Origin of the sequence: Dolomitihabitans soli (genome assembly GCF_022213955.1) — a bacterium.
GTDB classification, from domain to species: Bacteria; Actinomycetota; Actinomycetes; order Streptosporangiales; family Streptosporangiaceae; genus Streptosporangium_A; species Streptosporangium_A soli.
Genome location: NZ_JAKNTW010000003.1, coordinates 1 through 222,505 on the forward strand (window position 1 = coordinate 1; position 222,505 = coordinate 222,505).

233 protein-coding genes and 5 pseudogenes (1 of these 238 cut by a window edge) are annotated in these 222,505 nt (G+C 69.0%); 120 read left to right on the forward strand and 118 right to left on the reverse strand.

Annotation, left to right across the window (positions count from 1 at the left end):
• The first annotated feature begins 418 nt into the window (after positions 1–418).
• Positions 419–790, forward strand: a complete 372-nt coding sequence (locus MBA17_RS07945; protein ID WP_238495640.1) for a hypothetical protein — start codon at positions 419–421, stop codon at positions 788–790.
• A gap of 81 nt (positions 791–871) precedes the next feature.
• Entirely contained in the window at positions 872–1,480 is a 609-nt protein-coding gene (locus MBA17_RS07950; protein WP_238495641.1) for a DUF305 domain-containing protein, read from the forward strand.
• A 45-nt stretch (positions 1,481–1,525) separates the two neighbouring features.
• On the opposite strand, the gene MBA17_RS07955 is transcribed toward MBA17_RS07950, so the two are convergent.
• On the reverse strand, positions 1,526–2,125 hold the full coding sequence (locus MBA17_RS07955) for a helix-turn-helix domain-containing protein (protein ID WP_238495642.1): 600 nt from the start codon (positions 2,123–2,125) through the stop codon (positions 1,526–1,528).
• 92 nt (positions 2,126–2,217) lie between these two features.
• Between MBA17_RS07955 and MBA17_RS07960 the strand changes: the two genes are divergently transcribed.
• From MBA17_RS07960 to MBA17_RS07975, 4 genes are all read left to right on the forward strand, one after another.
• Positions 2,218–2,850: a class I SAM-dependent methyltransferase gene (locus MBA17_RS07960; RefSeq protein ID WP_238495643.1), complete on the forward strand. Its 633-nt coding sequence runs from the start codon at positions 2,218–2,220 to the stop codon at positions 2,848–2,850.
• Positions 2,847–3,338: a DinB family protein gene (locus tag MBA17_RS07965; protein ID WP_238495644.1), complete on the forward strand. Its 492-nt coding sequence runs from the start codon at positions 2,847–2,849 to the stop codon at positions 3,336–3,338. The genes MBA17_RS07960 and MBA17_RS07965 overlap by 4 nt, the downstream gene beginning before the upstream one ends.
• Before the next feature lie 126 nt (positions 3,339–3,464).
• Positions 3,465–4,574: a C40 family peptidase gene (locus MBA17_RS07970; RefSeq protein WP_238495645.1), complete on the forward strand. Its 1,110-nt coding sequence runs from the start codon at positions 3,465–3,467 to the stop codon at positions 4,572–4,574.
• Positions 4,575–4,730: 156 nt separating this feature from the next.
• The gene (locus MBA17_RS07975; protein WP_238495646.1) at positions 4,731–5,165 is read left to right on the forward strand and encodes a DUF4396 domain-containing protein; all 435 of its coding nucleotides are present in this window, start codon (positions 4,731–4,733) and stop codon (positions 5,163–5,165) included.
• A gap of 174 nt (positions 5,166–5,339) precedes the next feature.
• On the opposite strand, the gene MBA17_RS07980 is transcribed toward MBA17_RS07975, so the two are convergent.
• The 5 genes from MBA17_RS07980 to MBA17_RS08000 all read right to left on the reverse strand — a co-directional run bounded on the left by MBA17_RS07980 (position 5,340) and on the right by MBA17_RS08000 (position 9,488).
• On the reverse strand, positions 5,340–5,876 hold the full coding sequence (locus tag MBA17_RS07980; RefSeq protein ID WP_238495647.1) for a hypothetical protein: 537 nt from the start codon (positions 5,874–5,876) through the stop codon (positions 5,340–5,342).
• A 291-nt stretch (positions 5,877–6,167) separates the two neighbouring features.
• Positions 6,168–7,187 carry a proline racemase family protein gene (locus tag MBA17_RS07985; RefSeq protein ID WP_238495648.1) on the reverse strand — a complete coding sequence of 340 codons (1,020 nt, stop codon included), beginning with the start codon at positions 7,185–7,187 and terminating at the stop codon, positions 6,168–6,170.
• Between the two features lie 201 nt (positions 7,188–7,388).
• On the reverse strand, positions 7,389–8,111 hold the full coding sequence (locus MBA17_RS07990) for a VOC family protein (protein WP_238495649.1): 723 nt from the start codon (positions 8,109–8,111) through the stop codon (positions 7,389–7,391).
• A gap of 105 nt (positions 8,112–8,216) precedes the next feature.
• The gene (locus tag MBA17_RS07995; protein ID WP_238495650.1) at positions 8,217–8,396 is read right to left on the reverse strand and encodes a hypothetical protein; all 180 of its coding nucleotides are present in this window, start codon (positions 8,394–8,396) and stop codon (positions 8,217–8,219) included.
• A gap of 102 nt (positions 8,397–8,498) precedes the next feature.
• Complete coding sequence (locus tag MBA17_RS08000) at positions 8,499–9,488, reverse strand: helix-turn-helix domain-containing protein (RefSeq protein ID WP_238495651.1); 990 nt, start codon at positions 9,486–9,488, stop codon at positions 8,499–8,501.
• A 107-nt stretch (positions 9,489–9,595) separates the two neighbouring features.
• On the opposite strand from MBA17_RS08000, the gene MBA17_RS08005 reads away from it, so the two are divergent.
• The 8 genes from MBA17_RS08005 to MBA17_RS08040 all read left to right on the forward strand — a co-directional run bounded on the left by MBA17_RS08005 (position 9,596) and on the right by MBA17_RS08040 (position 14,364).
• The gene (locus MBA17_RS08005; RefSeq protein WP_238495652.1) at positions 9,596–10,627 is read left to right on the forward strand and encodes a saccharopine dehydrogenase family protein; all 1,032 of its coding nucleotides are present in this window, start codon (positions 9,596–9,598) and stop codon (positions 10,625–10,627) included.
• Positions 10,628–10,748: 121 nt separating this feature from the next.
• On the forward strand, positions 10,749–11,075 hold the full coding sequence (locus MBA17_RS08010; RefSeq protein WP_238495653.1) for a PadR family transcriptional regulator: 327 nt from the start codon (positions 10,749–10,751) through the stop codon (positions 11,073–11,075).
• Positions 11,072–11,428 carry a DUF1048 domain-containing protein gene (locus MBA17_RS08015; RefSeq protein ID WP_238495654.1) on the forward strand — a complete coding sequence of 119 codons (357 nt, stop codon included), beginning with the start codon at positions 11,072–11,074 and terminating at the stop codon, positions 11,426–11,428. The genes MBA17_RS08010 and MBA17_RS08015 overlap by 4 nt, the downstream gene beginning before the upstream one ends.
• A gap of 1 nt (position 11,429) precedes the next feature.
• Entirely contained in the window at positions 11,430–11,756 is a 327-nt protein-coding gene (locus MBA17_RS08020; protein ID WP_238495655.1) for a DUF1048 domain-containing protein, read from the forward strand.
• Positions 11,757–11,939: 183 nt separating this feature from the next.
• A complete protein-coding gene (locus MBA17_RS08025; RefSeq protein WP_238495656.1) occupies positions 11,940–12,095 on the forward strand; it encodes a hypothetical protein in 156 nt (51 codons plus the stop codon).
• Between the two features lie 313 nt (positions 12,096–12,408).
• Complete coding sequence (locus MBA17_RS08030) at positions 12,409–12,777, forward strand: YciI family protein (RefSeq protein ID WP_238495657.1); 369 nt, start codon at positions 12,409–12,411, stop codon at positions 12,775–12,777.
• A gap of 7 nt (positions 12,778–12,784) precedes the next feature.
• Positions 12,785–13,123 carry a YciI family protein gene (locus MBA17_RS08035; RefSeq protein ID WP_238495658.1) on the forward strand — a complete coding sequence of 113 codons (339 nt, stop codon included), beginning with the start codon at positions 12,785–12,787 and terminating at the stop codon, positions 13,121–13,123.
• Positions 13,120–14,364 (forward strand): RNA polymerase sigma factor, encoded by a 1,245-nt coding sequence (locus MBA17_RS08040; protein ID WP_238495659.1) that lies wholly within the window; start codon positions 13,120–13,122, stop codon positions 14,362–14,364. Before MBA17_RS08035 ends, MBA17_RS08040 begins: the two co-directional genes overlap by 4 nt.
• Positions 14,365–14,427: 63 nt before the next feature.
• Here the strand turns inward: MBA17_RS08040 and MBA17_RS08045 are convergent, their stop codons facing one another.
• The gene (locus tag MBA17_RS08045; RefSeq protein ID WP_238495660.1) at positions 14,428–15,681 is read right to left on the reverse strand and encodes an MFS transporter; all 1,254 of its coding nucleotides are present in this window, start codon (positions 15,679–15,681) and stop codon (positions 14,428–14,430) included.
• A gap of 132 nt (positions 15,682–15,813) precedes the next feature.
• On the reverse strand, positions 15,814–16,902 hold the full coding sequence (locus tag MBA17_RS08050; RefSeq protein ID WP_238495661.1) for a mandelate racemase/muconate lactonizing enzyme family protein: 1,089 nt from the start codon (positions 16,900–16,902) through the stop codon (positions 15,814–15,816).
• Between the two features lie 87 nt (positions 16,903–16,989).
• On the opposite strand from MBA17_RS08050, the gene MBA17_RS08055 reads away from it, so the two are divergent.
• A complete protein-coding gene (locus MBA17_RS08055) occupies positions 16,990–17,676 on the forward strand; it encodes a GntR family transcriptional regulator (RefSeq protein WP_238495662.1) in 687 nt (228 codons plus the stop codon).
• Positions 17,677–18,031: 355 nt separating this feature from the next.
• A complete protein-coding gene (locus MBA17_RS08060) occupies positions 18,032–19,660 on the forward strand; it encodes an FG-GAP-like repeat-containing protein (RefSeq protein ID WP_238495663.1) in 1,629 nt (542 codons plus the stop codon).
• 312 nt (positions 19,661–19,972) lie between these two features.
• Here MBA17_RS08060 and MBA17_RS08065 read toward each other — a convergent pair whose 3' ends face one another.
• Entirely contained in the window at positions 19,973–20,455 is a 483-nt protein-coding gene (locus tag MBA17_RS08065; protein ID WP_238495664.1) for an Lrp/AsnC family transcriptional regulator, read from the reverse strand.
• A 34-nt stretch (positions 20,456–20,489) separates the two neighbouring features.
• On the opposite strand from MBA17_RS08065, the gene MBA17_RS08070 reads away from it, so the two are divergent.
• Positions 20,490–21,416: an EamA family transporter gene (locus tag MBA17_RS08070; RefSeq protein ID WP_238495665.1), complete on the forward strand. Its 927-nt coding sequence runs from the start codon at positions 20,490–20,492 to the stop codon at positions 21,414–21,416.
• Entirely contained in the window at positions 21,404–22,384 is a 981-nt protein-coding gene (locus MBA17_RS08075) for an aldo/keto reductase (protein WP_238495666.1), read from the forward strand. Before MBA17_RS08070 ends, MBA17_RS08075 begins: the two co-directional genes overlap by 13 nt.
• A gap of 127 nt (positions 22,385–22,511) precedes the next feature.
• Here the strand turns inward: MBA17_RS08075 and MBA17_RS08080 are convergent, their stop codons facing one another.
• The gene (locus tag MBA17_RS08080) at positions 22,512–23,657 is read right to left on the reverse strand and encodes a serine hydrolase domain-containing protein (RefSeq protein ID WP_238495667.1); all 1,146 of its coding nucleotides are present in this window, start codon (positions 23,655–23,657) and stop codon (positions 22,512–22,514) included.
• 221 nt (positions 23,658–23,878) lie between these two features.
• On the opposite strand from MBA17_RS08080, the gene MBA17_RS08085 reads away from it, so the two are divergent.
• From MBA17_RS08085 to MBA17_RS08095, 3 genes are all read left to right on the forward strand, one after another.
• Complete coding sequence (locus tag MBA17_RS08085; protein WP_238495668.1) at positions 23,879–27,025, forward strand: ATP-binding protein; 3,147 nt, start codon at positions 23,879–23,881, stop codon at positions 27,023–27,025.
• A gap of 194 nt (positions 27,026–27,219) precedes the next feature.
• Entirely contained in the window at positions 27,220–28,434 is a 1,215-nt protein-coding gene (locus MBA17_RS08090) for a serine hydrolase domain-containing protein (RefSeq protein WP_238495669.1), read from the forward strand.
• A 164-nt stretch (positions 28,435–28,598) separates the two neighbouring features.
• Positions 28,599–29,384 (forward strand): MerR family transcriptional regulator, encoded by a 786-nt coding sequence (locus tag MBA17_RS08095; protein ID WP_238495670.1) that lies wholly within the window; start codon positions 28,599–28,601, stop codon positions 29,382–29,384.
• A gap of 493 nt (positions 29,385–29,877) precedes the next feature.
• On the opposite strand, the gene MBA17_RS08100 is transcribed toward MBA17_RS08095, so the two are convergent.
• Entirely contained in the window at positions 29,878–30,297 is a 420-nt protein-coding gene (locus MBA17_RS08100) for an SRPBCC family protein (protein WP_238495671.1), read from the reverse strand.
• Positions 30,298–30,350: 53 nt separating this feature from the next.
• The gene (locus MBA17_RS08105; RefSeq protein WP_238495672.1) at positions 30,351–30,692 is read right to left on the reverse strand and encodes a VOC family protein; all 342 of its coding nucleotides are present in this window, start codon (positions 30,690–30,692) and stop codon (positions 30,351–30,353) included.
• 84 nt (positions 30,693–30,776) lie between these two features.
• Between MBA17_RS08105 and MBA17_RS08110 the strand changes: the two genes are divergently transcribed.
• Positions 30,777–31,379: a CGNR zinc finger domain-containing protein gene (locus tag MBA17_RS08110; protein WP_238495673.1), complete on the forward strand. Its 603-nt coding sequence runs from the start codon at positions 30,777–30,779 to the stop codon at positions 31,377–31,379.
• Positions 31,304–31,651 carry a M55 family metallopeptidase gene (locus tag MBA17_RS49255; protein WP_455432720.1) on the forward strand — a complete coding sequence of 116 codons (348 nt, stop codon included), beginning with the start codon at positions 31,304–31,306 and terminating at the stop codon, positions 31,649–31,651. Before MBA17_RS08110 ends, MBA17_RS49255 begins: the two co-directional genes overlap by 76 nt.
• Before the next feature lie 69 nt (positions 31,652–31,720).
• Here MBA17_RS49255 and MBA17_RS08120 read toward each other — a convergent pair whose 3' ends face one another.
• The gene (locus MBA17_RS08120) at positions 31,721–32,179 is read right to left on the reverse strand and encodes an SgcJ/EcaC family oxidoreductase (RefSeq protein WP_238495675.1); all 459 of its coding nucleotides are present in this window, start codon (positions 32,177–32,179) and stop codon (positions 31,721–31,723) included.
• 262 nt (positions 32,180–32,441) lie between these two features.
• Here MBA17_RS08120 and MBA17_RS08125 point away from each other — a divergent pair, with 262 nt between their 5' ends.
• From MBA17_RS08125 to MBA17_RS08140, 4 genes are all read left to right on the forward strand, one after another.
• Positions 32,442–32,681 carry a hypothetical protein gene (locus MBA17_RS08125; protein WP_238495676.1) on the forward strand — a complete coding sequence of 80 codons (240 nt, stop codon included), beginning with the start codon at positions 32,442–32,444 and terminating at the stop codon, positions 32,679–32,681.
• A 5-nt stretch (positions 32,682–32,686) separates the two neighbouring features.
• Positions 32,687–33,385: a hypothetical protein gene (locus MBA17_RS08130; protein WP_238495677.1), complete on the forward strand. Its 699-nt coding sequence runs from the start codon at positions 32,687–32,689 to the stop codon at positions 33,383–33,385.
• 65 nt (positions 33,386–33,450) lie between these two features.
• A complete protein-coding gene (locus MBA17_RS08135; RefSeq protein ID WP_238495678.1) occupies positions 33,451–34,392 on the forward strand; it encodes a DUF6895 family protein in 942 nt (313 codons plus the stop codon).
• Entirely contained in the window at positions 34,389–35,483 is a 1,095-nt protein-coding gene (locus MBA17_RS08140) for a serine hydrolase domain-containing protein (protein ID WP_238495679.1), read from the forward strand. Before MBA17_RS08135 ends, MBA17_RS08140 begins: the two co-directional genes overlap by 4 nt.
• An 88-nt stretch (positions 35,484–35,571) precedes the next feature.
• On the opposite strand, the gene MBA17_RS08145 is transcribed toward MBA17_RS08140, so the two are convergent.
• The 3 genes from MBA17_RS08145 to MBA17_RS08155 form a co-directional block, all read right to left on the reverse strand.
• Positions 35,572–35,790, reverse strand: coding sequence for a hypothetical protein (locus MBA17_RS08145; RefSeq protein WP_238495680.1), 219 nt, complete (start codon positions 35,788–35,790; stop codon positions 35,572–35,574).
• Between the two features lie 475 nt (positions 35,791–36,265).
• The gene (locus MBA17_RS08150) at positions 36,266–36,613 is read right to left on the reverse strand and encodes a DUF6355 family natural product biosynthesis protein (protein ID WP_238495681.1); all 348 of its coding nucleotides are present in this window, start codon (positions 36,611–36,613) and stop codon (positions 36,266–36,268) included.
• 115 nt (positions 36,614–36,728) lie between these two features.
• Positions 36,729–36,974, reverse strand: coding sequence for a hypothetical protein (locus MBA17_RS08155; protein WP_238495682.1), 246 nt, complete (start codon positions 36,972–36,974; stop codon positions 36,729–36,731).
• A 145-nt stretch (positions 36,975–37,119) separates the two neighbouring features.
• Here MBA17_RS08155 and MBA17_RS08160 point away from each other — a divergent pair, with 145 nt between their 5' ends.
• Complete coding sequence (locus tag MBA17_RS08160) at positions 37,120–37,419, forward strand: GntR family transcriptional regulator (protein ID WP_238495683.1); 300 nt, start codon at positions 37,120–37,122, stop codon at positions 37,417–37,419.
• A gap of 184 nt (positions 37,420–37,603) precedes the next feature.
• On the opposite strand, the gene MBA17_RS08165 is transcribed toward MBA17_RS08160, so the two are convergent.
• From MBA17_RS08165 to MBA17_RS08175, 3 genes are all read right to left on the reverse strand, one after another.
• Complete coding sequence (locus MBA17_RS08165) at positions 37,604–38,602, reverse strand: NsdA family TPR-like regulatory protein (protein WP_238495684.1); 999 nt, start codon at positions 38,600–38,602, stop codon at positions 37,604–37,606.
• Positions 38,603–39,298: 696 nt separating this feature from the next.
• On the reverse strand, positions 39,299–40,576 hold the full coding sequence (locus tag MBA17_RS08170; protein ID WP_238495685.1) for an epoxide hydrolase family protein: 1,278 nt from the start codon (positions 40,574–40,576) through the stop codon (positions 39,299–39,301).
• Between the two features lie 11 nt (positions 40,577–40,587).
• The gene (locus tag MBA17_RS08175; RefSeq protein WP_238495686.1) at positions 40,588–41,100 is read right to left on the reverse strand and encodes a hypothetical protein; all 513 of its coding nucleotides are present in this window, start codon (positions 41,098–41,100) and stop codon (positions 40,588–40,590) included.
• Positions 41,101–41,195: 95 nt separating this feature from the next.
• Between MBA17_RS08175 and MBA17_RS08180 the strand changes: the two genes are divergently transcribed.
• From MBA17_RS08180 to MBA17_RS08190, 3 genes are read left to right on the forward strand one after another with little or no spacing between them, the layout of a single operon-like run.
• Positions 41,196–41,627: a hypothetical protein gene (locus MBA17_RS08180; protein WP_238495687.1), complete on the forward strand. Its 432-nt coding sequence runs from the start codon at positions 41,196–41,198 to the stop codon at positions 41,625–41,627.
• A complete protein-coding gene (locus tag MBA17_RS08185) occupies positions 41,621–41,854 on the forward strand; it encodes a helix-turn-helix transcriptional regulator (RefSeq protein ID WP_455432721.1) in 234 nt (77 codons plus the stop codon). Before MBA17_RS08180 ends, MBA17_RS08185 begins: the two co-directional genes overlap by 7 nt.
• Positions 41,851–42,804: an NAD(P)-dependent alcohol dehydrogenase gene (locus MBA17_RS08190; protein WP_238495688.1), complete on the forward strand. Its 954-nt coding sequence runs from the start codon at positions 41,851–41,853 to the stop codon at positions 42,802–42,804. Before MBA17_RS08185 ends, MBA17_RS08190 begins: the two co-directional genes overlap by 4 nt.
• A gap of 261 nt (positions 42,805–43,065) precedes the next feature.
• Here MBA17_RS08190 and MBA17_RS08195 read toward each other — a convergent pair whose 3' ends face one another.
• The 4 genes from MBA17_RS08195 to MBA17_RS08205 form a co-directional block, all read right to left on the reverse strand.
• Positions 43,066–44,388 carry a tetratricopeptide repeat protein gene (locus tag MBA17_RS08195; protein ID WP_238495689.1) on the reverse strand — a complete coding sequence of 441 codons (1,323 nt, stop codon included), beginning with the start codon at positions 44,386–44,388 and terminating at the stop codon, positions 43,066–43,068.
• Positions 44,389–44,441: 53 nt separating this feature from the next.
• Entirely contained in the window at positions 44,442–44,570 is a 129-nt protein-coding gene (locus MBA17_RS49260) for a hypothetical protein (RefSeq protein WP_274385129.1), read from the reverse strand.
• A 412-nt stretch (positions 44,571–44,982) separates the two neighbouring features.
• Positions 44,983–45,801, reverse strand: a complete 819-nt coding sequence (locus tag MBA17_RS08200; protein ID WP_238495690.1) for an ABC transporter permease — start codon at positions 45,799–45,801, stop codon at positions 44,983–44,985.
• A complete protein-coding gene (locus MBA17_RS08205; RefSeq protein ID WP_238495691.1) occupies positions 45,798–46,742 on the reverse strand; it encodes an ATP-binding cassette domain-containing protein in 945 nt (314 codons plus the stop codon). The genes MBA17_RS08200 and MBA17_RS08205 overlap by 4 nt, the downstream gene beginning before the upstream one ends.
• Before the next feature lie 85 nt (positions 46,743–46,827).
• Here MBA17_RS08205 and MBA17_RS08210 point away from each other — a divergent pair, with 85 nt between their 5' ends.
• Positions 46,828–47,616 carry a TetR/AcrR family transcriptional regulator gene (locus MBA17_RS08210; RefSeq protein ID WP_238495692.1) on the forward strand — a complete coding sequence of 263 codons (789 nt, stop codon included), beginning with the start codon at positions 46,828–46,830 and terminating at the stop codon, positions 47,614–47,616.
• A 206-nt stretch (positions 47,617–47,822) separates the two neighbouring features.
• Here the strand turns inward: MBA17_RS08210 and rox are convergent, their stop codons facing one another.
• Positions 47,823–49,247, reverse strand: a complete 1,425-nt coding sequence (rox, locus tag MBA17_RS08215) for a rifampin monooxygenase (protein WP_455432725.1) — start codon at positions 49,245–49,247, stop codon at positions 47,823–47,825.
• A gap of 400 nt (positions 49,248–49,647) precedes the next feature.
• Between rox and MBA17_RS08220 the strand changes: the two genes are divergently transcribed.
• On the forward strand, positions 49,648–49,791 hold the full coding sequence (locus MBA17_RS08220) for a hypothetical protein (protein ID WP_238495693.1): 144 nt from the start codon (positions 49,648–49,650) through the stop codon (positions 49,789–49,791).
• 212 nt (positions 49,792–50,003) lie between these two features.
• Here MBA17_RS08220 and MBA17_RS08225 read toward each other — a convergent pair whose 3' ends face one another.
• The 11 genes from MBA17_RS08225 to MBA17_RS08275 all read right to left on the reverse strand — a co-directional run bounded on the left by MBA17_RS08225 (position 50,004) and on the right by MBA17_RS08275 (position 61,055).
• Complete coding sequence (locus MBA17_RS08225) at positions 50,004–51,485, reverse strand: sulfatase family protein (RefSeq protein ID WP_238495694.1); 1,482 nt, start codon at positions 51,483–51,485, stop codon at positions 50,004–50,006.
• 25 nt (positions 51,486–51,510) lie between these two features.
• Entirely contained in the window at positions 51,511–52,869 is a 1,359-nt protein-coding gene (locus tag MBA17_RS08230) for a sulfatase-like hydrolase/transferase (RefSeq protein WP_238495695.1), read from the reverse strand.
• The gene (locus MBA17_RS08235) at positions 52,866–54,227 is read right to left on the reverse strand and encodes an ABC transporter substrate-binding protein (protein WP_238495696.1); all 1,362 of its coding nucleotides are present in this window, start codon (positions 54,225–54,227) and stop codon (positions 52,866–52,868) included. The genes MBA17_RS08230 and MBA17_RS08235 overlap by 4 nt, the downstream gene beginning before the upstream one ends.
• 13 nt (positions 54,228–54,240) lie before the next feature.
• Positions 54,241–54,897: a hypothetical protein gene (locus tag MBA17_RS08240; RefSeq protein WP_238495697.1), complete on the reverse strand. Its 657-nt coding sequence runs from the start codon at positions 54,895–54,897 to the stop codon at positions 54,241–54,243.
• Positions 54,894–55,802: a carbohydrate ABC transporter permease gene (locus tag MBA17_RS08245; RefSeq protein WP_238495698.1), complete on the reverse strand. Its 909-nt coding sequence runs from the start codon at positions 55,800–55,802 to the stop codon at positions 54,894–54,896. The genes MBA17_RS08240 and MBA17_RS08245 overlap by 4 nt, the downstream gene beginning before the upstream one ends.
• Positions 55,799–56,734: a carbohydrate ABC transporter permease gene (locus MBA17_RS08250; protein WP_238495699.1), complete on the reverse strand. Its 936-nt coding sequence runs from the start codon at positions 56,732–56,734 to the stop codon at positions 55,799–55,801. The genes MBA17_RS08245 and MBA17_RS08250 overlap by 4 nt, the downstream gene beginning before the upstream one ends.
• Before the next feature lie 170 nt (positions 56,735–56,904).
• Positions 56,905–57,945 (reverse strand): LacI family DNA-binding transcriptional regulator, encoded by a 1,041-nt coding sequence (locus MBA17_RS08255; protein ID WP_238495700.1) that lies wholly within the window; start codon positions 57,943–57,945, stop codon positions 56,905–56,907.
• Between the two features lie 314 nt (positions 57,946–58,259).
• Complete coding sequence (locus tag MBA17_RS08260) at positions 58,260–59,570, reverse strand: FAD-binding oxidoreductase (protein WP_238495701.1); 1,311 nt, start codon at positions 59,568–59,570, stop codon at positions 58,260–58,262.
• Between the two features lie 156 nt (positions 59,571–59,726).
• A complete protein-coding gene (locus MBA17_RS08265) occupies positions 59,727–59,906 on the reverse strand; it encodes a DUF4267 domain-containing protein (protein WP_238495702.1) in 180 nt (59 codons plus the stop codon).
• Between the two features lie 28 nt (positions 59,907–59,934).
• Positions 59,935–60,360 carry a DUF4267 domain-containing protein gene (locus tag MBA17_RS08270; protein WP_238495703.1) on the reverse strand — a complete coding sequence of 142 codons (426 nt, stop codon included), beginning with the start codon at positions 60,358–60,360 and terminating at the stop codon, positions 59,935–59,937.
• Positions 60,361–60,413: 53 nt separating this feature from the next.
• The gene (locus tag MBA17_RS08275; RefSeq protein ID WP_238495704.1) at positions 60,414–61,055 is read right to left on the reverse strand and encodes a hemerythrin domain-containing protein; all 642 of its coding nucleotides are present in this window, start codon (positions 61,053–61,055) and stop codon (positions 60,414–60,416) included.
• An 87-nt stretch (positions 61,056–61,142) separates the two neighbouring features.
• On the opposite strand from MBA17_RS08275, the gene MBA17_RS08280 reads away from it, so the two are divergent.
• Positions 61,143–64,385 (forward strand): ATP-binding protein, encoded by a 3,243-nt coding sequence (locus tag MBA17_RS08280; protein WP_238495705.1) that lies wholly within the window; start codon positions 61,143–61,145, stop codon positions 64,383–64,385.
• Positions 64,386–64,535: 150 nt separating this feature from the next.
• On the opposite strand, the gene MBA17_RS08285 is transcribed toward MBA17_RS08280, so the two are convergent.
• Positions 64,536–65,144: a TetR/AcrR family transcriptional regulator gene (locus MBA17_RS08285; protein WP_238495706.1), complete on the reverse strand. Its 609-nt coding sequence runs from the start codon at positions 65,142–65,144 to the stop codon at positions 64,536–64,538.
• Positions 65,145–65,239: 95 nt separating this feature from the next.
• On the opposite strand from MBA17_RS08285, the gene MBA17_RS08290 reads away from it, so the two are divergent.
• A complete protein-coding gene (locus MBA17_RS08290; RefSeq protein WP_238495707.1) occupies positions 65,240–65,989 on the forward strand; it encodes an SDR family oxidoreductase in 750 nt (249 codons plus the stop codon).
• Positions 65,990–66,096: 107 nt separating this feature from the next.
• On the opposite strand, the gene MBA17_RS08295 is transcribed toward MBA17_RS08290, so the two are convergent.
• Complete coding sequence (locus MBA17_RS08295) at positions 66,097–66,273, reverse strand: hypothetical protein (RefSeq protein ID WP_238495708.1); 177 nt, start codon at positions 66,271–66,273, stop codon at positions 66,097–66,099.
• 127 nt (positions 66,274–66,400) lie between these two features.
• Here MBA17_RS08295 and MBA17_RS08300 point away from each other — a divergent pair, with 127 nt between their 5' ends.
• Positions 66,401–67,054 (forward strand): NADPH-dependent F420 reductase, encoded by a 654-nt coding sequence (locus MBA17_RS08300; protein WP_238495709.1) that lies wholly within the window; start codon positions 66,401–66,403, stop codon positions 67,052–67,054.
• A 210-nt stretch (positions 67,055–67,264) separates the two neighbouring features.
• Here the strand turns inward: MBA17_RS08300 and MBA17_RS08305 are convergent, their stop codons facing one another.
• On the reverse strand, positions 67,265–68,092 hold the full coding sequence (locus tag MBA17_RS08305) for an enoyl-CoA hydratase/isomerase family protein (protein WP_238495710.1): 828 nt from the start codon (positions 68,090–68,092) through the stop codon (positions 67,265–67,267).
• Positions 68,093–68,211: 119 nt separating this feature from the next.
• Here MBA17_RS08305 and MBA17_RS08310 point away from each other — a divergent pair, with 119 nt between their 5' ends.
• From MBA17_RS08310 to MBA17_RS50310, 3 genes are all read left to right on the forward strand, one after another.
• Positions 68,212–68,607: a winged helix-turn-helix transcriptional regulator gene (locus MBA17_RS08310; RefSeq protein ID WP_238495711.1), complete on the forward strand. Its 396-nt coding sequence runs from the start codon at positions 68,212–68,214 to the stop codon at positions 68,605–68,607.
• A gap of 102 nt (positions 68,608–68,709) precedes the next feature.
• Entirely contained in the window at positions 68,710–68,859 is a 150-nt protein-coding gene (locus MBA17_RS08315; protein WP_238495712.1) for a hypothetical protein, read from the forward strand.
• Between the two features lie 115 nt (positions 68,860–68,974).
• Positions 68,975–69,178, forward strand: coding sequence for a Tn3 family transposase (locus MBA17_RS50310; protein ID WP_455432722.1), 204 nt, complete (start codon positions 68,975–68,977; stop codon positions 69,176–69,178).
• A gap of 140 nt (positions 69,179–69,318) precedes the next feature.
• Here the strand turns inward: MBA17_RS50310 and MBA17_RS08325 are convergent, their stop codons facing one another.
• From MBA17_RS08325 to MBA17_RS08345, 5 genes are all read right to left on the reverse strand, one after another.
• On the reverse strand, positions 69,319–69,594 hold the full coding sequence (locus tag MBA17_RS08325) for a hypothetical protein (RefSeq protein WP_238495714.1): 276 nt from the start codon (positions 69,592–69,594) through the stop codon (positions 69,319–69,321).
• A 1,596-nt stretch (positions 69,595–71,190) separates the two neighbouring features.
• Positions 71,191–71,739, reverse strand: a complete 549-nt coding sequence (locus MBA17_RS08330; RefSeq protein ID WP_238495715.1) for a nucleoside triphosphate pyrophosphohydrolase family protein — start codon at positions 71,737–71,739, stop codon at positions 71,191–71,193.
• A 107-nt stretch (positions 71,740–71,846) separates the two neighbouring features.
• Positions 71,847–73,028, reverse strand: coding sequence for a DNA glycosylase AlkZ-like family protein (locus tag MBA17_RS08335; protein ID WP_238495716.1), 1,182 nt, complete (start codon positions 73,026–73,028; stop codon positions 71,847–71,849).
• Positions 73,029–73,366: 338 nt separating this feature from the next.
• Positions 73,367–74,680 carry a B12-binding domain-containing radical SAM protein gene (locus tag MBA17_RS08340; protein WP_238495717.1) on the reverse strand — a complete coding sequence of 438 codons (1,314 nt, stop codon included), beginning with the start codon at positions 74,678–74,680 and terminating at the stop codon, positions 73,367–73,369.
• Positions 74,681–74,696: 16 nt separating this feature from the next.
• Entirely contained in the window at positions 74,697–75,296 is a 600-nt protein-coding gene (locus tag MBA17_RS08345; protein WP_238495718.1) for a dTMP kinase, read from the reverse strand.
• 293 nt (positions 75,297–75,589) lie between these two features.
• On the opposite strand from MBA17_RS08345, the gene MBA17_RS08350 reads away from it, so the two are divergent.
• From MBA17_RS08350 to MBA17_RS08365, 4 genes are all read left to right on the forward strand, one after another.
• Entirely contained in the window at positions 75,590–76,408 is an 819-nt protein-coding gene (locus MBA17_RS08350; RefSeq protein WP_238495719.1) for a GntR family transcriptional regulator, read from the forward strand.
• Positions 76,405–77,145 carry a PP2C family protein-serine/threonine phosphatase gene (locus MBA17_RS08355; protein WP_238495720.1) on the forward strand — a complete coding sequence of 247 codons (741 nt, stop codon included), beginning with the start codon at positions 76,405–76,407 and terminating at the stop codon, positions 77,143–77,145. The genes MBA17_RS08350 and MBA17_RS08355 overlap by 4 nt, the downstream gene beginning before the upstream one ends.
• Positions 77,146–77,295: 150 nt before the next feature.
• Positions 77,296–77,967: a 3'-5' exonuclease gene (locus MBA17_RS08360; protein ID WP_238495721.1), complete on the forward strand. Its 672-nt coding sequence runs from the start codon at positions 77,296–77,298 to the stop codon at positions 77,965–77,967.
• Positions 77,968–78,889: 922 nt separating this feature from the next.
• Complete coding sequence (locus MBA17_RS08365; protein ID WP_238495722.1) at positions 78,890–80,104, forward strand: cytochrome P450; 1,215 nt, start codon at positions 78,890–78,892, stop codon at positions 80,102–80,104.
• A gap of 176 nt (positions 80,105–80,280) precedes the next feature.
• Here MBA17_RS08365 and MBA17_RS08370 read toward each other — a convergent pair.
• Both MBA17_RS08370 and MBA17_RS08375 read right to left on the reverse strand, forming a co-directional pair.
• Positions 80,281–80,471: pseudogene (locus MBA17_RS08370) on the reverse strand (FAD-dependent thymidylate synthase); the annotation flags it as partial.
• 34 nt (positions 80,472–80,505) lie between these two features.
• Positions 80,506–81,261, reverse strand: coding sequence for a hypothetical protein (locus MBA17_RS08375; RefSeq protein WP_238495723.1), 756 nt, complete (start codon positions 81,259–81,261; stop codon positions 80,506–80,508).
• Positions 81,262–81,337: 76 nt separating this feature from the next.
• Here MBA17_RS08375 and MBA17_RS08380 point away from each other — a divergent pair, with 76 nt between their 5' ends.
• Complete coding sequence (locus tag MBA17_RS08380) at positions 81,338–82,009, forward strand: class I SAM-dependent methyltransferase (protein WP_238495724.1); 672 nt, start codon at positions 81,338–81,340, stop codon at positions 82,007–82,009.
• Positions 82,010–82,264: 255 nt separating this feature from the next.
• On the opposite strand, the gene MBA17_RS08385 is transcribed toward MBA17_RS08380, so the two are convergent.
• Positions 82,265–83,296 carry a TerC family protein gene (locus tag MBA17_RS08385; protein WP_238495725.1) on the reverse strand — a complete coding sequence of 344 codons (1,032 nt, stop codon included), beginning with the start codon at positions 83,294–83,296 and terminating at the stop codon, positions 82,265–82,267.
• 399 nt (positions 83,297–83,695) lie between these two features.
• On the opposite strand from MBA17_RS08385, the gene MBA17_RS08390 reads away from it, so the two are divergent.
• The 3 genes and pseudogenes from MBA17_RS08390 to MBA17_RS08400 all read left to right on the forward strand — a co-directional run.
• A complete protein-coding gene (locus MBA17_RS08390; RefSeq protein WP_238495726.1) occupies positions 83,696–83,863 on the forward strand; it encodes a hypothetical protein in 168 nt (55 codons plus the stop codon).
• Positions 83,864–84,181: 318 nt separating this feature from the next.
• Positions 84,182–84,751 (forward strand): DUF4158 domain-containing protein, encoded by a 570-nt coding sequence (locus MBA17_RS08395; protein WP_238495727.1) that lies wholly within the window; start codon positions 84,182–84,184, stop codon positions 84,749–84,751.
• Positions 84,752–84,833: 82 nt separating this feature from the next.
• Positions 84,834–85,169: pseudogene (locus MBA17_RS08400) on the forward strand (Tn3 family transposase); the annotation flags it as partial.
• Between the two features lie 53 nt (positions 85,170–85,222).
• Here the strand turns inward: MBA17_RS08400 and MBA17_RS08405 are convergent.
• Complete coding sequence (locus MBA17_RS08405; RefSeq protein WP_238495729.1) at positions 85,223–85,735, reverse strand: imine reductase family protein; 513 nt, start codon at positions 85,733–85,735, stop codon at positions 85,223–85,225.
• 27 nt (positions 85,736–85,762) lie between these two features.
• On the opposite strand from MBA17_RS08405, the gene MBA17_RS08410 reads away from it, so the two are divergent.
• Positions 85,763–85,921 carry a winged helix-turn-helix transcriptional regulator gene (locus tag MBA17_RS08410; protein WP_455432723.1) on the forward strand — a complete coding sequence of 53 codons (159 nt, stop codon included), beginning with the start codon at positions 85,763–85,765 and terminating at the stop codon, positions 85,919–85,921.
• A 28-nt stretch (positions 85,922–85,949) separates the two neighbouring features.
• On the opposite strand, the gene MBA17_RS08415 is transcribed toward MBA17_RS08410, so the two are convergent.
• From MBA17_RS08415 to MBA17_RS08450, 8 genes are all read right to left on the reverse strand, one after another.
• Entirely contained in the window at positions 85,950–86,102 is a 153-nt protein-coding gene (locus MBA17_RS08415) for a hypothetical protein (protein WP_238495730.1), read from the reverse strand.
• A gap of 90 nt (positions 86,103–86,192) precedes the next feature.
• Positions 86,193–86,336: a LuxR C-terminal-related transcriptional regulator gene (locus MBA17_RS08420; RefSeq protein WP_455432724.1), complete on the reverse strand. Its 144-nt coding sequence runs from the start codon at positions 86,334–86,336 to the stop codon at positions 86,193–86,195.
• A gap of 287 nt (positions 86,337–86,623) precedes the next feature.
• Positions 86,624–88,339: a GMC oxidoreductase gene (locus tag MBA17_RS08425; protein ID WP_238495731.1), complete on the reverse strand. Its 1,716-nt coding sequence runs from the start codon at positions 88,337–88,339 to the stop codon at positions 86,624–86,626.
• Positions 88,336–89,358, reverse strand: a complete 1,023-nt coding sequence (locus MBA17_RS08430) for a Gfo/Idh/MocA family protein (protein ID WP_238495732.1) — start codon at positions 89,356–89,358, stop codon at positions 88,336–88,338. Before MBA17_RS08430 ends, MBA17_RS08425 begins: the two co-directional genes overlap by 4 nt.
• A 79-nt stretch (positions 89,359–89,437) precedes the next feature.
• Positions 89,438–91,501: a hypothetical protein gene (locus MBA17_RS08435; protein ID WP_238495733.1), complete on the reverse strand. Its 2,064-nt coding sequence runs from the start codon at positions 91,499–91,501 to the stop codon at positions 89,438–89,440.
• The gene (locus MBA17_RS08440) at positions 91,498–93,894 is read right to left on the reverse strand and encodes a glycoside hydrolase family 2 TIM barrel-domain containing protein (protein WP_238495734.1); all 2,397 of its coding nucleotides are present in this window, start codon (positions 93,892–93,894) and stop codon (positions 91,498–91,500) included. Before MBA17_RS08440 ends, MBA17_RS08435 begins: the two co-directional genes overlap by 4 nt.
• Positions 93,895–93,910: 16 nt before the next feature.
• Positions 93,911–95,263 (reverse strand): MFS transporter, encoded by a 1,353-nt coding sequence (locus MBA17_RS08445; protein WP_238495735.1) that lies wholly within the window; start codon positions 95,261–95,263, stop codon positions 93,911–93,913.
• Between the two features lie 105 nt (positions 95,264–95,368).
• Positions 95,369–96,427: a family 43 glycosylhydrolase gene (locus tag MBA17_RS08450; RefSeq protein WP_238495736.1), complete on the reverse strand. Its 1,059-nt coding sequence runs from the start codon at positions 96,425–96,427 to the stop codon at positions 95,369–95,371.
• Positions 96,428–96,723: 296 nt separating this feature from the next.
• Between MBA17_RS08450 and MBA17_RS08455 the strand changes: the two genes are divergently transcribed.
• Positions 96,724–97,701, forward strand: a complete 978-nt coding sequence (locus MBA17_RS08455) for a LacI family DNA-binding transcriptional regulator (RefSeq protein ID WP_238495737.1) — start codon at positions 96,724–96,726, stop codon at positions 97,699–97,701.
• Positions 97,702–97,878: 177 nt separating this feature from the next.
• On the forward strand, positions 97,879–98,025 hold the full coding sequence (locus MBA17_RS08460) for a hypothetical protein (protein WP_238495738.1): 147 nt from the start codon (positions 97,879–97,881) through the stop codon (positions 98,023–98,025).
• 7 nt (positions 98,026–98,032) lie between these two features.
• Here MBA17_RS08460 and MBA17_RS08465 read toward each other — a convergent pair whose 3' ends face one another.
• The gene (locus MBA17_RS08465) at positions 98,033–98,923 is read right to left on the reverse strand and encodes a helix-turn-helix domain-containing protein (RefSeq protein ID WP_238495739.1); all 891 of its coding nucleotides are present in this window, start codon (positions 98,921–98,923) and stop codon (positions 98,033–98,035) included.
• 143 nt (positions 98,924–99,066) lie between these two features.
• On the opposite strand from MBA17_RS08465, the gene MBA17_RS08470 reads away from it, so the two are divergent.
• Positions 99,067–99,936 (forward strand): oxidoreductase, encoded by an 870-nt coding sequence (locus MBA17_RS08470; RefSeq protein WP_238495740.1) that lies wholly within the window; start codon positions 99,067–99,069, stop codon positions 99,934–99,936.
• A gap of 1,274 nt (positions 99,937–101,210) precedes the next feature.
• Here MBA17_RS08470 and MBA17_RS08475 read toward each other — a convergent pair.
• Positions 101,211–102,446 carry an amidohydrolase family protein gene (locus MBA17_RS08475; RefSeq protein WP_238495741.1) on the reverse strand — a complete coding sequence of 412 codons (1,236 nt, stop codon included), beginning with the start codon at positions 102,444–102,446 and terminating at the stop codon, positions 101,211–101,213.
• A 57-nt stretch (positions 102,447–102,503) separates the two neighbouring features.
• On the opposite strand from MBA17_RS08475, the gene MBA17_RS08480 reads away from it, so the two are divergent.
• From MBA17_RS08480 to MBA17_RS08490, 3 genes are all read left to right on the forward strand, one after another.
• Positions 102,504–103,118: a TetR family transcriptional regulator gene (locus MBA17_RS08480; protein ID WP_238495742.1), complete on the forward strand. Its 615-nt coding sequence runs from the start codon at positions 102,504–102,506 to the stop codon at positions 103,116–103,118.
• Positions 103,119–103,390: 272 nt separating this feature from the next.
• Complete coding sequence (locus MBA17_RS08485) at positions 103,391–103,969, forward strand: TetR/AcrR family transcriptional regulator (protein WP_238495743.1); 579 nt, start codon at positions 103,391–103,393, stop codon at positions 103,967–103,969.
• A complete protein-coding gene (locus tag MBA17_RS08490) occupies positions 103,960–104,349 on the forward strand; it encodes a nuclear transport factor 2 family protein (RefSeq protein WP_238495744.1) in 390 nt (129 codons plus the stop codon). Before MBA17_RS08485 ends, MBA17_RS08490 begins: the two co-directional genes overlap by 10 nt.
• An 82-nt stretch (positions 104,350–104,431) precedes the next feature.
• On the opposite strand, the gene MBA17_RS08495 is transcribed toward MBA17_RS08490, so the two are convergent.
• The 4 genes from MBA17_RS08495 to MBA17_RS08505 form a co-directional block, all read right to left on the reverse strand.
• Positions 104,432–104,584 carry a hypothetical protein gene (locus MBA17_RS08495; RefSeq protein WP_238495745.1) on the reverse strand — a complete coding sequence of 51 codons (153 nt, stop codon included), beginning with the start codon at positions 104,582–104,584 and terminating at the stop codon, positions 104,432–104,434.
• Between the two features lie 136 nt (positions 104,585–104,720).
• Positions 104,721–105,521: a GNAT family N-acetyltransferase gene (locus tag MBA17_RS08500; RefSeq protein WP_238495746.1), complete on the reverse strand. Its 801-nt coding sequence runs from the start codon at positions 105,519–105,521 to the stop codon at positions 104,721–104,723.
• A gap of 322 nt (positions 105,522–105,843) precedes the next feature.
• Entirely contained in the window at positions 105,844–105,972 is a 129-nt protein-coding gene (locus tag MBA17_RS49265) for an alkaline phosphatase family protein (protein WP_274385133.1), read from the reverse strand.
• Positions 105,973–105,988: 16 nt separating this feature from the next.
• Positions 105,989–106,747: a FadR/GntR family transcriptional regulator gene (locus MBA17_RS08505; RefSeq protein WP_238495747.1), complete on the reverse strand. Its 759-nt coding sequence runs from the start codon at positions 106,745–106,747 to the stop codon at positions 105,989–105,991.
• A gap of 142 nt (positions 106,748–106,889) precedes the next feature.
• On the opposite strand from MBA17_RS08505, the gene MBA17_RS08510 reads away from it, so the two are divergent.
• From MBA17_RS08510 to MBA17_RS08555, 10 genes are all read left to right on the forward strand, one after another.
• Positions 106,890–109,055 (forward strand): dipeptide ABC transporter ATP-binding protein, encoded by a 2,166-nt coding sequence (locus MBA17_RS08510; RefSeq protein WP_238495748.1) that lies wholly within the window; start codon positions 106,890–106,892, stop codon positions 109,053–109,055.
• Positions 109,052–109,960 carry an ABC transporter permease gene (locus MBA17_RS08515; protein WP_238495749.1) on the forward strand — a complete coding sequence of 303 codons (909 nt, stop codon included), beginning with the start codon at positions 109,052–109,054 and terminating at the stop codon, positions 109,958–109,960. The genes MBA17_RS08510 and MBA17_RS08515 overlap by 4 nt, the downstream gene beginning before the upstream one ends.
• Entirely contained in the window at positions 109,961–110,908 is a 948-nt protein-coding gene (locus MBA17_RS08520; RefSeq protein WP_238495750.1) for an ABC transporter permease, read from the forward strand. It abuts the gene before it with no gap.
• 34 nt (positions 110,909–110,942) lie between these two features.
• On the forward strand, positions 110,943–112,493 hold the full coding sequence (locus MBA17_RS08525) for an ABC transporter substrate-binding protein (protein ID WP_238495751.1): 1,551 nt from the start codon (positions 110,943–110,945) through the stop codon (positions 112,491–112,493).
• A gap of 30 nt (positions 112,494–112,523) precedes the next feature.
• Positions 112,524–113,456 carry a dihydrodipicolinate synthase family protein gene (locus tag MBA17_RS08530; protein WP_238495752.1) on the forward strand — a complete coding sequence of 311 codons (933 nt, stop codon included), beginning with the start codon at positions 112,524–112,526 and terminating at the stop codon, positions 113,454–113,456.
• Positions 113,456–114,913 (forward strand): sulfatase-like hydrolase/transferase, encoded by a 1,458-nt coding sequence (locus tag MBA17_RS08535; RefSeq protein WP_238495753.1) that lies wholly within the window; start codon positions 113,456–113,458, stop codon positions 114,911–114,913. The genes MBA17_RS08530 and MBA17_RS08535 overlap by 1 nt, the downstream gene beginning before the upstream one ends.
• Positions 114,914–115,018: 105 nt before the next feature.
• Entirely contained in the window at positions 115,019–116,992 is a 1,974-nt protein-coding gene (locus MBA17_RS08540) for a LamG-like jellyroll fold domain-containing protein (RefSeq protein ID WP_238495754.1), read from the forward strand.
• Positions 116,982–120,725 (forward strand): glycosyl hydrolase, encoded by a 3,744-nt coding sequence (locus MBA17_RS08545; protein ID WP_238495755.1) that lies wholly within the window; start codon positions 116,982–116,984, stop codon positions 120,723–120,725. Before MBA17_RS08540 ends, MBA17_RS08545 begins: the two co-directional genes overlap by 11 nt.
• Before the next feature lie 72 nt (positions 120,726–120,797).
• Positions 120,798–122,915, forward strand: coding sequence for a DUF6351 family protein (locus MBA17_RS08550; RefSeq protein ID WP_238495756.1), 2,118 nt, complete (start codon positions 120,798–120,800; stop codon positions 122,913–122,915).
• A gap of 62 nt (positions 122,916–122,977) precedes the next feature.
• Positions 122,978–125,104 carry a sialate O-acetylesterase gene (locus tag MBA17_RS08555; protein ID WP_238495757.1) on the forward strand — a complete coding sequence of 709 codons (2,127 nt, stop codon included), beginning with the start codon at positions 122,978–122,980 and terminating at the stop codon, positions 125,102–125,104.
• Between the two features lie 68 nt (positions 125,105–125,172).
• On the opposite strand, the gene MBA17_RS08560 is transcribed toward MBA17_RS08555, so the two are convergent.
• Positions 125,173–125,391 (reverse strand): hypothetical protein, encoded by a 219-nt coding sequence (locus MBA17_RS08560; protein ID WP_238495758.1) that lies wholly within the window; start codon positions 125,389–125,391, stop codon positions 125,173–125,175.
• A 10-nt stretch (positions 125,392–125,401) separates the two neighbouring features.
• Positions 125,402–128,254, reverse strand: a complete 2,853-nt coding sequence (locus MBA17_RS49270) for a helix-turn-helix transcriptional regulator (RefSeq protein WP_274385136.1) — start codon at positions 128,252–128,254, stop codon at positions 125,402–125,404.
• A gap of 152 nt (positions 128,255–128,406) precedes the next feature.
• Between MBA17_RS49270 and MBA17_RS08575 the strand changes: the two genes are divergently transcribed.
• The 4 genes from MBA17_RS08575 to MBA17_RS08590 all read left to right on the forward strand — a co-directional run bounded on the left by MBA17_RS08575 (position 128,407) and on the right by MBA17_RS08590 (position 130,767).
• Positions 128,407–128,952 carry a dihydrofolate reductase family protein gene (locus MBA17_RS08575; protein WP_238495759.1) on the forward strand — a complete coding sequence of 182 codons (546 nt, stop codon included), beginning with the start codon at positions 128,407–128,409 and terminating at the stop codon, positions 128,950–128,952.
• On the forward strand, positions 128,933–129,211 hold the full coding sequence (locus MBA17_RS08580) for a BBE domain-containing protein (RefSeq protein WP_238495760.1): 279 nt from the start codon (positions 128,933–128,935) through the stop codon (positions 129,209–129,211). The genes MBA17_RS08575 and MBA17_RS08580 overlap by 20 nt, the downstream gene beginning before the upstream one ends.
• Positions 129,212–129,213: 2 nt before the next feature.
• Positions 129,214–129,822: a dihydrofolate reductase family protein gene (locus MBA17_RS08585; protein ID WP_238495761.1), complete on the forward strand. Its 609-nt coding sequence runs from the start codon at positions 129,214–129,216 to the stop codon at positions 129,820–129,822.
• 108 nt (positions 129,823–129,930) lie between these two features.
• Positions 129,931–130,767, forward strand: coding sequence for an MBL fold metallo-hydrolase (locus MBA17_RS08590; RefSeq protein WP_238495762.1), 837 nt, complete (start codon positions 129,931–129,933; stop codon positions 130,765–130,767).
• Between the two features lie 120 nt (positions 130,768–130,887).
• Here the strand turns inward: MBA17_RS08590 and MBA17_RS08595 are convergent, their stop codons facing one another.
• A complete protein-coding gene (locus MBA17_RS08595; protein WP_238495763.1) occupies positions 130,888–131,163 on the reverse strand; it encodes a hypothetical protein in 276 nt (91 codons plus the stop codon).
• Between the two features lie 77 nt (positions 131,164–131,240).
• Here MBA17_RS08595 and MBA17_RS08600 point away from each other — a divergent pair, with 77 nt between their 5' ends.
• Positions 131,241–131,474: a hypothetical protein gene (locus MBA17_RS08600; protein WP_238495764.1), complete on the forward strand. Its 234-nt coding sequence runs from the start codon at positions 131,241–131,243 to the stop codon at positions 131,472–131,474.
• On the opposite strand, the gene MBA17_RS08605 is transcribed toward MBA17_RS08600, so the two are convergent.
• Entirely contained in the window at positions 131,431–132,030 is a 600-nt protein-coding gene (locus tag MBA17_RS08605; RefSeq protein ID WP_238495765.1) for an NADPH-dependent FMN reductase, read from the reverse strand. The genes MBA17_RS08600 and MBA17_RS08605 overlap by 44 nt on opposite strands.
• A 190-nt stretch (positions 132,031–132,220) precedes the next feature.
• On the opposite strand from MBA17_RS08605, the gene MBA17_RS08610 reads away from it, so the two are divergent.
• Entirely contained in the window at positions 132,221–133,117 is an 897-nt protein-coding gene (locus MBA17_RS08610; protein ID WP_238495766.1) for an AraC family transcriptional regulator, read from the forward strand.
• Between the two features lie 57 nt (positions 133,118–133,174).
• On the opposite strand, the gene pip is transcribed toward MBA17_RS08610, so the two are convergent.
• The 5 genes and pseudogenes from pip to MBA17_RS08635 form a co-directional block, all read right to left on the reverse strand.
• On the reverse strand, positions 133,175–134,122 hold the full coding sequence (pip, locus tag MBA17_RS08615) for a prolyl aminopeptidase (protein ID WP_238495767.1): 948 nt from the start codon (positions 134,120–134,122) through the stop codon (positions 133,175–133,177).
• A gap of 86 nt (positions 134,123–134,208) precedes the next feature.
• Positions 134,209–134,517 (reverse strand): hypothetical protein, encoded by a 309-nt coding sequence (locus tag MBA17_RS08620; protein ID WP_238495768.1) that lies wholly within the window; start codon positions 134,515–134,517, stop codon positions 134,209–134,211.
• Positions 134,514–134,660, reverse strand: coding sequence for a hypothetical protein (locus MBA17_RS08625; protein ID WP_238495769.1), 147 nt, complete (start codon positions 134,658–134,660; stop codon positions 134,514–134,516). The genes MBA17_RS08620 and MBA17_RS08625 overlap by 4 nt, the downstream gene beginning before the upstream one ends.
• Positions 134,661–135,026: 366 nt before the next feature.
• A pseudogene (locus MBA17_RS08630) lies at positions 135,027–135,389 on the reverse strand (IS3 family transposase); the annotation flags it as partial.
• Between the two features lie 4 nt (positions 135,390–135,393).
• Positions 135,394–136,008: a TetR/AcrR family transcriptional regulator gene (locus MBA17_RS08635; RefSeq protein WP_238495770.1), complete on the reverse strand. Its 615-nt coding sequence runs from the start codon at positions 136,006–136,008 to the stop codon at positions 135,394–135,396.
• 78 nt (positions 136,009–136,086) lie between these two features.
• Here MBA17_RS08635 and MBA17_RS08640 point away from each other — a divergent pair, with 78 nt between their 5' ends.
• On the forward strand, positions 136,087–137,112 hold the full coding sequence (locus tag MBA17_RS08640) for a saccharopine dehydrogenase family protein (protein WP_238495771.1): 1,026 nt from the start codon (positions 136,087–136,089) through the stop codon (positions 137,110–137,112).
• 550 nt (positions 137,113–137,662) lie between these two features.
• On the opposite strand, the gene MBA17_RS08645 is transcribed toward MBA17_RS08640, so the two are convergent.
• Positions 137,663–138,199 carry a hypothetical protein gene (locus MBA17_RS08645; RefSeq protein ID WP_238495772.1) on the reverse strand — a complete coding sequence of 179 codons (537 nt, stop codon included), beginning with the start codon at positions 138,197–138,199 and terminating at the stop codon, positions 137,663–137,665.
• A 499-nt stretch (positions 138,200–138,698) separates the two neighbouring features.
• On the opposite strand from MBA17_RS08645, the gene MBA17_RS08650 reads away from it, so the two are divergent.
• Both MBA17_RS08650 and MBA17_RS08655 read left to right on the forward strand, forming a co-directional pair.
• Positions 138,699–139,823 (forward strand): sensor histidine kinase, encoded by a 1,125-nt coding sequence (locus tag MBA17_RS08650; RefSeq protein WP_238495773.1) that lies wholly within the window; start codon positions 138,699–138,701, stop codon positions 139,821–139,823.
• Positions 139,820–140,467: a response regulator gene (locus tag MBA17_RS08655; RefSeq protein WP_238495774.1), complete on the forward strand. Its 648-nt coding sequence runs from the start codon at positions 139,820–139,822 to the stop codon at positions 140,465–140,467. The genes MBA17_RS08650 and MBA17_RS08655 overlap by 4 nt, the downstream gene beginning before the upstream one ends.
• 239 nt (positions 140,468–140,706) lie before the next feature.
• Here MBA17_RS08655 and MBA17_RS08660 read toward each other — a convergent pair whose 3' ends face one another.
• Entirely contained in the window at positions 140,707–141,177 is a 471-nt protein-coding gene (locus MBA17_RS08660) for a MarR family winged helix-turn-helix transcriptional regulator (RefSeq protein ID WP_238495775.1), read from the reverse strand.
• A gap of 151 nt (positions 141,178–141,328) precedes the next feature.
• Between MBA17_RS08660 and MBA17_RS08665 the strand changes: the two genes are divergently transcribed.
• From MBA17_RS08665 to MBA17_RS08680, 4 genes are all read left to right on the forward strand, one after another.
• Positions 141,329–141,949, forward strand: coding sequence for an NADPH-dependent F420 reductase (locus MBA17_RS08665; RefSeq protein WP_238495776.1), 621 nt, complete (start codon positions 141,329–141,331; stop codon positions 141,947–141,949).
• Between the two features lie 52 nt (positions 141,950–142,001).
• Positions 142,002–142,940 (forward strand): SDR family oxidoreductase, encoded by a 939-nt coding sequence (locus MBA17_RS08670; protein WP_238495777.1) that lies wholly within the window; start codon positions 142,002–142,004, stop codon positions 142,938–142,940.
• A gap of 54 nt (positions 142,941–142,994) precedes the next feature.
• A complete protein-coding gene (locus tag MBA17_RS08675; protein WP_238495778.1) occupies positions 142,995–143,666 on the forward strand; it encodes an NADPH-dependent F420 reductase in 672 nt (223 codons plus the stop codon).
• A gap of 114 nt (positions 143,667–143,780) precedes the next feature.
• Positions 143,781–143,963, forward strand: a complete 183-nt coding sequence (locus tag MBA17_RS08680) for a nitroreductase/quinone reductase family protein (RefSeq protein ID WP_274385138.1) — start codon at positions 143,781–143,783, stop codon at positions 143,961–143,963.
• A gap of 247 nt (positions 143,964–144,210) precedes the next feature.
• On the opposite strand, the gene MBA17_RS08685 is transcribed toward MBA17_RS08680, so the two are convergent.
• From MBA17_RS08685 to MBA17_RS08695, 3 genes are all read right to left on the reverse strand, one after another.
• Complete coding sequence (locus tag MBA17_RS08685) at positions 144,211–144,615, reverse strand: type II toxin-antitoxin system PemK/MazF family toxin (protein ID WP_238495779.1); 405 nt, start codon at positions 144,613–144,615, stop codon at positions 144,211–144,213.
• A gap of 105 nt (positions 144,616–144,720) precedes the next feature.
• A complete protein-coding gene (locus MBA17_RS08690; RefSeq protein WP_238495780.1) occupies positions 144,721–145,572 on the reverse strand; it encodes an SDR family NAD(P)-dependent oxidoreductase in 852 nt (283 codons plus the stop codon).
• Positions 145,573–145,868: 296 nt separating this feature from the next.
• On the reverse strand, positions 145,869–146,612 hold the full coding sequence (locus MBA17_RS08695) for an SDR family NAD(P)-dependent oxidoreductase (protein ID WP_238495781.1): 744 nt from the start codon (positions 146,610–146,612) through the stop codon (positions 145,869–145,871).
• A gap of 232 nt (positions 146,613–146,844) precedes the next feature.
• Here MBA17_RS08695 and MBA17_RS08700 point away from each other — a divergent pair, with 232 nt between their 5' ends.
• The 5 genes from MBA17_RS08700 (at position 146,845) to MBA17_RS08720 (ending at position 151,298) form a co-directional block, all read left to right on the forward strand.
• Positions 146,845–147,240 carry a DoxX family protein gene (locus tag MBA17_RS08700; RefSeq protein ID WP_238495782.1) on the forward strand — a complete coding sequence of 132 codons (396 nt, stop codon included), beginning with the start codon at positions 146,845–146,847 and terminating at the stop codon, positions 147,238–147,240.
• A 71-nt stretch (positions 147,241–147,311) separates the two neighbouring features.
• A complete protein-coding gene (locus MBA17_RS08705) occupies positions 147,312–148,250 on the forward strand; it encodes an NAD-dependent epimerase/dehydratase family protein (RefSeq protein WP_238495783.1) in 939 nt (312 codons plus the stop codon).
• Positions 148,247–149,170, forward strand: a complete 924-nt coding sequence (locus MBA17_RS08710) for an RNA polymerase sigma-70 factor (RefSeq protein WP_238495784.1) — start codon at positions 148,247–148,249, stop codon at positions 149,168–149,170. Before MBA17_RS08705 ends, MBA17_RS08710 begins: the two co-directional genes overlap by 4 nt.
• Before the next feature lie 9 nt (positions 149,171–149,179).
• Complete coding sequence (locus MBA17_RS08715) at positions 149,180–149,605, forward strand: DUF4158 domain-containing protein (RefSeq protein WP_274385172.1); 426 nt, start codon at positions 149,180–149,182, stop codon at positions 149,603–149,605.
• Positions 149,606–149,924: 319 nt separating this feature from the next.
• Positions 149,925–151,298, forward strand: coding sequence for an erythromycin esterase family protein (locus tag MBA17_RS08720; RefSeq protein ID WP_238495785.1), 1,374 nt, complete (start codon positions 149,925–149,927; stop codon positions 151,296–151,298).
• A 96-nt stretch (positions 151,299–151,394) separates the two neighbouring features.
• On the opposite strand, the gene MBA17_RS08725 is transcribed toward MBA17_RS08720, so the two are convergent.
• Positions 151,395–151,886: a TetR/AcrR family transcriptional regulator gene (locus MBA17_RS08725; RefSeq protein ID WP_238495786.1), complete on the reverse strand. Its 492-nt coding sequence runs from the start codon at positions 151,884–151,886 to the stop codon at positions 151,395–151,397.
• Between the two features lie 85 nt (positions 151,887–151,971).
• On the opposite strand from MBA17_RS08725, the gene MBA17_RS08730 reads away from it, so the two are divergent.
• On the forward strand, positions 151,972–153,045 hold the full coding sequence (locus MBA17_RS08730) for an FAD-dependent monooxygenase (RefSeq protein ID WP_238495787.1): 1,074 nt from the start codon (positions 151,972–151,974) through the stop codon (positions 153,043–153,045).
• A 227-nt stretch (positions 153,046–153,272) separates the two neighbouring features.
• Here MBA17_RS08730 and MBA17_RS08735 read toward each other — a convergent pair whose 3' ends face one another.
• A complete protein-coding gene (locus MBA17_RS08735) occupies positions 153,273–153,881 on the reverse strand; it encodes a TetR/AcrR family transcriptional regulator (RefSeq protein ID WP_238495788.1) in 609 nt (202 codons plus the stop codon).
• A gap of 136 nt (positions 153,882–154,017) precedes the next feature.
• On the opposite strand from MBA17_RS08735, the gene MBA17_RS08740 reads away from it, so the two are divergent.
• The gene (locus MBA17_RS08740; protein WP_238495789.1) at positions 154,018–154,674 is read left to right on the forward strand and encodes a hypothetical protein; all 657 of its coding nucleotides are present in this window, start codon (positions 154,018–154,020) and stop codon (positions 154,672–154,674) included.
• 120 nt (positions 154,675–154,794) lie between these two features.
• Positions 154,795–155,412 carry a stage II sporulation protein M gene (locus MBA17_RS08745; RefSeq protein WP_238495790.1) on the forward strand — a complete coding sequence of 206 codons (618 nt, stop codon included), beginning with the start codon at positions 154,795–154,797 and terminating at the stop codon, positions 155,410–155,412.
• Between the two features lie 235 nt (positions 155,413–155,647).
• Here the strand turns inward: MBA17_RS08745 and MBA17_RS08750 are convergent, their stop codons facing one another.
• Positions 155,648–156,046, reverse strand: a complete 399-nt coding sequence (locus MBA17_RS08750) for a DUF3592 domain-containing protein (RefSeq protein ID WP_238495791.1) — start codon at positions 156,044–156,046, stop codon at positions 155,648–155,650.
• Between the two features lie 803 nt (positions 156,047–156,849).
• Here MBA17_RS08750 and MBA17_RS08755 point away from each other — a divergent pair.
• Positions 156,850–158,004 carry a hypothetical protein gene (locus MBA17_RS08755; protein WP_238495792.1) on the forward strand — a complete coding sequence of 385 codons (1,155 nt, stop codon included), beginning with the start codon at positions 156,850–156,852 and terminating at the stop codon, positions 158,002–158,004.
• Positions 158,005–158,557: 553 nt separating this feature from the next.
• Here MBA17_RS08755 and MBA17_RS08760 read toward each other — a convergent pair.
• From MBA17_RS08760 to MBA17_RS08770, 3 genes are all read right to left on the reverse strand, one after another.
• Positions 158,558–159,097 (reverse strand): cupin domain-containing protein, encoded by a 540-nt coding sequence (locus tag MBA17_RS08760; protein WP_238495793.1) that lies wholly within the window; start codon positions 159,095–159,097, stop codon positions 158,558–158,560.
• Between the two features lie 119 nt (positions 159,098–159,216).
• On the reverse strand, positions 159,217–160,158 hold the full coding sequence (locus MBA17_RS08765; RefSeq protein WP_274385139.1) for a DUF4158 domain-containing protein: 942 nt from the start codon (positions 160,156–160,158) through the stop codon (positions 159,217–159,219).
• Positions 160,159–160,611: 453 nt separating this feature from the next.
• Positions 160,612–161,190 (reverse strand): TetR/AcrR family transcriptional regulator, encoded by a 579-nt coding sequence (locus MBA17_RS08770; protein WP_238495795.1) that lies wholly within the window; start codon positions 161,188–161,190, stop codon positions 160,612–160,614.
• A gap of 80 nt (positions 161,191–161,270) precedes the next feature.
• Between MBA17_RS08770 and MBA17_RS08775 the strand changes: the two genes are divergently transcribed.
• The 3 genes from MBA17_RS08775 to MBA17_RS08785 are packed head-to-tail and all read left to right on the forward strand — an operon-like array spanning position 161,271 to position 162,650.
• Positions 161,271–162,044 (forward strand): oxidoreductase, encoded by a 774-nt coding sequence (locus MBA17_RS08775; RefSeq protein WP_238495796.1) that lies wholly within the window; start codon positions 161,271–161,273, stop codon positions 162,042–162,044.
• Positions 162,045–162,083: 39 nt separating this feature from the next.
• On the forward strand, positions 162,084–162,455 hold the full coding sequence (locus MBA17_RS08780) for a VOC family protein (protein ID WP_238495797.1): 372 nt from the start codon (positions 162,084–162,086) through the stop codon (positions 162,453–162,455).
• Between the two features lie 42 nt (positions 162,456–162,497).
• On the forward strand, positions 162,498–162,650 hold the full coding sequence (locus tag MBA17_RS08785) for a hypothetical protein (protein ID WP_238495798.1): 153 nt from the start codon (positions 162,498–162,500) through the stop codon (positions 162,648–162,650).
• A 342-nt stretch (positions 162,651–162,992) separates the two neighbouring features.
• On the opposite strand, the gene MBA17_RS08790 is transcribed toward MBA17_RS08785, so the two are convergent.
• Positions 162,993–163,196, reverse strand: a complete 204-nt coding sequence (locus MBA17_RS08790) for a hypothetical protein (RefSeq protein WP_238495799.1) — start codon at positions 163,194–163,196, stop codon at positions 162,993–162,995.
• A gap of 531 nt (positions 163,197–163,727) precedes the next feature.
• Here MBA17_RS08790 and MBA17_RS08795 point away from each other — a divergent pair.
• Positions 163,728–165,023, forward strand: a complete 1,296-nt coding sequence (locus MBA17_RS08795) for an alpha/beta hydrolase (protein ID WP_238495800.1) — start codon at positions 163,728–163,730, stop codon at positions 165,021–165,023.
• Here MBA17_RS08795 and MBA17_RS08800 read toward each other — a convergent pair.
• Positions 164,920–165,381 carry a hypothetical protein gene (locus tag MBA17_RS08800; protein WP_238495801.1) on the reverse strand — a complete coding sequence of 154 codons (462 nt, stop codon included), beginning with the start codon at positions 165,379–165,381 and terminating at the stop codon, positions 164,920–164,922. The two genes, MBA17_RS08795 and MBA17_RS08800, sit on opposite strands and share 104 nt — an antisense overlap.
• A 139-nt stretch (positions 165,382–165,520) precedes the next feature.
• Here MBA17_RS08800 and MBA17_RS08805 point away from each other — a divergent pair, with 139 nt between their 5' ends.
• Positions 165,521–166,435, forward strand: a complete 915-nt coding sequence (locus MBA17_RS08805; RefSeq protein WP_238495802.1) for a hypothetical protein — start codon at positions 165,521–165,523, stop codon at positions 166,433–166,435.
• A gap of 362 nt (positions 166,436–166,797) precedes the next feature.
• A complete protein-coding gene (locus MBA17_RS08810) occupies positions 166,798–167,268 on the forward strand; it encodes a hypothetical protein (RefSeq protein WP_238495803.1) in 471 nt (156 codons plus the stop codon).
• A 99-nt stretch (positions 167,269–167,367) separates the two neighbouring features.
• Here the strand turns inward: MBA17_RS08810 and MBA17_RS08815 are convergent, their stop codons facing one another.
• Positions 167,368–168,012 (reverse strand): hypothetical protein, encoded by a 645-nt coding sequence (locus MBA17_RS08815; protein ID WP_238495804.1) that lies wholly within the window; start codon positions 168,010–168,012, stop codon positions 167,368–167,370.
• A gap of 585 nt (positions 168,013–168,597) precedes the next feature.
• On the opposite strand from MBA17_RS08815, the gene MBA17_RS08820 reads away from it, so the two are divergent.
• Both MBA17_RS08820 and MBA17_RS50315 read left to right on the forward strand, forming a co-directional pair.
• Positions 168,598–169,998 carry a CoA transferase gene (locus tag MBA17_RS08820; protein WP_238495805.1) on the forward strand — a complete coding sequence of 467 codons (1,401 nt, stop codon included), beginning with the start codon at positions 168,598–168,600 and terminating at the stop codon, positions 169,996–169,998.
• Positions 169,999–170,279: 281 nt separating this feature from the next.
• Positions 170,280–170,420: pseudogene (locus MBA17_RS50315) on the forward strand (IS4 family transposase); the annotation flags it as partial.
• 456 nt (positions 170,421–170,876) lie between these two features.
• Here MBA17_RS50315 and MBA17_RS08830 read toward each other — a convergent pair.
• Positions 170,877–171,332 carry a DUF4158 domain-containing protein gene (locus MBA17_RS08830; RefSeq protein WP_238495904.1) on the reverse strand — a complete coding sequence of 152 codons (456 nt, stop codon included), beginning with the start codon at positions 171,330–171,332 and terminating at the stop codon, positions 170,877–170,879.
• 240 nt (positions 171,333–171,572) lie between these two features.
• Between MBA17_RS08830 and MBA17_RS08835 the strand changes: the two genes are divergently transcribed.
• Positions 171,573–171,800 (forward strand): hypothetical protein, encoded by a 228-nt coding sequence (locus MBA17_RS08835; RefSeq protein WP_238495807.1) that lies wholly within the window; start codon positions 171,573–171,575, stop codon positions 171,798–171,800.
• 155 nt (positions 171,801–171,955) lie between these two features.
• Here MBA17_RS08835 and MBA17_RS08840 read toward each other — a convergent pair whose 3' ends face one another.
• Both MBA17_RS08840 and MBA17_RS08845 read right to left on the reverse strand, forming a co-directional pair.
• Entirely contained in the window at positions 171,956–172,213 is a 258-nt protein-coding gene (locus MBA17_RS08840) for a hypothetical protein (protein ID WP_238495808.1), read from the reverse strand.
• A gap of 257 nt (positions 172,214–172,470) precedes the next feature.
• A complete protein-coding gene (locus MBA17_RS08845) occupies positions 172,471–172,938 on the reverse strand; it encodes a hypothetical protein (protein WP_238495809.1) in 468 nt (155 codons plus the stop codon).
• 151 nt (positions 172,939–173,089) lie between these two features.
• Here MBA17_RS08845 and MBA17_RS08850 point away from each other — a divergent pair, with 151 nt between their 5' ends.
• The 3 genes from MBA17_RS08850 (at position 173,090) to MBA17_RS08860 (ending at position 176,192) form a co-directional block, all read left to right on the forward strand.
• Positions 173,090–174,169, forward strand: coding sequence for a serine hydrolase domain-containing protein (locus tag MBA17_RS08850; RefSeq protein ID WP_238495810.1), 1,080 nt, complete (start codon positions 173,090–173,092; stop codon positions 174,167–174,169).
• Positions 174,170–174,265: 96 nt separating this feature from the next.
• Complete coding sequence (locus MBA17_RS08855) at positions 174,266–175,795, forward strand: alpha/beta fold hydrolase (protein WP_238495811.1); 1,530 nt, start codon at positions 174,266–174,268, stop codon at positions 175,793–175,795.
• 91 nt (positions 175,796–175,886) lie between these two features.
• Positions 175,887–176,192, forward strand: a complete 306-nt coding sequence (locus MBA17_RS08860; RefSeq protein ID WP_238495812.1) for a hypothetical protein — start codon at positions 175,887–175,889, stop codon at positions 176,190–176,192.
• A 118-nt stretch (positions 176,193–176,310) separates the two neighbouring features.
• Here the strand turns inward: MBA17_RS08860 and MBA17_RS08865 are convergent, their stop codons facing one another.
• The 4 genes from MBA17_RS08865 to MBA17_RS08880 all read right to left on the reverse strand — a co-directional run bounded on the left by MBA17_RS08865 (position 176,311) and on the right by MBA17_RS08880 (position 179,114).
• Complete coding sequence (locus tag MBA17_RS08865; RefSeq protein ID WP_238495813.1) at positions 176,311–177,477, reverse strand: sensor histidine kinase; 1,167 nt, start codon at positions 177,475–177,477, stop codon at positions 176,311–176,313.
• 3 nt (positions 177,478–177,480) lie between these two features.
• On the reverse strand, positions 177,481–178,137 hold the full coding sequence (locus MBA17_RS08870; RefSeq protein ID WP_238495814.1) for a response regulator transcription factor: 657 nt from the start codon (positions 178,135–178,137) through the stop codon (positions 177,481–177,483).
• 215 nt (positions 178,138–178,352) lie between these two features.
• Positions 178,353–178,685: a site-specific integrase gene (locus MBA17_RS08875; protein WP_238495815.1), complete on the reverse strand. Its 333-nt coding sequence runs from the start codon at positions 178,683–178,685 to the stop codon at positions 178,353–178,355.
• Between the two features lie 99 nt (positions 178,686–178,784).
• Complete coding sequence (locus MBA17_RS08880) at positions 178,785–179,114, reverse strand: site-specific integrase (RefSeq protein WP_238495816.1); 330 nt, start codon at positions 179,112–179,114, stop codon at positions 178,785–178,787.
• A gap of 39 nt (positions 179,115–179,153) precedes the next feature.
• On the opposite strand from MBA17_RS08880, the gene MBA17_RS08885 reads away from it, so the two are divergent.
• Positions 179,154–179,837, forward strand: coding sequence for a TnsA-like heteromeric transposase endonuclease subunit (locus MBA17_RS08885; protein WP_238495817.1), 684 nt, complete (start codon positions 179,154–179,156; stop codon positions 179,835–179,837).
• A gap of 357 nt (positions 179,838–180,194) precedes the next feature.
• Here MBA17_RS08885 and MBA17_RS08890 read toward each other — a convergent pair whose 3' ends face one another.
• The 7 genes from MBA17_RS08890 to MBA17_RS08920 all read right to left on the reverse strand — a co-directional run bounded on the left by MBA17_RS08890 (position 180,195) and on the right by MBA17_RS08920 (position 186,389).
• Positions 180,195–180,827, reverse strand: coding sequence for a 2OG-Fe(II) oxygenase (locus MBA17_RS08890; RefSeq protein ID WP_238495818.1), 633 nt, complete (start codon positions 180,825–180,827; stop codon positions 180,195–180,197).
• Positions 180,791–182,206: an MFS transporter gene (locus MBA17_RS08895; RefSeq protein ID WP_238495819.1), complete on the reverse strand. Its 1,416-nt coding sequence runs from the start codon at positions 182,204–182,206 to the stop codon at positions 180,791–180,793. Before MBA17_RS08895 ends, MBA17_RS08890 begins: the two co-directional genes overlap by 37 nt.
• A complete protein-coding gene (locus tag MBA17_RS08900) occupies positions 182,203–183,417 on the reverse strand; it encodes an arginase family protein (protein WP_238495820.1) in 1,215 nt (404 codons plus the stop codon). Before MBA17_RS08900 ends, MBA17_RS08895 begins: the two co-directional genes overlap by 4 nt.
• A gap of 8 nt (positions 183,418–183,425) precedes the next feature.
• On the reverse strand, positions 183,426–184,526 hold the full coding sequence (locus MBA17_RS08905; protein WP_111180078.1) for a JmjC domain-containing protein: 1,101 nt from the start codon (positions 184,524–184,526) through the stop codon (positions 183,426–183,428).
• Positions 184,523–185,686: a hypothetical protein gene (locus MBA17_RS08910; protein ID WP_238495821.1), complete on the reverse strand. Its 1,164-nt coding sequence runs from the start codon at positions 185,684–185,686 to the stop codon at positions 184,523–184,525. The genes MBA17_RS08905 and MBA17_RS08910 overlap by 4 nt, the downstream gene beginning before the upstream one ends.
• A 115-nt stretch (positions 185,687–185,801) precedes the next feature.
• On the reverse strand, positions 185,802–185,954 hold the full coding sequence (locus tag MBA17_RS08915) for a hypothetical protein (RefSeq protein ID WP_176993608.1): 153 nt from the start codon (positions 185,952–185,954) through the stop codon (positions 185,802–185,804).
• 270 nt (positions 185,955–186,224) lie between these two features.
• Positions 186,225–186,389: a hypothetical protein gene (locus MBA17_RS08920; RefSeq protein WP_238495822.1), complete on the reverse strand. Its 165-nt coding sequence runs from the start codon at positions 186,387–186,389 to the stop codon at positions 186,225–186,227.
• 215 nt (positions 186,390–186,604) lie between these two features.
• Here MBA17_RS08920 and MBA17_RS08925 point away from each other — a divergent pair.
• The 5 genes and pseudogenes from MBA17_RS08925 to MBA17_RS08945 all read left to right on the forward strand — a co-directional run.
• A pseudogene (locus MBA17_RS08925) lies at positions 186,605–186,754 on the forward strand (AraC family transcriptional regulator); the annotation flags it as partial.
• 324 nt (positions 186,755–187,078) lie between these two features.
• Positions 187,079–187,480 carry a hypothetical protein gene (locus MBA17_RS08930; protein ID WP_238495823.1) on the forward strand — a complete coding sequence of 134 codons (402 nt, stop codon included), beginning with the start codon at positions 187,079–187,081 and terminating at the stop codon, positions 187,478–187,480.
• A gap of 1,235 nt (positions 187,481–188,715) precedes the next feature.
• Positions 188,716–189,063, forward strand: a complete 348-nt coding sequence (locus MBA17_RS08935) for a site-specific integrase (protein ID WP_238495824.1) — start codon at positions 188,716–188,718, stop codon at positions 189,061–189,063.
• A 996-nt stretch (positions 189,064–190,059) separates the two neighbouring features.
• Complete coding sequence (locus MBA17_RS08940; protein WP_238495825.1) at positions 190,060–191,202, forward strand: coiled-coil domain-containing protein; 1,143 nt, start codon at positions 190,060–190,062, stop codon at positions 191,200–191,202.
• A gap of 162 nt (positions 191,203–191,364) precedes the next feature.
• Positions 191,365–191,688, forward strand: a complete 324-nt coding sequence (locus MBA17_RS08945) for a MerR family transcriptional regulator (protein ID WP_238495826.1) — start codon at positions 191,365–191,367, stop codon at positions 191,686–191,688.
• Between the two features lie 148 nt (positions 191,689–191,836).
• Here MBA17_RS08945 and MBA17_RS08950 read toward each other — a convergent pair whose 3' ends face one another.
• The 3 genes from MBA17_RS08950 to MBA17_RS08960 all read right to left on the reverse strand — a co-directional run bounded on the left by MBA17_RS08950 (position 191,837) and on the right by MBA17_RS08960 (position 193,741).
• Positions 191,837–192,712, reverse strand: coding sequence for a sigma-70 family RNA polymerase sigma factor (locus MBA17_RS08950; protein ID WP_238495827.1), 876 nt, complete (start codon positions 192,710–192,712; stop codon positions 191,837–191,839).
• A complete protein-coding gene (locus MBA17_RS08955) occupies positions 192,709–193,101 on the reverse strand; it encodes a VOC family protein (protein WP_238495828.1) in 393 nt (130 codons plus the stop codon). Before MBA17_RS08955 ends, MBA17_RS08950 begins: the two co-directional genes overlap by 4 nt.
• Before the next feature lie 286 nt (positions 193,102–193,387).
• The gene (locus tag MBA17_RS08960) at positions 193,388–193,741 is read right to left on the reverse strand and encodes an ArsR/SmtB family transcription factor (protein ID WP_238495829.1); all 354 of its coding nucleotides are present in this window, start codon (positions 193,739–193,741) and stop codon (positions 193,388–193,390) included.
• Between the two features lie 55 nt (positions 193,742–193,796).
• Between MBA17_RS08960 and MBA17_RS08965 the strand changes: the two genes are divergently transcribed.
• Positions 193,797–194,561: an SDR family NAD(P)-dependent oxidoreductase gene (locus MBA17_RS08965; protein WP_238495830.1), complete on the forward strand. Its 765-nt coding sequence runs from the start codon at positions 193,797–193,799 to the stop codon at positions 194,559–194,561.
• Positions 194,562–194,661: 100 nt separating this feature from the next.
• Positions 194,662–195,540: an ATP-grasp domain-containing protein gene (locus MBA17_RS08970; RefSeq protein WP_238495831.1), complete on the forward strand. Its 879-nt coding sequence runs from the start codon at positions 194,662–194,664 to the stop codon at positions 195,538–195,540.
• Between the two features lie 206 nt (positions 195,541–195,746).
• Here the strand turns inward: MBA17_RS08970 and MBA17_RS08975 are convergent, their stop codons facing one another.
• The 3 genes from MBA17_RS08975 to MBA17_RS08985 are packed head-to-tail and all read right to left on the reverse strand — an operon-like array spanning position 195,747 to position 198,414.
• A complete protein-coding gene (locus MBA17_RS08975) occupies positions 195,747–196,232 on the reverse strand; it encodes a hypothetical protein (RefSeq protein ID WP_238495832.1) in 486 nt (161 codons plus the stop codon).
• Positions 196,229–197,731 (reverse strand): ATP-binding protein, encoded by a 1,503-nt coding sequence (locus tag MBA17_RS08980; protein ID WP_238495833.1) that lies wholly within the window; start codon positions 197,729–197,731, stop codon positions 196,229–196,231. Before MBA17_RS08980 ends, MBA17_RS08975 begins: the two co-directional genes overlap by 4 nt.
• Positions 197,732–197,739: 8 nt before the next feature.
• On the reverse strand, positions 197,740–198,414 hold the full coding sequence (locus tag MBA17_RS08985) for a response regulator (protein ID WP_238495834.1): 675 nt from the start codon (positions 198,412–198,414) through the stop codon (positions 197,740–197,742).
• 192 nt (positions 198,415–198,606) lie between these two features.
• Here MBA17_RS08985 and vanY-N point away from each other — a divergent pair, with 192 nt between their 5' ends.
• Positions 198,607–199,179, forward strand: a complete 573-nt coding sequence (gene vanY-N, locus MBA17_RS08990) for a D,D-peptidase/D,D-carboxypeptidase VanY-N (RefSeq protein ID WP_238495835.1) — start codon at positions 198,607–198,609, stop codon at positions 199,177–199,179.
• 331 nt (positions 199,180–199,510) lie between these two features.
• Here the strand turns inward: vanY-N and MBA17_RS08995 are convergent, their stop codons facing one another.
• From MBA17_RS08995 to MBA17_RS09005, 3 genes are all read right to left on the reverse strand, one after another.
• Positions 199,511–200,203, reverse strand: a complete 693-nt coding sequence (locus tag MBA17_RS08995) for an aspartate/glutamate racemase family protein (RefSeq protein WP_238495836.1) — start codon at positions 200,201–200,203, stop codon at positions 199,511–199,513.
• A 121-nt stretch (positions 200,204–200,324) separates the two neighbouring features.
• Complete coding sequence (locus MBA17_RS09000; protein WP_238495837.1) at positions 200,325–201,704, reverse strand: UDP-N-acetylmuramoyl-tripeptide--D-alanyl-D-alanine ligase; 1,380 nt, start codon at positions 201,702–201,704, stop codon at positions 200,325–200,327.
• Positions 201,701–202,645, reverse strand: a complete 945-nt coding sequence (locus MBA17_RS09005) for a D-alanine--D-alanine ligase family protein (RefSeq protein ID WP_238495838.1) — start codon at positions 202,643–202,645, stop codon at positions 201,701–201,703. Before MBA17_RS09005 ends, MBA17_RS09000 begins: the two co-directional genes overlap by 4 nt.
• A gap of 210 nt (positions 202,646–202,855) precedes the next feature.
• Here MBA17_RS09005 and MBA17_RS09010 point away from each other — a divergent pair, with 210 nt between their 5' ends.
• On the forward strand, positions 202,856–203,590 hold the full coding sequence (locus MBA17_RS09010) for a VOC family protein (RefSeq protein ID WP_238495839.1): 735 nt from the start codon (positions 202,856–202,858) through the stop codon (positions 203,588–203,590).
• Positions 203,591–203,649: 59 nt separating this feature from the next.
• On the opposite strand, the gene MBA17_RS49275 is transcribed toward MBA17_RS09010, so the two are convergent.
• The gene (locus MBA17_RS49275) at positions 203,650–203,778 is read right to left on the reverse strand and encodes a hypothetical protein (protein ID WP_274385140.1); all 129 of its coding nucleotides are present in this window, start codon (positions 203,776–203,778) and stop codon (positions 203,650–203,652) included.
• Positions 203,779–203,980: 202 nt separating this feature from the next.
• On the opposite strand from MBA17_RS49275, the gene MBA17_RS09015 reads away from it, so the two are divergent.
• The gene (locus tag MBA17_RS09015) at positions 203,981–204,478 is read left to right on the forward strand and encodes a GbsR/MarR family transcriptional regulator (protein ID WP_238495840.1); all 498 of its coding nucleotides are present in this window, start codon (positions 203,981–203,983) and stop codon (positions 204,476–204,478) included.
• On the opposite strand, the gene MBA17_RS09020 is transcribed toward MBA17_RS09015, so the two are convergent.
• Entirely contained in the window at positions 204,479–206,068 is a 1,590-nt protein-coding gene (locus MBA17_RS09020) for an ABC transporter permease (protein WP_238495841.1), read from the reverse strand. It lies immediately after the preceding gene.
• The gene (locus tag MBA17_RS09025; RefSeq protein WP_238495842.1) at positions 206,065–206,970 is read right to left on the reverse strand and encodes an ABC transporter ATP-binding protein; all 906 of its coding nucleotides are present in this window, start codon (positions 206,968–206,970) and stop codon (positions 206,065–206,067) included. Before MBA17_RS09025 ends, MBA17_RS09020 begins: the two co-directional genes overlap by 4 nt.
• Positions 206,971–207,041: 71 nt before the next feature.
• Here MBA17_RS09025 and MBA17_RS09030 point away from each other — a divergent pair, with 71 nt between their 5' ends.
• The gene (locus MBA17_RS09030) at positions 207,042–207,506 is read left to right on the forward strand and encodes a GbsR/MarR family transcriptional regulator (RefSeq protein ID WP_238495843.1); all 465 of its coding nucleotides are present in this window, start codon (positions 207,042–207,044) and stop codon (positions 207,504–207,506) included.
• 67 nt (positions 207,507–207,573) lie between these two features.
• Here the strand turns inward: MBA17_RS09030 and MBA17_RS09035 are convergent, their stop codons facing one another.
• A complete protein-coding gene (locus MBA17_RS09035; protein WP_238495844.1) occupies positions 207,574–208,446 on the reverse strand; it encodes a class I SAM-dependent methyltransferase in 873 nt (290 codons plus the stop codon).
• A gap of 106 nt (positions 208,447–208,552) precedes the next feature.
• Complete coding sequence (locus MBA17_RS09040) at positions 208,553–209,146, reverse strand: helix-turn-helix domain-containing protein (protein WP_238495845.1); 594 nt, start codon at positions 209,144–209,146, stop codon at positions 208,553–208,555.
• Positions 209,147–209,395: 249 nt separating this feature from the next.
• Here MBA17_RS09040 and MBA17_RS09045 point away from each other — a divergent pair, with 249 nt between their 5' ends.
• The 6 genes from MBA17_RS09045 (at position 209,396) to MBA17_RS09070 (ending at position 213,744) form a co-directional block, all read left to right on the forward strand.
• Positions 209,396–209,746 (forward strand): ArsR/SmtB family transcription factor, encoded by a 351-nt coding sequence (locus MBA17_RS09045; RefSeq protein WP_238495846.1) that lies wholly within the window; start codon positions 209,396–209,398, stop codon positions 209,744–209,746.
• Complete coding sequence (locus tag MBA17_RS09050) at positions 209,746–210,201, forward strand: SRPBCC family protein (RefSeq protein WP_238495847.1); 456 nt, start codon at positions 209,746–209,748, stop codon at positions 210,199–210,201. The genes MBA17_RS09045 and MBA17_RS09050 overlap by 1 nt, the downstream gene beginning before the upstream one ends.
• A 33-nt stretch (positions 210,202–210,234) precedes the next feature.
• Positions 210,235–210,879: an MFS transporter gene (locus MBA17_RS09055; RefSeq protein ID WP_238495848.1), complete on the forward strand. Its 645-nt coding sequence runs from the start codon at positions 210,235–210,237 to the stop codon at positions 210,877–210,879.
• A 9-nt stretch (positions 210,880–210,888) separates the two neighbouring features.
• Positions 210,889–211,407, forward strand: coding sequence for a pyridoxamine 5'-phosphate oxidase family protein (locus tag MBA17_RS09060; RefSeq protein WP_238495849.1), 519 nt, complete (start codon positions 210,889–210,891; stop codon positions 211,405–211,407).
• Between the two features lie 326 nt (positions 211,408–211,733).
• Positions 211,734–213,197 carry an MFS transporter gene (locus tag MBA17_RS09065; protein ID WP_238495850.1) on the forward strand — a complete coding sequence of 488 codons (1,464 nt, stop codon included), beginning with the start codon at positions 211,734–211,736 and terminating at the stop codon, positions 213,195–213,197.
• A 49-nt stretch (positions 213,198–213,246) separates the two neighbouring features.
• Positions 213,247–213,744 carry a TIGR03618 family F420-dependent PPOX class oxidoreductase gene (locus MBA17_RS09070; protein ID WP_238495851.1) on the forward strand — a complete coding sequence of 166 codons (498 nt, stop codon included), beginning with the start codon at positions 213,247–213,249 and terminating at the stop codon, positions 213,742–213,744.
• Positions 213,745–213,933: 189 nt separating this feature from the next.
• Here the strand turns inward: MBA17_RS09070 and MBA17_RS09075 are convergent, their stop codons facing one another.
• The 3 genes from MBA17_RS09075 to MBA17_RS09085 all read right to left on the reverse strand — a co-directional run bounded on the left by MBA17_RS09075 (position 213,934) and on the right by MBA17_RS09085 (position 216,057).
• On the reverse strand, positions 213,934–215,034 hold the full coding sequence (locus MBA17_RS09075) for a winged helix DNA-binding domain-containing protein (protein WP_238495852.1): 1,101 nt from the start codon (positions 215,032–215,034) through the stop codon (positions 213,934–213,936).
• A complete protein-coding gene (locus MBA17_RS09080; RefSeq protein ID WP_238495853.1) occupies positions 215,031–215,345 on the reverse strand; it encodes an aldo/keto reductase in 315 nt (104 codons plus the stop codon). Before MBA17_RS09080 ends, MBA17_RS09075 begins: the two co-directional genes overlap by 4 nt.
• Positions 215,346–215,436: 91 nt before the next feature.
• Positions 215,437–216,057, reverse strand: coding sequence for a DinB family protein (locus MBA17_RS09085; RefSeq protein WP_455432726.1), 621 nt, complete (start codon positions 216,055–216,057; stop codon positions 215,437–215,439).
• A gap of 60 nt (positions 216,058–216,117) precedes the next feature.
• On the opposite strand from MBA17_RS09085, the gene MBA17_RS09090 reads away from it, so the two are divergent.
• From MBA17_RS09090 to MBA17_RS09105, 4 genes are all read left to right on the forward strand, one after another.
• Positions 216,118–217,134 (forward strand): helix-turn-helix transcriptional regulator, encoded by a 1,017-nt coding sequence (locus MBA17_RS09090; protein ID WP_238495855.1) that lies wholly within the window; start codon positions 216,118–216,120, stop codon positions 217,132–217,134.
• Between the two features lie 351 nt (positions 217,135–217,485).
• Entirely contained in the window at positions 217,486–218,136 is a 651-nt protein-coding gene (locus MBA17_RS09095) for a TetR/AcrR family transcriptional regulator (RefSeq protein ID WP_238495856.1), read from the forward strand.
• Between the two features lie 23 nt (positions 218,137–218,159).
• Positions 218,160–219,368: a cytochrome P450 gene (locus tag MBA17_RS09100; RefSeq protein ID WP_238495857.1), complete on the forward strand. Its 1,209-nt coding sequence runs from the start codon at positions 218,160–218,162 to the stop codon at positions 219,366–219,368.
• Between the two features lie 50 nt (positions 219,369–219,418).
• Positions 219,419–219,613 carry a ferredoxin gene (locus tag MBA17_RS09105; protein ID WP_238495858.1) on the forward strand — a complete coding sequence of 65 codons (195 nt, stop codon included), beginning with the start codon at positions 219,419–219,421 and terminating at the stop codon, positions 219,611–219,613.
• A 91-nt stretch (positions 219,614–219,704) separates the two neighbouring features.
• On the opposite strand, the gene MBA17_RS09110 is transcribed toward MBA17_RS09105, so the two are convergent.
• The 3 genes from MBA17_RS09110 to MBA17_RS09120 form a co-directional block, all read right to left on the reverse strand.
• The gene (locus MBA17_RS09110) at positions 219,705–220,982 is read right to left on the reverse strand and encodes an MFS transporter (protein ID WP_238495859.1); all 1,278 of its coding nucleotides are present in this window, start codon (positions 220,980–220,982) and stop codon (positions 219,705–219,707) included.
• 204 nt (positions 220,983–221,186) lie between these two features.
• Positions 221,187–221,849 carry a response regulator gene (locus MBA17_RS09115; protein ID WP_238495860.1) on the reverse strand — a complete coding sequence of 221 codons (663 nt, stop codon included), beginning with the start codon at positions 221,847–221,849 and terminating at the stop codon, positions 221,187–221,189.
• Positions 221,837–222,505: the 3' portion of a sensor histidine kinase gene (locus tag MBA17_RS09120; RefSeq protein WP_238495861.1), read on the reverse strand. 513 nt of this gene lie beyond the right edge of the window; only the last 669 of its 1,182 coding nucleotides appear in the window; its start codon lies off the right edge, out of view; it ends in the stop codon at positions 221,837–221,839. Before MBA17_RS09120 ends, MBA17_RS09115 begins: the two co-directional genes overlap by 13 nt.

Below are 222,505 nucleotides of genomic sequence, written 5' to 3' on the forward strand. Positions count from 1 at the left end.
CACGACGGATGCCCCTGCGGCCTGCCACATGGCGATCGCCAGCCGTGGTGCGCGGTCGGCCCACGCCGTGCGATCCAGCAGTCGGGGGAGGAAGAGCGGCAGACCCTCGTCGCGAAGACGGCAATGACCGATGCCGACCTCGATGTGTTGCGAAGCCCCTCTGCGGGGGCTGCTCGTGGCCGTCGCACTGTCTGCATACAAGCCGTCCGGCATGACCCGCCACGGAGTCCGCGAGCAGGAGCGGCGGCCCGTCGTGCTCATGCCGTGGCGCCGTCCACTGGGACCGGCGTGCCCCACTGACGCCGAAGGCGGCTGTTCACACTTCCGTCTACTATGTTTATTAGTTGTATGAGTCGCGAGGGAGGAGATGATGGGCAGAGCCGGTCCGCGTGGAGCGTCACGGGCATCGCGATGGCTGTTGCTGGTCATCCTGGCTCTCGGCGTCTGCGGAATGCACACGCTCGGGCACCTCGACTCCGGGCACGGGCGTGTTGGTGGGGCCACGATGGCGGCGCATGGCTTTCCGGCCGACGAGGCCATCGCGCCTATGAGTTTCCCGGCGGCTGACTTCTCGACGCCGGTTCCGCGGATGCCTGAGCTTGATCCGACCTCTGTCTGCGTGGCCGTTCTCACCTCGCTCCTCCTGCTGGCGCTCGCCACACTCCGGACACGTGCCCGCCGCATCGCACACGGTCTGACGGATTCCGCGCTGTCCGTACTGGGCGTCACCCGGCCGCCGCCACGGAGTCCGGCCGAACGGCTGGCGCAGCTCTCGGTTCTGCGCTTATAGGCCGATCTTGCCCGCGGACGGCTTTTGAGCCGCCTCACGGAGAGTCCAGCAGATTCAGCTACCGAGAGAGTTCAGATCACCATGCACACCGACCGATTCATCATTCGACGACTCACGCTCACCGCTGCGGCGGCGGGATCATTTCTCCTGCTCACTGCCTGCGGCGGCGGCAACGACTCGATGGCGGGGCACGAGGGCATGAGCAGCAGCGCTCCGGCGACCACCACCGCCAGCGCTCAGTTCAACGACGCGGATGTGGCGTTCGCGCAAATGATGATCCCCCACCACGAGCAGGCCGTCGAGATGGCCGAACTGGCCGAGACCCGAGCGTCCGACGAAGAGGTCAAGGTCCTGGCCGCCAAGATAAAGGCCGCCCAGGACCCGGAGATCCAGACGATGCAGGGCTGGTTGTCCGCCTGGGGCAAGCCAGCGTCCCCTGGCGAAATGGGACACGACATGCCCGGAATCCTGTCCCAAGAGGACATGAATGATCTGGAGGCGGCAAAGGGCGCGAACTTCGACAAGCGGTTCGCCGAACTGATGCTCGCCCATCACAACGGGGCGATCGAGATGGCGCGCACCGAGCAGGACCAAGGTGCGGATCCCAAGGCCAAGGAACTGGCCAAGGCTATCGAGAGCGCTCAGCAAGCTGAAGTCGCGCAGTTGCGGAAGATCGTCGACCGTCTCTGACCGTACGTGATGCCCGGGCGTCGCTGCCCGGGCATCACCCGAGGCTCACCGCGCAGGAGAGCCCGCTCGTCGTGTGCGTGCGCGTACGTGGGCACGTTCGCCTTGGGGGCCGAAGAGAACCAGCAGTTCCACGGCATGTCCGTCGCCTGAGCCCAGCCAGTGGGGCAGTGCGGTGTCGAACTCGGCGGCTTCGCCTGCCGGAAGGATTAGGTCGCGGTCACCGATCAGCAGCCGCAGCCGTCCGGTGAGGACGTAGACCCATTCGTAGCCGCCGTGCGTCTGCGGGGTCGGTTCGGCCGGCTCAGGGCGGCTCGGAATGAGCATCTTGTACGCCTGCAGCCCGCCCGCTCGGCGGGTGAGCGGAATGAAGGTCATGCCGTGGCGGTGGATGGGGCGCAGGTGGATCCGCGGGTCGCCGGTGCGGGGTGCGCCGACGAGGTCGTCGAGCGGTACATCGTAGGTACGGGCCAGCGGCAGCAGCAGCTCCAGATTGGGACGCCGCCCGCCGCTTTCCAGGCGGGACAGGGTGCTCTCCGAAATCCCCGTGGATGCCGACAGGTCGGCCAGGGTGATTCCTCTGCGCTTCCGCAGCGCCCGCAACCGAGGCCCGACTGCGTCCAGTACATCATCCATGTCCTCGCTCATGGCGCCCATCTTGCCGGTCCAGCAAGTTTTCGTGCACTGCGCTGCGCCCGGCGGGACAGTGGTGCCGAAGCAGTCCACACGAGAGCGAAACCATGACTTCTACGAACGAACCTGCGCACTTCTGGGACGAGCACTACCGCACACACCGCGCCTCGGATGTACGAGTGAACCCCTTGCTCGCCGAGGTCGCTACGCCGTGCCCCCCGGGTGCCGCACTTGATCTGGGATGCGGCGGTGGAGGCGACGCGCTGTGGCTGGCCCGGCACGGGTGGCGGGTCACTGCTGTCGACATCTCCTGCACGGCGGTGCACACACTGCGGCAGCGGGCCGACGCTGACGGGCTGCCGATCGTCGCGGTGTGCATGGATGTGGCCCTTGAGTTCCCCGAGGGGGCTTTCGACCTGATCTCCGCGCAGTACTTCCACACACCTTTCGACCTTCCGCGGGCGCAGGTGCTGCGCACTGCCGCGTACGCCCTGCGCCCGGGTGGGCGGCTGGTGATCGTCGATCACGGATCTACCGCGCCGTGGTCCTGGAACCAGGATCCAGGCGTGCATTACCCGACACCGGCGGAGGTGGCCACGGAACTCGATCTGGAGCTCCGCGAGTGGTCGATCGTGCGCGCGGACATGCCTCAGCGCCACGCCACCGGACCTGCGGGCCGGACCGCGATCGTCACCGACAACGTGCTGGTCATCCGGCGGAACCCTGGAGGCCAACGATGAGCGGGACGCGCCGGCGCGATACCGGTCCGCCGGCGACCGGCCCCACCGAGAAGGACGTGCTGTGGGGGTTCCTCGATTATCTGCGCACCTCGGTGGCCGCCAAGGTCGAGGGCGTCCGCGAACCGCAAGTCCGCACCCCAGGTGTGGCCTCGGGGACGAACCTGCTCGGCCTGATCACACACCTGACCCACGTCGAGCGGCACTGGCTGCTGGGCCATCCGGTCCGCGATTGGAAAGCCACGTTCCAGCCCGGTCCGCAGGAGACCGCCGAGGCAGTCCTGGCCGCCTACCGCGAGACGACCGCGCGAGCGGACAAGGCGATCGCCGCCTGCACCGACCTGAACATGCCTGGCCCGCGCCCGGCCTCCCACGGCCGCAGTGCCCCTTCCTGGCGCTGGACGCTGGCGCATCTGATCGAAGAGACCGGCAGGCACGCCGGGCACGCCGACATCCTGCGTGAACTCATCGACGGCGCCACCGGCCGCTGAAGGACACATCTCATGGCGAGCATCCGCACCGTCCCCCGCTGGACCGCTGATCTACGTTCATGCTCCACGTTCCCGAATGCATAGCGGAGCTACTACGTTATACCGTAGAAAGATCACAGTGCTGGGATGCTGGAGGCAGTCGGTTTGCTTGGCTCAATTACGGAGCAAGGCGTAGTTCTGCCCGTCGCCGCTCTGGAGCATTCCGCGCAGATCCGGAATCGGGAAGGTGTTGTAGTGGCCAAGGTGGGCATCTCGGTGAGGTTCGGGCGAGTCCCGTGGGCCGTGGGATGTGTGATCGCTGCGCTCCTGCTTCCACTCGACTCGGCGGTTGCCGAACCCCGGCCGACGATTCCGCAGGCCAAGGCCAAGCTGTCGAAGCTCAACGACGAGGCCGGCGTGATCGTCGACCGTTTCAACCTGGCCGACGAGCGGTGGAAGAAGGCCGGGAAGCGATACGACCGGTTGAACATCCTCTACACGCGGCAGCGCGCGGTGGTCGACAGCTTGCGCAGAGATCTCGTCGCGGTAGCCGTCAACAGTTACCAGTACGGCGGGCTGACCAGCGGAGAAGGGCTCGCTGCGCACAATGATCCCCGTTCCGTCCTGGGCGGCATGGCAGCCCTCGACCAGATCACGGCTGGTCGGGCAGAGTCGCTGCGCGCCTTCGATGACGCGAACCGGGCATTGAAAGAGCAGTACCGGAAGGCCGAGGATGCGCTGAGCGATGCGGACAAGGCGCGAGACGTCCTGGCCAAGGAGAAGTCGAAAGCCGAACGCACGGTCGCCGAGCAGGCAAAGCTACTACGCAGGCTAGGAGCCTTTCGCGCGGGCGATCCGAACAGCACCGGCGTCACCTACACCGGCCCGGCCTCGGGCAACGCCCGGCAAGTGATGGAGTTCGCCTACAAGCAGATCGGTAAGCCGTACCAGTGGGGCGGTGAGGGCCCGGGATCGTATGACTGCTCCGGTCTGACCCAGGCGTCGTGGCGCGGCGCCGGTGTCAGCCTTCCGCGTACCACCTGGGAGCAGTGGAGCTGGGGAGCGCGCCGGCGAGTGCCACTGGAACTGGACCGGCTCCAACCCGGCGATCTGCTGTTCAGCAAGGGGCTCGGCCATATGGGCATGTACGCGGGAGGCGGGAAGATGGTCCACGCCCCACGAACCGGCGACATCATCAAAGTGGTCGACCTGGACGACTACTGGTGGGGACGGCTCCTCGGCGCCGTACGCCCCTGACGACTCGCTTGCTCTATCCCCTATCGAAGATAGTAGAGTCTCCTCTCGCAGCGTTATAGGCGAATTGAGGGTCAATGTCCAAATCAGCTGACCACGTGGATCATGGTGAGCAGCACAGCCATGCCGCGTCTGCCCATTCGGGGCACTCGGCGAAACGTGACGTGGGGGATGGCGGCGTCGGCGACGTTGCACTGCCTCACCGGTTGCGCGATCGGTGAGGTGCTGGGCATGGTGATCGGCACCGCTTTGGGCTGGTCGACTGTGCCGACAATCGTGCTGGCCGTCGCTCTGGCGTTCTTCTTCGGCTACGCGTTGACCCTGGTGGGCCTGCGCCGGGCCGGAGTGAACTGGCGCATGGCCGTACGGCTGGCACTCGCCGCCGACACCCTCTCCATCGTCGTGATGGAGATCGTCGACAACGCGGTGATGGTCGCGGTGCCGGGTGCCATGGACGCCGGGCTCGCCTCTGGCCTCTTCTGGGGGGCCCTGGCCTTCGCCCTCCTGGTCGCCTTCCTGGTCACCTGGCCGGTGAACAAATGGATCATTGGCCGAGGCAAGGGACACGCCGTGGTTCACGCTTACCATCACTGAGATCATCTCGGCCTGCCGCCGATTCCCGACGGCAGGAGGTGCGCCTTGGGCCGGAGAAGCCTGTGGTGGGCGTCGAGCTGATGACAGTGCCCGGCCGCCCTCCGGACATGGGCCGCCGGGCTCATCCGTCCGGAATCCGGTCCGGTCAGCCGACCGGGTTCGCGTGTCGGGCCACTACCTGAGGCAGTTCTGCGTGGTCCGGATCAAGACCACGCCCACGACCATGTTCTTCGACACGAGGAAGATGTAGGACGCCTTGGGGTTGCCCGGCACGGTGGCGAAGGTCCCGTACAACGAATTCTGCTTAAGTTTCGGGTAGGCGGCCCTCAATTGCGCGGGGGTGGAGCCCCTACCGATGCCCTGAGGCGTCTTGACGTTGCCGGGCGCGGAGATCGTGACCACGCCCTGCTTCTTGGAGATGAACACCCCTGCCCGGTCGCCGCCGTACCGATGTCCCTTCAAGTCCCAGGTCGAGCACGTGGTGGGGGCATCGATGTCCTTGCGGACGATCTTCCCGGTCGCCTTGGCCCGCGCGGCGGACATCCCGAGCTTCAGGCTGCCGTACCCGAATGGCCCGATCGTCATCTTCTGGGCTGCGGGGGCAGCTGAGGCGGCGTTCGCGGCGGGCGCGACACCGGCCACGGGAACCCCTCCGGCCAGCGCCATCACGAGTGCCGACCGGCCGATCCGCAGGCCTATGGTCTGTTTCATAGTATTTCCTCCATGATCATGAGTTCCACACCATAGTTCGGGTGCGGGTCCGCTCGTGAAGGATTCACACGATTGACCTCCTCCTGGTGACCGGCGGTCCAGCAGCGCCGCCGCGACACTCCGCCCGCGCGACGTTGTCCACCACGAGGTCCTCGACACGGCCCCCGCTCGGGTCGGTGCCACCAGCCGCAGCACGTCGGCGTTGGCGAAGAACAGCGGCGCGTCGAAGCGGTAGACGATGAGCCCCGGCAGGGTCTCGGCGTCGCGGTATGCATCCAGGGCGGATGTCGATCATCGCAGGACGAAGCCTGGGAAGAGTTCGTCGGCGGGATCGACGACGAACAGGTGCTCGCCGGTCTTGTGGGCGGTCCCGGAGACGACGGGGATGACGGCGAGCCGTCCGTCGGCGGTCACGTGATGGAGGACCCGGGCGTGGAAGCGGGATCCCACGATGGAGTCGTGCACGAGCCGGCGATCGTCGCGCAGGCGGCCGGCGGCACTGAGCATGGCGACGCGGGATGCGGTGCCCGACCCGCAGGGGGACCGGTCGACCTGCCCGTCCGCGAAGATCGTGACGTTGCGCTGGTGCGGGTTGCCCTCGCCGTCGTCGCCCAGGTCGTCATAGAAGATCGTGCCGTAGATGCCGCTGAGCCGTTCGTCGCCGGGGTGCCGGGCGTGCTCGCTGTCGTTGAGCGTCCGCTTGATCTCACGGCCGAGGGCGATGAGCCGGTCGATGTGGCGCGGTTCCACGGCCAGCCCGGCCGCTGAGGCCGCCACGTGCGCGTAGATGGCGCCGCCGTAGGCGATGTCCGCCCGGACCTCGCCGCGCGTGGTCGGCACGGGAACGTTCTCGGCGATCATGTAGCTGGGCACGTTGACGAAGTCGACGCCCGACACCCGGCCGTCTGCGGTGTGCACGCGCGCCGTCACCCGGCCGGACGGCACGTCGATCACGACGTCCGTGACCCCACTGGAGTCGGCCTCGATCAGACCTGACTCCACGGCCCACGTCCCGAGCGCGATCGTGCCGTGCCCGCAGGCGGTGGAGAAGCCGTCCTTGTGCCAGAACAGCACGCCGAACAGCGCCCCGTCGTCGTCGGGCGGGGTGATGAATCCCCCGTACATGTCGGCGTGCCCGCGCGGCTCGAAGCACAGCATCCGGCGCAGCCCGTCGACGGCCGGGTCCGAGATCGCCACGACCCTGCGCTCGGCCACCGCCCCGCCGCCGATGGCGACCGGCGGCTCCGCGACGATACGGAAGGGCTCACCACCGGTGTGGTAATCGACGGTACGGACATCGGATTGCGCCATCGCAAAAGCCCATCTACTAGCAAAACGTGGGTGAGCTGAACGGCCTTTGCCACGAGTCACGCCGGCGGCTCTTCAGTTGCGGCCGTCGTGTCGGCCTTTGCCGGCTACTGCTGGGCAGCGTGAGTCATGAGCCGCGGCGCCGCCGCCATCACACCGTGCCGCGGAGTGGATCGGAGGCGCGCCGTCCCCGGTCTGGTCACGCTATCGGGGGGTCAACACACAGAACTCATGGCCATCGGGATCGGCCATGACCACCCAGCTGACCTCGCCCTGACCGATGTCGATGCGCGTTGCCCCCAGGGAGATGAGACGGTCGACCTCCGCTTGCTGATCGCCGTCGGCGGGTGGAGCGAGGTCGAAATGCAGCCGGTACTTCCCGGTCTTCGGCATCAGTGGCGGACCGCCCCAGGTGATCTTCGGACCGCCGTGCGGCGAGCGAATCGCGGTCTCTTGGTCCTGATCCCAGACCAACGGCCAGCCCAGCGCTTCGCTCCAGAAGTACCCGACCTCCTGCGAACCGTCGCTCGCAAGCGCTCCGATGAATCCGCAGTCGGCGAGGAACTCGTTGCCCGGCTCGATGACGCAGAACTCGTTGCCGTCGGGGTCGGCGAGCACGACATGACCCTCCTCCGGACGTTGCCCGATGTCGATGTGCTGGGCGCCGAGCCCGAGCGACCTCGCCACCGTCTGCTGCTGGTCCTCGAGGGACGTGCTCGTCAGATCGAAGTGCATCTGGTTCTCGCCGGTCTTCTGCTCCTGGGTCGGAAGAAATCGGATCCGGAACCCGGTGTCATCGCTCGGCAGGAGCGCGATGCCGTCGTGGGGGTCGTCGGCCATCTCCCAGTCCAGGACTCCGGCCCAGAAGCGCGCGAGGCGGAGCGGGTCGTTCGCATCGAAGCAGAGCGCGACGAGCTGAGAAGTCATCCCGCATCTCCAATCAGCTGACTCACAGGCGCAGACAGGGCAAGTCCTCCTGGCGCATGACGGAAGCAACGCTAGCCCGATCGAGGACTGCGACGCCAACGCTTATCAGTCAGAGGGCGACGCTTCCGGCGCACGATCGGCAGGCGGCCGGGCGTGATCGACGCCGGTCCGCTCGGCCGGCGCGGCGAGCATCGCCGCCGGCGGATCATCATCGAGAACCTCCGGCACGCTCAGATCGAGCAGGTCGAGATTCTGCGTGAGCAGCGCCCGCGTCCTGCTCGACACGTACGCCGGGCTCGACTTCCGCCGCCGCTCACCTCGGCGACGCCGAAGTGCTCATCATGGCAAGCAATGGCGGGGCCTTGGCCACCGCCGCCGCGCTGCTCCTTATGGCTCAGGGCGTTGGTGGTGTTGCCCGCTGTCGTTCGGGCCGGGGCGGGTCCGTGAGCGGAAGGTGCGGCGGTAGGTGTCCGGCGGCACGCCGACCGTGCGGTTGAAGTGCCGGCGCAGCGTCGTCGCGGTGCCCATGCCGGTGGCCGCCGCGATGGTGTCGACGCTGTCGTCGGTGGTCTCCAGCAACTCCTGGGCGTGACGGATCCGCTGGGTCAGCAGCCATTGCAGCGGGGTGGTGCCGGTCGCCGACCTGAAGTGGCGGCCCAGGTTGCGTGAGCTCATGTTCGCCTGGCGCGCCAGGTCCTCCACGCTCAGCGGGTGATCCAGCCGTTCGATCACCCAGGGGAACAGTTCGGCGAGCGGGTGGTTGTCCGAGGCGGGCACCGGGGTGGTCACGAACTGGGCCTGGCCGCCGTCCCGGTGCGGGGGGACGACCAGGCGGCGGGCGACCGTGTTGGCGATCGACGAACCGTGGTCGAGGCGGACGAGGTGCAGGCACAGGTCCATGGCGGCGGCTTTGCCGGCGGAGGTGAGAACGCGGCCGTTGTCCACGTAGAGGACGTCCGGGTCCACCTTCACCTGCGGGTAGCGGTCGGCCAGGGCTCGGGTGTGCGCCCAGTGCGTGGTCGCTCGCCGCCCGTCCAGCAGACCGGCGGCGGCCAGCACGAACGCGCCCGTGCAGAGGGAGGCCACGCGTGCGCCTGCCTCGTGGGCCGCGCGCACCGCGTCGACCAGGTCGGCGGGTGGGTCCTCGTCGACGTCGGCCCAGCCCGGGATGATCACGGTGTCGGCGCGCGGGAGTTGGTCGAGCCCGTGGTCGGGCTCCAGCTGGAACCGGCCGACCCGTACGGCGCCCGGCCCGCAGACGACGACGCTGTACCAGGGGTCGGCCATGCCGGTCAGGCCGGCCCCGAAGACCTCGTACGCCAAGGACAACTCGAAGTGCAGCATCCCGTCGGTGACGGCCAGCGCGACAGTGTTCACGTCCGGAATTGTACGGGTCTTGGCGTTCCGGACACTCGCGTGGGGCACCCGCCCTCGCCAGGATGTCCGAGACAGATCGCAGCAGATATTGAGCACGGGGGAGAACCATGGGATCGGGACTTACGGTGGCGGTGTTCGGCGCGTACGGCCACACTGGACGCTTTGTGGTGGCACAGCTGCGGGATCGCGGGTTTGTCCCGGTTCTCTCCGGCCGCGACGCCGCCAAGCTGAGGGTGCTGGCGGCGTCCGATCCGGACCTGGACGCCCGCCCGGCGTCGGTCGACGATCCGGCCTCGCTCGACCGCGCACTGGCTGGTGCGGCGGCCGTGATCAACTGTGCCGGGCCGTTCGCCACGACGGCCGCCCCCGTGATCGAGGCGGCACTGCGCGCGGGGATCCCGTATGTGGATGTGGCGGCCGAGATTGAGGCCAACCTTGACACGTTCACGCACTTCACGGACCGCGCCCGCGCCGCAGGAACGGTGATCGTCCCTGCGATGGCCTTCTATGGCGGCCTCGGGGACCTGCTGGCCACCGCCGCGATGGGCGACTGGACGGCGGCCGACGAGGCGCACATCGCGTACGGGCTGAGCAGTTGGCACCCCACCGCCGGGACGCGTGCCGCGGGGGCGGTCTCCCGGCAGCGGCGGGGCGGTCGACGTGTCCGTTACACGAACGGGCGGCTGGAGTACCGCCATGACGACCCGCCGACCCTGGAGTGGCCCTTTCCCGACCCGATGGGCCCTCGGGCCGTCATCGGGGAGTTCACCATGGCTGACGTCGTCACCGTTCCCAGCCACCTGTCCATCCCCGAAGTGCGTACCTACATGACGGTCGAGGCGGCCAGGGATGTGTCGGCCCCGGACGCACCGACGCCGACCGCGGCCGACGAGCGCGGCCGGTCCGCACAGACGTTCCTCGTCGACGTCGTCGTGCGCTCCGGCGGCATCGAACGGCGCGCTGTGGCAAGGGGTCAGGACATCTACGCCGTCACCGCGCCGCTCGTGGTGGAAGCGGTCGACCGTATCCTCACGGGACGGACCAGGACGGTCGGGGTCGCCTCAGCCGGTGAACTCTTCGACGCGCCCGACTTCCTCCGCGCGATGTCCTCGCACATCTCCCTGGAACTGCGCCTTTGACGCGCTCCCCGGAGTGAACGCCGGGCGGGATTCAGCCTGGTGGCATGCTCCGCTACTCGGTGGTACCGTATAGTGGTACTCGATACCACCGAGTACCAGGAGTGACCGAAGAGGACGCACGATGGACAACCTGACGGAGATGCTGAAGGGCACGCTTGAGGGCTGCGTGCTTGAAATCATCGGCAGCGAGGAGACCTACGGGTATGCCATCACGCGTCGGCTGAACGAACTCGGCTTCGCCGACGTCGTCGAGGGGACGGTTTACACCATCCTGCTGCGACTGGAGAAGAACGGGCTCGTCCAGGTGACGAAACGACCGTCCGGGCTGGGCCCGCCGCGCAAGTTCTATGCGCTCAACGACGCGGGGCGCGAAGAACTCGTGACGTTCTGGGCGAAATGGGCGTACATCACATCACGGATCGACAAGCTCAAGGAGGGCGGGAGATGAACTTCTGGGAGACCATTACTGGCAGCGATCTCACCAGGGAATGGAAGGCGTTCGAAGCTCGGGCAGGGGCGTTGCCGGCCGACTACCGGGCGGCGTGGGAGCAGATCAAGGCCCACCTCTTCCCCTACGGGGACTTCACGGGTCGCAACCTGATGCCGCTTCTCGACAATGCTCTGGGGCTGCTCGAAGAGACAGCGGCCGATGGGCAGGGCATTCACGAGGTGCTGGGCGACGACATCCAGGGCTTCTGCGCGGCGCTGGCCGGCGAAGAAGGGGCCCGGAGCCATCGCGACCGGTGGCGCGATCAGTTGAACAGGAACGTCGCAAGGAAATTGGACCGGCTGGGAGGCTGACGTGGGCATCCAAGACATCATCGAGGGCAAGAAGCAGTGGCGGGCGCACCTGGCGCGGGTCAAGGCGCTCCCGCCGGACTACCAGATCGTCTACAAGGAGATGCAGAAGTACTTCTTCAAGATCGGACCGATCGACTTGCCTGACGGGACCCTGCTCTCAGGGATCGTCGACTTCTTCGAGGAGGGCGTCGCGGCCGGCAAGGGAGTCCTGGAACTCATCGGCGACGACGTCGCTGCCTTCTGCGACGACCTGGTCAAGGACTCGCGCACCTACGCGGACATCTATCAGGAGTCCATCAGAGGGGAACCCGGCACGGCCGAGAAGTAACACCCGTCGACCCGGCCCTATACCGCTTGATCAGCGCCGGCGCCTGCATCATCGGCGCATGCACGGTGTCGGTCGACCCGAACTCCAGCGCCTCTTCGACCTGGTGATCGGCGCCGACGGGTCGCACTCCAACACCCTCGGCCTGCGGAGCGCAACCAGGCCCTCGCCACGGAGGGCGGCGGCGTGGTCGCCCCGCGCACCCGGCAGCACCTCGACACGCGGAACGCGATCTTGCGCAGCCGTACGGCGCTGCCGTCCAGCACCGAGGGCCGTGCCGCCCACACCGCCTTCGACCTGCCCGACTACGAACACGCCCTCATGGACGGCGGAACCTGGTAGTGCTTGCCTGGAACTCGACGGGGTCGGGACGGGCCGACGTGCGGCAGGCTGACGCCGATGCGACCGGGGCGTTCTCCCACACCGGCCGGCCGCCGACCAGGGCGCGCCCCGCGGTGGCCTTCCGTGGCAGGTTCATTCCTCTGCTCCAGTGATGGCCGCTGGGCATGGAACGCCCAGGTCAGGCGCCTTCGCGACATAGGTGGAGCGGGCGGGAGATTCTTTCGGTCCGTACCGCAAGAATGCGGCACCGGCTCCGACTTCATGGTGAACGGCGCCTTCGGGGGCGCCGCCCGACCATTGAAGGAGACGGCGCATGAAGTTCATGTTGATCATGCACAACAACCCGCAGATCTGGGACGCGCTGACCGAGGAGGAGCGCAACGAGGTGATGAGCGGCCACGGCCCGTTCATGGAGACCGTCAAGAAGTCCGGGGAGATGATCAGCACCACCGCGCTGGCCGACCCGTCGCAGAGCGCCGTGGTCAGGGTCCGGGGCGGCGTCCCGGCGGTGACGGACGGGCCCTACCTTGAGGCCAAGGAGTACCTCGGCGGCTATTACATGGTGGAATGCGACAGCCGGGAGCGCGCCCTGGAGCTGGCCGCGCTCATCCCGGACGCCGGCGTCGAGGGCCTCGGCATCGAGGTGCGGCCGGTGCTCTTCGCGGGCACGGCCGACGGCTGAGCACACGGTGAAGTTCCTGCTGAATCTCTATCGGAGGGCCGTGGCCCTACCCGGGGAAAGGCTCGACCATGAGGAGTTCCTGGCCACGGCCGGGCAGGCAGGGGAACTGGTCAGCGCTCACGTGTTCGCCGATCCGTCCATCAGCGCCGTCGTATGGGCTCGGGACGGCGTGGTGACCGTGACCGAGGGCCCGTACTCGCAGACCCCGGATCATGTCGCCGGCCAGTACGTGGTCGACTGCGAGAGCCGCGAGCGCGCCGTGGAACTGGCCGCCCTGATAGCCGGCGGTCAGGTCGGCGGCGTGGAGGTGCGGCCGCTGATGGACTCCGCCGGGATGGAGATGTGAGCACGACCGAACGCCTCGGGGACCTGCTGCGCGAACTGGCGCCGCAGGTTCTCGGCCTGCTCCTGCGTCGCCATGGCGGGTTCGAGGAGTGCGAGGACGCGGTCCAGGAGGCGTTGCTCGTCGCGGCGACGCGGTGGCCCGCCGGGGACATCCCGGAAAACCCGCGTTCCTGGCTGGTCACCGTCGCCTCCCGCCGCCTGGTCGATCAGATACGCAGCGAGCAGGCGCGCCGCCGCCGGGAGGTCACCGCGGCGGTACGGGAGGCGCCGGACGCCGCCGTCGCGCCGGCGCCCGGCGAGGAAGGCCCGGGCGCCCGGGACGACACGCTCGCGCTGCTGTTCCTGTGCTGCCATCCGGGGCTGACCCCCGCCTCTCAGGTGGCGCTCACGCTGCGCGCCGTCGGCGGGCTCACCACCGTCGAGGTGGCGCGGGCATTCCTCGTGCCGGAGGCCACCATGGCGCCGCGGATCAGCCGCGCCAAGCAGCGGATCAGAACCGCCGGCGCATCGTTCGAGATGCCGCCGCCCCAGGAGCGGGCCATACGGCTGGACGCCGTCCTGCACGTGCTCTACCTGATCTTCAACGAGGGCTACACCGCCAGCTCCGGACCTGACCTGCACCGCGGCGACCTCACCGGAGAGGCGATCCGGCTCACCCGGATGGTGCACCGGTCCTTGCCGGATGACGGTGAAGTCGCCGCGCTTCTGGCGCTGATGTTGCTGACCGATGCCCGCCGTACGGCCCGCACCGGCCCGGACGGCGGCCTCATGCCGCTGGCCGAGCAGGACCGGAAGCGGTGGGACGCCGCCATGATCGAAGAGGGCGCAGCGCTGGTCACCGACGCCATGTCCGTCTCACCCCTCGGCCCTTACCAGCTTCAGGCGGCGATCGCCGCGCTGCACGTCCAGGCGCCGCGGGCCGAGGACACCGACTGGGAACAGATCCGCGTCCTGTACGGGATCCTCGCCCGGATCGCGCCGAACCCCATGGTCACGCTCAATCACGCCGTCGCGGTCGCGATGACCCGCGGGCCCCAGGCCGGGCTCGAACTGCTGGAGAGCCTGGACTGCGACCCCCGGATCGCCCGCCACCACCGCCTCTACGCCGTGCGCGCCCACCTCCAGGAGCTGGTCGGCGAGTACGCCGCCGCACGGGAGAACTACCTGCTGGCGGCCCGGTGTGCCACGAGCCTCCCCGAACAGCGCTACCTGCGAGACAGGGCAGGCAAGCTAGAGCGATAGCAGCCGGTGAGAGCGCCGGGTGTCCCCGCGCCGGCCATCCGATGGCGACGCGGGGGTCGCGTCTCAGCGGGCGGTGACGGGCAACGGTGCGACCTCGCGGATGACGAAGGCGTAGTTGAGCGCGCCCAGCAGCGCGATGCCGCCGATGACGCACAGCGGCGCGACGAAGGAGCCGGTGGTGTCCACGAGATAGCCGATGAGGATCGGCGTGATGATGCCCGCGAAGTTGGAGGCGAAGTTCTGCAGGCCGCCGATGGAGCCGACGTGACGCGAGCTCGGCGCGACGTCGGCGGGCAGCGCCCAGATGCCGGTGGCGGCGAAGGTGAGGCTGGAGTAGGAGAGTGCGAGCAGCGCCAGCGCCATCCACGCCTCGGGGACCAGCACCGCCAGGATGATCACCGACCCGCCGATCATGCCGCTCACGATGACGGTCTTGCGCACCTTGGTGACCGGGACGCCACGCCGGATGGCGCGGTCGGCGACGTATCCGCCGAGCCAGCCGCTCAGCACCGCGCAGATTCCCGGAAGCGCTCCGAAGAAGCCCAGTTTGAGCAGCCCGAAGCCACGCTCGGTGACGAGGTAGGTCGGGAAGAAGGTGATGAAGAAGTAGATGACGCTGTTCAGGCAGAAGAAGCCCAGCATCATGCCGATGACCGTCCGGTAGCGGAACAGCTTGCGCCACGGCAGGGCGGCGGCGTCCTCGGTGTCGGTGTCCGCCGATCGGGCGCCGCCGGCCCTGATGTAGGCGAGCTCGGCCTCGCTCACCCGCGGGTGCTCCCCGGGGTCGCGGTAGAACCGCCACCACAGGGCCGCCCAGATCAGCCCCAGCGCGCCGATGACGACGAACACCAGATGCCACCCGGTCAGCGCGACGATGGCGGTCACGATCGGGATCGCGATTACGGCCCCCACCCGGGAGCCGGAGTCCCAGATGCCGGTCGCCAGGCCGCGCTCCTGGACGGGGAACCAGGTCGCGACGACCTTGGCGCTGGCCGCCGGCGCCGGGCTCTCTCCGACGCCGAGCAGGAAACGGGCGGCGAACAGGCTCCAGAAACCCCGTGCGGCGGAGGTCAGCATCGTGAACAGCGACCACCACACGGCCGCGATCGTGAACGCCCGGCGGGCGCCGACCTTGTCGACGTACCAGCCCGCGGCGAGCTGGCAGAAGTCGTACGCCCAGAAGAACGCGGCGAAGATCATGCCCTGCTGGGTGGCCGACAGGGTGAACTCCTCGCCCATGAAGGGGAGGGCGACGCCGAGGCTGGACCGGTCGAGATAGTTGATCGACAAACCGGCGAAGGCGAGCCAGATGATCATCCATCGGGTTCGCCCGACGCCGCGTGGAGTCACGGCACTAGTGGGGGTGGGGGTGGGGGCCATCCGAAGTCCTCTGCTGAGCTTTCGAGCTTTGATATTTCCTATAGGATTGCTGCGCCGCAGGTCAAGGGGTTACGCGACCCGGCGGATGTCCATCGCGTCCCGATCCCAGGCGATTCCCAGGCCGGGAACGTCCGGCGCGACCGCGTGCCCCTCCTCGATCCGCATCTCCTGCAGGGTGATCGCTCGCAGCTGGGGGATGTGCTCGACGTACATCCCGTTGGGGATCGCGGCCACCAGGCTGACGTGCAACTCCATCAGGAAGTGCGGGCAGACCATGACGTTGAACGTCTCGGCCAGATGCGCGACCTTCAGCCACGGGGTGATGCCGCCCACCCGTGCCACGTCGACCTGCACGATGGAGGCAGCGCCCCGCTGGAGGTAGTCGCGGAACTGGGCGGGGGAGTACATCGACTCGCCCACCGCGACGGGGATCGAGGTCGAGCGGGCCAGTCGCAGGTGTCCGGCGACGTCGTCGGCCGGCAACGGCTCCTCGAACCAGAAGACGCCTGCCTGCTCGTAGAGCGCCGCCCGGCGGATCGCCTCGGCGGCCGTCATCGACTGGTTGGCGTCCACCATGATGTCCAGGTCCGCCCCGACGGCCTGCCGTACGGCCAGCAGCCGTTCGAGGTCGTGGTGGGCGCGGGGCTTGCCGACCTTGAGCTTCACGCCCGGCCAGCCGGCGTCGCGTGCGGCGACGGCGCCGGTGACGAGTTCGCCGGTGGACAGGTGCAGCCAGCCGCCCTCGGTGTCGTAGAGCGGGACGCGCTCGCGGTGGCCGCCGGCCAGCATCCACAACGGCTCGCCCGCCCGTTTGGCGCGCAGGTCCCACAGGGCGGTGTCGACCGCCGCCAGCGCGAGGGAGGTGATCGCCCCGACGGACGTGGCCCGGGTGGCGGCGAACAGGTCCTGCCACGCCGCCTCCACCAGCCGGGAGTCCCGCCCGATCAGCCGGCCGATGAGGTGCTCGCGCAGCAGCGACAGCACCGCCCGGCCGCCGGTTCCGATGGTGTAGGAGTAGCCGAGGCCGGTGAGGCCGTCGTCGCAGGTCACCTCGACGAAGATGGTCTCCTGCTTCACGAAGGACTGCACCGCGTCGGTGCGGACCGTCTCGACCTCCAGGTCCACCAGGAACGCCTCGGCATTGACGATCGTCGCCACGCCTCACCTCTTTCATAGATCCTATAGGAAATCTCCCAGTAGGATCCTGGGTGAAAGGCCGCCACCCCGTCAAGAGGAAGGCCCAGCATGCCGTCTACGCAGCAGCCCGAGGGCCGTGCAGCGCGCCTACCCCGGCGGCAGATCCTCACCGACGAGGTCTACGAGACGCTCAAAGCAATGATCATGAACTCGGAGATCACCGCAGGGGCGCGTGTCAACATCGACGCGCTCGCCCGCGACCTGCGGGTCTCCCAGACGCCGCTGCGCGAGGCCCTGGCCCGGCTCGAATCCGACGGGCTGGTCACCAAGGCGGCGCTGAAGGGCTACTCGGTCTCCCAGGTCCTCACCCGCGCCGAGTTCGAGGACCTGTACGAGCTGCGCCGATTGCTCGAACCCTGGGCCGCCGCCCGGTGCGCCGAGCGCGCGGGCCGCGCGGGCCGGGCGAGGCTCCAGGCGGAGATGTCCTCGTGCCGGGAGCCCGCCCCCGCCGGCGGTTACCAGAGTTACCGCCGGATGACCGAGCACGACCAGCGCTTCCACGGTCTGATCACCGAGCTGGCGGGAAACCGCGCCGTCCAGGCGTCCTTCGAGCGGACCCACTGCCACCTGCACCTGTTCCGGATCTCCTACGCCGACCGGCTCGGCACGCAGACCCTTCTGGAGCACCACCGCATCCTCGACGCCCTGCTCGCCGGCGATCCCGAGCAGGCCGCGGCGGCCATGCTGGCGCACCTCGACGCCTCCCGCGCCCGTCTGTCCGCCCACCTGCCGTGACACCGGCCGCACGCGTGCTCGGCCCACGGTGTCCAGAGGCGTAGGTACTCCAGCCGCACTTCTTGCTCTGATCAAGGCTCACGCCTTGGCCGCGCGGAAATCGTCTTGTTCCCCGGCCAGGCGTTGAAGGCCTGCGAGTTCCACGCGATAGGAGGAGGCGTATCAACCCGGCCGAGGTCGAGCGCCTCGGAGGGCCTGCCGTCGCGCAGCTGTGCCGTACGACCGGAGGTGGCCTCCAGAACCCGGTGCCCGGAAGCCGCCCGGCGTACCGGTTCAAGCAGCATACCGTCGGTATACCGCCGATCCGTAAAATGCTCCGCCGAGCGAGTACCCAAATCTACAAGGTGAGGCAGGCATGGTGCTGGCAAGACCCGGCCGAGGCGCGGCGAGCAACCGGTGTGCCCTGGCGGTAAGCATGTGCGTCATCCTGCTGATGCTGGCAGCGGCCGTCACCGTCCCAGAATCTGCGTTGGCTCGGTCAGCTAGTTTGAGCTCGTATGACCAAGTAGTCCTCTCGGACCGCCCGGTCGCGTACTGGCGGCTGTCGCACCCGTCGCGCGGCAAGGAGACCGACCAGACCGGCAATGATCACGTCGGCACCTTCCGCGGCGTCACCAGTACGGTGAGGCTCCCGAACCAGGACGGCGCGTCGGTTTTCAACGGGTCGTCGGGATACTTCCAGGTGCCCAGCGCCAAGCAGTTCCACATCTCCACCAAGGGCAAGTTCACCGTAGAAGCGTGGATCATGCCGCAGACGCTGCAGTTCGCCAAGCAGGAGCAGACGGGCTACGTCTACTTCATGGGCAAGGGCACAAAATCGGGCGCCGGGGGAGACCGCGAATGGGCGGGCCGCATGTACTCCAAGACGAACACCGAGAACCGTCCCAATCGCATATCCGGCTACGCCTGGAACCTTGACGGCGGCTACGGAGCCGGGGCGTACTTTCAGCAGTCGGTGAAGGTCAACCAGTGGATCCATTACGCGATCACCTATGACACCGCGGAGGGCAGTTACGGGAAGGTGCGCATTTACCGGAACGGCGTGCTCGCGGGTACCGACCACCTGGCCTACCGCCCTGGCACGGGCGACGAGGTCATCGTCAAACCCAAGCCAGGATCCGCCCCCGTCCGTGTCGGCACTCGGGACGGGAAGTCGTACTTCAAGGGGGCGATCGGAAAGTTCGCCATCTATGATCGCGAACTCTCGGAAACAGAGCTCAGATCACACTATGCCGCGATGACGGGATCGAGTCCGCAAGGCCCGGATTTCAATTCGGATGGCGTGGGTGACATCTTCTCGGCCGCCACCGGCACTTTGAACATCTGGAACGGCAGGGGCGCCAACAACTTCACCAGCCGCATCGAGGTCGGCGCCAACTGGGCGGCCTACAGCAAGCCCATCGGTGGCGACTTCAACGGCGACGGCATCGGTGACCTGATGGCCGTCAAGGATGGCGTCCTCCACATCTGGAACGGCAAGGGCAGCAACAACTTCACCAGCGCCATCGCCCTCGGCGCGGGCTGGACCCAGTACGCCGCCACTTTGATGTCACTCGGCGACATCAACGGCGACGGCCACACCGACATCGCCGCAGTCGCCAACGACCACCTGCAAATCTGGAACGGCAAAGGCGCCAACAACTTCTCCAACCACATTGAGGCCGGCGCCAACTGGGAGGCCTACAGCAAGCCCATCGGTGGCGACTTCAACGGCGACGGCATCGGTGACCTGATGGCCGTCAAGGATGGCGTCCTCCACATCTGGAACGGCAAGGGCAGCAACAACTTCACCGGCGCCATCGCCCTCGGCCCGGGCTGGACCCAGTACGCCGCCACTTTGATGTCACTCGGCGACATCAACGGCGACGGCCACACCGACATCGCCGCCATCGCCAACGACCACCTGCAAATCTGGAACGGCAAAGGCGCCAACAACTTCACCAGCCGCATCGAACTCGGTCCCGGCTGGACGCAGTACTTCTAAAAGGTGTCCCGCTCGAAATGGGATTCCGCCCGGCACGCTCGGCTTCGGCATCCACTTCACGCATGCGCAGTTCGGGCGACGGGTCGGCGACGGGGGACACCCATGACGGTCGTTGCCCAAAGGTTGCTGGGCAAAGGCTCAGGGCGGGTGGTCGATCGCCGGGCTGGTCTGTATCGAACCGGGGATGCGCACGAGGCGGTCACGCCGGTGACCCTGCCCGGCTGAGCGCGGCCCGGTCGCACCCCTGGCGCTGGTCCCGCCCGTCGGCATACCGGAGGACCGCGCCGAAAGTCGGCAAGGCGGGACCGAGTCTCACTCCAGGGGCAGGGGGCGGCGTGGCACGGGCGCAGTGTGGATGAGAGACGTGGTCGTGTGACCGTACGGGGTGAACAGGTCGAGGATCGGTTCGAGCTCGTTGACCGCCCGCAGGTGCATCGTGAAGTAGAAGCAGTCGTCGCCGGTCATTCTGTAGCATTCGACGATCTGGGGAACCTCCTGGGCGATCTTGGAGATGCGTTGGAGTTCCCGGATCGCCGGGCGGATTCGAACCATCACTGTGACCGGAAAGCCCAGGGCCCGCGGGTCGACCTCGGCGCGATAGCCGGTGATCACTCCGGCCTCCTCCAGCCGCTGCACCCGGTCGGCCACCGCGGGGGCTGACAGGGCGACCCGGCGGCCCAGCTCGGCGAAGCTCACTCTGGCGTCGACCTGCAGCTCGGCGAGAATACGAAGGTCGAGGGCGTCGATTCCCTTTGGTTCGTAGGTCCGCTCGGGTCTGATCTTTCGATTCGCCATTCTCCTAAATTACGGGTTGGCCGACGATGGCATCATGCCGCCTACCGGCCCTCGCGCTGTCCTCTCCGCGGCGCCTCCATGGACCTACTTCATCGGGAGCGCCGTCTTCCACTACCTCGGCCCGGCCTTCGCCGTGCTCCTGTTCAACAGGCTCGCCCCGCTCGGGGTCGCGGCATTGAGGATCTGGAGCGCAGCACTTGTTCTCGCGCTCTGGCGTCGCCCCTGGCGAACCCTCGCCCGGCTCGACGCCGAGGGGCGTCGTACGCTCACCGCCTGGGGCGCGGTGCTCGCGGCCATGAACGTCTGTTTCTATCTGGCGATTGAACGCGTACCCCTGGGAACCGTCGCCGCGATCGAGTTTCTGCCGGTCATCGTGCTGGCCGCGCTCGGTGCCCGTACGGCACGTAACCTCGTGGCACTCGTGGCAGCCGTCGGCGGTGTCTACGTGCTGACCGGCATCCGGCTGGCCGGGGAGCCGCTGGGGTTGGTGTTCGCCTTCGCCAACGCGGTGCTGTTCGCCGCCTACATCGTGCTGGCCCACCGTACGGCTCGGCGTCTGCGCGGCATCAGCGGCATCGACGGGCTGGCCGCCGCCATGCTCATCGCCTGCGTGTTCGTCGCGCCGGTGACCGTTTGGCAGGCCGCTCCCGCGGTGATCGACCCAGTCACACTCGCCGCAGGGATCGGGGTGGGGATCTGTTCGTCTGTGATCCCGTACGTGTGCGATCAACTCGCCATGGCACGCATGGCTCGGTCCACGTACGCGTTGCTGGTGGCGCTGCTTCCGGCCGCGGCGACGGTGATCGGCATCGTGGTGCTCCGGCAGCTCCCCTCACTCGCCGAGCTCGCCGGAGTCGGGCTCGTGGTGCTCTCAGTCGCGCTCCATCGGGAACTTCGGCCTCTTCCAGCCGCGGTGAAGACCACGCTCTCACAAGAAGGTAAGGCGAAATGCGATACATGAAGCTGGGCTCGTCGGGACTGCAGGTCTCCCGGATCTGCCTGGGCATGATGACGTACGGAGATCCCGGTTCCTGGGCGTGGATGCTGCGTGAGGACGCGGCCGAGCCGATCGTACGGCGCGCGGTCGAGGCCGGTGTGACGTTCTTCGACACCGCCGACATGTACTCCGACGGCGCGAGCGAAGAGATCACCGGGCGGCTGCTCAGCAAGCTCTTCGCGCGCCGCGACGACTACGTTCTCGCGACGAAGGTCTACTTCCCGACGGGGCCGGGCCCGAACGACCGAGGGCTGTCCCGCAAGCACGTGCTGGCCGCCATCGACGCCTCGCTGACCAGGCTTGGAACCGACTATGTCGATCTTTACCAGATTCACCGCTGGGACTACGAGACGCCGATCGAGGAGACCATGGAGGCCCTGCACGACGTGGTGCGGGCCGGCAAGGCACGCTACATCGGGGCCTCCAGCATGTACGCCTGGCAGTTCGCCAAAGCGCAGCACACTGCTCAGACGGCCGGCTGGACCAGGTTCGTGTCGATGCAGAACCACTACAACCTCGTGTACCGGGAGGAGGAGCGGGAGATGATCCCGCTCTGCCTGGACCAGGGGGTGGGCGTCATCCCGTGGAGCCCACTGGCACGCGGACTGCTCACCGGGAGCCGCCACCGCGACAGTCAGCCGCGCACGGTCCGATCCGGCAGCGACCCGCTGGCCGACAGCATGTACGAGGACGCGGACTTCGACGTCGTCGACGTGGTGCGTGCGGTCGCCGGCGAACGAGGCCTGCCACCGGCGCAGCTCGCGCTCGCGTGGCTACTCGGAAGGTCGGGGGTGAACGCGCCGATCGTCGGGGCGAGCAAGGTGGGTCATCTGAGCGACGCGATCGCGGCGGTGGACGTGTCCCTGAGCGAAGAGGAGAAGGCCCGGTTGGAGGCCCCTTACCGGCCACACCAGATCATCGGGCACTCTTGAACGGGGCCTTGGCGGCGGCCGAGACCTCGTTGGCGTCTTTCGATGCCGCCAGCCGTTCCGTTGCCGATCAAGCCCCTGCTCGCGGCGGCCCCCGGGGGACGTCGCGAGCAGGGGGCGGGCAGCGTGCTTACGCACCCATGGAGATGCCGAACTCCGCTTCGATGATCTTGAACATGGGGTCCCAGGTCTTCCATTCGGTGTTGGTGTGGACGGCGATGGTGTGTCGGCCGTCGGGGGTGCCGACCGCGAAGAACCAGGATCCCCAGAGGCTGCCGCCCACGCCGCGCAGCGTCCGGCCGCCCGTCGCCTGCTCGTCGAACTCGAACAGGCCGAGGCCGTAGCGGGCGTGCGGCATCCAGTGAGCACCCTCGGTGGAGACCGTGGTCCACATCTGCCGGTGCTGGGCCGGCGGCAGCAGGCTGCCGCCGGCCATCGCGCTGATGAAGCGGATCATGTCGCCGGTGGTGGAGACGACATTGCCGGCCGACCAGGCCGGGGAGGAGTTGAACTCGGTGACGTCCAGGGGCGGGAGGCCGGGCTCCTCGATCATCGATTCCCAGTTCTCCGAGGTGACCGCCGCCGGGTCGGCGCCGTCCTTGAAGAACAGGTTGGAGTACGCCCGCGGGTGCGGATCGGGGTACCCGGTGTCCTGGGCGGGGCGTACGCGGGTGTGGGTCAGGCCGAGCGGCTGGATGACCCTGCGCGCGACCTCCTCGGCGTAGCTGCTGCCGGTGAGCTTCTCGATGATCGCCCCGGCGAGGTAGAAGCCGCCGTTGGCGTACTCGAAGCGTTCGCCGGGCTCTCCGACCGGCGGCTGGGACACCGCCACCCTCAGCAGTTCCTCGGTGGTGAAGGTGTCGAAGCGATGCTTGACGAACCCGGAGCGGGTGGCGTAACGGTGGCTGATCTCCGGTGCCAGGCCGGTGGCGAACAGGCCACTGGTGTTGCTGAGCAGGTGCCTGATGGTGATCTTGTTGCCGTCGTAGCCGTTGACGTCCAGTGCGCCGGGCAGGTGTGCGTTCACCGTGTCGTCGAGGCTCAGCCGGCCCTCGGCCTCCAGGGCCAGAAGTACGGCGGCGGTGAAGGCCTTGCCGCTGCTGCCGGTGTGCATGTGCTCCCCCGGCCGACGCGGGGAGCCGGTCTGGATGTCGGCCACGCCGGCGGTGCCGAACCAGGTCCGGTCGCCGTCCTTGACATCGGCGACGATGCCGGGGATGCCGACCTCGGCCACTGCCCAGTCGAGCACCTGCTGCACGTTCTCGTTCGTTGCCATCGCACTGCCTTTCGGACGTTTCTTCCGTACGTCCTCCACGATGTCCGGCGGCTCTGACAGGCGGCTTATAACGCTCTTCCAGCCGGCACCGGCTTGATGTAAGGGGGTTATCAGGACGGCGGATGCGCATGGTGGCGGGCACGACTCGGGACCGAGCTCCTCCCGGCCGGCTGTGACTCACCGGTGCTTGATCGGGTTCCTTGCCCGTTAGCCTGTTGAGCATGCGGATTGCGGTGCTGGGGCCGGTCCGGGCCTATGCCGACGACGGCGCGCCGATCGATCTCGGCGGCACCAGGGTTCGCGCGCTGCTGGCCCGGCTGGCACTGGCCGGGGGCGAAGTGGTATCGGTCGATTCGCTGCTCCACGGCCTGTGGGGGGAACGCCCGTCCGGGGACACCGTCAACGCGTTGCACGCGCTGGTGCATCGGCTGCGCAGGGCCCTGGGCGGGGCCGGGGTCGTGGAGACGGTGGCCGGCGGGTACCGCCTGCACGTACGCACCGAGCACGTCGACGCGGTCCGGTTCGAGGAGCTGGCGAAGCGGGGCGCTCGCGAACTGGCCGCGGGCGCCGCGCAGCGGGCGGCCTCGCTGCTGCGCGATGCGCTGGGGATGTGGCGGGGAGACGCGCTGGCCGATGTGCGCGATATCCCTTTTGCCGGTACGGCCGGCGCGCGCCTGGACGAACTGCGCGTGGGGGCCGCCGAAGACCGCTTCGAGGCGGAGTTGCGGCTTGGGCGCCATGGCGAGATCTTGGCCGATGTGGAGGCGGCGGCCGCGGACCATCCGCTGCGGGAACGCCTGGCCGGGCTGCGGATGCGGGCCTTGCATGCGGCGGGCCGCCAGTCCGACGCGCTGGCCGTGTTCGCGGAGGTCCGCGGCACGCTCGCCGAGGAGCTGGGCGTCGACCCCTCCGAGGAACTGCGGAAGACGCACCTCGCCGTGTTACGGGGTGAGCTGGAGATCCCCGAGGCGGAACAGGCTCGGCCGGAGGCGGTGCGAGGACGTCTGCCGGCCCAGCTGACCAGCTTCGTCGGCCGGGAGGAGGAGCTGAGGTTGCTGGCCGGGTTGCTGGAGACCTCCCGGCTGGTCACCGTCGTGGGGCCCGGGGGAGTGGGCAAGACCCGGCTGACCGTGGAGGCGGCGAGCCGGCATCGGGCCCATCGGCGCGGCCGGGTCTGGCTCGTCTCCCTGGCCGGGGTGAACACGGCCGACGGGCTGCCGGAGGCGGTGCTGGGCACGCTCAGCGTCGCCGACGCCCAGCCGTCGGGCACGCCGTTGGAGCGGGTGGTCAATCTGCTTGCCGGTGGTGAAGGCGTGCTGGTGCTGGACAACTGCGAACAGATCTCCGGACCCGTCGCGGAGTTCGCCGGGCATCTGCTGGAGCGCCAGCCGTACCTGAGCATTCTGGCCACGAGCCGGGAACCGCTGGAGGTCATGGGTGAGGCGCTGTGCCGTCTGGGCCCGCTCGACCTGCCGCCGGCCCACGCCGATCCCGTTCGCGCCCGCGAATCGGCCGCGGTGCTGCTGTTCCTCGATCGGGCGGCAGCCGTACAGCCCGGCTTCGTACTGGACGCGCCCACGACAGGGCCGGTGGTGGACATCGTGCGCCGGCTGGACGGGCTGCCGCTGGCCTTGGAGCTGGCCGCGGCGCGACTGCGGACCATGGGCGCCGACCAGATCGTCCGGCGGCTGGATGATCGCTTCCGGCTGCTCAGCACCGGCAACCGGACCGCCCAGCCCCGCCAGCAGACCCTTCATGCGGTCATCGAGTGGAGCTGGGATCTCCTCACCGATCAGGAACGGACGCTGGCCCGCCGAATGTCGATATTTCCGGCGAGAACCGGTATCGCGGCGATTGGGGCGGTCTGTTCGGATGAGACGCTTCCCGCGGGCGAGGTCATCTATCTGCTGGACTCCCTGGTCGACAAGTCCATCGTGGAGCGGGCCGGCGACGGGTATCGGATGCTGGAGACCATCCGAGCCCATGCGGCGGAGAAGCTCCGGCTCGCGGGGGAAGACAAAGCCGTCCTGCACAGACTCACGCGGCACTTCGCCGACCTGGCCGAGGAACACGAGCCGCTGCTGCGGTCGGACCAGCAGGTGGAGTCGCTGCGGCTGTTCGAGGCCGAGTACGACAACCTGATGTACGCCCTGCAAACGGTCATCGACGGCGGCGACGCCGAGGCGGCGGCCCGGATTCTCGGGCCGCTGTACTGGTACTGGGTCATGCTCCGCTACGACGGTCGGGCCGATGCCTACGTGTCCAGGGTCCTGGAGTTCGGCGACGCGCTGCCCGCGGACGCCCGGGCCGCGTTCACCGCGTTTCACCTGGTGGGCGGCGAGGGAGGGCCGATCACCGACCCCGCGCGGCTGCGCGCGCTCATCGACGACTGCGCGCGCACGGGTGCGCTGCGGCGTTATCCGATGCTGCTGACGATGGCGCTGGTGATGGCGGCGATACTCGGGCTGGATGAGCTGATCGATCGGGAGATCGCCCGGGTGCGGAGCGGCTCGGACCGTTGGGCGATCGCCTGCACCTTCGTGATGGAATTCGTGCGGTGGCGCGAACGGGGCGACTGGGAGGGCTCCGCAACCGCGATGGCAGCGGCGTTGCACGCGTTCGAGGAGGTGGGCGACCGATGGTGGACGGCGAAGGTGCTGTACGGCATGGCGCGGATCCACGCCTTCCGCGGTGAGCACGACGAGGCGATCGCCGCCTATGAGCGCAGCATCGCGATGGCCACCGACCTCGGCTCGCAGGATGAGGTCTCAACCCGGCTCGGTCTCGCCACCGCACGCATGCGCGGCGGCGACCTGAAGGGCGCCCGATACGACATCGAAACCGCCGAACGAGCGGTCTGGGAGCGCGGTCAGCCCATGCTGGAGATCGAGGTCCTGGACAGCCTGGCCGAGCTGTACCGTCGCTCCGGAGAGGTCGAACGCGCAGGTCAAGAACTCGACCGGATGGAGACGCTCGCCCGCAAGCTGCCCCTCCAGGCCGAGACGATGCAGAACCAGCTGGTCCCCGCCAGGATGGCGAACCTCCTCACCGCCGGGGACGCCGTCCGCGCACGCCAGCTGCTGCCCCGCGCCGTCCAAGCGGCGCAGGCGAACATGGACGCCCCCTCGGCCGCTCAACTCCTGGCCCGGCTGCTGTTCCTGGAGGGTGATCCGGCCGGTGCGGCCACCGCGCTCGGCCTGAGCCAGGCCATCCGCGGCACCTTCGACCACGGCGACACCGAACTGCGCTCCCTTGCGGAGACGCTCGCGGAACGGCTCGGCCGTACCGAATACGACACCGCCTACCGCCAAGGCGCCGCCATGACACCACACGAGGCCATCGACCGGCTGACAAAGCTGCGCGTATAAGGCCGCGGGCGGGCATCGTCGTGGGCCAAGCAACCGCGATCTCCAACTACAACGGGGTCAACGACTACATCCGCTTCGGCAGGAGAATCGCTGTGAGCTAGATCACGGTTGAGGTTGACCTTGGGTCAGGGTGGAAGCTCGTCGCAGCGGCACGACGCCGACCGGACATAACAGATTTAACGGAGCAAATCACCATGCCCATCAGCCTTTCCGACCAGGACATCACGGCCGAGATGGCCCGCAAGATCACCGCCGGGGTGGCCACTGCTGACAGTGGGGCGGTTGCTGCCGGGCAGGATCGCCCGGAGCTGCAGAAGGCGATCGAGGAGATCGTCGATTCCGGTTTCGTCGGGGTGTCGCTGCGCGTGCACGATGAGCGGGGCGAGTGGGTCGGCAGCGCCGGGGCGGCCGAACTGGGCGGGGCCGCGAAGCCGCCGACGAACGGGCATGTCCGGATCGGCAGCAACACCAAGACCTTCACCGCGACCCTGGTGCTGCAACTGGTGGCCGAGGGCAAGGTCGAGCTGGACACCCCGGCGGCGGACTACCTGCCCGAGTTCGGGCTGGACGAGCGGATCACGGTGCGGATGCTGTTGCAGCACACCAGCGGGGTGTTCAACTTCACCGGCGAGGTCTACGACGACGGGACGTTCGCGCCGGGGATCCCCATCCCCTACAGCACCACGGGCAAAGAGTGGCTGGACGACCGGTTCAAGACCTACCGGCCGCAGGAGCTGGTGGAGCTGGCGTTGTCCAAGCCGCCGCGGTTCGAGCCGGGGACGGGCTGGAGCTACTCCAACACCAACTACGTGCTGGCCAGGCTGCTGATCGAGAAGGTCACCGGCCGTTCGGTCGCCGCGGAGATGCAGCGGCTGATCCTGGGGCCGCTCGGGCTGTCGGGCACCGTGGTGCCGGACGCCTCGCCGGAGATCCCCGAGCCGCACGCCCACGCCTACTACCGGTACGAGGAGGACGGCGAGCAGAAGACGATCGACGTCACCCGCCAGAACCCCTCCTGGATCTCCAGCGGCGGTGACATGATCTCGACCACCCAGGACCTGCACACGTTCATCTCCGCGTTGCTGGGCGGCAAGCTCCTGCCGGCCCCGCTGCTGGCCGAGATGTGCACCCCGCACCCGACGGGCATCCCGAACATGGACTACGGCCTGGGAGTGTTCGTGGTGAACACGGCCGGCGGCGGCACCGTCATCTCCCACAACGGCGCCGCCGTGGGCCACGCGGCGCTGATGTACAGCACACCCGACGGCAGCAAGACCCTGACCGCCGCGCTGAACTGCGTGGACGACGCCGACCTGTCCATCGCGACAGCATTCCAGAACGCCCAGCAAAGGCTCGTCAACGAGGTGTTCTGCGGTGGGCAGGCCGATCCGGCTCAGCCGACGGACTGAGCACCTGTGACCCGTGCGCCTCGAGGGGCGACCCCTTCCGGTCGTGCATCAGGTAGAACGTGAACCGGGGCCACGCCGAGCTCAACGGGCTCGGCGTGGCCCGTCCATATGCTCGGCTGTGATGCGCGTAGTCGCCGGGCTCGAGCACAAGGCAGGCTGGGCAGATGAGGAACGGAGTCACGATCGGGCAGGCGGCGGCATTCGTCGGCGTCACGGTGAAGACCGTGCGGCACTACCACAAGCTCGGCCTGGTCGAGGAGCCGGAACGGGACAGCTCCGGCTACCGGCGGTACGGATCGGCCGATCTGTTGCGGCTGGTGCAGGTCCGGACGCTGGCCGCCGCCGGGGTGCCGCTGGCCGAGATCGGGCCCCTGCTCGACGCCGATGCCGCGCTGTTCGCCGCCGCGCTCGCCGACGTCGAGCGGCAGCTCACCGAACGGATCGAGGAGTTGATCGCGCGGCGTGACACGCTGCATCGGCTCGCCGATGGTGACCGGGCTCTGCTGCCCGACCGCGCTGTGGCGCTGCTGGAGCGGATGCTCGGCCGCGGATTCCCCGCGGACGAGGTGGCGGCCACCAGGGAGGGCTGGGTGCTGGCCAAGGCCCTGGTCCCAGAAGGCTTCGACGACTACCTCACCCATTTCGAGCACGCCCTCGAAGACACCCGGCTCGTCGCCTTGGCCAAGCGCACAGCCGAAGCCGCGGCCTGGGAACCGGACGACCCCCGCATCGCCGAGCTCGCCACCGCCGCGGCCGACCACTACCTCGCCAACCCCGCACTGCTGAAGACCGTGACCGGCCTGCAAGCCCGCACCGAGGCCGCGACCCGGTACACGCTGATCGCCCACCACGGCGAAGAGCAGACGCCGGCCGCTTCGCGGCTGGCCGCGCTTTTCGAGACCAAGCTCCGCGCCGCCGGCATCCACATCCCCAGACCAGACTCCCACTGACCGCCCCGAGCGCAGCGCCTTCACGGTCACGTGCTGACCTGGGATCGCGACTGGCGGCACCGGCCCGGCCTCGTGCCGAGCGAACCGTCGGCGGCGGGTTGACTGATGGCGTCACTGGGCGATCACCCTTCTGGAGTTCGCCCCCGGCGAGCCGGGGCGTTACACGACTGACACATTCCGGCCGTTGGCGTGTCTTCTTCGTTAACGGTTAACCAGCACGTGGATCGCGGGAAGGCAAACCTCTATCGGTCGTCCTCGGGTTTGGTTCCGTGACAGGTCCGGCCGCCACCGCAGCGTCCGGGTCGTCATCGGTCATCGAGAGGGGGTTGATGGTGACCCGGCTGGAGTCGCCGTCGGGTCTCACGCCCTGACCCGCGGCTCATTGCCCCGTGAGGTGAGTCTGGGCGGCCTGGGTCAGCCCGTTCGGCACGCATCCGGAGTTGCTGGTCACGGTCCTCATCGAAGGACTGTGACCAGCAATGACGCAACCGACCTAGCGGAGGCGCGCGCTGGGGGACTCCACCGTCTGCTTGAAGATGCTCAGGCCGTGGTCCATTACGGCGCTCATCGGGATGGTGAGGTCGTCCGGTTGCACGTCGTGGATCCATACGAACCGGCTGCGGCCGTCCCCGTGGGAGACGACTTGCATCGACGCGTTGTCGTGTGTCGGCTGCATGGTGTCGCCGATGACGGAGAAGACGAGCCGACGCCTCTCCTCGTCGAGCGTGATGAGCCGCTCACGCGCCACGGTTCCGTCGGCGAACGTGACGACCCTGACGTCCGGCTCGTCGAGCCGGCTGTCGGTTACCAAGCCCGGAACCATCCGGACGGGCCCGTCGGTGAAGTCGCCGATGATCGCCCATACGTCCGCGGGGTCGGCTTCGATGATGATCTCTTTGTGCACGGTGGCCATGTCTTGCCTCTTCTGTAGTGGTGGGAAACCGACGGCGCGAGCCCCGGGCACGTCTAAGTGGCGACGACGCAGAACTGGTTGCCCTCGGGGTCGGCCAGCACGACCCATCCGCCGTCATCGAAGCGCTGCACTTCGGTCGCGCCGAGGGCCCGAATCCGGTCGACCTCGCCTGCGAGGTCATCGGTGAACAGGTCCAGGTGTAGCCGGTTCTTGCCCTCCCGGCCTTCGGGCACGGCCTGCAGGGACAGGCTCACGCCGCTCTTGTCTGAGTCCTCCAGGTAGGTGGTGCCCTCGTCCGTGGAAGCAACCTGGTATCCGGTGACCGCTTGCCAGAAGGCGGTGCCGCCTGCCAGGTCGTTGGTGTCGATGCAGATGTTGCCGATGTTGACGCTCAACGGTGAACCTTTCTGATCTAACTGACGTAGGCGTTACGTCGGTTACGTACCTTACCATCGTCGATAGCTGGTTAGAATTGAGGCATGGCGAATGAGCGTGCTGCGTCGGACAACCTCGTGGCTGCACCGGCGCCGATGCCGTTGTGTGTGATCGAGGAGTTCATCAACACTCGCCGCCGGGACAGCGACGAGATCGGAACTCCGCAACAGCTGGCGGAGTGGTTGCGCGCCCGCGGTTTGATACCTGGCGACGCGGTGGTGAACGCTGAGCAGCGCGACCGTGCCGGATGGATACGCGAGGGACTGCGCGCGCTGATCGCCGAGAACAACGCCGAGCCGGTCTCGAGCCCACGTCCGGACGGCCTCGACCCCGCTGCCCGCGCCGAACTCGCCGAACTCGCTCGCGACTTCCCGCTGATGCTCGACGTGACTGTGCTTCCGCCCCGGCTGGTGGCCCGCGCCCTGATGCCCGTGGATGCGGCGCTGGCCGGGCTGCTCGCCGTCGTCGCCGAGGCCGTGGCGGCCGGCACGTGGACGCGGCTCAAGGCCTGCCGGGAGCCGAGCTGCCGGTGGGCCTACTACGACTACTCCCGCAATCGGCGCCGGACCTGGTGCTCAATGGACATTTGCGGGAACCGCGCCAAAGCCCGCGCCTCTCACCATCGCAAATCCACCGCGCGCCCTTGATCGCGAGCCGGCCCCACGCGCGGATCAGCGTAGGCGCGCGGCGGCACTCTGGCGGCTGTCACACACGCGCCAGCGCGAGCGGCGCTGTGCCGGCCCACACGATGGTTGATGCCATCCTCGACGTCCGCTCGATGGTCGTTCGCATGGCGGGATTGGGATCAACACCCCTGCTGACGGGCTCGTACGGCGCGCCTGTCGTGCTGGCCGGCGGAGATGACGCGACGTGCGAGGAGCTCAGCGCACAGGTGCCGCAGGCCGTCACCCGGCGGTGAGTAGCCCGCACCCCTTCTCGCGAGCGGTGCGTCGCACTCGGTCGCTCGTCTGACGGGCGAGTTCCGGTCTCACCTGTCAGGGTCGAAGATGGGCCTGTTCTCCCCGCCTGCCACCAGCTCGTCGTCGGGCACGCCGATGTTCTGGCAGGCGGTTAGACGCCACTGGCCGTCTTCCTTCGCCATGATCCACAGCGGAGAGCCCACGTCCGGTCCGTCGGGTGTCTGGTATATCTGGCGCAGCTTGACGGCGGCGACGTCGGGGCGGATGAACAGCACGTGTTCCAGCTCGAACGTGATCGTCAGGCCCTGCATCCCACCGGGAAGCACCTGGTACGTGAATGTCGAGATCTCATCGAGGCCGTAGAGGCGCTTGCCACCGCCCGTCGTCCAGATCGCATCGGGCCGGAACAGGCGGAGGAACTCGTCGGGAAGCTCGTTGTTCTGGGCGTGCTCGACCGTGGCGACCACCTGCTTGATCGCGTCGATCTCGGCCTCGCGTGTTTGTGGATCGATGTCCGTTGCGCTCATGAAGATAACTCTGGAACATCAAGCAAACTTGAGGTCAAGGGCCGAGTGGGAGCCGTTCTCGGTTGCGCCCTGGGTGGCCTCATCGGGGCCATTCTGAGCATCCAGCGCGAAGGGCGCTCGCTGCATAATGACAAATGGTGATATGTGCCGGACGATTATCGGAATCTCGCGTCTTGCCTGATGGGAGGGCGTTTACCTGGCAATAGAGTGCGGGATGATTTCTTCATCCAAGGGAAACTCTTGAAACGGGAAAGGAATTCCCATGTCCGGAAGAAATGTGCATGCGGTGGCTCTCGCTGAGCCGACGGCGGCCGAGCGGGGCGAGGTGTACGCGCTGATCGGCGCCGGGGAGGTGCCTCACTGTCCCCCGCCGGGGTCGGAGAAGGGCATCCCTGTGCTGGTGGTCGCACTGCTGCTGTCGGCCGACCCCCAGCAGGACGAGCCGGTCGAGGACGCCTTCGGTGGCGCGCTGCAGAACCTGGCGTGCGCGGTCGCGTTCTGAGGCCGATGCCGACCACGCCGGCTCCGGGTACGGTGGCGCCCGCCGTCCACCTGCTGGCAGGCGCGCTGAGACGAGCGCTGCTGGAGGAGGGCGGCGGGTTCCGGCTGGCACGCGTCCTGCCAGGTCGCGAGGACTCCTGCGCCGGGCTGGCCGCTGTGCGGGTGCTGGGTGCCGACGCGCTCGCGCCGTTCGTGGTGAAAGGGCTCGCCCTGCCGGCGCAGGACGCGGCACTGATCCGGGCTGCGGTGCGGGCTCACCCCGCGCCGCAGGAGCCCGAGCGCCAGGTCCTGCTCTGGGGGATCAGAGACGCGGCGCTGGTACGCGGGCTGGCCGTGTCGGGGGTGGACGCCACCGGCTGGGAGGGACTCGCCCCCGCGGGGTCGACCGCCCATCTCCTGAGGCTGCCGTGGGTGGCGATGGCCGCCGAATTGGTGCGGGTGGCCGGTGCGGCGCCCCCGTTCGCCGAGGAGGCCGTGCACGCGCAGTTGGCCCGCAGCCATCTTGACATCAGCCGCGGACTGGTTCGAGCGCTGCTACGCCGGGACCTGCCCAGCGCCGCCTGCCTGACCCGCTGGCTGGCGCCCGCCGGCGAGCAGCTGACGACTCCGGCCCTGGACTACCTGGAAATCGCCGGAGCGGACGACCCCCGCGTGTCCCTGGACACCGCCATCGCCAGGCGCCTGACGACCGGCACATCGCCATGACGCGCGCGAACACCCCCATCAGCCCGCAAGGCGACCACGACGATGCGGCAGATCGGAGCCGGAACGTGGAAACGGAGACCGACGCCGCGGCGGCACGTCTGGCCCACCAGGTCGGCGAGCGGGCACTGGCCTGGCTGGAGTGCATGCGCGGCAGCTTCGCCCTGACCGCCGAGACGCCCGACGACCACGTCGAGGGACAGGCGCTGAAGTCGCTGGCCGAACTGGCGCTCGCGGCCGGCATGGTGCGCCGCGAGGCGATCGCCGGGCCGCAGTGCGCGGACACCGCCGGCAGACTGCTGGACTTCGGCTGGCGGCAGGTCGGGCGGGGCGACCTGTTGTACCGGCTGCAGGCGCGCACCCCCGCGGCGACCTATCCGATGGAGATTTACGCGCCGTTCGCCGCCGCCGGCTACCGCCACGAGCGTATGGACCGGCTGGCCGCTCATCTTCTCGGCCTGCGCGCGTCCCGGGTGATCGAGCACGTGCCCAACCGCCGCCTGGCCGTGGTGGCCGCCGCCGCCACGATCGGCGTAACGGTCCCGGACGACGTCGCCGCCATGATCGGTCAGACCTGGCTCGGCGGCACCCCGGAACCCTGGATGCTGGACGCCGGCAACGCCTACGGCGTCACACACACCGTCTTCCACCTGACCGACTGGGGCGGGCGCCCCGAAGGACTGCCGCAACGGCTTCAGGACTACCTTCACCAGTGGCTGCCGGTGTGGGCGGAGGTGTTCTGCGAGACCCGGCTGTGGGACCTGCTGCTCGAAATGCTGATCGTCGGCACCTGCCTGCAGCGGCCGCTGTTCTTCCCCGCCGTCTGGGAACGTGTCGCCGCCGCCCAGCGCGCCGACGGCATGATGCCCAATGGCCTAACCACGCCCCCCGCCGACCCGCACGCCGCCTGGCGCAACCACCACCATCCCACCATCGTCGCCGTCGTGGCCGGAACCCTGACCCTCTCGCGCGCCATCTCCCACGCGACCACCGCCGGAGGCGAGGCGTGAGCGAAGCCCCCTCGCTCACCGACCTCCTCTGCGGAGAGGTCCACACACTCGTCGAGTCCGGGCACGCCCCCGCCGCGATCGGCGTCGCCCTACGCGGGTCCGACCAGGCCATCGTCACCGCCGGCCACCGCGCCCACCCGCGCAGCCGGCCCGCTGTCCCGGCCGGTAGAGCCGCAGGAACAGCAGCCGAAACAGCGGGCGGGGTGGGGCCCGGCACGCTGTTCGCGCTGGGCTCGATCACCAAGACGTTCACCACGCTGCTGCTCGCCGAGATGGCCGCCACGGGTGCCGTCTCCTACGACGACCCGATCGGCGCCCACCTGCCCGCCGAGGCCATGCCCCGCAGCAGCGCGTCCGCCATCACGCTGGGCCAGCTCGCCACGCACAGCGCCGGCCTGCCGCGCCTGCCGCGTGGCTTCCGCCGCCACAGCCTGCCGTACCTGCTGTCCGACCCCTATGCCCGCTACCGCGTCGAGGACCTCCACCGGGCCACCTCCCGCCTCAACCCACCTCGCGACCCGCCGCAGGTGCGCTACTCCACCTTCGGCATCGCCCTGCTCGGCCACCTCCTCGCCCGCGCCGCCGGCACGCCCTACCCCGAACTCCTCGCTGTACGGATCCTCACCCCGCTCGGCATGCGCGACACCCTCGTCCCGTCCAAGGAGGCGCTGGCCCACCAGGCCGCCCGTGGGCACCGCCGCAGCATGCCCGTCCCGCACTGGCACTTCGACGCGCTGGCGGCGGCGGGCGCCCTGTACTCCACGGGGGCGGACCTGCTGCGCTACCTGCACGCCCAGCTCCACCCCGGCATCGCGCCGGCCCCACTGGCCGCCGCTATCCTCGCCGGTCACCAGCCCCGCCACCGCTGGCCGCAGGGGGCCGGCAGTGTGAGCCTAGGCTGGAACGTCCGAGACATGCGAGGCCGCACGTTGCTGTGGCACAGCGGAGGCACCGGCGGGTTCACCGCCTTCACCGGCTTCAGCCCGGACGCCGCAGCGGGCGTGGCGGTCCTGGCCAACACCGCCCCGACACTGCGCCAACCCGTCATCCACACCGCCCGCCGCCTCTTTCAAGCCGTGGTCTTCGGGTGACCGGCTCCGCCCTTTCAGAGCCCCCTCCGCCGCCGCCGCTGTCGGCCGAGTCCCGGCGCACCTATAACGAGTGCAGGAGTTGTTCGTATCAGGTGGGCGGCCAGTGCCGTAGGGCCATGTCGGCCACCATGTGGAGGTCGTCGCGGGTGGCGCCACCGGCGGCCTGAACGGCGATGCCGTTGGCCACGGCCATGAGGTATCGGGCGAGCAGGCCGGGATCGGTCCCTGCGGGAAGGTCGCCCTCATCGACGGCCCGCTGGAACCGCTCCTGTAGGAGCGAGATGCCGTTGTTGCGCCAGGCTGCCAACCGGCTCGATCCGCTCGATGGTGGTCCGGGTGCCGGTGGAGGCCGTGAGCAGTGCCTCGATCTCGGAGGATGCGGGGAAGGGCGACGTCCAGAGGTGGGGGTATCGGGGGATACTCGCACGGCCAGGGCCAAGATTATGCAGAATCCTGCGCCCACCGCGTGACGTTCCATGCGCAACGCCGATGTTGCCCCATTACCCGCGTTGACCTGGACGATGTCATATCTATGGGGGACCTGCTGCACTCCCTGGCAACGGCAGGCACAAGGCCGACGGTCCCAGGAGACGCGATCAGGGAGGTGGAGCCGTGGAGTTGGGTATCGGGAGCGTGATCGTGCTCGGGCTCTTGTACGCCAACTGGGAGGCGATCGTGAGCGCACGACCGGCATCCGATATCACCGGCACCCTCCAGGAGATGCGCGACTGGATGCACGCCACCTCCACACGCAAGGCGCTCCCCGTAGGGGACAACTGCGCCTACTGCGTCACGGACTCGGACGGCTTGCAGACGCGATCGAACTTCGCAAACTTGATCTCATCTCGATGGCCCAAATCCTCCGTCCCCTTTTGGAACACCCGTCTGGTCGTGGACTTCTTCTTGACTACATAGTCGATCTTGATCACGATGCAGTTGTTCCCGGAGTGGGTATACAGGGCAGATTTCTCATCTTTCCAGAAGCCGCAGTTTCCGGAGGGCCCGCAGTCTCTGTAATCCTTGATGAGAGTCACGTAGAGGGCTGCTGCCGCAACGAGCACTGCAAGGACTGCGGCAACAGCCTGGATCCGCCCAGGGAGATCGTTCCACTTGTCTCGCACTGACGACATGCCCGCATCCCTTTTATGTGTGGGGCGTTGCCGCTGAGGTTCATCATCATCTACCTGATCACTGCCCCAAAGAGTCAACGCCACCTTGGGCGAGAGGGTTCCCGCGCTGGAGCGTCTATCGGGCCTCGCCGAGCAGAAGCTTCAGCCACAAGTGGCGGGCCTCGGAATGGTGCCAGTTGCCCGCGAAGGTGTGCTCCGGGTGGTCGAGTTGAATAACCTTGTGGATCAGGTAGTGCCCGCCGTGTGAGATCAGCTCGAAGACCACCGCAGTGCACGGGCAGGTGAAGTCGTGCACGCGGTAGCGGTCCGGTGCCTGAGGCGTCCAAGAGCTGTACGTGCCCGGGTCGTACGCGGGCGACATGCACCGCCAGCCCGGTGCACTCCCAGTCGGGGTAGTCCAAGGGGACGCACAGGTCGGATCGAGAAGTCGTCATCGCACTCCATGATTGCTCTATTACGTAATAACGTAAAAGTGCAGCAGGGTAATAGCGCCTGAATCATGGAACGTGCAAGTTGATCCGCAGTCGTTCACGCCGCTGTACCGCCAGGTGGCGGACTTCCTACGCGCTCAGATCGAGGAGGGCCGCCTCGGGCCGGGGGAGAAGCTCAAGAACGAGGATCTTCTGGCCGAGGAGTACGGCACCGGCAAGGCCACGATCCGTCAGGCCCTGCGACTCCTCCGCACCGAAGGCCTCATTGACACTGAGAACAGGCGTGGAAGCTGGGTCCGGCCCAGGCCGGAGCTGACGGTGGTGAGTCTCCGAGGGCGAGCCCAGATCACCACACGCATGCCGACCGCCCTATGAGCCGTGACACGGCGGCATGGCTCGGCCGACTCCTCCGCTTCCAAGAGGCGATCCGTTTTCGTGAACCGCTCCCCGTCCTGCGTCAGGTCGCGGCCATAGACGCCACGGACAAAGGACGGAGTGTGTGCGCTGATGTGAGGTAGCAGTCGCCACTCGCCTCGGCCGCGTCGAGCTTTCTTGAACATCAGGTGCGCAGGGAAACGGCTGTCTCTTTGAGCGCGGTCACTTCCAGCTGAAACTGGGTGACTACCGTCGCCTTCGGGTAAATGTGCTCCAGCGTGGCGCCGAGACTGGAACTGCGGGCCACGATCGCTGACGAATAGCGCGGGGTGGAGATTGCGGTCAGGCCGTGAGCGACCGCCCGCTCTGGATCACCCAGCCGTGCGCAGGCGATGCCCAGGTCCAACGCGGTGATCGCTCGCCTGGTCGGTGAGATCCGCAGGTCCCGTCCATACACCTCCATCGCCTGTTCGGCGAAGGTGTGGGCCTGCTTGTCGTGACCGAGCCACAGACTGGTCGTGGCGGCCACCGACCATGTACGTGCGGCGTCGCTGCTGAACAACCCCCTCGCGTGTGGAGCTTGCTCCTCGGCTTGGCCACGCAACAGCTTGAGCGCATCGGAGGCTGGATCGGTATGGCCGAGCCGGGCATGCGTGCGAGCCAGTTGCCCCACCAACCGCGTCTGGGCGACACTTCCCGCCGGCGCCCGAGCAGCACCCTGCCGGGCGGCGCGCAGCGCCTGCTCGGGTTTGTCGTCATACAGCCAGGTCGTGGTCTCCACATCCCAGGCCCACGCCACTGCCTCATCGTGGTTGGCCTGGTCGGCGTGATGACGGGCATCGGCGGCAAAGGCGATCGCGGCTCGCACGTCTCCACGATCGTGAGCGGCCCAGGCCAGCACCAGCGATAGCCACGCCGCGGTGATGTACACCTCCCGACGCTGTGCGAGCGACATGCGCATACGCAGGAGATCGGCGACGTGGCGGCGGTCGCCGAGCGCAGCCTGCCACAGCTGATCGGCGCTGTAGCGGGAGTAGTGGTGCCCGTAATCTCCGACGACCTGGTGGAGATGCTCGAGACCACTTGGCCCCAGGTCGGTCTCCTCACTGCGGCGGGTCAGTTCGCGGGCCTCGTGTCCCGCCGTCGTGAACAGCCCGGGAGCGATGACGACGGCGGCCCCCATCCGTAGAACATCACGACGGTTCGTATGATCACTCCCTGCTGCGTGCGGGGCGTAGTCGGTAGCGAATCCGAGCGCCACCGGTCCGGTTTCGAACAGCCGGGCGAGCCGGTCTTGGTAGTCGTTGTGAGGGTGACACTCGCTTTCCCGCCGGCGCCAGGTCCGTTCGTCGGCTCTGCGTGAAGGCAGACCGGCTGTCTGGGTAACGGTGGTGAGTTTTCGATGGCCTCGGGGACGGTCCATCCGCGGGCGAGTCGCGCGCTTTTGAGAAGGCTGCGCCCGCAGCAGGCGTGGATTGCCTGCGCGATGTCGTGCAAGACGTGCGCCTGCTCCGAGGCGGCGGCATGTGCGATCAGCAGCCGGGTGCGGATTGTGACGGCGCATCGTGTGGCGTGAGTCGGGCGGTGAGCCAGGGGCTGCGACACGGTGGCCTCTTTGTATGCGAGGAGCGGATTCTCACGATCTCTTGTGTGGCTGGGCATGGCAAGGACGCTCGGTGTCCTTTACGCGGGTTGCAATTGCCCGGTCCCCGTGGTGCGAGAAGGCGGGCTCAGCAGGTGTCGTCACGGCAGGGCGAGCGAACGCGACGATGTCGGTGAGGGTGGGCTGGTAGCAATGTGAGGTGTCCACGATGAGGGTGGGCATGTCCGTGCGGATCGGGACGTGGGATTCGAGGTTGTGGTCTCTTGCGGCGATCGCCTACAGCAGGTCGCGGTCACCGTGGGTGGCCCGGTGCGTCTCCCGGGGTCTGCGGCCGTGGAAGGTGCGGCGCAGGTCGCTCACCCAGGCGTCGGGGTTCTCCCAGGGGATGAAGTGACCGCCGTGGTCGTGGGCGTTGACGTTGACGTGGTTGAACCAATCGGCCTGCGGGCCGGTCTTGAACGCCCGGACGCGCTCGGCGGCGGTGTGGATGCCGGGCGGGTTCTCGTACGTGACGAAGGTGAGGCCGACCGGGGCCTGCACGACCGGGGTGCGGTCGTGGGCGGGGGTCCAGGGGTAGCGGTTGGCATTGGCGTAATAACGCATCGACGTGGCGATGGAGTTGTTCACCCAGTAGATCGTGGCGTGGGTGAGCAGGTCGTCCTTGGTGAAGACGGACTCGACGTCGCCGCCGTTGTCGCTCCAGGCGTTCCAGCGCTCCAGCAGCCAGGCGAGCAGTCCGGCGGGTGAGTCGCTCAGCCCGTGGGCCAGGGTGGCGCCGTCGAGCATGTGCACGGCGAGGTGGGACGCCGAGCGGTGGTCCAGCTCGATGATGCGGGCGCGGACGTCGGCGGGCTGGTCGTCGGTGAGGGGCCGATTCCGGGCGAAGTCCCAGGCGCGGTGGCCGGTGAAGAAGTCGAGCGGCAGCCCGGAGCCGATGTGGATGCCGTACAGCTCGTCGGCGTACTTGTGGCCGAGTTGGCTGGAGACGATCCCGCCGATGTCGCAGCCCCCGGCGGCGTACTTCTCGTATCCCAGGGTCTCGGTCATCAGGGTGTGCCAGAGGTCGGAGACCTTCCAGAAGTTGACGTCCGAAAAGCCGGTGAGCGGGCCGGGAAAACCGAAGCCGGGCAGGGACGGCACGATGACGTCGAACGCGTCGGCGGGGTCACCGCCGAACGCGGCGGGGTCGGCGAGCGGGTCGATCACCTTCGACCAGTGCCAGAACGTCCACGGCCAGCCGTGGGTGAGGATCAACGGGATCGGGCGGGGGCCGCGGCCAAGCTTGCGCATGAAGTGCACTGGGACACCGGCGACGCTCACCTGGTAGTGCTCGTAGGCGTTGATGGCGGCCTCGGCCTTGCGCCAGTCGTAGCCGTCCCGCCAGTAGGCGACCAGCTCACGGAGATAGCTGTCCGGGACGCCGTAGGACCAGTCCCCGTTCCCCTCGTCCAGCGGCGGCCGGGTCAATGTGAGACGGGCGCGCAGGTCATCGAGGACCTTGTCGGGCACATGGATCGGGGTGGGCGCCAGGGGGGAGGCGTGCGGGGTGGTCATGGCGTGGTTCCTTACTGGGTCGGGGAAGCGGTGTCGTCGGCCTGTTGGGTGGTTGGGCGGCGACACCGCGCGATCTCAAGACGTGCGGGCAGCGACGCGGCGAGTGCCTGCCGGTGGTGCGGGTCGACCAGGCGACCGATGCGCTCCTTTCGCCGCGACGCGACCACCTTGGCACCAGCGCGGACACTCAACGGCTCCAACGATAGGACGCCTACCGGAGGATGATCGGCACCCAGCTCAACATCGGTGAGTTCCGCAACCTGGCCCGCCGCGTCTTCTTCGGCGATCTCGGCCGCCTGACGCGCGGTTATGAAAGCGGGGATGGAGAACCGGCTCAGCGCTCTCGGTCTCGGCCTGAACGCGATCACCTGGGCGCCGCCGTCGACCGGCTGGAGGTCGGTGCCGCCCAGCGGCGCGAACCGGAGAGTCCAGATCCTGCGGCTCTTCCGATGAGGCGGGCCGCTGCGACCTGCGCCGTCCGGCCGACTGTGGACGTTGTGGAGCAACACCGCGCCGGGCGCCATCGCGTCGCCGACCGTGCGTGTAAATAAACTTTGACATGGTGTCCGGCACGCTTTACATTGGTTGATGTCAGCTTTGTTTTACATGAGGAGCGGGCATGGCCTTCGAGGAGAAGAGCGCCTGGGTGATGATCGTGGTCTCCGTCGGCGCGTACACGATCTACCTGGCGACCGTCCTGGGCCGGGCCGGCGACGGCCCGCTCGCCGACGTCGCCTACGCGGGGACTCTGCTGTGGACCATCGGCGGCGCCATCGTCGCCGGGATCGTGGCCCACATCGCGATGGCTATCGCGGGCGGCCACGGCGCCGACCGCACCGACGAGCGCGACCGTGAGATCAACCAGGTCAGTGAGCGCATCGGGCAGTCGATCGTCATCATCGGCGCGCTCGCCGCACTGATCATGGCCATCGCCGAGCTGCGCCACTTCTGGATCGCCAACGCCGTCTACCTGGCGTTCGTGCTGTCCTCGGTGCTCAGCTCGTTTGCCAAGATCATGGCGTACCGCAAGGGCGGCTTCCAGACGTGGTGAAGCCGACGCAGGTCACCAACGCGATCCGGGCCCTGCGGTTCGCACACGACGAGATGACCCAGGCCGAACTGGCCGACCGGGTCGGCGTCACCCGCCAGACCATCATCGCGATCGAACAGGGTCGCTACTCTCCCTCGCTGGAGATGGCGTTCCGCATCGCCCGGGTGTTCCGGGTCGGACTCGATGACGTCTTCCAGTACCCCGACACCGAAGGAGACCCCTTATGAGGGCAATCGTCCAGGACGAGTACGGCCCGCCGCACATGCTGAACCTCGGCGAGGTCCCGATCCCGACGCCCGGCGCCGGCGATGTGCTGATCCAGGTGCACGCGGCCGGCGTCGACTACGGCGTGTGGCACGTCATGACCGGGCTGCCGCTCATCGGCCGCCTCGGCTTCGGCCTGCGCCGGCCCCGCAACCGCGTGCCGGGCATGGACGTGGCCGGCGTCGTGGAGTCCGTCGGCGCCAACGTGACCGCGTTTCGCCCCGGCGACGAGGTGTACGGCGCGGCGACCGGAGCGTACGCGGAGTTCGCGCTCGCCCGCCCGGGCAAGCTCGCCCGCAAGCCCGCCAACCTGAGCTTCACCGAAGCGGCGGCCGTACCCGTGTCAGGGGTGACCGCGTTGCGGGCCGTCGGCCAGGTCACCGCCGGCGAGAAGGTGCTGGTCATCGGCGCCGGCGGCGGAGTGGGCAGCTTCGCGACGCAACTCGCGGTCGTCGGCGGCGCCCACGTCACCGCCGTGTGCAGCACAGCCAAGGCCGACCTCGTCCGGTCGCTGGGCGCCCAGGCCGTCATCGACTACACGCGCGAGCCGCTCACCGGGACGTACGATCTGATCATCGACATCGCGGGCATCCGGCCGCTGGCCCTGCTGCGCGGGCTGCTCACCGAGCGCGGCCGGCTCGCCATCGTCGGCGGCGAGGGCGGCGGTCGGTGGTTCGGCGGGCTCAGCCGGCTGCTGGCCGCCCGGCTGATCACCCCGTTCACGCGCCAGCGCCTGGACGCGCAGATCGCGCTGACCCGCACCGCCGACCTGGACGCGCTGCGTGACCTCATCGAGGCCGGGGCCGTGCGACCGGCCGTCGGGCGCACGTACTCCCTGGCGGAGGCCTCCACCGCGGTGGGTGACCTGGCGGCGGGCAACGCGCCCGGAAAGCTCGTCATCACGGTTGATTGACCCCGGAGCGCCTGGGCAGAGAGGTGCATCCGATGACGGTCGACAGCCCCGAGGTGACGGCCGATGGTTGGTCGCGAGGGCGCCGGGAACGCACCGGTTGGTACATGTACGACTGGGCCAACAGCGCCTTCTCGACGACCGTGGCGCCCGGGACACCACCGTGTGCGGCACCGGGCGACGGGGTGAGGGCGTCTGGTTCGCCCTTACCCCCGTCGCCCGTAGGAGCCGGCAGCTCCTATGACGCCCGTGCAGTCGCGGCGATCAGGCGGCCGCGCCGCGGGCGATGTAGAGGTTCATGTCGGTGAAGTCGACGGTGATGTTGTAGGGCTTCCAGAAGCAGTGGGAAAACCAGCCCATCGTGTCGAACCCTGTCCCATAGGGCAGGGGCACGTTGACCGGCTGGTTTGGGTTCGTGTAGCAGTAGACCTCCTTGGCGACGGCGTTGCCGAGGCGGATCTCCTTCGGGTAGCAGGGGTAGACGACGGCCGGGTGGCTTTGGGCAAAAGTCCCGATCTGGCGGTCGTAGTCGGTGCGGATCCCCAACTGCTCGGCCGTTTCCCCGCGCATGCCCGCGGCGATCTCGCTGCCTCCGCCGAAGTTCACGCCCACCACCCCTGTGCGGGAGCCGGCGACGCCGGCGAAGCTGCCCGTGCTGTGCAGGTATTGCTCACGGGCCAGCCACAGCGGCAGGGGTTCGGTGCCCGCCCGTGTGGCGGCGGCGCGTGCCTTCCTGGCCGTTTCGGGGGTGCGGCGGCGCAGGATCAGTTGCCGGCCCGCGTAGGCGAAGGTGGTCAGCAAGTGGTAGAAGACCCACATGCCGATCAGGCCGTCGCTGTCGGTGCCGACATCTTCGCCCGACTCCGTTGCCGACCAGCCCACGGGGATGTTGCGCAGTTCGATGCCGCCCAGCTTGAACGACTCCAGCACCCCGTAGTGTGCCCATACGGTGCCGCCCTCGAAATCGATCTTCTGACTGGCGACGGGGCTCAGCCCGGCCTCCTCGGCCACCGTCGAGGTCAAGCCAAGATTCGGGGCGCCGGTGTAGAACGTGAAGCGCTTCGGCGGTCCGCCGTTGACCGAGGCCTCTACCAGCGGAATCGGGTCCATCTGCTGGAATGGCAGCCGCGCGATGTCGCCGTGGACCTGATAGGCCTCGCCGCGGACTGCCGCGAACCATTTGGCGTAGGCTTCTTCGCCGGCCGCTTGCCAGTGTGGTGCGGAGAGGGCGAGTTTGTCCTGCCGGATGTAGCAGTCGCCCAGGAAGTAGTTGGCGTCCTTGTCGCCGGGCGCCAGCTGGATGGCCATCTTGAGATACTTTTCGGCGTCGGGGAACTTGTTGGCCAGCAGCCCGACATAGCCGCGCCGGCGGGCCGCGTGCACATTCTTGGGATCTGTTTTCAGGATCTCCTCGTACGCGCGGCCGGCCTGCTCGAACTTCCCGGCCTTGAACAGCGCGTCCGCGTCACCGCTGCCGGCCAGCGCCGTGGCCGCCCCGCCCAGCAGCGGCGCGGTCGCGGCGGCACCGGCCAGGACGGCGGCGCCCCGCAACAGCGAACGCCGGTCCCACTCTCCGTTATTGGCCACGCCTTCTCCTTTTCGTGATCGCCTTCGTCGTGACGTTCTGTCCCAGCGGACGGTCACAGCAGCTCCGGCCGGTTCGTCTCGCCCTGCTTGATGAGGGCGACGCCGGAGTTGCCGGGGCCACCCGGGCCTTGAAGCGTCGTCCCGATGCGGGCGGCCGGATCGGTGGCCTTGCGCCGGGCCATGAACTCGCCCGTAACTCGCCCGCCGGGCAACCCGTCCACTGTCGGCTGGCCGTGTCCCCGCCTCGTTCGCGCCGTGTCATGGTTGCGTCACAGTCGCGCCGGCGGTGGCCGCCGTCGAGAAACCGTGACCTACGGCAGACGCGCGCATTCGCCGCCAAGCGTGGTTCGTCATGAACGAGGCCGGGGCGCTGAAGTACGGCCACTGCCGAACACGACTCCGCCGAACCCGCTGATCAAGACGTAGTCGAGCAACTCCACACGGTTCAGGGCTCCGAACACGTTTCTTACAGCGACGCCCAACCCTCACCTGTAATTGCCTCCACCACCGAATGAATGGGTACATCATGAGCAAGGTTTGGTTCATCACCGTTTCGTCGGAGGAGAACACGCGGTCTGCAGATGCCTGGAGCGTTCAGCGTCCTCTGCGCATGTAGGCGCGGAGTGACAGCGGGACGAAGATCACCAGCAGCGCGGCCGACCAGAGCAGGACGGTGGTCACCGGATGCGCGAGTGGCCAGGCCACGTTTCCGGACGGGGCGCCCGGGTTGCCGAACAGCTCGCGGGAGGCGGCGGTGAGCGTGCTCACCGGGTTCCAGTCGGCCAGGAAGCGCAGCCAGCCCGGCATGCCGTCGGTCGGGACGAACGCGTTCGACAGCATCGTGAACGGCAGGCCCAGCGGCACCATCGCGTCGGCGACCTGGTCGTTCTTCACCGCCAGGCCCACATAGACGCCCACCCAGCTCAGCGCGTACCGCAGTACGATCATCAGCAGGAACGCCTGGGCCGTGGGGATCAGGCCGCGGTGCGGCTGCCAGCCCACCAGCAGGCCCGCGACCACCATGATGGCCAGCATCAGCAGGCCGGTCAGCAGGTCGGCGCCGGTCTGCCCGAACGGCACCGCCAAGCGCGCCATCGGCATGGAGCGGAACCGGTCCATCACACCGCGGGAGGCGTCGGTGGCCATCCGCGTCATGACCCCCATCACCGCGGAGAAGGTCACCATCGCGAACAGGCCGGGCATGAGGTACTCGCGGTAGTCGCCGCCGTCCGGCACCTGGATCGCGCTGCCGAAGACGTACCCGAACAGCACGACCATGATGACCGGGAAGATCAGCGCGGCGATGATCTGCCCGGGCTCTTGCCGCAGCCGTCCCAGCTCGCGGCCGACCAGGGTCAGCCCGTCGGTGAGCGTCCAGCGCAGGCGGACCAGTGGCGAGGTGAGGGCGGTCATCGGACGGGCTCCTTGTGGTCGGTGAGGCGCAGGAAGACCTCGTCGAGGGTGGGGCGGCGCAGGCTCACGTCGGCGGCGGCGACACCGGCGTGGTCGAGCTTGCGCACGATGTCGGCGAGGCGGAGGCCGGTGGCGGGCAGGGCGACGGTGAGCCGGTCGGCGTCGGTCGTCGTGGGTTCGGTGCCGGCCAGGGTGTTCAGGACGGTCGCCGCCTCAGGCATCGCGGCGGGGTCTTCGAGGGTGACGTCGAGGCGGTCCCCGATCGTGGCCTTCAGCTCGTCGGGCGTGCCGGTGGCGATCACCTGCCCGTGGTCGATGACGGCGATGTCGTCGGCCAGGTGGTCGGCTTCGTCCAGATACTGCGTGGTGAGCAGCACCGTGGTGCCGTCGGCCACCAGCTCGCGGATGCTGTCCCAGATCTCGCCGCGGCTGCGCGGGTCCAGGCCGGTGGTGGGCTCGTCCAGGAAGAGCACGTCGGGGCGCAGGATGAGGCAGGTGATCAGGTCGAGTCGGCGGCGCATGCCGCCGGAGTAGCCGGCGACCGGACGATCGGCGGCGTCCATCAGGCCGAAGCGGTCGAGCAGCTCGTCGGCCCGCCGGTGCGCCTGGCGGCGGGGCAGGTGGTAGAGGCGCCCGAACATGCGCAGGTTGCCACGGCCGGTGAGCTTCTCGTCCACGGCGGCGTACTGGCCCGCGAGCCCGATCCGCTCACGCACTTTGCCGGCCTCGCGAACGACGTCGTATCCGGCGATGCGGGCGTGCCCGGCATCGGGATCGGACAGGGTCGCCAGGATGCGCACCGCGGTCGTCTTCCCCGCGCCGTTCGGCCCGAGCACGCCGCAGACCGTCCCTCCCGGGACGCTCAGGTCCAGGCCCCGCAGAGCATGGGCGCCGCCGAAGGACTTGTGCAGCCCCTCGGCGATCACGATCGGATCAGACATGACCCCTCCACTGGGTACGTTGTACGCGGTTGTGGGGTCAGGCTAAATTACTGGGTACTATGTACGCAACTTGGGGGAGGAGACGGTGACCGACGCCGAGTACGTGAACATCTGGATGCGGCCCGAACGCCCGGCCCGCGGGCCGAAGCCCACCTACAGCCGCGCGCAGATCACCGAGGCGGCGATCCGGATCGCCGACGCCGAGGGGCTGGAGGCCGCCACCATGCGGCGGATCGCCGCTGAGATCGGCGCGGGCGCGATGTCCCTCTACCGGTACGTCCCGAGCCGCGACAACCTGGTCGAGCTCATGACCGACCGGCTACAGGGCGAGATCGACGTCGCGGGCATGCCCTCGGGCGACTGGCGCACGGACCTGACCCGCTACGCCGACGGGCTGCGGGCCATGTGGCTGAGGCACCCGTGGATCGCCACCGTGCAGCGGTCACTCCCCAGCTTCGGCCCCAACCAACTGCTCTTGATCGAACGGCTGATGGGAGTGCTCGACGCCTTCGTCTCCATCGACGAGAACCTCGGCCTCATGGCCATGCTGAACGGCTACATCGAGGGCACCGTCCGCGAGGAGATCAGCTCGGCCAAGGAAGTCCGCCGCAGCGGGCTCAGCGAGTCGGAGTGGATGGCGCGGAGCTACCCGTACGTCGACCGGCTGGTGAAGAGCGGGGAGTACCCGATCTTCACCAAGATCGTGATGGAGGCGCGCCACCCGCACCTGAGCCGCGACGACCAGTTCCGGTACGGGCTCCAGCGCGTCCTCGACTGCATCGCCGCGGCCCTCCCATCAACGGCCGAGTCTCCGATGTCGGCGCACCGAGAAGGGCGGAAAGAACAGGACGGGCCAGGGCGGGCTCGTAGTTAACCATCCGAGAAGGCATCAAGAGCGAGATAGACGCACAAGCCATGCCTAAATGCGCAGCGGCGGCCCGTACCTGGTCACGGGTGGAGTCCGGGGCTTGCCGATGCCGGGGTATTCCCCGACGAGGATGGGCTGGACGCCTTCCGATGGTCAGTCGCTACTGGCCGTTCCGATCCTTCTCACGGGCCTTTTCGGTTGCTCAGGCGAAATCAGTTGGCGGGCTTGCCGAACCAGCGGGCGAGGTGGTCGTCCAGGTCCTGCTGATCGTCGCCGATCCAGGCGACGTGGCCGTCGGGGCGTAGCAGGACGCACGGGACATCCAGGTCCGCAGTGGGATCCGCGAGGTAATCGACCCGGTCTGACCAGCCGCCGGCGGTCAGGCGTTCGGTGCGGTCCAGCAGCAGGCCGCGGCCGCGATGCAGCAGACCGTAGAGGTGGCCCTGTTTCACGTCGATGTCGCGCAGGCGGCGGCCGAGCAGGTCGGGGCCCTCGCCGAAGTCGTAGCGGATGCCGATCGCGGTGATCTTCTCGATCAGATAGTGGTTCACCTCGTCGAAGTCCATCAGTTCGGTGAGCAGCCTGCGCACGGCCTGCGGGCCCGGTTCGGCGGACAGCAGTTCCATCTGGGCGCGGGTGTTGTCCAACACGTCCTCGGCGACCGGATGACGTTCGGCCTGGTAGGTGTCCAGCAGTGTTTCCGGGGCCCAGCCGCGGATCTGTGCGGCCAGTTTCCAGCCGAGGTTGAATGCGTCCTGAACGCCCAGGTTGAGGCCCTGTCCGCCGATGGGTGGATGGACGTGTGCCGCATCGCCGGCCAGCAGCACCCGCCCGGCCCGATAACGTTCGGCCAGCCGGGTGGCATCCCCGAAGCGGGACAACCAGCGCGGGGAGTGCACGCCGAAATCGGTTCCGGCGATGGTGCGCAACTGTTGTTTGAAATCCTCGAGGGTGGGCGGTTCCGCGCGGTCGCTGACTCCCGCGGCGGGGACTACGACGCTATAGACCCCTTCGCCGAAGGGCCGAAGCCAGAATGGCTGATGGGTCTCGCGGATTTCGGTCACCTTGGCGGCGATCTCCTCCTGCGGAACGCCTACTTCCATCTCGCCCATCAGCGTCTCGGTCCGTGAGGGCTCGCCGGGGAAGCCGACGCCGAGAAGTTTGCGCACCGTACTGCGCCCGCCGTCACAGCCGACGAGGTAGCGCGAACGCAGCCGTTCCCCGTCGGCCAGCTCGACGGTCACACCCTCGTCGTCCTGCTCGAAACCGGCGACCGCGTAACCGCGCCGGACCTGCGCACCCAGTTCGATCGCATGTTCTTCGAGCAGATGTTCAATGACCGGCTGCGGGATACCCAGCAGATAGGCGTACGCGGAATCCAGGCCCTTGGGCGCGGGTTTGGGGATGGCGGCGAAGAAACCGCCGGCCGGACGCTGTCTTCCATGCTGGAGAATGCGATCCAGCAGTCCGCGCATCGCCATCAGCTCGAGACTGCGAATATGCAGACCGACTATGCGGACGAACGACGCGGGCTCGGTTTCCTTCTCCAGAACGAGTACCCGCACATCGTGCAGCCGCAGTTCGGCGGCCAGCATCGCACCGGTCGGCCCGCACCCGGCGATGATCACATCGAAGATGAGGGGCGCGCGATCGGCGCCGGAGGCCGGCGACCAGAGAACTCCGGGGACGTCGCCCACCGTGGAGTCACGCTCGACCCCGTCGTTCGACGGCGGCTCGGCGGTGAACTGCTGAGAGTGCATAGGTATTGCCTTTCGGGAGTGCCTTGTTGGCGAGGCGCTCCCGGCGACACCTACATCAATCGCCCGGCCGTGACGGGAAGGGGGAGCACCCACATCGATACAGCGTTCATGGGTCTCACCTCCTCGGGCGGTGTCACGGGCAACTGCAAGCTACAAGCCCGAACATCATCCCGTCCAATCCTTTCCCGGCCACGTGATCACGACTCCAGACGGGCCCGTGCGGCTGCAGGGCGAATCCGGCCTGGCGGCCCGGCCGGTCACGGTCTGATCCTGGCTGATGACCTCGGTGGCACGAACCTGGTACGGCACGCCGCCGGCGACCTTCGACGCCCCGCCCGACTCGACCGCCGAGGAGATCGCCGCGATGGCCGAACGCTACTCGCGCCGGGACGACCTGGCCCGCGGAACATCATGTCGATGATCACGGCCTGACGTGCCTTGGACAGCGTGGCGAACTGCGGCACGATCCTTTCGGCGGCGGCGATGGCGAGCGGAACGACTGCTGGGTGTTCTCCGGCACTCAGTACATGAAGATCCGCGTCACCGATGGCGCCTACGATGACACGGTGCTCGAGGGCCCCAAGCCCCTCCGCGACTGGGCCGCCCTCCGCTGACCATTCCGTCGCCGGGATCTCAGCGGTCGGCGCCGAAGCCGGTCACTCCTCGCGACTGGTCGAACTGGTGGATCCGGGTCAGCGGCCATTCCGCGTAGGGGAAGGTCCGCAGCACGTCGCCGTCGAAGGCCTCGGTCACGCCCTCGGCTCGGAGATGCTCGGCCAACACCGCCGTCAGCCGGTCGGCGTCCCCCGGCCGCTCCGCCTGCACCGGCTCGATCTCGTGCGGATCGGCCGCGAGATCGAACAGCAGCCGGTGCCCGCCGTTGGCCAGCCAGATCAGCTTCAGGCGGCCTTGCCGGACCATCGCCTTGAACCGCCGGGTGCCAGGTCGCCCGTGGTAGCCGAACAGCGTTTCCCGGGGCTGCGCCGTACCGGTCAGCAGGCCGAGCAGGTCACTGCCCTGCCGCAGCTCCGGCTGCCCGGCGGCGGAGGTGGCCAGGCCGAACAGGTCGGTCAGGCAGACCAGCTCGGATCGTCGATCGCCGGCTGCGATCCGCCCCGGCCAGGAAATCAGGAACGGGACCCGAGCGGACGCCTCGAAGAAACTCTCCTTCTGCCAGCCATGATGATCACCGAGCAGATCGCCGTGATCGGCGAAGAAGCAGATCACGGTGTTGTCCGCGTCCGGTCTTCGCTCCACCGCGTCCAGCAGGTCGCCGATACAGCCGTCGATGTAGCTGATCTCGCCGTAGTACCGGGCCTTCAGCGTCCGGGCCCGGTGCGGGTCGACGTCCTCGGCGTAGACCAGGTGGTTCATCCAGGGAATGTGCTGATCGAGGTGATCGATGTCGCGAGCGCCGCACACCGGGTCGGGCATCCGGTCCGGGTCGTACATCCGGTTGTACGGCAGCGGCGGCGCGAACGGAGGATGAGGGCCGATGTAGGACACGACTCCGAACCAGGGCCGGTCGTCGTCGTCGGCCATCAGCCCGATCGCCTCCCGGGTGGCCCAGGACTCGACCGTGCAGTCCGCCGGCAATGGGCTGAGCTGCGGCATGTAGTACATGTCGGTCCGCTCGCCCATCAGCGCCTCGATCCAGTCGTACTCGGGATGTTCGGCCGCGATCCACGACGCGTAGGCGTCCCCGGCCCGCTGTTCGGGGCTGGCGTAGAACTCCTCGCTGTGGCGCTGCACTTCGTAGCCGACCGGCGCGTCCCAGGGCGCGGTGTGGAACTTGCCGACTCCCCAGGTGCGATACCCACGGTGGCCCATCGCCTCGGCCAGGTAAGGGCCGCAGCATTCCCGGATCGCGGCGTGCCCCCCGTCCGGGACGGTGTTGTCGTACACCCCGGTCCGGGTTGGTTCGCATCCGCTGCGCAGCGTGTATCGAGCCGGAACGCAGACCGGGGAACTGGAGTACGCGCTGGTGAAGGTGGTCCCGCGAGCGACCAGTCGATCAATGTTGGGCGTCGCGAGATCGGTGTTGCCGAGCGCCGCGATCGTGTCGAACCGCTGCTGGTCGGTCATCACGAACAGCACATTCGGGCGGGGGGACATGAATGGGTCTCTCCTCACAGAGCGGTCATCGCGTCGGCAGCAGCCGAGCCCGGTCGCCCCGCAGGGCGGACTCGCGGGCGTTCCAGTCATCGACCAGGCCGAGTTCGGTCAGCAGCCGGTCGCCAGGCGGGAACGCGTCTGCGGATTCCGCCAGCAGCGCGGTCAGCCGGGCGTCGGCCTCGGCGACCCGGCCGGCCGACGCCGGGTCGGCGACGAGGTTGTCCAGCTGCCAGGGGTCGGTCCGGTGGTCGAACAGCAGCCAGGGCCGGCCGTCAACGGCACGTGCGTAGGTCCACTCGTCGGTGACCATGCCCCGCCATTCGCCGATCCCCTGGTCGTACCCGTTGTCGAAGCTGACCCAGTTACCGATCAGCAGCTCAGAACGCAGCGACCGGCCGGATCGGAGCCGATCACTCAGGTCGCGGCCGTACGCCCCGATCGGGGGCAGCCCGAGCAGTCCGAGCAGGGTCGGAGCTAGATCGACCAGACCTAGGAGGCCGGCCGGGCGGTACGCCGGAACACCGGGCCCATTGATCACCATCGGCACCCGGACGGCCTCCGCGTACGGGCTCTGCTTGGCCCGCAGGCCGTGCGCGCCGAGCATGTCGCCATGATCGGAGGTGACCACGATGATCGTGTTCTGGCGTAGCCCGAGCCGGTCCAGTTCCGCCACGATCCGGCCGATCTGCGTGTCCACCGCCGTGATCGCGCTCCAGTAGAGCCGCTGCACCTCGCGCTGCGCGTCGCTGTCGGGCGTGTTCGGCGGCACCGTCACCCGGTCGATCGGGTAGCCGGCCCGAAGACGCACCGGCACCGAGTCGTACGGGTCGTGTGGCGGGTTGTAGGAGACCGTGAGAAAGAAAGGAGCCTGCTGCTCGCCGAGGAACTCCAGTGCGAGGTCGGTCTGCACCTCAGGCTCGTATCCGGTGAACTCGATCCTGGTCGGGCTCTCGGTGCCGACGTAGTAATGACCATCGACGTGATCATGAGAGCAGTCGACCCCGACCCAGTGGTCGATTCCCGGCCGGGCGGCAGGGGGCACCCATTTGTCGCGGGGCAGTCCGGCCAGATGCCACTTGCCGATCCAGCCGGTCCGGTATCCGGCGTCGGACAGCGCCGTGCCCAGGGTCTTCAGCCGCGGCGACAGCGGCAGGTCGTTGGCGACCACGCCGTGCTGGTGGGGCAGGCATCCGGTGAGCAGGCTGGCCCGGCTCGGCCCGCAGACCGGCGAGCTGGCGCAACCGCCGGCGATCGCGGCGCCACCGGCCGCCAGCCGATCGAGGTTCGGGGTGCGGACCTGGGAGACTCTTTCCCCTTCGAGCCAGCCCTGGTCCTGGCCCCGCCACTGATCGGCCAGCAGAACGACGACGTTGGGAGCTGTCACGCCTGGAACTCCTGCGGGTCGACCTCGCCGCTCTGCACCGCGGCGTCGTAGGCCGTCTGCATCCGCCGGCGCATCGCGGTGAGCGCCGGTTCGAGCGCCGCCGACGGGTCGAGCAGCAGCTTTTCCACCGTCTGATCGACGCTCTCCCCGTCCACCTGCAGCAGGCCGCCAGGCGTCTTCGGCCACTGCCGATCGAGTTCGGCCGGTCGGAACTGCTGGAGGAGCGCGTTGTCCTTGATCGCGGCCGAGTCCCAGACGGCGGCGTTCAGCGGCGGCGCCGCCTTCGCCGCCAGCGCCTCCTGGATCCCGTTGCCGACCATCACCTCGAACACCGCGGCGGCCTTCTCCGGGTTCTGTGTGGTAGACGAGATCGCGTACGGGTAGCCGGCGTTCATGGGCGAGCGCACCAGCCGCTGCCCGTCCGGCACCGGCAGCGGGACCGCGATCGCCTTGACCTTGCTGCCCAGATCGGCCAGCGAGGACACGACCGCGCTGCTGGCGATGTACATCCCGGCCTCTCCCTTGCCGAAGGCGTTGATCGCGACGTCGGCGGTCAGGGTCGCAGCGCCCGGATAGGCCGTCTTGTCGGTGATCATGCTCCGGTAGAGCTCCAGCAGGGGCGCGTACTTGGTCGACTCGTACTTCTGCGTGGCCGCGTTGAACAGCCCGAACTGGGCCAGCGCCGGGTCGCCCGCCAGCAGCGGAATGTCGACGCTCCACTGCCGGAACCCGGTCGCCTTGATCGGGATCAGCATGCCGTACGCGTCACCGTTGCCGATCTTGGTGATCGCGGCCGCTGCCCGCCGTACCTCGGAGAAGGTCGCAGGCGGCGAGTCCGGGTCCAGCCCGGCCTTCTCGAACAGGTCGACGTTGATCACCATCCGGTTGGTGAACGCGGTGGTCGGCACCGCGTACGGCACGCCGCCCCAGACGAGCTCGCCGTTCTTCTGGTGGTACGGCGCGGCCTTGTCCAGCACGGCCTTGTCGACCAGATCCGGCAGTGGCTGGACCCACCCGGCCGCGACGAACGCGCCCAGCTGCGCCGACGGACTGTGGAACAGGTCGGGCGCCCGCTTGGTCTGGAAGCCGAGCCGGACGATCTCTTCGTACTTGTCCGTCGCCTGCGGCTCGTACCGCACCTCGATGCCGAGCGACTTGCCCTGCTGCTCGTTCCAGGTGCGGAAGAACTCCTGCCGGGCCTTGGCGTGCGCGCCGGCCCGATCCCAGACCACGATCGTGGTCAGCTTGTTCGGATCGGCGGAACCGGTCGAGGAGCCGCCGCAGCCGACGAGGGAGACCGCGGCGCCGGCGGCGAGTGTGCCGAGGAAGCCGCGGCGGGTCAACGAGGAATCGATCATCAGGGGGCCTTTCTCAACCAGAACGAACCGGACCGGACCCGATCCGGCCAGTGGGGATGGTGTCTCGAACCGCGGCGGCTCGATCGCGAAGTGTGATCACGAAACTGGCCGTGGCCGCCGGCAGCGCGATCAGCAGCAGCGGCCCGAGGTACGGCACGCGGGTCGCCAGGAAGGGCCCGGCGCCGGCGGCGGCGATCACGGCCACCGTCGCGGCCACCGCCAGCTCGATCCGCGACAGCGCCAGCAGATAGGCCGTCCGCAGCGCCGCGACCGTACGGCCGGTGCGTTCGAGGCTCACCACCGACCACGGGGCGACCAGCAGCCAGGTCACTCCGGCCACCACGCTGGTGATCAACACCAGCTGGCCGTAGGGGCCACCGGGTGATGGCCCGAACAGGCCGACGAGCACCAGTACGGCGATGCCGAGATGGCAGCCGGCCAGCCGCAGGGCGGGCAGCAGCCAGCGGCCCAGGAACCGCAGCGTCTCGCCCGGTCCGAGGGCGGCCTCGCCGTCGGCGTGCCGGCGTTGCTGGGCGATCAGCCACAGGGTGGCCGCCGGCGCGGTGATCACGGGAAGGCTCAGCAGCACCCAGCAGCAGCTGGTCCAGGCCCAGAACCACCAGCGGGACCAGCCGCGGAGCAGGGCGCTGTCCGGGGCGAACAGGGTCATCCCTTCACCGACCCGTCCGTCCAGCCGCGGACGAAGTGCCGCTGCAGCACGATGAAGATCACCACGATCGGCACCAGCGCCATGTTCGCGCCGGCCAGCACCGTGTTGTACGGCGTCATTCCCTCGGCGGCGTCATACTGCAGCGCGCTCACGCCCACGACCAGAGTGCGCAGGTCGGGGGCGGCGAGTGAGAACACCAACGGCACCTGGTAGTTGTTCCAGGACGCCTGGAAGCCGAGGATCACCGTGGTGGCGAGGATCGGCCGCATCATCGGGAAGGCGATCCGCCAGTAGGTGCCGAACAGCCCGCAGCCGTCGACCCGGGCCGCGTCCTCCATCTCGGTGCCGAGGCCGAGCACGAACGCCTTGATCAGGAACACGTGCACCAGCATGATCCCGGCCAGCTGGACCAGCGCGATCCCGAGCAGGTTGTCCAGGCCCAGCGCCTCGGCGATCACGTACTGCGGGTAGAGCGTCGCCGTGGTCAGGCCGACGAACAGCGTGCCGACGTACAGGCCCTCGAGGAACCGCTGGCCGCGGAGCCGGCGCCGGGCCAGCACGTACCCGGTCATGCTGGAGGCGAGCGTGTCCAGCACCACGACCAGGGCCGTGACGATCAGGCTGTTGACGAAGTAGCGGGAGAAGTCGGCCGTGGTCCACGCCTGGAGGTAGGTGCCCCACTCCCAGACCCGGGGCAGGATTCCGCCGTTCCTGCTGAGGATCTGGTCCAGCGGCGACACCGAGGCGAACAGGCCGAAGATGAGTGGCGAAAGCATGATCAACGCCGCCGCGACCAGGATCACGTGCAGCAGCACGGTCAGCGGGCGGATTCTGCGTCCGCGCCGGGCCGGCACGGCAGGGGCGACCGTCCGGCCGGCGGGTTCGGTGATGACGGGCGTGCTCATGCCGCGGTCCTCCCGCTCCGGTTGATCCGCAGATAGGCCACGGAGATGATGCCGACGATCACGCTCGCGGTGATGCCGAGCGCGGCGGCGTACCCGATCTGCGGCACCGATTCCGGCTCGAAGAAGAACCGGTAGAGGTAGGTGAACATCACCTCGGTACTCCCGGCCGGGCCACCGTCGGTGAGCGTCTTGACCAGGTCGAAGCTGCGCAGGGTGCCGATGATCGAGATCAGGATCACCACGCGCGTCACCGGGGCCAGCAACGGCAGCACGATGTGCCGCAGCGTCGACCGGTGACCGGCGCCTTCCAGCGACGCGCTCTCCAGCAGCTCGTTCGGGATCGTCATCATGCCGGCGAAGAAGAGCAGCAGGTTGATCCCGAGGTGGGCCCAGACGCCGACCCCGATCAGGCTGACGAGCGCGCCGCCGGCCTCGCCCAGGAACCGGATCGGCTCCTCCAGCAGGCCAGACCCGGTGAGCAGCTGGTTGATCGGCCCGCCGGTCTCCCGCAGCAGGAAGACGAAGATGATGCCGATGATCGCCGGCGACAGCACGTGCGGCAGAAACAGGATCGTCCGGTACACGGTGCCGGCGCGAACCCCACGGAAGAACACGTAGGCCAGCACCAGCGCCAGCGGGATCTCGATGACCAACCGGCCGAACCCGAACTTCAGCGTGTTCAGCACCGCCAGCCACCACTGTTCGTCGCCGATCATCCGCTGATAGTTGGCCACCCCGGTGAACCGCAGCGCCGAGAACCCGTTCCACCGCTGGAAGCTGAACCACAACAGCCAGCCGATCGGCAGCAGCGCGAAGGCGAGATACGGCAACAGGCTCGGCAGCAACATGAGACGACCGACACCGTCCTCGCGCCGGTGCCACTGCGCGCGACGCGGCGTGGACTGCCGTGGAGAGCGGACAACTGTGGACATCCGTGCCCCTTCCTTGGTCGAGTCCGCCGGTCGGGCTCGCGCCGATCCGGCCTCACCGACTCGGTTCGGGACAACTTAGATCGATCTAAATTGGCGGGTCAACCATATCGATAAAAACCGGTAGGTCAACCATGAAATAGGCGGGCCGGCTTACTGGCAGGCGAGATCGCTCAGTGACAGCCGCAGGACGCGCGAGCGTGGATCTCGGGCGCCGGAGGGGTACAGCTGCCCTCGACCGGCATCCCCATCTCGGCCAGCAGCACCCGGCCGCAGACCCGGCCCAGCTCGACCGGGTCGGTGGCGACGCTGCTGATCGACGGGTTCCACATCGCCGACTGGTGGAGGTCGTCGATGCCGAGCACCGCACAGGGCGCCGCGTCGGGGGTACCGAGCCGCAACGCCTTGGCCAGGCCGTAGGCCACGTTGTCGCTGTGACACAGCACCCCGTCGGGCGGCGGCCCGGCCGCGAGCAACTCGGCGGCACGGCGGTACGCGGCGTCCGGGGTCGCCTCCAGCGGCTCCGACCAGGTCGCGTCCCAGTCGGCAGCGGCTTCGGTGACCGCCCGCCGGAAGGTCTCCATCCGGCCGACCCGCGGCGAGGCCAGCGGGTCGCCGCCGAAGTAGGCCACCCGGCGGCAGCCGTGCACGGTGATCAGGTGCTCGGCACCGAGCCGGCCGATCGCCGCCTCGTCGGTGCCGACGAACGGCAGTTCCACGCCGTCGATGTGCCGCAGCAGCAGCACCGTCGGCAGGCCGCTGCGGCGTATGTCGGCGAAATGGTCCGCGGTCGAGGTCAGCGCGGGGATGGTGACCACGCCGGCCGCGCGGTGCCCCACCAGAGACCGGAGGATCTGCCGTTGCAGGTCCACCCGGTCCACCGTGTTGGCGATCATGACGAACAGGCCGACCTCCCCGAGCACCTCCTGCACGCCCAGCGACACCTCGGCGACGAACGGGTTCATCACGTCCGGCATCACCAGCCCGACCAGGTCGTTGCGCTGGGTCCGCAGGTTGGCGGCGGCCTGGTTGTAGATGTATCCCAGCCGCTCGGCCTCGACCAGGACAGCGCTCCGGGTCGCTTCTGACACCAGCGGGCTGTTCCGCATCACCAGCGAGACGGTGGCCCGGGACAGGCCGAGCGCGTTGGCCACATCGAGCATCCGTACCCGGCGCGCACCGAGCCGGTCGTCCTGCTCCCCGTCTTCTCGCATGTCCCACCTCCCGCGCCGACCCGTACCGCGTCCATGGGCTGGAAGCACTGCCGCCGGACGGAACCACGTCCAATGATCATCACGTGCTCGGGCGGCCTCAGGATAGCCCTGATAGGCGAGAGTCGCGGAGGCACTACGCCGCCGTGCCCTGGAGTGCGATCAGGGCACGCGCATCCACGTGCCGCTGACCTGGCAGAAGCGGCGGTACGACCGGCCGCTCCTACTCCTTCACGGTGAACACGATCTTGCGGCGCTTGCCTGCGACCCCGTCATAGCCGATGGAGGCCACCCGGAGAATCGGGCCACGTGCCGATCTATCCGAGCACTGGGTAGTTCGCGCGGAACACGTTGTGCGGGTCACGGGCCCGCTTGATCTCCCGCAGCCGTGCGAGCGCGCTGCCGGAGAAGGACTTCGCCGCCGTGTCACCGGGGGACAGCATGGTGTACGGCTTGCGGCCGCTGATGTAGGCCTCCAGGTCGGCCACGACCTCGGCCTGCTTGGCGCGCGTCGCATCGGCCGCGTGCGGCAGGCCGAGACCCAGCAGGCCGAGCAGGTACGGCTCAGCCACCGCGCCGCTCGCACCGGCCCCGCCGCCCGGCTCGGCGAGCGCCCCGCCCAGGTGCCTGATCTGCACGTTGATAAGCGGTTCGACCGGGTTGGCCAGCAGGAGCTCCACCGCGTCCGCGTCCAGGCCGGTGAGCAGCTCCGCACGAGCGAGTGATGGGGCCGGATCGGTGGGTTCGGCGGCGATGTCACCCAGGTCGGCAACCGGGACGACGCCGCGGCTGTCGGAGATCGCGCCCTCGATCTTGTCGATGCGCGCCAGCAGGTCCTTCCCCTGAGCCGCCTCACCCAGGTAGGCCAGATCCAGCGTGACCATCGGCGACGCGCCGGGGGGCTGGAGCCGGTTGATCCAGACACTGAGTTCACGCGGCGCCCCGGCGGTGATCTCCAGGAACGCGTCGTACACCTCCCTGGTCCGGTGCTCCGGCCAGATCACGCGCCCGCCGTACAGGACTGGCGCGGGATACAGCTCGAGTTCGAGGGCGGTCACCACCGCGAAGTCCCCGCCACCGCCGCGCAGCGCCCAGAACAGCTCGGGATCGGACTCGGCGGTCACCCGGCCCGGCTCGCCATCGGCGTCCACGATGTCGATAGCCCGCACGCTGTCGGAGGCGAAGCCGTACTTGCGGCTGAACCAGCCGACCCCACCGCCCAGGGTGTAGCCGGTCACGCTGACCCCCGGCGCGCTGCCGGACAGGCCGGTCAGACCCAGCGGACCGGCCGCCGCCAGCACCTGCCCCCACTTCACGCCCGCGCCCACCCGGACCACGCGCTCCTCCGCGCGTACCTCCACCTCGTTCAGCAGGCCCGTACGCAGCAGGATCAGGCCTTCCACATCACCGGAGGCGCCATGCCCGCTCGGCTGCGCGGTCACCGTCATACCCGCCCGCCGCGCGTAACGCACGAGCGTCGCCACGTCATCGGCATCCGCGGCCTCCGTCACGGCCGCCACCGGCTGCCTGACGGTCAGATTCCACGCGGTGGCCGCCTGTTCGAAGCCGTCCTCATCGGGCAGGAGCACGTGCCCCTTCAGGACACCGCGCAAATCGTTGATCGTCATCGTCGTCTCCTTTTTCGAGTTCTCACAAATGCGGGGGAACACCGTTGCTGCGCCCTGACCGCGCTGTTCTGCTGCTGGATGGTGGGACGCTTCAAAGCGCTCCGGCCGCCGGACCGCGTGGTTTACGCGATCGCAGGAGCGCGCTGATCGCCGTCATCACCGCGGCGATGGCGCCGTGGATGCCGTAGGGGACCGCTTTGGGACGTTGCCGCGCAGCACGATCACCGCGTCGCCGACGGGTATGGCGCCGGCAGCCGGCATGAACCAGCCCAGCAGGTGGGTCGTCCCGCCGGCCGGCACGATGAAGATGACCAGCCCTGAAGCGATGTCGCGCACGCGAACGCCGACACGCGCCAAGGTGGCGTCAGGCGGGCTGCGGGGCGGGCGTCGCCGGAGCGGCCGCGACCTTGCGGGTCTCGCGCATCATCAGCAGGCCGTTGACCACCATCAGCGTCGCGGTCAGGCCGTGGACGCCGAGCGCGGTGGCCACGGAGCCGTGGTGGGCCAGCACGGTGGTCATGTCGCCGTACGCGGCGAAGGCCTCCACCAGCAGCACCCAGCCCAGCGCCCGGCGGTGGCCCGTCACCAGCAGAATGCCCAGGACCAGGGCCAAGACGACGTCGCGGATTCCCTTGATGATCAGAAAGCCGCCGCCGTCGCCGGACGGCCAGCTCGGCAGGCCGAAGCCCGGCGCCGTCGTCTCCGGGCTCAGGATGAACTCCACCCCGAACCAGAGGATGAAGAGGATGAAGGCGGCGGCCAGGACGGTGTTGATCTTCTTCAGCGACATTGTTCTTCCCCTTGCGAGTCTTTGCGAGCTTGGTGAGCTTGGGAGTCGTGTGGTCAGGCGGCGCGGACGCGGCTGATGTGGCGGGCGTAGCGGGGGCGGCCGATGACGTGCCAGAGGCCGCGTACCGGAGCGGGAAGGGCGGACAGGAGCGTGGCGCGCTCGGCCGGGTTCGCATCCTCCAGGACGAGGCCGAAGAGAGTGAGCAGGGTGAACTTGGGCGTGTTGGCCACCAGGTGGTCGCCCAGGGAGGCCCATTCCTTTTCGGTGATGTGCTCGGCCGCGAGCGGAAGGAGAGTGGCCTCCTCGTCGTCGAGGTGCTCGAGAAGCACGGCCCGGTGGTCGGCTAGGGCGGCCACGAGCGTGTCGCGCTCGTCCGCCCCGGCGGCGGCCTCCCAGGCGGGGACCGCGGCGTCCAGCCTGGTCAGGGTGGCCGCGATGCGTTCGTGCTGGGCCTGCATGCGCAGGACGATGTCGGCCTCCAGATCCACCCGGGAAAGCAGCGGCGGCCACAGCAGCTCGTCCTCGCCCTCGTGATGGTTGTGCAGGCCCATGCGGTAGACGCGGAAGTGGTCGGCGATCACCTTGGCGCGAGCGGTGTCACCCGGGGTGACGGCCGCGACGAGCTCCACCAGCAGTCGTGACTCACGGCGGAGCACGCGGTGGACGATCTCCATATCCTGGGTGTTGACGCTCATCTGTTCCTGCCTCTGCTGGATTGCGACCGGGGCGGTTGCGATGTGTTCAGGCTGCTCCCGGGTATTTGGAGGGGACTTGGAGCCGACTTGGAACCGTCCACGTATGATGTGCGGATCATGGTCTTCATCCGGGTGCTGGGCTCGTTCGCAGCCGAGGTGAACGGTGAGACCGTCCACCTCGGCGGGCCGCGGCAGCGGGGCGTGCTGGCGTTGCTGGTGGCGGCGCGTGGGCAGGTCGTGCCGGTCGACCGGATGATCGAGAATCTGTGGCGCGGGGAGCCACCCGCGCGGGCGCTGATGTCCCTGCAGGCGTACGTGTCCAACCTGCGCCGGCTGCTGGAGCCCGGACGTCCGCCGCGCACGCCGGCCCGGCTGCTGGTGAGCGCGTCGCCCGGTTATGCGCTGCGGCTGCCGCCGGAGTCGGTGGACGCGTGGCGGTTCGAGGACCTGCTCGACCAGTCCCGTACGGACACCGACCCGCGCGTCGCCCAGGCTCGGCTCGCCGAGGCGCTCGGCCTGTGGCAGGGACCGGCGTTCGCCGAGGTCGTCGACGAGCTGTGGGCCGCCGCCGAGACGGCCCGGCTGAACGAGCTGCGCCTGGTCGCCACCGAACTGCACGTCGCGGCGGGTCTGCGAATCGGCGACCCCGCCGCGGTGGTTCCCGAGGCCGAGCGGCTCACCCGCGACGAGCCCCTCCGCGAGGAGGGCTGGCGGCTGCACGCCCTGGCACTGTGGAGCAGCGGACGCCAAGCCGACGCGCTGGCGACGCTCCGCCGCGCCCGCGGCATCATCGCCGAGGAGCTCGGGCTCGACCCTGGCCCGGACCTGACGGCGTTGGAGGAGGCGATTCTCACCCAGCGCACGGACGTCATGCGCGAGACCGTGCCCCCGCGACCGCCGACCGCACCGCTGCCGCGGCCGGCTCCGATCATCGAGGCGCCGTTCGTCGGACGCGAGGCACAGCTGTCGGCACTGGTCACGGCCGCCACCGAGGCCGCCACCGACGGCGCCCGCATCGCCCTCGTCACCGGCGAGGCCGGGCTCGGCAAGTCGACGCTGCTGGAACACCTCGGCAGGCGGCTCGAACGTGACGGGTGGCTGGTCGCCGTCGGCCGCTGCCCCGAGGTCGACAGCGCGCCGCCCGCGTGGGCCTGGACTGAGGCGCTGAGAGCCGCCGCCGCGACCACGTCCCCGGGCGAGTTCGCGGACGACCTCGCGCCGCTGCTAACCGACACCGGACCGGCGGACGACGACGCCACCGCCGGACGGTTCCGGCTGCGCCAAGCCGTGTGGAAGTGGCTCGCGGCGGTCGCCACGGAACGCCCGGTCGCCGTCGTGCTGGACGACCTGCACTGGGCGGACGCCGCCACGCTGGAACTGCTCGGCGGCGGCCTCGGGATGCGGGCCCCGATCCTGGTCGTCGCCGCGTACCGCGCGGACGAGAGCGGGCACCTCACCGAAACGCTGGCCTCCCTCGCGCGCGCCACGCCCCTCCGCCTAGCGCTGCCGGGGCTGAACGACGAGGCCGTCGCGGAGCTCGTACGGACCGAATGCGAGGCCGACGAGGAGACCATCGCAGGGATCGCCGAGCGCACCGGCGGCAACCCGTTCTACGTGCGCGAAAGCGCCCGGCTGCTGAACGGCGAAGGCGCGCTGGTCGCCCTCTCCGAGGTCCCCGAAGGCGTACGGGACGTCCTCCGCCGCCGGTTCGCGCGCCTGCCTGAAGGCGGCGTGTCCATCCTCCGGCTCGCCGCGGTCTCAGGCCGGGAAAGCTCAGTGGACGTCCTCGTAAAGGCCGCCGACACCGACGAGGACGGCGTGATGGACGCGCTGGACGCGGGCGTCATCGCCGGGCTCCTCGACGAGCCCGCCCCAGGCCTCATCCGCTTCGTCCACGCCCTCGTCAGGGACACCCTCGTCGCCGACCTCAGCCGCCTCCGCACAGCCCGCATGCACGCCCGGATCGCCGCCGCTCTTGAAGGCACCGACGACATCGCGGCGCTGGCCCACCACTACGCGCGCGCCGGCTCACCGAAGGCCGTCGGCTACTGCGTCCAGGCCGCCGAGCTCGCCGAGGCCCGCTACGCCCACGACGTGGCGGCCGACCTCCTCACCGACGCCGTCACCAACTCGACCGGACCGGACGAACGCGTCGAACTGCTCGGCAGGCTGCTGCGCGCGCAGATCCGGGCGGGAGCCGTCGGAGCCGCCCGCGAGACACGCCGTGAAGCCGTGGAGTACGCAGAGTCCCTGGGCCGCGACGACCTGATGATCGCCGCATTCACCGCGTGGACAGAGCCGACCCCCTGGCAGGCCCGTACGTACGGCACGGTGGACCGGGCCATCGTCGACCGCCTGAGCCGCCTGCTGAAGCGCGAACTGACCCCTTCGGTGCGGTCCCGGCTCCTGACGGCGTACGCGCACGAACTGGTCGGCGAGGACGACCCGACCGTTCTGGAGGCAGCGCAGGAGGCACTCGACCTCGCCACCGGACCCCGGCTGCGGGCCGCGGCACTCGAGATCCTGGCGGAAGTCCACGGCGACGCCGAGCTCTGCCGGGAGCTCGTGGAGATCGGCACCGAGCACGACCTGCCGGTCTACCGCATCACCGGGCTGCTCAACCATGCCGCCGTCGCCGCCGCCGCCAACGACTCGGTGACCATGCACCAGGTGACCACCGAGGCCCTGGAACTCGCGCGCACCTACCGAATGCGCGAGGCGATCGCCGTCGCCGAGATCATGCTGGCGACCCTGGCGCTCATCGAAGGCCGATTCGCCGACGCCGAACTCCTCTACATCAAGGCCGACGAGGGCATGCGGCGCGCCGGATCGGTGCACACGGGCTTTCTCCAACTCGCCCTGGCCACGATCTGGCTGAACGACGGCACGCTCGGTGCGCACCTGGACGACGTTCGCGCCCTCCACGCCGCGCTCGGCCCCATGACCTCCGACCTGCTCGCGCTCGCCCTCCACGCCAAGGGCCTGGACGCCGAAGCCCGCGAGGTCCGCGCGTCACCCAGCCCGATCCGCCCCGACTTCTTCTTCGCCTTCTTCTCAACGTTGCGCGCGATGGCCATCGTCGCCTTGAACGACCGCGACGCCGCCGAGGAGATCTACGCGACGCTTCTTCCGCACCGCAACGGCCCCCCGGCGGGCGCCACGAGCCTGTCGGTGGCGCTGCGCCCGGTCGCCCACACCCTCGGCGAGCTGGCCGTCCTCCTGGGCCGCGACCACGAGGCCGCCGCTCACTTCACCCAGGCCGCCACCATCGCCGACCAATGGAACGCACCCCTCTGGGCCGCCGAGGCCCGGTTGCGAACGACCACCTAGCCTCTGCCCACGGTGCCGCACATCTGTGACACCGCAAGTGAGGGTCGAGAAGGTGGCCAGCCCCTGGTGATCTTCTCTGGCAATAGACCGTCTGTGCGAACCGGCCGTTACGGCGAGCAGTTGCTCCGGGAGACGAACGCCGGGCGGTTCTCAGGGGAGCGGCCAGTTGCGTAGGGCGGCGTCGGCCATCTCCTGGAGTTCGTCGCGGCCGACACCGCTCGCGGCCTGCACGGCGATGCCGAATGCCAAGGTGGTGACATAGCGGGCCAGGAGTGCCGGGCTGGTCTCCGCAGGCAGGTCGCCGTCGTCGACGGCCCGCTGGAACCGCTCTCGGACGCAGGAGCAGCCGTTGTTGCGCCAGGCGGTGAGAAGGTCACGGACTCTGCGCCCGGGGTCGCTGGTGGCCAGGGCGCCCTGGACGCCCATGCACCCGTGGGGATGGGCCGGGCGGGTGGTGGTTCGAATGGTGCCGGCCAGGATCGCGGTGGCGACGCCGAGGGCGGTCGGCTCCTCCAGGGCCTGGGCCAGGTATGCGCTCGGGCCTTCGGTGTAGCGCTCCAGGGCCTTGCGGAACAGGTCCTCCTTGTTGCCGAAGGTTGCGTACATGCTGGTGGTGGAGATACCCATCGTGTCGGTCAGGTTGGCCAGGCTGGCCCCCTCGTAGCCGTGCTCCCAGAAGACCAGCATGGCGCGCTCGAGAGCTTCGTCGGCGTCGAATCCTCGCGGTCGGCCGATTGGACCGCTCTGTTTGGTCTCCACGCCCGCAGCCTACCTCTTCTGCATCGATCGATGCAGAAGTGCTACCGTTCGACTTCTGCATCGATCGCTTCAGAAGTCGAAAGAAGGTTGTTCACATGGGACTACTTGATGGTAAGACCGCTCTCGTCACCGGCGGCAGCACCGGAATCGGCCTGGCCAGTGCCGTACGGCTGGCGGCCGAGGGCGCACACGTGTTCATCACCGGCCGGCGCGAGACCGAACTCGACGCGGCCGTCGAAGTGATCGGTTCAGCGGCTACCGCGGTGATCGGCGACATCTCGAACCTGGCCGACCTGGACCGGCTCTACGAGACGATCCGCAGCCGGGGACGGGGCCTGGACGTACTGTTCGCGAATGCCTCCGTCGCCGCGTTCGTGCCGCTTGAGCAGGTCACCGAGGAGCACTTCGACACCCTCGTCGGTGTCAACGTCCGGGGCACGCTGTTCACCGTTCAGAAGGCGCTGCCCCTGCTCAACGACGGCGCCTCGGTGATCTTGAACGGCTCTACCAATGTGGACGTCGGCGCGGAGGCGTTCGGCGTGTACGCGGCGACCAAGGCCGCCACCCGATCGTTCTCCCGGACCTGGGCCAACGAACTCAAGGGACGCGGTATCCGGGTCAACACCATCACGCCCGGCCCGACCGACACCCCTGGTTTGTCGGGGCTCGCTCCCAACCCGGAGCAGGCCGCCGGCCTCAAGCAGCAACTGGCTGCGCATGTGCCGCTGGGCCGGCTCGGGCGCCCGGAGGAGATCGCCGCCGCCGTGGCCTTCCTCGCCTCCGAGCAGAGCAGCTTCATCACCGGTTCGAGCCTGTACGTCGACGGCGGACTGAACCAGATCTGAGTTCCACGGCCCGCACACCCGGCCAGGATGGCGGCGCCTGGCCGGCCGGCTCGCTCAGGCGGGCGAGCCTGGCAGCCTCGTTCGCAAGCTGGCCGGGCGGACCGAGGTCAGGCCTGCCGCAGCAGCACGAAGGTGATCCGGTGCACCAGCAGTTTCCTGCCGCCGGCACCGGACACGGTGCCGCAGGAGACCGCCAGCAGGAAGAGTCCGACCAGTGAGCGGTAAGTCCGCGCGTCAAGTAGGTCTGCACGATCAAGACGGCCTTGATCAGGGCGACCCATCATCCTGATCAAGGAACGGTTCCGACGTGCACCCCATCTGCGGCGTCCTCGCACGAGTCCGTACAACATACGAGCGAAGCCACGCCGGCCGACGGCGCAATAGTCTCACCAGAGATTGAGGTAAGGACTCATGACAGTAATCGGCATCATTGGCGCAGGTGAGGTCGGTAGCCAGGTCGCGCGTGCGGCGATCGCGAACGGTTACGACGTCGTTATTGCCAATTCGCGAGGACCCGAGACGTTGAAGGACCTCATTGACGAGCTCGGCCCGTCAGCGCGTGCCGCAACCGCTGCCGGAGCTGCTGCTGCCGGTGAGTTCGCAGTCGTGGCGGTCCCCCTCAAGGTGGTCAACGACATGCCTGCGGGGGAGCTGGCAGGCAAGATCGTGCTTGACACGAACAACTACATGGCCTGGCGCGATGGCCATATCCCGGTCATCGACTCGGGTGAGAAGACAGTTCACGAGCTACGCCAAGAGCACCTTCCGCGATCCAAGGTCGTCAAGGCCTTCACCCACATCCAAGCTCCCCGCATCACCACCGCGGGCAAAGCGGCGGGCACCCCCGGCCGTGTGGCGCTGTCGGCCTCGAGCGACTTTCCCGAAGCCGTGGAACTCGTGACGCGACTGTATGACCAGTTCGGGTTCGACACCGCCGACAACAGCCCGCTCAGCGAGTCGTGGCGCAGCGGCCCCGGTCAACCCGCGTGGGTCGCGCACGAGCACCAGACCCGTGCCGAACTGATGGCCAACCTCGCCCGGGCGCGACGGATCATCTTGAGGTGAGTCTGTCCCTGCAGCGGATCATCGAGGTGGTCTACGTGGCCGGCCACGAGGGTAGTGGCGCTGCCGCGGAGCAAGTCGTCGTGGAGCGTGCGGGCCGAGGCGACATCGTGCTCGACTTCGACGCGGACGGACTCCTGCTGGGGCTCGAGATCATCGGGGCCACGGCGCTTCTCCGCGAACGCCACTGTCTCGGCAGCCGAGCGGATCTGACTACCCGGCTAGGCCGCGCAACAGGCCCTCGAAGTCCTGTTCGCCGTCACGGGTCTGGGCGCCGCGGGCCAGCCCTGCGCCCATGAGCTGCGCCGTGGCGGAGCGGAATACGAGCCCGGCCCAGGCATCGGTCTCCCGTGCCAAGCCATCGGCATGATCGCTGGGGATGATGGCGTGCTTGGTCGCCGCGACGACGCCGTCCGGCAGCGCGGCAATGTTGCGGGCGAGGCGGTCGACGAACTCGTCGAGCTCGTGCGCGGGGAGGGCGCGGTTGACCCAGCCGTACCGCTCGGCGGTCTCGGCGTCGAGTAGGTCGGCGCCGAGCACGACTTCCAGGGCGCGGTTGCGGCCGACGCGCTCAGTGAGGTACTGCGTGGCGCCTCCGCCGGGGACGATGCCCATGAGGGCTTCGATCTGGCCGAGCCCGGCCCTGCCGATCGCTGCGAACGCCATGTCGGCGGCCACGACGAACTCGGCTCCGCCGCCGCGCGCCTTGCCGGCGAGCTTGACGATGGTCACCTGGGGCTGGTGGCGTAGTTGCTCCCCTACGGCCTGGAAGACATTGACGTGTTCCGGCAGGTCGGCCATGAGCCCGGCGAGATCCTCCGGGGTGAGGGTCATGTCGACGTGGGCAAGGAAGAAGTCCGGGTCGGCGCTGTCGAACACGATCACGCGTACGGTGTCGTCACCGGCCAGCGTGGTGAGCAGGCGCCGCAGGTCGGTCATGACGGCGACGCCGAGGACGTTGATCGGTGGGTTGTCGATCGTGACGTGCGCGACCCCATCGTTCCGGCTGACCCGCAGAGTCCGGTAGGCGTCGTGGTTCATCTTGTCTCCGTAGGTATCTGGCAGGATCTTGGTTCCTGTTGTATACCTACTGTGAAACCGATGATGACCTGCGTCAATAACGCACTTCAGGCATCCCAGGGATCGTGGAGGATACCGCCATGGCCGCTTCTGAGACCGTTTACCGGGCTATCGCCGAGCAGGACCTTGTGTTCCGGTCCGATTGTGCGAGCCGGCCGATCCTCGATCAGATCGCCGACAAGTGGTCGATGATGGTGATGGCGGTCCTGGCCGAGCCGCGCCGGTTCAACGAGATCAAGCGCCGCCTCGAGGGCGTGACTCAGCGCGTGCTCACGCAGACCCTGCGCCGGCTCGAACGCAACGGGATGGTCGAGCGCCGGGTGCTGCCGACCTCGCCGGTCGGCGTCGAATACTCGTTGACCCCGCTCGGCGAGACCCTGCGCGAGCCGTTCGGCCGCCTCTACGACTGGACAGTCGCCAACGCGCCCGAGATCCAAGCACGCCAGCGCGATTTCGACCAGCGCGCTCAGCCCTGACACCGGAGCCGAAGCCAGGCCCCCTGCTCAAGGCCTGCACGCAGATGTACGACCGGTGCGGCTACCTGCTGCTCTACGGGCAGATGCCCCCCCACACTCGGGGTGGATCGCTTCTACCGGCGAGCCAGGTTCGAGGTCGGTGACGCCGGCGCCCCGATCGACCTGTGGGTCGTCTTCGGCGTTCACTCCCGCATCCAGTCCGGCGCCGACGAGCGCATCTTCCTGCGTCTCACCCGGCCTGCGCGGGCATGACGGCGATGATCACGATAGGCGTGAGACTGACACAATTAACCACGTAATCGGTCACGTCGATTATCTGACCTGACCGCTGCTGATATTCGAGGGCGCCTCCATCGGGCGCGCCCTGATGGAGCTGGGCAAACTCGATCGCTCCACCCACCTGGCCAGCTGCTACGACGACGAACTGCTGCGCCGCCGGGTCAACACTCAACTTAACCGGCAAGAATCCCGCCACACCCTGGCCCGTAAGATCTTCCACGGCCAAAAGGCGAACTCCGGCAGAAGTACGAGGAAGGCTAGGAAGATCAACTTGGCGCTTTGGGATTTATGACCAACGTCTGCATTCTGTGGAACACCGTCTACACGGCCCGCGCTCTGGAAGAAAATGCGCGCCGAAGGCAAGAGAATCTCTGCCGCCGACATCGCCCGACTCTCACCTCTGGGCTTTGAGCATTTCAACATGCTCGGCCGCTACAGCTTCCCCCTGCCGGAACTGGTCCGCGACGGGCAGCTGCGCACGCCCCCGCCCGCCGAGTTACCCCCCTCTTGTTCAGCGCGCGCCGTACGGCCCTCGGCCAGCGTCCGGCGCGCCTGCTCATGCGAGATCCCGGCGCTCGCGCCGATTTTGCGCAGGCCCCACCCCTCACCCCGCGCGTCCGCCATCGCCGCGATCAGCGCTGTGCTGGTCACCTCTTCCAGCATCGCGCGCAGCTCCGATAGCCGGCGCAGCCGTATCGCAGGCGCCAAATCAGCGATCTCACGGCAAAACGATCAGCATCAGAGCGCAGGAACGCCACACCCTCAAACTCCGCCATCGGACAAGACCGGCCTGGTCAAACCCATGGTGTCAACAAATGTGACACTAAGCCCGGCTCGCCGTTCCACTCCTATCGGCACGCCAACCAGTCGCAGCGAACGCGGCCTCTTTCTGGGGCGGGGGAGTGGGGGTCGATGGGAGGGGTGTGGTAACAACGGAGTTCGCCGGTCCATGTGGCTCCGAGGTTCGCTGCTTCGCACGTCGGGCCTGCGGCGGGCGTCGTCACAGCTTGGCGATGTTCAGGCACTCGCCCTTGCCCACCACTTATAAATCTACAATGTAAAGGCGCTGGCTAAGGACAACTTTCTATAACCAGGCCACACAAACATCAGCAGGAGGGCGACAGGCCAGGACGCGCCACCGGCGCGTGCCACGAGCGGGGCGGGACCACTGGTCAGCGCGGCCGTCCACTCGCGGGCCACGCCGCGCCCATCCCCTCGTGCTGGAAGTAGCCCTTCTCCACCCCAACGAGCCGATGCAGGCCCAGTGCGGGATCGCCGAGCTTGGCCACCGGCTTCAACCCGAGGCCTCCGGCAGCGGCGCGGCCTCCAGCTGCAGCTTCCCGCCCCTGATCGTGATGGCCGGGTTGGCGTCCAGCACATCGGCGAGCTGCCGATAGACCTCATCCAGGTCGACCGCGAGTTTACGCAGGTGGCGCTCTGCAGGTCCGCGATCCCGGCGAGAGCACCCCGCCTGCCCGCGACCCCGCCCAACGCACTCTGCAGGCTCGTGAGCTGGGCGAAGACACCCTGCGTGCCCGCGACCCGGCTCAACCGTAACTTTGATGGCTTGATGGCGTGAGTTACCCGGCGGTATTTGGCGTCTTGCTGCTGGGGCCGCTCAGTGGGTGCGGCGGGGTTGGGCGAGGACACCGGTGATCTTGGCGATGGCCTCGCGCGGTCGTCGTGCAACGGCGGACGACGTTCCCGTCCTCGGTCACCAGCCACGCCGAACCGTCGCCCTGCTCCCCGAAGTAGTAGGCCTGAGCCTGCCTATATCGTGCGCTCAGCGCCTGGCACAATCTGAGCACGTCCTCGTGGCGCTCGCTGTCACACGGATCACACCATGGCCCGATGACCAAGGTGCAGCCGTTCACTTCGGGGCTGACGTAAACCTGGGACAGCTGATGACGATGGTCCGGATCGCCGTGTGCATCAGCGTCGATCATGTCCCTGGCTTGGGCAAAGGTGATCGGCCTTGATGCGGACAATCCGAGAATCTCCATGACACCGCCTGATCACCCGTGGGCACTGCAATCCAATAGTTCCAGCAGGTCCACACCGGCTCAGGCCAGTCTTTGGTTTCAGCCCGCACAGGGGCAACTATGCCGGATCGGCCAGCGGAGCACAGCGTGGAAGGTCTTCGCAGGGCGAGCGCATCGTTTCACCAGTGCGTCCGCGGGCTGGTGCCCTTTTTGTGGTGGGCGGGCGCTTGCGAGCCTCGCCGGCGGACACCAGGATGCGTCCGACGTTGTGACGGGGCCTGCTGCCGCCGATCGCGGACGTCAGGGTTCGGCAGGAGGGCTGTTATCGCCAGGTGCGGTTGTTGTTGCGCTCTTCTTTGGCTCGCCATGCGTCTTCGAGGGTGACATGGATGAGGTTGGCGATGGCGGCCAGGAGGATCGTGATGCGGGCACATGTGTCGGCGATGGCGACGGTGCGTCCGTGGGGATCGGTGGGGTTGCCGTTGCGTTTGCGGATTGCGCGGAACAGTTCGCCGGTCTCGTGCCCAAGACGCAGACACAGGTCGGCGAGGCCGAGCGTGGCCAGGTCGGTCCCGGCCGCGTAGTCCTGGACGCCGCCGAGTGAGCTGCCAAGACCGATTACACGGCCGGTTTCATGAAGTGCTCTGGCGCGGACCGCGTCCGTGAGGATGACGTTGGTGCGGTTGGCGATCGAGGCGAGCAAGATCGTCACGTCGACGCACTCTTCGGCGATCACGGTGGTGGGACCGGAGGGGTTGGAACTGAACGCTCCGGCGGCGTCGAACAGCTCACCGACTTCCTCGCCGAGTTTGAGGCACTGGGAGTCCAAGCCGAGGCCTGACAGGCCGCGCTCGATCTCCATCTTCGCCACGTACTCCTGGAGATCGGCGAGTGAGGCTTCCTGGGGCAACGGTTCCATCGGGCCATCCCTGGTGTGTCTGAGAAGAGGTTGCGACGCTAGCGGCCGGTGATGGGCCCCTAGCCGCCGGAGTTGGTGACGGCGAGCTGCCCGACGCTGACGTCGGAGACCTGTGCGGTGCCGGATGCCCATCCCTGGCGGAGCGTGCCGGTCAGGGCCTCGGCCCGCCGGGCGATCGTCTTCCGGTCGGCCGGGCTGACCCGGCCCCGGACGAGTGAGACCTCGACGCTGCGGCAGGTGGGGTTCCATTCCCAGGTGCCGACGATCCGACCGTTGATCATGATTCCGGGTAAGGCCTCGCCGATCTGGTTGAACGCCCGGCGTGGGGGGAGGTCGCCAAGGTAGCGTCCGCGAGTCTGGAAGTAGCTCTTGAGCGCGGTGTCCTCGTGCGCGAGCAGATTCACTCCGGTCGCCGTCGGGGTGGAGGCCTGGAACTCCTCGAACCGGTCGGCGAACATCAGGCAGTCCGCTTGTGCCCAGGGTGTACGGATCCGGACGAGCTCGCGGCCGGAGGCGGCGAGTCCGGTGAGGATGTCGGTGGCCGACAGCCCGGACCACCAGGTGGCGTCGCGCACGGTGGCGGGCCCGTACCGGTCGAGGTAGGCGGTGACGAGGGCGGTGATCGCGGCGTCGCGATCCAGGCCGAGGTTCAAGCCGGGGATCGAGGAGGCCACCGCGAAGGTCCTCTTCTCCCGGTTCCACACCCTAGTGGCGTTGCGGTAGACGATCTGGCCGCCCTCCCACGCCCTTTTGATCGCCAGCCGTCCAGTCGGGACGCCTACACCATCCTGGGCCAGGCGCTGTTCGATGGCCCGGTGACCGAGCGGGCCATCGGCCAGCAACGCCAGGAGCCGGTCTACGGCGCCGGCGATGGTCTGTTCGGACAGGCCGGCCTTTACGATGGCGCGGCGAGCGTCGCGGTCGCGGAACCGCAGTGTGGCGGCGTGCGCGATCGCGGCGAGGCCCAGCGGGAGAGCATGGAGGGTCTTGCGCATGCACCGGACGGTCAGCAGCGTGTCCTGGACCGGCGCGGTGAACAGGCTGGTGGGCACAGCAGCGCCGGTGCTGCGGGACGCAATGATCCCGTAGGGCGAAGGGAGCCGGGCGGCGTGCAGACCGAGCGCGGCGTCGGAAATCTGCGCGACCGTTTCCAGCCGAGTGTGGTCAGCCAAGCCCTGCCGGGCGAGCAGGTGCTCCCACAGAGCGGCCGCTTTGGCCTCGCTCAGAGTGTAGGTGGCCATTCCTGGGAGCAGTGAGGAGGACGGGGCCACATGGGGAGCTTAGATGAGACGAGACTTCAGGGGCGGAGCATTGGCCGAGTTCGCCAGCCGGGCCGAACCACATCTTGCCCACACCGACGTCACCGGGCCTCGATCCCCGCGGCCAAAGGTGCGGGCGTTATTTCCTAGGCAGGACGGTAGGAGCGGCCCATCACCATGTCTCAGTCTCCACCTGATTTACCGGCATCACCACGCTCGCGAACCGCTCGATGCTGGACCAGCCACACATACCGGACAGGTTGTCAGCACCGGAGAATGCGAATGGAAGGGCGAACTCGGCTCGGGAGGATGTATCAGTCTTATGGGCCCCAGGTGGCGTCGACGAAGGTGCGGAGCCGGAGGTAGGAGGATTCGACCTCGGCCCACTGGTTGTCGTCGCCCCACCAGCGCAGAGTGTTGTGGTGGATGTGGAATCTCGACCAGTCGCCGTCCCAGCCCGGCTGCTGGTGGGTGCCGGAAATCCCGTACTTGTCGGGGTCGGCGTACACCTGTGTGCCGGGTAACGGTACGAACCTGAACAGGGCAACCCGCGACAGGTTCGGAGCAAGCTCCTCCAGTAGCGACAGGGTTTCGTCGGTCGTCTGTTCGGTCTCGCCGGGGTAGCCGTGGATGACGAACACCTTCGCGCCGATCCCCGCGTCCGCGGTCGCCAGGATCGCGTCGCGGATCTGGGCACGGGTGATTCGCTTGCGCATCGCCGTCAGCAGCAGCTCGCTGCCGGACTCCATTCCGTACTTGACCTCGATGCATCCCGAGGCGGCCATCTTCTTCAGCAACGGGCCATCGACGGTGTCGACCCGCGACAGGGCTGACCATCGCAGTTTCAGGTCGGCGATCGCCTCGCAGATCTCTCCAACCTTGCCCTTGTGGACGATGAAGTTGTCGTCCACGATCGCGAACCCCTCGATCCCGTAGGCGTCGATCAGGTGGATGAGCTCGCGACGCGCGGAGGCCGCTCCCCGATACTGGAGCCGGGACTGAGCGGCGGCGCAGTAGGTGCATGGGAACGGGCAGCCACGCGAGAACATCACGTGCGCCATCGTCGTGTCAGTGCCGGCGAGCCGGTCGGACAGCACGACGTGCTCGCGGGGGAGCAGGTGCCGGGCGGGCAGCGGCAACTCGTCGATGTTGCGCATCAAGACCCGGCTCGGCCCCTGCACGATCTGCCCGTCCCCGTTCGGACAGTAGATGCCGGGGATTCCGGTGAAGTCCCGGCCGCCGTCCACGCCGCGATCCAGCAGCTGCAGAATGATCTCCTCCGATTCGCCGTCAGCGACGACGTGCGCAGCGAAATCGGTCAGGGATTCGATCGGGTAGAAGTTAGCGTGCACCCCGCCTACCATGATCAGCGCATGGTCGGCGAATGTGGAGGTCCGGCGCGCCGTGAGCATCAGCCCGTAGGTCGCCGACGAGGCGAGGCTGAATCCGACCGCGTCGAACCCGCTCAGCTCCAGTCGGGTCCGGGACGGCGTGACCGCCTCGATCACGACCTCGTGGCCGCCCTGCTCGATCACCGCTGCCAGATACAGCACCCCGAACGGCGGGAACTCCTTACGAGCCTCCTTGTAGCGGGCCATGTCGTACACCTCGGGGTACAGCAACACCACGCGCATGACACCCACCTCTTTCTCAGCCGCCCCGCGAGAGCGCGAGAAGTTCGCCGACGAGAGCCAGGACGGTGACGGTGACCTGCTCCGCGGTGCGGTCACCGATGTCCAGGCTGATCACTGGGTAGCCGAGCGATGTCAGGAGGCCGGCGGCCTGCTCGTACAGGCCGGCCTCGGTAGACGCCGCAGCGACGCCGCCCTCGTGGAAGCGGCTGTAGGTGCCCCGTCGGGCAGCCCGTTCCCTGCAGGTGGCCGGATCACCGGTCAGCAGGACCGCAAGGTCCGGGGCGAACATGTGCCGGTAGAGCGTCGTGATGAATGCGGGGTCCGCGCCATCCATCTGGTCCAGGACCAGCGCGGTCGGCACGTACCGATCACACACCACAACCCGCCCGGCCTCCAGCGCCGGGAGGATGACCTCGTCCTGGTGATGGTGCCGGTCGGCCGCCATCAGGAACGTCAGCGCCAGGCCGTGCAGCTCATGCGTCGCCGATCGCGCCAGCCTCCCCATCGGCGAATGCGACGGCTGCCCCGTGGCCACCACCGCCGCCCCACGCTGGACGAGCATGTCGGCGAGCAGGCGGCAGACCTCGCTCTTGCCAACCCCCGACGGCCCGTCCACCACAACCAGGAGACCCGGCCGACCGTGCAGGGGTGCCCTCGGCGCCGAAGGATCAGTGCTGAACCTCGGAGCCGAGCTGGAGGGCGAGGACATCGAGCGACTCCTTCGCACGAAGGAAGCGGCGCGTGCACTACATGACGTTCGGACCGGAAGCGCATATCCAAATGAACGATGTCCCCCCGCAGGGTGTCGGCGGGCCGGCTTCCCTGCAGGGAGCGATAGTCTTGGGACAATAGTCAGCCTGTACCACGATCCTGTCAATTATCCCAAGACAATTATTGAAATGAGGCTGCGTGGTGACCGTGCACTCGCGCTACTTGGATATCGCCGCCCAGATCAGGGCGCGGATTGAGGCCAGCGAGTGGGAGCCGGGAGCCAAGCTTCCGCGCCTGGACGACTTCGCGGTGGAGTATGCCGCAAACCGGGACACGATCGGCAGGGCGATCGGAGTTCTGGAGTCGGAGGGTTTCGTCTGGGCGGTGCAGGGGCGGGGGATCATCGTCCGGCACGGCATGATGCGGCTGCGCAGGCCACGGGGGAATCTGGTGAAGCGGAACGTCGCCACTGACAGCCCCGGCTACTCCTTCCCCTCGGCATCCGGCCAGGAGGTGTGGAAGCATCACATCCAGCCCCTCGCGTCCCTCGAACCGCTGACCGACCCGCGAATCGCGAAACTGCTGTGCGTCCCGGTGGGCAGTTCGGTGATGCGCCGTTTCCGGGTCACCGGGCCCGAGTCGGAACCTCCGTTCCAGATCAACATTTCGTGGATTCACCCCCGTGGTGTCGCTGATGCCCCCGAGGTCGATTCTCAGGCCCCCGGACCGGGGGACTGGCTATACCGGCTGGAGATGTCCGGTCATTGGCCCATCAGCTGGATGGAGATCCACAGAGCTCGGATGCCGACCAAAGATGAAGCCGGCCTGCTGGAGATTCCGACCAGTCTGCCGGTGTTGGAGATCGTGCGGGTGGGAACGTCGGGGGGCGATGGAAATGCCATTGAGGTGACCGAGTACATCGTGGCCAGTGATCGGGTCGAAACCGTACACGTACTGCACCGCGACGATTCCGCACAAGATCCATGGTCTGACGACATCGGCACGGCAGGCGCATGACCATGCCCCTCACTGTTGAGGCTGCTGCCCGTACCCACATCGGGCTTGTGCGCCGACGTAACGAGGACGCCGTCTACGCGGGCCAATCGTTGTTCGCAGTCGCCGATGGTCTCGGCGGTCACATCGCCGGCGACATCGCCAGCGCCACCGTGATCGAAGCGCTGCAAGCTCACGACCGTCAGGCGGACCCGGCGGACCTCCCCGTAATCCTCGGACGAGCCGTCCACGCCGCGAATGAGGCCCTGCGGCGCAGGATCGAAAGAGAACCAGACCTGGTGGGCATGGGCACGACACTGGTGGCGATGCTGTGGTCCGAGTCGGCGGCGGTCGTGGCGAATGTGGGCGACTCCCGCGCCTACCTGCTGCGCAATACCGGCTCCACCGGTAGCGGGACTTCGCAGATCGTCCAGATCACCGAGGATCACACTTACGGGAATCTGGTGGCCGACGCCGCCGGCGTGCCGAACCTGCCCGCGCGCATAGCCCGCTTCCTCGACGGCCGGGCCGATGGACGCTCACCCGACCTCACCACCCGGGCACTCCGTCCCGGTGACCGGTTCCTGCTGTGTTCGGACGGGCTGAGCGCGGTAGCGCCACACGAGCTCATCCGAGACATTTTGAGCTCATCCAGCGATCCGGGAGAAACAGCCGATCGCCTTATCGCGCTGGCCACCGATTACGGCGGTCCGGACAACATCACCGTGATCGTCGCCGACGTACGGGAAGTTCACCCCTAGCAGGTCCCGGGGAATCGGCGCAGGTTCCGGCAGGGCCTGTGAGAAGGTGTTTTCGACTTCGCGTGTCCGCGTCGCGACCGAGGGAGTTCTTCGATGGTCAGTGACAGGGACGGTAGGTAGGGCCTGGCTGCGGGGGAGAGGTGGGGGAGCGTGCACGGCCTGGGCGGCAGCGATCTGGTCGGCGTCACATGGGCGGTCATCGACTTCGAGGGGCTGACTCCGGCCGGGAGGTCGCCGGAGCCGGTCGAGGTCGCCGTGGTGGCCGGCCGCCTGACCGGTGAGGGCGCCTGGGTGGAGAGCGGACGGTTCGCCTCGCTCATGCGGCCGCCCGCCGACGTGGCCGTGACCGCGTTCGACACGGCGCAGACGGGCATCACCGCGGCGATGCTCGCCGGCGCGCCGTCCGCGGGCCGGGTGATGGCGGCGCTGGATGCCCGCTTCGACGCGCCGCCGTACCGGCTGGTGGCGCACTCGGCGCACACCGAGGCCACGTTGATCGGCGGTCAGCGCCGCCACTGTCCGGCCCTGGCCGCCATCCCGCTGATCTGCACCGTTCGCCTGGCGCGGGCCGTGCTTCCCGAGCTGGGCTCGCACACGCTCGATCGCGTCGCCCGCCATCTCGGGCTACCGATCCCGGCCGACCGGCACCGGGCCTTGGCCGACGCCGAGTTGACGGCGCAGGTGTTCACCCGCCTGGCCATGGGGGGCGCCCGTGCCGGCCGCTGGCGCACCCTGCTGGAGCTGCAGGCCGCCGGTGGCGTCTACGTCAAACCGGAGCCCAGCCGCCAGGCCGCCCAGGCTGTGCAAAACGAGCTGTTCTGACGCCTGGCTCACCAGCGGATGCGTACTGGAGCGGTCGGCGGCCAGCACATGAACTCGTGGAGAGGACGCCTGCTCAGCGCATGGTGGTGGTCCAGTCCCTGCTGCTGAGGTGGAATGCGCCGCGGGCGCCGTACACGAGGTTGCTGCCGCGCGTGATCCACATGTGGCGGATTCGTCGAGCATCGTCCACAGGCCCCTGTGCCCGGATTGGGCGATGACGGGCGGCTCGTCGCCGTGCGCGACGGCGTGGGCCCAGGTGCCGTCGGGGTGGGTCATGGTGGTGGTGGTGGTGGTGGTGGTGCGGCCGTCGGAGGTTTCGGCGTAGTGGTGGCGGATGCCGGGGGCGAGAAGTTCCAGCAGGGTGGCGGCCTCGGAGGGCGGCGATGCCGCACCGCATGAACAGCGCCTCGCAGAGGTTTTCCACGATGCCCGGATGATCGGGATCCATGGGGAAAGACATCCTGGTGTACGGCTGGGGGCGGGCACCCCGCTCTCCGGGATGTAGCGGCTGTCTGCGTCCAGGAACCAGGTCATCAGGGCAAGGCCGAAGGGTCTTATCGACGAACAGCGTGGCATCCATCACCCAACCGCCCTCGGCGCGAGGCTGGCGATAGACCCCCCAGCCGAAGGAGTGATAGCCCATCCAGTTTGTCGATGCTCTGCGCCTCCACGAACGTGAGCTCGTGCGGCGGCACGACTGTCACCATCGACAGCATCGCGTAGAGATCCACGCCGTGGCCGATGTTTCTCCGTGGGCCCGGTGGCACTCGCGGTACGGGCCTCCTGCCACGGGGGGCGGGCCGTCGGCCAAGACTGCGTACAGCGACACCGTTCGAAGGATGTGGCCAACGAGACATTGACCGGCTGCGGGCTGCTTCGTACGTTCAGGGGGCTCGTTGGACGGCATCGCCAGGAGGCGATCATGACAGCACGGTCCAGCACCACCTGGCCCTGGCCGGACCTTCCACCCGGCCCGTTCGGGACACCCTCCCCTGACCTGGTCCGCAGGCTCGCCCAGGCTCCGATGGAGCCCACCACGATGCCCAGCGGAGACTGCGTGCCCATGATCGTCAGGTACGAGGACGTCCGTACCGTTCTCACCTCGCCGGCCGGCAGCCGGAACCTGCGGGCACCCGGTCTTCCCAGAATGGTCAGCGGCACGGCCCTCGAGGACGACCCCGCGGCGCTGATCAATCAAGACCCACCGGAGCACACGCGTTACCGCCGCATCATGCAGGGCACCTTCACTCCCAGGCATATCGAGCGCTGGCGGCCTCGCGCGGCGGCGATCGCCAACGAGCTGATCGACTCGGCCGGCCTGGAGTTCGACATGGTCGCAGATTTCGCCCTGTCGCTGCCCGCCCGGGTGATCTGCGAGATGCTCGGCGTCCCGATGGACCGGTTCGAGCAGTTCCGCGGTTGGACGGAGACGTTCCTGTCCACCTCCGAGGCAAGCGCCGAGGCCAGGGGAGAGGGTTTCGCCGCGTTCATGGCCTACGCCGGCGAGCTGATCGCGGCGCACCGGGTCCGGCCAGGCGACGATCTCATCGACCTGCTCATCGAGGCGCGTGACGAAGGGGACAGGCTGAGTGAGGCGGAGCTGACCCACATGGTCTTCACGCTGATCATGGCCGGGCATGAGACCACCGCATCGATCATCATCCGGGGCGCATTCCGCCTTCTGTGCCACCCTGAGCAGTACGCGCAGCTGGCGGCCCGGCCCGAGCTCCTGGAACCGGCGGTGGAGGAGATTCTTCGCTACGAAGGTCCCGGCGGAAACGGCCTGCTCAGGCTGGTAACCGAGGACATCGAGCTGCCCAGCGGCGCGATCTCCAAGGGCACCGTCGTGCTGCCCAACCCCACAGGCGCCAACCACGACCCGTCGGCGTTCGACGATCCACTGCAGTTCGACATCCAGAGGTTCGCCGGGACGGCACCTAACCCGCACCTGGCGTTCGGCCACGGTCCCCACTACTGCCTGGGGGCCAATCTGGCCAGGATGGAACTGCAGGAAGCCTTCCGCGCCTTGGTTACGCGGCTGCCCACCCTCCGTGCGCAAGAGGACTTGTCGACACTGCGCTGGACCAATGACGGACTGATCTATCGTCCCCTACGGCTCCCGGTCAAGGGAGGCTGAGGTACGGATGATCCCCCACGAGTACTCACCTGTGGCTTGAACTGCATGGGTGGAATTTCGGCAGGCGCGCGGCAGCGAGGACACCGGACTCGACCTGCACCAGCTCCGCGACAGCGCCACCACCCACGTCCGTGAAGTCGAAGCCCCCCGGTCACCTCGTCATGAGCAAGAACCGGCACACGAACCCTCGCACGCGCCGACGGCGGTGCGCGCCTCGATAGCGTGCGCACGTTCGCGGTGCACACCAGCCCGGTCGCCACGCCCTCGGGGGCGAACCTGCGCATGAACGACGTGCGGTGCTTCTTCTCCGAAACGGCACGCCCTCCTCGTCGAGCCTGAAGTGATCGGCCATCCACAGCTGGAACTGCAGAGGACCGGCCTGGCCCGCGGCGGGAGCATGATCAAGGCGGACATCGCCAAGCTGGTACGACTACTGCGCTCACCACGGCCTGCCCGAGGAGATACCTCCCGACCGTGACAACCGCCCTATCCCGATCGGCCGGTTCCGCAGCAACCTGGCCTGGTTCATCGCGCGCAAGCCCCGCGGCCTGGTCGCCGCCGCGATCCAGTACGGACACGTCCACGTCAAAATGACTCTTGGTTACAGCGGCACCTATGACTCCGGCTTTCCCGACGAACTCGCCTTCGAGCAGTGGCTCCACCGCATCGAGCAACTCGTCGAGGCCGACCGACGGCTCCAGGCCGGTGAACACGTCAGCGGCCCGGCCGCAGACGCCTGCAAACAGCGGGTTCAGGTGGGCGCCACCAAGTTCAGCGGGCGCGTGCTGCGCACCTCCCGAGAGGCACAGGACCTGCTGGGCAACCTCGACCTCCAGATCGTCAAGGGCATGGGCATGACGTGTGTCCCTGACCCGGACAAAGCGCTCTGCCAAATGAAGTTCGGGGAAGACGACGCCCGCTTCACTCCTGACGTCGACGACTGTCGTCCCCGCTGCGGCAACATCGCTCGCGCGGACGCCGACATTGCCGAGATCGAGCAGAAGATTGCCGAACTCCGCGTGCTCGTGGCCGATCCGCTCGCGCCCGTCCTCCGCCACGACCGAGAACAACGCGAGCTGGACCGGTTGGAACGCCTCGTTGCCCACCACGAGCGAGGCCGGGATCGCGCTCCAACCGGATAGGTCAACTGCGGCCAACCCAGGCGACGCGACAACCGAGGCAGACACACCAAGGGAGCCGCAATACGCCCCGAAAGGGCCGCGAGCGTGAGTAGTGATCGTTAAGGTGATTATTATGGCGCTATTGTCTCATCTCGCCCGTTTCAACCAGCGGCACCCGTGGAGCCACAACGACCACTACGGACGCTGGATCGCTGACCAGGTGGCTGCGTCCGGAGCCCGCCACGTCCTTGACGTCGGGTGCGGCACGGGCAACCTTGCCGCGCTGCTTCGCCATCGCGGCGCTACCGTCACCGGGCTCGAACCCGACCCAGCGACCGCCCGCGCCGCGGCGGAGCGCTTCACTGACGAGCCCAAGGTCGCCATCGTCGAAACCGACTTCGCCGGGCGTGACCCGCAGCAGCGGTGGGATGCCGTCACCATCGTCGCCGTCCTGCACCATCTCCCGCTGGCGCCCACCCTGCGTGAACTACGCGACTGTCTTGCCCCGGGCGGGCGTCTCGTGATCGTCGGCTGCTATCGGGAGGCCGGGTCCGCCGATCTACTCGCCTCCCTGCTGGCGTTGGCCGCCAACCCGATCATGGGGCTGGTCAAGCACCCGGGCCGCGCCGATGCGCCGCCCTTGCACATGACGGCGCCCACCGCCGAGGCGCAGGAGACTCTGGCCGACATCCGGGACGCGGCCGCGCAGGAATTGCCCGGCGCCCGGATCCGGCGTCGCCTGTTCTGGCGATACACCTTGGTTTATGACGCCCCGCCGCGTTGACACCGGTAACCAGCCGAAACGCACCTCCACAACCCTTCTCTGCCAGCCTGCACCTTACGATCGCAACCCATCATGGAAGCACCCGTGTCCACACGCGAGACCAATGAGCCGAACGGGACGCGATCGCGGCCGCCGCCCAGCGGCTGCTCGTTGGTCAGCCTGCCCGCTCCACTGGCGCGCTGACCGTCACCCAGCTCGCAATCGAAGCCGGCGTCACTTTGGCGGCGTGCCCGCCACGGCTAAGCGCCCCGCGAGTTAACCGTCCGAGGGTGGGACGGTGGCACGTTGGAGATCGCGGCGGGCAGCGCGGCGGTTGGCGTGCACGCTCGTGATCGTGACGGTCGTCAGGACCACGATGATGACCCCGAGCGAGATCAGGGTGGGGATTTCCGGGACTGCAGGCCAGATGTCGTGCGCCCAGTGCAGGAGGAGTTTGAGCCCGATGAAGCCCAGGATGACGCCGAGCCCGTGGTTCAGGTGCCGCAGCTTCTCCAGGACGCCCACTAGCACGAAGTACAGCGCCCTCAGCCCGAGCAGGGCGAAGGCGTTGGTGATGAAGACGAGGAAGGGGTCTTCGGTCACGCCGTACACTGCGGGCACCGAATCGACCGCGAAGACGATGTCGGTGGCGAAGACGGCCACGATGGCCAGTGTCAGCGGGGTCAGGGCGCGCCGGCCGCCCTCTCGAACCACCAGGCGGGAGCCGCAGTAGTCGTTGGTGACCGGCATGAAGCGCCGCAGCAGCCGGATCGTGCGCATGGAGGAGATGTCAACCTCCTGCTTTTTGCCGCTGAGCGCGTCCTTGAGGATCTTCCACGCGGTGACGATCAGGATTCCGCCGAACAGCAGGAACACCCAGGTGCCGCTCTGCAGCGCGGCCGCGCCCAGGGCGATGAAGACCGCGCGTAGCGCCAGTGCCCCGATGATGCCGTACAGCAGCACCCGCCGGGCCAGCCGGCGTGGCACCGCGAAGGCGGACAGCAGCAGCATGAACACGAAGAGGTTGTCCACCGACAACGACTTCTCCACCACGTACCCGGTGTAGAACTCCACCGACGCCTGCGACCCGAACGCACGCCACGCGTAGAGGCCGAAGAGCAGGGGAAGCGCCAGGTAGAAGACCGACCAGCTCACCGCCTCACGCATTCGCACCTCGTGTGGGCGTCGCGTCAGGACAAAGTCCACGCCCAGCAGCAGCACCAAGCCGGCAACGGTGAACGCCCACAACTGTGGTGAGCCGATCGTCTCCAGCGGGGCGGCCATCATCAGACTTGTAGGGGCGGGCATGGAACCTCCCCGAACGCGACGGGCCGTTCGAGGTCTCCTTCACCCACACCGCGCGGGCGGCCGCCCGGGGACGAGGTCACGTCCGTACTGACCGGACCGGCTCTTGGGAAGTACTCCCCTCGCCCTCCCAGGCTAGGCGAACCCTCCCACTTTGCTCCACCCCTGGGCTCTCCGCGGGGTGATCGCCAGGTGTTTGACCGGCGCCGCGCATGGGGCCGATAGTGGAAGGAGCACGCAAGGGGAGTACCCGCCGTCCGACATCCCGGCCGTCATCACGGTCTCCACGCCTGGGGAGGCCCGGCGGGATGGCCCTCCCGCTCAGGCTCGGCCGACGCGGAGGGTGCGGGAAGACCTTCGTCCTCGTGGCCATACCTCCAGGCGAGGCCGAGGGGAGTCCTCATGTCGATCACCGTGCTTCTTGAGATCCTGCTGGGCATCCTGCTGATCTTCTCCGCACTCATCAGCGCCGCTGCGCTTTGGGTTCCACCGCCGCGGTCCCACCGCCGGCCGCCGCCGCGCCCTTTCCTGCACACAACCCGCCGAGGCTGGCCAGGAAAGCGCAGCTGACCAGAATGCAGAGCGCTGCCAATCTGCCAAGGTGCCCGAGACACCCGCGCCTGCGCTCGATAGCCCCTGGAGCGCTGGCCCGCGCCTTTGGCGACCCGGTGCCTGGCGATCAAGGCTCAACCCCTTCACGAGGAGAACCCGGACGACTGGTCTCCACGTCAGTACGAGGCGGGGCGGACGAGGCCCGTCTCGGGGTCTGAGGAACATCGGAACCGGATCGTGCGCTAAGCGTTTGTCCTGGTGATTCCTGGTTTGACCGGTCAGTGATCGTTGCCAGAACCTTCGGAGGTCTTGTCATAGACCTGGTGGAGGTTCGCGGTGCCGGTCGAGTTCTTGTCGGATGAGCAGGCTGCTGGGTTCGCCTCGTTTCAGGGGGCGCCCACACGCACGGAGCTGGAGAAGCACTTCTTCCTCGATGACGCGGACCGAGAGGCGATCGAGAGCAAGCGCAGAGATCACAACAGGCTCGGCTTCGCCGTCCAGCTCGGTGTCGCCCGGTTCTTGCGGCGGTTTCTGCCCGACCCCCGCCAGGTCCCCGTCGAGGTGGTGGACTATCTCGCCGAGCAGCTGGGAATCACCGACGCCTCCTGTATCAAGCTGTACGGGCAGCGTGATGGAACCGCGCGCAGCCATGCCGGGGAGATCGAAGAGGCGGGCGGGTGGGTCGACTTCGCCGAGGTCGAAGCGGAACTGGCGCAGTGGAGCGCGGCGCGGGCGTTCACCACGGGCGAGGGGCCCAAGGCGTTGTTCGACGCGGCGGTGGTCGAGCTGCGCGCCCGCCCGGTGTTGATGCCGGGGGTGCATCGGCTGGCGCCGCTGCGGTCCGCGCCGCCGACGTCATCCGGATGCTCTCTCGCGACGGCCGGCCCACCCCGCTGGGCGACGTGATCGCCCACTACGGGCGCATTCCCAAACCCTGCGCATCCTGCGGATGGCCGACGAGCCGACCTACCGGCACGAGATCAAGGCCCAGTCCAATCTGCAAGAAGGACGCCACGCACTGGCCCGGCGGATCTTCCACGGCAAACGCGGCCACCTCTACCAGCGCTATCAGGAAGGCATGGAGGATCAGCTCGGCGCGCTCGGCCTGGTCCTCAACGCCGTGGTGCTGTTCAACACCCGCTCCATGGACGCGGCCCTGGCCAAGCTGCGGGTCCAGGGCTTCGCGGTGCGCGATGAAGACGTTGCCCGCCTTTCGCCCTTCATCCACGCCCACGTGAACCTGCTGGGCCGCTACTCCTTCGCCCTGCCCGAACTACCCGGAGGTTTGCGGCCCTTGGGCGAGTCCATAGATATTTCACTCTGACCGGCGTCCTACCGATCTCGCAATGACCAGAGGGTCGTCGCCTGCCGGACGACCTATCCGGCTGAGACGGAGTCGGTGCGCATGCTCGGTGTGTCGGCTCCTTCACGCTGTGCGGCGACAGCTCGGTCGAGCCGCGCCCGCATCGGCTCCAGCAGTTCGGTGCTGACGCCTTGCTCTCTGCTGGCGTCCAGGATGTTGGCGAAGCTCACCGCCTGCATCTGCAGGTTCGACTCGTCGTCGGCGGCGTCGCCTGAATCCATGGCCTCGGCTATGACGGGAAGGGCCGCGACCATGGCGTTGAGCCACGAGACCGCCAACGGTGCGAACTCCGCCGCTGGGACCTTCTCCGAACCGACCATGGCGGCGGCGTGGTAGAACCCGTCGAACATCCCGTACATGGCGGCCAGCAGCGCCAGGTCGTACAGCGAGGCCTGACCGGCGTCCGCATGCAGGTACCTAGCCGTGCCCAGCGCGCCAAGAGTGCGCTCGTGAGTGTGGAAGGCCCCGTCCGATCCGCTGTAGAGGATGAGTGCCTCGGGGCGCCCCATCATCATGGGCACTGCCATGATGCCGCCGTCCACGTAGTCCGCCCCGTGTCCAGCGGCCCATTCGGCGAGGTCTACCACCAGGTCCCGCCGAAAGTGGAGTACTCCCTGACCGACTTCGGCCACTCACTCAACACCGCCCTCATCCCGCTGGGTGACTGGGGCGAGAAGCACATGCGAACCATCGAGTCCCTTCCCCGCGGATGAAGCCGACCTGCCGCGGCAAGCACCAGACTCACCGCTTGCGGGCGGCGGGGTCGCGCCCTGCCTGCCAGCGCGCGAGAGCTTCGGCGGAGACTCGAGCGTAACGGGCCAGTGAGGCGACCGAGGTGTGACCGGAGTACTGCCCCCATCCGGCGAAGGCGTTTCCCCAGGACGGCACTGACATCACCGCAGATAATCATGGATTATCTGCGACTAATCGCTCTCCAAGGGGTCCAGCGAGGAGCTGTACAGCGCTGACCTGCTCTGAGAGGGCTTAGCGCACGATCCGGTTCTGATGTTCCTCAAAACCCGTCTCGTACGCGTGCGCGGCGGCTTGGGTCCGGTCGCGCAGGCCGAGCTTGATCAGGATGCGGCTGACGTGACTCGTGACGGTCTGCTCACACCGCGGCCCGGGCACGGGATGGAACCTGTGCGAATGTCGCCACTCGGCGCTGACCCACCTGGGTGAGGCCGGTGCTGATGGCCCAATTCCGGCACGAGAAGCCGGAGAATCAGCGGCTGACCTGCCTCGACTCGCTTAACCGAGATCCGCGACATGCTCAACGCCCAGCCCGGACCTAGCGGTAGGATGATCACCCCGTTTGCGGTGCCGGACCGTGGTGGTCTCGCGGTGCACGCGATCCGGCCCGCTGTCCCGGCCGGCAGAGCCGCAGGAACCGGGCCGGGTAGGGGCAGGTTCGTCGGTCAGCCGGCGGCGGCCGCGTGGGTGGCGGTGTGCCAGGCGAGGGCCATGATGGTCAGGACGGGGTTGGCGCCGCCGTTGGTGACGTGGAGACTGGCGTCGGCGATGTAGACGCGGTCGGTTCCCCAGAGTTTGCCGTGCGGGTCGGCGGCGCCGTACCGGGGCGAGTCGGACATCCGTACGGTGCCGGCCTGGTGCTGGCCGCCGGACAGCCCTCTGTTCGCCGCGCCCATCCGCCAGGTGCGGGTGGCGCCGGATGCGCGCAGCCATTCCTCGGCTCGGTCGGACAGGAAGGCGCAGGTGCGCAGGTCCTCGGGGTGCTGGAGTCCTTCGAGCCGGGCGACGGGGAGCCCGAGGTGGTCGGTGACGGTGGAGGCGAGCCGGACGCGCGCTTCGCGGGTGGGTATCTCGTGGACCGGGCCTTGGATGTTGATGGTGTGCCGGTAGCCGTCGGCCAGGGCGCGGCGCGTGTCGGGTCCGGCCCGGTCGACGTCCGAGGGCAGGCCCAGGGCGTAATGCATGGTGGGGATCTTGATGAAGTCGTGGCCGAGCAGACCGCCGCCGACGATGCCGTCGTTGCCGTGGGAGAAGTGCCGGGTCGCGACGGAGGGTCCGGGGCCGAGGCCGTCGTGGACGTCCAGGTCGAATAGGCCGAACACGTTGGCGTACAGGTGGCCTTGGAGGCAGTCGCCGACCCAGTCGTTGCCCAGGCCGCTGAGCTGGAGCAGCCGGGGGGTCTCGACCGCGCCGCCGGCCAGGATGATCCGTTCGGCGTGGATGGTGCGCACGGTGCCGTCGGCGGCGATCTCGATCTCGCCGTCGTCGGAGATCCGCATGACCTGTGCCTGGGTGATCAGGTGGGTTCCCAGGTCGAATGCGCGGGGCAGGACGGTGCTGTGGGTGCCGTTGCGGGCGTCGACGGGGCAGGCGAAGCCGACGCACTGCCCGCAGCGGATGCACGCGGCCCGGCCGCCGCGGGGCTCGGTGTTCAGCAGCAGCGGGACCGCTCCGGTCGGCCAGCCGAGTGCTTCGGCTCCGGTCTGGAGCACGGTGGCCTCGGCGGTCGGCCGGAACGGCGCCATCGGGTAGCCGCGTTTGCGGGGCCCTTCCGCGGGGTGGGCGCGGCCGGCCACGCCGAGTTCCCATTCGACCTGGTCGTAGAAGGGTTCGAGGTCGTCGTAGGTGATCGGCCAGTCGGCGAGCGCCGAGCCTTCGGGGACGCCGTACAGGGAGGCCATGCGGAAGTCGTCGGGCAGGAACCGCCAGGCCTGGGCGCCGAAGAACCGGGTGCCGCCGCCCACGGTGATCGCGTTGTGGTGGTAGCGCAGGTCGTCGTAGTCGACGGCGACCTCGCCGTCGTCACCGGGGACCGCGCGTGGGTGCCCAGGGGGCGTGTCGAGATCGCCGCCGAAGAAGAAGCGGTGGTTGCGGACCTGGTCGGCCGCCAGGTCGCGGGCGCCGAACCACGAGCCGCGCTCCACCACCAGGACCGACGCCCCGCTTTGGGCCAGGACGAACGCGGCGACGCCGCCTCCGGCTCCGCTGCCCACCACGATCGCGTCGTAGCGGTCGCGCAGGTCTCGTAGCGCTCGTGTCGGGGGGCGTTGCACCAAGGGCACGTCGACGGGCGGGCGGCCCGCCGGGTAGGGGTCGAAGCCGATCTCCTCCCAGGCGCCCGAGCCGGGGTCGGCGTAGAAGTCCAGAAGCGAGCGGGTCATCGAGGACGCCTTTCGTCAGAGGGGTCGTTGATCGTCAGAGAGCCGTGCGGCGGAACACGCTGGACCTGGGCTCGGATGGCGTCGAGAGTGGAGGCGATCGCGATCGTCTCGGTCAGGGGCATCACGGGGCTCTCGGTGAGGCCCTCGGCGAGGCAGCGGTGGACTTCGGCGATCTCGAACTGGAGCCCGTTGCCCTGATAGGAGGCGTCGATGCGTTCGGCCCCGCCGGGGTGCGTGGTGACGGTGAGTGCGTCGGGGCAGTGCATGAACGCCGGAAGGTCGATCGAGCCGTTGGTCCCCGCGATGCGGGCCGTGCAGGTCATGACGGTGCGGATCGCGCTCTTGACGACGCCGAGTGCGCCGCCGGGGTGGCGGAGCACCGCGGCGATCTGCTCATCGACGCCCGTCTCGCCGATGACGCCGTCCGCGACGACGTGTTGGGGCGCACCGAGGACGAGCGAGCACAGCTGGACGGGGTAGATGCCCAGATCGAGCAGCGCGCCGCCGCCCAACGCGGGGTTGAACAGCCGGTGCTGCGGTTGCACCGGCCACCGCATCCCGAAGTCGGCCTCCACCAGGAGCGGTTCGCCGATGCGACCGCTCGCCATCGCTTCGGCCAGCATGCGGTAGGCGGGCAGGAAGCGGCTCCAGATCGCCTCCATCAGGAACAACCCTCGGGCACGGGCCTGCTCGGCCATCCGCCGGGCCTGCCCGGCGTCCAGCGCGAACGGTTTCTCGCACAGCACGTGCTTGCCGGCCTCCAGAAAGGCGAGGGTGTCCGGCTCGTGCCGTGAGGCAGGGGTGGCCACGTAGACGATGTCGACATCGGGGTCGGCGGCCAGCTCGGCGTAGTCGCCGTACCGGCGCGCGATGGTGAACCTGTCCCCGAAGGCCGTGGCCCGCTCAATCGAGCGCGACGCCACCGCGACGATCTCTCCGCCCTCGACCGAGCGCATCGCCTCGGCGAATCCGGCCGCGATCTCACCCGGCCCCACAACACCCCAGCGAATCGTGCTCATTTCTCGTCCTCTTCAAGATGCGCCGTGGCGCGGCTGTCTTCGGCGGCTGCGCCTACGGTGATCCGGTGCACAGGTGATTTCAGGGCCATACGGTGAAGCCCTCGTGCCGCACGGTCCAGCGGCCGTCGCGGGGGAAGCCCGGGCAGTCGCGGCCGCCGCCCTGCCAGCCGACGGCCATGAGCGAGACGGCGGCGAGGAGGGCGCCGTTGGCCGGGAGGTAGAGGGGCAGGATGCTGCCGATCTGCGGGCTGTGGCCGGTGGGCTGGTAGGTGTTCTTGGCGGCGTCGGTGAGGAGGGTGTCCACGGCCAGGTCGGGGCGGCCGAGGCGGGTGGCGGTCATGGCCATGACGGGGAAGTCCCAGCCCCAGGCGCTGTTCCAGTCCCAGTGCTCGCGGACGTCGAGGAGGGTGGCCTCCATGATGGCGGGGTCGATGAGCGGGGTGGGCGGGACGACGCCGAGGGCGCACAGCATGGAGGGGTGGTCGTCGCGGCGCAGATACGGTTCCGTGGCGATCGCCGAGTAGACGCCACCTTCCCGGCGTGGCAGGGCCAGGTTGTCCTGGATGTGCTGCCAGCGCTCGTGCCGTTCGAGGCCACGGCGTTCGCGCCAAATTTGCGCGATCTCCAGGCCCCACCACCAGTAGGCGAGCTCGAAGGTGGGGTCCTCGGTGGTCCTGGCGTCGTAGAACTCCTGGGCGGGCACGAGCGGAGCGGGCAGGTGACAGACGCCGTCGCGTTCCTCCACGAAGGAGGCCATGAACGTCGCCGTCTCCTCGACCAGCTCCACGAAACGAGTCACCTCTGATCCGGCGCGGTAGAGGAGTTCGAGGAGATAGAGGAGGTGCGGCTGCTGCCAGATGAGCAGGGAGCCGATGTCGGACGGGCTCTCGCGGCCGTCCGGGCCGACGTGCTTGGGCCAGCGGGCACCGTCGTAGTGCTGGCGGCGGGCGGTCTCGCGGGCCGCGCCGAGGATGGACAGGTACCAGCCGAGGCTGCGTTCCAGCAGCTCGGGGCGGCCCCAGGCGGCGAAGTGGGCGGCGTGCCAGAAGTGCATCTCCAGGTGGAACTTGCCCTGCCAGGAGTTGGTGATCAGCCCGGTCTCCTGGGGCGGCATGGTGCCGGAGCAGTTCACGGCGGTCAGGTACTGCGACAGCACGACGCGGCGCTCCAGCTCGGCCGCCCGAGGGTCGGTGCTGCCGGCGAAGTCGACGGCGGCGCCGGAGGTCCAGAACCGGCGCCACCAGGCGATCGCGGCGCCCTCGATCGTGGTGAACTCGCCGCGTCCGAGCACGCCGCCCGGGGCGAAGGTGGCCACGAGTTCCAGCACGGTGGCCGTGGTGGTCAGCTCGTACGTGTGCGGCTCCCCGGTGGCATTGACGGTCCCCTCCGACCAGTCCAGGCGCACCTCGTAGGTGGTGTCGTCAAGGACGCGGTCGAAGCGGCAGGCGCGCTCGTCCAGCAGATGGAGGGTGGTGGTGTGCCGGTCCGGCGCGGTCCAGTCGGAGGTCTCGAAGAAGCCGTCGCTGGCGTACGGGAACCGCACGGCGACGGCGGCCTGGCCGGTGGCGAGCAGGTCGGACTCGATGCGGAAGGCGACGCGCGCGTGGTGCGGGTCGGCCACGGTGGTGACGCGGACCTCGTGCCCGGCGTAGCTGAAGACGCTGGTGAGGGTGCCCGTCCACAGGTCGAGACGCTGGCGCGGATCGGTGAGCGCGGCGGGGCCGGTCACTCCCGGTCCGAGGATGAGCCCGATGCGGCCCAGGTCTAGCCGGTGGGGGTTCACGTGGAGCCAGGTTCCGGCCCGGAACTCGGACTCGCCGCCCATCGTCGCGGCCATGTCGTACTTGTCCGCGTACTGGACCGGCCCGCGTGAGGTCTCGTAGGTGGACATCGCGTCGGCGAGCACGAAGCCCTCGGGATTGGGCATCGCGTGCCAGCCCCAGGTCGACATCGTCGCGGTGTTCACCGCGAGCCGCCCCTCGGCGCGGGCGGCGGCCTGGTCGTGGAAGGCGGTGAAGGTCTGCATGCCGGTGATGTCGGCGGTGTAGGCGAAGTCGCCGTTGCCGACGGTCAGCACCGTGGCCGGGTCGGGCCGGGTGATCTCGACGGTGTGGCGGCGGACCAAATTCTCGCGGTCGATCATGAGCTCTGCACCTCGATGATGATCTCGACGGGCGCGCACTCAGGAGCGGAGGCGAGCAGCCGGATCTTGCCGGTGCCGGTCGGGCGGATGATGGCCAGGGCCCGGCCTTCATAGGTACGGCGTTGCACCGCGTTGAAGCGCTCCTCCGTGCTCGGGTCGGCGCTGCCCAGGGCGATCAGTTCGCCGGCGCCGGAGACCTCGACGCTGACCGGACGGTCGGCGGCGGTGTGGACGGTTCCGTCGTGATCGGTGAGGGTGAGGGTGACGTAGGCCAGGTCGCCACCGGCCGCGATGATCGCCGGACGGTCGGCTTCGGCGTGCAGCCGTACCGCGTCCGATGCCGTGCGCAGGACGTTCCGGCCGGTTTCCAGGCCGTCGCGGTAGGCGATGGCAACCAGTTCGCCCGGTTCGTAGACCGCCTCGAAGACGGTCTTGAGCGCGGCCGGCGAACGGCCTAGGGAACAGCCGTTGAGCAGCAGTTCGACCTCGTCGGCCGCGGCGTACACCTCGACGGTGATGGGTGAGCCTTCGAAACCGGGCCACGTCCAGCTGGCGATCGCGTCGCTCCACGCCCACGGGGTGCCGACGAAGGGCTCGCCGTGGTGCTCGGGCCGCCACACCGCGAGGTAGGGCTGCTCGCGCAGGCCGAAGACGATCTCCCGGTAATAGGAGATCGGCCGCCGGTGGCCGGTGATGTCGAGGTCGCCGCACCCGGCAGTCAGGTACGGGTAGGGAGCGGTGAAGGCGCGCCTGTCGAGCTCGCCGTACTGCGGGCGGCCGATGCCGGCCTCGCCCAGGTAGTCCCAGCCGGTCCAGGTGAAGTCGCCGATGACGTGGCCGTGCTGTTCGACCAGCGCCCAGTTGTGCGCGATCCGGGTGGGAAAGGTCTCGGTGCCGAGGATGATCCGGTTCGGGAACGCTTCGCCGTCGGGGGCGTAGCGGCTGTCGGCGTAGTTCATGCCGGCCACGTCGAGCATCGCATAGGCCTCGGCGGTGCGCCGGGTGACCAGGTCGGAGGTGGCGATGGCGTTCATCATGTCGCCGGCGTCGGCCATCACCGTGTTGATCCCCGCCTGCTCCGGCTGCCGCTGTCTGAGCTCGGCCAGGTCGGACATGACGGCCAGCATGGTGTTGACCGCGTTGGTGACGTAGCGGGTGCCGTCCTGTGCGCGGACCTTCTCGGCCAGGTTGCGCGCCAGCGCCGCGCCGGCAGGTGTGCCGGTCTCGGGGATCTCGTTGCCGATCGAGTACAGGATGACGCTGGGGTGGTTGTAGTCCTTGGCCACCATCGCCTCGATGTCGCGTTCCCACCATTCGGGAAAGGCCAGGCTGTAGTCGAAGGGGTGCTTGCCGGAAGTCCACATGTCGAAGGTCTCGTCGACGACGAGCATCCCGTGGCGGTCGCAGGCGTTCAGCATGGCCTTGCTCATCGGCTGGTGCGACATGCGGACCGCGTTGAACCCGGCCTGTTTGAGCAGCTGGATGCGGCGTTCCTCGGCGCGGGCGTGGGTGGCGGCGCCGAGCGGGCCGTTGTCATGGTGGAGGCAGGCGCCCCGCAACTTGCGGCTCTGCCCGTTGATCCGCAGGCCATGCTCGGGGTCGAGCTGCAGGGTACGGATGCCGAAGGTGACGGTCTCCGCATCGAGCTCGCCGAGGGTGACGTGGCAGGTGTACAGGTGGGGCGAGTCGGGGCTCCATAGGGACGGCGTACGCACGTAGAGCCGGTGCCGGGCGGTCGTCGTCGCGCCGGGCAGTACGGTGACCGGCGCGGTTTCGACGGCCACGATGTTTCCGGCGTGGTCGCGGATCGTCGTGGTCAGATCGGCGGTACGGATCGCGATGGAGTCGTTGGCGATCGTCGTGGCGACCTCGGCCACCGCCTGCCCGGCCGCCACGTCGGGCGTGCTGACCCGCACCCCGTCCGGCACGATTCGGACCACCTCGCCGACCAGCAGCCAGGTGTCGCGGTAGATGCCGGCGCCGGTGTACCAGCGGGAGTCCTGGTGGCTGCGGGCCTCGACGCGGATCTCGTTGTCCTGGCCGTAGCGCAGGTAGGGGTCGGCCGTGATCGGGAAGTGGGAGTAGCCGTAGGGACGCTGCCCGGCGTAGTCGCCGTTGATGTGCACGGTGGCGTCGCGGTAGACGCCCTCGAACTCCACGGTGATCCGTTTGCCGCGCAGTTCTTCGGGGACGAAGAACGTCTTGCGGTATTCGTAGGCGCCGCCGGGAAAGTACGCGTTCGCGCCTTCGCCGTCCGGCTGCCGCTCCTGCTCCAGCGTCGCGTCGTGTGGCAGGGTGACCTCCCGGTAGGGAACGGTCTGGCCGCCCAGCTCGGCGAAGGGGTTGACCTTCGGCCGGAACTGCCAGCCGTCGTTGAACGAGGTGCGGATCACACGTACTCCAGGGCTCTTATCGGACGGACTTGACGCGCAGCAGGACGACCAGGCCGGCCGCGACGGTGAAGGCGGCGGCGACGAAGTACAGCAGTGTGTAGTTCTTGGCGCCGCCGGTGGCGCCGATCGTCAGGAAGAGCGGCGCGATGAGCGGCGCGACCCCTTGGGCGATCGTGGTGGAGAAGTTGTAGATGCCGGTGTAGCGCCCGGCGTTGGTCCGGTCGGGCAGCACGTCCAGCGCGATCGCCTGGTCGACGGCGGCGAACACGCCGATGCCGAGGTTCCCGAGGACCGCCCCTGCGATGATCACCGGCAGGCCGGGCGCCAGTGCCATCGTGATCGCGCCGGCGGCGTACACGCAACCGCCAAGGATCACGAAGATCCGGCGACGGCGCAGTTTGTCGGACAGGAAGCCGCCGCCGACCGCGCCGGTGATCGCGGCGACGATGCCGCCCATGGACAGCACCGCCACCAGGCCGCCCACCTCTTCCACCGTGATGCCCAGCCGGGAGGCCACGAAGTACGCGGTGAAGGTGGTGTTGAAGGTGAGCCCGGTCATGAACAGGAACTTGCCGAGCCAGTTCCAGGCGAAGTCGGGGCTTTGGCGCGGGTCGAAGACGTAGGTGCGGGCGAGCGCCCCGAGCGACCACGGTTCACCGGTCCACCTCTGGTCGCGGCTGTCCGGCTCGGGCACCAGGAAGACGAACAGCACCATCACCACCGCGCCCACCACGCCCGGCAGCAGGAACAGCAGCAGGGGGTTGCCGGTCAGGCCGCTCGCCAGCAGGGCGCCGGCCACCGGTGCCAGCTGGCCGACCATGCCGCCCAGGCCGGAGACCTTGCCTCGCTGCGACTCGGGCAGCCGGTCGGCCTGCGAGGCGATCAGCAGCGCGAGGATCGACCCCCAGCCGATCTGCGCCAGCACCCAGCCGAGGCCGAGCATGAGCACGGTGGGGGCCTGTGCCATGACCACGAGGGCGACGACGCCCAGGACGGTCAGTGCGAGCAGGTACGGCCGGCGACGGCCGAACCGGCTGCGGGTGCGGTCACTGAGCATGCCGATCAGCGGCGCCGCCAGGACCGAGGCGATGCCGCCCGCGCCGATGACGTAACCGAGGTACTCGTCACGGCCCGGGGCGAGCTGGGAGACCCTGATCGCCAGGGACAGGGCCATCGGCGTGACGAGCGCCATGAACACCCCGAAGTTGGCCAGGACGATCAGCCAGATATAGGTGGCGCCCACCTTCTGCAGATCATCGGCGCCGGTAGCCGGTACGCCGGGCTGTCCGGCGGTGGCGTCGCCGGAGTCGTGGAGGGATTCGAGGATTGGCGGGCCGACGGGCGGCTGGTCGGCGGGGGTGGGTGCCATGACAACCTCACAGAGGGTGAGATGAGAGGGGAAGGGGCCGCAAGGCCAGGTGTTCTACGCGGGCGAGCAGGTGATGACCGTCTCCGACGTCGGCGGGCGTGCGGATCAGTCGAAATCCTCGATGCGCCATTCGTCGTGCCAATCGAGGTAGGGCATGTCGCCGTCGAAGCGGATCGGCAGCCAGACGTAGTCCGCGACCGCGGTGCTCGGCTCCAGCAGGCCGGGCGGCGCTTCGGGAGCGCCCGCGCCGTCGTCCTGCGCGCCGGTGTACATGGCCGCCATACGGTCGAGCACCTTGGCGGAGACCTCGGCGGGCAGATCCGGCAGCCACCGGTCGGCCAGCGCGATGTACAGGTCCTTCTTGTGCGGGTGCTTGAAGACCGAGGAGATCTGCGACCGGAACGAGGTACCGGTCGTATCGCCCGGGTGGGGATCGCCCAGCACCGTCCAGGGGCCGTGGTAGGTGTCGGCGACGGCGACCTCGCTCGGGTTGGGGAAGTAGCCCGAGGTTCCGGAGGTGAACAGGTGATGCTTGTCGCCGCGGCGGAAGTAGGCGGGCGCCTCGCGCACGTACGGCGGATGCGGGTGCGGGAAGTGGGTGGAGTAGGAGCCGCTCACGTCGGTGTGGTCGGCGGTGAGGTCGGCGCAGATGAGCTCGCTGTGCACGCGCTCGAAGTAGTAGTAGCCCCTGCCGTCGTCGGGGTCGACGACGAGATCGAAGTCGCCGGCGCTCATTCCCAGCGGCCGCAGGCCGGTCCGCACGATCTGGTATGGCCCCTCGATGGCCTCGGCGACCAGCACCGTGGATTCCTGCACCTCGCCCATGATCTTGAGCCAGCAGACGAACCGGCCGGTGCGCTTGTCGTGGATGATGTGCGGCCGGTCAACCTGCTTGGCCGGGTGCAGCGGGCTGTCGGGGTCGTGGGGCTCCGGTGGGATGATCAGGCCGCGGTCCTCCCAGTTGTACAGATCCTGGGAGGTGTAGCAGCGGATGCCCCAGTGCCAGATACCGCTGCCGGTGACGGTCTTCTCCTTGTTCTCCCCGTACCAGTAGAACGTGCCGTCGACGTCCAGGATGGACCCGCCGTGGGCCTGGATGCGCTCGCCCTTGGTGTCGAGCCACGGCTGCCCCGGCCGGATACACGTCTGGGGATGATCGCTCACGTTCTGATCCTTCGGGTTGTAGGCGCCTCACCGAAGAGAGGCATGTTCCGCAACGGGCATGACAGAAAGCAATTGGCGGACCGGAGGGGTTTACGCCGTTTACGCGCGTTACCTACGCGTGTTAGTACGTTAACAGCGGATGTCACGGCAGAGGCAAGACGTCGTCCCATAACGACTGCGCAACGCCGTGGCGAACCCGGCGGGGAGGCGGTCCTCCCGAGTTACGCGCGTTACTTGGTGGCCCTACCATGAGCAAGGTCAGCAAGGCCACGCCGTTCAGCTCAAGGAGAGGGCGCATGACGCGACCCGCCAAGCGGATCACCAGCTCCGATGTGGCCCGGGCCGCCGGCGTCTCCCGCGCCACGGTCAGCTTCGTGCTCAACGACCGGCCCGGGCTGTCGATCACCCAAGAGACCAGGCGCCGCGTGCTGGAGGCCGCCCAGCGCCTGGACTATCGGCCGCACGCCTCAGCGCGCTCCCTCGCGGCCGGGCGCAGCGACGTCGTCCTGCTGTCCATCCCCGACCTGCCCATCGGATCGGGAATCAGCCGCTTCGTCGAAGAACTCGCCACCGCACTCGCCGCCTACGGCCTGACGCTGGTCACCCACCTCGCCGGAGCACACGGCCGTCCACTGCCGGACGTGTGCGCGAGCGTCGACGCCTCGGCGGTGATCGGGTTCGACCCCTTCGACCACGACACCATCCAAGCCCTCTACCGGGCGGGCGCCCGCGTCGTGATCCCACCCGACGCCGACCCGCCCGCCGCGACGGGACACCTCGGGCGCGCGCAAGCAGACCACCTGATCAGCCGTGGGCACCGGCGCCTCGGCTATGCCGCGCCAGCACACGCCGGTTACCGCGCGATGGCCGAGGAACGCCTGCGCGGCGTCACCGACGCCTGCGCCGAAGCCGGCATCGACCCACCCGTCGTGCTCACCACGACACTGGAGATCGCCAGCGCAGCCCAGGCCGTGACCCACTGGGCCGAGCGATCCGTTACCGGCATCTGCGCCTTCAACGACGAGACCGCCATCGCCGTCCTGGCCGGCCTGTATCACCACGGCCTGTCCGCCCCCGCCGACCTGGCCGTCATCGGAGCCGACGACATCCCCACGGCGCGGCTGGCGACTCCGCCGCTCACCACCGTCTGCTACGACCTGCACCAAGCCGGCAGGCAGCGCGCCGAAGCGGTCGTCGCGGGTCTGACGGGCCACCAAGACGACGTCGCTCTCACCCCCGCCATCCCGCAAGTCGTCCAGCGTTCCTCCACTTAGGCCGCAGCCACAACGCGCCTGCGTTCAGCGGCTCGGACGGCAGCACGGTCTTGCCGGCGTCTCGGGCTGGATCAGCGCGGCTTCGATGCCGCACGCCAGCGGACTGACCCCCGGTCGATCGCCGGGGGCAGGCCGAGACCACCATCGTGTTCGCCACTCACTCACACAACATGATCTGTGTCACGTCCAAGACGCGCCGCCCGAACCGGCGCCACCATCTACGCCTCAGAAGAGACCTGCGGCGTGATGACGGCCGACCTGGCCCGGATGAAGGCCGACGCGGCCATCCAGGCCGAGTGCTGTCGGGGCTCCCGGACCCGGTGACGGCTCTTCATTGCTCGTCTATGGCTTGGCGACGGTCGGGGCCGGTCGGGTTCCGGCCCTCGCCGGTCGCCGTCAGGCTTCCCAGGATCGCGAGCAGTTCCGCGCTGCGGCTGCCGGGTTCGGCCTGGAAGACCTTGAGGATCAGGCCGTCGGTGCCGACGATGGCCAGCTTGCTGGCGTGCAGTTCGAGGTCGCCGACCTTTGGATGGCGCAGCCGGTTGACGCGCGGCCGTTTGGGGCGGACGTCGTGGCGGCCCCACAGGCGGCGGAAGTGCTCACTGCGTACGGACAGTTCGCCCACGAGTTCGGTCAGGCGTGGGTCGTCGACGTCGGGCCCGATGTTGGCCCGCAGGGAGGCGATCAATGCCTCGGCCAGTTCCTCCCAGTCCCGCAGCAGTTCCCGTTCGCTGTCGTCGAGAAGGACGGCCCGCAGGAGGTTGACGCCGGCGGAGTAGTTCGGAGAGACGGCCGTCGCCAGCGCGTTGGCTGCGAGCACGTCGGTGAACTTGTTCTCGACGTAGGCGGGATTGGTGGTCCAGCCTTCCATGAGCTGGAGGATGCCTGGCGGCACGGGCTCGGGCTTGTGGCCCGTGGAGCGGGGCGTCCGGCGGTCTCGGGAGGGGCGCACCTGGGTCAGGCCGACCAGGTGAGCGGTGGCGTCGGCGTCCAGGTTCAGGACGTCGGCCAGGGCTTCGAGGACCTGAAGCGACGGATTGCGGTCGCGCCCCTGCTCCAGGCGCAGGTAGTAGTCGGCGCTGATCCCGGCGAGCGTCGCGACCTCCTCGCGACGCAGTCCCGGGACGCGTCTGAGCCTGCCGCCGCGGATTCCGGCGTCCTCGGGCCGGACCTGTGCCCGGCGGGCGCGTAGAAAATCGCCGAGGGCGTTCGTGCCGTCCATGCTCCAACCCTAGGTCCGTATCGGTGCGGGTGCCTGTCCCTGTCACTCCCAGGAACAGCGGGGTACTGCCGCGCGCGGCTGGTCGTGCGCAGAGTGGGTATCGGACACGCTGTCCATGCACGTATTGCACCGGAAGGCACACCATGAGCGACACTGTTCCCGGCGGAACTCTCGCCCTCGCCGACGACCTGACTCTCAGCCGCATGGGATACGGAGCCATGCAGCTGGCGGGCCCGAACGTGTTCGGGCCGCCCAAGGACCGGGACGAGGCCGTCGCGGTGCTGCGAGAGGCCGTCGAGCGGGGCATCACCCACATCGACACCAGCGACTTCTACGGGCCCGCCGTCGTCAACGAGCTCATCAGGGAAGCCCTGCACCCCTACCCCGCGGACCTGCACATCGTGACCAAGGTCGGCTGCCGTCGCGGCGACGACGGCAGCTGGAACCTCTCGCGGGACCCCCAGGACCTCAAGGCCCAGGTCCACGAGAACCTCCAGCACCTCGGCCTGGACACGCTCGACGTGGTGAACCTGCGCCTGGGCACCAACGAGGGGCAGACGAACGAGGAGCCGATCGGCGACATGTTCGGCGCGCTGGCCGAGCTGCAGGAGGAAGGCCTGATCCGCCACCTCGGACTCAGTGCCGCATCCGATGCCCAGCTCACCGAGGCGCAGGCCATCGCCCCGGTCGTCACGATGCAGAACCTCTACAACCTGGCCAACCGGCAGGATGACGCCCTCGTCGAGCGGTGCGCGGCACAGAACATCGCCTTCACCCCGTTCTTCCCCCTGGGCGGCTTCTCCCCGCTGCAGTCGCAGACCCTGACCGACGTCGCCGCACGCCTGGACGCCTCACCGCAGCAGGTCGCCCTGGCCTGGCTGCTGCAGCGCTCGGCCACCATCGCCCTCATTCCGGGCACCTCCTCGCGCGCCCACCTGCGCCAGAACATCGCCTCCGCCGACCTGACGCTGCCGGCGGACGCGGTCTCCGAACTCGACACGATCGGCAGCTGACGCCGAAGCAGGGAAGGACCCGGGCGGCATTGGACTGGCGGTGCTTGCGAGTCCGGTGGCGGCGACGAGCTCGGCGCGATGGTGATCGTGCTTCGCGTATCTGAGTCGCTTCTCGGCCTCAAGGCAGCGAGCAAGCCCAAGGAGGGTCAGCCAAAACCCCATTGGGATCGTTGTAGGGCGTGAGTCGACGCGGAGCGTGGCGGGATCAGGCAGTCGCAGCCAACGCGGCCTCTTCCTGGGGCGGGGGAGTGGGGGTCGATGGGAGGGGTGTAGTAACAACGGAGTTCGCCGGTCCGTGAGGCGCCGTGGTGGGTGAGGTGGCTCCGAGGTTCGCTGCTTCGCACGTCGGGCCTGCGGCGGGCGTCGACCACAGCTTGGCGATGTTCAGGCACTCGCCCTTGCTCACCACTTATAAATCTACAATGTAAAGGCGCTGGCTGAAGGCAGCCTTCGATAAGCCAAACCACGTAAACCATCAGCAGGCGTGCGATCGGCCACGACGCACCGCCGGCGCCTGCCACGAGCGGGGCGGGACCACTGGTCAGCGCGGCCGTCCACTCGCGGGCGATGGCGCCGCCGCTGTAGCGGTAGCGGGTGTCGAACAGCTCGGTGAGCAGGGAGGCCGGCACGGCGAACATCCCGGAGATGCGGACGCTCCCTCTTCGTTGATGTTCTCGTCGTCGTGGGGAAGACGAGGAGGCGCGTGCCGTGCCCGGCCGAGGTGTCGCCCTGAGAGAACGCCTGCTCACGCGGGAGTCGGCGGGCCGATACCGGCCGTGGAGGCCGCGATCCCTTGGTCCAGGTGGGCCGGCTCACCCTGGGTTCGCCTATGCCGTACCGCCTTGCCGACGGCACGGCGCCCGCGCGAGTGGCTCCCTGCTCAGCGGGGCGAGCCCTGCCAAGTTGAGCAGGGCGCTGAGCACGAGGTTGAACGGGTGTTAGCGCCGACGATAGAACCGCGTGGTTCGACCAACCAGTACACGTTCGGTCACTTGTTGCACCGGCATCATCACTTTGTGTAGATATCCTCACGCTTTAAGGTGATTAAGAAGCCTTCTTGAGGGCTGGGTGCCGAGGAGCAGGGGTGCTGGTGCGGCCTTTGGGGGCGGCCCGGACCGGCTTTGGAGGGTTTCGGCGGGGTAGCCGGTGTGCCCAGGATGATCAGTAGCCGGGGGAAATCGCGGCGAACTCCGCCTGGCGAGAGCCTGCGGTGATGGCGGCGTTCCCACGGGTAGCGTTGATCTTGAGCGAGCCGGGGCGTCCACCGGCTGCCCTCAGCTGGTAAGCGGATTTTCGTCACCGAGTTGGTGCTCGCGCGTTAAGCGCTGTCCGCCCCGCCAGACGCCGAGGATGTCGAGGGTGTGGTCGATGTCGGCCGTGGGATCGCCGTCGATGAGTACCAGGTCGGCGCGGAGTCCGGGCGCGATTTTGCCCCTGTCGGTGAGGCCGAAGCAGCGGGCGGTGGCGGCGGTGGCGGCGGTCAGGGCCTCCCGGGGCGTCAGGCCTGCGGCCACGAGTCGGCGCAGTTCATGGTGCAGGGTCACGCCGTGGGCGGTTCCCATGTTGGAGGCGTCGGATCCGGCCAGCACGGTGACGCCGGCGTCGCGTAATTCTGCCAGCGTGTGGGTCGCCACGTCGAAGTCGTGTCGTGCGCCTTCGCCGAGCGGCACGGGTTCCATGGTGAGCATGCGCCGTGCCCCTTCGCCCAGATAGGGCGCGACCCGGGGGTCGGTGGCCAGTTGCCGGCCCTGCGGCCTGCCGAACAACTCTCCGAGTACGGCGAGCGTGGGGATCACCACGGTTTCCCTCGCCGCCAGCTCGTAGGCGAACTCCGGGGCGGGCCGGTCGACGAATAGGTGGCCGAGCACGTCGACGCCTGCCGTGACTGCCAGCCGGGCCGACTCCGCGGTCAGCGCATGGGCGACGGTCAGCATGCCTTTGTCATGGGCGGCGGCGACCAGCGCATGGAGTGTCTCGTTGGGCATCATCGGGGTCGGCATGCCTACGGTCGAGCCGTCGTCGAGAAGGATCTTCAGATAGTCGGACCCCTCGGCCAGCCGCTCGTCCACGAAGGCTTCCGCCTGTTCGGGGGCGGTGAGCGTGGGGAAGGGCGGCAGGAGACCCATCTCCACGAGGTACCAGCCGTATCCGCCGGGGATCGTGGCGGCGGTGCCCGCGGTGCGCAGGTCCGCCGGTTCGGGGGCGGCCGCGGCCGCGGCACGGAGCTTGGCGGCCTGGACGGGGTCGGCCATCATGTCGAGTACGGTCGTGACCCCGAATGCCGAGGCCTGTTCCAGATCGCCGGGGAAGGCGTGCGCGTGCGCGTCGATGAGGCCGGGTATCAGGGTGGCTCCGCGCCCTTCGATGACGACCGCTCCGGGTGTCTCCGCCTCTCCGATCGCGGTGATGAGCCCTTCGATGACGGTGACGTGGGTGGGCGGAAGGACCTCCTCGCCGTCGAACACCTTGACGTCGCGGAACAGCAGCATGGCGAGCTCCTTTACATACATGCATCTATGTATCTTTAGCGAAGCATACATGCTCGCACGTATGAGAAACTGTCCGTCATGCGGAGAACTGCGGAGGAGGCGGCGGCCACCCGCCGCGCCCTGCTGGTCGCGGCTCTTGCGGAGTTCGCCGAGCTTGGTTACGCGGCGGCCACCCTCGCCGGGATCGCCGCACGGGCAGGAGTCACCCGCGGCGCGCTCTACCACCACTTCACAGACAAGACCGCGCTCTGCCTCACGGCGATCAGCGAACTGTGGGCCGAAGCCGCGACGCCCGTCTGGAACAAGCTCGACGGCCCGCAACCACCCCTGCAGCGCATCGCCGACTTCCTCGTCGCGTTCTTCACGGCGCTGGAGGAGGATTCGACGTTCCGGGAAGTGTTCGCGCTGTCGATGCGCAGCGCGGAGGGCGTGGCCGAACTGGAACGCGGCCTGCACGACAAGCAGGCCATCATGGAAGGCTGGCGGCGGCAGATGGTGCAGCTGCTGACCAAGGCCGAACTCCGCCCGGGCGTCACCGCGAACACCGCGTCGCTCGCGATCATCAACGCGGTCAACGGCACCGCCGCCACCTGGCTGGCATGCCCCGCCCTGTTTTCACCCGCGCAACAAGCCCAGTCACTCGCCGACGCCATCCTCCACGGATTCGCCAAGCCCCCGGATGTCGCCCAATAGATCGGACCGGAGCCGGCCCCTTGGCGTTTGAGAAATGTCGGTGAGAAGTAGCAGCGCTGACGGCTGCAGATCTACCGGGACCCGGTCGTGCGTCGGATCCGTGACGGTCGATGACGACAACGCGGTGCATTTGCCGAGGTTGTTGGCTCACGGTCGTGTCCCCGGGGTGTGGGTTCGTCTCCCCGGCTCGTGCGATGGCCTGAGTTGCGCGACGTTCCCCTTCGGATGTGTCGGGTTGCGCAGCGGGCGAAGGGAGTCGTTACCGTGCTGGGGTGGCACGCCCAGCGAAGTTCGACCCCGACCAGATCCTCGACGCCGCGGCGGCCGTCGCCGCCGAGAGCGGGCACAAGGCGGTGACGATCACCGCGATCGCGGCCCGGCTGGGCGCGCCCAGCGGCTCGATCTACCACCGGTACGGCTCGCGCGACCTGCTGCTGGCCCACCTGTGGGTCAGGACCGTGCGCCGCTTCCAGGAGGGCTTCCTCCAAGCGATTGCGACCCAAGACCTGGAGCAGGCCATACGGCTGGCAACCGCGCACACCGTTCGATGGTCGGCGGCCCATCCCGACGAGGCGAGGCTGCTGCTCACGCAACACGTGCGCAACCTGAGTGCGCGCTGGCCGGACGAGCTCGGCGAGGAGCTGTCCAGGCTCAACGACGCGACGACGCGGGCGATGGCCGAGCTCGCCAGGCGCAGCGACTGCGACCTGGAGCGCATGGTGTTCGCACTGGTCGACGTGCCACTCGCCGCAGTGCGGCGGCACCTGCAGGCAGGGGAGCCCATCCCGGATTCGGCCGCGGAGATGGCGGAAACCGCCGCCCTTGCCCTAGTTTTAGCGACATGTCTCTAAAACTGGTGGAAAAGCTCTACGAGGGATTCGAGAAGGCCGACGTTGAGCTGATGCTCTCGGCCCTCCACCCCGACTTCGTGTTGCGGGTCAGCGAGGGCATGCCCCTCGGGGTCGGCGGCGTGCACCACGGCCCGCAGGCGGCCTTTCGCGACTGCTGGGGCGTCATCTTCACCGCCTACGACACCAGGCCGGTACCAGAGGAGTACCTCTGGGCGGATGACGGGCGCTGCGTCGTGCTCGGCCACTACCGCGGTACGGCCCGCGCCCGAGGGCAGGCCTTCGACGCGGCCTTCGCCCACGCGCTCACGCTGCGCGAAGGCCGCATCACCGAACTGGTCCAGATCACCGACACCGCGAGCTGGGCGCCGCCAGGATCCTAGGTCGAGCTCGGCGCCTGTCCCGAGAGGCCGCTAGCCCTGTTCTTCGCATGTGGGTGAATGCTGCGCTGGCTGGCCTTGCGGATCACAGAGTGAGCCGGCGTGGCAGGGTGGGATCGATGTCGAGCAGGCGCAGGAGCCGGTGTTGGAGCGGGCCGGGGATCAGGACCGAGCCGCCGCCGACGTTGAGCACGAAGCGTCCGCCCGGGCGCAGGACCTGGTGCATCGCGGCGAACACGGCCGGGACGTCGGTCTTTCAGATCGCAGAGTTGCCCATCACGGCGTCGGCCGGGCCGGGTACGTGGTGGGCCAGGCCCCGTGCATCGGACCATCCGCTGACCGAAGAATGGCCGATCGGCCGCCATGCCGGAAAATCAGCTCTTCAGGCCGAAGAAGTGCATCGGTGAGTTCGGCTTGAAGCCGATACGCGGGTACACCGGCGCTCCCGCGACGGTCGCGTGCAGAGTGGTGCGGGTCAGCCCGGTGGCCCGGGCGCCTTCGTACAGCGCCTTCCGCGTCACCGCCTCGGCATAGCCCCTGCGCTGCCACTCCGGGTCTGTGGCGACGAGGACGACGAAGAGCCGGCCTTCCGCCTCTATCGTCGCGGCACATGTCACCGGAACGTCGCCCCGCATGCCCAGGTAGGCGTAAACCTTGCTCGTCCACAGCGTGGAGCCGACGAGTCCGTCGCGGCCGTCCTCCAGGGGGAAGCCGTAAGCGCGCGAGTTGAGGTCCGCGTAGGAACACAGCTGCTCGTCCGTGGTCACGCGCACGAAAGTCAGTTCGGGGTGCGCAGGCTCGGGGATGGGGAGCAGGTCGCCGGCCATGCCGGTGCCGGGGAAGGCGTACTCGAGGCCGGCTCGCCCGGCCGCCGCCGGCAGCGTGGCGCGTGCGTCGTCGTTGACGAGGTCCTCGAAGAGCCACAGGAGGCCCGAATTCGTCTTCGAGCGCATGATGTCCGCCGCCTGGTGCAGACGCCGCTCCAAGAGGCCCGCGTCCGCGCCGGCGTCGGTCAGCGTGACGCAGTTCCAGAACGTGAACCGGTGGTCGGCCCAGCGGACGGCGATGCCCGGAAGGTCGCGCACGTCCGCGTCCGGATCCCGGTCCAGTACGAAGGCACGCCAGACGACGGCGAGCTGCTCCATGGATTCGATCGAGTCTGCGAGGTCGGTCACGCAAGCTCCTCAACGTCGTGGATGTCGATGGTGACATGGCAGGGGAGCCGCCGCCGTCAGTTTGGCCGGACGCGGCGGTCGAGCGCCCGCGCCCGGAGTCGCCGCCGGACGATCACGGCGCTCTGCGCGCCGGCCTATCGGCCTGGGCCACCCGAATTCCTCAAAGAGACGGGCCGGGCCGACCTCTGTGACGCGCTGCTCGGCGACCCCGACGGCTCGAACACCGGCCAGCGCTCGGCACCGGAGCCGCACACGAGCTTCACTGGGCAGGGCAAGATCATCCCGCGCATGTCCCCGGGCCTCGATCGAGAGGGCAACCAGGTCATCCAGTGGGCAAGCCGACCGCCGGCGTCCGTACGTCGGGATGGATGCCGAGCGCGCCGCGGTCGGCGTACCCGTGGTCGTCGGAGACGATCAGGACGATGCTCGGCCGGCGTTTGGCTCCACGCACCAGCGCGAGCCGCCGGTCAACCTGACTCCGTGGTTGTCTCGGCCGGCGGCGTTTCCGGCGGCGAGTTCTCGGTGAGTTTGGATTCTATGCCGATGTAGTGGTCATGGATCGCCGCACGCGCCCGGTCCGGATCGCCACTGAGAATCGCTTCGTAGATGACGGCGTGGCCGTGGTAGGCATCCATCGGCGTGCGACCGCGCGACGGTGGCGCCGCGGCGTGGAAGGCGAGCCAGAACTGGTCGAACAGTCTCAGCAGCATCCCGTTGTCGAGATCGCGGAACAGCAGCTGGTGGAACTGGCGGTCCTGCTCAGGGAAGCCCTTCCCTTGTTCGGCGAGCCTGCGCATCGTGTCCAGGTTCTCTCGCAGCGCGGCGACGCTCGTGGGCGACATGGCCCGCATCGCGTCGGCGACCAGGCTGGATTCGAGGGTCTTCCGCAACGCGACCAACTCTCGCAGTGCGCGATGGTCTTGCATGAGGCCGTAGGGGAGCTGGTCGAGCAGCGGAGTAAAGGAGAAGTGGCATACATAGACGCCGCTGCCGCGACGCGTCTCCAGGACGCCGGTGGACTCCAGCGCCTTGACCGCCTCGCGGACCGAGTTGCGACTGACCCCGAACAGCCGGGCCAGTTCGGACTCCGGCTTGAGCGGGTCACCGGGGCGCAGGCCCATCTTGAGGATGTAGTTTCTGATCTCCTGCTGCACGATCTTGTGCAGCGGAGGGCTGTTGTCGAGCCGCCGGAAGTCCGGCTGCCCGTCGTCCGCTCGAGTCGCCACGTTCTGAATGACCTTCCCCTTCGTATCAACTTGTAGGATATCTTGCCAGTCTTGACACTGTGATAGGCGCAGCCTACGGTAACGAAATCTGTAGGACATCTTGCAGCAACGCGCTGGTATTCCGGTGCGAAGGAGGTCGTCGGTGTCAGGTGGAGGCCTGGATGGTGTGGTCCGAGACGACATCGCCGACAGCGGCACCATGCCCATCGTGCCGGATCGCGGTGCCTGCCAGCCGGTGCTGAGCTTACGGAACCTGGTTGTCGAGTTCACGACGCCGGCGGGCGTGGTACGCGCGGTCGACGGGATGAGCTACGACGTCTACGGCGGCGAGACGCTCAGCGTGGTGGGGGAGACCGGGTCGGGCAAGAGCGTCTCGGTGCTCGCCGCGCTGGGCCTGCTCCAGACGGCGAACCTGCGGCGGGTCTCCGGCGAGGTGATGCTCGCCGGCGTGGATCTGCTGACCCTGCCGGAGGCGGAGCTGCGGCGGCGGCTCGGGCGTGACGTGGCGATGATCTTCCAGGACGCCATCTCCGCCCTCAACCCGGTCCAGCGAGTCGGCGAGCAGATCGCCGAGGGGCTGCGGGTGCACGACCGGGCCCTGACGGCCAACGCGGCGCGGGAGCGCGTCGTGGAGCTGCTCGAGATGGTGGGCGTGCCCCATCCGCGGGCCCGTTACGACCAGTACCCCCACCAGTTCTCCGGGGGGATGTGCCAGCGGGTGATGATCGCCATGGCGATCGCCAACCGCCCGAAGGTCCTGATCGCGGATGAGCCCACCACGGCGCTGGACGTGAGCGTCCAGGCGCAGATCCTCGACGTACTCCGGCTGGCGCGGGAGGAGACCGGCGCCGGGGTCGTGCTGATCACCCACGATCTCGGAGTGGTCGCCGAGACCGCCGACCGGGTCGCCGTGACCTACGGCGGCCGGATCGTGGAGACCGGCGACGTCATTTCGATCTTCACCCGGCCGCGACACCCCTATACCGCCGCCCTGATGCGCTCGCTGCCCCGGCTCGACAGCACGGCGGAACGGCTGCTCCCGATCCCGGGACAGCCGCCCGACCTCACCGAGATACCGCCGGGGTGTGCGTTCGCGCCGCGCTGTCCCACCGCCCGCGACCGCAGCGTCTGCGTACAGACCCGGCCGGAGTTGCGGGCCGACGACGCCGGTACCGGCGCGAGCGCCTGTCACTTCCCGGACGAGGCGGCGGCGAGGCCCGGAACGGGAGCCGGCGCGCAGCCACTGAGCAGCGACGCGGCGGAGCCGGTGGCCACGCCGGCCGGTGCCGGCGACGCGGCACCGGAGTCGACCGTGCCGGTCCTGGAGGTCCGGGATGCGGTGAGCCGGTTCCCGGTGCGATCCGGGGTCTTCGCGCGGGCGACCGCCTGGGTGCACGCGGTGGACGGGGTGTCGCTGCGCATCCCGGCTGGGGGAACGCTCGGCCTGGTCGGCGAGTCCGGCTGTGGCAAGACCACGCTCGCGCGGCTCGTCCTGCGGCTGGTGGATCCGACCGGCGGGCAGATCCTCGTGGAGGGCGACGACGTCGGGCGGGCGGGCCGGGCCGGCCTGCGGCGGATTCGGCGGCGCGCGCAGATGGTCTTCCAGGATCCGTACGCCTCGCTGAATCCGCGCCTGACCGTCGGTGACAACGTGGCCGAGCCGCTGCGGCTGCAGCGCCTTCCCCGCGCGCGGCGCCGGGAAGACGTGCGCGAGCTGTTCAGCCGCGTGGGACTGCGGCCGGAGCACGCCGACCGGTTCCCGGCGGAGTTCTCCGGCGGGCAGCGCCAGCGGGTGGCGATCGCGCGGGCCCTGGCATCCCGGCCCCGGCTGCTGATCCTCGACGAGCCGGTGTCCGCCCTGGACGTTTCGGTGCAGGCGCAGGTGCTGAACCTGCTGGCGGACCTGCAGCGGGAGTCCGGGATGGCGTACCTGTTCGTCAGCCACGATCTTTCGGTCATCCGCCAGGTCGCCGACCAGGTCGCGGTCATGTACCTCGGGAAGATCGTCGAGTCCGGGTCGGTGACCCGGGTGTACGACGACCCGCGCCACCCCTACACCCGTTCGCTGCTGGCGTCGGTGCCGGTACCGGATCCGGTCGGCCGTGAGACCCGGCGCCGGGTGCCGCTGGGCGGTGACGTCCCCAGTCCGGTGAACCCGCCGTCGGGGTGCCGCTTCCGTACCCGGTGCCCGATCGCGGCGGCCCGCTGTGCCGAGGAGGAACCCTTGCTCCGTTCCGTCGCCGGCGGGCACACGGCCTGCCACTTCGCCGACGAAGTTCACGATCTGGTACCGCAGGTGGGCACATGAGCGCGCTACCCGCCGGCGCCCCGACGGTTGCGCCCCGACGGCGACGGCTGGCGGCGGCACGCCGGTTCGCCCAGTCCCGGTCCGCCGTCGTCGGTGCGGTCGGGTTGGCCGCGCTCGTGGTGATGGCGCTGCTCGCGCCGATCGTCGCGCCGTTCGACCCGGCCGTGCAGGGCGGCGAGCCCTTGCTCGGCCCGTCCGGGACACACCTGCTCGGCACCGACCAGCTCGGCCGGGACATCGTCTCCCGGATGATCCACGGCGCTCGCGGCTCGCTGCTCGTCGCGGCCGGTGCCGCCGCGGTCGGCGCGGGCATCGGGGTCCCGCTGGGGCTTGTCGCCGGGTATCTGGGGCGGTGGGCCGACGCGGTCGCGATGCGGGTGGTCGACCTGCTGCTGGCGGTGCCCGGGATTCTGCTCGCGCTGGTCATCATCGCGGTGCTGGGGCCGGGCCGGCTCAACCTGATCCTGGCGATCGGGATCGGTGCGATACCGGAGTTCGCCCGGCTGACCCGGGTGGCGACCCTGGAGGTACGCGAGCGCGACTTCGTGCTGGCGGCCCGTGGGATGGGCGCGAGCACGCCGGACACGATGGCCCGCACCGTACTGCCGAACGTGCTCGGTCCGATCATGGTCCAGTTCGTCATCACCGCGTCGATGGCGGTCGTGGTCGAGGCGGGGCTGAGCTTCCTCGGGCTCGGCACTCCGCCGCCGGCGCCATCGTGGGGCGGCATGCTCCAGGACGCCCGTTCGTACCTGTACCAGAGTCCGACCTACGGACTGTTCCCGGGGATCTGCCTGGCCGCCACCGTGTTCTTCCTGGAACGGATCGGGCGTGGCCTGCAGCTTGCGGTCGGTGGCGGCGGGCCGCGCGCGGCGGCGCGCGGCCTCGGCAGAGGAGCGGTGTAGATGTACGGCTATCTGGTTCGCCGGCTGCTGCAGTTCGCGGTGGTGCTGCTGCTCGGGTCGGTCGCAGTGTGGGCGTTCGTACTCCTGCTGCCCGGCGACCCGGCCACGGTGTTGATCGGCCAAGACGCGACCGCCGCCGAGTTGGCCGCGGCCCGCGCCCGGATGGGGCTGGACCGGCCCTTCCTGGCGCAGTACGGGGTCTGGCTCGGCCACGCGCTCACCGGTGACCTCGGCGCGTCGTACTACTCGGGCCAGCCGGTGCTCACCGAGCTGATGGACCGGATCCCGGCGACGGTGCAGCTGGCCGGGTTCACGCTGGTGCTGACGCTGCTCATCGCGGTGCCGGTCGGCATCGTGGTGGCGTTGCGGCCGTACTCGGTCGTCGGCCGGGTCCTGCAGGGCTACCTCACGGTGGGCCTGGCGGTGCCGGCGTTCTGGCTCGGTCTGCTGCTCATCATCGTGCTCGCCGTGCAGCTGCGGTGGCTGCCCGCCTCCAGCGACTTCGTGCCGCTGTGGCAGGACCCCGGTGCCGCGCTGACCAGCACAATCCTGCCGGCGGCCGCCATCGCCGTGCACACCTCCAGCGTCACCGCCCGGTTCCTCGCCAACTCGCTGGGCGAGGTGATGGGCAAGGACTACATCCGTACCGCCCGCGCCAAGGGCGTACCGGAACGGGACGTGATCCGCCGGCACGCCGTACGGAACGCCGCACTGCCGACCGTCACCATCGTCGGGCTCCAGCTCGGCAGCTTTCTCGGTGGCACCGTCGTCATCGAGGCCGTCTTCAACTACCCCGGACTCGGGCGGCTGCTCTACACCGCTATCGGGGAACGCGACTACGCCCTGGTCCAAGGTGGGGTGCTGTTCGTCGTCGCCACGTTCCTGCTGCTGAATCTCCTGGTAGACGTGGCCTACGGCGCCCTAGATCCGCGTATCCGGCTCACCTGACCTCCACCCCCACTCCACCTCAGAGGGCACCACCATGACCATTTCTCCGCGACAGTCCCGCCTCATCTCCCGCCGCGCATTACTACGGACCGGCCTGGCGGCCACCGGCGCGCTCGCTGCGGCTCCGCTGCTCGGCGCCTGCGGTTCCGGCGACGGTGACAGCACCGGCGGTGACGCCGGCAAGCTCACGCTCGGTACGACGAAGATCATGCAGTTCGACCCGTACCTCACCAACACCGACATCCACCTCCATGCCTTCTACACGTACCTGGTCGACTACCCGACCGACAGCACGTACGAGGCCATCCCCGCCGGCGCCGAGAAGTGGGAGTTCGCCGCCGACCAGGCGTCGGTCACCCTCACCCTGCGGGCGGCGAAATATCACTCCGGTGCGGCGGTCAGCGCAGCGGATGTCGTCGCCGGGATCAAGCGGGCGCTGAACCCCGACACCGCGTTCACCCTCGCGCAGCCGTCCGCGTTCATCGATACGGCGACCGCGGTCGACGATCGCACCGTGCGCGTCGACTTCAAGGCGCCCACCCCGGAGACGCTCGTCATCGACTGGATGTTCGCGTTCCCGCTGATTCCGGCGGACAAGAACACCCCGAAGCAGCTGGAACACGAGCCGGCCGGCTCCGGGGCGTTCCGGCTCGGGGAGTTCCAGCGCAACCAGCGTCTGACGCTGACGAAGAACCCCGACTTCTACGATGCGGGCAAGCCATACCTCAACGAGGTCGAGTACCGGTTCTTCACCGACGAGGACGCGTTGGTGGCCGCGCTCGAGTCCGGCACCGTCGACGGCGCCGCGTACATCGGGTTCCGGCACTCCGAGCGGCTGAAGGATCGGTTCACCCTGGTGGAGGGCGGTGGCCGGATGACCCTGTTCTTCATGAACGCCACCATCCCGCCGTTCGACAACAAGCTGCTGCGGCAGGCGCTGGCGCGGGCCATCGACCGCGAGCGGATCATCAAGCAGGTCAACTTCGGCATCGGCGACCCCATCTACACGGCGTTCATGCCGACGTCGCCCGCGTTCGACCGGGCGTACCTCGACTCGCATGGGTTCGACCTGGACGCGGCGGCCGCGATGCTGGAGAAGTCCGGCGGCGCGCGCAAGGCCACCGCGGGCGTGACCTCAGGAAGCCCCTCCGTGGAGGTGTTGCAGATCATCCAGGCGGACCTGAAGAAGATCGGGTTCGAGTTGGAGATCGCGCCGCAGGAGGAGGCCGCGTACCTCGAGGCGCTGTTCGCCAGCAAACTGCAGTGCACCGTCGCCGCGCAGCCGAACAATCTGCAGAGCCCGTCGCTGATCGCCCGGGGCCGGCAGATGCTGCCGGGCAAGGAGAACACGACGTTCCGCGAGCAGGTGCCGTCCGCGTACGTCGAGGCGGTGGCCGCGGCCGGCTCCGCGGTCACGCCGGAGGACCAGAAGGCCGCGTACGCGGCGCTGAACAAGGTCCTCGCCGAGGAGTCCTGGGCGATCGGGATCTCCACCCAGCCGTCGCTGTTCGCGCTCGACAAGCGCGTCACCGGCCTGGCCACCGATCCCCGCGACTTCGTCACCCTCATCAACACGAAGGCCTGACCTGCCTGTCGGCCAATCGAAAGGAACCGCATGACCCGCTTGGGCTACTGCACCGACGGACCGGACATGGCGCTGCTCACCGCCGTGTTCACCCCGTTCGACGAGGCTGGCGGACTCGCCCTCGACATCGTCGCGAAGCAGGCGGACGCGCTGGTCGCGTGGGGGTCGCCGGCGGCGTTCGTCGGCGGCACCGCCGGCGAGGGGGCGTCCATGTCGACCGCCGAGCGGATGGCGCTGGTCGAGCGGTGGTGCGAGGTCGCGGCCGGTCGGCTGGACGTTCTCGTCCATGTCGGCCACGCGAGCGTCACCGAGGCCGGTCGGCTGGCGGCGCACGCGGAATCGCTGGGGGTGAAGGCGATCTCCGCGGTCCCCCCGTACTTCCATCGTCCCAACACAGTGGCCGCGCTGGTCGATGCCTGCGCGGCCATCGCGGACGCCGCCCCGACGCTGCCGTTCACCTACTACCACATTCCCTCGGTGACTGGAGTGAACCTGCGTGCCAGCGACGTTCTGCTGGCCGCGCGGGAGAAGATCCCGACCTTCGCCGGGGTCAAGTTCGCCCACAACGACATGATCGACCTGCAACGCTGCCTGCACCTGGCGGGCGGGGAACAGGAGATCTACGTCGGCGTGGCCAAGCTGGTGCTCGCCGCATGGCAGTGGGGGGCCCGGGCCGCCATCGGGTCGGTGTACAACTTCGCCGGCCCGCTGTTCCGTCAGATGCTCGACCACGCCGCCAAAGGAGACCTGGCGGCCGCGCAACGGCTCCAACTCCAGGCACAGCAGGTCATCGACGCGGCCGGGCCGTACGGTGGCGAACTGGCCGGCTTCAAGGCGCTCGGCTCGCTGTTCGCCGTCGACTGCGGACCATGCCGGCAGCCGCTGGTGTCGCCCGGTTCGCAGGAGCTGGCCGGGCTACGCGCCGAGGTGGCCCGGCTCGGGTTCGGCGACGAGGTCCGCTGATGCCCAACGTTCTGGTCATCCAGGCCGACCAGTTCCGGGCGGACTGCCTCGGCGTCGCGGGCAACCCGGACGTGCGTACTCCCAACCTGGACCGGCTGGCCGGCGACGGCGTCCGATACCGCAACGCGTTCTGCCCGTTCCCGGTCTGCACCCCATCCCGGTACTCGCTGCTGTCCGGCCTGCACGTGCGCCAGCATTCTGGGTGGACGAACCGTTGCACTCTCCCGCCCGGCGTCGACACGTTCCCGCGGGCGTTGCGGCGCGCCGGGTACCGGACGGCGGCGGTCGGCAAGATGCACTTCACGCCGACGTACCTCGACGTCGGCTACGACCACATGCAGCTCGCCGAGCAGGACGGGCCCGGCCGGTACGACGACGACTACCACCGGGAACTGGCCGCGGCAGGGCTGGCGCCGGTGACCGACCTCGTCGACCAGGAGCAGGAGTTCCGCGCGCAGGCACCCCGGTCGTACTGGGAGACCTTCGGTAGCGGACGGTCGGACCTGCCGGAACAGTGGCACTCCACCACCTGGATCGGCGAACGGGCCCGTACCGTGCTGGCCGGCTGGTCCGACGGCGCCGATCAGTTGCTGCACGTGTCGTTCATCAAGCCGCACCACCCGTTCGACCCGCCCGCGGGCTGGGACGACCTGTACGACCCGGCGACGCTGACCCCGTTACCGGGCTGGACGGACACGATTCCGGCAGGCGACCAGCGGCACCGGCGGGAGTACTTCGACAACGAACCGCTGACACTGCCGATGCTGCAACGGGTGATGGCGCACTACTACGCCACCATCACGCAGCTGGACCACCAGGTGGGCCGTCTGCTCGACCTGCTCCGGGAGCGCGGGCTCTACGACGACACACTGATCATCTTCACCGCCGACCACGGAGAGTACCTCGGCTTCCACCACCTGCTCCTCAAGGACGGGCCGATGTACGACCCGGTGGTGAAGGTGCCGCTGCTGGTCAAGTTTCCGGGCGGGCGGCGACACGGCGATGTCGCCGACGCGCTTGTCTCGCTGATCGACATCGCCCCGACGATCCTGGCGAGCTGCGGCGTGCGGCCGGCGTCACCGCTGCCCGGTCGCGACCTGGCCGACCCGGTGGCCGGGCACGACTGTGTCTTCGCCGAGACCCGCCGCCGGCTGGGCGCCGGGGGCATGGCCCGCACCGACCGGTACAAACTTCTGTGGTCCGAGACGGCCGGAGAGTCCTTCTTCGACCTGGCAGCCGACCCGCACGAGCTGACCGACCTTCTCAGCGACCCCGCCTACGGTGATGCGCTCGGGCAGCTGCGCGAGGCTGTTACGCGGTGGGCGCTCTACGACGGAACCCCACCTACCTATGTGGACCTCAGCGCTCCGCAACGCGGCATCACCACCGAGGACGACCGTGTCGCGCGGCGCGAGCTCTTCGCGACCGCGGTCGCCAGGCACCGCACCGACTCGTGACCCCCCATGAGGAGAGGAACGACGATCGTGACAACTCATCGCAGGCTCCGACACCGGGCAACGAGGTTCGCCGCTTTAGTCAGCGCGATGGCGGTGATGATGCCGATGACGGCAGCGCCCGTTGCGGCCGACGTCATCGGGACGACGGCCGACCCGTTCCGGGCGAAGACAACGGTGGTGTTCTCCGACCCGAACGTGCCGTCCGGGTGTCACCGGATTCCGGCGATCGTCCGGGCGGTGGACGGGTCGTTGCTGGCCTTCGCCGAGCACCGGCTCAACAGCTGCGCCGACAAGTCCACCATCGAGACGGTGGTCCGGCGGCTGCCGGCCGGGACCACGCAGTGGCTGCCGGAGCAGACGGTCGTGCGGGGCGAGCCTGACGATCCGCAGGCGCCGGCGACCCGGGGCAATGCTGCGCCGGTGGTGTACCGGAGCCTGCCAGGCGCTCCGGCGGCCGACGCGCCGGACGGCCGGATCGTGCTGCTGGGCACGCACAACCCGGTGAACCCGGCCACTCCCGGCCAGAGCCATGGGGGTGCCCCGCGTACGCCGTACGTGGTGCACAGCGACGACAACGGGGTGACCTGGAGCCGACCGCGCACCCTGGACGAGCTGGACGACCCGGCCTGGGGTCACTATGCGACCGGTCCGGTGCACGCCATCCAGCTCACTCGCGGCGCGCACGCCGGGCGGCTGGTGGTAGGCGTCAACTACGCCCCTCCAGGCGTCCGCGGCGCCATGCTCGTCTACAGCGACGACGGCGGCGTGACCTGGCAGCGGGGCGCGCAGGCCGAATATCCGCTGGGCCGGCAACTGATCCCGCAGGAGATGAGCCTGGTCGAACTTGCAAGCGGTGACATTTTCGTGTGGGCCCGGCAGAACTGGAACGGCGGCACCGACGAGGAGGAGGCCGACCCGGACATCCGCCCGCACCGGGCGGTCGCCATCAGCAAGGACGGCGGCGAGACCTACGACAGTGACTTCACGCTGCTGCGCGGTTTCGAGGCACCGCCAGTCCAGTCGGCGGCACTGCGGCTGCGGGCCACCGACGAAGGCGACCGGTACAACCGGATCCTCACGTCCGCGGCATCGGTGAACGTGGACCCGCGGAGCCGGATGACCATCCGCTCGACGTTCGACGAGGGCCTCAGCTGGCAGACCGTCGACACGCCCGCCCGGTCGAGCGACGAGGGCGTCCAGGTGTGGGGCGACAACGACCGCGGCATCTCCATCGAGGACTGCGCCTGTTACGGCGGTTACTCGGACATGGTGGAACTACCCAACGGCGATGTCGGGCTGCTCTACGAACGGACCAGGTCCGGTTGCTGGTCCACCCGGACCTGCGCCGGGACCACCGACTACCGTGCGGAGATCGCCTTCGTCGTACTCAACGACCGCGACCTGCACACCCCGTCCACCACTCCGGACGTGCCGGGCCGGTCGGCGCTGGTGTTCGACGGCGTCACCACCACCACAGGCCGGTACGGCCGGGCGTTCAGCTTCGACGGGGAGCGCGGCCGGGCACAGCTGCCCTACCGGACCACACCGGTCCTCGGCACCGGCGACTTCACCGTGTCAACGTGGATCAAGTACCGCGACACCGGCAAGGACCAGGCACTGGTCTGGGCCTACGGCATCAACGGCGAACCCGCGGTGCAGCTGAGCGCCGAACCCGGCGACAACCGGATCCACGGCACGGTGACCACCGCCACCGGGTCGGCCGACGTCACCTCCACCGGCGCGTACGCCGACGGCGCCTGGCACCACGTCGTACTGCGCCGCCAGGCGGACACCATCACGCTGTTCGTCGACGGCGTCCAGGTCAGCGCCGCATCCGGTGCCGCCGGCACGGTCGGCGGCGACGATCCCACACCCATCTACCTCGGCCAGCGACTCGACGGGACGAACCGGTTCCACGGCCACATGGACGAGTTCCGGATCTACGACCGCGCGCTGAGCACCACCGAACTGACCCTGCTGCACACCACCAACACCAACGGCATTCCCGGCCGCACCGCACACCTGCCGATGAACGCCCTGGTGCCCGCAGGCAGGTCGGAGACCGGTGATGTCCGTTGAGCGTCGCTGCCGCGTGGTCGCTGTTCCGCTCCTCGCGGCGGCGCTCGCCGGCATCCCCGTAGTCATCGCACCGACTGCCCTGTCTCCCTCGCAGGCCGTGTCGGCGTCGGCGGCGCTCGCCGGATCCGTGCCGAGGTTGACCGCCGGGACCTTCACCGATCCACCCTCGACGGTGCGTCCGAAGTATCGCTGGTGGATGCCGATGGCCTTCACCGAGGACGAGCAGCTACGCGCCGAGCTCGCCGACATGAAGGCCGTCGGCGCCGGCGGCGCAGAGGTCGCCACGACCACCGCCACCGGCCCGAGGGCCTTCGACCCCGAGTTCCTGGCGGAGTACGGCTGGGGCTCGCCGCGCTGGGCACAGAAGGTCCAGACCATGGCGGAGACCGCCGGCCGGCTCGATCTCGCCCTGGACTTCACCATCAGCCCACGGTGGCCGGCGATCGTCCCCACGGTGACCGATGTCAACGATCCACGGGCGTCGCAACAGCTGGTGTTCTCGCACGCCTTCGTCAAGGGCGGTACGACATACGGCGGCGCCCTGCCGGCCAACTACAGCCCGCAGCCCCCGGGCGGTGCGCGGCGCACCCCGATCGCCGTGCTGCTCGCCCAGTGCGCGGACGCGGCCTGCGACCGTCAGGGCAGCGGTTCCCGGATGCTCCATCGCGACAGCGTGCGCGACCTCAGCGACAGCGTCGGCGACGACGGCACGCTGAGTCTCGACGTGCCGGGCGACGCCGGGGACACCTATGTGCTGATCGGTTTCTTCCAGACCGGCGACGGCCAGCTTCGCAACGACTTCACCACGACCACACCGAACTACGTCCTCGACCACCTCAGCGAACAGGGAGTCCGGGCGACGACGCAGTTCTACGACTCGTCGATTCTCACCCCGCCGGTGCGGGAGGCGCTCGACGCCGTCGGCAGGGTCGACCTCTTCGAGGACTCCCTCGAACTCGGGACCGCGCAGAAGTGGACGTGGGACTTCGCCGGCCAGTGGGAGCGGCGGCGGGGTTACTCACCGATCTCCGTACTTCCGGCGCTCACCGGCGCCGGATCCGCGGGCCTCACCACGGCACCGTTCTTCGACTTCACCGACGGTAGCGGCGCGCGCATCCGGACCGACTACCGGCAGACCTGGAACGACCTGTACATCGACTCCCGGCTCGTGCCGTTGCGCCGATGGGCCAACGACCGCGGCATGGCGCTGCGGAGCCAGCCGTACGGCGGGCCCGTCGACACGCCGCAGGCGGCCACACATGTCGACGTACCCGAGGGCGAGTCGTTGGTGTTCTACAACAACATCGAGCCCTACCGGTTGGTGTCGGTCGGCGCGCATCTGAACGGCACCCCGCTGGTGTCGAGCGAGTGTTGCGCGGCGCGGGCGGGCGTCTGGGCGACGACCGCCGGAGGCTGGCAGAACTCGGCCAACCTGCGCTCGGTGTACCGCGGATACGTGGGTGGCGTGACCCAGGTGGTGTGGCACGGCTACCCGTACCTGACCAAGGGAGAGGGAACATCCGACCAGGCGGTGTGGCCGGGCATGTCGTACGGGGGCAACACCTCGTTCTCCGAGGCATGGGGTGCCAAGGGCGGCCCCAACTGGCCGGACTATCGGGCGATCAACGACCACCTCGCCCGGCTGCAACTGGTGCTTCGGCAGGGGAAGCCGACCTTCGACGTGGCCCTGTACCTACAGGACTTCGGCCTGCGATCGCCGGCCACCACGCTCACCGGACCCAAGACCCTCCTGGAGAGCGACTCGCGGCTGGCAGAACGTGGCTACACCTACGAGTACCTCAGCCCGGCGCACCTGCGGATGCCTTCGGCGAAGGTGTCGGACGGGCGGCTGTTCCCGAAGGCCGGCGCATATCAGGCGATCGTCCTCGCGGACCAGACGACGATGGCGGTCGACACCGCGCGCCGGTTGCTCGACCTGGCACGGGACGGACTGCCCGTCGTCTTCGCCGGTGAGTTGCCCTCGTCGACTCCTGGCTTCCACGACGCGGCCAAGCAGGACGCCGAGCTGCGTCGCCTGATCGCCCAGCTGGCCGCGCGGCCCGGCGTGCACCGGGTCGCCGACCTCGCCGCCGTGCCGGACCTGCTCGCCCGGCTCCGGATAGTGCCGGCCGCCGCGCCCGCCACGCCGTCCGCCGACGTGCTGAGTGTCCGTCGCTCCGACCCCACCACCGACTACTACTACCTGTTCAACCAGCGGTCGTGGGCGACCGAACAGCGGCTGACGCTCACGGGCGAGGGACGACCGTACAAGCTGGACACCTGGACCGGCGAGATCACCCCCCTCACCGACTACCGGCAGACACCGCACGGCGTGGTCGTCGACGTCGCACTGGAGGCATCCGATACCGCGGTCATCGCGCTGTCGACGCGGCACGACGAGACGTTCCGGTGGTCGGCCGGGGATGAGCACGGTCCGACCGTCGCCAGAAACGCCGGGCTGGGCCCCGTGCTTCTCGACGATTGGACTCTCCAGGTGGTGAGCTGGAGCCGGGGTGAATCAGGGTTGCCCGGTGACACCGCCAAGACCGCTCTTCCGGCCGTCGGACCGGTCGTCGGTGAGCATGGAGCGCTGCCGCCGTGGTCGGCGATCACACCGGCGAACGGATACGACGTCGACCTCCGCGACGTGTCCGGGGTCGGGACGTACACGTCGACGTTCACCCTCGACGACTCGTGGGGCGGGGTCCGCACGGCATACCTGGATCTGGGAACCGCCGTCGACACCGTCACCGTGACGCTGAACGGCGCCCGCATCCCGGCGCGGAGCCCGCAGGATCTCCGGCACATCGAGGTGGGCCGCCACCTGCGGGCCGGTGACAACACCCTGACAGTGCGCGTCGCGTCGACCCTCGCCAACGCGGTCCGGGTCGCACCCGGCACCGGGGCGGCCGGTCGGCCACGCCGGGACTACGGGTTGTTCGGGCCGGTACGCCTGACACCGCGCGAGGCCCGGCAGCCGACCCTGGCGGTGGAGGCCCTCGAGCGGGAACTGCCGCTGGCCACCGGCGGCACCAACCAGGCACGCGTCCGCATCGCCAACAACTCCTCCAGACCGGTGTCGGTATCGATCGACGTGACGGCCGAGGACGGGGTCGAGGCGACGGTGGACCGGCCGACCCTGCGGATCCCCGGACGGTCGTCGGCGACGGCGCTGGTACGCCTCAGCGGTCAGCGCGAGTCCGGCTCGTCCGACCTCGTCATCGACGCGGTGGCGGCAAACGGGGCGAGCGGGCAGGCGCACGTCACGCTTCGGCACTCCGACAACCTGGCGGCCAACGCGACAGGTAGCCCGTATCCGCGCGTCTGGGCGTCGAGTTACCAGTACCAGCATCCGCCTTCGTCCCTGACCGACGGGTCGGCGTCGACGTACTGGGGGTCCGGCGGTCATACACCCGGGCAGGCGCCGACACCCGAGGCTCCGGAGTTCATCGGCGTCGACCTCGGACTCGCCACGGTTGTGCGTGCGGTGGGGTTGAGCGGTCGGGAGAACTGGGCCCCGCGATCGTACGACGTGCAGACGTCTCTGGACGGCGAGCGGTGGACGACCGTGCTGTCGGTCACGGGCGACGCCCGGAATGCGGCGACCACCACGGCGGTCACGCCGACAGAGGCGCGCTACGTGCGGCTGCGCATCACCGAAGGCCGGTACCCCACTCAGCCGGGGCACAACACCCAGCTGGCCGAGTTCGCCGTCTACTCCACCGACGACTAAGGATGGATGCCCGCGATGCGCCCTGTCACCGAACACCGTTCACCACGATCCGTTCTCGCCGCGGTCTTGGCCGTGGTCGCTGTCACCGCGTCCGCTCTCGTCGCACCCCACGCCGCACCGGCGTCGGCGGCCGACAGCGGCAGGCTGCGACTGGTGGCGTTATCGGCCCGGCCCGCACTGGTGACGGCGGACGACGTGCTCGTCACCGCGACGGTGCCGCGCGGCAAGCCGTTGGACGCGGTGCGGTTCACGCTCAACGGCGCGGACATCACCGGCTCCTTCCGGGCCGACGCGAACGCGCACGCCCTCACCGGCCTGGTTGATCGGCTGCGCCCCGGTCGCAACCACCTTGTCGCGACCGCCGGGCCGCTGCGCGACCAGCTCCTCCTGACGAACCATCCGGCCACCGGGCCGGTGATCAGCGGTCCGCAGGAGACGCCGTACGTCTGCACCACTGATCGGTTCCGTCTGGTCGACGGCGGCACGCTCGGCGATCCGCTCGACGCCGACTGCTCGGTGGCCACCCGGGTCGACTACGCGTACCGATCGACCGCCGGCAAGACCATGCCACTGCCGGATCCGGCGGCCAGACCCGACGACCTCGCCTGGACGACGACCATCACCGGCGAGACGGTCCCGTTCCTCATCCGGATCGAAACCGGCACGCTCAACCGGTCGATCTACCAGATCTCCATGCTGCACGACCCGGCAACGGAAGAACCCACGTTCCACCGGCACAGCCCCGGCTGGAACGACCGGCTCATCTACACCTTCGGCGGCGGCTGCCGGAGCGGCTGGTACACCCAAGGCACGAACACCGGCGGCGTGCTGGACCCCCAGATGCTCGCTCGCGGCTACGCGGTCGCGTCGGCGTCGCTGAACGTCTTCGGCAACAACTGCAACGACCTGCTCGCGGCCGAGACCATGATGATGGTCAAGGAACGGTTCGCCGAGCATTACGGCGATCCGCTGTTCACCATCGGCTGGGGTTCTTCGGGAGGCTCCTACCAGAGCCACCAGATCGGGGACAACTACCCGGGTCTGCTGGACGGCATCGTGGTCGGGCGGACGTTTCCTGACGTCGCGTCCGCGACGAACATCACGCTGTTCGACGCCCGGTTGCTAGAGCACTATTTCACCGAGGTCGCGCCGGGCGCGTTCAGCCAGGAGGAGCAGCGCCAGGTCTCCGGCTTCCTGCGGTGGGAGAGCATCCGCAACCTCAGCGGCGGGGCGAAACGGCTGGACCCGGTCGCTGAGTTCCCCGACGAGTTGCCCGTGGAACTGCGCTACCACCCGCAGGCCAACCCCGGTGGAGCGCGCGCGGACGTCTACGACCACACCGCGAACGTCTACGGACGTGATCCGGCCACCGGGTTCGCCCGGCGGCCGCTGGACAACGTGGGGGTGCAGTACGGGTTGGCCGCGCTGAACTCGGGCGCGATCACCACACAGCAGTTCCTCGACCTCAACGAGGGCATCGGGGGCCTGGACCTCGACGCCAAGCCGACGACGCAGCGCACCGCGGCTGACCCGATCGCGAGGAACGCCGCCTACCGCACCGGACGTATTCTCTTCGGCGGGGCGGGCCTCTCCGGCACGCCGATCATCGACTACCGGTCGTACTCCGATGACGCCGCGAACGGCGACATCCACATGATGACGCACGGTTACGCCACCCGGGCGCGGCTGGAGGCGGCGAACGGCGACGCGGACAACCAGGTCTTCCTCGTGGAGGACAGCCGTTTCGGCGGGTTCAGCCTGACCAGCCCGACCCTGCGGTACGCCCTGACGAGCATGGAGGAGTGGCTGACCGCGATCGTGGGCGATGACTCGCGGCTGCCCGCGCACCAAAAGGCGGTGCGGAACAAGCCTGGTGATCTCACCGACGCCTGCTGGAGCCGTGACGCCGAACCTCGCAAGATCGTTCAACGGCTCACTGCGGACAATGCCGGAGAGTGCGGACGGCTGTTCCCCGCCTACTCCACCCCACGACTGATAGCCGGCGCTCCGCTGACCGACGACGTGGTGACCTGCCACCGCGAGGCCATCGACTGGAGCGGCTACTCGGTTGCCTTCAGCCCGGCCGAGCGCCGTCGGCTGGTGGAAATCTTCCCATCGGGCGTGTGCGACTGGACGAAACCCGGAGCCGGGCAGCGTCCGTTGCGCGACACCTGGCAGACGTTCAACTGATCTCGGGTGCGCTACCGGCCCGCCGTCTCCCCTCCCGACCTCAAACCCATGGAGGAGTGCCCATGCCGCGACATCGGCTCCACACCCGCCTGTTAGCCATCGGATGCGCCGCCCTGGCATGCGCCGCGGCGACCGTCTCCGCCCCAGGCGTCGCAACCGCCTCCGACGCCGCCTCGACGTCCTGCGACGCCGAGGCCGCGGGCTACCGGCCCGTGCGAGCGCTCGACCTGCCCACCGCCGCGAACTGGCGGGATACCACCCCTCCGTACACATTCGACGACACTGCCGGCGTCGCCGGCGGCTTCGACCGGGTCGGCTACTGCCTGGAGCTCACCACCGAAGCGGGTACGACCTGGGTGTGGACGTCGATGGAGGCGCTGAGCGGCAACCCCGACGACCTGGGTTTGCCGACCCGCATGGAGCAGTCGCGGCACCAGTTCATAGACGACCTGACGGTCGCCTCCAACGTGCCCGGCGTACAGGAGGTCGACGGCGGCTCGGGCTGGGTCGAGATGTGGCCCAACCAGTACGACGCGACGGGTTCGCGGCAGATACCGGGAGCGTCCGAGACCGCCCGCGATGCCGACGACGCGGTCCTGTGGGCGAACGGGTACGGCTCGTTCCAGGTGCACGCGTTCGCCGACGCCCGCGACGCCCGCGGCCCGCGGGCCGCGGACTCCGCGACCGCGACTCCGGTGCTGGCCGTCAACGCCTTCACCACCCCCGGCCCTCAGACGATGGACATCGGCATCGGCGCCGGGCCGGGCGAGAACCCCGACTGGACGTCCGCCGGGAACGCCGGCGACTACACCGCCCGGCGGCTCACCTTCTACGCCCGGCCCTCGCTGGCCCGGGTGGACACCGCCCCGATCTCGCGGCAGGTGGTGCCCCGCCCGGGCCGAACCGCCACCAGCGTGTCGGTGCCGGTCAGCGGGGTGGCACTTGACCCGGACGTCACCGCGGTCGAGCTGTGGATCACCCGCGACGGCCGGCGGACGACCCGACGGGCCACCGTGTCACCGGCGGCACCGCGGTTCTCGTTCACCGTCTCGCTGCCTGTGGCGCTGACGTCGACCGACCTGGAACTTGTCGCGCTCACCACCGACGGCGACAGCCACCGCATCGGACGCGCGCTCGACGTCGTCGCCGGTGACGTCATCGTCGTACAGGGCCAGTCGAACGCGCAGGCCGGCCGGCAGTCGAACTCGACGTCGTCGGAGGCGGACCGGTCCCGGTGGGTACGCACCTTCGGCACGTCCAACAACAACAACCCGCGGCTGGCCGCCGCCATCGGCGGCTGGACCTACGCCATGGGCGACAACATCCAGCGGGTCGCGGCGATCGGCCAGTGGGCGGTCCGGATGGGGCAGCTGATGTCGGCCGATCTCGGCATCCCGATCGCCATCGTCAACGGTGCCCGTGGTGGCCGGTCGATCAGCTACTTCGCCCGCAACGACAGCGACCCCACCGATGGTGCGACCAGCTACGGGATGCTGCTGCAACGCCTCACCCGGGCCGGCCTGACCGGGCCGGACGCCATCGACGTCATGCTGTGGTACCAGGGTGAGGCCGACCGCGACAAAGCCGAGGTACACGTCGCCGGGTTCACCGAGCTGGTCGCGGACTGGCGCCAGGACTACGGCGCCGAGCTGCCGGTCTACGTCCACCAGGTCCGGAGCTCCCCATGCGACCAGGCGACCCCGGTGGCGCTGCGGGACGCCCAACGGCGGCTGCCGGACACCATCGACAACCTGCGGGTGCTGTCGACGACCGGCCTCAACGGCCACGACGGATGCCACTTCGCCTACATCGACGGCTACCGCACCTTCGGTGAACACAACGCGGCCATGCTCCTCGACGACCTGTACCGCCCGGGTGCCCCGAAGGTGGCGCCACCGAATCCCAGAGCGGCGCACCGGATCGACGGCAACCCGAACCAGCTGGCGGTGACACTCCGTTCCCCCGCCGCCCCGCTGACCATCGAGGATGGCGCCGCCGCGGACTTCCGGGTACCGGGCACCGTCGTGGAATCCGTACGCCGGCAACGCGGCCGTGGCCTGGTGCTGACGCTGGACCGGCCGGTACCCGCCGACGCCACCGTGGCGTACCTCGCCCACCATGGCGCCGGTCCCCGCGTCATCGACGCCCTCGGCATGGGTCTGCTCGCCTTCCAGATCCCCGTCGAATAGAGCTCTGGATGACCCCGGCGTCCGCCGCTGACCGAGGCGGGCGCATATCGTCCTGCGCGGACAGCAGATCAGGTCGACAGGGCGAGCAGGGCCGCCTCCAAGTCGGCCATGCTCTGATGGTTGAACATCCTGATGTCGCAGTACTCGGAATCGCTGAGAGTTCTCAGGTCACCGAGCTGGGCAGGCCGCCCGTGAGGGATCCGAAACCGCCGGGCCAAGAGCAGATTGATCCTGCTTGGAAGCCCCGGAATGGACTCGAACGAGCCGAGCTCGAAGTCGGCGGGCACCGGGTCGCCGTCATGCGCATCCGAGGGCTGTGTCTGTGGCGTTTATTTCGGTTTTGAAGAGTTGGTTGCGGTGGGCCCAGGCGGCGGCTTCGAGGCGCGTTGTGACTGTGAGTTTGGCGAGGATGTTGGAGACGTGTACGCCGGCGGTTTTGGCGGAGATGAACAGGTGCTCGCCGATCTTTCGGTTGCTCAGGCCGGCTACCACCAGCTCGAGCACTTCCATCTCGCGGGTGGTCAGCCCCGCGGGGTTGCCGGGTCGGGTCGGGTTGGTCGTGATCCGTGCTCGGGTGGCGAGTTGTTGGATCTCGCGGTGAAGTGGGGCGGCGCCGAGGCCTTCGGCGATCGACGCTGCTTCGGTGATCAGCTCGGCCGCAGTGGATCGGTGCTGTGTCGCCAGTGCGGCGCGGGTGGAGTGCAGCAGTGCTTCGGCGAGCGGGTACGGCTGTCCGAGGTCGCGCCATGCCTCTATGGCCGCTGCCCATGCGTCGGTGTCGTCGTGGCGGGTCGCGGCGAGGAAGGTCAGTCGGTGGGCCTGCTGGAGTCGGCCGGTGACGGCGAGCGTGTCGGCGTACGTGCTCATCCGGGTGAGGAGGGCGCCGGTGCCGTGGTGCCCGACGAGGGTGAGCGCGCCCGTGGTCAGCAGCGGCCAGCTGTAGCGCGGGCTTCGTGCGAGGTCGTGGTCGGTGAGGACGTGGTCGAGGATCGCCGTCACCGCGCCGGCGTCCTGTCTGATCTGCGCGAGTCGGCAGTCCAGGAGGTCCGGTTCGAGGCACGTCTCCTCACCCCGGTTGGGTTCACGCATCACCGCTCTCGCCTGCGTCGCGGCTGTGGTCGCGGCGTCGAGTGCGCCGCGTCTGAGGTCGACGGTCGCCTGGATGACCTGGAGGTAGGCGCGGTACAGCGGCGGTGGCGACTGGGCGAGCGCCTCTCGGTACACCGCTTCGGCTTCGTCCCAGCGGCCGAGGGAGAGCAGCGACTCGGACAGGTTCGGGGCGAGGAGGGTGCCGCGGGTGCGGGTCAGTCCCAGCTCGCGGGCGAGGGTGATTCCGCTCCGCGCGACCTGCTCCGCTCTGGCATGTTCGCCGGCGGCCTCCAGGCGGTCCGATTCGGTCACGGCCACGGCGAGTTGGGTGTCGGCGGCGCCGGCGTCCCGGGCGGCCGTGCGTGCTCGCTCGAACAGCTCGACCGCGGTGGGCAGGTCCGCGTCAGCCGCGGCGAGCGTGATGAGTGCCCGAGCCTGTACGCCGCGGTCGCCGGTGCGCCGGCCGATCCGCAACGCGTCTTCGGCCGTCGTTCGCGCCTCCGCGTCGTGCTGGTGATGCCGCTGCGCGATGGCGAGGTCGGCCAGGACCTCGCCGCGCAGCGGGGTGTCCGCGCCGGTCGGGAGCAGCCGGACCGCCTCGTGCAGGTCGGGCATCGGGTCCTGCCCGTTGCGGTCGTACATCGCCGCGCGGGTCCGGAGCAGGAGTGCGGCCACCTCGGGATCGGGGTGTTCGGCTAGGGCGGTGGTCACCGAGGCGACGCCGGTGTCCAGCTCGCCGGCGTTCAGTGCAGCTTCGGCGGCCAGGCTGGCGACGGTGCCGCGGTCCACGCCGAGGCGGTCCGCCAGGTCCGGCACGCGCTGCCAGGTCCGTAGCACCCGGTCGAGCAGGCGGTGCTGTTCGGCGTACGCGTAGGTCCGCCGCGCGGACTCGGCCGCGTGCCAGGCGGCCTCGGCGGCGCGGATGGGTGCGCCCGACGCGTGCCAGTGCAGGGCGACCTCGGCGTACGCGCGATCGCCGGAGACGAGGGCTGGGTCGGTGGTGATGGCTTCGGCGCAGGCGCGGTGCAGCCGCACCCGCTCGCCCGGCAGCAGGCTGCCGTAGACCGCCTCGCGGATCAGGTCGCGCCGGAACGCGTACCCGTCCTCGACGACGTCCAGGAACCGTCGGCGTACCAGCGGCCGGAGCGCGTCCTCGAAGGCGAGGTCGTCCATCTCGACGAGGATCGCCAGTAGCGCGTGACCGACCGGGCTAGCGGCGACGGCGGCGGTGTGCAGCACCCGGCGGCTGGGGTCGGGCAACCGGTCGACATCGGCCAGCAGCAGGTCGGACAGCGACGCGGCGGGCGCGTCGCCGACTGTCACGAGGGCCTCGACGAACAGCGGGTTGCCGCCGCTGCGGAGGAACACCCGCTCGGTGAACGCCTCGTCCGCCGGGGCCGCGAGGAGCCCGCCGAGCTGCTCGGCCACGCCGTCCCGGTCCAGCCCGCCGAGGCTGATGCCGCGCACGCTGTCGACGCGGGAGACCAGCGGTCGCAACGGGTGCGTGCCGCCGATCTCGTCCGGCCGGTACGTGCCGATGATGAGGACGCCGGGCTCTCCCAGGTTGGTGGCGAGGAACGTCAGCAGCTCACCGGTCGACCGGTCCGCCCAGTGCAGGTCCTCCAGGACGAGGACCAGCGACCGTTGTCGCGCCGCGCCCTCGAGCAGGAGCAGGACCTCCTCGAACAGCCGGGCGCGGCCGAGGTCGGGCTCCGGTTCGTCATCCGCCACGCCCAGCTCCGGCAGCAGACGCGCCAGACCGCGCCGGCCACCGCTGGGCAGCAGCGCGGTCACCGGCGGCGCGTCGAGCTCGCGCACCAGCCGGCGCAGTGCCGTGACGAACGGCCCGAACGGCAAGCCGTCGACGCCGAGGTCGGTGCAACCTCCGGTGAGAACGCGCACGGAGGCGCCCAGGCCGCCGGTGAACTCGCGGACGAGCCGGGTCTTGCCCATCCCGGCCTCGCCGCCGACCAGCACCACGGCCGCGCCGGACCTGGCAGCGGTGAGGGCAGCCGCCAGCGCCGCACGTTCGCGTTCCCGCCCCACCAGCACGGGACTCATCAGCCGACCAGACACCCGCAGATGATCCCATGCGCGGCGGATCTGAAGAGGTGATCTCATCAGACCTAAGGCATCTGCCCGATGTCGGCGGGCCGCGAGACGGACAAGCTGAGTGCGACAGCCGATCGACCGAACCCGACATAGGAGACCTCATGCGCATCCGCACCCACATCGCCGTGAGTGTCGACGGCTTCATCGCCTCTCCGGACGGCCTGCCCGTCATCCTGACCGCGCCCGACTTCGAGTCGGGTGTCTCCCACGGCCTGCCCGACCTCGTCGCGGACTGCGGCGCGGTGGTGATGGGACGCACCACGTTCGAGCCGGCGGCCGGTTCGTCGCACTGGCCGTGGCCGAACCTGCGGGTGTTCGTCCTCACCAGCCAGCCCCTCCCGGACGGAACACCCGACGACGTCGTGGCGGCCGACGACCCGGCGACGCTGCTGCGGCTGATGCGCGAAGCCGACATCGACGGCGACGTTCATCTGATCGGCGGGCAGCGCACCATTCAGGCGTTCCGCGACATCGGCGCGCTCGACGAGCTCGGCGTCGTCGTGATGCCGATCCTCCTAGGCGACGGGCTCCGGCTCACGCCCGAGAAGAGTGAGCGACAGCAATTGCAGCTCACCACGAGCCGGACCTTCCCGGACGGGTCGGTCGAGCAGCTGTACACCGTGGTGGATGACGAGGACCGATCGTGACGTGCCCGGCGCCGACCAGGTCGACAGGACGGACGAGGCCCGGATCGCCGCGATCAGACGATGCGCCGCCGCGCTCGCGCCGTGCGCCAACGGCGCCTACGTCAACACCCTGAACGACGAGGACGTCGCCGGCGTACGACGGGCATGCCCGCCGCACAAGCTCGCCCGCCTCACCGCGCTCAAGGACCGCTACGACCCCGACAACGTGTTCCGGCTCAACCAGAACATCGCACCCAGCCGATCACCGAAAGAGGATTGATCATGGCCACCGAAGAGACCCGCGCGCACGCAGCCGTCTCGCCCACCTGGGCGATAGCGGACACGAGACCGCAGACCGCCGAAGGCAAGGTGCTCTGGCACTTCACGATGTCGCTGGACGGGTTCGTGGCGGGACCGAACCACGCAATGGACTGGATGACCGGCGTCGACCGCCCCGGCCTCACCGAGGAGTACATCGAGACGACCGGCGCCGTCCTGGGCGGACGGGATGGCTTCGACGCCTACCCCGAGCCCACCAGCGCCTACGGCGGCTGGCAGGGCCCGGTGTTCATCCTCACGCACCATCCCGAAGACGCCCCGCCCACCGCCGACACGACATTTCTGAACTGCGATGTCGCCGAGGCCGTCCAGATCGCGCTGAAGGCCGCCGGCGGAAAGAACCTCGAGATCCACTCCGCCGACGTCGGCCGCCAACTCCTCGAGCGCGGACTGATCGACGAGATCGACCTCCACATCGTGCCGGTACTGCTCGGCGACGGGGTCCGGCTGTTCAACAACCCAGGAGGCGAACCCGTCCATCTAGAACTGCTCAACGACCACGACCAGGTGACCACCCTCAACGTGCGCTACCGCCCACTCCCCGTTCGGTAGGGCGAACCGGCCGGAGCGCCGGGCGGCGGTCCCCGAAGACGATGTCGCGGAGCGAGCAGGCAGTACGGTCTCGACGAGCGGTTACAAACCACAAGCGGAAGGAACCCCATGCTGACGCAGGTCGCGGAGGGTGTGCTGGTCCACCAGAGCGAGCTACTCCAGAACAACACGGTTGTCGTGCAGGGCCGGGCCGGCGTGTTGCTCATCGACCCGGGAATAACGGGCGACGAAATGGTCTGCCTCGCGAACGACCTTCGCGAGTTGGGCCAGACCGTCGTGGCAGGCTTCGCGACGCATCCTGATTGGGATCACGTGCTCTGGCACCCCGAGCTCGGCGAAGCGCCCCGTTTCGGTACAGCCCGCTGCGCGGCTTATATGCGAGATCTGCGGTCGAACGCGGACTGGAAGGCCCGCGTCGCCGAGGGGTTGCCGCCGGAAATCGCGGACGAGACACCGCTGGACCTGTTCGGCCTCCTCACCGGCCTGCCCGCCGGAACTGCGCAGATTCCATGGGATGGCCCTGGAGTCCGGATTATTGACCATCCGGCGCATGCCCCGGGCCATGCGGCGCTGTTGATCGAGGAACGCGGGGTTCTCGTCGCCGGCGACATGCTCTCTGATGTCTTGGTCCCGGGGCTCGACGACTTGAACGACACCAATGACCCGATCGAGGAGTACCTCGTCGGGCTGCGGCTGCTCGAGGGCGTGGCAGGCGACGTCGATGTCGTCGTACCCGGCCACGGGTCAGTCGGCGGAGCCGATCAGGTACACGCGCGGATCGAGCTGGATCGGGCGTACGTGCTCGCCTTGCGTGAGGGCCGTGTTCCCAGTGACCCGCGGGTCGGCCCATCGGCTAAGCCCGGCTGGGAGTGGGTAAGCGACATTCACATCGGGGAAGTCCAGCGCCTCGCCGAAAGAAGCAAACGCGGCGGAACACCCGGCTAGAGAGCCGCTTGCGACACAAGACGACCCTGCCGAATTTCTTGACTCAGGGCTGAGCAGGGGCGGACGAACGCCAGACCGGCGCCCCGCATCACGCGCTTCAAGCTCGTCGGCGCCTGCGACTCATGGTGCGAACAGGACTCGTGATTCGAGGTCGAGACGTGTCGTGGGTTCGGCAGCCGGCGGGTTGAGGTTGAGGATCCAGTTGCCGAACCGGCGGATGACGTGCGTGATGTAGGGCGAGATGGTGGCCAGGTTGCCGGGGTCGACTGGACGGCCCTCGGCGGCGATGGCGTTGGCGGCGTCGGTGATGTCGCAGGCGGTGGAGTAGAGGTTGACGTGCCCTTCGACCGGGCCGGAGCTGTAGGGCAGGGTCAGGCCGGCGCGGGCGGCGTCCACGTCACGGCGGAGACCGATGACGAAGGAATGCAGTTCGGGCAGGTCATCGGCGTCGCCCCAGAGTCATCGACGACGACATGCTCGTCTTCGCCCGCGCCCTGCAGGCCAACGGCGTCCCGGTGCCGGAGATCGTCACCAAGCTCACCATCAAGACCGGCAAGAACGCCGGCGGGCACCCGTCCGTCGTGTCCTTGTACCGGGCACTCGCCGAGAGCGATCCACAGGACGCCGCGCCGAGGCAGGGTGCGTTCCCCGCTACCGCCGTCGTCAGCTATCGCGCAGGGGCCTCAGCGCGCGGCCCCAGGCGATGACGTCTTCCAGCATGGTGCTCACCGCGTCGTTCTGATGAACTTGCGGCTTGAGCTCCTTGAAGTCGATGAAGTCGTGGTGCATCTGCAGCGCCACGTGGTGGCGGACGTCGGCGATTCCGAGGGCGGCCATCGTGCTGCGCAGGTGCTGGATGGCCCGGCCTGCGCCCTCCATGCCGTATCCGACGAAGCCCGCCGACTTGTTCCCCCACTCGTGATAGAGGAAGTCGAGCGCGTTCTTCAGAATGCCGGGAAAGCTGTGGTTGTACTCCGGGGTGACGAAGACGAAGGCGTCCAGCGAGGCGACTTTCTCCGCCCAGCGGCGGGTATGCGGTCGGCTGTAGTCCGCGCTCATCAGCGCGGGCACCGGCTCGTCCAGCTGCGGCAGGTCGTAGTCCATGAGGTCCACCAGCTCGAACTGCGCACCGCCGTGTCCTTTCGCCTCGTCGAGGACCCAGCGGCCCACCGCGTCGCCGACGCGTCCGGGGCGAGTGCTCGCCACGATGATGCCAACCTTGATCATTAGATTGCCCTTCGCTTCATATTCAGGGCCGGCCATCTGACGCCGACGGAGCCAGCGTACGAAGAGCCACCGAGATGATCCATGCGTCAAAATCCCTCATAGATACGTCATCGTCCTCGGGCGCTGCCTGACGAAGGACTCAGGTACCCTGCGTCGGTGGACGTGCTGAGTCAAGTGATCGATTCCATGCGCTCAGGTCGGCCGCGGTTCGCCCGCATTGCGGGGCATGCTCCATGGGGAGGCCGGTTTCCGGCCCGTCGGGGGCGTGGCGTTCCACGTGCTGCTGCGGGGAGCCTGCACACTGATTCCCCCTGCTGGCGATCCCGTCGCGCTGAGCATGGGCGACGTCGTGCTGCTCCCCAACGGGCACAGTCACGAGCTGGCCGACAGCCCCGGTACGGAGCTGGAAGACGTTCCGCTCACGAGGGGAGAGGAATTCCGGCTCGAACCGCAGACCGTGCCGCTGGGATTCTCCGGCTGGCCCGTCTCCGCAGTGGTGCTGAGCGGAATGTTCCCCGTTGACGACAACCGCTGCCATCCGATCGTCAACGACCTGCCGGACCTCATCCACATGCCGGCCCAGTTGGGCCACGAGCCGCCGTTGCGCCATGTGATCGACCTGCTGGCCGCGGAGCTGGACAAGCCGGGCATCGGTACGGAGTCGGCGATCGGCTCGCTGCTCGACGCACTGCTGCTGTTCGCGCTACGCGCCTGGTACGGCGAACATGGCGCCGTGGTCGGCTGGGGACCGGCATTGAACGATCGGGCGATCAGTCACGTGCTTTGCCGCATCAACAACGACCCTGGCCGACCGTGGACGGTCCACGACCTCGGCGCGGAGGCGGGGCTGTCGCGATCCGCTTTCGCCCGCCGCTTCACCACGCTCGTCGGCCGGCCGCCGCTCAGCTATCTCACCTGGGTGCGGATGAACGCGGCGGCGCAGACCCTCCGCGAGTCCGATGAGCCGCTGGAGACGGTGGCACGGAAGATCGGCTATGGCTCGGAGTACGCGTTCGCCACCGCCTTCAAACGGCACTTCGGCATCGCTCCCGGCGCTTATCGCCGGCAGAACCCGGCGACCTCGAAAAGATCGCAACGCCCACCCTCCAATCGGCAGCTCTGAACACCCTCCCCGCCCTAAGGTCCGGTTGATCGTCGGTCCGGCTCAGCGCGTCCTCGCTCAGCTCGCGAAGCCGTCCAGGGTGGCGAGGACCTCTTTGCGCATGGTGTGGCTGCCGGTGTGCCCGGAGTCGTCCACCACGACGAGTCGTGCGTCAGGCCAGGCCTGGGCCAGCTGCCAGGCGTTCTCCAGCGGTCCGCCCAGGTCGAAGCGGCCGTGGATGAGCACGCCGGGGATGCCGGCCAGCGTGTGCGCATTGCGCAGCAGGACGCCTTCCTCCAGCCAGGCGGCATTGGAGAAGTAGTGGCTGCAGATGCGGACGAAAGCGATCAGGGCGGCGGGCGGCCGGTCGCTGTAGGCGTTCGGCTTGCCGTTGACCTCCAGGGAGATCACCGTGTCCTCCCACGTCGTCCAGTCGTGAACGGCCTTGGCGCGCACAGCGGGGTCGGGGTCGGACACGAGCCGTGCGTAGGCCGCCAGCAGATCGCCGTCGCGTTCGGCCTCGGGGACGCCTTCGCGGAAGCGCTGCCACTGCTCGGGGAAGAAGCGGCCGACGCCGCGGTAGAGCCAGTCGATCTCGGAGCGGCGGGTCATGGTGACGCCGGTGATGACCATCTCCGACACCCGCGCGGGGTGGGCTTCGGCGTAGGCGAGCATGAGCGTGGATCCCCACGAGCCGCCGTAGAGCAGCCACCGGTCGACGCCGAGGTGCTCGCGCAGCCGTTCCATGTCGGCGACCAGGTGGTGGGTGGTGTTGGTGGTCAGATCGGTGGTCGGGTCTGCGGCGTGGGGCCGGCTCCGGCCGCAGTTGCGCTGGTCGAACAGGATGATGCGATAGCGCTCGGGGTCGAAGCCGCGGCGCTGGCCGGGCGTGCAGCCCGAGCCGGGGCCGCCGTGGACGACGAGCGCGGGCTTGCCTTCAGGGTTGCCGCAGACCTCCCAGTAGACGAGATGGTTGTCGCCGGTGTCGAGGTGCCCGTGGTCGTAGGGCTCGATCGGTGGATACACAGCACTGACACTAAGTCCGCATTCCCGCTGACAGATCGGCGGCCCAATCGGCCGCGGTCAGGCGGCGGGTCGTGGGTCCTGCGGGGTTATGTCGGTGGCGTGGTGCAGGCCGCTGGGCAGGGGGCCATGGTGATGGACGTGGCCTGCTGCTCACCGCCGCCCAGGGCGATGACCTGACCCGACCCGAGGCAGTAGCCACACAGCCCGGTCCCCGCGAGCGCCGGATGCCTCCAGGCGGGAGGCGGCTCCGGCGGCGGGCGGAGGCGCCGCTCAGCGGGTTCGTGTTCCCCGCCGACCCAGCCGAGCCCGCCGCAGAACCTGCAGGCGAGGAACAGTTCGCCCAGGCGGTCGCCCTTACGGCCGTCGCACTCAGGGCAGGTGATCGGGTCGGTCATACCCGTCCCGTCCCGTCGCATGTGGAGCAGTCGACCCACTTCTTGGCGGTCTGCTTGCTGTTCCCGTTGGTCTGCATCCACTCGCCGCCCGCGCCGAGGCACACGCCGCAGATCGGCTTCTCCGGGACCTCTTCGCTGCCCATGCAGACGACGCTACGCCGTAGAAGTGCGGCCGTCAGGAGGACAACCGCCGAGACCGACCCGCCGCCCATTCCTGGCGATGCCGGGACTGAGCCGACGCCCCAGCGCAGTTGTTGCGTGATGTAGTCACCGCAGCATCGGACGGCCGAAGGGCCGACCTTTGGAGGGGCAATACCAGACCCTCACCACAGCGCGCCGCTTGCCGCCTGGGGCGGGGGAGTGGGGGTCGATGGGAGGGGTGTGGTAACAACGGAGTTCGCCGGTCCATGTGGCTCCGAGGTTCGCTGCTTCGCACGTCGGGCCTGCGGCGGGCGTCGACCACAGCTTGGCGATGTTCAGGCACTCGCCCTTGCTCACCACTTATAAATCTACAATGTAAAGGCGCTGGCTAAGGATAACTTTCTATAACCAGGCCACACAAACATCAACAGGAGGACTATAGGCCAGGACGCGCCACCGGCGCGCTGCCGACGCTCATACTCGGCAGGGCTGAGCTGGCCGTTGGCGGAGTGACGGCGACGCCGGTTGTAGAACCCCTCGATGTAGCCGAACACCGCCCGTTCAGCCTCTGACCTGGTCCGGAAGGTCCGCCGGTCGATCAGCCCGCACTCCGGGGACGCAAAGAAGCTCTCGGTGATCGCGTTATCGAAGCATGTCCCGGTTCTGCCCGTCGACGGGCGCACGCCGGCCTGTTCGCAGCGCTGGCCGAAGGCGATCGAGGTGTACTGGGCGGATTCAACTGGTCGTCGCAACACCCGCGCCTGCCTGGGCTCCGGCGTCGATGCTGCCGACGGTCAGGTCGGTCAGCGCCGCGATGGCCTCGGCGACGGTGGCTCGCCCCCGGTTCAGCTCCGCGGCGATCGCCTCTGCCGCGCCCAGCGCGCCGACGCAGCGCAGCCGGAGGGCTTCCTGCGTGAGCCCGGAGTACGGCCGCAGGGCGGTGGCCATCAGGTCCGTGTAGCCGTCGAGCAGTTCGCGCTCGATCGCCTCCATCTCCTGGTTCCCCTTGAGCGCGGCCGAGATGGCGGTCCACTCCGGCATGTCGGTCGCGCACGCGAAGTAGGCGGCGCTCAGGACGCGGGCGATCTCGCGGGGGACGGCCGGGGCGTCACGCAGGGCCTCCTCAGAGGCGGCCCGGTGCCGCTCGTCGAGCCTCCGGTAGAGCGCGATCAGCAGGCCGGGGCGGGTGCCGAAGTGGTCGTAGACGATCGGCCTGCTCACTCCTGCGGCCTCCGCCAGGGTGAGCAGTGTGAGGCTGTCGGTGCCGTGGGCGCGCACGATCGCCATGGCGGTGTCGAGCAGTTGCTCCCGCCTGGCCGGCTTGGACAGGCGAGTCGATCCCGTGGTCATCGTCCTCCCTTGCGTTGCTTCCCATCTTAAGCTACAAAATGTAAGTTACAGAACGTAAGTTAGCGAGAGGACATCACCGTGGAGCACTCCGTACTGATCATGGGCGGATCCGGCCAGGCGGGCGCGGGGACCGCAGCCCTCCTGCGCCGGTGGTACCCGGAGCTGCCGCTGACGATCGCGGGCCGGGATCTCGGCCGCGCCCGGCGGGTCGCCGACGAGCTCGGCGGCGCGACAGCCGTAACCATCGATCTGCGGCGAGGCGACCTCGGCCTCCAGCGGACCGACGGCTACTCGGCGGTCGTGGCAACGGTGTGGGACAGCCACTTGAACGGACTGCGTTACGCACAGGACCACGGCCTGCCGTACGTCAGCATCTCCAGCGGCCTGGTCGACATCGGCCCCGAGGTTGTCGCCGCCGGCCTGCGAGCCGGCGCGGCGCCGATCCTGCTGGCCAGCCACTGGTACGCGGGGCTCGTCGTTCTCGCGGTGCAAGGCCTCGCCAGGGAGTTCGACCGGCTCGACACCATCGAGGTCAGCGGGGTGCTGGACGAACAGGACAGCGGCGGGCCCGCGGCCACGGCGGACATGGCACGCCTGCTGGCCGCCACCTCGGCGGGGCACGTCCGCCGCGACGGCGTCTTCAGGTGGGTCAGCGGCCCCGACGCACAGGTGGAGGTCACCAGCGTCGACGGCGCCGTACTGCCCGGCCAGATCGTCCCCATCCTCGACGTGCCGAGCCTGGCCGTCGCGACGGGCGCGCCCAACGTCCGCTTCGCGTTCGCGATCGGTGAATCGGCGGGCAGGCGGCGCGGCGGGCCCGCGTCCACGGAGGTCAAGATCGATCTCGAAGGCGTGGACCGCGCGGGCGCACCACTCAGGACGAGCCGCTACCTCCTCCACCCGGAGGGGCAGCGCCCCCTGACGGCGCTCGGCGTGGCCCTCGGTGTCGAGCGACTGCTCGGCCTGCGCGGCGACCCCGTGCCGCCCGGCCTCCACACCCCCGAGGCGTTGATCGACCCCGGCTACGCGGCCGAGCGGATGGCGGAGATCGGCGCCACCTTCATTGACTCCGCCGATCGAGAATCGCGGGCGGTGCACCCGTGAGACGACCTGGTTCATGATGGCGCTGTCAGGCACGGGTCGCCGAGCTTGCGGGTGCGGACGTCACTTGACGCGCGTACATCCAGCCCTGACGCCTCGGCCATCGTCCACGGCCCTGCACTTCCGAGTAGGCCCACGGCGAACTTCTGCGTCACACGCCCCGACGCAGGTCAACAGCCATCATCCCGCAGGGTGTCAAATCATGTGACAGTAACCCGGTTCATCGTTCCACTAGTACTGGGAGGCCTCAATGCGGCAGCCGATCATGGGGGTCCCGTCACCCGATAGCCCTGCCTGTTCCGCGCGATATCCCCTATCGGCATGATGACCAACTGCGGACACATGTCCTGCTGACGGGCTTTCGGGACATCTGCGCGTGCTGGCGTGGCGATCCGGCACTCATCGCCCGCTATCCCCATGCAGGCGAGGCACCGCCTTCGCTCGCGGCTCTGCGGGCGCTGCATGGTCGAGCCCGACATCGCTCACGCCGATCCGCGTAAGCAACGCTCGGCATCCGCCGCCATAAGCCGCAGGTTCCATCGAACAGAGACCTTCAGGCGTGGCGGCGGCGCCGATGGTAGGCGTAGGCGAGGGCGAGCATCGTCGGGCCCCATAGCGCGATCGGAGTGATGCAAACCATGGCCAGCGCGCGCCACCAGCCGTTCTCGTACGCCATGCTGCTGGAGACGCCGACCCAGGTGAGTACCATCCAGACCGATAGCGCGGTCAGCACCAGCCCACCGGCCACGGCAGGGACGACCGCCGCCATCGGCGGCACGCGTCGGCCGCCGATGATCGGGATCCAGCTTGGGGTCACCTCGCCCCACCGGCGCACCAGGCCGATGTTGAGCAGCGCCGCCAACTCGGTGAGCACACTGAGCCCGAAGACGTACGGGATGGTGATCCACAACGGCCACACGGGCGCGTCGTTGAGCTGGCCCATGTCGAAGTGAAAGGCGAACGGCAGTCTCCACAGGCACGAGGGCAGCAACAGCCAGGGAAGCGCGTAGGCAGCACGCAGCGCCCAGCGTGGGACGGGCTGTTCGGTGTCGCTGGTGGCAGGAGCCCTGTGCAGCAAGTTGATCGTCATTCTTCTACCTCCGGGACCGTCCAGATAACTGGATAACGGGGTTTTTCGATCTTGATGATTCATCGGGTCGTCGGAACCCGGCCGGCCGTCAAACGTAAAGGCGAAGGCTGGCCAGCAGCATCCCTCCTGTGTCCGCTTCTGCCAGCCCGTGCCCTGGCGAGATTGTTCTCAGCGCCAACGGCTGGTGCCGGCGGCGACCAGGACGCCCGCCGTACACGTCAGGGCGATCACCGGAGCCCTCGCATCCGTGCTCACGGGTCGCCGAACGGAAACCCACCGCCGCCCGCCCACCAGTGGTAGCCGAGCGCTCCGTAGACGGCGCATGACAGCAGCGCGCCGGACATCACCCGTCTCTTCGACACCCACCGCTCATCGCCGGGCCGTACCATCGTCGCCTCCTGGCCTCTGGAATCAGGACCCAGACTGCGCTCCCCCGGGGAGGAAGACATCTGCCGATCGGCCGATTCGCCGGCGCGGGCCGCTGCCCTAAGGTGTCGCCATGAGACTCCTTGCAGGTGGGCTGGTGGTGGCCGGCTCGCTCGCGCTCGCACTCCTCCTCCGGCCGCTCCCGAGCCTGCTCGTTGTCGTGCCCGCGATGATCACGGCCGCGGCCATGTCGCTTGTCTGGTGGCCGAGGGCACGCCCCCTCCTCGCGACGATCACGGCAGCCGTCGGTGTGACCGGCGCGACGTGCACGCTTGCCTGGCTGGCCGATCCCGGTATCTCCGGCGGTCCGTCGACCTACGTCCACACGGTTGCCGTGCTCACGCTCATCACGCTGACCGTGCGCTGGACCGCCGTGTGGCAGGCAGTCCCGGCGGTGGGGGTGGCCGCGATCTCCGAAGCACTGCTGGCATTGCAGATCACCCAGCCGCCGCCCTCGGGCCTCGACGCGGTCGCCCTCGCCCTCTTTTGGTCCGTCGGCACGGCAGGCGCGGTAGGCCTCGGCGCCTATCTCCGCACCCTTGACCGGCGCCGGGTCGACGCGGTCAGGCAGGCCCGCCGCACCCAGCGCCTGCAGCTGGCCCGCGACCTGCACGACTTCGTCGCCCACGACGTCAGCGCCATGGTCCTCCAGGCCCAGGCAGCGCAGATCCTGCTCGACCGCGATCCGTCCGAGGCCGCGGCGGCACTGCGTGCGATCGAGGAGGACGGCGCGCGGGCGCTCGCGTCGATGGACCGGACCGTGCGCATGCTGCGCGAGCTGGAGGGCGAGAGCGCCTCCGCCGAGCCGTTGCCCGGACTCGACGGCCTGCCCGATCTGGTACGGCGCTTCGCCGACGCGGGCTTCCCCGACACCGAGATGCGCGTCGAACCATCTGGCCTGGTGCCGCGCGAGGTCGCGACCACGATCTACCGCATCGTCGTCGAGGCGCTCACCAACGTCAGAAAGCACGCGCCGGCCGGGTCGAGCGTCGCCATCCAGGTGAGCGACGAGACGGGGGCGGTCGTCGTGACCGTGGCCGACCATGCGCGCGACCAGACCCTGCCGCGCCTGCCGTCCGCCGAACGGGCCGGTGTCGGCCTGGCCGGGCTGGCCGAGCGGGTGCAGGTGCTGGGCGGCGAGTTCACCTCCGGCCGCGCCGCCGGGGGCGGCTGGGTCGTGAAGGCGATGTTCCCATGACCATCCGAGTTCTGATCGCCGACGATCAGCCGTCCGTCCGGCGCAGCTTCCGCACGATCCTCGATGCCCAGTCGGACCTGGAGGTGGTGGGCGAGGCACCCGACGGCGTGGCCGCGCTCGACCTCGCCAGCGAGCTCCGGCCGGACGTGGTCGTCGCCGACATCCGCATGCCGCGCATGGACGGGCTCGAACTCACTCGACGCCTGGCCGGCCCCGAGACGGCGGCGCCGATGCGGGTGATCGTCGTGACCACCTACGACCTCGACGAGTACGTGCACGCCGCGCTCCGCGCCGGAGCCTGCGGCTTTCTGCTCAAACACGCGGGGCCGGTACTCCTCGTGGAGGGCATCAGAGCGGCAGCTGCAGGCGATGCCTTGATCAGCCCCTCGGTGACCGTACGCCTGCTGCGCCACCTCACCCCGTCACCCGCCCGCACCGGCGTGCCGGGCGAACAGTCGCTGAGCGACCGCGAGTTGGAGATCGTCAAGCTGGTCGCCGGAGGCAGGTCCAACCCCGAGATCGGCGCTGAGCTGTTCATCTCGGCCGGCACTGCCAAGACCCACGTGGCCAACGTTCAGCGCAAGCTCGGTGTGCGCAACCGCGTGGGCATCGCCGCCTGGGCCTGGGAACACGGCCACGCGTGAACCTTGGGCGAGCGCTTTCGGAAGCCGACGCCCTTCGACCACCTCGACGGCGGTCGTTGCGGCGGTCTGGACGCCGCGTACGTCGCGTGCGGCGATCGCGTCGCTGATCAAGCCAGGCGTTGAGCGGGTCGTAGCTGTGGGTCGTGCATCGCGAACAGCTGTGCCGGCGCCCGCGGGATTCTGTAGGCAGCGGTCTGACAGGCACGCAGTTCGTGAGCGATGAGGTCCGGGGTCGGGTATCAGTGCTTGTGTTCCAGCGCCGCCAGCCGTTCGCGTACTTTGTCGCCGATGGTGACGAGCATCGCCATCTCTGTCGCAGTGAGATGATCGATGAGCACGTCGCGGACGTCGGCCACGTGCTGCGGAGCCGCGACCTTGATCAGGTCGCTGCCCCGGGGAGTGATGGCGACTACCGCCCCCCGTTGGTCGGCGAGGCACCGCTCGCGGGACACCAGGCCGCGATTTTGCATCCGGCCCAGGTGCTGCGACAGGCGGCTCTTCTCCCAGCGCAACAGGCGGCCGAGTTCGAACGACCTCAGCCGGCCTTCGGGCGCCTCAGAAAGATGGGCCAGGACCTGGTAGTCAGCGACGGACAGCCCGCACCGGTTGCGCAGTTGCCGCTCGATGAACTCCGACAGCCCGTCCTGCATCTTTATCAGGCTGCGCCAGGCCTGCTGTTCTCGCTCGTCCAACCACCGCGGCTCGGTCATGCACGTCACTTTACCGTCTGGTTGACATGGTAACCAAGTGCGACGTACATTCTGGTTCACACGTTAACCAATGGGGGGCGTCGATGACACAGCCGTTGACAACGACGGGTGGGCATGGCGTCCTATCCAGCTCCAGAAAGCAGGCACACCAATGAGCAGCATCAGCATTATCGGCCTGGGGAACATGGCCGGCGCCCTGGCCGGCCGGGCGCTCGCCGGCGGCAACGCCGTCGAGATCATCGGCCGCGACCCGGTCAAGGCCAAGGAAGTGGCCGCCGCGCTCGGCGGCGCCACTGTCGGGACGGCCGGCGCCGCCCCGGCCGGGGACATCGTTATCCTCGCCGTGCCGTACGCCAGCGCGGCGGCGGTGGTTAGCGAGTACGGGGACGCACTGCACGGCAAGGTCATCATCGACATCACCAACCCCGTCTCTCCCGATTCCCAGGGCCTTGTCACCCCCGACGGCAGTTCCGGCGCGCAGGAGATCGCCAAGGTCGCTCCCGCCGGCGCGCACGTCGTGAAGGCGTTCAACACCGTCTTCGGTCACATGCTGGCGCAGGGCAACCCGCTGGACGTGCTCATCGCCGGCGACGACGCCGAGGCCAAGGCGACCGTGTCGGCATTCATCAAGAGCCTCGGGCTGCGGCCGATGGACACCGGCCCCCTGGGAATGGCGCGCTGGCTGGAGGGAACGGGCCTGGTGATGATAGGCCTGGGCCGCTATGGCGCGGGAAGCTTCAACTTCACCCTCGGCGTCAACACTTCTGCCTGAGCGCGCCCGCACCACCACTTCTCGCGCCACATCAATCACAAGGACCAGTAGCATGCGCGTTTTCGTCACTGGCGGGACCGGCCATTCCGGTTCGTACATCGTCCCCGAGCTCATCGCCGCCGGGCACGAGGTCACCGGCCTAGCCCGATCGGACACGGCCGCGGCGGCGCTGTCCGCGCTCGGCGCGAAGGTGCGCCGCGGCGACCTCCAGGATCTCGACGGGCTCAAGGAGGCGGCCGCGGACTCCGACGGCGTCATCCACGTCGCGCACAGGCAAGACCTGCTTCCGTCCGGCGGGATCGACGCCGTGGCCGCCGCGGAGCTCTCGGTCATGCTCGCGTACGGCGAGGCACTGGCGGGAACCGGAAAGCCGCTGGTCGCAGCGGGGAGCATTGGCTCGCCCGGGCAGCACCTGGGCCGGCCGGCCGCCGAGGAGGACCCGGCCCTTCCCGGCGGCGATGAGTACAAGGGCACCCTGCGGGTTCGTAACGTCGTGGAAACCGCCGTAGTCGGCCTTGCTGAGCGGGGAGTGCGGTCTTCGGTCGTGCGGATTGCCAACATCGCGCACAGCACGACTGACCGTACCGGCTTCCTTCCCACGCTGATCGCGCTCGCGAAGGAGAAGGGCTTCGTCGGCTACCCCGGAGACGGCGCGAACCTGTGGAACGCCGTGCACACCCGCGATGTCGCCCCCTTGTTCCGCTTGGCGCTGGAGAAGGGGCCGGCTGGCAAATACTGGCACGCGGTTGGGGACGGGGCCATCCCGTTCCGCGAGATCGCCGAGGCCATTGGCAGCCGTCTGGGCCTGCCCGCCGTGAGCATTCCCGCGGACGTACTGATGGTGCCGGGATACTTTGGGTTCCTCGCGAACATAGTCACGCAGAACTACCCGGCGTCCAACCTCATCACCCGCCGGACCCTCGGCTGGGAACCCGCTCAGCCCAGCCTGCTCGCCGACTTGGACAACGGCCATTACTTCTCCGCCAGCTGACGGCAGGGACCCGAATCGCAATGGATACGGCTCTTCTGGAGGGACGCTGAGAATATGACGACTGTGGGATTCATCGGAAGCGGACACATCGGCAGTACCATCGCGCGGCTCGCCATCGAGGCCGGGCACCAGGTCGTGCTCAGCAACTCGCGCGGTCCCGAAACGCTCGCGGACACGGCCGCGGAACTGGGGCCGCGGGCGTCCGCGGCGACGAGCGTGGAGGCCGCGGCGGCCGGTGACATCGTCGTGGTCACGGTGCCGGTCAAGGCGTTCCCCAACTTGCCCGCCGTGCCACTGGCCGGGAAGACGGTCATCGACACGTGCAACTACGGCCCCGAGCGTGACGGGCACATCCCCGAGCTCGACAGCGAGTCGCTCACCTCGAGCGAGCTGCTGCTGGGGTACATCCCGGACGCCATGGTCGTGAAAGCGTTCAACAACATCTTCTTCAAGCACCTTCTGTCACTCGCCCGCCCGGCGGCGGGGGCGGCCGACCGCTCGTACTTGCCGATCGCCGGGGACTCCGCGCCGGCGAAGGCGGCGGTGACCGAATTCATCGAATCCATCGGGTACAGCGTGGTGGACGCGGGACCACTGGCCGATAGCTGGCGGCAGGCGACGGGCACGCCGGTGTGGGGGACCCCGTACGGGCCGTTCTCGAACGAGAAGGGCCAGCCGGTCGGCGAGGACGCCATCCGCGCGGCACTGGCCACCGCAACGCGGTAACCGCAAGTTGGCGCGGGCCGCGATATGGCCCGGCCGTGTTATGGCCCGTCCGGTAGGCGTCGGGCGGGGCCATAACGCAGAACTCGTTGCCGTCCGGATCCGTCAGGATGCGCCATGTCCAGCAGTCGAACCGGCACGACCGACGGCGTCACGATCAGTGGCCTGCCCACCGTGTTGATGACCGACCGGGGCGCAAAGACCGGCAAAACACCGGTCATGCGTGTCGAGCACGAGGGGCGCTACGCGGCCGTCGCGTCCATGGGCGGCGCGCCGACGAACCCGCAGTCGCGTCGGTGAAGATCCAGGTGCGGGCCTCGACGGTGACGTCGGCGAAGCCAGCGTCGAGGTGAAGGTTGCGATAGCGGCGGGCGACGCGCAGGCGGCGCGAGCGTGCACGATGGTGCGGGTGAGCGTGGCGTCGTCGATGACGAAGGTGTCCCAGTCCTGCCCGATCAGCACGATGCGCCCGCCGGGGGCGAGTCTGCGCTGTGCCTCGCCGGCCACGCGGGTGGGGTTCGTCCAGGACGTGGTTCACCTTCTCCGCCTACCTGAGTCGACCGAGACGGAGGGCGTCCCAGATCTCGCTGAGTTTCGCGGTCGTCGCTGGGGTCCACTCCTTCGCCTGCTCCCCAAGACGGAGGGCATCCTCAATCTCGCTGAGTTTCGCGGAGGGCAAGACGCCCGCTTGCTCGATCAGGTCGTCCCGGGACACCGTGGTCAGCCACGTGCAAGGAGTAATGCCTGGACGAGGGAACGCTATCCGCAGCACGCCTTCAAAGGGCAGTCCTTCCACGGCTCCTACTACCACTTCGACGCCCAGACCGCTGATGTCGACGCCTGCCGGAGCGACGACCTGCATCGCCCGGATCCCGGACGCGTCGTCTCCCGACAGCAGGACGACCGGCCGTCGCTCGTCGAACGCGACCCACCAGACTTCGCCACGTTGCACATGTCCTCCTGACACAGGGCGGCAGATCCGGACGGCGGTCAGGTCGTACCTCTTCGGCGACACCGCCGCGGCGTCGGCGATGCGGGTGCCCTGTTCGGCCGGTTCCTACGAGTTTAGGGAGGACGTGTTGGCAATGGCAGCCATTCGGTCGTCGCTGGTCGTTTGTTGCTCGGCATCGCCCCCGAGCTCGATGCCGCCGGCCAGCCAGCCGCCATCGATGGTGAACACGCTGCCCGTGATGAACGACGCGCTCTCACCGGCCAGGAACGCGACCAGGTTGGCGACCTCCTCGCTGCGCCCCGGTCGGCCCAGCGGAAATCGGCTGGCGACGTCGAGCTCTTCGCCCATTTTCCGGGTGAGATCGTTGCTGGCGATGTATCCCGGGCAGATGGCGTTGACCCGGATACCGACCGGCCCCAGTTCCAGGGCAGCCGACTTGACCAATCCGAGCACACCGTGCTTCGACGCCGCGTACGCCGCTGACATCCGAGCACCGGTGAGCCCGGCAGCCGACGAGGTGACCACGACCGAGCCACCACTCGCGTCGCGCATCGCCCGGCCCGCTGCCTGCAAACCGAGCAGCACACCACGCAGGTTCACCGCGATGGTGCGGTCCCACTCCTCCAGCGGGTAGTCCAGCACACCGGCCCAGTGCCCCGTCGCGGCGTTGAGGTGCGCGATGTGCACGGCACCGTAACGGGCGACCGTCTCGCGCACCATCGCATCGTTGTCCTCAGGCGATGCCACGTCAACCCGCATCCCGAACGCCTCGCCACCAGCAGCCGCGATCTCCCCGGCCGTCCGCTCGACATTCTCGATCGTACGTCCGGCGCAGCACACCCGCGCCCCCAGAACCGCCAGCGTCGCCGCGGTTGCCGCGCCGATACCGGACCCCGCTCCGGTCACGACCGCAACCTTCCCGGCCAACGAACCCATTCCTTGCTCCGTCATAGTCATCAATTGCTTCCTTTCCTGATCCGAGATCGAGTCCTCGGGTCGAACACGACGTCAGCGACGTCGGAGGTCTCCAACACGGGCGACATCACCCCAAGATCACCAACCATGTTGGCACTGACGGCGTCGCACGCCTGTGCCGTGGTCTCGTCCTGGGGTGGCCGGTCAGCAGGACCACAATGCCGTCGTCGTCTTGGGCGAACCCGGCCGGCCTCGTGGGGCTCGATGGCTTCGAGAGGTGTCGCCTCGGGCCTTTGCGGTGTTGCCGGTCAATGGACCGGCGGTGGGTTGCGCGTCGGTCACCAGGCGACGGGGCCGAGGCGATCGATGAAGATGCCGGTCGGTCCGTCGGCGTCGCTCAGCGCGAGTTCGACGATCGGATCGGTGCCCTCGGTGACCGTCAGCTGGCCGGTGTGGTTGTTCATGTCGGTGGCGGTGAATTTGTGGTTGGCGACTTCTCCGGGAGTGATGCAGTTGAACTTGACCTGCGGGATCGCCTGGGCGTACCGGATGGTGATCATGTTCAGCGCCGCTTTGGACGAGGTGTAGGCGAGCTCGTGCATTTTCGAGACGGCCTGCTGTGGATCGGTCACGACCGCGAAGGAACCGCCGGCGCTGGACACCATCACCACTCGCGGATTGTCCGCCGCCTGCAGCAGGGGAAGGAACGCGTGCGTGACCCTGACCGGTCCGTACACGTTGGTGTCGTAGACGGAGTGAATTTCGTCAACCGTCGTGTCAACGGGCGCGATGAACTTTCCCGGCGCACCGGCGTTGTTGACCAACACATCCAGCCGATCGGTGTGCTCCCGGACGAGCCGGACGGCGTCGGTCACGGACTCGTCCGAGGTCACGTCCAGCGGGACCATGACCACGTTCGCGCCGCCGTCGCTCAGCTTGTCGGCAGCCGCTCGTCCTCGCCCTTCGTCGCGCGAGCCGAGAAAGATCGTCCAGCCGAGTTCGCCGAGCCGCCGGGCCGTTTCGAAGCCGAGTCCCTTGTTGCCGCCGGTGATCAGCACCGAGGTCTGTTCCGAGTTCGTCATGCCCTCTAAGACGAGATGCCCCGATCGGCTGTGACACGGTGTGAGCGGCCTCACAATCGCGTGTCCATCGGTCAGCCCAGTTACCAGATCAGGATCGCTGCGGTGGACACGACATGCGGCCCCGCCGGGGATCCCGCTGAAGCCAGGACGCGGGAGGATTCGGAGATGTCACTGGCGGGGTCGCTGTCTCGTCTAGGGGGTGCAGGCAATCCTCGATCAAGGAGTAGATGCGATGAACCTCGCGTTGTGGATCGCTGCCGGGTTCGTGGCTGTTCTAGCGCTGGGCAGCGGCATCCAAAAGACGTTCGTGCCCAAGGACAGGCTGGCTGCGTTCCATCAGAGGGCGTTTGCCTATGGATGGACCGCAGAGGCCAGTGTCGGCTTTCTCAAGACCTTGGGCGTCCTTGAGCTCCTGGCCGGGGTGGGCTTGATCCTGCCCGCCGTGCTCGGCATCGCGCCGGTTCTGGTGCCGGTGACTGCCGTCTGCTGGATCCTGCTGATGGTCGGCGCCATGATCACTCACGCTCGACGCGGCGAATCCGTGTTCGTGCTGGTGAACGTGATCTACCTCGCGGTTGCGGCGTTCATCGCGTGGGGCCGCTTCGTCCTCGAGCCCTTCACCGGCTGACGGGCGGCGACACACAGTTCCCGATCATCTGACCCGCTCTGCGGAGGGGCGGTGGTCGATCATGGAGAGTGATGATCATGCGAGTGTTCGTGGCAGGTGGGAGCGGGGTTCTGGGGCAGCGGCTGGTGTCGCAGCTGGTGGCGCGAGGTCACCAGGTGACGGCCACGACGACGAGCGAGGCCAAGTTGGGGTTGCTGGCGGAGTTGGGTGCGCAGGGGGTGGTGATGGACGGCCTGGATGCGATGTCGGTCGGTGAGGTGGTGGCCACGGCTCGGCCGGACGCGATCGTGCATCAGATGACCGCGATGTCGATGGCGCACACGGGCAAGCCCGATATCAAGCACCTCAACCGGTGGTTCACTCAGACCAACCGGCTGCGCACGGAGGGGACGGACCATCTGCTGGCCGCCGCCGAGGCCACCGGGGTTCCCCATGTCGTCGCGCAGAGCAACGCCTCATGGAACGGCATCCGGCAGGGCGGATGGGTGAAGACCGAGGAGGACCCGCTGGACCCGGAGGAGGTTACGGTGGCGCGCGCCGGGGCGGCGGCGATCCGCCATGTCGAGGAGGTGGTCGTCGAGGCCGGCGGTGCGGCCCTACGGTATGGCGGGCTGTATGGGCCGGGAATCATCGACGACCAGGTCGAGCTCATCCGCAAGCGGCAGTTTCCGCTGGTGGGGGGCGGTACCGGCTACTCTTCCTGGGTGCATGTGGACGACGCGGCGAGTGCCACGGTCCTGGCGGTGGAGCAGAAGGCCAGAGGGGTGTTCAACATCGTGGACGACGAACCTTCCCCGGCCGGCGAATGGCTGCCGTATCCGGCGGAGCGCGCGGGAGCGAAGCGGCCGAAGCGGCTGCCCGCTTGGCTGGCCCGGCTGCTGGCCGGACAGGTGGCGGTGACGATGATGACCGAGGGGCGCGGCTTGTCCAACGTCAAGGCAAAGCGGGAGCTCGGCTGGCAGCTGCGCTACCCCTCGTGGCGGCAGGGTTTCGAGGAGGAGCTGGCATGAGCAGGGCCGAGGAGTTTCAGGAGCTGCGGCCGCTGTTGTTCTCGATCGCCTACCGGATTCTGGGCAGCGTGAGCGAGGCCGAGGACGCGGTCCAGGAGACCTGGCTGCGCTTCGTGGCCGCCCCGACCGAGATCAGGTCGGCCAAGGCGTTCCTGTCGGCGGCGGTGACCCGGATCTCGATCGACGTGTTGCGCTCGGCCCGCGCCCGGCGGGAGGAGTACGTCGGGCCGTGGCTCCCCGAGCCGCTGCTCGCCGACCCTTACCAGGACCCGGAGCGGTCGGCGGAACTGGCCGACTCATTGTCGATGGCGGCCTTGGTGCTGCTGGAGCGGCTGTCCCCGCTCGAGCGGGCGGTCTTCGTGCTGCGAGAGGTGTTCGACTTCGGCTTTCCCGAGGTCGCGTCGGCCGTGGGGCGCTCGGAGGCGGCGTGCCGCCAGCTGGCGGTGCGGGCGCGGCGCCATATGGCCGCAGGCCGGCCCCGCTTCCAGGCGGACCGCAAAGAGCGGCAGGAACTGGCGTCGCGGTTCTTCGACGCCCTCCGTGAAGGCGACGTCGCCGGCCTGCAGAACCTGCTGGCCGCCGATGTATCGATGGTCGGTGACGGCGGCGGCAAGGCCCCTCAGCTGGCCAGGGCCGTTATCGGCGCCCAGAACGTGGCCCAGCTGCTCGCTTCCGTCTTCCCCCGGATGGCCCTGATCGGCGTGACGGGCGAGCCGCACGAGGTCAACGGCCAGCCGGGCGCGATCTTCCGCGACCGGGACGGCAAGGTGCTCCACGCCCTGGCGCTCGATGTACTCGACGGGCAGATCCAGACGATCCGCGTGGTGATCAACCCCGACAAGCTAGGGCACGTGGGCGCAGTAGCGGACGCCTGGGCAATCGACCGCGAAGTAAGGCAGGCACGCCGCCCCACGCAATAGCCGCTACGACTGCACCTCGAACCCCAGCGGCCGGGTAGAGCAGCGTGCCGTCGAAGACCACCGGTCCCGTCGGCCTGGCCGCCGCCACCCTGCAGGCTCGGCTTCGCCTTGATCTTGAAGTTCTACGAGATCGAGGGGCGGTTTCCCGCCTATCCCGAGGAGATATCGGCGGCCGCGGTGGAATACGTGGCGTCGCTGGTGGAGGTTGAGCCGGGGCTGCTGGCGAAGTACTCCTGGCGGGGCCGGACCATCGAGCGTCACCGAGCGCAGATCCGCAAGAGATTGCGGGGGTGGACTCCGCCGGGTAGCGGTCGGGGAAGGCGTAGGCGGCCAGGTCGAGGAGCTGGATCGCGAGGTCGTCGCGCAACCGGGCCCGCTCGGCGAGCCAGCCGCCGACCAGGTCGCCGGCGCGGCCGGTCCGGGTGCTGCCGATGATCACGGCGACGTTCAGCCGTTCGCTCGTCATCGTGTCCCTCCTTCCTGCGCTGTCACTCAGGAGGCGCTAGATCGGATCTAGCGGGCTAGCGAGGACGGTTCCGGCGGCAGAAGGGGGTGTCGCCGCCTGCGGCGTTGCGGGGGAGGTACGACCGGTGGGGTGTTTGGGGCCACTGGGAGCGCGGCCGCTACGCCGAGGGGTGTAGGCCGCGAACCGCTCGCGGGCCGACGCGGGGGCGGGGCCTGGCGGCGACGCTGGATGCGTGCATCGGACGAGGCCCCGCGGGACCGCGGGGCGCAGAGCAAAGGAGGCACGCACATGCGAACGCTTGCGCTGGCGGTGGCGGGCACGATCCTGGTCGCGAACCCGCTCCAGGCCGAAGCGGTGACGGCGGATCGGGCCGGGGCGGCGTCGCAGGTCCGAGCGGGGGTGGGGCCGGAGGTCCGGGCGGGGGTGGGAAAGGAGGGCCGGGCCCAGAGCGCGTCGCCGGTTGTCGAGTGGGTGGGGCGGCATGCCGTACCGCTGGTGCTCGATCCACGGGCGCCGCTGACCGACCTGGCGGCGCTGCGCCCGATGGTGGGCGCCGCGCCCGTGGTCGGGCTGGGCGAGTCCACCCACGGCGCGCGGGAGGAGACCCAGCTCAAGCACCGGACCCTGCGTTACCTGGTGGAGGAGCTGGGCTTCCGATCGATCGCCTGGGAGGAGGACTGGACGGTGGGCCTGGAGGTCGACCGCTACCTGCGTACCGGGAAGGGGAGCCTGGACGCGGTGCTCGGCAGGATGTCCACCACCTGGCGGACGCGCGAGGTCAAGGCCGTACTGCGGTGGCTGCGCGACTACAACGCCGGTCACGCCGACCAGGTGCGCTTCGTCGGCGTGGAGTTCTACGCCACCGGCCGGGCGGCCTACGACGCGGTGTCGGCGCACGTGGCCAGGACCGCCCGGGGGAAGCTGCCGCAGGTGCGGCGCCACCTGAGGGTCATCCGGCCGGACACCGCCGACATGGGCGCGTACGTCAAGTGGTACTACTCGCTCAACGACAAAAGCCCCTACATCAGGCACGCCCGCGAGCTGTACGAGCTGGTCGAGAAGCTGCCGCACCGCAGCGGGGACCGCGCCCACGAGCTGGCCCTGCACCACGCCCGCCAGATCCTGTCGTTCTACGAGTACTTCGCCCAGCAGAACCTGTACCAGTACCGGGACCGGCACACCGCGGCCAACGTGCGCTGGTGGCGGGACCGTACCGGGGACAAGGTCGCCTATTGGGCCGCGCTGGCCCACACCGCCGCCGCGCCCGGCTTCAGGGTCAGCCCCAGGCCCGTGTCCTTCGACCCTGCGGGTTCCTACCTTCGCCGCTGGTACGGCAAGCGCTACCGCTCCATCGGCTACACCTTCACCACAGGCACGCTGAGCGACGCCACGGGCAAGCCCGCCCGGGTGCCGCCGCCACCCGCGAGCTGGGCCGACGCCCCGTTCGGCGAGGCGAAGCACGCGCAGTTCGCGCTGGACCTGCGCACGGGAGCCCCGCCCGAGGTGCGGCGCTGGCTGCTGGCCCCGGCCAAGATCCGCGGCGTCGTCTCCTACGACCCCTCGAAGCCCGACGAGCACCACGGCTCGGGAAGCTCGCTGTCCGGCTGGTTCGACGTGATCATCCACCGTCAGGAGGTCACCCCGGTGAACCCGCTGCCGTGACCGTCGGCGGAACGCGCTTGATCTGGAGCGTACTCCAGCAGGCAGGCTCTGCCAGGTGAACACGCAGCAGCTGAACCTCCCCACGTGTGGGTGATGTCAGAGTTGGGTGGCGAGCGATCGGAGTTGCTTGATCACATCCGCGCCGGTGGGCGCGTGGTCCGGGTCCAGCAGCCACTGCATCATCAGGCCGGTCAGCAGGGCGAGCGGTATCGAGCCGCCGAGTCCCTCCCGTCCCTCCCGCTGCCCTCTGGTGAGGTGTTCGCGTACCTCCGGTGACCGCTCCGCCTGCACTGCGGCCTCGAGTTGCGCCACCCACAGCGCCCGGTGGGTGGTGAAGCTGTCGATCAGGGCCTGCCAGCGCTGCTCTGGCTCGTCCGAGGGGGTGCGGCGGGCGATTTCGTCGCTGAGTTCGTCGACCGCCTCCACCAGGGCGTGGGTGAGCAGAGCGTCCTTGGAGCCGAAGTGGTAGCCGATGGCAGCGTGGCTGACTCCGGCGGCCGAGGCGATGTCCCGGACGGTCGTGCGAGCCCAGCCGCGTTCGATCAGGCACCGCTTGGCTCCGGCCAGCAGATCCTCTCGGTTTCCCATGACGTGCAGCCTAGCCGATTATTTGCCCGTCTGGTCTATCCATATGGTTTGACCAAACGGGCAAATCGGCTTTACGGTCATGCTCATGGCCAAGACGAGAGTTCTGATCTCAGGCGCGAGCGTGGCCGGCCCCACCCTCGCCTTCTTCCTGAACCGTGATGGGTACGACGTGAGCGTGGTCGAGCGCGCGCCTGAGCTTCGCGACAGCGGCTACGCGGTGGACTTCCGCGGCGAGGCGTTCGACGTGCTGGAGGAACTGGGCGTCCTCGCCGAGATGCGCGAGCACGACACGAAGATGCGCGGCACCACCTTGCTGGACGACAAGGGCGGGGAGACCGGACGGCTGCCCGCCGAGGTCTTCGCCGGCGAACTGGAGGTGCCGAAGCAGGAGCTGACCCGGATCCTTCACCGCATCACCGCCGACGACGTGACCTACGTGTTCGACGATTCGATCAGCGCGTTGACCCAGCACGGGTCGGGCGTCGCGGTCGAGTTCGAGCGCGGCACCGCCCGCGAGTTCGACTTGGTGATCGGAGCCGACGGCGTCTATTCCAAGGTGCGGCAACTGGCCTTCGGCCCACACGCCGACCACTTGGGGCACCTGGGCCTGTCCGGAGCCGGCTTCAGCACCGCCAACCACCTCGGCCTGGAGCGCAGCGGCCTGCTACAGCAAGGCCCCGGCGCGGCGCTCTATCTGTTCAGCTCCGGCGCACCGGACCGCCTTACAGTCAGCTTCTCCTTCGCCACCACCTCACCCGCACTGGACCGATGCAGCCGAGACGAGCAGGAGAATGCGGTGCGAGCGGCTTTCGCCGGCTTCGGCGGGGAGGCGCCCCGCCTGCTGGAGGCGATGACCACAGCGGACGACTTCTACTTCTCCTCGACCTGCCAGGTCCACCTGGACCACTGGTCGTGCGGCCGGATGGCCCTGGTCGGCGACGCGGGCTACTGCGCCGCCCCGACCAGCGGCATGGGCACCTCACAAGCGCTGATCGGCGCCCGAACCCTGGCCCGCAGCCTGGCCTTGGCGGCCGGAGACCACGTGGCCGCCTTCACTGCCTACGAACAAGAGCTACGGCCCTACGTCACCGGGAACCAGGCCGCGGGCCGTCAGGCCGCAACGATGTTCGGCGGCCACGCCGACCTGGCCAACTCATAAGGCGTTCCGGCAAGGAGGGCCGGCACCCTCACCGCAACGGTGATGAGCATGCTCCGCGACCACGACGCGGCCGAACAAGCGACCAGACCTGACCAGGCCTAACGCCGCCACGTGCGGAGACCCAAGCGCAATCAAGACCTACCTGACGGCTGGGGACACGTTCGGGAGCAGAGGGCCTAGTACGGACGGAGGGCGGCTGCGGCGATGGGGCGGTCGAAGTCGACGGGTCAGGATGTTCCGGGGTTCAGGACCGCATCGACGGCCATGTAGAGGGTGTCGTTCTCGGACTGCAAGATCGAGCCGTCGGAGGGGAGGGCTCGCTCCAGCGCCAGGCCGTTCAGGACGGTAAGGAGGAACTTCGCGCGCCGGGAGGTGTCTCCGGGGGCGAGAGCGCCTTCCTGCGTGAGCACCGTCAGCCAGTACTCCACGCGACGCCGCCCCTCACGTTCGAGGGCGAAGTATGCCTCCCGTACCTGCTCAGTCGGTTCCGAGGCGATGAACTGCTCGTGGATGATGCGGTGCGCTTCCCGTGCTCCGGCGCCGACTCCGGCGGGGGCGAGGACCTGGCGCAGGCAGTCGACAAGGCGGTCACGGGCCGGCGCGTCCCGATCGTGGATCCGCTCTTCGGAGACGACGACGTCGTACAGACGGGTGAGTACCTCGTCCTGGAGCGCGCGCTGCGTCGGGAAGTGGAATCGGAGGGATCCCGTGCTCACTCCCGCGCGCGCGGCGACCGCTCGCACGCTGAGCTTCGCCCCGGGATTTTCCCCGATCAATTGCATCGCCGCCAGGAGAACCTTGTCCCGGCTGCTGAGCTGCTCGTTCTGATCCGTCATCACACGATCCTCCGCCTCACTCGCCCACAGCACTATCACACTGTACTAGCACACTGTGATAGCTTGGCCGTCAACCCGACTAACACAGCGTGTTAGTCGGGTTGTGATGAAGCGACCCACGGAGAGTGGAGGGAACATGGTGAAGACATGGCGGCGCAGCCGGGCGATCCGGCGGGTCAAGCAGGGCGACGGGCGTCCCCTTCAGCGGTTTCGCTGGTGGCAGGTGCCGTTAGGACGCAAGCTATTCCACCTCCCGCCCTCATCCGATGGCCGACGGCCGGGGACATATGCCGTCGACGTGCGGCACTGGGGCAACCAGTCGGGCGGCGAGAGCACGGCACACCTGTATCTCGATGGTCGCCATCACGCCCGCTCCAAGATCCCCGCCGTGTTCCCTGCGGAGGGCGGCGTCATCGAGGTCGCGACGAGCAGCTTCGGGATCAAGCGCTGCCACTACGTCACCACCACGGGCGAGGAGCACCAGCTTGTTCCCGACCCGAAATCGAGCGAAGGCAGGCGAGTCCGTCTCGAGCGTGATCATCCGACGGTGAGCCGCATGGTCGCCGCCACCTCGGTAGTGATGCTCGTGATCGGTGCGGGGCTGAACCTCCCGCAGATCATCGCGCCGATCTCGCAGGTGCCGCCCATCGCCGACAACCTCGGCACCTTCACCTCCCCCATCCACCTGCCGCTCTGGCTCAACATCACGCTCGCCCTCGGCGCCGCGCTGGCCAGCACGGAAAGGGCGCTACGTCTGCGCTACCACTGGCTGCTCGACGCCGGAGGCAACTGACCGACACCTCAGGCTGCGGCCGACAGGCCGGGTCCGCACGCAGCACTCGGCCCGGCGACACCCAGGGCCCGCGCCAGCAGGCGTCGATGACACATCACCAGAGAAACGGACACGAGAATCATGAACCGTCTTCGCAGACCGTTCCAGATCATCCGCGCCGACCTGCGCGCGTACCTGCTGATCAATGCCCTCGTCTACGGGGTGCTCCTCCTCGGCATGGCCCTGGCCATGATCTTCCCCGATCTCCACGCCGCACGGACGTCCTCGTTCGTCGACGGCGACCAAGGGGCGCTCGTCAACACCGTGATCGCCAACCCCTGGACCTTCGGCGCGACCATCTTCATGGTCAACGTGTTCGCGACAGCGCTGCTGCTCATCGTCCTGCCCTCGCTCGTGATCCCCTTCGCCGGCCTTGTCGTCTTCGTGATCAAGACGATCGACATTGGGATCCTCCTGGCGCCCGTCGACCGGACATCGGCACTGATCCTCATCCCGCACTCGCCGACCATCCTCATCGAGTTCCAGGCCTACGTACTGGTGATGTTCGGCGCCTACCTGCTCGGCAGGTCCTGGCTCCGACCGGCGACAGTGGATACCACCACGCGAGGACAGGCCTACGTGCGCGGCCTGAGCCTCCTCGGCCGGCTCTGGCTCCCGGCGCTTGCGCTCTTCGTCATCGGCGCGGTCTACGAGGCCGTCGAGATCTACTTCCTCGTACCGCTGGTGCTCGGCACCTGACTGCCCCCATGGAACACGGGAAGAATCATCTCGCGGGCGACGTCGCTCGCCTGATGAAGAACGCCGGCGCGACCACGGCCGGGCTGCCCGCCTGAGCGAGCCTGGAGGCCAGGCGTCATTCTCGCCGAATGGGCGGCCACGGAACTCAGATCTGGTTCCAGGAGGTCGGAATGCGTGCCCCCGGTAGCGGTATCGGATCACCTTCACGCCGGCAGCGCCGGTGAACTCGACTCCGTCACGGGCGAAAGGCCAGGATGACGGCAATCCCGGCGCCCAGGAAGATCAGGCTCGCCATGCCGCTCAGGATGCTGGGCAGGACGCGATAGCGCGCGGTGAAGACCCGGGCTGCCTGCGGCTGTCCGTCGAGGTAGGCGATCGGGACCTGCTGGCCGACGGTCAGCCGTAGGCCGATCCCGGCCACCTGCGGAGTGAACTCGATGTGGTGGCCGGCCTTGTCGGTGAAGGCGATGACGGGATGCTGGGACGAGTCGTGCACGACCGCTCCGATCACTGTGCCCGACACGTGCACGCCGTACCCCTGTAACCGGGAGACCAGGCGCCGCTCCCTTACCGCGAAGACCAGGAGCCCGAGCGCGGTGGCGACGAAGACGAGGCCGGCCACTATGGTCATCATGCTGGGAATACTACGGAAACCACGTAAGAAATAACCTCCGAGTTCCCGAGCCCTTCTCCAGGTCATCCAGCCCCAGGACCAGGGCGTTTCCCTGTAGAGCAGGTCGATCTAATGGTTGAGGGGATTTCGGGCTCGATGAAGCTTCTCCCTCTTCGTTGAGGTTCTTGTCGTCATGGTGAAGACGAGGAGGCGCGTGCCGTGCCCGGCCGAGATGTCGCCATGGCAGAGAACGCCTGCTCACGCGGGGGTCGGCTCCTTACAGGGGTCCCGGTAGTAATGGCGGAAAATCCAACGGATATAACCTTGACCTGCGTTAACTCGCTCTTTGGGCAGGTCGAAGGGGCCGGCGGTCCATCCTGGGTTCGCATCGGACGCGAGTTTCACGCATCCGATGCCGAACTCAGGGATGCTCGCGGCGAAGATTCTTCAGCGAGGGTGAACCCGAGGGCGAAGGACATGCAGGCTGGTTTCGGCTCGAACATGGCGGGATAAGTCCGGCGCGATAACGATCACCGGCAAGTTTCCCCAGGTCGTGGTGCTCGATATCAAGCCTTACGTCAACCGGCCGCCCCTTCCCGGCGTACGTGGGCTGGGCCCGGGAGAGACGACGACATCAGACGGACCTTCGCCGATGGGCCGGAGCTGGGACACCAAGATCAAGGACCGAATCGTGCCGGGATAGCCTGGCTTCCAGCGTCGGCCCGGCCCCGGGCGGTGCGGCAGCAAGCGCACGCCACCCCGGGCGCCTGTGAGCCGGCCTGGGCCACCGACCGGGTGGCCCTCCCGGAAGAAGTAGGGGAGACATGCGATTTCTGGAGCGGGAACGCGCCACTCTGGCGAAGCTGCTGCCGGGGCTGGACGAGGGCCTGCGGGCGGTACCCCTCATGGAGCTGGAGGGCCCGGATAGCCCCGGCCTCCAGCTCTTCCGCGACAACGGCGGCGTCGGCCTGCTGGTGCCGACCGACCTGGTGCAGACCGAGGACGACAGTGAGCAGGGGCGGGCAGCCACCGCCCTGGACGCCCTGCGAGTGCAGCGCGCGCTGGGGAGCAGGACACCGTCGCTGGCCGTGGCCACCACCATGCACCACTTCTCGGTGGCCGTCATGACCGCTCTGAACGCCCGTGTCGATGACCGACTCCGGAACTGGTTCGAGGAGCTGCTGACCGACCGCAACGTCGTGGCGCCCGGCTTGGCCATGGACCGCCCCGTCGCGGGAGTCCTCTCCCCCTCCCTGACCGCAACGGAAACGGACGGGGCGTGGCTGACCAACGGGGTGACGCACGCATACCGTCTACCACCCGAGTTCATGGATCTGTTCCTCATCAGTTTCATGTACGTCGAAAACGGCGGCCCCCAGGACGGGGAACAGGTACTTGCGGTGGCGCTGTTGCCCCTTGACTGGGCGGGTGTGAGCGTCAGCGGGGCCGGGGCGGGGGCGGAGAACGTGCAGGTCACCCTCGACGACGTCATGCTGGTGCAGGAGCTGGTAGTGCCGGCCTGGACCCTCGACGGGAAACTGGACGACGTGATGACCGGGAGCTTCGCCTGGTTCCAGCTGCTGATGACGGGCAGCTACCTCGGGGCCGCCAGCGCACTGGTCGAGCGGGTACTGCTCAACGATCAGGTGCCCGAGTCCGAGCGGGTCCGGCTGCTGGTGGAGACCGAGCTCGCGATGTCGGCCGCGGAGGGCGTCGCCGGCCGGATCGACGCCGGCGACCCGGACGAGTCGACGCTCGCCGAGGCGCTGTATGTCCGGTACGGCGTGCAGGACACCCTCGCCCGGATTATTCCGCGCGCGGTCGAACTGCTCGGCGGCAACCTCGACTCCACGGCCTCCGAGGAGGTCGCCTACCTCGCCACCTTTGCCAACGGCCTGGCCCTGCATCCGCCGACACAGTCCCAGATGGCCGGTCCGCTGTCGGCGTACCTGGCCGACGGGCCGCTCACCCTCGCCTGACCCCAGGCGCCCAACACCCAACGGCTGTTCCTGGGCTCCTCGCCCCCGAAGATGGTCAGGACGCTGAGAGCATCCCCAGGACGTCCCCGCCGACGCGGACGTCCCCGGGCCCGCGGGGCGGGATTGGGGAGTCCCCGTAGCTTCGGCCGGAAATCCAACAGATATGCCTCTCGCCTGCATAGACAACAGAGCTCAGGTCTGGCCTATTAGCCAGAGACCCTGCATAAGCGCAGGCGAAAGGCATATCCGTTGGATCCTGCGCCATTACTACCGGGACCCTTTACACCAGCGCAGGCATCCCGGCTGCTCGCCGGGCGCCGGGCATCGCCCGGTGCCACTCCAAGACCGGCTGACCATAGGCGCCCTTGGGCTCCGGCGAACCCAAGGGCGCATAACCTCCCAGACCACCCCAACGGCCCGGCCTCGGCCCTTGGGTTCGCGGGAACTCTGGGCTTTCAAGGGGGGCAGACCAAGTACGGGAGAAAGGGACAGTCGTCCACTCCCACCTCAGCGTTCACGGCGCCTGCACCCTTCGATGGAACGGAATCCGGCGTTAACCACGTCCGGAAGACCGCAACGGCAGGGGTTCGCTGACCTGGGAGAACCCCACTAGCGCCGGATTCCGTTCCACATCTCTCTGACCCCCGAAATCGCACTCCGGATTGGGGGCGCCGGTGGAAAGAGGTGCGCCATGAGGGACGATGTAGGCGACATCGAGAACGACGGGCTTCTTGCCGAGGTTGCGGCCGATGTGCACGTATTTCGAGCCACCCGGCTCGGTGATGGTGCTGCCCTGCTTGTAGACACCATCCGACTTGCACGTGGCGTCGAAGTGGCTCAGCGTGCCCTTCTGGACGACGCCGAAGATGGTGTGTCCGTGATAGTGCCAGCCGGTGCTCTCGCCAGAGGGCAGGGTGATCCGCCGCACGATGTAGTCCATGCCGTACAGGGTGCTTTGCGAGATCACCATGCTGGTGACACCCGAGCCGCCCGGGGTCGCGGAGGCGGGACCTGCGGTGAGGCCGGCAGCAGCGATCACGCCGGCGGCCAATCCCCAACGGAGCAGATTACGCATGAGCGGAATGCCTTTCATCAGATTTGTTCAGGAGGTGAGTCACAGGAACTCATCCGCGAAGCGCAAAAAGCGCTGCTCCTCCAACCGACCAGAGCCGCCGGCCCGGACGGCACCCACGCCGTCAGAAAATCTTACGATCACCTCGTGCTACAAGCAGGTCGTTCCTTGCGTTGGCCCCCGGGCAAGGCTGCATCGCTTCGAGCGTCGTAGCAGCGGGCGCAGGATCGCCGGGCGGCCCTGGCCAGCAGCGGCGCCTTGGTGCCCGCCTCGTACTTGGCCAGCGTCTTCATCCGCCGCACCGGCACCTTGTCCACCCGCACCCGCGCCAGCCGGAACGCCGCGATGTCGTCCACCCGCTTGAGCGCCTTGGCCATCTCGGTGCCCGACTGCCGCTTGGGCGCCTGCCGCAGCCGCTCCAGCTCCGAGATCCGAGCCCCTTCGGGAACCACCAGCAGCCCCGACAGCGCCCGCGGCAACCCCGCATCGGCGCGCTCCACCTGACGCGTCACCGTCGCATACAGGCGCTCATCAGCCCGCTCCCGCACCGAGCCGACCAGCCGCTCCAGCACCGTCACCCCCGGCAGCAGCACCCGATGCCGGCGCAGCCACGCCACCGACTGATCGAACAACGCCGTCGGCCCCTCGGCATGCGTCCACGCCCGCCCGTGCAAGAACGTCAAGAACCGCTTCGACAGCACCCGGCCCTCCCACGACTCCCGATCGTCGAAGTCGTGATAGCCGTAGACGTCCCGGATCATCCACGCGTGCTCGTAGACCGTCTTCGGCCGCTCCCCGTACCGTTTCACCTGCGAGGGGTCCCCGATGCCCAACTGTTCGGCCAGGTAGTCCACCACCGGCCACGGCACCTCGAGCGGGTCCTCCAGGAACAGGCCCTTGTGCCGGACCGTCCCGATCTGGATCGCCACGCCGAGGCGATGTGAATCCTGGCGTGAGCGCGCGATCACTTCCCGGTCGAAGGCGTCCAGGAAGAAGAACTTCTCCATGTCCGGCAGCGACGGCATCTCACCAAACGTCGAGTACGCCGTCCTCTGCTCATCAGACAAAAACTCCGCAGGCATGACCGACGACCGTAGGCACACCACCTAGCGCCCGGTAGCCACCGGAAACACACCGCAAGTCCAGATCTTGAACGGAAACGATCAAGCATAGGACGACCTGCCCAGGCGTCCAGCTAAGTTACTCGCCGGTACCGCCAACGGCTGTCCGCAGGTTCCTCAACCCCGTAGGCGGCGTCGGCGGCCTGCGTGCGCAGGTCGTTGGAGCCCTGCAGGGCAAGCGCGGCTTCGTGCCCGGCCTCGACGGCACGGCGGAGCCAGCCCATGCTGTCGTGGCCCCAGCCGCGCAGCAGGGCGCTGGTTGGGCAGCGGCGCGGCCAGCACCCTCAGAATCCGCCACAACGCAAGAATGGCCTGGTCAGAGACCTAGTGTCGAATCATGTGACAGTAACCCCGGTTCGTCGTTCCACTAGTACTGGGACGCCAGTAACGCGCCGGGCACGCGCGTCCTTCGGCTCAGCTCGCGCGCGGGGCCCCGTGGCGCAGGCCATCGAGGAGGAGGGTGGTGATCTGCCGGGCCTCGTCGAGCCATCCCTCGGACACGCGCATGGCGCAGATGCCGCCCAGGGCCCGCAGCAGGGTGGGGCCAGTGACATCGCCGCGAACAGTGCCGGCCGCGCTGCCGGCGTCGAGCAGCCGGGAGAGGGCGTCGCCCATGCGGGTGCGGGCGTCGTCGAAGACCGGTGAGTCCGTCGCCATGATGTTCTCCAGCGCGACAGACATCCCCTTGCCCACGGCGGCGTGGTCCACGAGCAGCAGCAGGAACCGCCGCAGGGCCTCCTCCGGGGCGTGCTGGTTCAGCAGGTCGCCGGGCGCGGCGCACAGGTCGTCGACCTCCTTGCGGTAGACCTCCTCGATCAGCGCCTCGCGGGTCTCGAAGTGGCGGTAGAGCGTGCCCACGGCGACGCCGGCGCTGCGGGCGATGTCCTCCACGTGCGCGTCGGCGTCGCCGCCGAGGAACGCTTGGCGGGCCGCGGACAGCAGTGCCTCGCGGTTGCGTCGCGCGTCGGCGCGTAGCGGGCGTGATGACGGCAAGGAACCTCCATAAGGTGAGTCCGGTTCCGTTTACGTGTACCGTTTCCGGAGTCAGGTTCATCTTACGGAGGAGATTTCCCATGCCGAACACCGACGAGGGCCTGGACGGCCTGCGAGTGCTGGTCACCGGCGGCAGCCGGGGTCTGGGCGCGGCGACCGTGCGCCGCTTCGTCGCCGCGGGCGCGACCGTGCTGACGGCCTCCCGCAGCCGACCCGAGGAGGATGACGGCGCCACCTTCGTGCCGGCGGACCTCTCGACGCAGCAGGGCGTGGCCGGGCTCGGCCGCCAGGTCGTCGACCAGGTGGGCGGAGTGGACGTGCTCGTGAACAACGCCGGTGCGGCCAGCGCCCCGGCGCCGACCCTGAGCCGGTCCGATGCATCCTGGCAGGCGGACCTGGAGATGAACCTCCTCAGCGCCGTGCGCCTGGACCGGGCCCTGGTGCCGGGAATGGTCGAGCGGGGCTCCGGCGTCGTCGTGCACGTCTCCTCGATCGCCAGCCAACTTCCCCAGCGCACCGAGGCGTCCTACGCCGCCGCCAAGGCCGCGCTCAACACCTACAGCCGCGAACTGGCCACAGAGGTCGGCGCACACGGGGTGCGTGTGGTCTGCGTCCTTCCCGGCTTCGTCGTCACCGACGGCGCCACCGCCCACCTCCGGCACATGGCCGAGGAGCAGGGCGTGACCACCGAGGAGGTCACGCAGCAGATCGTGGACCGCCTGAACGTTCCCATGGGCCGCCCCGGGGGTCCCGAGGACGTCGCCGAGATGATCGCTTTCCTCGCCTCCGGCCGCGCGAAGTGGCTCACCGGGGCGCAGTTCCGCGTCGACGGCGGCATCATCCCGACCGTCTGAGCACCGACCAGTACCAGCGCAAAGAACAGGACCATCACCATGTCCATCACCCTGAGTTCCGTGATCATCGACGCTGCCGAGATCGAGGCGGAGAGCGCCTTCTGGCACCGGCTGCTCGGTGGCTCGATCCATCGCACGCCGACCCATCACTTCATCCAGGCCCCCGGCCTCCCGGTCATCGTCGTCCAGTCCGCCCCCGAACACGTCGCCCCGAGCTGGCCGGACGGCACCACCTCCCAGCAGATGCACCTCGACTTCGGCGTCGAGGACCTCGCGACCGCCGACCGCACTGCCACCGACGCCGGCGCCACCCGACTGCGGCCCACCGAGGAGATCACCTCGGAAACCCGCACCGGCAGCTGCGTCTACGCCAGCCCGGCCGGACATCCCTTCTGCCTGCGCGCGGCCTGAGACCACCACCCCTCACCGCCTGTCTGTTATCGCGTACATGGCATGCCGCGCAGGAGCGAGCGATGGCGGGAGTGCGTCTCCACCCAGCGACACCTGCCCGAGCACACCAACGCGGCCGACGCCGTCCTGGCCGCAGCCCACGAGCTGGGCGTCGAACCAGCCGCCGCCCTCAAGCTCGCCGCCCTGGCCGGATGAAGCCCGCCCGCCCAACGACCGGCCGGCCGGGCCCCTTCCCTCGGCAGCCCGCACGGTCATCTGGCGCTGGCGCCGCCCAGCGCCAGACGAACGAATCAGCTGCGGCCCACCTACGTGCCTGAACGACCTTCAAGCTGCTGACATGCAACACGGCGTCACCGCAGCCCACGAACGTCGCTGACCTCAGCACCGCGCACCGGACCAGCCGCTCCCCGTGGATACCATGATCGCCCACGCCCACGCCCGCTCCTGGCTGCACCCGCCGGGGCCATGCAACCCAGGCGTTACCCGACGTCATGATCAGCTGCGTGCCGGACGGCGTCCGTCATCGCCCATCAGGCCTCACCCCGGCTGGTCCCTGAGGCTCGCTGCACGTCCCTGAAGCCTCAACCCTGAGAGCGCGATGGATTGCCGATCTCCAGGATGTTCGTCAGGGATCTTGCCGTCTTCATAGCCCGATTCGGTGGTTTCGGGTCGGTCGGGATGATCAGGATCGACGGGCCGGCCGGCCACCGCGAGCGGGTGCGGGGGTCGGATCTGGTTCATCGGCCCAGGCTGGTCAGCGGGGACGGCGGACCCATCACCTACCAAAGTCGGACCCGTATCCCACCGGGGGAGTACATGGCGCGACCGCACGCCCGATGCGGCAGACCGGGCTGCGGGGCGAGGCTGACCGACATGAACACCTCCGCAGAAGGCTGCTCACTGTGATCGGCGCGCCGGCGGTCGCCCTGGCCCGTGTGGGCCCTGGCGGTTCCGGTGGCCGGAACTGCGCTGATCATGCGGACGGGCAGCGGCACGCAGTCGGTCGGGCCGGTATCGGTCCTGGTGGCGAGTCTGCTGGCCGGGCTGGCGGGTTGGGCTGGCGGGTTGGGCGCTGCTGGCCGTTCTCGAGCGATTCGGGTCCCGGCCCGGCCGGATCTGGACGACCGTCGCCTTGGTCGTGCTCGCCCTGTCCCTGTTCGGACCAGGCCTTCGGCTGGTGGGTCTTCCGCGGCCGGGCCCAGGCCCCCGGCTACTTCTGACCACACCTGGGCGGTCACGCCCTGGTGCCAAATTTCGATCTTTGGAGGTTCTGTGCCCTTCGGGTATCTGTTCACTGTGGCGCTCGTCGCGATCGGTACGCTGTTCGCGCTACGGCCGGTGCCGTTCTCACGCCCGCTCGGCCGTCCGAGCTACTACTTCGGCCTGGCCGCCAACGAACTGCCGTTCGCGGCCTTCTTCTGGATGCTGCTGCTCCCGACGGCGCTGGCGTTCGCCGACGGTGACATCGACTCGGCGGGCGGCTGGGCGACCGTCGCCCTGGCCGCCGTGACCGCGATCGGGCTCGCGGTCATCGCCTACCGCGCGATGGGAGAGCGGGCCAGGATCGAGCGCGCCATGGACGAAGGGCTGGGCGCGGGGTGGCGCGCCGCCATCGACGCCGACCTCAGCGCTGGACTGCGGCGCCGTCCCCCGTTGGCCCGCATCCTGCTCCTGCCCATCCTCAAGCGCCGCCCAGATGTCCGGCGCGTGGCCAACCTCTCGTACGGCGACGCGGGCCGCCGCAACCTGCTCGACCTCTACCAGCACCGCTCGCGCCCGTCCGGCGCGCCCGTGATGATCCACCTACACGGCGGCGGCTACTCCGGCGGCCACAAGAACAGCCAGTCGCTTCCCCTGCTCTACCACCTCGCCGGCCAGGGATGGGTGTGCATCAGCGCCAACTACCGGCTACGGCCGCAGGCCCAGCATCCGGACCACCTGATCGACCTCAAGAAGATCATCGCCTGGGTGCGCGAGCACGCCCACGAGTACGGCGCCGACCCGTCGACGCTGTTCGTCGCGGGCAGTTCGGCGGGCGGGCACATGGCGGCGCTGGCCGCACTCACCCCCAACGACCCCGCCTTCCAGCCCGGCTTCGAGGACGCCGACACCTCCGTGACCGGCGCCATCTACCTGAACGGCTGGTACGGCACCTACTTCGGCCAGGGCCCCGAATCCTCGCCGCTGGCCCACATCACACCGGACGCACCGCCGTTCCTCGTGGCCCACGGCGATCTGGACCCGCAGGTGCCCGCGGCCGATGCCCGGCACTTCGCCGACCGGCTACGCCAAACCTCGACCGCCCCCGTCGTCTACGCCGAGTTGCGCGGCGGGAACCACGCCTTCGACCTGTACCACTCGGTCCGCTTCGAGGCCGTCATCGACGCGATCGAGGGCTTCACCGCCTGGGTGAGATCACGGGAAAGAAGAGCCATAGACGGTCCAGGCTCTCCACCCGCCGCCCTTACCCGGCGAGTGGGGGGCCTACTTGCTGGGACTGTGCGAGGTGGGAGGAGATGGCCGGGTGTCCGAAGACCTCGTCGAAGCGGTGAGCGCGGTAGGTGCTGATGAAGAAGTACGAGCCGGTTGGGCAGCGGAGTTCGGCGGCACCGTAGTGCATGACCTCAGGAGGTGTGAGGACGCTGAGGTCGCCAAGGACGTAGAAGAGGGGGATGGGGGCGTTCGTGCCGAGAAACTGAAGCCCGGCCAGGACTGATTTGCGGGAGATCGTGTATCGGTCGGTGTGGGTGCTGGGCATGCGGTCCTTGGCGTCGATCGTGACGATGTCCATGCCGCGGGCGGCGATCATGTCGGGGAACTGTCTGAGGGGGGAGTCGCAATGCCTCAGGGCTCGCTGGATCTCCGCTGGGTAGGTTCCCTGCCCGCATAACTGCACCGTCCAGCCGCGGTGCTGGAGTTCGGTCATGACGCGTCGCTCGTGTCGGTCCCCGATTTGCTGCCGAGCCTGCCAGTTCGCCACCTGTGTTCCCTTCATCACTAGCAATCAGGGCGTGGTACCTAACAGAAGCTTTTGGTACTACGAGTTTAACGCTAGGCTGATGGGCATGGCGGCATACGTTGACACACGTTTTCGTCCCACTCTATGGCCGGGCACTCCAGTGCCGACGCCGCACCTGCGCAGGTTCGCCGGCGTCGAAGTCGAGGGAGACTGGATCACCTGGCCCCCCGCGCCCACCAGAGGGCAGCCTGCCGCGCACCTTCCGGATGACTTCTACCTGCGTGAACTCCTTGAGTTGTCACCCGATGACCTTGAAGGGGTGGCCGAGCTCTTCCGATCCCACGGCTTGTTCTTCGACCTTGATCTTCGCGATCTCGATCTTCGCAGCTACGAAGACGAGACGATCCAAGAGATCCGCTCGTACGCGGAAATGCAACTGCCGGGTGACAAGTTCTTCCGGACGGGTGTGCACCGGGAGACCGTCAAGCTGCATTTGGAGAAGGCCCAGGACGCGATCACCACCTGGTTGGCGTGTCAGCGGGAAGGCGGGCTGGAAGAACTCGTCGCGCCGGATATCACCATCGAGAACCTGACCGATCTGCAAGAGCAGCAGGATCCCGACCATGATCCCCTTTGGCCGGCTTCCTTGGATGACTTCCGCAAGGTCCTCATCGAGATCCGGGTCGGAGACCTTGAGACCGTCCTGCAGGCCGCCCTCGGCAGGTTCAGCATCGGCATCGGCGACTTGGCCGATCGTCATCCCACCATCTACTCGGTCTCGTTCCTGCAGCTGTACAACCACCTGGCCGAAGGCGCCAACGTGCGCAGATGCGCCAACGAGACATGCCTGCAGCATTTCGTCCGCCAACGCGGCCGAGCCGCCTACGGTCAGCACCGCACCAGCGGCGTGAAGTACTGCTCGCGCGAATGCGCCCGGGCTCAGGCCCAGCGAGCCCTGCGTCGGCGACGCAAGCAGAATCCCGATCAGAGCGGGAAGTCTGAAACCACGTCAAACCGGTGATCATGCCGTTACCGTGACGCGCATCGGCCATACGCGCGAGTTGATCGTGGCGTTGGGGCCGTTGATGTTCCACTGGGTGTCGATCGGCGGGGCGGGGGCCTGCGCCGGAGGGTTGGTGGCGTGGAGCCGGGACCGTACAGGCCGTCCACGTCCACGTCGAGGCGGGCCTGCCACGCGGTGATGTCGGCGCCCTTCATGTACGGCTTGCCCTTCGTGTATACGAGGATCCGAGACCAGGCGGCGGGCTTCGCGGGCTTACCGTCCGTCTGCTCCTTGACCAGGGCGAGGAACCGATCCCAGGGGTAGCCGTTGCCGGGGTCGGTGTGGGAGCCGGTGCCCGGGTACGCCTTGGTGACGTCGACGTGGCCGCAGAAGCCCTTCTTGCCGGCGCGCGGCGGGAGCTGAGCGCGAGGCTGATCGTCCTCGGGCAGGCGGCCAGTGGGGCGGGGTTCGAGATACCGGCGGAAGCTCGCGGCGTGGTGCTGGAGAGGCTGCGGGAGGAGCGGGCGCGGCAGTATGAGCGGCTCGCCGGGGAGGTGCGGGGGCTGGCCGACGACGCTGGCCGGTACATGGCGAAGTTTGCGGGGTCCGCCATGGTGTTGGTGGGGGATGTCCTGTCCAAGCTGCACGGGGTGATGCTGTCGGAGCGCTCACGGTCCGAGCAGTGCGTGATGGTGCTGGACGTGGTGAAGCTGACGGCCCTGGTGTTGGACGGTCCGCGCTGGCGGTTCTGGATCCGCTTGAAGGCGTGGTTAGCGCTGCAGCGGGTGCTCGCCGGGTTGGAAGGACACGAAGCGCCTGGTGCGGTTGCGGTGGAGGGCGGAACGGCCTGATGGGCGCCAGCCGGTTCGGCGGGCGCCCATCGCGGGTGGCGGTCAATAGGGGCGGCTGAGAAGGTCCGCCTTGGAGTAACGGGGCTGGGCTGATGATGGTCAGCCCGCGCTTCTCAGGGCCGGGGCGGTTACGGGCAGGTGACCAGAACTATGGAGATGACGGTGCACGAGGCGTTGTCGTTGGCCGGGTTGGGGTCGGCTGGGGCACTGGTGGTGCGGGTCCCGGTGACGGTGACCTGGCCCAGCGACAGTAGCGACAGCGGCACGCGGAACGTCTTGTCCACCGAGGCGCCGTTGGCGATGGCCCCGTAGGGTGCAGGTGACCGTGCCCGCGCCGGTGGTGCAGCCGGACGAGAGGTTGGTCGCGCTGGCGCCTGGCGGCAGGGTGGCGGAGGTGACCGCGTTGGGGCCGGCGTTGTCGGCGGTCAGGGTGTAGCGCAGATACGGGACCAGAATGCCGAGGTTGGGCTGGGCGCCGAGGTCGACGTCGATGTCGGCGGCGGGCGGCGCGGTGAGCAGGAGTTCGGGGTCGGAGGGGAGCGGGGTGCCGGCGGCGAGCGCGGCGGCCGCCACGGCGCGCCCGCCCTGCATACCGTCACCGCCGGTCAGGCCCTGCGCTCCCAGAAGCTCATCCTCTACGTTCGCCATGACGGCCAAGCGCACGCCTATTTTCGCGCGGTCGCTCGCCTCGACGAAGCCCTCGCGGGCGCGTCCGTCGCCCGAGCCGGGCCCACTCCCAGCCACCGAAGCCCCATCGCCCCCTGCAGGAGGTTTTGCACCGGTCGTGTCCACGCAGACCTCCTGCCGCCCACAGCAGGCACTGTGATCGGCTCATGCCTCCAGTGAGGTGACGTGCTCGACAACCCGGCCTTCCCGCTTGTCGACCGGATCGGCGCTTTGTATCGCCCTCGAGGCCCGGAGCCGTCCGCCACGACGACCCGGGCGCTGGGCCAGACCTGCCCGGCGGCCCGGTGCTGTCCAGTTGAGTGCCGAACGATGTCGTCGGCCAGTTACTGACGGCCGGTGCCCCGCGCGGGGCGCTGCTGTATCTGGTGGCCACTCCGGTGATGGCGTTGGCAGCGGTATGGGCGGGCAGCGGGGCCACTCGATCCCTGGCCCGCCTGGCCGGCAGGAGGAGTCCTCACGCGCCTGCACGCGTACGGAGGCGACGCTCGCAACGCGTGTACGTGCACCGGGGTCGAGGACCGACGGGAAGACATTAGCGGTCCGGGTTGTCCGAGCAGGTCAGGGCGGTCTCTTCTGCCGTTGTCCCCGTGGAATGCGGGCCCCAGCGGCGGACCGCCAAGGATGGGGGGGCAAACTGGCCGGGTGACGCACAGAGACGACGCAGCGACCGTCCACGCCTGGACCGCTCTCGGGGGGCCGGAAGGGCTGGCCGAGGAGGTGTCGTACGAAGGGGCGGGTGACGTTCTGTCGGCCCGTCTGCCGGTGCGGGAGCTGGCTCGGGCGAGCGTGGGCGTGTGCTCGCTGGCGGCTGCGGAACTACTGGCGCGGCGCAATGCGGTGCCGGTACCCGCAGTACGGGTCCGGGAGGCGGCGGTGGCTACGGCGTTCGTCAGCGAACGGCACCTGCGCATCGACGGCCGGGCCCCGGTGTCCTTCGCGCCGCTTTCCGGCTTCTGGCGCGCGGCCGACGGCTGGGTGCGTACCCACGCCAACTACCCACACCACCGCTCCCGGTTGCTGAATGCCCTGGGCATCGGCGATACGGGAGATGACCGGGCGCTGGCCGAGTCGCTCGCGAACGAACTGGCGGCACGCCCGGCCCAGTGGATCCAGGAGACCGTCTACAAGGCCGGCGGCCTGGCCGTGGCCGTGGCCCCTCCTGACGGGAGGGTGCATCCGCTCGCCGAGATCCTGCCCACCAGAGAGAGCCGCCCGCGGTCTCTGGCACCGGCGTTGCTGCCGGCCGCCGGAGTGCGGGTCCTGGACCTGACCCGGGTCATCGCCGGTCCTGTCGCCACGCGTAGCCTCGCCCTCCTGGGCGCCGACGTGCTTCGCGTCGACTGCCCTCGGCTGCCGGAGAGCGCGGACGCCCACGCCGACACCGGGATGGGCAAGCGGTCCGCGTTGCTGGACCTGTCCGCCACCGCGGGCCGACGCACCTTCGCCGATCTCCTCGGCTCGGCCGACGTCGTGGTCCTCGGCTACCGGCCCGGCGCGCTGGAGGCTCTGGGCCTCGACACGCTCCTTGCACGGCGTCCCGGCCTGATCGTCGCCCAGTTGTGCGCCTGGGGCTGGTCGGGAGCGTGGGCGGCGCGGCGCGGCTTCGACAGCTTGGTCCAGGCAGCGAGCGGTATCGCCGCGATCGAGGCCGGGGCTGACGGCCCTCCCGGTGTGCTGCCGGCGCAGGCGCTGGACCACGGAACCGGATATCTGCTGGCCGCCGCGGTCCTGCGGGCATTGGGCGACCGGCAGCTCACCGGCGGCGGGCGGTGGCTACGGCTCTCTCTCGCGGGCACCGCCTCCTGGTTACTGCATGACATCCATCCCGCGCCGGTCGAGGGCGACGGCTACGACTCGAGGCCCTGGCTGGCGGAGACCGCTTCGCCGTACGGGTCGCTCCGCCACGCCGTGCCTCCGATCCACTACGAGGGTGCGCCCCGAACGTGGAGCGATCCGCCGACCCGGTGGGGTACGGACCTTCCCGTGTGGACGGGCCGGGCAGGGGAGCAGGACAGGGACGGCGGGGAGAGACAATGGCCATGATCTGCGGGCCGGTGAGTTCAGCGAAGAGGACCGCCGCAGCCTCGACCACTGTGCCGTCGCCGTAGACCAACTGGTGCGGCTCCCACTCATCCTTCGTCTCGATCAGCCTGCCGACTTCAGCCACCGGCGCCGCGTTCCTGGCCCGGCTGAGCGCCATCCGCAAGCCGCCGGTCCTGCGCCGCTTGCCCGACGGCTCCTTCCTGTCCCGGATCGGCCGGATCGAGGTCCGCATCGTGGAATGCGAGATCACCATCGCCACCACCGCCGGACGCACCCGGGGCGTGTACCGCCTGGCCACCACCCAGCTCGACCACCACCGCCACCCCGCCTTCGAGCTGGTCGAGCTCTATCACGAGCGGTGGGAGGTGGAATCCGCCTACTTCGCGATCAAGAAAAGCATGCTCGGCCGCCACGTCCTGCGCGCCCGCACCATGGCAGGCATCACCCAGGAAATCTACGCCCTGCTGACCGCCTACCAACTCATCCGGATCGCGATCGCCACCGCCACCGTCCCCGGCGCCGACCCCGACCGGGCCTGCTTCACCATCGCCCTGCAGACCGCCCGCGACCAGGTCATCCAGGCCGCAGGCGTCATCGCCGACACCGTCATCGACCTCGCAGGCCGCATCGGGCGGGCGGTCCTGGACCAGCTCATGCCCGCCCACCGCCTGCGGCTCAGCCCTCGCGCTGTCAAGCGTCCGCTGTCTCGCTACGCCTACAAGAGCCTGCGCGTCGACCGCCGCACCTACAAGGCCACGCGGCAACCACGGCCGGCCGGTGCACCCCGTGACGGTCCTGGAGGACTTCCTGCGCTGGCTCGGCTGCCCGGTCCAGGCGATGCCCGCCACACTCGACCAGCGACAGAAGCTGTTCCGCACCTATACGGCCAATCGCCGACTGCTCCTACTGCTGGACAACGCCTCGAACGAAGGCCAGGTGCGTCCCCTGCTGACCTCGTGCCCCACGATCGTCACCAGCCGGTCGCCGCTCGGCGGTCTCACCGACGCCGTACGGCTGGCCGTGGACGTCCTCGACGACGGCGACGCGGTGGCCCTGCTCGTCCAGCTGATAGGCCCGCAGCGGGCGGGCCGCAACTGCTCCGCCAACCGGGCCACCGCCGCGGGCGGCACCGACGCCACATCATCTGGCACGAACCCGAGCCAGGACAACGTTCCCAGCTGGACGGCAAGCCCCAGCTTGTCGCCCCGGCCCCGGCCCCGTCCCGGGTCCACGAACGCCTGATCCGCCGACGTCAACGTGAAATGCTTGATCAACTCCTCCCGGCTGATCTCCGGGAACGACTGCAGCTGCTCCAGCTGCTCGGCCGTGAACATCTTCTGTGACACGAAACCCACTCCACGCACGAACCTGGACAAACGGTCCGAACGTAGCGGCAGCGCCTCCGAAGGCGATCACCGACCCCCGCTTAACCCCAGCTCAGGGGCATAACCGACGGAAATTCCTACAGGGCTACCGGGACCCCGTCATGCTGCCCGCGTGGGCCGGTATCCTCGATCAGCACTTTCCCGGTACGCCGGCGGGTGAGCATCCCGGCGTATCGGGGCGGGGCTGACATGCAGGTGCCGTGGCGACATCGGCGAGTCCTCTCGGAGGCGGAGAAGAAGGCGGCGAGGCAGCGGACCGACACCCGTTACCTCTGGGCGCTCTTCGTGCTGTCGTTCGCCACCGCCTGCCTGGAGTGGCGGCGGGGTGAGGAGGAGTTCGCCGTGCTGGCGGGGTCGTGTTCGCTGCTGGCAGCTGTGGTGATCGTCGGGCAGCACTATGGCCGCCACCCTCGCTGATCACCTGGTCGTGGCCATTTGTTCGATCAAGCCGGAGATATGGGTCTCACCCTGCGGCCGGAGGCTTGACCCTGCCGCCGAGATGGCATGTACTGAGTGTGGCCAGTGACAAGAGGTCCAGGGGACCTCTTCCCGCGAGGGATAGCTGGCCACACTCATGCCCGGCCCCAGGGGAGAAACGTGCTCTGGAGCGTCGATTCGACGGCCCACATGAATTTGTCGTCACCGCGATCAAGGTTGCGTTGCAGGGCCCACAGCCCATAGTCGGCGACTTGCAGCCCCCAGCTGGTACATGAGTCCCAGTGGCAGACCACCACATCCCGCAGCGGCGGAGCGTGGTTGGCGCAGACTTCCTTGATCGCATTCTCGAACGCCTTCTTGCGGGCCGCCGTGTCCAGCGTCGATACGACCACGTACAGCGTGTCGCCCTCGTCCGTGACGCGCTTAGCGATCTCAACTCCGCAAGATCGCCACCACCGTGGAACACACGGAGCCGACGCCGTCCTCGACGTCGTGCACCAGGCCGAGGCCGACGACCCCGAAGCGCGCCGATGGCCGCACTTCAAGACCCACGACGACAAGACACGGCCGTCCCCGAGTCCCCCGGTCACGGCGGCCAGTCCATACGCGTATCTGGTTCGCGCAGGCTTCGCATGCCTCGCGGCCAAGGTCATGCGGGTGGGCTCTGCGGCGGGCTGGTGGGGCGCAGAGGGCGGACTTGGGGTGCACGGAGCCGGTCGGCGCTGTCGCGGAGTTCTTCGCTCGGCCGCAGGTCGTAGAGCATGGTGGTGTCGACGCTCGCGTGCCCGGCCATCGTGGCGGTTTGGATGGCGTCAGTGACGCGCAGCATGTCCGCCAAGGGGCTGGTCTCCTGCGGCGCGTCGAACGTCATCGCCATCTTGCCGCTGGAATCGGGGTCCGGCATGTTGACGCCGTTCTCGCGCATGCACTGAGCGAACTTCAGCGCCTTATCCTGCGAGTCCGCGCTCGGCTGGGCACTGGCCGCGGCCCTACTACCGGTGCCACCACTCACCGAGGCCATCTCCGACCCTCCCCCGTCACTGGAACCGCAACCGGTCAGGACCAGGGTGAGTGCGAACGGTGCTGAGACCAGCGCGCTGAATACTCGTCGTCGCATAAGACATCTCCTCCGTCGAATAAATGTCGTTCGAGCAGGGATGTGGCAACGCCCGCATATGGCAGGGATATGGTCCGCCGATCGGTCACCCATAGGTGCCGGCCGGTAGATGTGGTCACCCTCGAAAATCCGTAGCGAGAGGACCACAGCGATGAGGCGTGTAACGGTGGGCATGGCCGGGCTCGCATGCGCGGTGCTGGTGCTGAGCGTCCCGGCACCGGCGGCCGCCGCCGACGAGGTCAAGCTGGGAGATGTCCAGCAGGCGATCACGAGCGTAACGAAGACCGCCGGGGTGGTGGGGGTCATCGGCGAGGTGTACGTCGACGGCAAGCGGATGGGCCGGGGGACGGCGGGTTCGCGTTTGCTCGGTGGCAAGGGCGGGCGCATTCCCTCGAATTCCCGCTTCCGTATCGCGTCCCAGACCAAGCTGATGGAGGCCACGGTCGTCCTGCAACTGGTGGGGGAGGGCAAGCTCAGCCTGGATGACAAGCTCAGTGACGTCCTGCCCGAGGTGGCCGAGAAGGACTATGTGGCTGGGGCCGAGAAGATCACCGTACGGGATCTGATCCGCCACACTTCAGGCATTCCCGACTCGATTGGCGGGCAGTTCGACGTCTTCGACTTCACCACCTCCTACAAGCCGATCGACCTGGTGAAGGCGGCACGTACGGCGCCCCAAGGCGAGCTCGGAAAATACCACTACTCCACCACCAACTACGTGCTCCTGGGCATGATCATCGAGAAGGTGACCGGCCACGACCGGGCAGCCGAGTTCAAGCGGCGCCTGTTCGCACCGCTCGGCATGAAGCACACCTATCTGGCCACCGAGGTCTCCGACCAGATCAAGGGCCCGCACGGACACGGCTACTACCCCGACGCCCAGGGCAGGCCGCGTGACGTCGACCGGCTCAACGCCACCAGTTACGGCGCCGAAGGAGCGATCTCCACCGCGCATGACGTCAGCGCCTTCTACCGCGCGCTCAGCCAGGGCAAGCTGGTGCCGGCGGACCTGCAACGACAGCTGCCACGGCCGTTCCCCAACCTTTGCGGCGGAACGGTCTCCTCGGCCTCCGGCGGCTTGCCCGGGATCAGCTCTGTCACGTTCACCTCGGCCGACGGCCGGATCCAGTTCGCGGTGGCCGCCACACTCAAGATCGACAACGAGAAGGCCATGGCCGTCGGTGACGCCACCACCAAGGCCGCCGAAGCGGTGCTCTGTCCTGCCCAATGACCAGAGCCGTCCGTCCCTGAAGGGCTTGACGCCGTCGGCCTTCGTCACGCAGTGGAACCCTCCTCACCTGTCCCGACCAAGAAAAGGATCGCTATTGTGAAGCGTTGGACCATGGTGCGCCTCGGCGTGCTGGGTTGTGCGATGGCGAGCATCGCTGTACCGGGCACCGCTGTCGCGGACCAGGCCGATCCGGCCGTCGGCTGGAAGGACTGCCCTTCCTATTCCGATGCGGCGATTGTCAGCATGGGCTATCCCCAGGAGCAGATCACGGCGTTCCGCACTCGGTTGGAGCGTCTGGAGTGCGGGACGGTGAGTGTCCCGCTGGACTACAGCCGCCCGGACGGCCGGAAGATCAACATCGCGGTCACCAGGCTGGCCGCCGTGGACCCGGAGCACCGACTCGGCGCCCTCGCGGTCGCCCCGGGCGGTCCGGGCCAGCCCGGATATCTCGATCCGCTCAGGGTCACGCTCAGCAACAAGGAGAGCGCGCGGCTGAATGACCGATTCGACCTCATCGGCTTCGATCCCCGCGGCGTGAACTACAGCACCAAGGTCGACTGCAAGGGCTCAGGTCAGATCGGCGGGAGCCCCGGACCGCTGACGAAGGCGGCGGCCAAGCGGAGCTACGACGCCGAGGCAGCCGGCAACAAGGCCTGCGGGCAGACCGATCCCGCCTTCCTGGGTCGGCTCACCACCGTGAACGTGGCCCGGGACCTCGATCTGGTGCGAGCAGCACTCGACCAGCCGAAGCTCAACCTGCTCGGCGTGTCCTACGGCACCTGGCTCGGCGCGGTCTACCGCAGCCTCTTCCCCGAGCAGAGCGGCCGCGTCTTCCTCGACAGCGTGGCCGGCCCGGGCAACAGTCTCGCCAAGCACGAAGAGACGCGCGTACGGGCCACCGAGCGTAACTTCCCGCGCTTCGCCGCCTGGCTCGCCCGACACCACAAGGCCTTCGGCCTCGGTACCACTGCGCGGCAGGTACGCGTCACAGTCCTGAAACTCGGCCGCGACTACGACCAGAACCCCAAGACCTTCACCGATCTGAGGATGCCCATCGACGGTGGCTCGATCGCCGCACTGGCCGCGAAGACCTCACGCGAGTGGCCACAGGCGGGCAAGGCGCTGGCCGAGTTGCGGGAGACGGCCAGCAACACCGCGCCGCCTGCCGTCAAGCAGGTCTTCGACGCCCAGCCTCCCGCGCACGCCCCCGGCGCGACCGAGTGGGTCAACATGACGATGAACCGCGCGGTCAAGTGCAACGAGGACCACAGCCGACTCAGCTTCTCCGCCGCCTGGTCTGCCTACCAGAAGCTCCTCAAGCGTAACCCCGTCACCGGCCGGGCCTCCTTCTTCGGCGCCGGTTGCGCCGGCTGGCCGCTGCCGGCACAGACGACCCGGCTACGCCACGGTGACGGGTCGCTGGTCCTGGCTGGGCACCGTTACGAGTTCATGTCCGCCTACGAGTACGCGGCTCAGATGCAGGCCAAGATCGGCGGCAAAATCTACACCATCGACGACGACGCACACTCCTCCGCCCTACGCGAGTGCGCCGCCGATGTGGTCGGCTACTTCACCACCGGCCGGATCGACCGGGGCTGTCCCGGTGCCAAGGTGCCGACGCCATGATCCGGTGCGCTTCCTCTTCGGCTTGAGGCAGCGACGGTGACAGCGTCGTCATAGCCGGAAGGAGCACGGTCCAGCACATCGAGTCGGCCCGGTGATCACACGCGTGATCACCGGGCCGCTCGATGTGCTCACCTTCACCCATACCGTGTTGCATGCGCAGTGCCGACCATCAGGAGGGCGATGCCGGCTCGGCATGATCGGTTGTGGTCCTTGGCCGGTCCAGCTGACCATCAAGCCTCTTCAGCCGCGCGACACAGCGCCGGCCGTCTGCGAGGCCAAGAGCAGTTTGAGCAGCATGGTCCTCGACGCATGTGCCCTGCATGGCAGCCCTCCGCCGGGAGGGCGGCGGGCGGCCCCGGCCGGAGAACACGATGCGCCGGTGAAGACCGCAGCCTGACCGGGTAGTCCCGAACCGCCGAGCCTACGACGATGGGCAGGGTTCCGCCTGCGCCACTTCAGCCTGTTCAGCCCTGGAGGGCATTACTGGCGTGATGAGGTCGGTGGGGTTCCCGTCGTCATCGGGGGTCTGGGAAATCTACGGTGATGTCGAGGCCACCGCCGGAGCGGGCCGCGAGCGCGATGCGTCCCCGGTGGGCGAGGGCGACCGCACGTACGATCGACAGCCCCAGGCCCAGTCCTTCGGTACGCACGCGGGCGCCCTGCCCATGCACGAACGGTTCCAGAAAGGTCTGCGCCTCACCAGGCGGGATCTCCAGGCCGGTGTTGCAGATCCGCAGCACAGCGCGCCCGCCCGCGGTACCGGTCTCGACGGCCAGGTGGCCGCCGGCATGGTTGTAGCGGAGCGCGTTGTCGACCAGATTGCCGATCATCCGTTCCAGCAGGACGGGCTCGCCGGTGACCGGTGCGGGCCGCAGCCCGGAGCGGATGGCTATGCCAGCGGTTGCCGCCCGCCCTTTGACAGCGTCGAGGGCGGCAGCCGCGATCGCGGCCAGATCGGCCGGTATGCGTGCGGTGAGCCCGGCCTGACTTCGGGCCAGCAGCAACAGCCCGTTCAGGACGCGCTGCATGTGCTCGACGGCGTCGCGGACGTCACCTGCCATCGCCAACAGCTCCTCCCGGCTGGGCCGGCCGTCCAGGGTGACGTCGATCGCGGTGCGTGCGGTGGTCAGCGGCGTACGCAGCTCGTGGGCGGCGTTGGCGGTGAACAGCCGCTGGCTGTCCAGGACCCGGTCCCGCTCGGCGACGCCACGATGGATACGGTCCAGCATGTCGTTGACCGTGCCCGCCAACGCCGACAACTCGTCGGCCGGGGTGGTGACCGGGACCCGATCAGTGAGATTCTCGGCCGACAGCCGCCGGGCGGCTGAGGAAATCACGCGGATCGGCCGCAGCACCCGGCCGGCCACCAGCCAGCTCAGCACAGCGGCCAGGACGGTCACCACGACCAGCGCCAGACCGGCCTGAGACAACAGCGCGGACAGGGTGTCGGCCTGCACTTGGTCGGCGAGATCATGCAGGTCCCGCCTCTGCGGTGGTATCAGCCGGAGCGTCCCCTCTGGGCCGAGGCCGTTCGGGTCCAGGTGGGTGACGAGCGCGGGGCGCCGCCTCATCAGCAGGTAGGTCAGCCCGGTCAGCGCGGCCCCGGCGGCCAGCACGAGGGCGGTCTGCAGCAGCGCGAGCCGGGCCCGGGCGGTCAGCCGGACCGTTCTCAGCCGGAGCACCTGTCAGCCGCCGATCCGGTAGCCGGCGCCGATGACGGTCTCGATCAGCGGCGGGTCGCCGAGCTTGCGGCGCAGCGTGCCGACGGTGATCCGGACCGCGTTGGTGAACGGGTCCGCGTGCTCGTCCCACACCTTCTCCAGCAGCGTCTCCGCGCTGACCACATCACCATCGGCGGCCAGCAGTCGCTCCAGCACGCCGAACTCCTTCGGCGTCAGCCGCAGCAGCCACCCGTCCCGTTCGGCGCTACGCCGAGCCGGATCCACCACCACATCGCCAGCGCGCAGCACCGGCGGGCGAGCTGGCGCGCTGCGCCGCACCAGCGCGTGGACCCGCGCGACGAGCTCGGAGAACGCGAACGGCTTGCCCAGATAGTCGTCGGCTCCCAGCATCAGCCCGCCAACCCGGTCCTCGACCGCGTCGGACGCGGTCAGCATCAGCACCCGCGACTCGCCCCGCTGGGCAAGCCGGCGGCACACCGCGTCGCCGTGCACGACGGGCAGGTCCCGGTCCAGGACCACCACCTCGTACGGGGTGAGCTCGCACTTGTCCAGCGCGCTCTGGCCGTCCAGGGCGACGTCCACGGTGAAACCGTGCTTGCGCAGCCCAGCCTCGATGTAGCCGGCGAGGGGCTGCTCGTCTTCGACCAAGAGCACACGCATTCGGGCAGTATCGCAACGCCCGCATATGGACCACATATGGTCCGCTGATCGCCTCAACCCAGCGATAAGGGGGTGACCTTCCCCTCAAGATCGAAGAGCCCCTTCAACTGAACGCTGCACGGTCGGAGGCGTTGAGCGATGTGAGAAGGTCGTCGTCCGCCGCGAATACGACCGCATCGAGGTCAACCAAGGCATGTCGCCCCAACTCGGTGATATCAACGATGGATGCCGCCGTGGCGGTCGATGGAACGCAGCAGAGCGCCGGTGGTGGCGCCGCGTTCGCCCAGGTCGGCCAGCCACGATTGCACGACGCGGACCGGGCAGGTCTCCGGGTGAGAGCCGTGCGGGATGGCGACGGTCTCGCCGTGCGCGTCCTGGTCGGTCTTGCTGACGGGGATGTAGACCTCGAGGCCGTCGGGGGTGAAGGTGAGATCGCCGATGTCGCAGGCGACGAGTTCGGAGCGGCGGCCCATCAGGGCGAAGCCGAGGACCAGGACGGCTCGGTCGCGCAGGCCGGTGGCGCCGGTGGCGGGTAGGGCGGAGATCATGGCGCGCAGCCGGTCGATGGTGATGGGCGGTGACTTGCGGGTGCGGTGGCCCTGCTGGGCGCGGTCGCGGCGGTAGGCACGCAGCGCCAGGCGGGCCTGTTAGGTGGCGGGCTTGCCGAGCTGGGCGTGGTCGTGGGCGGCCAGGATGCAGGCCAGTGCCCGGTCGATGGAGGCCGGCGCGTACGCACCGGCGGCCAGGTGGGCGATGTAGTTGGCCAGCGTCTCGGCGCTGGCGGGCAAGAGCGCGAGCCCGCGCTCATCACACCAGGCGCCGTAGGCCGCCCAGTCGCAGGCGTAGGCCAGCCGGGTGTTCGCCGCGAGGCCGCGCCCGACCAGCAGGGCGGCCTCGTCGGTGAGGCCTCGGTCCGGGGTTCCGGCTTCCAGCGTGGTCGCGGATCGCCGAAGAGCGACCTCACCTCTGTTGATCATGGGATACGGTTCTCCGCCCCTGCCCCCTGGCTGTCGACAATGCAGATCATCGCTAACCAGACGCGCCCGGCCGCCGCTGCCTGGAATCGGGTGCCGGCGAGCCTCGCCCCAGTCGACCCGACATCTCATGGCCAACGTCGGGACACCAGTGATCCAGGCTTGGTCAGCGCTTGTAAGGGGCAGAAGCATTACTCGGGCACATACTGGTCGGCCACTCAATGCGACCATGTGATCTACGAATCTCGCCTTGAGCTGGCCCGGCTTCTGTTCGCCGACTTCGATACCTCCGTCCTGGGCATCATCGCCCAGCCTTTCCTTCTTACAGTCACGCTCGACGGCACGGCCCTCAGGCATGTTCCCGACTTCCTGCTGCTGACTACGACCGGTCCAGCGATCGTTGACGTCAAGCCCGCCCACCGTGTGACGACGCCGAAAGTGGCCGTCACCTTCGCCTGGACCCGGCAAGTGGTCGAATCCCGCGGCTGGCGCTACGAGGTCTGGAGCGAGCCTCCGACCAGCCAGTTGGAGAACATCCGCTTGCTCGCCGGGTATCGGCGCCCCTGGCTGTTCGACCAGCACCTGATGAATGCACTGATGAGCGAACCGTTCGACGGCGTGAGCCTGACTGACGTGATTTCCAGCCAGCCTCGATGGCCATCGCCGTCGCTGGCCACCGCGGCGCGCGCGGCGATGGCGCCGCGCACGACCGGCACCGCGAGATGATGGATCGGCTCAACGCGCAGATCGAGGACTTGGCCCGAGAGCCCAGTCCGTCCACCTCGATCGCCGCCTGCGTCGTCGTGCGCGCCCAGCCGGCGCTCCAGCACGCCGTGGAATTGATTGCGCTGTGGCCCGGCTACCCAGAATCGTCGGCAGTGCTCCGGCCTTCAGGCCGGCGGTAAAGCCGACCAGCCCGCGTAGCGGGGCAAGAACAGTCGATGCGCCGCCAGGCGAACCGGCGTCCACCCGGCTCAGAGCGGCCGGTTCTGCTGCTCGATGTACTGGCGCAACTCTACGTTGTCGTCGGACATGCCCAGGGCCAAACACCGGCCGCGCCGCCGCCATTCCTGGCGGGGCGCGTCAGGGAGTCAGGAAGCCGGTGATGGAGCGCCGAAGGTTGTCGCCCGCGCCCGCCTCCACCTTCCTCACCCGGTGGAACGTGCCGGCCACCATCACCACGAGCCGGTTCGGCCGGGGCGCGATGGACGTGGCCGGCACGGGAGCGTTCATCAGGTCCTTGGGGACGTCGAACTCGGCACACGGCACCTCGCCGACCGGGCAGTCGAACAGCTCCAGCTCGCCGCCCCACGTCGCCCGCCACTCGCCCGACAGGTAGAGCGTGTACGCCGCCCCCCGGCCGCTCCCGTCGTCGTGCCAGTCCAGCCCAGACCCCCGGCCGTACCGCCAGAACTTGAACCGGTCGTTGTCCGCCGCCGTCACGCCGAGCGCGTCGAGGCCCCTCCTGACGGCCGACGTCACCTCTCCGGCGTGCTCCTCGCCGGCTTTCGCGGAGGCGTACGACGCGTCGGCGTAGAACGCCACTCCGTCGAACATCGGATCGACCGAGCTGAAGGTGGGCCGGTGCTGCACGGCCCGCTCCTCCTCCCGCCAGGCGGCCAGGGCGTCCGGGGACAGGGCGTTGTCGACCACCACGAACCGCCGCCCCTGTACGAAGGTCACGGCCTCGGCGGTCCGTCCGTCATGAGCTGCCACGCTCGCGCCTCCTGATCTCCTTGGACATGGCCTTCCGCCTCGCCTTCTCGGCCGCCCTCGCGACCGGATCCCGGGGAGGTCGACGAGGGCACCCCCTGCCACGCCGAGTCACCGGCGCCGTCCTCAAGAGCGCGGTCCCGCAGCCCCGAACGCGGGACCGCCCAGACGAGCACCGCCGCCGCCGTGGCGACGATGACGGCCGCCAGCCCGGCCAGGTACGCCGTCCGGCCCACCAGGTTCGCGAGCGGCAGCGCGATCACGAAGCCCAGCGGCACCATCGCCGTGGTCATGGTCGTCTCGAACGATCCGACCCGCGACAACATCGGCTTGGGGACCGTGAGCTGCACGAGGGTGTCGAAGACGACCCCGGCGACCCCCGCCGCCAGAGCCGCCAGGAACAGGGCGCCCGCGACCACGACCAGATGCCGGCCGTACGCGAGAGCCAGGAGCTGCACCGGCATCGAGACGACCAGCAGGGCGACGGTGAGCACCCCGCGCCACTCGACGCGCACGTGCCCGCTCACCAGCGCTCCCAACAGCCCGCCCGCGGCCAGGAACGTCACGATGACGCCCCACTGCTCGATGCTCCCGAACCTGTCCTGCACGGTGATCGGTCCGAGCACGCTCACCGAGGCCAGCCCGACCTGCACCGGAACCCAGACGAGGATCGCGCCCAGGACCAGCGGCAGGCGGGGCATGACGCGCACCGCGTCGAGGAACCGCACGCGCTCCCCCGCGCCGCCGTCATCGTCCTCGGCGGGTCCGCGCTCCGGCGGCCGGGCCCGGATCAGCCGCCTCAGCCAGGCGAGCGAGACGAGGGAGACGACGAAGGTGGCGGCGTCGAAGAAGAGCGCCAGCGGCACGCCTCCCACCACCACCAGCAGCGACGCGAGCGCGGGCCCGGCCAGCCGTCCGGTGTCCCCGGCGACGTCGAGCCAGGAGTTGGCCTTCTGCAGCTGGGCGGGGCGGACCAGCTCGGGGAGCAGCCCGACGGCGCCCGGCGTGAAGAAGGCCGTCGCCGCGCCATAGACGGCCGCGGACACGACGAGGTGCCAGAGCTCCGGGTGCCCGAGGGCGAAGGTGATCGCCGGGAACACCTGGGCGGCCAGGCGGACGGCGTCCGCGCCGAACATGACCGGCAACCGCCCGACCCGGTCCGGCAGGCTGCCTCCGTACGCGATGAAGACGAACCTCGCCAGCCACAGGGCCAGCAGCACCATCGGGATGCCCCGCCCGTCGGGCGCGACGGCCAGGGCGGCGAACGCGAAGGTGACCGAGACGACCCCGTCCCCCAGCTGTGAGACCGCCTGCCCCGCCAGGTAGACCCTGTAGAGCGGCGACGACAGGGGCGAGCCGGGTACGGCGGGAGCGTCGGTCATGCGTCTTCTCCGGCGAAATTGGTCACCGGCGAGCCCCGCCCTACCACCCGCTCCACCACCTGCCCCGCCTCCGCGAGCTGGACGGTCTCCACGAGATCGGCCAGATGGGCGGCCGTCAGGTGGCGGCCGGACGGGGAGGGGCACGCCTCCACCAGGTCGCTCGCGACCAAGCGGCCCGCTGCGGCGACGCTCCGTACCAGGGCCGTCAGAGTCGCGGGGTCGAGACCGCCGCCGGCGGGATAGACGACATCGGGAGCGTACGCCGGGTCCAGCACGTCGATGTCCACCGTGAGGTGCACGGGCGCGCCGGCGCAGAACCGCGCGATCGTGTCCGCCGCCTCCGGCGCGCGGGCCTCGTCGGCCGTCAGGTAGGAGACGCGCCCGTTCGTGGCCTGGTCCAGGTTCGTGTCGACGCCGCGCACGCCGATGGTGAGCCATTCGACGTGGGGATGCTCGGAGAGCACCCAGCTGACGAAGTTCCCGCAGTCCGCGGTGACCGCGTTCCCGGCCGGGCGGCGGTCGGCGTGCGCGTCGAAGTGGACGACGCGCAGCGCCGGATGCCTGCCCGCGACCGCGCTGATCACCGGGTAGCCGATCGAGTGGTCCCCGCCGATCACCAGAGGCCGGTGGCCCTGCGCCAGGACGGTGCCGACGAGGGCCCGCAGCCGCTCGTGGGCCGCCGCCCCCGTGTCGGTCTGCGGATGGACCGCGAGGTCACCGTGATCCACGAGGCCGGGCAGTCCCTCGGCCGGCCGGGCCCGCAGCGTCCACGACCAGGTGCCCGGCTGGGCCAGAAGCCGGAACCTGCCCGCGAGGGCCTGACGGATCACGGGGACGGCGTCCTTGGGCCGGGGGCCGGGAGGGCTTCCCAGGTCCACCGGCGCTCCGATCAGTCCCCATACGGCCGCGGCGGCCCTGGTGCCCGCGGGCAGGGACAGCGGGGTCCCGGCCGTCCGCGCGAGCCCGCCGGTCGCCGCCGCCGAGGCGTCCGGCGGCACGATCAGGCGGATCCTGCGCAGGGCCTTTTCCGCCTCCTTAGTGAGCCGAACCGCTGGCGCGCCGTCACGGCGTTCCCCCAGCTCCCACAGCTCTCGCAGGGGCGGGGTCAGGGTGAGCCGCGTGCCCTCGGCCTCGTTGACGAGGTCGCCGCCCTGGATCCGGAACGCCGGGTTGAGGACCCACGGGGCCCCGGACTGGTCCACGCTCGTCATGGCGAGGCTCACCGGGCCTGCTCGACCAGGAGAAGCCCGGCGCGGACCAGCGAGTCAAGCGCCTGGTCGATCTCCGCGTCGGTCAGGGCGATGCCCGCCGTGTCATCGCGCAGCGTGGTTCGCCCCGCCGACCACTCGTTCATCCAGGGTGCGAGACGGCCGTCGATCCTGAGCCGCACGCCGAGGCTCTCGATCGCCATCAGGCCGTCCCCGGCCTCGACCAGCGGCGGGAACCGGGCCGCCCACCTGAGCCGGGTACCGGTGTACGGGACGCTCTCCACCGACCACGGCAGCGACAGGCCCTCGCGCCTTTCGAGCGACTGCGCGGAACGCACCTCCCGCGCCCGGTGCACGTCCGAGGCCAGGGCGGTCATGAGGGAGTCGAGCTCGCCGCCGTCATCGGGCGTCCCCTCGGTCCTGGGCCGGTTGGACCAGGCGTCCAGCGCGGTCCGCGCGAGGTCCTCGGGGGTGGACGCGTGCAGGCCGAAGGTCCAGTGCAGGCTCGGCCCGATGCCGGTGGCCTCGTGGTCCCATCCCCGGGGGATGTGCCACACGTCGCCGGCGTGCATGTCCGCCTCCTCGATCAGCCGCGCGCCGGGCCCGGAGCCCTCCCAGATCCGCCAGCGCTTGCTGCCCTCCGCCTGGAAGATCACCGTGGCGTGGCCGTCCGCGTGGCGGCCGAACGCTGACTGCGTCGTCCAGCAGGCGTAGCAGTTCACCCAGGCCGGGTCGTCGGCGAAGTACTCGAACTCCTCCCGCAGGCGAGCAGGGCCCACGTGGATGCGGTCGGCCCTGTTGGCGACGAGGGTCGCGCCGGAGCGGAGGTACTCGACCATGGCGCCGTAACGCCAGTTGCGGTGCACGATGTCGCCGCCGTCGATCCGCGTGCTGATGTAGGTGCCGGGATAGGCCATGGGTTCGGACGACAAGCGGATCATCAGCGGTTCGATCGTGGTCGTCCTCATGATGTGGTCGATGACGCCCCATCCGAGCGACGCGCGCCACGATCCCTGCGGGACCCGGCCGGCCAGAAGCTCGTTCCCGAACGACTTGCGCCAGACGGACTCCCCGCCGAGCGCGTCGACGATGTTCTCCCACGACAGTGTCATGACTGTGTCCCAACGCTCCGAAGGACGCCCACGCGGACCAGGGCCCGCACAGCGGCTCGCAGCTCTGGCGTGGTGGCCGCGTCGCGCAGCTCGTCGGCGCCGACGAGGGCGCCGGGCTTCAGCAGGCGGGCCAGCTCACCGAGATCGACGGAGAGCTCTCTTCCCAGGGCGAAGACGCTGTGGTCGGCGATCACGACCGGCAGGCGGGTGACTGTATAGGGTGGACCTTGATCGCTGGTTCTGCCGGGGAACCGGGGCGGCGAGCCGTACCCGCACGACCGGCGGAGCATCGCCTGCCGCCGCACGGCCCGCTCGACGCCGTCGTCGCCGAGGGCGTCCCGGAAGGCGTCGATCGCGCCGGCGACCGGATCCCCGTCGGCCTGTTCCGGGTGCTGGGCGTTCCGGCGGCGCATCTGGTGGAACAGCGCGTCCGTGGCGGTCTGCCCGGGATCTTCCGGATACACCGTGAGCCCCAGGAACAGCGACGGGCCGTCATTGCGGAAGAGGTGGTACATCCCCGCGGGGATCAGCAGGAAGTCACCGGGCGCGAGGCGGACGCTGTCCGCCGACGGCAGAAGAGGCTCCGCGTCCAGCGTGTGCGGGCGCCCCTGGCCGAATGCTGGCAGGCTCAGCCCTGGCCAGGTCCACGCCGTCTTCGCCGCCGGGCCGAGGTGGAAGATGAAGGAGGGCTCCGGGTCGGTGTGCACGCCGAACGGGGTGGTGCCGGAACTGGCCACGAAGCAGTACCAGTCCACCCCTCTCGTCAGCGGAACGCCCGCCGATTCGAGCGGGAGGACGAAGCCGGTGTAGAGAAGCTCGGCGAGCTCGGCGTCCCAGGAGTCCAGGCCGTTGATCGCCAGGCAGATGTCGTCCTTTCCGGTGCGGGCGGAAAGCCAGGAATGTACCGCGGACCGCCCGGAAAACGCCCCCGATACCAGTTTTTCCGAGGCGTCATAGTCGAGGCAGGTGTCACGGAACGCTCTCATGGCGGGCAGATCCGTGTCGTCGCCGTCCACTCTGGTGGTGGCGGCCCGGAGAGCGCCGAGAACGAGCTCCGCGAGAACGTCCGGTTCGCGGATCAGGCCGGGAATGTGCACGCGTTCGGCGAAATGCAGCCCGTCCCGCTCGCAGAGTTTCCGCCAGGTGCCTTCGTCCAGCAAATCTCAGACCTCCGGAATCGTGCGGTGAATGGTCCCGTCAAGCCGCCTGACCAGCCCGGTGGGCGCGGGAACCCGTCCTGTGCTCAGAGAAGTCCCGCGCCCACCGGCCTGCGGATCAGTGACCGACGTCCCGCTGCGGCCGCATCCAGAGCTGCCGGTCCTGCAGAGCGGCGACCGACTCCTCCGACACGATGATGTCCGCGATGTCGACGAGAACGGGGCCCCGCCCTTCGTGCCGGTCGAATTCGTTGTGCGACGTCATTTCCATGTGACTTCCCTTCTTGTTGTCGCGGGCCCGCGACGTGCACGGACCCGGTAACAGGAATCAGCGGCTCCGAACCGCGGGAGAACCCGTGCCGCAGCGTCACGGGCATTCCGGCTTTTCTTGTGCCGCTGAGGGCGTTATTGCTGAGTCTTCACCCGTGGAAGGGCGTTCGCCCAGGTCACCGACCGGGCATTCTCCGGACATTCACCGGGCGAATCCGTGACCCTTGCCGCCCGGCGTCTTCGATTCACGCCGCCACCGGTTGCTGACGGCTCAGGTGTCGCCCGCCCGCGCGGCGTGGCCGAGGCGGAGGGCCGAGATGAGGAAGAAGATGCCGCCCGGGATGGCGTAGCTAGCCGCGTTGAACAGCGTCGGGCTCTGCGCGGAGGCGCCGGCGATGAAGGACACGCCGGCGAGCGCTAGCCCCGTTCTCCGCATGATTGTTTTCGCTGGCCGCGTCATAGTTGGCGGGTTGGTCCGTGGGATGAGGCATGGGTGGTCTTTCGGGCCGGCCTCGTCATCGGTCGCGCCGGGGGCGGGCGGAGATTGTGTCGGAGTTCGTGCTGCAGCGGCGACCGGTGAGTGGCCGGAGGGACACCTGTCGTACCATTCCGGCCATGCCCCATCGTGTTGCCGTTCTGGCCCTTGACGGAGTCGATCCGAATGTGCTGTTCGTCGACAACGGGCGCATCCTGACCTCCGCCGGCGGGGCCGCGGGCATCGACCTGTGCCTTCACCTGGTTCGCCTCGACCACGGAGCGGCCGTCGCGGCCGCCGCCGCACGCCGGTGCGTCTCGGCGCCGTAGCGCGAGGGCGGTCAGGCCCAGTTCATCGGACACTCGTGACGCGACTGGCCATGCTGGAAGGCGTGGCCACGGGCCGGGAGCTCGAGGCTCGGAACCCCCTCAGGCCCACTCCGGCCGCCTGAGCGCGCGAGAGGCTCTCACGCCGCCTGGGTGCGGAGGCGGAGCACCTCAACCAAGACGGATCGCTGATCGACTATGCCCGGCGCCGCGCACTGTTCGCCAACCAGGGAGAATTCATCACTCTCCACCACTGGTCATCGCTCCGAACGCGCCGACGAAGCGATTTCGCCCAGACGCACATCCACGCACAGCGATGGCTCTATGAGGCTGACCGGCAGTCCCGCCGAAATCGCTCCCAGCCAGATCGCCGCCAACGACTGCCGCAGCCGCACCGCCTACAGCACCTTCCGCATGCGCCTGCTGCCCTCCGAGACCAAGCTGCTCCAGAAGGCCGGCGCCGAACTGCTCCACAGCAACGGCATCGACGAGCCACTGACCTGGCAACCTACCTTCCGATTCTCCCCAGACCAGCTTGCCGCTCTGCCCCGACGAGACCCCGACGCTATCGACATCACCGCCGTCCATCAGGCATTCCTCCAGGACAGCTATCCGAGCGCCAAGCAGATCGCCACAGCGTGCGAAACCACGAGCGAGTTCGTTCGCTACATCCTCGACGCACACCCTGTCGACAGACCAATCCTGACCATCGGTCCCCGCAGCTGAGGAAACCGCCATGCCGGTGAGACTGACCTTGCGCCAAGCGCATGAGACAGTTCGAGAAACCGCAGGTCACACAAGATCAAGATGTCACGAAGACTGAGACCCTACGAGTTGCAGGGTCTCAAATTTCGCTGCACAGTCTCGCTGCACAGTCTCGCTGCGCCTATGAAGCGTCTGTGAGACACCACGGGTCAGCGGCCTGCCGAGCCGAGCGTCGTCTCAGTTCACCGCGAGGAAGTGGAACGGGAACTGAGGTAGACCTCAGTGAATCGGCGAGAGACGGCCAGAAAATGCGCAGGTCGCAGCGCGGTCAGCCACACATCAGGCCTTGTCGTCGTCGCAGTGGTAGCGCTCTCGCAGCAGTTGCTGCTCGCGCTCCGACAACCCCGACACGGCCAGAAACCCCCCGGACTCGTCCGCGCCCGTCCAAGGCTGTGCCGCCAGGCGTACCTGGCCAGGTCAGCACGCCGAACGAGCTCGTCCTTATCGCCCGCTGGCGCCACACGCTCGGTCACATGGTCACCATAGCGGTGGCGACGGCGTGCCGACAGCATGAAGGCGGCATAGCCGTGCCCCGGGACGCATGGGACAGAGGCGAACCCGGGGCTTATGCCACCCACGCTAGCAGCCAAGACCTGGCTTGAGGATGAAGGAGACCATCTCGGTCCGGACGACGCGGAACAATGACAGGGCAGACGCGGACCTATGACAGCGGGCGACGCAGATCTTTGACCATACGGGGCCCTGCGACGCGTTCCATGCTTCCAGTCGGCAAGGGTCAGATGATCTCTCACACGGCTCATCACCTCCTCACGGGTACGCCGGTGAGCACCGCAGGTCGCAGCCTTGCCGGTCAGGGCGGGGAGCCATCAACGCTCGCATCGCCTCCCAGACGCGATCAGACCAAAGGCCGACCGGAATCCGCTGTTCTCAGCACCCCCGGGACGAAGCAGGCCAACCAGAGACTTGGGGTCCCGTCTACGGCTTCGCTCGCGGGGTTCGTCGTAAATGTTGCCAAAATCCTTGGCGAATCCAGCGGAACGCCGTCACCGTCATAGATCTGCGCCTCTGGGTGTTGTCGCGCAGCGCTCAAAATGGCAGGTCAACCGCCATATGCATGGCTCTCACTGTCATAGGGCCGCGTCGTTCGTTGCCGAAGGTCTGCGTTTCCGCTGTCAACGGGCCTGCGCGTCACAACCATCGCCATCCCGCGCGGCAGCCATCCGCTGACCGACCCGGTGGCCGCCTGCCGTGACTGGCTGCACGCCCTCGACCAGGCCGGACACGCCACCGGACGACTACTGCGGCGGGTCGACCGGCACGGCACCATCGGCCCCTCGCTCGGCGCCGACGCAGTCAACGTCATCGTCCGCGACCTGGCCGTCCGCGCCGGCGTGCCCTCCGCCGACACGGTCACCGCGCACAGCCTGCGTGCCGGCGGCGCCACCGTCGCCTACGCGGCCGGCGTCCCGGTCGCGGTCATCGCCAAACACGGCCGCTGGGCCCCCGCCTCACCCGTCGTGCTCCGCTACATCCGCGCCGTCGACCGCTGGCGCGACAACGCCATGCGCAACGTCGGTCTTTGAACCCTCAAGGTCGAACCGTCGAGGAAGGGATCTACTGACATCTCGATGACCAGAGCACTGAAACCTAGTGACGAAGACGCTGGTCGGACTGCAAGTGGTCAACACGATTACAGTCGAAATAGTCACGAGATGTCAGTCAGCGAGACGGCTCGAACCGGCGAAGGGAGTACCCCCAGAGCGACATGCGGGCGTGTATCAGGACCCTGCGTGACGGTGGGCCTGGCATATGGGTACGAGCAGGCGAACCCGCGAGCGAAATCGCCCATAACGACTGTTTTGTCATGGCGTGGGCCTGAGTAATCCACTGAAAGGTCAGTGGCAAAGTCGCAGGTCAACTAAGTGACCAGCCTCAGGTAGGTCTCGCTCGCTGATCTGGCCGGACATCCCGTGACCAACGTCGGACACCAGTGACCAAACCGCAGGTCAGCGAAATGACCAATCGCAGCACGTAAGCAGAGGCGCTCCCCGGGGGCTTTGCCGCCACGAGCAAGCCAGACCTGAGACCGACTCGAAGCGCTGACATCTCATGGCATTGCTTGCTGACATGCTGTGGCAAAACAGCAGGTCATCTTCCGTACCGGGGTTGTCAGCACACGGCACATTGCCGTGGCCTGTCAGTGGGATTGGCGGGGGATTCGTGCACGGATACAGGGTCGAAGGTTGAAGAGCACCGAGGTCATCGCCCCGCACGCCCCCCGCAAAAGGACGCTGATCCGGCTGGACGCATACCGTGACTCCAGCTCGCGATCGTGCTGTGACCTGTGTAAATAGCCGTCAGACGACGGAGCACCTCGTGGCACACCCGCTGACACCTTGTGGCAAAAGCCCAGGACAACTTGGTGGCAATCCGCACGCACACCCCAAGCACGCACTCCGGGCCGACAGTAACTTGCGGGAATTGACATTCTCGTGAGTTGCACGCCTCGTTGTGGCGCGCAATGAATCAGATTTTTTGAATTTGATTTTCTGGAAAATCAAAAATGCTACCCTTCGGGGGTGCAGACAGAGACGACGGTGAGGCCCTGCAAGCACTGCGGGACGGAGATCGAGCAGCGGCGGGGGAGGGGACGGCCCAGGGTCTACTGCCCCGAAGGTGAATGCCAGGCGGCGGCGAAGAAGGACCGGGAGTTGCGGCGGGCGACGCCAGGGCTGGAGGGTTCGCTGGCCAGGACCGAAGAGCTCTATGAGCGCATGGAGAAAGGGCTGGCCGCGGCGATCGCTCCGCTGGCGCAGGTGCTGGCCGAGGAACTGAGCCCCGCGGGGGTGGAGGCCAGGCTCAGCGCCGTACAGGCGGAGGCGCACACGCGGGTGGCCATCGCGCGCACTGAGCGGGAACAGGCGTTCGAGCAGGTACGGCTCGCACGTGAGGCCGCCGAACACGCCCGGCGCGAGCGCGATGAGACACATGAGCGCATGCGTGAGGCCGGGGCGGAGCGGGACGCGGCGCTGAATGACGCGGAGACCGCCCGCGAGCAGGCGCTGGCGGCGCTACGTGAGGCCGCGAGCACCGAACGGCTGGCACGCCAGGCCGAGAAGGAGGCGATACGGCGGGCGGAGGTGGCCGAACGGAACCGCGACACGGCGGTGCGGGAACTGGCGGAGCGGATGGAACAGGCGGCCGACGAGACCCGGGCGGCTGTGGCGCGTGCCGTACAGGCGGAAGGAGAGGCACGTTCGGCTCGTCAGGAGCGGGACGGCGCGCAGAGCGCGGCGGAGGAGGCACGGCAGGCGACACGGCAGGCCGAGCAGGCCGCAGCGGCGGCGCAGGCGAGCGCGGCGGCGGCCGGGGCCGAACGGGAGCGGGCGATCGCGCGGGCCGAACGCGCCGATCAGACCCATGCCGCCGCGATGGCCGAGGCCGCCCAGGCTCGTGCGAGCGCGATGGCCGAGGCCGCTGAGACGAGGGCGCAGGCCGTACAGGCTCAGGAGCGGGCGGCGCGGGCCGAGGAGCAGGCCGCGGCGGCCGAGTCGGAGTTGCGCACGGCCGTCGTCCAGCGGGAACGGCTGATCGGGGAGTTGGCGCTGGAGCGGGCTCGCGCCGGCGACCTGCGCGCGGAGATGGCGGCGTTGCGCGCGGAGGCAGCCGATCTTCGCGAGCGGGCGGTCACCGCAGAGATCCGTGCCGGGGAGGGTGGTTGACGCACCGCTGGCCGTCCTCGGCAGTCCCCGAAGTCGTGGGGGTAGCCCAGCCCGCCCGAGCCTGAAGGGCTCATCCCGGCCCGGTCGTCAACAGAGGCTCTGCCGGGTACGGCTGCACCGACACGCCGATACGATCAGTAGTTTAGCTGTTACTGAGAGTGCATGATCGGGATATCGCAACGGCGGAACTCCGCCTCGTCTCGAACAGGGAGCCCATCATGCGACGTAGCGTCCACATACTCACCACTCTCACCGCGGCAGCACTACCGCTACTACAACCCCACCGCGGTCGCCCGGCTCCAGCGGATCCTGCTCATGCGCCGGCTCGGCATGGGCCTGCCGGCCATCGCCGAGGTGTGGTCCGCAGAAATGACCAGTTCTGCGAGAGCTGATCTTCGTTCTCAGAGCCTCTCGCAAAACATGTTTGGCGGTCGCAACGGGTGTGGTGCAAGCAGGTGCGGTCCCAGGCGTCCTGACATCCGGTGAGGACGCTGGACATCGGCGACGAACCGGCCACCCGCGTGACTGACCGCTCATGCCGAAGACAGCGCTGTCCGAACCGGCCACGCCGCTAAGGAACTCGGTCGGCCCGGGACGACTTGCACATGCACGGGCCGACCCTGACGACACCGGCTCAGGCCGGGGCGGGCAGATGGATCGAGGCGAGTTTGGCCGGGTCGACGACGATGTGGATGCCGGTGATCCGGCCTTCGGTGACGGTGAAGGCGATGACGGAGAGAGGGGTTCCGTCGGGGCGCCAGGACATGTGGCCGGGGATGCCGTTGACCAGCACGGGTCGTTGGCGGGCTATCTCGCCGGAGAACATGCGGGCGCCGGCGGCGACCTCGGTGGCGCCGAGGGTGACGACCATGCCGTCGGGGGTGTCGACGGTCAGCTTCACATTCGGGTCGAGGACACGCAGGAGCGCTTCGAAGTCGCCGCTGAGGGCGGCGGCGCGGAATGCCTGGACGACCTCTCGGTGCGCGCGGCCGGGGCCCGCCGGCCGGTCCGTTGCTTGGACCTTGCGGCGGGCGCGGCTGGCGATCATCTTGGTGGCGTCGGCGGATTTGCCCAGGATCTGGCCGATTTCGTGGAACGGGACCGCGAACATGTCGTGCAGGACGAACGCCAGGCGCTCGCTCGGGGTGAGCGAGTCGAGCACGACGAGCAGGGCGAGGCCGACCGAATCGGCCAGCGCCACCTGCTCGTCCGGCGCGGGGTCGTCGGCGGGCGTCACCACGAGGTCCGCATACTCGTGCCCGTAGGCGGTTTCGGGGTGGGCTCGGCGGGATCTCAGGAGGTCCAGGCTGATTCGGCCGACCACGGTGGTCAGCCAGCCCGCCAGGTTGCCGATGGTCGCCGCGTCCTGGCGGACGAGGCGCATCCAGGCTTCCTGGACCACGTCCTCGGCGTCGGCGTGCGAGCCCAGCACGCGGTACGCGAGGGCGCGCAGCCGATCGCGCTGGGCTTCGAACGCCTCGGTCACGAGGCCGGACGGATGGGTGGTCACGGCTTGCGCTGCTGACGGAGCGAGACCCGGTTGCCGTCCGGGTCCACCGCCTCGATGCGGACCCCGAACGGATAGTCCACGGGTTCGGACTCTTCGAAGGTGACGCCGCGCTGGCGCAGGATCTCGAAATCCTTACGCAAATCATCGGATTCGAGGATCAGCGGCCCGGGCGCGGCATGCTGGCCCACGTCGCCCGGCTGTCCCGCGGCCTCCGCATGCGACCACAGGAGGATCTGCACCGGGCTATCGGGAACGCCGACGGTGAGGAACCGTCCGTCGGGCCCCGAGAAGTCGATCCGCTTTTCCAGGCCGAGTCCCTCGGCGTAGAACTCCAGCGCGCGGTCCTGATCGGTGACGTAGATCGTCACGTACATGATGTTGGTCAGCATCCTGTCCTCGATTCACTCGTTGGTGCGACGACCGTTCGTATTCGGTCGTCGCACCTATGACGAGCGCCGACGGGAGAAGGTAACAGGACCGGTCCGCCGGAGCGGTTACCGGGCGCATGTTCTTGCCTCGGGTGCGGGCGGACTCGTGGCCTTCGAGGGGCGGTCGCGGATGTACTCGCGTTCCATGCCGGACAGGGCGGCCGGCATCCGCACGTGCCGGGCCGGTTTCGGTGCCGGCGGTCGAGGGGCGGGGCAGTTCGGCGCCCCGAATCACCCACTGGCATGGTCAGGCGGGTTGCGCGGCGTCCTTCACGCTCACCTGATGGCCGACGTCCTCATCCTCGGCCGCGGCCAGCACGGCCTGCAGCAGGCCGGGGAAGCGGGCCTGGAGCTCTTGCCGCCGCAGGATCACGAAGCAGCGGGTGCCCTCCTGGCGGGTGCGGGTCAGCCCGGCATCACGCAGCACCCGCAGATGGTGGCTGAGGGTGGACTTGGCCACCGGCGCCTGCAGTTCGCCCCAGCCGCGTTCACGGCCGTCGGCCAGTACCCGCACCAGCCCGACCCGGATCGGATCGCCGAGGGCGGCCATCACCCCGGTCAGCGCGATCTCGCCCATATTGGGGTGATGTGCCCGTCTCATCTGCCCATGGTAGCTTGTTCGATGTTTCACGAACATCGAACGAGAGGGTTGTGCCATGACCGCCCCGCCCAGCAGCCGACTGCAAGACCAGGTCGTGATCGTGACCGGAGCCGGATCCGGCATCGGCCGCGCCACCGCGCTCGCCTTCGCCCATGCCGGAGCGCACGTGCTCGCCGTGGGCAGGCGCGCCGAGGCCCTGCACCAGACCGCCGCCCAGCATCCCGGCATCGCCGTCCTGCCGGCCGACATCACCGGCGACGGCACCCCGCAGGTGGTGATCGACGCGGCGGCCGACCGCTGGGGGCACCTGGACGTCCTGGTCAACAACGCCGGAGCCACCGCCGCCATGCCGCTGGCCGACACCGACGCCCAACGCGTCACCGACCTCTTCGCGCTCAACGTCACCGCACCCACCCTGCTCGCCCAAGCCGCGCTGCCGCACCTGCGCGCCGGCCGCGGCGCGATCGTGAACGTCTCCAGCACCTACGGCCACCGCCCCCTGCCCGGCGCCGCCCACTACGCCGCCTCCAAAGCCGCCCTGGAACAGCTGACCCGCAGCTGGGCGCTGGAGCTTGCCGCCGACGGCATCCGCGTCAACGCCCTGGCCCCCGGCCCCACCGAAAGCGAGGCCCTGACCGCCGCCGGCCTGCCCGACGCCGTCGTCGAGCAGATCAAGCAAGACGAGACCGCGCGCATCCCCCTGAGCCGCCGCGGCACCCCCGAGGAGGTGGCCGCCTGGATCGTCCACCTCGCCGATCCGGCCGCCACCTGGATCACCGGCCAGGTCCTCACCATCGACGGCGGCCTGGAACTCACCTGAAGCGACGCCCAGGCCCCAACGGACGGATCTCCTTCAAGCCGAACCGCCCCACGCTTCACGGGATGTGTAGTTTGTGGCTGACCCGATTGTCAGGAGAAGCATGTCTTCCGGCCGGTCCAGAGTCCTGTTCGTCACCGACCTCGCCTACCAGGCTCGGGGGCGGCGCTACTGTGACGAGGACATCTTCCTGTCCTCCCGGCTCCGGGAGGACTTCGACATCGCCCTGTGCCACCCGCTGGACGCGGCCGCGCTGATGGATGCCTTCGACGCGGTCGTGGTACGCAACAGCGGCCCCGTCCTGTACTACCGGGACCGGTACGAGGCCTTCCTCGAGCAGGCCGCCCAGCGCGGCACCCGCGTCTACAACCCCCTGACCGGCCGCGGCGACATGGCCGGCAAGCAGTACCTACTGGATCTGACCGCGGCCGGACACCCGGTCATCCCCACCGTCGACCGGCCCCAGGACCTCGGCCTCCTGCCCGAGGCGGACCAGTACGCGGTCAAGCCCAAGGCCGGAGCCGACTCCATCGGCCTGGAGTTCGTCACTCGTGACCGGCTCACCGACCTCACCCACGCCTCCAACGGCGACCTCCTGGTCCAGCCGCGCATCGACTTCCGCCACGAGGTGTCGTTCTACTACGTCGACGACACCTTCCAGTACGCCCTGTACGCTCCCCGTCCCGACCAGCGGTGGGCCCTGGAGCCGTACGAGCCCACCGAGGCCGATCTCGACTTCGCCCGGAGCTTCGTCGACTGGAACACCATCGACCACGGCATCCAGCGCGTCGACGCCTGCCGTACCCAGGACGACACCCTCCTCCTGGTCGAGCTGGAGGACCTCAACCCCTACCTGTCCCTGGACCTCGTCCCCGACCAGACCCGCGACGCCTTCGTCACCAGCATGAAGGCGTCCCTTCGCCGATTCCTCGACACTCCGGCCGGGCACGGGCAAGACGGAAGCGGGCTCGACCCTTCATAAGAACAATTCGGCAACTACGCCGCCGCGGCTACGCGACCAACCTGGGTGAGAGCGAACGTGGCATCGCCGCGGTCGCCGCATGCGTGCGGTCGCCACCGCGCGCGGGTACCCGACCTCGCCGCCGCGGTCATCGTCGCCACCCACCGCCGGCCGCACGCTCCACTCAATCTGACCAAGACCAGGCGATCTCTCCGAAGTAGAGGATGCTACCCCGGGCAGTTTCGGGGGCCGACGCTCTGCCCTGCACCGACGACGGTGACCTGAGCAGGGCTCTCCGGCCCGGTGACGGCGGCGGCGGTGCACACGATCTGCTCGACGGCCAGTGCGGACAGTTCGCCGACCGGAATGGACAGGGTCACCACCAGGGGGTGGTCCGGCTCGGTGGTCACCGAGAACGGGCCGGCTTCGAACGGGACGTCGGTGGTGAATCCGTCCGCCTGTTCCCTTGCGGTGGGTCCGTCTGCCAGCAGCGCGAGCCTGTCCGTTAGCAACAGTCGACCGCCGGGCCGCGTAACCGCGCTGACTCGGCCGTTCTTGACCAGGTAGAAGGTGATCGTTGGGGTTGATTCAACGCGTCCGCTGGGCGGGTCGCCGACGGGGATGACGTCGCTGGGTCGCACGCCGCAGCCGGCCACGGCGACGAGCGATACGAGGCCCGCGGCGAGCACGCGGCGGGCGAGCCCGGTCCTCATTCGGGGCCTCCCGTGTTGATCTGCCCGTCCGGATCGGGTGCCCGGCGTGGCAGGCGCAGCGTAAACGTGGCGCCGCCGTCCGGGGCGTTGGTTACGGTGAGGTCGCCTCGGTGCAGGCGCGCGTTCTCCCGTGCGATGGCGAGGCCGAGGCCGCTGCCCTCGGACCTGGCCCTGGCCGCGTTGGCCTTGTAGAACCGGTCGAACACGTGCGGCAGCACCGCTTCGTCCAGCCCCGGTCCGTGGTCGCGGACCTCGAGAGCGATCCAGTGCGGGTCGGTGGAAAGCCGTACCGACACCGGTGGCTCGCCGTGCCGCAGGGCGTTGCCGACCAGGTTCGCGAGGATGACGTCCACTCGGCGCGGGTCCAGCCGCGCCATCACCCCGGGGGCAAGCTCGGCGTCCACCGACTCCGACCAGCCCCGAACGCGCAAGGTCGCGCGCACCAGCTCGGCCACGTCGACCTCGTTCAGCGTGAGGGCCGCGACGCCGGAGTCGAACCTGCTGATCTCGATGAGGTCGTTCACCAGAGCGGTGAGGTTGAGCGTCTCCTGGCTGACCAGACTGGCGGCCCTGCCGGCGGGCTCGGGCAGGCCGGCCGCCTCCTCCTCCAGGACGTCGGCGACCGCGGCGAGCGCGGCCAGCGGGGTGCGCAGCTCGTGGGACACATCGGCCACGAACCGGCGGGCGTCGGCCTCCATCTCGCGCAGCTGCTCGACATGCCGTTCCAGCTCCGCGGCGGTGTTGTTGAACGTACGCGCCACATCGGCCAGCTCATCGGAGCCGCGGACCGCGATCCTGGTCCGCAGCTCGCCCTCGCCCAGCAGGCGTGCCGCCCGACCGAGCTCGCGCACCGGGCCCAGCACGCCACGGGTGGCCAGCAACGCCAGGACGACCGCGAACGCCAGGGCTGCCCCGCCGGTGAGCCAGGCGCGCGCGGCGAGCTCGTCGACGCTGCGCTTTTCGGCAGCCAGGCTGCGCGCGACGTAGACCTCGATGCCGGACACCCGCGTCGGCCGACCCTGCTCGACGATCAGCAACGGCGTGCCGACGATCAGCCAGGGCCCGTCCTGCAACACCACACGTTGCCACGCGGTACGGCCGCCGGCCACCTCCCGTCGCAACTCCGGTGAAATCGCCCCGAGATCCACGACCGGCGGCCTCCCCTCCGGCCCCCAGCGCCCTGGCGGCCCGGGGACCGGCGGCCCGGTGACCGGCGAGTGCATCTCGCGGTAGAAGGCGAACCCACAGCAGTCCTGGTCGGTCGCGGCGGCGGCGATCTCGTCGAGCTGGGTCTGGTCCGGTGTCGCACTTTGCAACGGGTAGAGCGCCTCCAGGCGGCTTGTCATCGCCAGCACCGCGGCATCCTGGGCCCGCTGCAAGATGGCGTTGCGGGCCTGGACATAGCTCCCGCCGGCCACCGCCGCCGCGGTGACCACACACAGCAGTGCGAACGCGAACAACAGCCGGGCACGCAGCCCCGGGCTCGGCCGAGGTGTCACCCGGCGGCTCACACCGGCCCGAACCGGTACCCGAACCCACGCACCGTCTGCACGTAGACGGGCGCCGCCGAGTCGTCCTCGATCTTCGCGCGCAACCGCTGCACGCACGCGTCCACGAGACGCGAGTCGCCGAAGTACCCGTGCTCCCACACCGACTCCAGCAGCTGCTGGCGGCTGTGCACCCGGCCCGGCGTGCCGGAGAGCTCGAGCAGCAGGCGCAGCTCGGTCGGGGGGAGGCCGACCGGCACGCCGCGCTTGGCGACCACCAGCCCGGCCCGATCGATGGTCAGGTCCCCGTGCCGCTCCAGCTCCGCCTGGTCCCGGCCGATCCGCCGGAGCACCGCGCGAATGCGCGCCTCGAGCACCCTGGGCTGCACCGGCTTGACCACGTAGTCGTCGGCGCCCGCCTCCAACCCGGCCACCACGTCGATGTCGTCGCCGCGCGCGGTCAGCATGATGATCGGTACCTCGCCGGCGGCCCGGATACGGCGGCAGACCTCGAACCCGTCCATGCCAGGCAACATCAGATCGAGCACGACGACGTCGGGAAGGTCCGTACGCAGCCGGTCCAGCCCCTGCTCGCCGGACTCCACCGCGCGCACCCGGTGCCCATGCCGGGTCAGGGCCAGCTCAAGGCCCTCCCGCACGGCCGGGTCATCCTCGATCAACAACACTCGCGACACGCCGCCGAGTATCAACAGCACGCTCCATAACTCGCCCGCCGGTCTACCCCATCCACTGTCGACCGGTCGTGTCCCCGCCTCGTCCGCGCCGTGTCATGGTTGTGTCACGGCCGCGCCGACGGTGGCCGCCGTCGACAAACGGTGACATGCGGCGGACAACGCGCGCACATCCGGCGCCAATCGTAGTTCGTCATGAACGAACCACGCACCATCCCATCTCGGCCCCGAGACCGGCTGTACGCCGCGGTCACGCTGGTGCTCGCCCTGCTCCTGCTGCCCGCGGCCATCGTTCGCCATCCCGGCCGCGCTCGCGAACTGGCCTGCCGCTGGGCGTTACGGATGCGATTCCCCGCCGAGGACCTCACCGGCCTCACCGACGGCGCCATGGCGGCGTTCACCGCGGCGCGCACCGAGGCGCTCTGGCGTCACGGCCAGCTCATCGGCCTCACCTCGGGATACCGCGATCCCCTTGTCCAGCAACGGATGTTCGACGAGGAGGTGCACCGCTCCGGCTCCCCGGCCATGGCACGCATGCTGGTGCTACCACCGGCGGAATCCAACCACGTCAAGGGCATCGCGCTGGACGTGCGCCCCCACGAAGGCGCGCGCTGGCTCGAGGAACACGGCGCCCGCTACGACCTCTACCGCATCTACGACAACGAGTGGTGGCACTTCGAGCACCGCCCGGACAGCGGCGGCACGCCACCACGACGACGACCCCACCCCGGCGTGGGCTACGTAAGCGAGCACAGGGACCAGTCATAACCCAGGTCCGAGTCCACCCATGTGTGGGATCTGGGGACGTTGACGGGCTTGCGCGCGAAACCGAACCGACAATCCGACCAGCGCGCCCAAGGGTCCGGCCCGGGCGTTCGGAGAGGGGGTCAGGGGTATGCCATCGGGGAGCAACAACGAGTCCGGATTGCTGGGATGGCGCCTGCAAGCAGCGCGCGAGATGGCGTTTTGCGGGGCGGGAGGAAGAGCTCGCGGTTTCAACGCGGCGTTGTACGGCGGCGGCTGGAGCGTTCTGTACGTGCACGGTCCCGGCGGTATCGGGACACCTGAGCCGCCACATCGTGCCGCGACCGAGGGTATGTCAGTCGGCCAGCGCGAAGTCGGCCGCTGCCTCCGCGTGCAGCCGGGCGCTCGGCAGCACCGGGATGGCGGTGTCCTTCTCACTGATCAGGAGCTCGATCTCCGTGCAGCCGAGGATGACGCCTTCGGCGCCGTCGTCCGCGAGATCGGCGACTATCCGGGCGTACGCGTCCCTGGACGATTCCCGGATCACCCCGCGCACCAGCTCGTCGAAGATCACGCGATGGGCCAGTTCCCGCTGCTCACGCCGCGGGACGACCACGTCGAAGCCGTGGGCGGCCAGCCGATCCCGGTAGAAGGGCTGCTCCATGGTGAAGCGAGTGCCCAGCAGACCGACCTTGCGCATCCCCCTGGCGCGGACCTCTGCGCTCACGGCGTCGGCGATGTGCAGCACGGGCACGCTCGCGGCCCGCGCCACGTCGTCGCTCACCCGGCTGAAGGTGTTGCTGCAGATGAGCAGGACCTCGGCGCCGAGGTCCTCCAGTTTCCTGCCCGCACCAGTCAGCAACGTACTCACCTCGTCCCAACGGTCGGCGAAGATGAGGTCCTCGACGGTCGTGTAGTCGACCGACCAGATGAGACTGTTGGCGGAATGGCTGCCGCCGAGTCGCTCGCGTACCCGCTGGTTGATGATCTGGTAGTAGATCACCGTTGATTCCCAGCTCAACCCGCCGATGAGACCGATAGCGCGCATGGAACTCCGTTTCGCTAGCTTGTGCCGGCCACGGTGACGGTGCCGCCACTGGTCTGGTCGAGTCCGGCCAGGCAGTGCATCAGCATGGACTTGCCCGATCCGATCGGCGATGCGCCGACGGTCAGGCACCGGCCAGCGCACGGGCGCAGGCACCGAGCCCGATCTCGCTGGAAGCCTTGACGAACACCACGTCTCCCGGTTCGAGAAGCGCGGTGGCCAGCCTGAGGGCCCCGGCCACGTCCTCGACGGCATGGACGGCCACGCCCTGGTTCGAGGACTCCGCCGCCTCCGCCATCGCGAGCGGATCCCCTGCTCCGACCGCGATCAGCACGTCGAAGCGGAGGTCGGCGACGAGCCGGCCCATCTCCGCGTGCCGGGCGCGGGAGGCGTCCGCCTGCTGCCCCATCGCACCGAGCACGGCGACCGTACGACGGGTGCCGGCCAGGGCCTTCACCGCCCGCAGCCCGGCCCGCATGGATTCGGGGTTGGCGTTGTAGGCGTCGTTGACGATGGTGATGCCGTCAGGTCGTTCGACGATCTCCAGCCGGCCCGCGGAGCGCCGCCGTGCGGCGTTCAGCCCATCGGCGATCTCGGCGACGCCCAGGCCGAGTGCGGTGGCGACGGCGGCGGCGGCCAGGGCGTTGCTCACCTGGTGCTCGCCTATGAGGTCGAGCTCGACCGGGGCGCGGCCGGAGGGCGTCACCAGCTCGAACGCGGCTCGCGCGCGGTCGGCCATCCGCGCATCTTCGGCTCGCACCTGCGCCTCCGCCGACCCGCCGTACAACAGGATCTGGGCCCTGGTGCGGCCGGCCATGCCCATGACGTACGGGTCGTCGGCGTTGAGCAGGGCGAAGCCGTCCGCCGGAAGTGCTTCGACCAGCTCGCCTTTGGCCTCGGCCACGTCGGCCGGCCCGACTCCCATACGCTCCACATGTGCGGTGCCGACATTGAGCACCACCCCGATCTGGGGCGGTGCGAGCCCGGTCAGGTACGTCAGGTCGCCCTTCCGGCCCGCACCCATTTCCAGCACCAGGTATCGGGTGGTGGCATCGGCACGCAGCACGGTGAGCGGCAGCCCGAGCTCGTTGTTGAACGACCTGTCGGTGGCGACCGTCGCGGCGTGCCGTTCGAGCACCTGGGCCAGCAGGTCCTTGGTCGTGGTCTTGCCCACGGAGCCGGTCAGGCCGATCACGGTCGGGCTGATGTGTTCGAGCAGGTGCCTGGCCAGCAGGCCGATCGCGAGCTGGACGTCCTCGACCACGAGGGCGGGCACGCCGACGGGCCTCGAGGCCAGCACGGCGACGGCGCCGCCGGCGATGGCACCGGCCGCGTAGTCGTGACCGTCAACGCGGCCGCCGACCGTCGCGGCGAACAGGCCGCCAGGCACCAACTCGCGGGAGTCGACCGCTGAGGGCGCCGTCACCAGCGCCTCCGGGTCGCGCACGTCATACAGGCTTGCGCCGACGACCTGCGCGATCTCGCTCAGCGTCATGGGGATCATGAGCCGCTCCTGGCGAACGCGAGGTCGATGAGGCGGCGCAGCAGGTCCGGGTACGGGACACCGCTTGCGGCCCAGGCCCTGGCGTAGACGGAACGGGAGGTGAAGCCCGGCATGGTGTTGATCTCCAGCACGTACAGGCGTCCCGTGTCCTCCTCATAGAGGAAGTCGACACGGGCCAGGCCGTAGCCACCGATCGCCCGGAAGGTGCGCAGGGCCAGCTCACGCACGTCCTCGGCCACCCGTTCCGGCAGCACGGAAGGGATGATGGCGATCTCGGCCTGGCTGAGGTACTTGGCCTCGTAGTCGAGCCAGTCGCCGGGCACGATGAGCTCGCCGGGCACCGAAGCATCCGGAGTGTCATAGCCGCCGAGCACGCCGCAGATGACCTCGCGCGCGGTCACGCCCTGCTCGACGATGACCACCCGGTCGTAGGCCAGCGCCAGATCTACGCCCGCGCGCAGCTCCTCCATGGAGGTGACACGTGAGATGCCGATGGAGGAGCCCATGTTGGCCGGCTTGACATACATCGGCCAGTCGAGCGACTTCACCAGACCCCAGTGGTCGGTGGTGGTGCTCCATTCGTGCTTGGTGAACCACACATGTGGGGTGGCCGGAATGTCCTCCGCCAGGAACGTGCGCCGCATCGCGACCTTGTTCATGGCCACGGCAGAGGCCATGACGCCGCAGCCCACGTACGGGATGCCCAGCGTTTCCAGGTGGCCCTGGACGACGCCGTCCTCGCCGAACGGCCCGTGCAGCACGGGGAAGACCACGTCCGCCAGATCGCGTCGCAGCTCCACCGGCCACCTGCCCTGCCGGTCGATGATGACGGCGACGGGCTCGTACAGATCCCTCGGCAGAGCATCGAGCACAGCCTGCGCCGACTGCAGTGACACCTCGTGCTCGGCGGACGGCCCACCTGCCAGCACAGCCACGCGCATGCGTTCAGTCACGATCAATCAGCCTTCCTCAGTGGCGCGGAGACAGCCGGACCCACCGCTGGGGAACAGGCGCCGGTCAACCCCGTCCACTGTCGGCCGACCGTGTCCCCGCCTCGTCAGCGTCGTGTCATGGTTGTGTCACGGTCGCGCCGACCTCCGATGGTGCGTGGGTTCATCCTGGTTAATCCGTTGGGGAATAGGGTTGGCGGCATGGCGCTGCGACTTGTTCAGGTGAATTTCAAAGCCCGGGACGACTCGGCGCTCGGCCGGTTCTGGGCGGAGGCGCTCGGCTGGGGCGTTTCCAGCGAGGGACCCGGCGTGACCAACGTTGAACCCGTGGGTTTCGTGTGGCCGGACCCCGCCGCCGTCTGCGTCGATGTCGTCACCGTCCCGGACCCCGAAACGGTGAAGTACCGCGTGCACATCGATCTCGCCACCACCTCTGCGGCCCATCACGCGGAGTTGGTCGCGCGCCTGAAGGAGCTCGGCGCGACGCCCGCCGATGTGGGCCAGGGCGACGTCCCGTGGACGGTTATGGCCGACCCGGAGGGCAACGTGTTCTGCGTCCTGGAGCCTCGGGAGATCTACCGGGACACCGGGCCGATCGCCGCGGTGGTGGTCGACTGCGCGGACCCGCGGGCCATGGCCCGGTTCTGGGGCGAGGCGATGGACTGGACCCTGCACGAGGTGACCGACGATCACGCGATGCTGCGCTCCGCCAAGGGGGTCGGGCCGTATCTTGAGTTCCTCCGCACGCCCGACGTGACCGTGTGGAACCGCGTCCATCTCGACCTGCTGCCGTACCGCGGCGAGGATCAAGCGGCGGAGGTGGCCCGGCTGCAGGCCCTCGGCGCGACGCTCGCTGACGTGGGCCAGGGCGACGTTCCGTGGAAGGTTCTGGCCGACCCGGAAGGCAACGAGTTCTGCGTCCTCGGCCCGGCCTGACGCGGAGCATCCCCGCCTGCGGGCCGGACAGCGGCAAGCCCCTCGACGTAGTACTTGTTTCAGACGCTGAGAGTGATCCCGTGATCGCCGAGCAACTCGGCCGCGAGCACCCACTCGCCCGCCACCTGGACGACTTTCTCACCGACCAGAAGAACGCCAACGCCTACTCCCACAGCGTGCGCGCCCACTGCGGCGACCTCCTCCAGTCCACGCCCACTGCGACGGCGAACTCGCCGACCTCACCGCCGACCCGGTCCGCGCAGTCCTCGCCGACATCAGCGAGCTGTCGGCGGCGACCCGCAAGTGCTTTTCTTAATTCGCGAAATTTCATAACTATATAGACTGTGTAAACTCGGCCGGACCAGGCGGAGGCGACGCGGAGAGGCATGGATGGCGGAGACACTCGACACCGGCGGCGATCAGGAGACCGCAGCCACGCGGTTCCTGGAGCGCTTCGCCATGATCATGTCCGATTCCGGCTATCCCCGGATGGCGGCCCGCGTGTTCGCTGCGATCCTGGTCTCCGAGGAGGGCAGGCGCACCGCCGCCGAGCTCGCCGAACAACTACGGGTCGGGCCTCCAGCGATCTCCGGGGCGGTGAAGTACCTGATGCAGGTCGGGATGATCACCCGCGAGCGGGATCCGGGTCAGCGCCGCGACCACTACCGCGTCGACCAGGCCGCCTGGTACAAGGCGGCCCTGTCGAGCGGTGAGGTCTACCGCCGCTTCGAAGAAGGCGCGCAGGAAGGGCTGACGGTGTTCAGCCCTGAAACGCCGGCCGGCGCACGGCTGGAGGAGATCCAGCGCTTCTTCGCCTTCCTGCGCAGCGAGGTTCCGAGGCTGATGCAGAGGTGGCAGGAGCTGAACACGGGCTCGAAGAACGGCTGATCACACGAGGTCGCGCCTGCGCAGCCCGACGACGCCGAGCGCGGTCAGGACGGCCGCGACGACGGTCAGCCCCGCCAGTGGAGCCGTCGACATCTGCCCGAGCACGGCCCAGGGCACGTGCACGAACGGGATGATGTTCAACACCGTCTCGTCGATCTGCCCGAGCATGCCGAACACGTCGAGCAGGATGAAGGCGATCCAGACGCCCCAACTGGCCGTCGCGAGCCGGGGAAGCAGCCCGACCAGAGCCACCGCGATCCCGGTCATCACCCACACCGCGGGCAGGTAGGCCAGGGCTCCCCCGAGCACCTGAGGGAGCCTGCCCAGATCGCCGGTGCTCAAGCCGTACCCGAGACCGGTGGCAGTGCCGAGTGCGACCAGGACGACCGCGGGACCCGCGGCGGCGATGACCAGGTGGCTGAGCGCCCAGCGGACGCGGCTCACCTGGGTCGCGAGCACGAGGTCGGCGCGCCCGGCCGACTCCTCCGATCGCAGCCGCAGCGCCGACAGCATGCCGTACGCCGCGACGATCCAGGCCAGCATGGACAGCAGGTAGTTGACGAAGAAGTCGACGGGCCTGGCGTCCTCGCCGCCCACTCTGGCGATCATCTCCATGATCTGCGGAGCGTCGATCTGGCCTTCCAGGCCGCCGGAGACGGCGCCACCGAGCGCGAGGCCGCCCACGGCGAAGCCCACGGACCACGCCACGACCTGACCGCGGTGCAACCGCCAGGCCAGGGCCAGCGGGCTGCGCAGGCCGGGCACCGCCGTGGCGGGTCCGAGCCGCGGCGGCAGCAGGCCGGCGGCGAGGTCGCGGCGGGCCGACAGCGCGCGAGCAGCGGCGACCAGCAGGGCGACGAGGCAGAGCAGCAGTGCCAGCACCCACCACTGTTCCCCCGCGAAGGGCCGCACGTGCAGCGTCCAGCCCAGCGGCGACAGCCATGACAGCCAATCCACCCCGCCCGCGTCGCCGACCGCGCGGATCAGGAAGAAGACACTGAAGACGGCCACGCCGAGACCTCTGGCGGCGACGGCGCTCTCGGTCATCTGCCCGACCGCGGCGCCGACCGCGGCGAACGTCCATCCCGCGGCGGCCAGCGAGAGGCCGAGCGCGATCGAACCTGCCGCAGGCAGCCCGCCGCTCATCAGCAGCGCCGACATCAGGACGGCGATCAGCAGGTCGGCGGCGAACACCACACCCAGCACCGCGGCCAGAGGCGCGTGCCTGCCGACCACGCCGGCGCCGAGGAGTTCGCGGCGACCCGACTCCTCCTCCACGCGGGTGTGCCGGATGACGAGCAGCATGCTCACCAAGCCCAGCAGCATCGCGCCGGAGGAGCCCACGGTCCACGCGGTCAACCCGCCGACGCTCGCATCGAAGACGAGGCCGCGGGTGGCCAGCTGCGCGGGATTGGCCATTGCCTCCTCGGCCACCGACCGCAGGGACTCGGCGGTCGGGTACAGCGCGACGGTGCTGTTGGCGATGCTCGTCGGGAAGACGGCGGCCAGCAGACCCCAGACGGGCAGGATCAGGCGGTCGCGGCGGACGATGAGGCGGGCGAGAGTGCCCGCTCCGGTCAGCGCGCTCATCGGGCCACCTCGTGCTGCGGCGCCGTACGGTAGTGGCGCATGAAGAGGTCCTCGAGCGTGGGCGGGGCGGCGGTCACGTTGCGCAGACCCAGTGCGGCCAGACGGCCGAACAACTCGTCGAGGTGCGCGGGCTCGACCTGGCAGCTCACCCGGTTGCCCTCGACGCGCAGGTCGTGGATGCCGGGCAGGCCGGTGAGCCCGTCCGGCTCGTGGGCCAGCTCCGCTGTGACCGAGGTGCGGGTGAGGTGGCGGAGCTCGACCAGGGTGCCGGTCTCGACGACGCTGCCGCCGCGGATGATGCTCACCCGGTCGCACAGGGCCTCCACCTCGGACAGGATGTGGCTCGACAGCAGCACGGTGCGGCCACGCGCCTTCTCCTCGGCCACGCAGTCCCTGAACACCGCCTCCATCAGCGGGTCCAGGCCGGAGGTCGGCTCGTCGAGGATGAGCAGCTCCACATCCGAGGCGAGCGCCGCGACCAGGGCGACCTTCTGCCGGTTGCCCTTGGAGTAGGCGCGGCCCTTCTTGCGCGGGTCGAGCTCGAACCGCTCGAGCAGGCTCGACCTGCGCTGCGCGTCGATCCCGCCGCGCAGCCGTCCCAGCAGGTCGATCACCTCGCCGCCGGACAGGTTGGGCCACAGCGTCACGTCGCCGGGCACGTAGGCCAGGCGGCGGTGCAAGTCGGTGGCGTCGTCCCAGGGGTCGCCGCCCAGGAGGCTCGCCTTGCCGGAGTCCGCACGCATCAGGCCGAGCAGGATTCGGATGGTCGTGGATTTCCCGGCGCCGTTCGGGCCGAGGAAGCCGTGCACCTCGCCGGTGCCGACGGTTAAGTCGAGACCGTCGAGCGCACGTGTCCGGCCGAACGTCTTGACCAGGCCGGACACGGAAATCGCGTTCGTCATGAGTCTCAAGCTACACTAAATTCACGAATTTCATGAAGTCTCAGAATTGAATGCGGCCTGGGAGGCGAAGAATGACGACAGACGAGCGGTGGTTCCTGGAGCATTTCGCCATGATCATGTCGGGATCGGGTTACCCTCGGATGGCCGCGCGCGTGTTCTCCGCGATCTTGCTTTCCGAGGAGGGACGGCGTACGGCCGGCGAACTCGCCGAGGTGCTCGACGCGGGCCCGCCGGCCATCTCGGGCGCGGTGAAGTACCTCACCCAGGTGGGCATGGTCATCCGCGAGCGAGCTCCAGGACAGCGGCGCGATCATTACCGAATCCACGAGTCGGCGTGGTACGGCGCGCTGGGACCGGCCAACGAGGTCTTCCGCCGCTTCGAGGAGGGAGCCCGCGAGGGCGTGGCGGTGTTCGGCGCCGACACCCCGATCGGCGCCCGGCTGGAGGAGACCCGGAGCTTCTTCGCCTACCTCGGCGCAGAGGTCCCCAGGATGCTGCGCACATGGAGTGAGATGCCGGCCGGCCTCGAGTCCTGACATCGCGAGTGCCGACGCACCCCGCTACCGTCGAGCAGTCCCGTCGGGCAACCAGGGGTGCTCGGGATCAGGTGCGGCGTGCGGCCCATACGGCGCGCACTGTGCGCACCGCCAGGTCGTCGCGGCGCAGGATGCTGCGCGGGCTACCGGTTTCCAGGAGCTGGTCGAGCGCGGTGAGGTCCTCGGGGGAGAGCTCGGTGGCGGCGGCGTTGCGGATGCGTTGCAGGCCGACGAGGGCGTAGCGGCCGATCGCTTCGCTGCGGGAGCCCTCGATGTTCACGGCGATGGTGCGTTCACTCTCGACCGTAAAGCCGGCGGCGGTCAGCATCGGGCCCCAGTCGGCGCCGCGGTGGGGCATGTTCTCGGCGTGGACGCGGTCGGTCACGGCATGGCAGCGCTCTTCCAGGCCGGGCCGGTCCTCGGGGGCGCTCTCGGGCAGGAAGCGGGGGAAGCCGGCCAGCTCGACGACGGCGAACAGGCCGTCGGGGGCGAGCACTTCATGGACGTTGCGCAGTGCGCGATCGGGGTGGGCCATGTGATGCATCGAGGCCGATGCCCACACCAGGTCCGGTGAGCCGAGGTCGGGCCAGGCGGGGTCGTCGAGGTCGGCCTGCACGGTGCGAACGCGCTCCTCCACGCCACGGGCGCATGCCTTGGCGCGCAGACGCTGAAGGTGTCCGGCGGATGTGTCGACGGCGGTGACGTGCGCGTCGGGGAAGCGGTCGAGGAGGGCGAAGGTGCCCGCGCCCGTGCCGCAGCCCAGATCCACGATCTGACGCGGGCTTGTCTTCAGTGGCAGCCATGCGGTGATGGAGGCTATGTGTTCGGCGAGGACCTCGGCGTCCAGGTCGAGGATTTCCGCCTGGACGTCGGCGTCGTGCTCCTGGTGGCGTTCGTGCTGAACGCCGTGGTGGTGGGTGTGCGGGTGCGTCTGGTTCATGCCTCCACAGTAGGACCGTCATGCGTATGCGGCATGAAGATTTGCTGTTAAAGCAAGGCAATGGCCGGATGCGCTGCCCTTCGCGCAAGATGTCCGGCCCGCGCAGTCATTCACGGGTGCCCTGCGCGTCGTAGTCGCTGCCCTCTCGCTGGTGGCCGCGGCGGGCGTCGCGGTCGAAGATGCCCAGGATCTCGCAGGGTCTACCCTCGGCGCCGATCGCGTGCGGCATCATCGTGGGGAACTCGGCGGCCTGGTTGGTCTCGATGCGGAAGCGGCGGTGACCGAGCATGAGGACCGCGGTGCCGGACAGGACGACGAGCCATTCGCGTCCGGGGTGGGCGCGCATGCGCGCGGAATTCTCGGGCGGCGGTTCGGTCATGCGCTGGCGCACCACGCTCATGCCGGGATCGCCCTTTATGGGCCAGCGCATCAGGCTGCGGGCGCCATCGATCATCGGGCTGGTGACAATGTCGTCGGCGGCGGTCTCCACGAGCTGATCCAGCGTGGTGTCCAGGGCCCGGGCGAGGGTGACCAGCTGATCCAGGGCGAGGCGGCGCTGACCGTTCTCGATGCGGCTCAGCGAGGACTGGCTGAGGTGGGCGCGGGTGGCCAGCTCTTCCAGGGACCAGCCCTGCGCCACCCGCAGGGCGCGGATGCGTATACGTACAAGGCTGTCCAGCTCATCATCTTCTTGCGTCATGAGCAACATCGTATGCCCATGATGCAAGGCGGGGGGTTAGCGTCCTGGATGATCGAGAGTGTGTCGTACCGCCGACCCTCGCGCCGGGGCCGGCTCCGAGCATCACGCAGTGCTGCATGTCCGTTCGCCGTGGCTGTACGAGAACAGGGCCGAACGCGCGAGCCCGCCAGTAGATCGGACCACCACGATCGGGATCATTGGTTAAGGAAGTACTTGACTATAAATGTGTGCCGACTCATAGTTAAGAACATGCCTAACTATGGCGGGTCGCTGGACCGGGTGTTCCAGGCGCTGGCGGATAGAACGCGCCGGGCGATGGTGCAGCGCCTGATCCGCGGGCCGGTGCCGGTCAGCGAACTGGCCAGGCCACTGGAGATGTCGCTACCGGCGGTCATGCAGCACATCCAGGTGCTGGAAGCGTGCGGGCTGGTCAGATCCGAGAAGATCGGCCGCGTCCGCACCTGCCGCATCGAGCCGGACGTACTGCGGACGGCCGAGGACTGGCTTGCCGAGCAGCGCACGTCCTGGGAACGGCGCCTGGACCAGCTCGGCGACTACCTGCTCGATGATCCCGGCACACCGGAGCAAGGGAGCTTGTGATGATCGACCGTTCTGTCACGCACGCCACGTTCGCCCTCGAACGCCTCTACCCGGCCACGGCGGCCCGGGTGTTCGCGGCATGGGCCAACCCGAAGGCGAAGGCCCGCTGGTTCTCCACCCCCGATGCGGACCATGAACTGGACTTCCGGGTCGGGGGTCGGGAGGTCAACCGCAGCCACCTGGACAGCGGCCTGTCGATGACGTTTGAGTCGTTGTACCGCGACATCGTCCAGGACGAGCGCATCGTCTACACCTCCATGTTGCACGTGGGAGACGACCTGGCGACGGCGTCGCTGACGACCGTGGCGTTCTGCCCGGCCGATGGGGGCACGCAGCTGGTCCTCACCGAGCAGGGCGCCTTCCTCGATGGCCGGGAGGAGCCCTCCTGGCGGAAGCACGGCACCGGCGACTGGCTTGACGCGCTGGGCGTCGAGCTGGGTGCGGGAGGGGCATGAGTGAGCCCGCGGGCGGCCGCCTTGAGGTGGCGGGTGCTGGTGTTGCTGGGCACGGCGTTCTTCATGACCATCCTGGACGGGACCAGCTTGCTCACCGCCCTGCCGGCCATCGAGCGGGAGTTTCGGGCGCACGGCACCGCCGTCCAGTGGGCGGTCACGGCCTACGCGCTGGCCTTTGCGGGCCTGCTGCTGCTGTGCGGCCGCGCCGCGGATCTGCTCGGCCGCCGCAGGGTCTTCCTGGCCGGAATGTCGCTGCGCGTGTTGGCCTCGTTGGGATGCGGGTTCGCCCCGACGGTCGAAGCCCTGGTCGCGGCCCGCGCTTTGCAGGGTGTGTCGGCCGCCATCATCGCCCCCGCAGCCTTGTCCATGGTGATGAACGCCTTCGCCGAAGGCAGCGAGCGGAACAGGGCACTGGGAATCTGGGGTGGGATCGGAGGGTTCGGTGCCACCGCCGGGCTGCTGCTGGGCGGCCTGACGCCGCGCATGCACCCACGCCTGGGATCGCCGCGCCGCAGACGCTGCTTCCGGGTCATCAGGCCGCGTTCGGCGTGGTCGGCCTCGTCGCGGCACTGGGCCTGGTCATCGCTCTGGCCATGCTCGGCAAGCGATCGGCACCGGTCACCAAAGAGACCGCGGCGCCTCCCGTTGACCAGACCGCATTCCCGCCTGACCCATTGAGGAGCTTCCATGTCCGACTGTGACCCGGTCGCCGAGATCGGCCCCTTCAGCGACTCCGGCGCCGACGTGATCCCCTGGCCGATCGCACTGCGTGAGCTGGAGCAGGCGCGACTGTTCTGGCTGTCCACCGTCCGCCCCGACGGCCGACCCCACGTGACACCGTTGCTGGCCATCTGGACCGGCGGCGCCCTGTACTTCGCTACCGGCGACCAAGAGCGCAAGACGCGTAACCTCCACTCCAACGACCACTGCGTCATGACGACCGGCACGAACGTCCTCGACGGTATCGACATCACCATCGAGGGACGTGCCGAGTTGGTGTGCGACCCGGCTGAACGCAGCACCACCGCCGACGCCTACGAGAGCAAGTACGGCGACCTCCTGACCAGCTCGGACGGCACCTGGCATGGCCTCGGTGACACCATCCGCTCCGGCAAGGTTCTGCTGTACCGCATCGATCCGGAGGTCGGATTCGCTTTCGGCAAGGGCGAGACGTACAGCCAGATCCGCTACCGCTTCCAGCGCTGACCGTTGATTCCGCGGCCGCGTGTCAGGCGGCCGAGCACCGGCCACCGTCGCAGAATGAGGATGTCGGGCTCGCTCTCGCGCATCCAGCACGACGTGCACAGACCGCTCTGAGTTCCCAGCGGATCGGACGGGTCAGCGCCGGGGTCAGCTGCGGGTAGGCGTCCCGGGCAGCGGAGCGAACGGCACCCGCGGCTCCAGATCGAGGCGGGTGGAGGGCTGGTCGGGGCGGGGTGAGCGCAGAGCGCGGGGGATAGGTCCGAGAAGGATCGTCTGCAACAAAACCATCTGCTAAGGTCGCTCCTGTTCCTCTTGGACAGGAGATGGTCATGTCGCATATCGCACCTTCCCTCGCCGGCACACCCCGATCGCGCTGGCTGGCACTCACCGTGCTGTCGGCCGCGATGCTGATGACGATCCTGGACGGCAGCATCGTGACCGTGGCGATGCCCGCCATCCAGCGGGATCTGGGTTTCTCGCCCGCTGAGCTCAGCTGGACCGTCAACGCCTACCTGATCGCCTTCGGCGGACTGCTCCTGCTGGCCGGCCGACTGGGCGACCTCATCGGCAGGAAGACCATGTTCCTGGCAGGGAACACGGTCTTCACCGCGGCGTCGTTGCTGGCCGGCATGGCGACCCAGCCCGGCCTGCTGATCGCCGCCCGGTTCCTGCAGGGCGTCGGCAGCGCCATGGCCGCCGCGGTCGTGCTGGGCATCCTGGTGACGTTGTTCCCCGGGGCCAAGGAGCGGGCGAAGGCGATCGGCATCTTCAGCTTCACCGGTGCCGCCGGAGCCTCGATCGGTCAGGTCCTGGGCGGGGTGCTCACCGACGCGCTCAGCTGGCACTGGATCTTCTTCATCAACCTGCCGATCGGGCTGGCCACGATCGCGCTGGCGATCTGGACACTGCCGGGCGAGCGCGGAGCCGGGCTCGCCGCCGGGGCCGACGCCATCGGCGCCGTGCTGGTCACCAGCGGCCTGATGCTGGCCATCTACACGGTCGTCAAGATCGAGCAGTACGGCTGGGTCGCCGCGCACACCCTCGGCCTCGGCGCGCTGTCGCTGGCTCTGCTGGCCGGGTTCGTCGTCCGGCAGGCGACAGCCAGGACCCCGCTGATGCCGCTGCGGATCTTTCGCTCGCGCAACGTCTCGGGCGCCAACCTGGTCCAGATCCTGACGCTGTCGGCCATGTTCGCCTTCCAGATCCTTGTCGCGCTCTACATGCAGAAGGTCCTCGGCTATGGCGCGCTCGACACCGGCCTGGCGATGCTTCCCGCTGCGGTGGCCATCGGAGCGGTGTCCCTGTTCGTCTCCGCTCGGCTCAACACCCGCTTCGGCGAGCGTCCCGTCCTGCTCGCGGGCCTGGTACTCCTGCTGGGCGCGATGGGCTGGCTCACCCGCGTTCCGGTGAACGCGGACTACGTCACCGACCTGCTCCCGGTCATGCTGCTCATCGCGGGTGGCGGCTTGGTGCTCCCCGCACTGACCACGCTCGGCATGTCCGGCGCCAAGGCCGACGACGCGGGCCTGGCTTCCGGGCTGTTCAACACCACCCAGCAGGTCGGCATGGCCGTCGGTGTGGCAGTGCTGTCCACGCTGGCCGCCTCGCACACCGAGCAGCTGCTGTCCGCCGGCCAGAGCCAGGCGGCCGCGCTGACCGGCGGCTACCACGTGGCCTTCGCCATCGCCGCCGCGCTGCTGGTGGCCGCCTTCATCGTCGCGCTCCTCGTGCTGCGGCAGCCCCGTCCAGACACCGCCGCCCGGGACACGGCCGTGCTCGGCACGGCTGCCTGAGCCCGCCCCAACCGTCCGACCACACACAGTGCAGACAGGGTGTATTCAGATGACCGAGATCACCACCGTGAACGACAACGAGCCGGTCTCCGGCCCTGCTCCGCGGACCCTCACCGACGAAGAGCTGACCAGCCTGCTCAGCGAACAGCAGTTCGGCGTACTGGCGACCGTCAAGCGCAGCGGCCACCCTCACCTGTCGACCGTCCTCTACCACTGGGATCCTGACGAGCGGGTCGTACGGATCTCCACGACGGTCGACCGTCTCAAGACACGTCAGGTACGCAACGACCCCCGCCTCGCCCTGCACGTGAGCGGGCCGGACGTCTGGTCGTTCGCCGTCGCCGAGGGCGATGCGGAGGTGTCGCAGGTGACGACCACGCCTGGAGACGCGACCGGCCGGGAACTCCTGGCCCTCACCCCGGGCTTTGAGGACCCGGCGCAGGAAACCGCGTTCCTCATCCAGGCGGTCCGGGAACGCCGCGTGGTGATCAGACTGCGAGTATCCCGTCTGTACGGCACAGCCCTGGACTTCCCCGCCGAAGACTGACCAAGAAGCTCCCCGTTTGAGGCGATGGCCAGATTGGCCCGTACTCGGTATTTCAGGTTGATCAGGCGTTTCACAGGCCTGTCCGCTTCAGGAGACGCCCCGTGGACAGGCGCCTGACCATGCGGGCCCTTCGACAGCGCCACCTGATCCCGTGCTCAGCAGGGGGAAGCGGCTCACGGGTGTTGCAGCTCAGAGGGGAGACGCGGCGATCTCTATGCCGTGGCTGTCGTCGTCGGAGAGGAACGATGCCAGCGCCCGCCCCTGCTCGGCTACGGTGGTGCGGTCTGCCCGGGAGAAGCTGCGCAACGGGGTGACGATCACGGTGCCGGCCTTGACGTTCCAGGTCGCGGATACCCGGCCGTCGACCAGGACAACGCGCGCGCCCTCGACCGACAGGCCGCGGTGGGCGTCGTCGATGATCCGGCTGCGGTCGTGGTATCCGAGGATCGCGTTGTCGAACGCCGGCAGGAACCGCACCGGGGCGGGTGTGTCGGGGTCGGGGCGCGGCGCGTCGGGGAGGTCCAGCAGTTCCCGGCCTCGCTCGTCGCGGAAGGTGACCAGCTCCTCGCGTATCGCGGCCACCGCGGCCGGCAGCCCGGCGAGGCCGCACCAGGCGCGCAGGTCGGCCGTGGCGGCAGGGCCGAACGCGGCCAGATAGCGCCGTACCAGCGCTTCGCCGACCGGATCGGAGCCCGTCGGGGCGGGCGGGTCGATCTCGCGCCCCAGCCAGGAGGAGAGCAGGACGTTGCGTACTCCCGCCTTCTTGCGCCACAGCCCGCGCGGCGGTAGCTGCACCACCGGGAGGAGGGCGGCGATCAGCATTTCGCCGAGCGCCCGTGGTCCCGCCGCCGGCCAGCGCTCAGCCAGCGCCCGCGCGAGCTCGGCCATCGAGCGGGGCTCGTCGTCGGCCATCACCGCCCGGCCTGCCGTCGTGAGTTCATCGAGGTCCACCCCGGCGAGCTCGCGGCGGTAGGTCCCGAGCACCCGTTGGCGCAGCATGGTGTCGTGGCGGGCCCGCCAGGCCAGGGCGTCGTCGGCGGTGATGAGGTGGACGGTGCGGCGCATGAGGTGGGTCCGCACCACGTTCCGCCGGATCAGCAGGTCCGAGAGCGCCGCCGGGTCGAACGCGCGCAGCCGCGACCAGAGCCCGACGAACGGTTCCTGCGGTTCCTGCGCTTGCAGGCCGCACAGGTGCGCGACCGCGTCGAGGGCCGGCACGTCGGCGTGATCGAGTAGCAACTGCCGGGCGAGCATCGCGCGGTTGAGCGCCCGGGTGTCGAGAACGGTCATCGACTCATCCGCTCCTCGGGCCGGCCCTTGCGGTAACGGCCGGTGGGCAGGCCCGTCGCCGGCGGACTCCACACCAGCCTGCCCACGCCGTAGCGCTCACAGGTGGGCAGGACCTCGCGCTCGATGCCGCGGTTGACGATCGAGTGCGGGGGCTGCTCGGTGCGGAACCGCTGCGGACCGCGCCGGTCGGCGGCCCACCGCGCCTCGACGATCTCCGGGGCCGGGGCGTTGGCCACCCGGCCGACCATCATGGTGCCCCGGCGGTTGGGGCTGACCTGACTACCGGTCCGCCCCAATTCGCGCATCTTCACGGTGACGCCGTTCCTTTCGATTTCATGCGGGACCACTCTCGGCCCGGGATCCACTGGGTCCGGTGAGTGACACCGGCAGGGCCGTCACCGTTCAGGTCGCCTTCTGCCCGTCGAGTGTCTCGCGCAGGATGTCGGCGTGCCCGGCGTGCTGGGCGGTCTCGGCGATGACGTGCATCAGCACCCGGCGCACGCTGCGCACCGCTCCCGGCTCGTGCCAGGGCGCCTCCGGCAACGGGTACGTCACCGACAGGTCGGGGACGGCGGCGACGATCTCCGCGCTGCGGGCGGCGACCCGCTCATAACGCGCGAGGATCCCGGCCGACGTCTCGCCGGGCAGCATCTGGAAGTCGTTCTGGTGGTCGATCGCCCACTGCGGGAACTCGCGTGCGGTGCCGGCCGCGAGGTCGGCCCAGGTGACACCGTCGGGCAGGTCGTAGCGCATCGCCGACGGGCCCTCGACCGCGAAGCGCATCCATCCTTGCTCCATGGACGCGACGTGCTTGATCAGCCCGCCCAGGCACAGCGCGCTGACCGTCGGGCGCTCGCCGAGTTGCTCGTCGCTGAGCCCGCGGATGGCGTTGGTCAGGGCGGATCGCGCGGTCGCGAGAGCACCGAGCAGGTCGGCCCGCTCGGCGTCGAGGGTCGAGGGCGGCGGGGTGGTGGTGGTGGTCACGGCGTTCGGGCCCTTCAGGTGGTCGTCGTTGACTGGCACGGACAACAGTCGCAGGAGAAGCGGCCAGGGAGTGACCGCTTCTCAGGGCAATATGGGATCATGCCGAAGACTTCCGCGCGACTGCTGTCGTTGCTCTCGCTGCTCCAGGCGCGCCGGGACTGGCCGGGGGCGCTGCTGGCCGAGCGGCTGGACATCAGCCCGCGCACCGTGCGCCGTGACGTCGACCGCCTGCGCGAACTCGGCTATCCCATAGTGGCCTTCAAGGGGCCCGACGGTGGGTACCGGCTCGACGCCGGTACGGAGTTGCCCCCGTTGCTGTTCGACGACGAGCAGGCCGTCGCGCTGGCCATCGCTCTCCAGATCGCCACCACCACAGGTGCCGGCATCGAGGAAGCCGCGGCGCGCGCGCTGAACACCGTCCGGCAGGTCATGCCCGCACGGCTGCGCCGCCGGATCGACACCCTCCAGGTCACCGCCGTCGAGCGGTCCGCGAACCTACCGGACCCACAGGTCGACAGCAGCGTGCTCATGGCGCTCAGCGCCGCCGTCCACGCCCGCGAGGTGTTGCGCTTCGACTACACCCCCGCGTCCCCACCAGCGGAAGACGACAACGGCGTGCAGACCCCGCCGCGCCGGGTGCAGCCCCATCACCTCGTCACCTGGGGCGGGCGCTGGTACCTCGTCGCCTGGGACCTCGACCGCGAGGACTGGCGCACCTTCCGTGCCGATCGGATCATCCCGCGCACCCCTACAGGGCCCCGCTTCACCCCGCGTGAGCTGCCCGGAGGTGAGGTGGCCGCCTTCGTGGCCAGCAGGTTCCGGGGCTCCGACGGCTCTGGCGACTGGCCCTGCCGCGGCGAGGTGATCCTCGACCTGCCCGCCGCCGCCGTGTCCCGCTACACCCGCTACGGAGTCGTCGAGGAACTCGGCCCGGACCGCTGCCGGCTCGTCCTGGGCTCGTGGTCGTGGCCTGGACTGGCCGCCACCATCGGCAGGTTCGACGCCGACTTCGAGGTCGTCGGCCCGGCCGAGCTCAAGGACGCCTTCGCGCACCTGGCCCGCCGCTACGCCAACGCCGCAACCGACAGACCCGCCACACCGCCCTCGATCCCATGAGCTGAGCCATCCCCCTTCGAAGTGACCTGTCCATGTGACGGGCCGAGTGCAGCGCTGATCATTACGCTCCCACGTGGAAGGGCGAATTAAATCAAGCACTTGACTTAAAATGGCCACCCGGGTTAACTGGCCGCTGCGGCAGTTCAGACCGGAGGAGGTCGTGGTGAACCGAAGGGCTGACCGGCAGGTGCTGAGCTGCCGGATTCCGATTGAGCCGGCTGCGGAGTGGGCGTGGGTCCGGCGGTGCCCCGTGGCCCGGGTGAAGCCGGCCGGCGGAGATGCGGAGGAGCTGCGTCCCCTTGACGGGCCGGCCGCCGGCGGGCTCCGCGACGTCCCGGTGCGGTGGTGAGCATGGCCGTCCGGGCTGAGCGGGTCAACGCGACGCGAGAGCAGATCTTGGCGGCGGCGGAGCGGTTGTTCGCCGAGCACGGGGTGTTCGCGGTGTCCAACCGGCAGGTCAGCGAAGCCGCCGGGCAGGGCAACAACGCGGCTGTCGGCTACCACTTCGGCACGAAAGCGGACCTGGTGCGGGCGATCGCGCGCAAGAACGGCGAGCGGATCGAGGGGATACGCCGGCGGATGCTGGCCGAGGTCGGCGGCTCCACCGAGGTGCGGGACTGGGTGGCCTGCCTGGTGCGCCCGGTCACCGAGCATCTGGCGGCCATGGGGAACCCCACCTGGTTCGCCCGGTTCGGCGCCCAGGTGATGACCGATCCCGGACTGCGAGACATCATGATCGACGAGGCGCTCACCTCGCCCACGCTCGTGCAGATCCTGGATGGTCTGAACCGTTTCCTTCCCGCGCTGCCGGCCGAGGTACGGGCCGAGCGCAGTGCAATGGCCAGTCACCTGATGGTGCACATGTGCGCCGAATACGAACGCGCGCTGGCTGACGGCAGGCCGACCCCTCGTTCCAGCTGGCACTGCGTCGCGACCGGGCTGATCGACGCGATCGCCGGGCTGTGGGCGGCGCCCGTCACGCCGGATGATCACACCACCTGAGCAGGTTCGAAAGGAATCAAGCGATGACAGAAACGCTGAACCCGGCCGGGATTCCGGCGTTCCCGGGCACCAGGGCGGCGGGCTGCCCGTTCGATCCGCCGCCGGCGCTGCAGGGTCTGCAGGAACACGGCCCGCTGGTGAAGGTCAAGCTGTGGGACGACAGCACGCCATGGCTGGTGACCCGGTACGCCGAGCAGCGGACCCTGCTGGCCGACCCGAGGGTCAGCGCCGACATCACCCGCCCTGGTTACCCGAGCCAGGCCCCGTACAACGGCGGTTCCCTGAGCTTCATCCTGATGGACGATCCCGAACACGCCCGGCTGCGGCGGATGGTGACGGCGCCGTTCACCATCAAGCGGGTGGAGGCCATGCGCCCGGTCGTGCAGAAGATCGTGGACGACCTCATCGACGACCTGCTGGCCGGTCCCAAGCCCGTCGACCTGGTCGAGGCGTTCGCCCTGCCGGTGCCCTCGCTGGTGATCTGCGAGCTGCTCGGCGTGCCGTACACCGACCACGACTTCTTCCAGGACAACAGCAAGACCATCATCAAGCGCAGTGCGACGCCCGAGCAGCGGGCCGCCGCCGGTGGCCGGCTGGCGGCGTATCTGGACGAACTGGTGGGCCGCAAACTGGACGATCCCCAAGACGACCTGCTTTCCCAGCTGGCCGTACGGGTCAAGGCCGGCGAGATGTCCCGGCAGGAAGCCGCCCAGATGGGTGTGCTCCTGCTCATCGCCGGGCACGAGACCACCGCGAACATGATCGCCCTCGGCACGCTGGCTCTGCTGCGGCACCCCGGTCAGCTGGCCCTCCTGCGCGAGAGTGACGATCCGAAGCTGGTCGCCGGAGCGGTGGAGGAGCTGCTCCGCTACCTCAACATCACCCACAGCGGGCGCCGCCGGGTCGCACTGGCGGACATCGAGATCGCCGGCCAGGTCATCCGGGCGGGCGACGGGCTGATCATGCCCAACGACATCGCCAACCGTGATGCCACGGCCTTCGCCGACCCCGACGAACTGAACATCCGCCGCGACGCCCGCCGCCACGTGGCCTTCGGGTTCGGAGTGCACCAGTGCCTGGGCCAGCCGCTGGCCCGGATGGAGCTACAGGTCGTCTACAGCACCCTTTACCGGCGCATCCCCACATTGCGTCTGGCGACGGATCTGGACCAGATCTCGTTCAAACACGACGGGCAGGTCTACGGCGTCTACGAGCTCCCGCTGACCTGGTGACGTCGCCGCCAGTCGCCGCCATCCGTATCGACAGCGTTCAAGAGGGACTCATGAAGATAACCATCGACCAGGACAAGTGCGTCTCTTCCGGGCAGTGCGTGACGGCCGCCATGGACGTGTTCGACCAGCGCGATGAGGACGGCATCGTGCTGCTCCTCAACCCCGCCCCACCCGCCGAGCTCGCCGACGACGTCCGGCAGGCAGCGGCCGTATGCCCGGCGCTGGCCATCCACGTCACGGAATAACGAACCAGCACGATCCACCGCTTCGCACACCGCGCGTCACCCTCAGGCCCTTCATCGCTTCACCATTGGGAGCCCTCGACCCCGCGACGCGTCACGACGCCTCCTGAACCGCCGGCCGCGTCGCCGGCCGTCCGAACGACCGGCGGTGGTAGACCACCAGCGCGAGCGCCGCCGTCATGCACGCCAGCGCGACTGCGGCCATCACCCAGCCGTATCCCACGACCTGGGCCAGGGCGATCGCACCGAGAGGGGCCAGCGCCTTGTCGGCGACCGAGAACATCGCGATGCGGCCGGACAGGGTGGCGTAGGCGACGGTGCCGTACCGCTCCGCCAGCAGGTGCGGCAAGGTGATGGTGGCGACGCCGAAGCCGATCCCGAACAACAGCACACAACCGACCGCGCCCGCCGCCGTCTCACCGATCACCGGGAGCAGCAACGCGCCGGCGCTCTGCAGGGCGAAGATCGCCGCCGCGACGGGAGCGGCGGCCCACCGGCGGCGCAGCCCGGTGGTGACCAGGCGGCCGGTGACCGACAGCACGCCGAGCAGTCCGGCGACGGTGGCGGCGAAGATCGGCGGATGGCCGAGGTGCACCAGATACGTCACCAGCAGGACGGCGATCGTGGCCACCGCGCCGCTGTGCGCGGTGAAGGCGGCGGCCAGTATCCAGAACGGCCGCGCCCGCACGGCCGTCTTGACCAGGTCGGTGCGCCGGGCCGACCCGGCCGAGGCGGCGGCCGTCGTGATGGTGGGCCGGGGACGTCGCAGCGCCAGGGCGTGCAGCGGGATCGCCGCCGCGCCGTACCCCAGTCCCAGGATGATCAGGGCCTGGCGCCAGCCGTACTGCTGGAGGAGCAGGCCGCTCAGCGGCAGGAAGATCGAGGAGGCGAAGCCGGCGACGATGGTGACCGCCAGCAGCGCGTTCGCCCGCCCCCGATCGTGCCCGTCGAACCAGCCGACGATGACGGCGAAGGCGGGTTCGTACAGCACCATCGCCGAGGCGACGCCGATGGCCAGGAACACCGCGTACAGCTGGGGCAGGCTGGTGACCCGGGACCAGCCGAGTACGGCCAGCGTGCCCAGGACCGACCCGGCGGTCATCAGCCCGCGGCCACCGTGGGCGTCCAGCAGGCGGCCGACCAGCGGTGCGCACAGCGCGGTGGTCAGCACCGCCAGTGTGAGCGCGGCGGCCACCTGCGGTCCGCTCGCGTCCAGGTTGTGTCGCATGGGGGAGAGGAAGACGGAGAAGGCGTAGTAGAGCACGCCGTAGCCGATGGTCTGGGTGAGACCGAGGGCGGCGACGACCCGCCGTCCGTGACCGCGGCCCTCGGCACCGACGGCGGAGCTCACGAGGCGGCCCCCGTCACTCATGGCTCACTTCTCCTCACAGGCCTGGCAGTCGGCGATCATCAATTGGTTAGGTACCCATTTGATGAGGCCCTTGCGGCAATGCGGATATTTCCCGTATTTGCGCCTGTTTGGCCTGCGAAGACGCACCGGGGGGTCTGTGCCTTGGGATCCCGCGTTCCGTCCCAGCCACGAGCGGGTCCGCGACGATCGGCCGAGAGCGGTGCGTCAGGCGAGGCCCGCGTCGTGTGCGAGCAGGGCGATCTGGGTCCGGTTGTCGAGGCCGAGTTTGCCGAGGATATGGGAGACGTGGGCCTTCACCGTGGCCACGGTCATGAAGAGCTCCGCGGCGATCTCGGCATTGGTCCGGCCCTGGGCCACGGCGACGACCACCTCGTTCTCCCGCGGGCTGAGGATGGCCAGCGCGGCGCGGGACTGCTGGTACGCGCCGGCCTGGACGGCCGCGCGGTCCATCAGCCGCCGGGTGATGCGGGGGGACAGAATCGGGTCGCCGGCGGCGACCTGGCGGACCGCGTCGACGATCCGCGCCGGCGGGGTGTCCTTGAGCAGGAAGCCGCTGGCGCCGGCACGCAGGGCATGCAGAATGTTCTCGTCGGTGTCGAAGGTGGTCAGCACGATGACCTCCGGCGGATTTCGCCGGTCCCGCAGCCTGCGGGTGGCGGTGATGCCGTCCACCCGTGGCATCCGAAGATCCATGAGCACGACGTCGGGGGCGTGCGCGTCGGCGGCCGCGGGCACCTCGTCGCCGTCGGCGGCCTCGCCCACCACGGCGATGCCGTGGATCCCGTCGAGCATCATGGACAGTCCGGCGCGAACCAGGGCGTCGTCGTCGACCAGGAGCACGCGCAGCGGACGGTTCACGCCGGCCATGGTATCCAGGCGTGCAGACGGAACCCGGCGGCGGTCACCTCATGGTCGAGCCGTCCGCCGGCGAGTTGCACCCGTTCGGTCAGCCCGGCCAGGCCGGTACCGGAGCCGGGCGTGATCGGCGAGGAGGCCCGATCCGTGGGCAGCGGATTGCGGATGTCGATCACGAGCCGGGCACCGGGACGGCCCTCCAGCACCACCTGGACCGGCTGGCCCGCGGCGTGCTTCCGGGCGTTGGTCAGTCCCTCCTGTACGACGCGGTAGACGGTACGACCGGCGGCGGCGGGCAGGGCGGCCGGATCGATCACCTCGTCCCGCAACCGCACCTGCCCTCCCGCGTCGCGTGACTCGTCGACCAGCCGGGAGAGGTCGGCCAGTACGGGCTGCGGCCATCCGTCGGAATCGGCGTCGTCCTCGTCGCGCAACAGGGTGATCACTTCGCGGAGTTCGTCGAGCGCCTGGTGCACGCCGGCGCGGATCACACCGGCGGCGCGGGAGAGCTGCTCGGGCGGGGAGTCGGGGCGATACTCCAGCGCACCCGCGTACGTCGCCAGCAGGGACAGCCGATGGGCCAGCACGTCGTGCATCTCCCGGGCTATCCGCGTGCGTTCCAGGATCCGCGCTTCGGCCACCCGCCGCCCCTGTTCGGCCTCGGCACG

Bases quoted from the DNA above. Each gene is read 5' to 3' on its own strand.
- MBA17_RS08300 (WP_238495709.1), top strand. From the start codon at position 66,401: ATGACAGTAATCGGCATCATTGGCGCAGGTGAGGTCGGTAGCCAGGTC.
- MBA17_RS08645 (WP_238495772.1), bottom strand. From the start codon at position 138,199: ATGACGATCAACTTGCTGCACAGGGCTCCTGCCACCAGCGACACCGAA.
- MBA17_RS08540 (WP_238495754.1), top strand. From the start codon at position 115,019: ATGACGGCAGCGCCCGTTGCGGCCGACGTCATCGGGACGACGGCCGAC.
- MBA17_RS08080 (WP_238495667.1), bottom strand. From the start codon at position 23,657: ATGGCAACGAACGAGAACGTGCAGCAGGTGCTCGACTGGGCAGTGGCC.
- MBA17_RS08295 (WP_238495708.1), bottom strand. From the start codon at position 66,273: ATGATGGGTCGCCCTGATCAAGGCCGTCTTGATCGTGCAGACCTACTT.
- MBA17_RS09090 (WP_238495855.1), top strand. From the start codon at position 216,118: ATGCCGAAGACTTCCGCGCGACTGCTGTCGTTGCTCTCGCTGCTCCAG.
- MBA17_RS08680 (WP_274385138.1), top strand. From the start codon at position 143,781: ATGTCCAGCAGTCGAACCGGCACGACCGACGGCGTCACGATCAGTGGC.
- MBA17_RS49270 (WP_274385136.1), bottom strand. From the start codon at position 128,254: ATGAGTCCCGTGCTGGTGGGGCGGGAACGCGAACGTGCGGCGCTGGCG.
- MBA17_RS08555 (WP_238495757.1), top strand. From the start codon at position 122,978: ATGCCGCGACATCGGCTCCACACCCGCCTGTTAGCCATCGGATGCGCC.
- MBA17_RS08805 (WP_238495802.1), top strand. From the start codon at position 165,521: ATGGCGGCATACGTTGACACACGTTTTCGTCCCACTCTATGGCCGGGC.
- MBA17_RS08425 (WP_238495731.1), bottom strand. From the start codon at position 88,339: ATGACCCGCTCGCTTCTGGACTTCTACGCCGACCCCGGCTCGGGCGCC.
- MBA17_RS08310 (WP_238495711.1), top strand. From the start codon at position 68,212: ATGGCCGCTTCTGAGACCGTTTACCGGGCTATCGCCGAGCAGGACCTT.
- MBA17_RS08480 (WP_238495742.1), top strand. From the start codon at position 102,504: ATGCGGAGAACTGCGGAGGAGGCGGCGGCCACCCGCCGCGCCCTGCTG.
- MBA17_RS08900 (WP_238495820.1), bottom strand. From the start codon at position 183,417: ATGACGAGCGTGGACCAGTCCGGGGCCCCGTGGGTCCTCAACCCGGCG.
- MBA17_RS08190 (WP_238495688.1), top strand. From the start codon at position 41,851: ATGAGGGCAATCGTCCAGGACGAGTACGGCCCGCCGCACATGCTGAAC.
- MBA17_RS09100 (WP_238495857.1), top strand. From the start codon at position 218,160: ATGACAGAAACGCTGAACCCGGCCGGGATTCCGGCGTTCCCGGGCACC.
- MBA17_RS08870 (WP_238495814.1), bottom strand. From the start codon at position 178,137: ATGCGTGTGCTCTTGGTCGAAGACGAGCAGCCCCTCGCCGGCTACATC.
- MBA17_RS08515 (WP_238495749.1), top strand. From the start codon at position 109,052: ATGAGCGCGCTACCCGCCGGCGCCCCGACGGTTGCGCCCCGACGGCGA.
- MBA17_RS08995 (WP_238495836.1), bottom strand. From the start codon at position 200,203: ATGCGCGCTATCGGTCTCATCGGCGGGTTGAGCTGGGAATCAACGGTG.
- MBA17_RS08535 (WP_238495753.1), top strand. From the start codon at position 113,456: ATGCCCAACGTTCTGGTCATCCAGGCCGACCAGTTCCGGGCGGACTGC.
- MBA17_RS08930 (WP_238495823.1), top strand. From the start codon at position 187,079: ATGAGGCTGACCGGCAGTCCCGCCGAAATCGCTCCCAGCCAGATCGCC.
- MBA17_RS08095 (WP_238495670.1), top strand. From the start codon at position 28,599: ATGAGGAACGGAGTCACGATCGGGCAGGCGGCGGCATTCGTCGGCGTC.
- MBA17_RS08745 (WP_238495790.1), top strand. From the start codon at position 154,795: ATGAACCGTCTTCGCAGACCGTTCCAGATCATCCGCGCCGACCTGCGC.
- vanY-N (WP_238495835.1), top strand. From the start codon at position 198,607: ATGAACGAACCACGCACCATCCCATCTCGGCCCCGAGACCGGCTGTAC.
- MBA17_RS09110 (WP_238495859.1), bottom strand. From the start codon at position 220,982: ATGAGTGACGGGGGCCGCCTCGTGAGCTCCGCCGTCGGTGCCGAGGGC.
- MBA17_RS08520 (WP_238495750.1), top strand. From the start codon at position 109,961: ATGTACGGCTATCTGGTTCGCCGGCTGCTGCAGTTCGCGGTGGTGCTG.
- MBA17_RS07965 (WP_238495644.1), top strand. From the start codon at position 2,847: ATGAGCGGGACGCGCCGGCGCGATACCGGTCCGCCGGCGACCGGCCCC.
- MBA17_RS08665 (WP_238495776.1), top strand. From the start codon at position 141,329: ATGAGCAGCATCAGCATTATCGGCCTGGGGAACATGGCCGGCGCCCTG.
- MBA17_RS08625 (WP_238495769.1), bottom strand. From the start codon at position 134,660: ATGGGCAGCGAAGAGGTCCCGGAGAAGCCGATCTGCGGCGTGTGCCTC.
- MBA17_RS09005 (WP_238495838.1), bottom strand. From the start codon at position 202,645: ATGCGCGTGGCTGTGCTGGCAGGTGGGCCGTCCGCCGAGCACGAGGTG.
- MBA17_RS07980 (WP_238495647.1), bottom strand. From the start codon at position 5,876: ATGAAACAGACCATAGGCCTGCGGATCGGCCGGTCGGCACTCGTGATG.
- MBA17_RS08170 (WP_238495685.1), bottom strand. From the start codon at position 40,576: ATGACCACCCCGCACGCCTCCCCCCTGGCGCCCACCCCGATCCATGTG.
- MBA17_RS08100 (WP_238495671.1), bottom strand. From the start codon at position 30,297: ATGGCCACCGTGCACAAAGAGATCATCATCGAAGCCGACCCCGCGGAC.
- MBA17_RS09095 (WP_238495856.1), top strand. From the start codon at position 217,486: ATGGCCGTCCGGGCTGAGCGGGTCAACGCGACGCGAGAGCAGATCTTG.
- MBA17_RS08835 (WP_238495807.1), top strand. From the start codon at position 171,573: ATGCAGGTGCCGTGGCGACATCGGCGAGTCCTCTCGGAGGCGGAGAAG.
- MBA17_RS08755 (WP_238495792.1), top strand. From the start codon at position 156,850: ATGCGATTTCTGGAGCGGGAACGCGCCACTCTGGCGAAGCTGCTGCCG.
- MBA17_RS08705 (WP_238495783.1), top strand. From the start codon at position 147,312: ATGATCATGCGAGTGTTCGTGGCAGGTGGGAGCGGGGTTCTGGGGCAG.
- MBA17_RS08735 (WP_238495788.1), bottom strand. From the start codon at position 153,881: ATGACGGATCAGAACGAGCAGCTCAGCAGCCGGGACAAGGTTCTCCTG.
- MBA17_RS08955 (WP_238495828.1), bottom strand. From the start codon at position 193,101: ATGCTGACCAACATCATGTACGTGACGATCTACGTCACCGATCAGGAC.
- MBA17_RS08780 (WP_238495797.1), top strand. From the start codon at position 162,084: ATGTCCATCACCCTGAGTTCCGTGATCATCGACGCTGCCGAGATCGAG.
- MBA17_RS07960 (WP_238495643.1), top strand. From the start codon at position 2,218: ATGACTTCTACGAACGAACCTGCGCACTTCTGGGACGAGCACTACCGC.
- MBA17_RS08875 (WP_238495815.1), bottom strand. From the start codon at position 178,685: ATGATCTCCGCCCTACCCGCCACCGGCGCCACCGGCCTGCGCGACCGA.
- MBA17_RS50310 (WP_455432722.1), top strand. From the start codon at position 68,975: ATGGAGCTGGGCAAACTCGATCGCTCCACCCACCTGGCCAGCTGCTAC.
- MBA17_RS07955 (WP_238495642.1), bottom strand. From the start codon at position 2,125: ATGAGCGAGGACATGGATGATGTACTGGACGCAGTCGGGCCTCGGTTG.
- MBA17_RS08945 (WP_238495826.1), top strand. From the start codon at position 191,365: ATGATCGGGATATCGCAACGGCGGAACTCCGCCTCGTCTCGAACAGGG.
- MBA17_RS08470 (WP_238495740.1), top strand. From the start codon at position 99,067: ATGAGCGACACTGTTCCCGGCGGAACTCTCGCCCTCGCCGACGACCTG.
- MBA17_RS08725 (WP_238495786.1), bottom strand. From the start codon at position 151,886: ATGGGAAACCGAGAGGATCTGCTGGCCGGAGCCAAGCGGTGCCTGATC.
- MBA17_RS08730 (WP_238495787.1), top strand. From the start codon at position 151,972: ATGGCCAAGACGAGAGTTCTGATCTCAGGCGCGAGCGTGGCCGGCCCC.
- MBA17_RS08085 (WP_238495668.1), top strand. From the start codon at position 23,879: ATGCGGATTGCGGTGCTGGGGCCGGTCCGGGCCTATGCCGACGACGGC.
- MBA17_RS08070 (WP_238495665.1), top strand. From the start codon at position 20,490: ATGCCGCCTACCGGCCCTCGCGCTGTCCTCTCCGCGGCGCCTCCATGG.
- MBA17_RS08275 (WP_238495704.1), bottom strand. From the start codon at position 61,055: ATGAGCGTCAACACCCAGGATATGGAGATCGTCCACCGCGTGCTCCGC.
- MBA17_RS08975 (WP_238495832.1), bottom strand. From the start codon at position 196,232: ATGAGGACCGGGCTCGCCCGCCGCGTGCTCGCCGCGGGCCTCGTATCG.
- MBA17_RS08240 (WP_238495697.1), bottom strand. From the start codon at position 54,897: ATGACCCTGTTCGCCCCGGACAGCGCCCTGCTCCGCGGCTGGTCCCGC.
- MBA17_RS08010 (WP_238495653.1), top strand. From the start codon at position 10,749: ATGGACAACCTGACGGAGATGCTGAAGGGCACGCTTGAGGGCTGCGTG.
- MBA17_RS08740 (WP_238495789.1), top strand. From the start codon at position 154,018: ATGGTGAAGACATGGCGGCGCAGCCGGGCGATCCGGCGGGTCAAGCAG.
- MBA17_RS08005 (WP_238495652.1), top strand. From the start codon at position 9,596: ATGGGATCGGGACTTACGGTGGCGGTGTTCGGCGCGTACGGCCACACT.
- MBA17_RS08800 (WP_238495801.1), bottom strand. From the start codon at position 165,381: ATGACCGAACTCCAGCACCGCGGCTGGACGGTGCAGTTATGCGGGCAG.
- MBA17_RS07950 (WP_238495641.1), top strand. From the start codon at position 872: ATGCACACCGACCGATTCATCATTCGACGACTCACGCTCACCGCTGCG.
- MBA17_RS08365 (WP_238495722.1), top strand. From the start codon at position 78,890: ATGACAGCACGGTCCAGCACCACCTGGCCCTGGCCGGACCTTCCACCC.
- MBA17_RS08200 (WP_238495690.1), bottom strand. From the start codon at position 45,801: ATGACCGCCCTCACCTCGCCACTGGTCCGCCTGCGCTGGACGCTCACC.
- MBA17_RS09035 (WP_238495844.1), bottom strand. From the start codon at position 208,446: ATGAACCAGACGCACCCGCACACCCACCACCACGGCGTTCAGCACGAA.
- MBA17_RS49260 (WP_274385129.1), bottom strand. From the start codon at position 44,570: ATGGCCCGGCGCAAGGCCACCGATCCGGCCGCCCGCATCGGGACGACG.
- MBA17_RS08880 (WP_238495816.1), bottom strand. From the start codon at position 179,114: ATGATCAACAGAGGTGAGGTCGCTCTTCGGCGATCCGCGACCACGCTG.
- MBA17_RS08250 (WP_238495699.1), bottom strand. From the start codon at position 56,734: ATGTCCACAGTTGTCCGCTCTCCACGGCAGTCCACGCCGCGTCGCGCG.
- MBA17_RS07990 (WP_238495649.1), bottom strand. From the start codon at position 8,111: ATGACTTCTCAGCTCGTCGCGCTCTGCTTCGATGCGAACGACCCGCTC.
- MBA17_RS08220 (WP_238495693.1), top strand. From the start codon at position 49,648: ATGACCTCGGTGGCACGAACCTGGTACGGCACGCCGCCGGCGACCTTC.
- MBA17_RS08120 (WP_238495675.1), bottom strand. From the start codon at position 32,179: ATGAGCGCAACGGACATCGATCCACAAACACGCGAGGCCGAGATCGAC.
- MBA17_RS09015 (WP_238495840.1), top strand. From the start codon at position 203,981: ATGGCGGAGACACTCGACACCGGCGGCGATCAGGAGACCGCAGCCACG.
- MBA17_RS08700 (WP_238495782.1), top strand. From the start codon at position 146,845: ATGAACCTCGCGTTGTGGATCGCTGCCGGGTTCGTGGCTGTTCTAGCG.
- MBA17_RS08605 (WP_238495765.1), bottom strand. From the start codon at position 132,030: ATGGCCGGCCCTGAATATGAAGCGAAGGGCAATCTAATGATCAAGGTT.
- MBA17_RS09065 (WP_238495850.1), top strand. From the start codon at position 211,734: ATGTCGCATATCGCACCTTCCCTCGCCGGCACACCCCGATCGCGCTGG.
- MBA17_RS08305 (WP_238495710.1), bottom strand. From the start codon at position 68,092: ATGAACCACGACGCCTACCGGACTCTGCGGGTCAGCCGGAACGATGGG.
- MBA17_RS08055 (WP_238495662.1), top strand. From the start codon at position 16,990: ATGCCGTCTACGCAGCAGCCCGAGGGCCGTGCAGCGCGCCTACCCCGG.
- MBA17_RS09060 (WP_238495849.1), top strand. From the start codon at position 210,889: ATGTCCGACTGTGACCCGGTCGCCGAGATCGGCCCCTTCAGCGACTCC.
- MBA17_RS09020 (WP_238495841.1), bottom strand. From the start codon at position 206,068: ATGAGCGCGCTGACCGGAGCGGGCACTCTCGCCCGCCTCATCGTCCGC.
- MBA17_RS08790 (WP_238495799.1), bottom strand. From the start codon at position 163,196: ATGAACCAGATCCGACCCCCGCACCCGCTCGCGGTGGCCGGCCGGCCC.
- MBA17_RS08785 (WP_238495798.1), top strand. From the start codon at position 162,498: ATGCCGCGCAGGAGCGAGCGATGGCGGGAGTGCGTCTCCACCCAGCGA.
- MBA17_RS08175 (WP_238495686.1), bottom strand. From the start codon at position 41,100: ATGGCGCCCGGCGCGGTGTTGCTCCACAACGTCCACAGTCGGCCGGAC.
- MBA17_RS08290 (WP_238495707.1), top strand. From the start codon at position 65,240: ATGGGACTACTTGATGGTAAGACCGCTCTCGTCACCGGCGGCAGCACC.
- MBA17_RS08030 (WP_238495657.1), top strand. From the start codon at position 12,409: ATGAAGTTCATGTTGATCATGCACAACAACCCGCAGATCTGGGACGCG.
- MBA17_RS08590 (WP_238495762.1), top strand. From the start codon at position 129,931: ATGCTGACGCAGGTCGCGGAGGGTGTGCTGGTCCACCAGAGCGAGCTA.
- MBA17_RS08270 (WP_238495703.1), bottom strand. From the start codon at position 60,360: ATGTCGCTGAAGAAGATCAACACCGTCCTGGCCGCCGCCTTCATCCTC.
- MBA17_RS08235 (WP_238495696.1), bottom strand. From the start codon at position 54,227: ATGATCGATTCCTCGTTGACCCGCCGCGGCTTCCTCGGCACACTCGCC.
- MBA17_RS08525 (WP_238495751.1), top strand. From the start codon at position 110,943: ATGACCATTTCTCCGCGACAGTCCCGCCTCATCTCCCGCCGCGCATTA.
- MBA17_RS08110 (WP_238495673.1), top strand. From the start codon at position 30,777: ATGGCGAATGAGCGTGCTGCGTCGGACAACCTCGTGGCTGCACCGGCG.
- MBA17_RS08575 (WP_238495759.1), top strand. From the start codon at position 128,407: ATGCGCATCCGCACCCACATCGCCGTGAGTGTCGACGGCTTCATCGCC.
- MBA17_RS08545 (WP_238495755.1), top strand. From the start codon at position 116,982: ATGTCCGTTGAGCGTCGCTGCCGCGTGGTCGCTGTTCCGCTCCTCGCG.
- MBA17_RS08885 (WP_238495817.1), top strand. From the start codon at position 179,154: ATGCAGATCATCGCTAACCAGACGCGCCCGGCCGCCGCTGCCTGGAAT.
- MBA17_RS08905 (WP_111180078.1), bottom strand. From the start codon at position 184,526: ATGACACTGTCGTGGGAGAACATCGTCGACGCGCTCGGCGGGGAGTCC.
- MBA17_RS08750 (WP_238495791.1), bottom strand. From the start codon at position 156,046: ATGATGACCATAGTGGCCGGCCTCGTCTTCGTCGCCACCGCGCTCGGG.
- MBA17_RS08635 (WP_238495770.1), bottom strand. From the start codon at position 136,008: ATGACCACGGGATCGACTCGCCTGTCCAAGCCGGCCAGGCGGGAGCAA.
- MBA17_RS08765 (WP_274385139.1), bottom strand. From the start codon at position 160,158: ATGCCTGCGGAGTTTTTGTCTGATGAGCAGAGGACGGCGTACTCGACG.
- MBA17_RS08225 (WP_238495694.1), bottom strand. From the start codon at position 51,485: ATGTCCCCCCGCCCGAATGTGCTGTTCGTGATGACCGACCAGCAGCGG.
- MBA17_RS08340 (WP_238495717.1), bottom strand. From the start codon at position 74,680: ATGCGCGTGGTGTTGCTGTACCCCGAGGTGTACGACATGGCCCGCTAC.
- MBA17_RS08915 (WP_176993608.1), bottom strand. From the start codon at position 185,954: ATGGAAATGACGTCGCACAACGAATTCGACCGGCACGAAGGGCGGGGC.
- MBA17_RS08585 (WP_238495761.1), top strand. From the start codon at position 129,214: ATGGCCACCGAAGAGACCCGCGCGCACGCAGCCGTCTCGCCCACCTGG.
- MBA17_RS08490 (WP_238495744.1), top strand. From the start codon at position 103,960: ATGTCTCTAAAACTGGTGGAAAAGCTCTACGAGGGATTCGAGAAGGCC.
- MBA17_RS08475 (WP_238495741.1), bottom strand. From the start codon at position 102,446: ATGTATGTAAAGGAGCTCGCCATGCTGCTGTTCCGCGACGTCAAGGTG.
- MBA17_RS08970 (WP_238495831.1), top strand. From the start codon at position 194,662: ATGTCTTCCGGCCGGTCCAGAGTCCTGTTCGTCACCGACCTCGCCTAC.
- MBA17_RS08610 (WP_238495766.1), top strand. From the start codon at position 132,221: ATGCTCCATGGGGAGGCCGGTTTCCGGCCCGTCGGGGGCGTGGCGTTC.
- MBA17_RS09040 (WP_238495845.1), bottom strand. From the start codon at position 209,146: ATGACGCAAGAAGATGATGAGCTGGACAGCCTTGTACGTATACGCATC.
- MBA17_RS09115 (WP_238495860.1), bottom strand. From the start codon at position 221,849: ATGGCCGGCGTGAACCGTCCGCTGCGCGTGCTCCTGGTCGACGACGAC.
- MBA17_RS08075 (WP_238495666.1), top strand. From the start codon at position 21,404: ATGCGATACATGAAGCTGGGCTCGTCGGGACTGCAGGTCTCCCGGATC.
- MBA17_RS08390 (WP_238495726.1), top strand. From the start codon at position 83,696: ATGTCGATCACCGTGCTTCTTGAGATCCTGCTGGGCATCCTGCTGATC.
- MBA17_RS08600 (WP_238495764.1), top strand. From the start codon at position 131,241: ATGCTCGTCTTCGCCCGCGCCCTGCAGGCCAACGGCGTCCCGGTGCCG.
- MBA17_RS08830 (WP_238495904.1), bottom strand. From the start codon at position 171,332: ATGTTCACGGCCGAGCAGCTGGAGCAGCTGCAGTCGTTCCCGGAGATC.
- MBA17_RS08430 (WP_238495732.1), bottom strand. From the start codon at position 89,358: ATGAGCACGATTCGCTGGGGTGTTGTGGGGCCGGGTGAGATCGCGGCC.
- MBA17_RS08245 (WP_238495698.1), bottom strand. From the start codon at position 55,802: ATGAGCACGCCCGTCATCACCGAACCCGCCGGCCGGACGGTCGCCCCT.
- MBA17_RS08960 (WP_238495829.1), bottom strand. From the start codon at position 193,741: ATGAGACGGGCACATCACCCCAATATGGGCGAGATCGCGCTGACCGGG.
- MBA17_RS08650 (WP_238495773.1), top strand. From the start codon at position 138,699: ATGAGACTCCTTGCAGGTGGGCTGGTGGTGGCCGGCTCGCTCGCGCTC.
- MBA17_RS09105 (WP_238495858.1), top strand. From the start codon at position 219,419: ATGAAGATAACCATCGACCAGGACAAGTGCGTCTCTTCCGGGCAGTGC.
- MBA17_RS08580 (WP_238495760.1), top strand. From the start codon at position 128,933: ATGACGAGGACCGATCGTGACGTGCCCGGCGCCGACCAGGTCGACAGG.
- MBA17_RS09025 (WP_238495842.1), bottom strand. From the start codon at position 206,970: ATGACGAACGCGATTTCCGTGTCCGGCCTGGTCAAGACGTTCGGCCGG.
- MBA17_RS07985 (WP_238495648.1), bottom strand. From the start codon at position 7,187: ATGGCGCAATCCGATGTCCGTACCGTCGATTACCACACCGGTGGTGAG.
- MBA17_RS08920 (WP_238495822.1), bottom strand. From the start codon at position 186,389: ATGCGGAGAACGGGGCTAGCGCTCGCCGGCGTGTCCTTCATCGCCGGC.
- MBA17_RS08845 (WP_238495809.1), bottom strand. From the start codon at position 172,938: ATGCGACGACGAGTATTCAGCGCGCTGGTCTCAGCACCGTTCGCACTC.
- MBA17_RS08335 (WP_238495716.1), bottom strand. From the start codon at position 73,028: ATGGCCACCTACACTCTGAGCGAGGCCAAAGCGGCCGCTCTGTGGGAG.
- MBA17_RS08850 (WP_238495810.1), top strand. From the start codon at position 173,090: ATGAGGCGTGTAACGGTGGGCATGGCCGGGCTCGCATGCGCGGTGCTG.
- MBA17_RS09000 (WP_238495837.1), bottom strand. From the start codon at position 201,704: ATGATCCCCATGACGCTGAGCGAGATCGCGCAGGTCGTCGGCGCAAGC.
- MBA17_RS08385 (WP_238495725.1), bottom strand. From the start codon at position 83,296: ATGCCCGCCCCTACAAGTCTGATGATGGCCGCCCCGCTGGAGACGATC.
- MBA17_RS08415 (WP_238495730.1), bottom strand. From the start codon at position 86,102: ATGTCAGTGCCGTCCTGGGGAAACGCCTTCGCCGGATGGGGGCAGTAC.
- MBA17_RS08255 (WP_238495700.1), bottom strand. From the start codon at position 57,945: ATGCGAGAAGACGGGGAGCAGGACGACCGGCTCGGTGCGCGCCGGGTA.
- MBA17_RS08405 (WP_238495729.1), bottom strand. From the start codon at position 85,735: ATGGCAGTGCCCATGATGATGGGGCGCCCCGAGGCACTCATCCTCTAC.
- MBA17_RS07970 (WP_238495645.1), top strand. From the start codon at position 3,465: ATGCTGGAGGCAGTCGGTTTGCTTGGCTCAATTACGGAGCAAGGCGTA.
- MBA17_RS08155 (WP_238495682.1), bottom strand. From the start codon at position 36,974: ATGTCGCCCGCGTACGACCCGGGCACGTACAGCTCTTGGACGCCTCAG.
- MBA17_RS08015 (WP_238495654.1), top strand. From the start codon at position 11,072: ATGAACTTCTGGGAGACCATTACTGGCAGCGATCTCACCAGGGAATGG.
- MBA17_RS08090 (WP_238495669.1), top strand. From the start codon at position 27,220: ATGCCCATCAGCCTTTCCGACCAGGACATCACGGCCGAGATGGCCCGC.
- MBA17_RS08965 (WP_238495830.1), top strand. From the start codon at position 193,797: ATGACCGCCCCGCCCAGCAGCCGACTGCAAGACCAGGTCGTGATCGTG.
- MBA17_RS09050 (WP_238495847.1), top strand. From the start codon at position 209,746: ATGATCGACCGTTCTGTCACGCACGCCACGTTCGCCCTCGAACGCCTC.
- MBA17_RS08150 (WP_238495681.1), bottom strand. From the start codon at position 36,613: ATGTCGTCAGTGCGAGACAAGTGGAACGATCTCCCTGGGCGGATCCAG.
- MBA17_RS08675 (WP_238495778.1), top strand. From the start codon at position 142,995: ATGACGACTGTGGGATTCATCGGAAGCGGACACATCGGCAGTACCATC.
- MBA17_RS08895 (WP_238495819.1), bottom strand. From the start codon at position 182,206: ATGACCGACGCTCCCGCCGTACCCGGCTCGCCCCTGTCGTCGCCGCTC.
- MBA17_RS09010 (WP_238495839.1), top strand. From the start codon at position 202,856: ATGGCGCTGCGACTTGTTCAGGTGAATTTCAAAGCCCGGGACGACTCG.
- MBA17_RS08695 (WP_238495781.1), bottom strand. From the start codon at position 146,612: ATGACGAACTCGGAACAGACCTCGGTGCTGATCACCGGCGGCAACAAG.
- MBA17_RS08710 (WP_238495784.1), top strand. From the start codon at position 148,247: ATGAGCAGGGCCGAGGAGTTTCAGGAGCTGCGGCCGCTGTTGTTCTCG.
- MBA17_RS08205 (WP_238495691.1), bottom strand. From the start codon at position 46,742: ATGTCTGATCCGATCGTGATCGCCGAGGGGCTGCACAAGTCCTTCGGC.
- MBA17_RS08760 (WP_238495793.1), bottom strand. From the start codon at position 159,097: ATGAAAGGCATTCCGCTCATGCGTAATCTGCTCCGTTGGGGATTGGCC.
- MBA17_RS09070 (WP_238495851.1), top strand. From the start codon at position 213,247: ATGACCGAGATCACCACCGTGAACGACAACGAGCCGGTCTCCGGCCCT.
- MBA17_RS08655 (WP_238495774.1), top strand. From the start codon at position 139,820: ATGACCATCCGAGTTCTGATCGCCGACGATCAGCCGTCCGTCCGGCGC.
- MBA17_RS08690 (WP_238495780.1), bottom strand. From the start codon at position 145,572: ATGACTATGACGGAGCAAGGAATGGGTTCGTTGGCCGGGAAGGTTGCG.
- MBA17_RS08620 (WP_238495768.1), bottom strand. From the start codon at position 134,517: ATGACCGACCCGATCACCTGCCCTGAGTGCGACGGCCGTAAGGGCGAC.
- MBA17_RS08065 (WP_238495664.1), bottom strand. From the start codon at position 20,455: ATGGCGAATCGAAAGATCAGACCCGAGCGGACCTACGAACCAAAGGGA.
- MBA17_RS09075 (WP_238495852.1), bottom strand. From the start codon at position 215,034: ATGACCGTTCTCGACACCCGGGCGCTCAACCGCGCGATGCTCGCCCGG.
- MBA17_RS08045 (WP_238495660.1), bottom strand. From the start codon at position 15,681: ATGATCATCTGGCTCGCCTTCGCCGGTTTGTCGATCAACTATCTCGAC.
- MBA17_RS08435 (WP_238495733.1), bottom strand. From the start codon at position 91,501: ATGATCGACCGCGAGAATTTGGTCCGCCGCCACACCGTCGAGATCACC.
- MBA17_RS08260 (WP_238495701.1), bottom strand. From the start codon at position 59,570: ATGACGATCAACGATTTGCGCGGTGTCCTGAAGGGGCACGTGCTCCTG.
- MBA17_RS08130 (WP_238495677.1), top strand. From the start codon at position 32,687: ATGCCGACCACGCCGGCTCCGGGTACGGTGGCGCCCGCCGTCCACCTG.
- MBA17_RS08445 (WP_238495735.1), bottom strand. From the start codon at position 95,263: ATGGCACCCACCCCCGCCGACCAGCCGCCCGTCGGCCCGCCAATCCTC.
- MBA17_RS08180 (WP_238495687.1), top strand. From the start codon at position 41,196: ATGGCCTTCGAGGAGAAGAGCGCCTGGGTGATGATCGTGGTCTCCGTC.
- MBA17_RS08125 (WP_238495676.1), top strand. From the start codon at position 32,442: ATGTCCGGAAGAAATGTGCATGCGGTGGCTCTCGCTGAGCCGACGGCG.
- MBA17_RS08060 (WP_238495663.1), top strand. From the start codon at position 18,032: ATGGTGCTGGCAAGACCCGGCCGAGGCGCGGCGAGCAACCGGTGTGCC.
- MBA17_RS09045 (WP_238495846.1), top strand. From the start codon at position 209,396: ATGCCTAACTATGGCGGGTCGCTGGACCGGGTGTTCCAGGCGCTGGCG.
- MBA17_RS08720 (WP_238495785.1), top strand. From the start codon at position 149,925: ATGCGAACGCTTGCGCTGGCGGTGGCGGGCACGATCCTGGTCGCGAAC.
- MBA17_RS08775 (WP_238495796.1), top strand. From the start codon at position 161,271: ATGCCGAACACCGACGAGGGCCTGGACGGCCTGCGAGTGCTGGTCACC.
- MBA17_RS08530 (WP_238495752.1), top strand. From the start codon at position 112,524: ATGACCCGCTTGGGCTACTGCACCGACGGACCGGACATGGCGCTGCTC.
- MBA17_RS08465 (WP_238495739.1), bottom strand. From the start codon at position 98,923: ATGGACGGCACGAACGCCCTCGGCGATTTTCTACGCGCCCGCCGGGCA.
- MBA17_RS08660 (WP_238495775.1), bottom strand. From the start codon at position 141,177: ATGACCGAGCCGCGGTGGTTGGACGAGCGAGAACAGCAGGCCTGGCGC.
- MBA17_RS08455 (WP_238495737.1), top strand. From the start codon at position 96,724: ATGACGCGACCCGCCAAGCGGATCACCAGCTCCGATGTGGCCCGGGCC.
- MBA17_RS08165 (WP_238495684.1), bottom strand. From the start codon at position 38,602: ATGGGGGCCGCCGTCGTCATCGCTCCCGGGCTGTTCACGACGGCGGGA.
- MBA17_RS08670 (WP_238495777.1), top strand. From the start codon at position 142,002: ATGCGCGTTTTCGTCACTGGCGGGACCGGCCATTCCGGTTCGTACATC.
- MBA17_RS08355 (WP_238495720.1), top strand. From the start codon at position 76,405: ATGACCATGCCCCTCACTGTTGAGGCTGCTGCCCGTACCCACATCGGG.
- MBA17_RS09030 (WP_238495843.1), top strand. From the start codon at position 207,042: ATGACGACAGACGAGCGGTGGTTCCTGGAGCATTTCGCCATGATCATG.